Origin of the sequence: Marinibacterium profundimaris, from assembly GCF_002210095.1 — a bacterium.
Classification (GTDB): Bacteria; Pseudomonadota; Alphaproteobacteria; order Rhodobacterales; family Rhodobacteraceae; genus Marinibacterium; species Marinibacterium profundimaris.
Genome location: NZ_AQQR01000002.1, coordinates 453,011 through 679,583, shown reverse-complemented (window position 1 = coordinate 679,583; position 226,573 = coordinate 453,011). Strand labels below are relative to the sequence as shown.

Below are 226,573 nucleotides of genomic sequence, written 5' to 3'. Positions count from 1 at the left end.
AATGCGACCCCAGCAGCAGCGACGGCCCCTCGGCCAGCCCGAAGAGGTTGCCCATCTCGTCGACCTTCGGCGTAAGCCCGGCGGCCGCGATCTGCCCGGCCAGCCAGTCGCGCGCCTCCAGGTCGGGGGGCGTATAGGCCCGGCGCACGACACCCTTGCCGGTGCCCGACGCGCCGAAACTGCGCAGCTTGTGGAGGTCGGCAAGGAAACGGTCGGGTTGGACGGCAATGGTCATCGGGGGCCTCTCTTCGGGTCTTGCGGGCTCGGGCGGCGGCCGGGCTCTGGCCGGGGATCCGGTCCCGACCGGCAGCCTCAGGCCGCGTCATGTCACGTAACGTCACGGGACCGGCTTAGCCCGGCCCGGCGCACAGGGCCATAGCCTGACCCAGATCCGCCCCGATCTCAACCGCGCGGCACAGGGCAGCGCCGCCAGGGCAGGCATTCGGCCCGCCCCCGGCGTGCGTCGCTCCGGCCCGTGTCAGCCGGTGCCAGCCCGTCACATCTTCCGCAGGTAGGCAAGCGACACATAGCCCTTCAGCCGCCGCGCCCGGTCCAGCGAGACGCGGCACCAGTTTGTCGCCCCGCTCTGCTGGCAATCGTGAACCTGCAGCACCGTGCCGTTGGGCAGGCCGACAATCACGACATAGCCCGTCCCCGGGCCTTCGCGCATCTTCAGCATGTCGTCGTCATCGACCCCGAAGACCTCGTATTGCCCCATGGAGGCGGCGCCGGCCGGGCCGGTGCCCAGCGTGGCGGCCGCCAGCGCGACCAGGATGGCTCTGCGCATCGGTTTCTCCTGTTTTGGTATCGTCTGCCTCGGGCCGCAGTTTACCCCGAAACCGGCGGCGTAGGAACAGCGTCGAACGCGCCTGCCGGCGCCGGTGCGCCCCGTGGCCGCATCACATCACCCCCACCCTCCCGCGCGCCGAGACATCCCCGCAAGGGGTGGCGAGGTCCCCCGCCACATGCTCCGCCAGACGCCCCCAGGCCCCGCGCCCTCTGCGCCCCTCCAAACCTTTCGCAATCGTTAATCCGCCCCTGCAAACCCTTGTTTTTGCTCACCCCGGCACATGTCCCACGCGTGGGACACCCCTGCCGCTCTTGCCCGCGGTTCCCCCGCGATCCGCCCGAAAATGTCCGTTCAGCGCCGGGTTGCTCTGGCATCGCGGTCCTGGCTCCCCTAAGACCGTCGGACACGGACCGGGAAGGACGGCAGGCATGTCCCACATCACCCTCATCCGTCACGGCCAGGCCAATTCCGCCGCCCGCGACGAGGAAAGCTATGACAAGCTCAGCCCGCTGGGCCACCAGCAGGCGCGCTGGCTGGGCGACTACCTCCGCGACGCCGCCGCCCATCATCCCCGGGTCTATTGCGGCACCCTCGTCCGCCATGTCGAAACCGCCGCCAGCGCCGGGTTCGACGACGTCACCCGCGACCCCCGCCTGAACGAGATCCCCTATTTCACCCTCGCCACCCTCCTGCAGGACCAGCGCGGCCTGCAGATCCCCACCGACCGCGAGGGCTTTGTCCTGCACCTGCCGCAGGTCTTCATGGCCTGGGCCATGGGCGAGATCGAGGAGGTCCCGATCTCCTTCGACGATTACATCGACGGCGTGACCACCGCCCTGGCCGAGATCGGCGGCGGCTCCGGTCCCGCGCTGGTGGTCACCTCGGGCGGGCTGATCTCGATGGTGATGCGCGGCACGCTCGGGCTCGACATGCCGGCCACCGCGCGGATGGCGCTTGCGATCATGAACACTTCCATGCATCGCATATTCCCGATCGGTGAAACGATGACGCCGGTGCTGTTCAATGCCGTCCCGCACCTGGAGGCGCCAGACCGCCACCATGCCCAGACCCATCTGTAAGGAGGACGGATGATCAAGCTTTACTTTTCCCCCGGCACCATCGCCAGCGCCTCGGCCATTGCCCTAGAAGAGGCCGGCCTGCCCTATGAGCCCGTCCGCGTCGATTTCGCCGCCGGCGAGCAGCGCGAGGAACCTTACCTGTCGCTGAACCCCAAGGGCCGGGTGCCCGTCCTGATCACGACCGACGGCACCTTTACCGAGACCGGCGCGATCCTCGAATACATCGCCGCCCGCGCGCCCGAGGCCGGGCTGGCCCCCGCCGATCCGGTCGCCCAGGCGCAGATGCGCGCGGCGATGTACTACTTCGCCTCGACCATGCATCCCAACCACGCCCACGGGCGGCGCGGCGCCCGCTGGGCCGACGACCCCGCGGCCCAGGCGGCCATGGCCGCCAAGGTGCCCGAAACGATGACCGCCTGCTGCGACTACGTCGAAAACCACATGCTGACGGGCCCCTTCATCCTGGGCGACCGTCCGAGCGTGGCGGATTGCTATCTCTACACGATCTCCACCTGGCTGGAAGGCGACAGCGTCGACATCACGGCATTCCCGAAACTGCAGGCCTTCCGCGAGACGATGGCCGCGCGGCCCTCGGTGCAGGCGGTCGTCGCCAAGGGGATGATCCCGCAATGAGCATGCCGCATCTCTGGATCCGGGCCGAGCAGCGTGCCAACGAGGACCGCGTCGGCATCACCCCCGACGGCGCGAAGGCGCTGATCGGGCAGGGGTTCGATCTGACCATCGAGGAGAGCGAAAGCCGCATCCTCCCGCTTGACGGCTATGTCGAGGCCGGCTGTGCCGTGGCGCCCGAAGGGTCCTGGCCCGAGGCGCCGGAGGACGCGATCATCTTCGGCCTCAAGGAACTGCCCGAGGACGGCACGCCCCTGGTGCACCGCCACATCATGTTCGGCCACGCCTACAAGGGCCAGCCGGCCGGCCAGGTGCTGCTGGAACGCTTCGCCGCGGGCGGCGGAACGCTCTACGATCTCGAATACCTGCTGGACGAGGACGGGCGCCGCGTGGCGGCCTTCGGCTACTGGGCGGGCTATGCGGGCGCGGCGGTGGCGCTGATGTGCTGGGCGGCGCAGAAGCGCCACGACATCTGCGGCCCGGTCCATCCCTATGCCGATGCCGAGGCCCTGCGCGCCGACCTGAACATACAGCTTCTGGCCACCGGATCCGAGCGGCCCGATGCCCTGGTCATCGGCGCGCTGGGGCGCGTCGGACGCGGGGCGGCGGACCTTTGCAAGGCGATGCGCGTGCCGGTGACCGCCTGGGACATGGAAGAGACCGCCAGCGGCGGCCCCTTCCCCGAGGTTCTGATGCACGAGATCTTCCTCAACTGCATCCTCGCCGGGCCCGACACCCCCGTCTTCGTGCCCTCCTCGGCCGGGTCCGACCCGCGCGCGCTCCGGGTGATCGGCGACATCGCCTGCGACCCGGACAGCGATTTCTCCCCGATCAAGGTCTACGACCGCACCACCACCTGGTCCGCGCCGGCGCTGCGCGTCCACTACACCCCGGCGCTGGATGTGACCGCGATCGACAACCTGCCCTCGATGCTGCCGCGCGAAAGCTCCGAGGATTTCGCCGGCCAGCTGCTGCCCTCGCTCAAGACGCTGGACGACCTCGACAGCGGCGTCTGGGGCCGCGCGAAGGAGATCTTCGACGCCCACGTGGCCAGGTACCAAGACTTCACCGCGCCGAGGACGGGCGCAGCGCGCGACACCGTCCCCGGCAAAGACGCCAGGACAGAAACGACGAAGAGGTCCACTCCATGACAATTCACTGGTGCGGCACCGGCCTGTCGGCCATCCCCGGCCTGCGCCGCCTTCTGGCGGCCGGCAAACCCGTCACCGTCTGGAACCGGACGGTGGACAAGGCGCAGGAGGCGGTCGGCGACCTGACCGACGACATCCGCGCCTTCGATCTGGACACCGTGGCCGCAGCGCTGCAGCCCGGCGACGTGGTAGTCTCGATGCTGCCGGGCGACTGGCACGTGCCGCTGGCGAAGGCCGCCATCGCGGCGAAGGCCCATTTCGTCTCGTCCTCCTACATCGCGCCCGAGATGCGCGCGCTGGACGACGAAGCCCGCGCCGCCGGCGTGATCCTGATGAACGAGGTCGGGCTGGACCCGGGCATCGACCACCTGATGGCCCATGCGCTGGTCGCCAAGTACCGCGCCTCGGATGCCTTCGACCCGGAAAACCACCTGAGCTTCCTTAGCTATTGCGGCGGCATCCCGAAGAACCCGAACCCGTTCCGCTACAAGTTCAGCTGGTCGCCGCTCGGCGTGCTGAAGGCCCTGCGCTCGCCCTCGCGGTCGATGAAGGCCTATTCCGAGCTGCGCGTGGACCGACCCTGGGACGCGATCGGCACCTATGTCGCCCCGCTGCCCACGCCCGAAGAGTTCGAGGTCTACCCGAACCGCGATTCCATCCCCTTCATGGCGCAATACGACTTCGACCCGGCCTGGCCGGTGAAGGATTTCGTCCGCGGCACGCTGCGGCTGAACGGCTGGACCGAGGCCTGGAAGGACGTCTTCGCCGAGGTCGAGACGCTGCAGGGCCCCGAGGGCGACGCCCGCCTGAAGGAGATGTCGGACCAGTTCTGGGAAGAAAACGCCTATGACGAGGGCGAGCCCGACCGCGTGGTCCTCTGTGTCGACCTGACGGCGGAGAAGGACGGCAAGGCGGTGTTCCACCAGACCTACGTTATGGACGCCTGGGGCGACGAACGCGGCACGGCGATGGCGCGGCTGGTGTCGATCCCGGTGGCCCTGGCGGTCGAGGCGGTGCTTGACCGCGCGGTGCCCGCCGGCGTGCATGCGGCGCCTTCGGATCCCAAACTGCTGGACACCTGGCTGGGCGAAATCGACACGCTGGCCCAGCACCTGGCGCTGATCGACCGGCTCGCCTGATCCCGGCCATTGCAAGGCGTCGCGCCTGACGGCGCAATCCATGCTCCGGGCACCAGAGGTGCCCGGTTGCCGCCCCTGCCCGCGCGCAGCGCCCTAGAGGACCCCGTCTTCCTCGTCGGAGACGGAATAGCCCATCGCCTCGAGCCCGGTTTCCAGGTTCTCGGCCAGGTGCGGCGTGCCGATCAGGTAGTCGGCGCAGGGGGTCGTGGCCTCGGCCCGCGCGGTGTTGACCGCCTCTGCGAAATCCTCGACCTCGAAACTGCCACGGCCGATCCACATGACGGCGACCAGCTCGGCCTGCTCGTCCTCGGTCATGGCCTCGACGAAATCGCGAAATTCACCTTCGGCCCGGCCAAGCTCGCGGCTCATGACGATGACCTGTGCGACCTTGCGGGGGGATAGCTCCTGCATCTTGGTTCTCCGGTAAAGACCGGGTCACATGGCATCAAGGCGCGGGGGCCGACATTGACATGGCGCAAGTGCGGTCGTGAAGAAACGCACCCTCCGGCAGGCTCAGCCCCGCGCGAAGATCTTCAGGTACACAGGCTCGGGCAGGAACCGCGACAGGCGGAACACCCAGGAAAACGCGCGCGGGAAGCTGCGCGAGAACCCCCGCCCCTTCATATGCGCCAGCATCTTGGCGGCGGCCTCGTCGGGTTCCATCAGCAATGGCATGGTGAAATCGTTCTTGTCCGTCAGCCGGGTGCGGATGAAGCCCGGGTTGGCCAGCTGCACATCGACCCCGGTCTTGTGCAGATCCGCATGCAGGCATTCGGCCAGCGCCATCACCCCGGCCTTCGAGGCGACATAGCCGATCGTCCCCGGCAAGCCCCGATAGCCCGAAAGCGAGCCGGTGATCACGATGTGGCCCGCGTCCCGCGACACCATCCCCGGCACGACCTGGCCCAGCACCCGCATCAGCCCGGTGAAGTTCACATCGGCCATCGCCGTCGCTTCCTCGGCGGTCCAGTCCTGCGCGGCCATGGGCCAGTAGACCCCGGCGAGGTAGACCAGCCCGTCGATCTCGCCCACCGACTGGGCCGCGTCGCGGACGCTGGCATCGTCGGTGACGTCGATCTGCACCACCTCGGCCTGGGTCGGCAGGCTGTCGGCCAGCGCCTGCAGCTTCTGGCCCGAGCGCGACGACAGCACCAGCCGTGCGCCCTCGGCGCTCATCTGCTGCGCCAGCGCCGCGCCAAGCCCTTCGCTTGCGCCGACCAGCCAGTATCTCTTGCCTCTGAGCTGTCTCATTTAAGCTGTCTCATTCCGCCGCCGTTTCCAATATCGGATCCGCTCCCCGGGCCTCGGCCCGGCCCACCGGACGCATCGTGGCCACCAGTTCGGCCACGGTGATCCCGAACTTGCGGAACTGGCTGCGGTTCATGATCGTTCCATCCGGCGTCAGGTACATCCAGTCGACCGCGTCCAGCACATGCCCGCCCGAGCTTTCGGGCAGGCGCAGCCGATAGCGCAGGCCCAGCGTCGGACCGCTGACCATGCCCCGGCCAAGACCGGGCACGTCATCCGCGCGGGCCTCGATCCGGCCGTCGGGCATCAGGGTCAGGTGCCACTCGCGGTCCCGGCTGGAGCCGTCGTCATAGCGGAAATGCTCGCGCATGATCCCGGTGTCGCCGGTCCAGGCGATATCGAAATCGGCGGTGAACCGCGACACCACGCGGCCCGTGGGCCCGTAGGTGACGCCATCGCAGGTCATCGCGCCGTTCAGGTGGCGGCGCGGGTCGAACTCCGGCCCGCCGGCGCAATAATCCCCCGGCGCCTGGGCGGCAAAGGACGCATAGCGGTGACGGAACCAGAACAGCAGCGCCATCAGGGCCGCGCCCAGGGCGACAAGCAGGATCTCTTGCATGGTCAATCCTCCGGTGAGGCCTCCAGTCGGGCGGCGGCGAGCAGGATGATCGCCGCCGCTTTCAGAAGGCAGGGCAGGCCGGCGTAGAGCAGCGCGAGGGTTCGCAGCGCGCTCTCTTCGTTGGGGCCGCCCGGGGTGAAGCCCGCCACCTCAAGCGCCGGCAGAAGTACCAGCGCCGCAAGGGACAGGGCGAATTTCGAAACAAAGGACCACAGGCCGAAGCCCGCCGCCGCCGAGGGCGAGACCCGGGCCATGCGCTTGGCGAAGAGAGCGGGCAGCAGGGTCAGGTCGGCCGCCAGCGCGGCGCCCGAGACAAGGCAGATCGCGGCAAAGGCGGCCACGTCCCCCGGGCCCAGAAGCGGCACCAGCGCGAAGGCGGCAATCGACAGCGCCATCGCGCCCAACAGCACCCGTTTCGCCCCGAATGCCTCGGCCAGCCGCCCCCAAAGCGGCGCGGCGGCGGCGGCGGACAGGAAGAACAGCAGCAGCAGCGGCCCCTCGGCCCCAGGTGCCTGCAGCCGGCTCTCGACGAAATAGAGAAACAGCGTCGCGGTCACCGCCACCGGGCTTGCGTTCAGCAGCCCCACCAGCAGCAGGCGCCGCGCCACGGGATCGCGCAGCACCGGCTTCAGCTGCGAGCCTTCGGCCGGGGCGGCGCCGGTCCATTCCGACTGCATCGCCATCACCGCCAGCAGGACCATCACCGCAAAGCCCAGGGCAAAGGCCGCATATGGCGCATCGGTCAGCACGGCCAGAGCCACCGGCGCGACCGAGGCGATGCACACGCCCAGCAGCGCGCCGGTCTCGCGCCAGCGGGCAAGACGCAGGTGCCCGTCCTCGCCCATATCCTCGGCGCGGGCCACGCCGCGGGCATAGAAACAGATGGTCAGGAAGGAATAGCTGCTGAAGACCAGCGTCAGCATGGCCGCGAACCAGATCAGCGGCGCCACCGGCGGCGTCACGGCAAAAAGCCCGGCCATCCCGCAGGCCATCACCCCCCCGGCGATCCCCACCGCAACCGCGCGCCAGCGGCCCGACACCTCGGCCAGCCGCCCCAGCAGCGGATCCTGCACCACGTCCAGCAGCCGCAGCGCGAACAGCACCCCGCCCATCGCGGCCAGGCTGACCCCGTTGGCCTCGGCAAAGACCTTGGGCGCATGGATGTACAGCGGCAGCCCGGCCATGGCCAGAACGCCCGCAAAGAGCGCGTAGGGCGCCAGACCCTCTCCCGTCATCCTGCGCGCCATGGCAATCATCCGCGCGTCACCTCGGCCTCGGGCGGGGCCGGGCGCACCCGGTAGCGCACCGATTTCAGCCGCAGCTTCAGCGCCTGCCAGAAGATCAGCCCCAGCACCCGCCGCGACCCGAAGGGCCGCCGCAGCGCCATGCGCAGGATCGCGCCATGGGTCAGCGCCCGGCGATGCCCGGTCAGCGTGGCGATCAGCCCGCCTTCGCCCTGGCTGTAGTCGATCCAGATGCCGATCCGCTCGGGCCGGATGTCGAACCGGAATTCATACCCGCCCTCGATCGGCTGGAACGGGCTGACATAGAAGATCTTCGTCGCCCGCAGCCGGTCCGACGGGCCGATCGGCAACAGATCCGGCTTGTGACAAAGATAGGAATGCCTCTCGCCGAAGGTGTTCGTGACCTCGGCGATCACCGCCACCAGCGCGTCGTCCCCATCCCGGCACAGCCAGAAGCTGACCGGGTTGAACACGTGGCCCAGCACGCGCGGCTGGGTCAGCAGCTCGATCCGGGCCGGCTGCGGCAGCTGGTGGCTTTCCATCACCTCGCGCACCCAGGCGGCCCCGCGCCCCTCGCCCGGCGCCCCGCCATGGTCGCTGTCGTGCACGGCCAGGACCCAGCCCCGGTTGCGCGAAAAGCCGCGCGGCGCGGCCACCTCGGCCTCGGCATCCAGCAGCAGGTAATCCACCCCGTAGCGGAAGGCGTTCTTCACCGATCCCTTGCGGCCATGAAAGGTCTGTCCGGCGATATGATCGACCGTCCTCATTCCGCGGCAATCCCAAGACCGGGCCGCGCGGCGATGGCCTCGACCACGTCGGCCGCGCTGGCGATCCCGTCCTCGTGGAACCCGTTGCGCATCCAGGCCCCGCAGAACCAGGTGGCGTTGGCGCCGTTGAAACCCCGGATCTCCTCCTGCGCGGCCAGGGCGGCGGCGTCGTAGACCGGGTGATGCATGGTCACCTGGTCGTGGATCAGCTCTTCGCGGATCGGACGGCGCGAATTCAGCGTGACGAACAGCGGATCGTCCATCGGGATCGGCTGCAGCGAATTCATCCAATAGGTCAGATCGATCACGTCCGAGGGCGCGTTGCGGTCCTCGGTATAGACCCAGCTGGACCAGACCTTGCGCCGCTTCGGCATCATGGCGGCATCCGAATGCAGCACGACCTGGTTCGGCTGATACCGGATACGCTCCAGCGCGCCGCGTTCGCGCGCATCGGCATCGGCCAGCAGGCGCAGCGTGACATCGGAATGGGTGGCAAAGACGACCTCGTCGAAATGCTCGTCCACCCCGCCCTGGGGCGCGATGCGCACGCCCGGGCCGTCGCGATGCACCGCCCGGATCGGGCAGCCCTCGCGGATCTCCACCCCGCGCCGCCGCAGTGCCGCCTCAAGGCGCTGGACATATTGCACCGATCCGCCCTGCACGGTGTACCACTGGTGCTGCCCGCTGTAGCTGAGCAGGTTGTGGTTCCTGAAGAACCGGATCATCGCATAGGCCGGAAATTCGAGGATCCTGCGCTTTGGCGTGGACCAGATCGCGCCCGAGAAGGGCAGCAGGTAATAATCCCGGAACCACGCCCCCATGCCCAGAGCATCCAGCAGCTCGCCCACCGTCATCTCGGGGCCCGTCACCGCCGCCTCGGCCTGCGCGTTGAACCGGAAGATATCGCGCACCATCCGCAGGAAGGCCGGGCGCACCGCGTGACGGCGCTGCGCGAACAGGCTGTCCGCGCTGGTCAGCGCATATTCCAGCGCACCGCCGTCGATCGAGACGCCAAAGCTCATCTGGCTCTTGGCCACCGGCACGCCAAGGTGATCGAAAAGCCGGGTCAGCCGGGGGTAATTGACCTTGTTGAACACGATGAACCCCATGTCCACCGGCTGATCGCCACGACGCCCGGCCATCACGGTGCGCGCATGTCCGCCCAACCGCGGCTCTGCCTCGAAAAGCGTCACGAGGTGGTTCTCGGCCAGCATGTGGGCTGCCGAGAGCCCCGATATTCCCGCCCCGATGACCGCGATCCTGCGCGGCAAGGCATTGCGTTGTTCGAATGGCATCCAGGTCTCCGGTATTGTCGTCCAAGGGTTTACGCTTGGGCGGCCCGTTCGGATGACATGTCTTGAAAAAAAGCGAAAAACATCGGGGGAAAGGCGGCCTGCGGCGCCCATCGCCGCCCTCCTGCCCTTGCGCGGGGGCTCCGCGCGCCCCTTCCTGCCACGCCCGGCCGCCGGACCAAAACGATTTCGCGCGAAAACTTTTTTGGCGCCCCGGTGATCCGGCCCCGTCCAGGCCGCGTAAACAGGGACATGGAGATGCAGGTTGAACCTTCCGGCCGTGACCGCGTAAGCCTTGGGGTGATCGCGCACAACGGATTTCGCCAAACGGAACCTGACCCGGACATGACCGAACCGTCTCCCGCCCGAGCCCTCTGGATCGGCCATATCGACCGGATCCGCGAGGACAAGGACCAGCAGGCCTTCGCGGAACTCTTCGCGTATTTCGCACCGCGGGTTAAAGGCTTCTTGATGAAATCGGGCGCCGACAGCGCCCAGGCCGAGGAATGCATGCAGGAGGTGATGGCCACGATCTGGCAGAAGGCGCACCTGTTCGATCCGTCCCGCGCTTCGGTGGCGACCTGGATCTTCACGGTGGCGCGAAATCGCCGGATCGACACGCTGCGCCGGCAACGCCGGCCCGAGCCCGAGGATCTGCCCTGGGGCCCCGAGGCCGAGCCGGACCAGGAGGACGTCATCGTCCTGCAACAGGAAAGCGACCTGCTGCGCCAGGCCCTGGCCGACCTGCCGGAGGCCCAGCGCGACCTGGTCGAACGCGCCTATTTCGGCGAGATGAGCCACCGCGAGATCGCGGATGCAACCGGTCTGCCCCTGGGCACGATCAAATCGAGGATAAGACTGGCGCTGGAGAGACTGCGCCACGCAATGAACGGTAGCCAATGACCAACGAGATCAGACATCATCTGACGGACGCGATCCTGATGGCCTATGCCGCTGGCAGCCTCAACGAGGCGTTCAGCCTGATGGTCGCGACCCATGTGTCGCTCTGCGACGAATGCCGCGCCCGGCTGGAAAGCTACGATGCGCTCGGCGGCGCCCTGCTGGACGGGATCGATGCCGACGCCCAGGCGCCCGTGGCCGAGGACAGCCTTGCCGCGACCCTGGCGCGCATCGCCGCCAGCGACGCCGGCGAGACGGCCGCGATGCGCCCCGCACCGGCGCCCCGCGGTTCGGTCCTGCCCGCGCCCCTGCGCGATTACGTCGGCGGCGATCTCGAGGCGATCCGCTGGCGCCCGGTCGGCATGGGCGTGAAACAGGCGATCCTGAAGACCGGCCCCGGCGCCACCGCCCGGCTTCTCTTCATCCCCGCAGGCACCGCGATGCCGGACCACGGCCACCACGGCACGGAAATGACCATGGTGCTGCAGGGCGCCTTCTCGGACGAGGACGATCACTTCGCACGCGGCGACGTGGAAATCGCCGACGAAGAGATGCAGCACACCCCCGTCGCCGACATCTCCGAGGATTGCATCTGCCTCGCCGTGACCGACGCCTCGCTGCGCTTCACCTCGCTGCTGCCGCGCCTGGCGCAGCCCTTCCTGCGGATCTGACCCGGGTCCGGGCGCGGCCCCAACCCTGAACAAACGGTTAATCCGCCCCCGCACCCCCTTGAGTCCAAACGACCGCCCCGATGTCCCACGCGTGGGACATCGCTCCACGCCCCTGCTTCACCTTGGCCCAAATACCTCCGGGGGAGTCCTCCAAAGGAGGACGGGGGCAGCGCCCCCAACCCCGTCCTCAGCCCGCGCGTCCCTCCCCCTCCGGCGCACAGGCCAGCACATCCAGCCCCTCGTCGCGCCCCCGGATCCCGGTCCGCCCCAGCAGCCGCCACTCCCCCGGTGCCCCCTGCCCTGCCCGCTCCAGCAGGTCGCGCGACACCACGATCGGCGCGCCCAGCTCCTTGGTCATCCCCTCCAGCCGCGCCGCCACATTCACCGGATCGCCGAAGACCGAATATTCCAGCCGCGTGTCATCGCCCACCACGCCGCTGAACACCTCGCCCCAATGCCCGCCGATCCCCACCCGGATCCGCTCGGGCCGCTCCTCGGACCACGCCTCCATCGCGGCCCGGATCCGGTCGGCGCAGCGCAGCGCGCAGCAGGCCGCCGCCGCCGGATCCCCGCCGGCCGGAAAGACGATCATCGCCGCGTCGCCCATGAACTTGTCGATCATTCCGCCGCAGCCCTGCACCGCCCGGGTCAGCCGCGCGCGGAACTCCGACACGAAGCCCGACACCTCCTCGGGCGTCATCCCCTCCGAGATCGTCGTGAAATCCCGCATGTCCACGAACAGGATCGCCATCTCCTCGCGCCGCCCCCGCCGCAGCTCGTCCAGCCGGCCCTCGGCCAGCTGGTCGGAAATCTGCGCCGGCAGGTAGCGCGTCAGGTTTGCCCGCGCCTGCGTCTCGACGATGGATTGCAGCAGCAGGCGCCGCGTCCGCGCCGCCGCCACCGCCAGCACCGCGCCCGTCAGCGCGATCATGCTCAGCCGCATCAGGTTGGGCGGCGTGGCCAGGAAGAACCCGACCTGGTCGGCCCTGCCGCCCAGCGCCGGCCCGAACCCGCTTTCGGTCCCGGCCCCGATGTCGAGCATCGCGCCGATCCCCAGCACCAGCACCACGGTGATATAGATCTGCACCGCCGGGTTCACCCGCAGCATCCCGAAGGCCAGCGCCATCGGGATCAGCCAGACCGGCGGCAAAGCAAAGACCACCTGCCCCGACAGCCCGGTATTCGACAGGCTCAGCCAGATGTTGACCAGCAGGAAGACGCAATCCGTCGTCACCGTGACCCAGATCATCCAGCGCCGCATCAGCCCCGCCCGGCCCAGCGTCCAGGCGCCGAGGCCGACAAGGCAATAAGCCCCCATTGTCACCGCGGCAAAGAGCCATTGCCGCTTCTGCATCGAGTCGGCAAAGCCCGACAGCGGCCCGACCGTCACGGCGAAAAACAGCAGCAGGCCCGAGGCCACCAGCATCCGCAGGACCGACACCAGCTGTTCCGAGGCGATCTCCGCCTCGGTCAGAAGTCGCCGCGTCTTGGCGTGGGGGTCGCTGGTCGTCATCTGATCCCGTCCCGGTTGTCCCATCCATAGGGCAGGCGCCGACTTCGGGGAAGCAAAGGCTCAGCCTTCGGTCTGCGGCACGGTCTCTTCCAGCGGCGGGGTCTCCTCGCCGCCGCCGTCGAAATCGAACCGATCCAGCCGCTCGGCCCGCCGCCCGGCCTTCTCGGCACTGACGCGGATCTCGGCCACGTCCTTCGCGGCCTGGCTGAAATGCCGGTCGAGGTTGCCGACCCGCTCGCCCAGCCGCGCGACATCGCGATGCAGCAGCCCCAGCTCGGCCCGGATCGCGCCGGCCTGCTCGCGCATGCGGGCGTCCTTCAGGATCGCGCGCATCGTGTTCAGCGTGGCCATGCAGGTGGTGGGCGAGACGATCCAGACCCGCGCCTCGAAGCCTTCGCGCACGACCTCGGGAAAATTCCCGTGCAACTCGGCATAGACGGCCTCCGACGGCAAGAACATCAGCGCGCCGTCGGCGGTTTCGCCGTCGAGGATGTAGCGCTCGGCGATGGCCCGGATATGGGTCCGCACCGCCTGCCGGAAGCCCGAAGCCGCGCGGGCCTGGCGGGCATCGGATTGCTCGGCGCGCAGGGCCTCGTAGGCTTCCAGGGGGAACTTGCTGTCGATCACGATCGGCCCCGGCGGGTTGGGCAGCCGCACGAGGCAATCGGCCCGCCGGTTGTTCGACAGCGTCGCCTGAAGCTCGTAGCTGTCGCGCGGCAGGGCCTTGGCGAGGATATCGTTCAGCTGGATCTCTCCGAAGGCGCCGCGCGTCTGCTTGTTCGACAGGATATCCTGCAGCGACAGCACGTCGCCCGACAGCCGGGTGATGTTGTCCTGCGCCTTGTCGATCACCTTCAGCCGCTCCTGCAGCTGGGTCAGCGAGGTTGCCGTGGCCTTGGACTGGCCGTGCAGCGTGTCGGTCATGCGCTCCTGCATCTCGGCCAGCGCGACCTGGGATTTCAGCGTGTTCTCGGCCAGCCGGTCGGCCATCTGCTGCTGAACCGTGGCCAGCCGCGCCTCCATCACCTGGATCACCTGAAGCTGCGCGTTGGCCTGGGTGTCGGACACCTGCTGCAGCCCGCCGCGCAGCTGCTCCTGCCCCTGCGCCATCTGCTGCACCGACTGGCTGAGCCAGGCCATCTGGCCGGCCACGGGCTCTGCCGCCCGCGCGGCACGGCCCGAGGCGCGGATCGACAGGACAAGAAGCAGGACCAGCAGCAGCACCAGCCCCGCGACCGCCAGGGCGATCCAGAGGCGCGGATCGTCCGGCTGCACCGGCAGGTCGATCATGTGCGTCCGAAGAGCCGTTCGATATCGGCCAGTTTCAGCTCCACATAGGTGGGGCGTCCGTGGTTGCACTGGCCGGAATGGGGCGTGGCCTCCATCTCGCGCAGCAGCGCGTTCATCTCTTCGGCCTGCATGCGGCGGCCCGACCGGACCGAGCCATGGCAGGCCATGCGGCTGAGGATGGCGTCGATCCGGTCCTTCAGGCTGTGGCTTTCGCCCAGGTCGGTGAGTTCGTCCAGCACGTCGCGGATCAGGCGTTCGGCATTGACCGTGCCCAGGATCGCCGGGGTTTCGCGGATCGCCACGGCAGCGCCGCCGAAGGGCTCGACGGCAAGGCCCAGGTCATGCAGCGCCTCGGCATGGTCGAGCAGGACGGCGCAGTCGCCTTCCGACAGTTCGACGATCTCGGGGATCAGCAGGGCCTGCGCGGCGACACCCTTTTCGGCGGTCTGGCGTTTGAGCTTTTCATAGACCAGCCGTTCATGCGCGGCATGCTGGTCGACGATGACCATGCCGTCGGCGGTCTGGGCGATGATGTAGTTTTCATGCACCTGTCCGCGTGCGGCGCCCAGCGGGCGGGGCTCGGCCGCCCCCTGCGGGTCCGGCTCGCGATGCACGGGCTCGGGGGTGTCGACAACCCGCGCGCTCCAGCTGGCGGCGGTTTCCCGGAACATCGGCTCGTCCATCGCTTCGGGCGCGGCGGGATGGGCCGGCGCGGGCACGTCGGGCGCCTGGGCGGCATAGGCGCTGCGCAGGGCGCCGTGCGAGGGGCGGTCCATCTGGTAGACGCGCGGCGCGCCGGATGCGGTCGGCGGCTCGGGCCGCATGGCACCCAGCGTGGCGCCGGCGACGGTGGTCGAGGCCCGGTGCCCGGCCTCGGCCAGCGCGTGGCGCAGGGCCGAGACGATCAGCCCGCGCGCGATACCGGCATCGCGGAACCGCACCTCGGATTTCGCCGGATGCACGTTGACGTCCACCAGATGCGGATCGCAGTCGATAAACAGCGCCGCCGCCGGATGGCGGTCGCGGCTGAGGAAATCCTGGTAGGCCCCGCGCAGCGCGCCCGACAGCAGCTTGTCGCGCACCGGGCGGCCGTTGACGAAGAGGTACTGGGCCACAGCGGCCCCGCGCGAATAGGTCGGCAGCGCCGCATAACCGAACAACCGCAGCCCCTCGCGCTCGGCTTCCACGCGCAGGGCGTTCTCGGCAAACTCGCGCCCCAGCACCTGGCTGAGCCGTCCGTGCAGCGCGTCGAACAGGTCGCCGGTTTCCGGATCGGCGCGGAAGGCCGTCCGCCCCTGCCCGTCGCCCGACACGTCGCGCAGGGTGAAGCCCACCGCCGGTTCGGCCATCGCCAGCCGCTTCACTACGTCGGACACCGCCTGGGTCTCCGACCGGTCCGTGCGCAGGAACTTCAGCCGCGCGGGCGTGGCGTAGAACAGGTCGCGCAGTTCCACCACCGTGCCGGCCCGAAGCGCTGCGGGTTTCACCGGGCCGAGCTTGCCGCCGGAGACCTTGATCTCTGCCGCCTCGCCGCCCCCGCGCGAGGTGATCGTCAGCCGCCCCACCGCGCCGAGCGAAGGCAGCGCCTCGCCCCGGAAGCCGAAGGTGTGGATGTTCAGCAGATCGGAGCCGTCGATCTTCGAGGTCGCATGCCGCGACAGCGCCAGCGGCAGATCCTCGGGCGCGATGCCGCAGCCGTCGTCGGTGACCCGCACCAGGGTCTTGCCCCCGTCGGCGATCTCGACCATCACGCGGGTGGCGCCGGCGTCGATCGCGTTCTCGACCAGCTCCTTGACCGCCGAGGCGGGCCGCTCCACGACCTCACCGGCGGCGATCCGGTTGATCGCGGCATCGTCGAGCTGCCGAATAATGGGGCGCATATCGCCCATGTTGCGGTCATGTTGTGTCATCCCACTATCCCTAGCATGGCTATCGCCGATTCTGAAAGCCGGATCCGGCGGTTCGATTGACATCCCCGCGCCCCCTTGGTCTGTCCTTGAAGCGGGCGAAACGAGGGGCCGGACCATGAGCGGACGTTGGGAATTCTGGATCGACCGGGGCGGGACCTTCACCGATATCGTGGCGCGCCGGCCCGATGGCGGGCTGCAGACGCACAAGCTGCTGTCGGAGAACCCCGAACGCTACCGCGACGCCGCCGTGCAGGGCATCCGTGAGGTCATGGGGATCGAGGGCGCGTTTCCGGAAGGCGCCATCGCCGCGGTCAAGATGGGCACCACGGTCGCCACCAACGCGCTGCTGGAGCGCAAGGGCGCGCGGGTTCTGCTGCTGATCACGAAGGGCTTCGCGGATCTGCTGCGCATCGGCTACCAGACGCGGCCCGACCTTTTCGCGCTGCATATCCGGCGGCCCGATCTGCTCTACGACCGCATGGCCGAGATGGACGAACGGCTGGACGCCGAGGGCAACGTGCTGATCCCGCTGGACGAGGATGCCGCCCGCGCCGCGCTGCAATCGGCCTTTGACGACGGGATCCGCGCCGTGGCCATCGCCGGGCTGCATGCCTACCTGACCCCCGATCACGAGGCCCGTGTCGCCGCGATCGCGCGCGAGATCGGCTTCACCCAGGTGTCTGCCAGCCACGAGGTCTCGAAACTGGCCAAGCTGGTCGGGCGCGGCGACACCACGGTGGTCGATGCCTATCTGTCACCGATCCTGCGCCGCTACGTCGATCAGGTCGCCGATGCGCTGGATCTGGGCACCGCCTGCGACCGGCTGCTGTTCATGCAATCCTCGGGCGGGCTGACCGATGCGCGGCTGTTCCAGGGACGCGATGCGATCCTGTCGGGGCCGGCGGGCGGCATCGTCGGCATGGTGCGCACGGCCGAGGCCACGGGCCACGACCGGCTGATCGGCTTCGACATGGGTGGCACATCCACGGATGTCAGCCACTACGCCGGGCAATACGAACGGTCGTTCGAGACCGAGGTCGCGGGCGTGCGGATGCGCGCCCCGATGATGGATATCCACACCGTGGCGGCGGGCGGCGGATCCATCTGCCGCTTTGCCGAAGGGCGTTTTCAGGTCGGCCCCGAAAGCGCGGGCGCCGATCCCGGCCCGGCCTGCTACCGCCGCGGCGGGCCGCTGACGGTCACCGATTGCAACGTGATGCTGGGCAAGCTGAACCCCGATCACTTCCCGGCGGTCTTCGGCCCGAACGGCGATGAGCCGCTCGACATCGACGCCGTGCGCGCAGGGTTTGCCAGCCTTGCCGAGACCGTCTCGGCCGAGACGGGCGAGGCGCCGCGCACGCCCGAGGACATGGCCGAGGGCTTCCTGCGCATCGCCGTCGACAACATGGCCAACGCGATCAAGAAGATCTCTGTCCAGCGGGGCCATGACGTGACCGGCTACACGCTGCAATGTTTCGGCGGCGCCGGCGGGCAGCATGCCTGCCTCGTGGCCGATGCGCTTGGCATGACGCGTGTCTTCATCCATCCCCATGCCGGCGTGCTCTCGGCCTATGGCATGGGCCTCGCCGACATCCGCGCCCTGCGCGAGGTGCAGATGGACGCACCGCTGTCCGACATCGCCGCAGCCGAGACCGCCATGGAAAAAATCCGCGCCGACGCCATGGCCGAGGTCGAGGCCCAGGGCGCCACCCGGCTCCGCGCGCTGACCCGCGCGCATCTGCGCTATGACGGATCTCATCAGCCGCTCGATGTGCCCTTCGACGCGCCGGAGCAGATGCAGGCCGATTTCGAATCCGCCCACCGCCAGCGCTTCGGTTTCATTTCGGAAAACCGCGCGATCCTCTTCGAGATGCTGAGCGCCGAGGCCATCGGCGACACGGGCGAGGCCCCCTCCGCCACGCCCTTCGGCACCTCTGATGCCGCGATCGCGCAGGTGCCCATGCACACGCCCGACGGCTGGACCGAGGCGCCGCTTTACGACCGTACCACGCTGACCGCTGACGCCCGCATCCCCGGCCCGGCGATCATCACCGAACCGACCGGGACCAACATCGTCGAGCCGGGCTGGACCGCGCATCTGGACGAGATGGGCAACCTGATCCTCGACCGGACCGAAGAGAAATCCCGCGACCTCGCCGCCGGCACGCAGGCCGATCCGGTGCTGCTTGAAGTGATGGGCAACCTCTTCATGTCGGTGGCCGACCAGATGGGCGCGACGCTGGCCAACACGTCCTGGTCGGTCAACATCAAGGAACGGCTGGATTTCTCCTGCGCGATCTTCGACGAACACGGCGATCTGGTGGCCAATGCGCCGCATGTTCCGGTGCACCTGGGCTCCATGTCCGACAGCATCAAGACGGTGATGCGCGAGAATGCCGGCGACATCCACGAAGGCGATGCCTTCATGCTGAACTCGCCCTTCAACGGCGGCACGCATCTGCCCGATGTCACCGTGGTCACGCCGGTCTTTGCCGGGGGCAAGCCGGTGTTCTGGCTGGGCTCGCGCGGACACCATGCCGATATCGGCGGCCGCACCCCGGGCTCCGGCCCGCCGGACAGCACGCATATCGACGACGAAGGCGTGCTGATCGACAATGTGCGCCTTGTCTCGAAGGGTGATTTCCTGACCGGTCAGGCGCTGGAAACGCTCCGCTCCGGCCGTTACCCGGCGCGCAACCCGAACCACAACCTTGCCGATCTGCAGGCGCAGGTGGCGGCCAACGAGACCGGGCGCCAGGCGCTTCTGGGCGTGGTCGATCAATACGGTCTGGACACGGTGCGCGCCTACATGGGCCACGTGCAGGACAATGCCGAGGAAAGCGTGCGCCGGGTGCTGAAGGACCTGCCCTCGGGCCGCTTCACCTACGAGATGGACATCGGCCAGAAGATCGAGGTCTCGGTCTCCGTCGATGCGAAGGCGCGCGAGGCGGTGATCGACTTCACCGGCACCTCGCCGCAGCATTCGGGGAATTACAACGCGCCCTTCGCGGTCTGCCGGGCGGTGGTGCTCTATGTCTTCCAGACGCTGGTGGGCCAGCCCATCCCGCTGAACGAAGGCTGCCTGAAGCCGCTGAAGATCATCGCGCCCGAAGGCTGCTTCCTGAACCCCGCCTACCCGGCGGCGGTGATCGCCGGCAATACCGAGGTCTCGCAGGCCGCCTGCAACGCGCTTTACGGCGCGCTTGGCGTGATCGCCTGTTCCCAGGCGACGATGAACAATTTCATCTGGGGCAACGACCGCTTCCAGAACTACGAAACGATCGCCGGAGGCACCGGCGCCGGTCCCGGCTTCCCGGGCTGCGACGCGGTGCAAAGCCACATGACCAACACGCGCATGACCGATCCCGAAATCCTCGAACGCCGCTTCCCGGTGCGGCTGGAGGAGTTCCGCATCGCGACCGGCACCGGTGGCGCAGGGCGGTACCCCGGCGGCAACGGCGCGCTCCGCCGCCTGCGTTTCCTGGAACCGGTCACGGTCACCACGCTCTGCTCTCACCGCATCGTGCCCCCGTTCGGCGGCGACGGCGGCGAGCCGGGGCACGTGGGCGAAAACTGGGCCGAGTTCCCCGACGGCTCCCGCCGCGACCTGAACGGCAATGACGAGATCGACCTGCCCGAAGGCGGTGTCTTCGGCATGCTCACGCCCGGGGGCGGTGGATGGGGCGCGCCCTGACCTGACCGGTTCGCCGGCGGCAGATGCTGCGCCGGAGTATTTGACACCAAGGTGAAGACAGGGGCGTGAGTGCACCGACCCGGGCAAGGCGACTTGTTTGCCACCCTGAGGATCCGACATCGGCAAACAAGCCGAACGTCCCGCCCCCTGCACTGCCCCCATGTTTCACCTTTGAGAAATACTCCGGCACACCGCCCGCCACACGGACCGCCCTCCGGAAAGGGCGCCGCGGCCCTGTCTTCTTCTTGGGCCAAATACTCCAAAGCAGCGATCGCCAGAGGCGCCCGCCACGCCCCCTTCGCGCCCTTGCCACGGCCCCTCCCCCGTGCCACCGTTCCCCTGCAATCGCCCGACGGAGACGCCATGACCGCCCAGCCCTCTCATGCAAAGGCACAGCTGCCGCAGGTGACACACCCCGCGCAGGAGCCCGGCAACCCGGGGATGGAGCTGGACCTCGACTGGGTGCGGGCCGCGCAGGCCAATACCTCGGCCATCGAGCGCCGGGCCGCGACATTGCCGGGCCGGAGGTCGGTGAAAAAGGACTTTCAGGCGGCCTGGCTGCTGCGCGCGATCACCTGCATCGACCTGACCACGCTGTCGGGCGACGACACGCCGGGCCGGGTCCGGCGGCTTTGCGCCAAGGCGCGCCAGCCGGTGCGGGCGGATCTGCTGGACGCGATGGGCATGGATCCGATCACCGTCGGCGCCGTCTGCGTCTACCACGACATGATCGCCCCCGCGGTCGAGGCGCTGGACGGCTCCGGCATCCCCGTCGCCGCCGTCAGCACCGGCTTTCCGGCCGGGCTCTCGCCCTTCCGCCTGCGGGTCGAGGAGATCACCGAGAGCGTCGCGGCGGGCGCCGCCGAGATCGACATCGTGATCTCGCGCCGCCACGTGCTGACCGGCGACTGGCAGGCGCTCTACGACGAGATGCGGATCTTCCGCGAGGCCTGCGGCGCGGCCCATGTGAAGGCGATCCTCGCCACAGGAGAGCTCGGCACGCTGCGCAATGTCGCCCGCGCCTCGCTGGTCTGCATGATGGCCGGCGCCGATTTCATCAAGACCTCGACCGGCAAGGAAAGCGTGAACGCCACGCTGCCCGTGTCGCTGGTGATGCTGCGGGCGATCCGGGCCTACCATGCGCGCACCGGCTACCGGGTGGGGTACAAACCCGCGGGCGGGATATCCAAGGCCAAGGATGCGCTGGTCTACCTCTCGCTGATGAAGGAGGAACTGGGCGACCGCTGGCTGCGCAGCGATCTCTTCCGCTTCGGCGCCTCGTCGCTTCTGGGCGACATCGAGCGCCAGCTTGAGCATCACGTGACCGGCGCCTATTCGGTCGGCTGGCGCCACGCGGCAGGCTGAGCCCCGCCGGCAGGACGAACACAGCGGAAGCCCGGCATCACAGCGGTCCGGCAGCCCCGGGGAGGACACGAGACATGAGCGTCAGAGAGATTTTCGAGAGCATGGAATACGGACCCGCCCCCGAAAGCGCCGCGGATGCGCTGGCCTGGATCGTGGACCAGGGCAGCCGGTTGGGGTGCTTCATCGACGGCGCCTTCACCGATCCGGGCACGACCTTTGAAACCCGCAACCCCGCCACCGGCGAGGTGCTGGCCGAAATCACCCAGGCTACGCAATCGGACATCGACGCCGCCGTCGCCGCCGCCCGCGCCGCCCAGCCGGGATGGGAGGCGCTGGGAGGCCATGGCCGGGCCCGCACCCTCTATGCCATCGCGCGGCTTCTGCAGAAACACGCGCGCCTCTTCGCCGTGCTCGAGACGCTCGACAACGGCAAGCCGATCCGCGAAAGCCGCGACATCGACATCCCGCTGGCCCAGCGGCATTTCTACTACCACGCCGGCCAGGCCGAGCTGATGGAGGAAACGCTGCCGGGCTACGTAGCCTTGGGCGTCTGCGGACAGATTGTGCCGTGGAACTTCCCGCTGCTGATGCTGTCATGGAAAATTGCGCCGGCGCTGGCGATGGGCAACACCGTGGTGCTCAAGCCGGCGGAATGGACCTCGCTGACCGCGCTGCTCTTTGCCGATATCTGCCGGCAGGCGGGGGTGCCGAAAGGCGTCGTCAACATCGTCACCGGGGACGGCGACGTGGGCGAGATGATCGTGGGCTCGGACGTCGACAAGATCGCCTTCACCGGCTCTACCGCCGTGGGCCGCCGCATCCGCGAGGCCACCGCCGGGACCGGCAAGGCGCTGACGCTGGAGCTGGGCGGCAAATCCCCCTACATCGTCTTCGACGACGCCGATATCGACAGCGCGATCGAGGGCCTCGTCGATGCGATCTGGTTCAACCAGGGCCAGGTCTGCTGCGCCGGGTCGCGCCTTCTGCTGCAGGAGGGCATCGCCGAGGACGTCACCGCGCGGCTCAAGGCGCGGATGGAAAAGCTGCGCATCGGCAATCCGCTGGACAAATGCATCGACGTGGGCGCCATGGTCGATCCAGCGCAGGTGGCCCGCGTCACCGGGATGCTGGAGGGCGCGGAGGGCGATGTCTTCACCGCCGGCGATCTGCCCGGGCACGGCGCCTATATGCGGCCCACGCTGATCTCCGGCCTCGCCCCCTCCGACCGGCTGATGCAGGAGGAGATCTTTGGTCCGGTTCTCGTCTCCACCACCTTCCGCACGCCGGACGAGGCGGTGGCGCTGGCCAACAACACCCGCTACGGGCTCGCGGCCTCGGTGTGGACCGAGAACGTGAACCTCGCGCTCGACGTGGCGCCGAAACTGGCCGCCGGCGTGGTCTGGGTGAACGCGACGAATCTGTTCGACGCGGCGGCGCCCTTCGGCGGTCTGCGCGAAAGCGGTTTCGGCCGCGAAGGCGGACCCGAGGGGCTGATGGCCTATGCCCGCCCCGGCGGCGAGGCCCCTGCGCTGCCGCCCCGGCACCCTGAGGCCGAGCCCGGCGGTCCGGAGATGCCCATCGATCGCACCGCGAAGCTATACATCGGCGGCAAGCAGGCGCGGCCCGACGGCGGTTATTCCCGGCCTGTCCACGGCGCCGATGGCGGGCTGATCGGGCACATGTCGCTGGCCAGCCGCAAGGATGTGCGCAACGCGGTCGAGGCGGCGCAGGCGGCCTCCGCCTGGGCCGGGGTTACGGCGCATCTGCGCGCGCAGGTGATCTATTTCATTGCCGAGAACCTCTCGGCCCGGGCCGATGAATTCGCCGCGCGGCTGGATGCCATGTCCGGCACCAAGGATGGCGCATCCGAGGTCGAGGCCGCCATCGCCCGGCTGTTCACCTATGCCGCCTGGGCCGACAAGTACGACGGCGCCGTCCGCTCCGTTCCGATCCGCGGCACGGCGCTGGCCACCCGCCGCCCCGTCGGGTTGATCGGCGCGCTGTGCCCGGACGAGGCACCGCTGCTGGGCCTCGTCTCGGTCATGGCGCCGGCCATCGCCATGGGCAACCGGATCGTGCTGGTGGCATCGGAAACCGCGCCGCTGATCGCCACGGATCTCTTCCAGGTGCTCGACACCTCCGACGTGCCCGGCGGGGTGGTGAACATCCTCACCGGCTCCCATGCCGAGCTTGCCCCGACGCTTGCCAGCCACATGGCGCTCGACGCGGTCTGGAGCTTCTCCGCCGCCCCGGTCTCCGAGGTCATCGAACGCGCCGCCGCCGGCAATCTCAAGCGCACCTGGGTCAATCACGGCAAGGGCCACGACTGGAGCAAACCCCAGTCCCGCACCTTCCTGGCGGAAGCAACGGAAACCCGGACCACCTGGATCCCCTGGGGCGAATAACCCGCCCGACACCCCTGAAACGCAAAAGACAGAGGCACCACGCCCCTGTCTTCTTCTTGGCCCAAATACCGCCCGCCGGAGGCACGCGCCCACCGGGCGCGTCCAGACATCAGCGGCAAGAGGCGTCAGTTGGTATCAGGGTCCAGCCCCTCGGGGGTGCCGACCACGACGAACCGAAGGTCCTCCGGACGGTACAGCTCTGCCGCGACCCGGTTCACATCCTCAAGCGTCACGGCATTCACCTTGTCGTTCCGAGTGGCGATATAGTCGATGGGCAGGTCCTCCATCTGCATCCCCACGAGGATACCGGCAATCCGCCCGTTGCCCTTGAACCGCAGCGGGTAGGCGCCCGTCAGGTAGGTCTTCGCGGCCTCCAGCTCCTCCTCGGTCACGCCGTCCTCGGCCAGTTTCGCCCATTCGTCGCGGATCACCTCGATGGCCTCGGCGATCCGGTCGTTGGCCGATCCGACCCGGCCGACAAGGATCGCCGCCTGGTCCTTGGGCCCGAGATAGGCATAGACGCCGTAGGTCAGGCCGCGCTTCACGCGGACCTCTTCCATCAGGCGGCTTTCGCCGGTTCCGCCCAGGATATGCGTCGCGATCATCGCGGCGAAGAAATCCGGATCATCGCGCTCCAGCCCCGGCTGCCCGAACAGCGCCACCGATTGCGGCGTCTCGAAGGGGATCACGGTGGTGCCGCCTTCGACATGCAGCTCCGCCGGGCCGGGCAGGGGCGCGCCGGTCTCGGGCAGGTCGGCAAGCAGCTCGTCGACGATCTCGCCCAGTTCCTCGGGCGTGATGTCGCCCACCGCGCCGACATAGACCCGGTCGCGCGCAAAGACCGCCTTGTGCGCCGCGACCACGTCGTCGCGGGTCAGGGCGGCGACGCTGTCCAGCGTGCCCTTGCCCGAGCTGCCGTAGGGATGATCGCCGAAGACGAATTCGGAAAAGGCGTTCGAGGCGATGTCGTCAGGGTCCTTGGCATCCGATTGGAGGCCCGAGAGCACCTGCCCCCGAACCCGGTCCACGGCATCCTGGTCAAAGCGCGGCTCGACGATGCTGGTGCGCAGCAGGTCGATCGCCTCGTCGCGGTTCTCGGTCAGGAACCGGGCCGAGACCGACACGTCGTCATCGGAAGAATCGTACTGGAACGAGGCCGCCAGCTCTTCGCGGGCGCGGGCGAAGTCGCGCGCGTCGCGGTCGGCGGCGCCTTCTTCCAGCAGGCCGGTCATCAGGTAGACCGCCCCGCGGCTGTCCGGCGCATCCAGCGAGGTGCCGCCGCGGAACCGGATTTCCAGCGCGGTGAAAGGGATCGAGTGATCCTCGACCAGCCAGGCGGTGATGCCCGAGGGGCTGGTGACCTCCTGGATGTCCACGTCGGCGCGGGCCGAGACGGCGGCGACGGAGCCCGCGGCAAGGCCCGCGGCGAGGGTCAGCGCGAAACGGATCATTGGGTCACCTCCTGTTCGGTCTGTTCGGTCTCACCCGGGGTTTGCGGACGGGTCAGGTAGCCCGTCACCGAGGTTTCGGGACGAAACACCATGCGCGCGGCCTCCATCACCTCGTCGGCGGTGATCTCCTGCACCAGGCCCGGCCAGGCCTGGATGTCCTCGACCGTCAGTCCCGAGGCCAGCGCGCGGCCGTAGCGGTTGCCGACGCTGTCCACGGAATCGCGTTCATAGATCTGTGCCGCGCGTTTCTGCGCCTTGATCCGCTCCAAGTGCTCGGGATCGACGCCGTCTTCCATGAACTGCGCGATTGCCGCATCCAGAGAGGCCTCTGCCTCCTCCAGCGTCACATCCGGGACCGGCACGACAACCAGGTTGAATGTCGTGTCATCCAGCGAGGTGCCGGAATAGAAGCTGCCGGCATAGACCACGCTCTTTTCCTCGAACTGGAGGCGTTCGTTCAGGTACGAGGTCTGCCCCCCGCCCAGCACCTCGGACAGCAGGTCCAGCGCGGCGGCGGTGCGCTGGTCGCCCGGGTCGCGTTCGGGCGCCAGGTAAGACCGGCGCAACGTCGGCTGGGCCACGCGCGGATCCTCGAACACCAGCCGCCGGGGGGCGGTCTGCGGCGGCTCCTGCGGGCGGGACCGTTCGGTCAGCTCGGGGTTCGCCGGGATCTTGCCATAGGTTTCTTCGGCCAGGGTGCGGACCTCGTCGGCGGTCACGTCGCCGGTGACCACGAGAATCGCGTTGTTGGGCGAGTAGTAGAGCTCGTAGAAATCCATCACCGCGTCCATGTCCAGCTCGGCCATCTCGTGGCGCCAGCCGATCACGGGGATGCCGTAGGGATGGTTGAGGTACTGCGCCGCGCTCAGCTGCTCGGAGAAGAGCGCGCCGGTGCTGTTCTCGATCCGCATGTTGCGCTCTTCCAGGATCACGTCGCGCTCGGTGGCGATGTCGGTCTCGGTCAGCCGGATGTTCTTCATCCGGTCGGCTTCCATCTCCATCATCAGGCCCAGGCGGTCGGCGGCGACCTGCTGGTAATAGGCGGTGTAATCGTAGCTGGTGAAGGCGTTGTCGCTGCCGCCATTGGCCGCCACGGTCGCCGAAAGCTCCCCGGCTTCAAGCGTGTCGGTCGCCTTGAACAGCAGGTGTTCGAGGAAATGCGCGACGCCCGAGACACCGGGCGCCTCGTCGGCGGCACCGGCGCGGTACCAGACCATCTGCTGCACGACCGGGGCGCGGTGGTCCTCGACCACGACGACCTCCATCCCGTTGTCGAGCGTGAAGGTGGTGACCTGGTCTGACACGTCCTGCGCGGCCAGGGCCGCCGGAAGGGCGGCCAGCCACACGGCCAGCGCGGAGAAGAAGGCGGGAATGGGTTTCATGCGGGCTCCTGTTCTGCGGAACATCCGCAAAGGTACGGTTTTGCCGGGCCGCCACAAGAACCCTGTCGAGAATGTGACCCCGGTATCATGTCGCGGTGATCCCGGCAGGGGTCATGCACCGCGCCGCGCCTCACCCATTCCGGTCCTTTCGCGCCTGGGTGGCGCAGGCGCGAAGGGGTGCGGCCCGGGGTCGGTCCTTGGGTCTTCTGGCAGTCAGGTCCGGTGTCGCACAGGGCGGGCGCCTTTGCGGGTGCAGCCGGCCCCGGGGACGGGGGACGGATCTGCCGCCCGGCGCGGCCGGTGCGTTACTGGTTCGTCGGCGGCGGGGCCGATGGCGTGCGGATCCCGGCGCGGCGGAAGCGGTCTGCCTCGGCAAAGGGGTTCAGGGCGAATTGCTGATACGCCTGGTTGTAGCGGTCGACCGGCACGATGCGGATATTGGTGAAGCGCGCCTTGCGATTGCGGAACTCGGCATCGGACTCGGCCAGCACCTGGCGGATGTTGGGCGTCACGCCATAGCGGCTGGAATAATTGACGATCGCGCCGTCCCGGGCCGGGATGCTGGCGGCCGGCTGCAGCGCGGCCGCGCTTCCGCCCAGTTCGACAACCGCGTCGGCGGTCGGGGTCGGATCGGTGCGGTTCGTGGCGCCGGGCGTGGGCACCGGCAGGAACGTATAGCTTTCGGGCTCCGACAAGGGTTTCGCCGGCACGACCTTGAATTCGTCGGGCCCCGTGGGCGGTCTGTTCAGCTGCCGCAGGCCATCGCTGCCCGAGCAGGCCGCAAGCGTCAGGGAGAGGCCCAAGGCCAGCCCCAAGAAGGGACCTCGTCCGATCCCGTGATGTCTGCGCTGCGGATGCATTGCGTTCTCCCGTGCTTGGGCCTGTCTAGCCCATCGAATTGAGGACGTCACGCGCCCTTTTTCGTCCCGTGGCGGGCGGCCCGCTCCAGGCCCGTCACGACCTTGGATCCGGCTCAGCGCCCGGTCTTGCGCGGCTTGCCGCCGCCCGATCCGTGGTCGAACACCGCCAGACCGATGGCCCCCGCGAAGATGAACACATCCGCCACGTTGAAGACGTAAGGGTTGTTGATCCCGCAGCAAGACATGTTGAGAAAATCCAGAACGTAGCCGTAAAGCACCCGGTCCAGCGCATTGGCCATCGCCCCGCCGACCAGCAGCCCGGCCGAAACATGCATGCCCCAGGCCCCGGGGTGCCGCCGCGCGATCCAGATCCAGACCGCCGCCGAGATCACGACCGAGACCCCGATCAGCACGTAGGGCATCCATTCGGAATGACCGTTGAAGAGGCCGAAGTTGATGCCCCGGTTCTCGCCGTAGCGGAACACCAGGAAGGGTGGCGCGACCTCGATCTGCCCCTGGATGTCCAGGCGCATACGCCAGATGACGATCCACTTGGTCAGCTGGTCGATCACAAAGGCAAGCGCCGCCGCAAACAGCAGCGCCCGGTGCGGTGTCAGCCATCCGATCCGTCGAGCCACGCCGCAGCCCCCTTCAGTGGCGGAAGTGGCGGATGCCGGTGAAGACCATCGCCAGCCCGGCCTCGTCCGCCGCCGCGATGACATCCTGGTCGCGCATCGACCCGCCCGGCTGGATCACCGCGGTCGCCCCGGCTTCGGCCGCGGTCAGCAGGCCATCGGGGAAGGGGAAAAAGGCGTCCGACGCCACGACCGAGCCTTGCGTCAGCGGCGCGTCAAGACCCAGCGCCTCGGCCATGTCCTGGCTCTTGCGGGCGGCGATGCGGGCGCTGTCGACGCGGCTCATCTGGCCGGCGCCGATGCCGACGGTGGCGCCGTCCTTGACGTAGACGATAGCGTTGGATTTCACGTGCTTGCCGACCTTCCAGGCGAAAAGCATGTCGGCGATCTCCTGCTCGGACGGCTGGCGTTTCGTCATCACCTGCAGGTTGTCCGCCGTGATCAGGCCACTGTCGCGGTCCTGCAGCAGGAAGCCGCCCGCCACCTGCTTTACCATCCGCCCCGGCGCCTTGGGATCGGCAAGGCCACCGGTCGTCAGCAGCCGCAGGTTGGGCTTCTTGGCAAAGACAGCGCGGGCGTCGTCATCGGCGTCCGGCGCGATCACCACTTCGGTGAAGATGCCGGCGATCTCCTCGGCCGTGGCGCCGTCCAGCACGCCGTTCAGCGCGATGATCCCGCCGAAGGCCGACGTCCGGTCGCAATCGAAGGCCCGCACATAGGCGTCCTTCAGCGTCGCGCCCGTTGCCACGCCGCAGGGATTGGCGTGCTTGATGATCGCGCAGGCCGGGCCGCCGGTGCCGAATTCCGACACCAGTTCAAACGCGGCATCGGTGTCGTTGATGTTGTTGTAGGACAGCTCCTTGCCCTGGTGCTGCACCGCCGTCGCGACGCCGGGCCGGGAGGAGCCGTCCTTGTAGAACGCCGCCGACTGGTGCGGGTTCTCGCCATAGCGCAGGGTCTGGGCCAGCGTGCCGGCGACGACCTTGCGGCGGGGCGCGGGCTGATCCAGCGCCTCGGCCATCCACGAGGACACGGCGGCGTCATAGGCGCCGGTGCGGGCATAGGCGGTCTGGGCCAGCCGCTGGCGGAAGGCATAGGTGGTCTGGCCGTCCATCGCGTCCATCTCGGCCAGCAGCGCGGCGTAATCCTCGGGATCCACGACAACGTTGACGAAGGCGTGGTTCTTGGCCGCCGCGCGGATCATCGCCGGGCCGCCGATGTCGATATTCTCGACGCAGGTCTCGTAATCAGCCGACGCGGCGACGGTGGCCTCGAACGGGTAGAGGTTCACCACCAGCAGGTCGATCGGCGCGATGTCATGGTCTTCCATCGCCTTCACATGCGCATCATTGTCGCGCAGCGCCAGCAGCCCGCCATGCACCGCCGGGTGCAGCGTCTTGACCCGGCCGTCCATCATCTCGGGGAACCCGGTGACCTCGGCCACGTCCTTCACGCTCAGCCCCGCCTCGCGCAGGGTTTTCGCGGTGCCGCCGGTCGACAGCAGCTCCACGCCCTTGTCGGCCAGGGCCTTGCCGAGGTCCACAAGCCCGGTCTTGTCGGATACGGAAAGCAGCGCGCGGCGCACGGGGGCGAGATCGTTCATTGAGGATAACTCCCTTCGGGGATCAGTCGGCAGCGAACAGGTCGTCCATGGCCAGATCCCGCACCGCGACGGCGGTGTCCTGGGCCTTGGCCAGCGACCAGCGGATTCGCGTGGCATATCCCATGGCTTTGCCCGAGAGTACAATCTGTTTCGTCGCACGCGGCTTCAGCCGCCCGGTTTCCAGGTAGACCGACGGTTCCAGCTTCAGCTCGTTCTTGCCGTCGTGCCGGAAAATCCAGATCTCGCCGCTTTTCAGCGCCAGCGAGACGGCGGCGCCGCCCAGGTCGATTTCGGCATCGACATCCGGGTGCAGGTGAAACCGCACGTCATAGGCGATCCCGGCCAGCCGCGTCGCGTCCAGCGCCTTGTCGAACTGCCGTTTCTCGACCTCGCTCATCGACAGAAGCATGTCCTCGCCGGCAAGGCCGCGCCCGTCGATCGTCAGGTCCAGGATGCGCGCATGTGTCAACCCGTGCGAGGCGACATAGCCGTCATGCCCGCCCTCGAAGCGCAGTCCGTCGGCCATGTCGCTGATTTCGACCGGAACTGCGGTCGGCCCCTCGATCAGCGCCTCGCGCCCGGTGCCGCGCGCCGGCGGGCTGAGCCGGGCACTGGAATAGCCGTCAAGGCACAGCACCGAATGCGACGGCGTCGCCCTCCCGGCCCGGCGCCAGTCCGCGCCGAAGGCGGTGCCGGCCCCGCAGTTCACGATCACCGGGCGGCGGCCCGAGGTCAGCTCGAACGCCATGGTCGAGGCATGGGCATTGTAGGAGGCCGCGCCAGAGGGCGGCGGCGCGGCATCGATGAGGATCGAGGTGCGCCGCGAGGACAGCCGCGCATAGCCCATCGCCAGCCCGTCGGCATGGCGCTTGCGCACGGCACTGGTGCACAGCGCATGATCCAGCCGCCCCTCCAGCCCCCGGCCGCCGCCGTGGAACCGCGCCAGCGCGCCGTCGGAATGGCGCAGGGTGCGCAAGGTGGGCGCGATGCGGTCGATGGCGTCCAGATGGGCGCGGGGCGTGTTGCGCCCGGCCTCGGCCAGGGCGCCGGCCGCCCATGTCAGGAGGGTGAAGACCTCGAGCAGCTCTTCGGGGTTGCGGGTCGGCAGCCCGCCCTCGTCGTCGATCTGCAGGTTGCATTCGCGGGCCAGCGCCACGATGGCCGGATCGGCCATGGCCTCCTTCCCCTCCAGCGAGAAACCCGCGTAGACCAGCCCGGTCAGCGCCTCGAACCGGGGCAGGCCCGGCGCGGCGGCCATCCAGCGGCGCGACAGGAACCAGGTCTGGGCCGAGAGGCCGCGGTAGAAGGCGGCGCTTTGGGCGGCATCGCGGCCGCGCAGCAGGAAGAGCGCGTGGCAGATCCAGCGGATCAGGCGCCGCCCCGTCAGGTCCGGCGTCCAGCCGGGCCCCTGCCCCTGGCCGTAACGCTCGATCCAGCCCCAAAGCCAGTCCTGCGCACGGGCCCGCGCCGTGACATCGCCAACCGCGGCCAGGTCATCCAGCCAGCCAAAGCCATGCCGCGCGGCGTCAAAGGCCGGGTCGGGCGCCTCGATCGCCCACAGGTCCTCGCCCGGGGCTTCGACGAAATGCCCGGCGAGGATGATGTTGCCGGCCAGCAGTTGCCGGCCCCGCGCAAAGGAACCGATGGTCTTGGGTTCGGGCTGCGAGACGAACCCCGTGGCCGCGCGCTGACGCGCCGAACGACGCGCCGCGTGGCGATTGAGCACCCGCGTGCGCCATCGATCAAGGGGATCCCGTTTGGCCATCTGCTCTGCCTTCTGACGCTTTTGTCAGCGTTCTTCCAAGACGATACCCTCAGAAGATCGGCAAGTCACCGCTTATTGCGCCTTCGCGCGCCCGCAAAGCCTGTTTGGCGGGTGCTTTCGCACCGCCTGCCTGCCTCCGCGTCATCCGGCCTTGCGCAGGCAGGCCATGTAGAAGCCGTCCACCCCGCCGCTCCCGGCCAGGACATCCGGGCGCAGCCGCAGCCCGCCCTCGGGCGTGTGCCACGCGGGCTCGATCCCCGGCCGCGCCAGCGCGTCCCGGTCGACCGCCGCGCCCTCCAGCCGCTCCAGCGCGCGGAGGATCTGCGTCTCGCCCTCTTCGGGCAGCAGCGAACAGGTGCAGAAGACCAGCCGCCCGCCAGCGCCCAGCAGGGTCCAGGCGTGGTCCAGCATCTCGGCCTGAAGCGGCACGAGGGCATCAAGCTCGCGCACCGGCTTGATATGCGGCAGATCGGGATGGCGGCGGATCGTACCGGTCGCCGAACAGGGCGCATCCAGCAGGATCGCATCGTAGAGACCCTTGTGCGCACGGGCATCGCCGATCACCAGCGTCGCGCTCAGCCCCGTGCGCGCGAGGTTCTCGGTCACGGTCTTCATCCGCGTTTCGGAGAGATCCAGCGCGGTGACATCGGCGCCGGCGGCCGCCAATTGCAGCGTCTTGCCGCCGGGCGCGGCGCACATGTCCAGAACCTTTTCGCCGGGCTTCGCATCGAGGAGCCGCGCCGGGATGGCGGCGGCGGCATCCTGCACCCACCATTCGCCCTCTGCGAACCCCGGCAGGGCCGAGACCTGACCGGCATCCGCCAGCCGCACCGATCCGGTGGGCAGCAGCGTGCCGCCGACCGCCTCGGCCAGCGCGGCGCCGCCGTCGGCGCGCGGGGTCAGGTCCAGCGGCGGGCGCTCGGCCTGAACCTGTTCCATCGCCGCGACGGCATCGGCGCCCCAGGCCGCGACGAACCGCGACCGCAGCGCCTTCGGCAGGCGCGGCGCGCGCAGGGTGGGCCAGGCCTCCGGCCCTTCGGACGCGACCTTGCGGAGCACGGCGTTGACCAGCCCCTTGAAACTGCCGTTCTTGCGATGGGACCGCGTGAGAGAGACAAGGTCGCTCACCACGCCATGGGCCGCGCCGCCGGTGCACAGCTCCACCGTGCCAAGCCGCAGCACGTTCTGCACGAAGGGCGGCGGGCGACGGTCGAGGTAGCGGTTCAGAAGCCGGTCGGCCCGGTCGAGCGCGCGCAGCGTCTCTGTCGCAAGCCGCTGGGCGCGGGCCCGGTCGGACGGCTCGTAGCGATCCAGGATACCGAGGCTCTCGGACAGCATCCGCCGGTCGGTGAGAACGGCGCCCAGCAGCGCCACGGCGCCGCGCCGCGCGTCGCTCATGTGGCCGTCACCGGCCGGTCATCGCGGGTGCCCCGCCTGTGCGTTTGCCGGTTCATGGGCCGTTCCCGCCTTGTCCAGATCAGGAACGCGCGTATATCAGGAGGTAGGACCGAGAGGAACCCGTGATGAGCGACCCGACCGACAGACCCGACCTGCCGCCCGCCGCCCAACGCGCCCTGGCCGAGGCCGAGGCGCGCCGCAAGGCCGCCGCGCAGGAGAAACCCCTGCCCAGGGAACTGGGCGGCCGCGACGGACCCGAGCCCGTGCGCTATGGCGACTGGGAGAAGAAGGGACTCGCGATCGACTTCTGATCGCGGCCGGCCCAGGACATGTTCTGCCGATCTCAGTTCAGCGTGAAATCCGCGAACTGCCCGGCGCCCCGATCCGAGGTGAAGCGGATCTTGCTGCCGTTCACGGTCACTTCCTGGCAATTGTAGCCCAGGTCATCGCCGCCCCAGGCGAGATCGCGGCAGAAATAGCCGTTCTGCCAGGACCATTGTCCCTGCACGTCCCAGGTCATGCCGCGCCCCGAAATCGCGCCCTGCGGCGACACCTGAAGGCGCACCAGCGGACGCGTCAGCGTCTTGCCGGTGACGATCTGCTTGAAGCGGTCTTCCGAATCGATCTTCTGGAATTCGGCGGCGGCGGGGGCTGCCGCAAGACATCCCAGAACGATGGCCAGTCGAGTCAGCATGGCTCTCTCCCCATGATGCTTGGTGATGCGTCAGGGGTGGTTACGACGGACGGAGGGATCCGGATCACTATGCGGACGAAAAAAGGCGCCGGGAATGCCCCGCCGCCCTTCTGAGCTTTTCCTTCACAGCACCGGCAGTCGCCCGGCCCAGAAAATTCGACGAATTTTCTCGGCCCCGCCTCCGGAACCCGCGCCGTTCAGCTCAGGCCCAGCACGTCGATCATGTCGTAAAGCCCCGGCCTCTTGTCCTGGCCCCAAAGCGCCGCCTTCAGCGCGCCACGGGCAAAGATCGCCCGGTCGGTCGCCACGTGGCGCAGGATCAGCCGTTCGCCCTCGCCGGCGAAGACCACGTCATGTTCGCCCACGATGTCGCCGCCACGGACCACGGCAAAGCCGATGTCGCCGCGCTGCCGCGCCCCGGTCATGCCGTCGCGGCCCCGGTCCGACACCTCGTCCAGCTTGACGCCGCGCCCTTCGGCCGCCGCCTCGCCCAGCATCAGCGCCGTGCCCGAGGGCGCGTCGACCTTGCGGTTGTGATGCGCCTCGATCACCTCGATGTCGAAATCCGCGTCCAGCGCCGCCGCCACCTTGCGGGTCAGCAGCGTCAGCAGGTTCACGCCGAGGCTCATGTTCCCGGCCCGCACGATCACCGCGTGCCGCGCGGCGGGCTCCAGCAGGGCGATCTGTTCGTCCGTCATGCCGGTGGTCCCGATCACGTGCACCGCCCGCGCCTGCGCCGCCAGAGCCGCGAAGTCCACCGTCGCCGCCGGCGCGGTAAAGTCGATCACCGCCTGGGCCTTGGAAAACGCCTCCAGCGGGTCATCCGTCACCGCCACGCCCAGGGCCGCGCCGCCCATCGCCGTGCCGATATCCTGGCCGATCCAGTCGTGCCCGGCGCGCTCCACCGCGCCCACCAGGCGCGCCTTGTCGCTTTCGGCCACGGTCTTCACCAGCATCCGGCCCATCCGGCCCGAGGCCCCGGTGATCACGATCCCAGGCAGTTCCGTCATGTCATTCACCCTCCTGACGCGGCATCCCCTTTCCCTAGCGGCTCCTCTCCCGCTTGGCAAAGCCTCCCCGACCACCTAAATCTGCCGCATGGCCAAAAACAAATTCCATGACGGGCCCGGGCCCTCCCAGCGCCAGCTTCGCGTCGGCGAGCTGATCCGCCGCACCTTGTCCGAGGTGCTGGCCCGCGGCGATATCCACGACCCAGATCTCAACCGCCTCTCGATCACCGTCGGCGAGGTCCGCACCTCGCCCGATCTGAAGATCGCCACCGCCTATGTCCTGCCGCTGGGCGGACAGGGGCAGGAGGACGTCGTCGGCCTGCTCGCCCGCAACAAGAGCGAGCTGCGCCGCATGGTCGGCAAGAAATGCGGGCTGAAATACGCCCCCGACCTGCGCTTCCAGCTCGACGAGACCTACGACCGGCTGGACGAGACCCGGCGCATGTTCGACCAGGACGCGGTGCGCCGCGATCTCGACAGTTGAAGCGCCTCGCAGCCGCGCTGATGGCGCTGGGGCTCTGGGCGGTTCCGGCGGCGGCCACCTCCTGCCGCGATCTCGTTCATGACGGCAACCGCTACACCGTGTGCGAGGTCGATCTCGCGCGGGAAGAGCTGCGGCTGTTCCTGAACCGGCCCGACGGGTCGCTTTATGGCCAGTTCAGCTCGGTCGAGGCGGATCTGCGTCCGGAGGAAACCCTGACCTTCGCGATGAACGCCGGCATGTACCATGACGACCGCTCGCCGGTGGGCCATTACGTCGAGAACGGCGAGGAGCTGATGCGGGTCATCCCCAACGCGGGGCCTGGGAATTTCGGCCTGCTGCCCAACGGTGTATTCTGCATCCGCGAGGGCCGCGCCGACGTGATCGAGACCCTGCGCTTCGTCGACGAGGCGCCCGCCTGCCGCTATGCCACCCAATCCGGCCCGATGCTGGTGATCGACGGCGCGCTTCATCCGCGCTTCCTCGAAGACAGCACCTCGCGCTATGTGCGCAACGGGGTCGGCACCACGGCGGACGGCCGCCGCGCGGTCTTTGCCATCTCGCGCAATGCGGTGACCTTCCACGAATTCGGCCGCCTGTTCCGCGACGAGCTCGGCCTGCCGCAGGCGCTTTATTTCGACGGCAATATCTCGCGCCTTTACGCGCCCGGGATCGGCCGCAACGACCCCGGCTTCAACATGGGTCCGATCGTCGGCGTGGTGGCCCCCTCGGGCTCCTGAGGCAGGCCTGGGCGCATGGCTTGACCGCCCCCGGGGCTTGGCGCTATAGCGCGGCCTTTCTTCTGACATCGGGCATTTCGGGGCAAGACATGGCACGCAAGGGACGCGACATTTCCGGCTGGCTCGTGGTGGACAAGCCCGCCGGGCCGACCTCCACGGCCGTGGTGAACAAGGTCCGCTGGGCGCTCGGCGCCAAGAAGGCCGGCCATGCCGGGACGCTGGACCCCGAGGCGACCGGCGTTCTGGCCGTGGCGCTGGGCGAGGCGACCAAGACGGTGCCCTACATCACCGATGCGCTGAAGGCCTATACCTTCACCGTCCGCCTGGGCCAGGCCACCAACACCGACGATGCCGAGGGCGAGGTCATCGCCACCAGCGACACGCGCCCCACGGATGACGAGATCAAGGGCGGGCTGGGCGATTTCATCGGGGAAATCATGCAGGTCCCGCCGAAGTTCTCGGCCGTGAAGATCGACGGTGAACGCGCCTATAAACTCGCCCGCGACGGTGAGGATGTCGAAATCGCCGCCCGCCCGCTCTGGGTCGAGGAGCTGTTGCTGGTTGACCGCCCCGATGAGGATCACGTGGTGCTGGAAATGACTTGCGGCAAAGGGGGTTACGTCCGCGCCATCGCCCGCGACCTGGGCCATGCGCTGGGCTGCCACGGCCATGTCACCCGCCTGCGGCGGATCTGGTCCGGGCCGTTCGAGGCCGGCGACGGGATCTCCATGGAGACCATCGAGGAGCTGGCGCGGACGCCCGAGCTTGACGCCTACCTGCGCCCGCTCGAGGAAGGGCTCGCCGATCTGCCGGAGCTGAAATGCACGCCCGAGGGTGCGGTGCGGCTGCGCAACGGGAACCCGGGGATGGTCTTTGCCTCCGACGTCGAATACGGCGACGAGGCCTGGGCGAGCCTGGATGGCAGGGCCGTGGCGGTGGGCACCTACAAGGCCGGGCAGCTGCATCCGAGCCGCGTGTTCAACCAGAGCGAGCCGGCGTGATCCCGGAGCCTGCGGCAGGGCCGGCCCGGGCGGGCGCGTGACGGCGGGGCTGGTCACCCGCGCCCACGTGAAAGGCGACGCGCCGTCCGAGGCGGTGTATTCCCCTTGTGAATCATATCGTTACAGCCTTACCCGCACCTGGGATCCGGGGGCGAGGCGGCTGCTTTACATCCTGCTTAACCCGTCCAGGGCGACCGAACTGCAGAACGATCCGACCGTCGAGCGCTGTGAACGCCGGGCGCGGGCGCTGGGGTTCGGGGCATTTCGGGTGACCAACATCTTCGCCTGGCGCGAGACCGATCCTAAAAGCCTGCGCGCCGCCGCGGCGCCGGTGGGGCCCGCCAATGACGCGGCGCTGCAGGACGGGCTGGGCTGGGCCGATACGGTGATCGCGGGCTGGGGCGCGCATGGCGAGCATCTGGGCCGGGGGGTCGAGGTGCGGGAGCTGCTGCGGGCAAGCGGGCGAGAGATCCATCACCTGGGCCTGACCAACGCCGGACATCCGCGGCATCCGCTTTACATCGCCTATGCGCAAGTGCCGGAAGTCTGGCATCTGGAAACCGGGTAACTAATTATTTTTCAAGCGATTTTCACGGGGTCAGCCCGGCGGGCAGCCGCTTCCGCTGCAGCCTGACGACCGGTAGCGAGCCGGCCTGTCAGGGCCGGAGAGCGGGGCGCGGGGGCGGTGGTTTTCCTTTGCAAGCCCGCCCCTTTCCCTGTATCAGCCCGCATCCGGCCCGGAATCAGCGATGGTTCTGGACTGGATACCTCCATGGGCCTGTGCTGGACGACATCCCGGCCTGCGCCATAACCCCTTGTTTTCGAAAGGAGACCCCGATGTCGATCACGCCGGACGTCAAAGCTCAGCTGATGAAGGACTACGCGACCAAGGAAGGCGACACTGGTTCGCCGGAAGTCCAGGTTGCCATCCTCAGCTCGCGCATCTCTACCCTGACCGAGCACTTCAAGACCCACAAGAAAGACAACCACGGCCGCCGTGGCCTGCTGAAGATGGTCGCCCAGCGCCGCAAGCTGCTGGACTATCTCAAGGCCAAGGACGAAGAGCGCTACGCCACGCTGATCAAGCGTCTGGGCCTGCGCCGCTAAGCAGTTCTGTCCGTTTTGTACAAAGCCTGAACGGCCTTTTGTCCGTTTTGTACGCCCGCCTTTCGGCGGGCGTTCTGCTGTTCGGGGGGCCGATCCGTGTCCTCTCCCCTGCCCCGGCCCGCCCACCGGCGACGGGTGGCACAGACCCGCCAAAGCGGGCGAGTTGGCCGTGTCCAACGGCAACAAGCCGTGTCTTTCGGGCCATGTCGCGAAGCAACATCACGTTTTTTTGCGCATAACACGCGGCGCTTGATCCCCCGCAAGGTTATGGTGAGTCCGATTCGCCAAAGTCTGACCGGTGAGCGGACGATGTCCGCTTGGCAAGGAGGCCGCAGATGAAGACATTCTGGAAGACCCCGGACACCGGCCGCCCAGCGGCCCCTCTGTGGTCCGTCACGGCTGTCTGCATCGCGCTGACCGGAGGGCTTGGCACGGCCGCGCGGGCCGATGACTGGTCGCTGTCCCTTGGCCGCGATGTCTGGGCCTCGGGCCAGACGGAGTTCAAGGGCGCGCATCCCGGCGCGGCCGAGCCGCAAATCGACCTGTCGCTGGGCTTCGACCTTTCGGAAAACACAGCGCTGACATTCGGTTGGCGCGAGCTGGGCGTGGACGACCTGCGCGACGAGGAATTCATCGAGGACTTTGGCAGCCGCGTGCCCTACGTGGGTTTCGCGCTGCGGTTCTGACGCCGCCCCTTTGCGCCGCACCGGTCCCGGCCGGCGCCGCCCACAGCGGGGTCAATTCCGCCGCACGCCCCGCACCGGGACGCGCGGGCGGTGCAGGGCGCGTGCCCGATCCATGCGCGCAAAGGCTTTCAAAGTGACTGAAATTGAGATAAGGCCCGGCCATCTGAGACGTGACGCCACGACCCCGGCGTCGTGAGAGAAGGATGGAAGGGGTCGGCGGCAATGGGGCCGCCATATCAAACGGGAGACCCGGGAACGCCCGGGAGTGCTCCCTTGAGGATACGACACATGTTCAATGTAACGACGAAATCCATGCAGTGGGGCGAAGAGACGCTTACACTGGAAACGGGCAAGGTCGCCCGTCAGGCCGACGGTTCGGTCATCGCCACGCTGGGCGAGACATCCGTCATGGCCAACGTGACCTATGCGCGTGAACAGAAGCCCGGGCAGGATTTCTTCCCGCTCACCGTTCACTACCAGGAAAAATACTATGCGGCCGGCAAGGTGCCCGGCGGCTTCTTCAAGCGCGAAGCGCGGCCGACCGAAAAGGAAACGCTGACCGCGCGCCTGATCGACCGCCCGATCCGCCCGCTGTTCGTCCCCGGCTTCAAGAACGAAGTGCTGGTGATGTGCACCGTGCTGTCGCACGACCTGGTCAACGACCCCGACATCGTCGCGATGATCGCCGCCTCGGCCGCGCTGACCATCTCGGGCGCGCCGTTCATGGGCCCGATCGCCGGCTGCCGCGTGGGCTATGAGGATGGCGACTACATCCTGAACCCGACGGTCGACGACATGCAGGATCTGCGGCTGAACCCCGAGCAGCGCCTGGACCTGGTTGTCGCCGGCACCAAGGACGCCGTGATGATGGTCGAATCGGAAGCCTACGAGCTGACCGAGGCCGAGATGCTGGGCGCCGTGACCTTCGCGCACGAGCAGATCCAGCCGGTCATCGACCTGATCGTTTCGCTGGCCGAAGAAGCCGCGAAAGAGCCGTTCGACTTCACCCCGCCGGATTATTCCGACCTCTATGCTGCCGTGAAGGCCGCCGGTGAAGAGCAGATGCGCGCCGCATTCGCGATCACCGACAAGCAGGAGCGCGTGGCCGCCGTGTCCGCCGCCCGCGAGACGATCAAGGCCGCTCTCACCGAAGAGCAGCTTGCCGACGGCAACCTCGGCTCGGCGATGAAGAAGCTGGAAGCCGGCATCCTGCGCGGCGACGTGGTCAAGGGCGGCACCCGGATCGACGGCCGGTCGACCACCGACGTGCGTCCGATCGTCTGCGAAACCGGCCTGCTGCCGCGGACCCACGGGTCGGCGCTGTTCACCCGGGGTGAAACCCAGGGCCTCGTCGTGACCACGCTGGGCACCGGCGACGACGAGCAGTTCATCGACGCGCTGCACGGCAACTTCAAATCCAACTTCCTGCTGCACTACAACTTCCCGCCGTATTCGGTTGGTGAAGTGGGCCGCGTGGGCTCCCCCGGTCGCCGCGAAATCGGCCACGGCAAGCTTGCATGGCGCGCCCTGCAGGCGGTTCTGCCGGCACCGACCGATTTCCCCTACACGATCCGCCTGGTCTCGGAGATCACCGAATCCAACGGCTCTTCGTCGATGGCATCGGTCTGCGGCGGTTCGCTGTCGATGATGGACGCGGGCGTTCCGCTGAAATCGGCGGTTGCGGGCGTGGCCATGGGCCTGATCTTGGAAGACGACGGCACCTACGCGATCCTGACCGACATCCTGGGCGACGAAGACCACCTCGGCGACATGGACTTCAAGGTCGCGGGCACGGAAAACGGCATCACCTCGCTCCAGATGGACATCAAGGTGGCCGGCATCACGCCCGAGATCATGGAAAAGGCGCTGGCACAGGCCAAGGACGGCCGGATGCATATCCTGGGCGAGATGAGCAAGGCGCTGTCGGAAGCCAAGGGCTTCTCGGCGCATGCGCCGCGCATCGAGACCATGACCATCCCCACCGACAAGATCCGTGAAGTGATCGGCTCGGGCGGCAAGGTGATCCGCGAGATCGTGGAAACCTCCGGCGCCAAGGTCGACATCAACGACGACGGCGTGATCAAGATCGCCTCGGCCGATGGTGACGCGATCCAGCGGGCCTACGACATGATCTATTCGATCGTGGCCGAGCCGGAAGAAGGCAAGGTCTACACCGGCAAGGTCGTGAAGATCGTCGATTTCGGCGCCTTCGTGAACTTCTTCGGCAAGCGCGACGGCCTGGTGCATGTCAGCCAGATCGAGAACCGCCGCCTGAACCATCCGTCGGATGTGCTGAAGGAAGGCCAGGAAGTGAAGGTCAAGCTGCTGGGCTTCGACGATCGCGGCAAGGTGCGCCTGTCGATGAAGGTCGTGGACCAGGAGACGGGCGAGGAAATCGCGCCCGAGAAGAAACAGAAGGAAGACGCGGCGGAGTGATCCGCATCGTCTGACCGATAAGGGGCCCCGGTGGAAACGCCGGGGCCTTTTGCGTTCGGGGACGGGGCAGAGCGGAGATTGGCGCTTGCCCAAGGGGAAAGAATCGTAAAAAAATTCTTTATCCTCAACTTCTTGAACCAAAGGTTCTGTAACATGAGCATGACAAAGACGGTCCGCGATATGCTGGGTGCGGCGGCGGTGGCGCTGATGACCACCCTGCCCGGCGCGGCGCTTGCACAGGTCCAGACGCAGGACGACATCGCGGCGCATGTCAGCGCGGCGGAGCCGGCGAAGCAGAGCTTCATCAAGGATCAGCCGATCCTGGGCTGGACCCTGACCGGCGACGACATGGCCGCCCTGCCCGACGTCATCCGCGAGAACCTGGGCGGGGTGGACGGGACCGGCTATGACGCCGCCTATCTGGCCGAGAACAAGGGCAGCATCGTGGCCCTGCAGATGACCGGCAGCGGGCCGGATTTCTACATCATCGGCCTGCCGACCTTCCGCGACAGCTATGTCGCCGTGCCGCTGGACGAGGTCGCCGAAAAGAACGGCCGCCTGGTGGAGCGGCTTGAGATGGTGCCGGAGCTCGCCGCCATGTTCGACGCCCGCGACCCTAGCCTGGTGGGCGCGCTGAAATCCGTTCCGGTGGAGATGATCGCCATGTCGGATGCCGGCTATGACATCGCGCAGGAGGTCACGATCCAGGCGCCCTGGGGCACGCAGACCAAGCCCGCCGGACAGGAGGCGTTCCTTGTCTACGACACCGGAGAATCCCAGTACTACATGGTGAATTCCGGCCCGGACGGCCTGCCGCTCAGCTACGTCCCGGCCGAGTGATCCGACGGGCGGGCTGCGGCGCCTTGAGCGGCGCGGCAGCCTGGTCCGGGGCGGCGTGAGCTGGGGCGAGCAAAGCGCGCGGGCCTCCAACCGGGGGATACGGCGCGGGCGGACGCGGTCCCTGTGCAACCGACATTTCCCATGTCCGGTGTTTTTCCAGATTGCGCACAGACGCACATTCCATCCCCGGGCCATGCGGCATAGAACCGGGGCATGGCCGCGCGCCGATCGGGACGGGACCGGGGGTCAGGTGCCTTTCGGCGACCGGGGACAGACGGCTGCCACCAGAGGGCGCGGTGCACGGACCGGCCGGGGAGAGCGCTCCCCGGTCGGGCTCCACCGGGTCGGCCCTGACCGGGCCGCAGCCGAGTCGCACGGCGGATCCGGCGGCACCGACTGACGCGGTAAAGCCCGGCGCGCGGCCGGTGCACTGCAATGACCCGGCGGAATACGACGATCAGCGGAGCAATACAGCCATTCCGGGGCGGTCCGGGCCGGTTCAACCCGAGGGTGACGGCACGGCTGCTACACTCCACCGTCAATCCGCCTGTGGATAAACCGGTACCGATTGAAGAAGCTTGACCCATCCCCCAATGTGCGCTCATGCGCTCGGACGAAATCTCGGTCATTGCCCCCAACTTGAAGAAACGCTGGTCCGGCGTGACCTCGACCGTATTCCGGCTCGTGCCGGTCCAGAAATCCCAGATCGGCATCGCCTGCACCGGGCCGAACCTGCCGCCCGAGCTGCCGAAGATCACGCTGATCGGGCTGATCTTCATGCGCGCGCGCAAGCCGCGGATCTGGCACGCCCGGCGCAACACCGAAATGCTGGCCGGGCTTGCCCTGAAATGGATCCTGCGCAAGAACCTGAAGCTGGTCTTCACCTCGGCCGCGCAGCGCGCGCACAGCCGCTATACCCGCTGGCTGATCCGGCGGATGGATGCGGTGGTGGCAACCTCGGCCAAGGCCGGCGCCTTCCTGCAGGTGCCGCACCGGGTGATCATGCATGGGGTCGATTGCGATCGCTTCCGCCCCGCCGCCCACAAGCGCGACGTGAAGGAGGCCCTGGGCCTGCCCGCCGATCACTGCCTGATCGGCTGTTTCGGGCGGATCCGGCACCAGAAGGGCACCGACCGCTTCGTCGAGATCATGATGCGCCAGGTCAAGCGCCATTCCGACGTGACCGCCGTGATCACCGGCGGCACCACCGTGGACAACCGCGGCTTCGAGGACGATCTCAGCGGCCGGGTGACCCGGGCCGGGATGGCCGGCCGGATCCAGTTCCTTGGCGAACAGCCCGACGGGCGCGTGCCCGAATTCTTCCGCGCCATGGACATCTTCGTGGCGCCGCAGCGGGCCGAGGGCTTTGGCCTGACCCCGCTGGAGGCGATGGCCTCGGGCGTGCCGGTGGTGGCGACGCGGGCCGGCGCCTTCGAGGAGATGATCGAAGACGGCCAGACCGGGCTGATCGTGGACACCGAGGATGACGAAGGGCTCGAGGCGGCCATCGAAGAGCTGATCGCGGCGCCGGAGCGGCGGGCCGCCATGGCCCGGGCCGCGCGCGCGCATGTGCTGGACAATTTCGCGCTCGAGACCGAGGCGACGGCGCTGACCGCGCTATATCGCAGTCTGCTGGATGACGGCGGGGAGAACGGCGATGACGAGGGACAGCACGACGGCTGAGGCCGGATGTCCGGGCATGTCGGGGCGCGGGAGCATGCGGCCCCCCTGCCCTCGTTGGAGGACACGGAGCTGGCGCATCGCGGCGGCGGCGCTGCTGGCCGCCCTGTTGGCCGCTCCGGGCGCCATGGCGCAGGACAAGGCGGCTGTCGAGGCGCGGTTCCGGGTCTGGCTGGACGATACGATCTGGCCCCGGGCCCAGGCACGCGGCGTATCGCGCGAAACCTTCGAGGCGGCCTTCGACGGGGTGCGCCTGAACTGGAACCTGCCCGATCTGGTCATGCCCGGCACCGCCGCCGAGACACCGAAGCGCCAGCGGCAGGCCGAGTTCGGCGCGCCGGCGAAGTACTTCAGCCGCGGATCGCTGGACGGGGCGACATCCGTGGGCCGGCAGATGGCGCGCCGCCATGCCGCCGCGCTGGAGCGCGCCGAGGCCGAGACCGGCGTGCCGGGGCGGATCATTCTGGGCATCTGGGGGCGCGAAAGCGGCTATGGCCGGGTGGCGATCACCCATGATGCCTTCGAGGTGCTGGGCACCAAGGGCTTCATGAGCACCCGCGCGCCCTATTTCACCGACGAGCTCATCGCCGCGCTGGAGGTGGCCGAGGCCGGATTCGTCCCCGCGCGCAGCATGAAAAGCAGCTGGGCCGGGGCGCTGGGGCAGCCGCAGTTCATGCCCTCGAACGTGCTGGAGCATGCTGCCGACGGCGATGGCGACGGGCGCGCCGATATCTGGGGATCCGAGGCGGACACGATCGCCTCGATCGCCGCCTACCTGGATCACCACGGCTGGGTCGCGGGGCGCGACTGGGGGTTCGAGGTGGCGGTGCCCGAGGATGTGTCCTGCACGCTGGAAGGACCGGACCAGGGGCGGCCGATTGCCGAATGGGAGGCGATGGGGATCCGGCGGATCACGGGCCGGGCCTTTCCCGAGCATGAGCGGCAGGGCGAGGGATACCTGCTGATGCCCGCCGGGCGGCACGGGCCGGCCTTTATCGTGACGCCGAATTTCTACGTGCTGAAGGATTACAACATGAGCGATCTCTACGCGCTCTTCGTGGGGCATGTGGGCGACCGGATCCGCTACGGGATGGGCGATTTCCAGGCGGCCTGGGGCGATGTGGGCGCGATGTACCGCTCGGACATCGCCGAGATGCAGCGCGGGCTGGAGGCGCTTGGCCATGACGTGGGCGGGGCCGACGGGCTGCCGGGGTTCAAGACGCGCCGGTCCATCGGGCGCTGGCAGGAGGCCACGGGCCGGACCGCCACCTGTTTCCCCGAGATCGGGATGAAGGCGGAGCTGGCGCCCTGAGCGCGGGTCAGGCCGGCAGGGCGGGCCGCGCGTCCGGCGTGGCGAACCAGCCGCCCAGCGCGGTTTCATAGGCCAGCCCGGCCTGCATCACGTCACCGTCGCAATAGGTCCGCCCGACCAACTGGATGCCCGTGGGCACCCCGTTCGACGCATGGCCCGAAGGGACCGACAGAACCGGGCAGCGGCTGAGCATGTTGAAGGGCGTGGTCATGACCCAGCCCAGCATCGGGTCGACCTCGACCCCGTTCACGCTGACGCTGTCGGAGGCCGGATCGAAATCGGCCGGGACGGCAGGCAGCGCCGTGGTCGGACAGACCAGCAGGTCGTAGCGTTCCAGCAGCGGGCCGAGGGTGGCGTACATCGCGCCCGCGACATCCAGCGAACCCACGAAATCCTGCGCGGTGGAGGCCTGCGAGGCCTCGCAGATTTTCCGCACGTAACTGGTCATCTTCGCGCCATGCTCGGCAAAAAGCTGGGCGATATGGCCGCCGAAGAGGTGGTTGAGATAGGCCGACCCGGCCTGCAGCGCGTCGGGCGGCCAGCCCAGATCGACCTCTTCCACGGTCGCGCCAAGATCGCGGAACACGTCCAGCGCGGCCTCGGTGTTGCGGCGCACCTCCGGGTCGACCTGAAACAGACCGAGGTCGGGAGAATAGGCGATCTTCCACCCCTTGATGGGCGCGTAATCGGTCGGCAGGACAAGCTTGGGCTTCAGGCTGGCGATGTCGGTGGGGGACGGGCCGGCCATGACGTTCTGCAGGCGGATCACGTCGCGGACCGAACGGGCCATGGGCCCGGTGTGGCAGTAGAAATCCAGGTTGAAGGGCACGGCTTCGGGATTGCGGCCGTAGGGTGGTTTGAACCCGACGAGGCCGCAGGTCGACGACGGCACGCGGATCGAGCCGCCGATGTCCGACCCGGTGCAGAGCGGCGCGCAGCCCGCGGCCAGCGCGGCGGCAGAGCCTCCGCTGGAGCCGCCGGGCGTCATCTGGGGGTTCCACGGGTTGCGGGTGACGCCCCACAGCTCGGACCACGTGACCACGGCGGCGGAGAACTCCGGCGTGGCGGTGGACACATGGGCGATGGCGCCCTCGGCCAGGATCCGGGCATTGCCGGTCGAGGTCGCGTCGGCCACGAAATCCTTCAGGATCAGCGAGCCGTTGGAGACCGGCCGCCCCTTTATCCAGGCCTCGTCCTTGATGCCCACCGGCAGGCCGTCGAGGCTGCCGATCGGGGCGCCGGCGGCATAGCGCGCCTCGGCGGCGCCGGCCTCCTGCATCGCCTCGTCGTAGAAGGAGTAGGTGAAGGGCCGCAGCGCGGGCTGCACCGCCTCGCACCGGGCGATCACGGCCTCCATCAGCTCCACCGGGGACAGGGTCCTGGCGGTGAAGGCGGCGATGGCGTCATCCGCCGTGAGATAGCAGAGTTCGTCCTGCGTCATGGGCTGGCTCCGGTGAGGTGGGGGATGTGGGGGGAGAGGCCGGCGCGGGCCCGGGTGGTCCCGGCGCGACTCGGCGGCGCGCCGGGACAAGCGATGCGCGGCCCCCGGCAGGCGGGGGCGCGGCGCTTACTTCTGCAGGTCGGTCCAGATCCGGGTGTAGATCTGCTGCGTCTCGGGCGAGCAGGTCTTCATGAACTTGCCGGCCGCCTTCAGATCCTCGGGGATGACGATCTCGCGCGCGGACATCATGTCCTCGGGCATGAATTCCTCGGACCCCTTGATGCCGTTGGCATAGCGCGCGAATTCGGAAATCAGCGCGGCGTTCTCCGGCTCCATGATGAAGTTCTGGAAGGCCTTCGCCGCCTCGGGGTTCTGCGCGTCCTTCAGAACGGCGACCGAATCCATCCAGAGCGGGTAGCCTTCCTTGGGATAGCCATAGGCGATGTCCTCGTTCGCCAGCCGCATCCGGAAGGTCGAGCCGTTCCAGTTCACGCCGGCCCAGAGGTCTTCCTTGGCGAATTTCTCGATGTTGCCGTAATCCATGCCGAGCCATTTCTTCTTGGCCTCGACCAGCCCGTCGCGGACCTTCTTCAGCAGCTCCATGTCGTCGGTGCAGCGTTCGCCGCCGTAATACATGATGGCAAGGCCCATCACGTCGCCCATTTCCGGCACGACGTTGATCTTGCCGACCAGCTCGTCGGGCGGATCCATGAAGATGGCGGAGGTGTCGATATCGCCGTCGTAATACTTGGTGTTCACCACGACGCCGGTGCTGCCCCATTGCCACGGCACGGTGTAGTGCCGGCCCGGATCCCATTCGACATCGACCCATTGCGGATCGACATTCTCGAAATTCTCCATCTGGTCGGGGCGGCTTTCCAGCAGCAGGCCTTCGCTGATCCAGATCGGGACGTAGGAGTTCGACGGCACCACGATGTCGAAGCCGTGGCCGCCGGCCTTCACCTTGGCCAGCGCGGTGTCGTTGCTGTCGTAATCGGTGATCGTCACGTCGATGCCGGTCTCGGCCTCGAACTTCTCGATCAGCTTGGGGTTGGTGTAATTCCCCCAGTTGTAGATGTTCAGCTCTTCCGCGACGGCGCCGCCGGCCACCAGGGCCAGGGCGGAGGTCGCTGCGAGGATGGTCTTCATCTTGGTCTCCTTGTTGAACTTGGTCGCCCCGCCGGTTTCTGTGCCCGGCTGGAACGGGATCACTCGCGCCCCCGGCTGAACCAGAAGAAGAGCGACACAAGGATCGCCCCGGCCAGCAGGATGACGGTCGAGATGGCGTTGACCTCGGGCGTGACGACGCGGCGCAGCTGACCCAGCATGTAGGTCGGCAGCGTGTCCTGCCCGGCGGATTTGACGAATTCGGTGATCACCACGTCATCGAGAGAGATGACGAAGGCCAGCATGTAGCCCGCGATGATGCCGGGCATCAGCAGGGGCAGCGTGATCTTGGTGAACACCTGTTTCTTCGAGGCATAGAGGTCCGAGGCGGCGACCTCGAGCGTCATGTCCATGGTTTCCAGCCGCGCGCGGATCGGCAGGTAGGCGAAGGGGATGCAAAAGGCGGTATGGGCGGCGATGAGATAGATCATCGAATTGTGCCCGGTGGCCACCTTCACCCAGGCGAAGACGATCAGCAGCGCGACGGCGGTGACGATTTCCGGCACCATCAGCGGCTGGTTGATCAGCGCGTAGATCATCGTGCGGCCCGGGAAGCGCCGGGTGCGGGTGGTGGCGAGCGCCGCCATGGTCGCGGCCACGGTGGCGATCGTCGCGGCCGAGCCGGCCAGGTAAAGCGAGCGGATCGCGGCGCCCTGCACCTGTTCGTTCGCCGCCGCCTGGGCGTACCAGCGCAGCGAGAAGCCTTCCCAGATCGCCAGCGTGGTGCCGGCATTGAAGGAGAAGACCACGAGGATGATGATCGGCGCGTAGATGATGACGAAGGCACAGATCGCCACGGTGGCAAATCCCGGCAGGGTGCGGGCGTTGTAGGCGCGTCCGCGCGGCGCGGCCGCGGCGGCGCTTTCGGGCGTGGCGGGAAGCGAGGTCTCAGCCATTGTGCGTCTCCCGCGAGGTGGCCCGGACATAGAAGATCAGCGCGATCATCACCGCCACCATCAGCGTCAGCGACAGCGCCGCGCCAAGGGGCCAGTTGCGGCCCTGTCCGAACTGAAGTTCGATCAGGTTGCCGAACATCAGGTTCTTGCCACCGCCCAGCACGCGCGGCGTGACATAGGCGCCCAGCGAGGGGATGAAGACCAGGATGGATCCGGCGATCACCCCGGGCTTGATCAGCGGCAGGATGATCAGGCGAAACGCCTTCCAGCGGCTGGCGTAAAGGTCGTGCGCGGCCTCGACCAGGCGAAAATCCAGTTTCTCGACAGCGGCATAGACCGGCAGGACCATCAGCGGCAGATAGACGTAGCTCATCCCGAAACCGATGGCGAAATTGGTGAACATCATCTGGATCGGCTCCTGGATCAGGCCGATCTTCAGCAGGATCAGGTTGATGACCCCCTCGGCGCGGATCAGCTCCTGGATGGCGATGGTGCGCACCAGCAGGTTGGTCCAGAACGGCACGGTGATCAGGAACAGCCAGAATTCGCGTTTGCCGTCGGGCCGCGTGGCGATGAACCAGGCGGTCGGCACGCCGATCAGCAGGGTGACCACCGTGGTGATCAGCGACAGCGACAGCGAGCGCCAGAAGATCGACAGATGCGCGTCGGCCCAGGCCAGCGTCCCGTCGAAGATGTCGCGCTGCAGCAGGACCGAGACCCAGCCTTCGGTCGAGAATTCCCATTTGACGTTGCCGTAATCGCCCGGCGCCAGGAAGGAATAGACCACCATCACCATGAGCGGGCCGGCGGCGGCACAGAGGATGATCGCGATGGCCGGAAGCGACATCAGCCAGCGGGTGCGGTGGTCCTGCCGGAGCGCCTCGGCCTCCAGCTCTCCGGGGGCGGTGGGGGATGCTGTGGCGTCACTCATCGGCTCAGTCCTTCAGCACCGTGACAGCGCCGGGGGCGATGGTGACCACGGCAGGCTCGCCCTGGGACGGCAGGGTGGCGCCGCCGCCGGTGCTGTTGGACATCTTCGCCTTGAACAGCTCGCCCGAGCCAAGCTCCAGGTGGATCGTGGTGGCGTCGCCGGAATAGACCACGTTGCGGATCGTGGCGGGCAGCTCGTCCCCGGCGGGGGAACCGGCGCGCACGGCCGCATGTTCGGGGCGGACCAGAACGCTGACCGGCCCGTCGGCCACGCCCGGGGGTGCGGTGACGGCGAAGGCGCCGCCGCCGGCCTTCAGCGTGACATGGCCCGCCGACAGCGTCGCGTCGAGGAAGTTGGATTCGCCGATGAAGTTCGCCACGAAGCGTTCGGCCGGGCGCTGGTAGATGTCGCGCGGGCTGCCGATCTGCAGGATCCTGCCGTCGCGCATCACGGCGATGCGGTCCGACATGGTCAGCGCCTCTTCCTGGTCATGGGTGACGAAGATGAAGGTGATGCCGGTCTCGCTCTGCAGGCGCTTCAGCTCTATCTGCATCTCCTTGCGCAGCTTGAGGTCCAGCGCCGAGAGCGGTTCGTCCAGCAACAGCACGCGGGGATGCGGCGCCAGCGCGCGGGCCAGGGCGACCCGCTGCTGCTGGCCGCCCGACAGCGCCGAGGTCTTGCGCGATTTCAGCGCCTCCATCTGCACCAGCTTGAGCATCCGGTCGACCGTCTCGTTCACTTCGCGCTTCGGTTTGCCCAGCATTTCAAGGCCGAAGCCGATGTTGCGCGCCACCGACATATGCGGAAACAGGGCGTAATTCTGGAACACCGTGTTGATCGGCCGCTGATCCGGCGCCAGCCGCGAAATGTCGGTGCCATCCAGCCGCAGCGCGCCCATGGTGGGCGGCTCGAACCCGGCGATGATGCGCAGAAGCGTGGTCTTGCCGCAGCCCGAGGGACCCAGAAGCGTGAAGAATTCATTGCGCCGGATGCCGACCGACACGTCGTCGAGCGCGCGCACCGCGTCCTCGCCCGGGAAGATCTTGGAAACCCTGTCGACGTCGATCGCGACCTGGGCTTCGGCGGCCTCCGAGACCGGAGTGCTCATGTCCATGGCTGATGTCCCCGCAACGATACCATCCCCTTTTTGTAGGACCCGGCTCGCTTTCACGGCAAGCGGCGCGGCGTCCCCGATGCTTTTTTCTCCGGCACCCGCCCGAACCTCGTGCAGCCACCCTTTGCTGGCTCCAAGGACAATTGACTAAAAATTTTTAGTCAATAAAAATTTTTCCTGACCTAGGGACCGGGAAGCACGGTGGACGACACAGGCGGAAAAATCGGCACGGGCGCTGCTCCGGGATTGCGCGACCGCAAGAAGCTGCGCCGGCGCGAGGATATTCTGGGCGCCGCGCGGGAGCTGTTCGCCGGGAAGGGCTTTGACGGGACGACGATGGCCGACATCGCCGCGCGGGTCGACGTATCGCCGCCGACCGTCTTTAACTATTTCGGCAGCAAGGACGGCCTGCTGGTCGCGCTGATCACCGAGGGCACGCGCGAGGCGCAGATGCTGCACGGCCAGGCGCCGGCACGGGTGGATGCGGATTTCGCGACGATCCTGGTGGATCTCTACACCGATATCTCCGACCGCACGCTGCAGATCGCGGGCAAGCGGGTCTGGCGCTATGCCGAGGCGGCGACGATCCGCCATCCGACAACCGAGCTGGCCCGGCAGTACCGCGCGGTCGAGGAGAACCTGCGCCTGGCGCTGACCGACCGTTTCGCGCGCTACGCGCTGCGGCTGGTGTCCGGGGCACCGGGGGATCCCGAAGTCATCACCCGGATCTTCAATGACGTCTGGAACCCGTGTTTCTACACGCTGATCTGCGAGGACGACCGCACGCTGGAGCAGCACCGCACCGACACCGCGCTGCGGTTCCGCCCGCTGGCCGAGATGCTCTTCGACCCCGCGTTTCTGCGCGCCCCGACCCTCAGACACCCAACGGAACAGACATGAAAACAGCTGACATCCTGATCGAGAACGCCCGCGTCCTGACCATGGATCCAAAGACCCCGCATGCCGAGGCGCTGGCCATCGCCGGGTCCCGGATCCTGGCGGTGGGCACGCGCGAGGCGGTGTCGATCCTGGCCGGACCGGACACCCGGCGCATCGACGCGCAGGGCGGCACCGTGATGCCCGGCATGGTCGAAGCGCATCTGCATCTTTTCGCCGGGGCCTTCGGGTTGCGGCTGCTTCAGCTGGACGGGGTGCAGGGGCTGCCGGCGGTGCGCGACAAGCTGCAGGCCTATGCGCAGGCCAACCCGGACGAGGCGCTGCTGATCTGCAAGGCGACCGATTACAACCTGTTCGGCGAGGGCGTGCAGACCACGCGCCAGATGCTGGACGAGGCGCTGGCCGACCGCCCGGTGATCTGCATCGCCCACGATCACCACACCGCCTGGGCCAATTCCATCGCCATCGAGCGCGCCGGGCTGATGCAGGGCCGCGAGATGCCGCCGGGCAACGAGGTGGTCATGGCCGGTGACGGCACCGCCCTGGGCGAGTTGCGCGAACATGCGGCCTTCGATCCGGTGATGGCCCTGCGCTCGTCGGGCGGGCGAGAGAGCCTCGGGCTGGCGGGGCTGGAGCCCGGCAGCGTCACGCCCGAGCAGCGCGCGGCGGATATCGCGGTGCTGGAGGAGGGGTTGAAGCTGTGTGCCTCCTACGGGTTCACCGCGCTGCACAACATGGACGGCAACCGCTACCAGCTGGAGCTGCTGGCCGAGATTGAGGCGAAGGGCGGGTTGATCTGCCGGGTCGAGGTGCCGTTCCACCTGACGCCCGAGAAGGACCTGTCGACCATCGAGGAGGCGAGCCGCTTCGCCGAGGAATTCGACACCGACAAGCTGAAGTCGAAGCGCGTGAAGATGTTCATGGACGGGGTGATCGACGGCGCCACGGCGGTGATGGTCGAGGATTACGCCGATCAGCCCGGCTGGCGCGGGGAGCCGCTGCATTCCGCCGAACGGTTCAACGCGGCGGCGGTGGAGATCGACCGGAGGGGGCTGCAGATCTCGGTTCACGCCATCGGCGACGGGGCGGTCCGGCGGGTGCTGGACGGCTATGAGGCGGCGCAAAAGGCCAACGGGCCGCGCGACAGCCGGCACCGGATCGAACATGTCGAACTGCTGCATCCCGACGATCTGAAACGGTTCGCCGAGCTGGGCGTCGTGGCCTCGATGCAGCCGCCGCACCCGCCGGGCGCGATGGATTTCCCGAAGGAGCCCTGGGTCAGCCGGGTGGGCGAGGCGCGCTGGCCCTGGGGCTTTCCGCTGGCCGCGCTGAGGGCCGAGGGCGTGCCGATCTGCTTTGCCTCGGACTGGCCGGTGGCGGACCTGAACCCGATGCGCGGGGTGAAGGCGGCGATGACGCGCGAGCCTTGGGGGCCGATGGACCCGGACAACCGCTGCTCGCTGATGGAGGCGCTGCACGGCTACACCGCCGGCGGCGCCCATGCCGGCCATGACGAACACCGCTTCGGCCGGCTGGCGCCGGGGATGCTGGCCGACATCGTGGTGATGGACCGCGACCTGGAGGCCGAGCCGGTCGAGAGCATCGACCAGGCGCGGGCCATGCTGACGCTCTGCGATGGCGAGGTGACCTGGGAGGCGTGACGCCCTTTGGAGGACGGAGCGAACGGGCGGCGCCGGCAGTGGCGTCGCCCTTTTTTCATCGGGGGATTCGGACAGGCGAATCGCGTGAGTCGCAGGGGCGACGCGGGTGCCGGGGCCCTGTGGACGGGCTGTTGGCGCTCACATCGCAGCGTCGGTCCGGACAGAGGGCATCCGGCGAAGGGACGTCGCGTCAAGGCACGGATCGGGCAGGCCCGGGGGCGGCTGGCAAAAGTGGTTAATAATTATCGGCCTATGCCGCCGGTGAAAACGCCTTTACAGATCCCGCGCCCGGATCTGAAACGAGATTAACAAAACTTCCACGCCTTTTCATTTAGTTGCGCGTTTCTGTCCCGTGTCAGTGTATTCTGACCATGGTGCAACGGGTCGCCTGGAAACGACCCGCCCGCACGGAGGAGCACATGTTTACCCGTCCCGCACAGGGCGCGCAGGAGTGGCGCGCCATGCACAGGAGAGGTCTGTCCGGCGCACAGCCGATCAGCCCCGCACGCCCCGGCCGATGCCGGGCCGTGGCCTCGCCCGTGCCGGGACACGGCACTGGCCCCTCCGCTGCTGGTCCCGTCATGCCCCGCCCCGCGCGCGGCTGACACGACACGACACAAGATGTCGGCCCGGGCGCCATGCCCGGCCGTATCTGGAACGGACGGAGGGAGCGATACATGTCCGACGAAAGCAATGCCTACTGGCAGGCGAACATCCGCCTCATCAAATGGAGCCTGGTCATCTGGGCCGTGGTCCCCTTCGGGTTCGGGATTCTCCTGCGCCCGTTTCTCAAGGGGATCTCGGTCGGGGGGGCGGACCTGGGCTTCTGGGTCGCCCAGCAGGGCGCGATCCTGGTCTTCCTTGCGCTGATCTTCTTCTACGCCTTCCGCATGAACAAGCTCGACCGCGACTTCGGCGTCGACGAGCAGTGAGGAGCTAAGGACCAATGAGCCAATTCGTCATCAACCTGCTGTTCGTGGGCGCGTCCTTCGCGCTTTACATCGGCATCGCGATCTGGGCCCGCGCCGGGTCCACATCGGAATTCTATGCCGCGGGCCGGGGCGTTCACCCCGTCACCAACGGCATGGCCACCGCCGCCGACTGGATGTCGGCCGCCTCCTTCATCTCGATGGCCGGGCTGATCGCCTTTGTCGGCTATGACAATTCCACCTACCTGATGGGCTGGACGGGCGGCTATGTGCTGCTGGCCCTGCTGCTGGCGCCCTACCTGCGCAAATTCGGCAAGTTCACGGTGTCCGAGTTCATCGGCGATCGGTTCTACAGCCCGACCGCGCGGCTGGTTGCGGTGATCTGCCTGATCGTGGCCTCGACCACCTACGTGATCGGCCAGATGACCGGCGTGGGCGTGGCCTTTGGCCGCTTCCTCGAGGTGTCCAACACCGCCGGCCTGCTGATCGGCGCCTGTGTCGTTTTCGCCTACGCGGTGTTCGGCGGCATGAAGGGCGTGACCTATACGCAGGTGGCGCAATATGTCGTGCTGATCCTCGCCTACACGATCCCGGCGATCTTCATTTCGCTGCAGCTGACCGGCAACCCGATCCCGGCACTTGGCCTCTTCGGCGACAGTGTCTCCTCGGGCGAGCCGCTGCTGGCCAAGCTGGACCAGATCGTGACCGAGCTGGGCTTCAACGAGTACACGGCGCATCACGGCGACACGTTCAACATGGTGCTTTTCACCCTGTCACTGATGATCGGCACCGCCGGCCTGCCGCACGTGATCATGCGGTTCTTCACCGTGCCCAAGGTGTCGGACGCACGCTGGTCCGCCGGCTGGGCGCTGGTCTTCATCGCGCTGCTGTACCTGACGGCCCCGGCCGTGGGCGCCATGGCCCGCCTTAACATCACCGAAATGTTCTGGCCCAATGGCACCGATGGTGATGCCGTGGCGGTCCAGACGATCGAGACCGATCCCGAGTACAACTGGATGCTGACCTGGCAGAAGACCGGTCTTCTTGGCTGGGAAGACAAGAACGGCGACGGCATGATCCAGTACTACAACGATGCCTCGCCCGAGATGCAGGCCAAGGCGGCCGAGAACGGCTGGGTCGGGAACGAGCTGACCAACTTCAACCGCGACATCCTGGTTCTCGCCAACCCGGAAATCGCCAACCTGCCCGGCTGGGTGATCGGCCTGGTCGCGGCCGGCGGTCTTGCCGCCGCGCTGTCCACCGCGGCCGGTCTGCTGCTGGCGATCTCGTCCGCTGTCAGCCACGACCTGATCAAGGGCGCCATCAATCCGAACATCTCGGAGAAGGGCGAACTGCTTTCGGCACGGATCGCCATGGCCGTGGCCATCGCGGTGGCAACCTACCTCGGGCTCAACCCGCCGGGCTTTGCCGCGCAGACCGTGGCGCTTGCCTTCGGCCTGGCCGCCGCCTCGATCTTCCCGGCGCTGATGATGGGGATCTTCTCGACCCGCATCAACAACGTGGGCGCCGTGGCGGGGATGCTGGCCGGCCTGATCACCACGCTGGTCTACATCTTCCTGCACAAGGGCTGGTTCTTCATCCCGGACACCAACAGCTTCACGGATGCCGATCCGCTGTTCCTCACGGTCCAGTCGACATCCTTCGGAGCGATCGGTGCGGCGATCAACTTCGCGGTGGCCTACGGTGTCGCCGGCATGACGAAGGAGACCCCGCCGGAGATCGTCGAGCTGGTCGAAAGCGTCCGCGTGCCGCGCGGTGCCGGATCGGCCCAGGCCCACTGATTTCACCAGGGGAGGGGGCCTTCGGGCCCTCTCCCGTCCTCCCATACTACCCCCTGCCGGACATTGACGCCGGCGCAGAGCAAGGGGGCCTTTTTGGACCTTTTCCCATTCTTCCATCGGAGCCCGTGACCCGTGCAGGCCCAACCGGACATCCAGTCGCTGCTGCGCCATCCGCCCTTCGACATGCTCCCGCCGGAACTGGCGCCCGAGCTGGACGCGCGCGTGACCCGCAGCACGATCGCCCCGGGCAACTTGCTCTTCGAGAAGGGGCAGCCGATCGCCGGGGTCTACGTCATCGAAAGCGGCGCGACCCAGTCCGAAGGGGCCGATGGCGCGGTGGTGTCGCGCCGGGGGCCGGGCGACATGCTGGGGCAGAAGAGCACCCTGTCGGATGGCCGGGCCCGGGTGACGACGCGGGCGGTCGAAGAGACGGTCGTCTTCATCATCCCGCCCGAGGTCTTTCGCAACCTCGTCCGGCATCACCCGACCTTCGGCGCCTGGTTCGAGCGCGGCACCACCTCGGGCGATGGCGCCTATGCGGTGGGGCTGACGGCGCTGCAGGTGGCGGACCTGATGTCCTCGACCCCCGTGACCTGCCCGCCCGGCGCCACCGTGACCGAGGCCGCACGGATGATGCGCGACCTGCGGATCAACTCGGTGCTGGTGAACGACGGCGCCGGGCTGGCCGGGATCGTCACCGCGCGGGACCTGACCGGCAAGGTGCTGGCCGAGGGGCTCACCGGGGATATCCCCGTCTCCGACATCATGACACCGAACCCGGTGACCATCCCGCCATCCGCCCTGGGGCTGGATGCGCTGGTGATGCTGGCCGATCATGGCATCAGCCACCTGCCCGTGGCCGAGGGCGGCACGATCATCGGCATGATCGGCAAGACCGACCTGTTCCGGCACCAGGCCGCCACCGCCTCGCACATGATCTCGGAAATCGTGGAGGCCTGCGACGCCGAGGCCATGGCCCGGATCGTGGCCCGCACGCCCGAACTGCTGGGGCAGCTGGTGTCGGCCGGGGTGACCCCGCAGGCGATCTGCCGGCGGATATCCGACGTGACGGACGCGGTGACGCGCCGCCTGCTGATCCTGGCCGAGCAGAAGCTTGGGCCGGCGCCTGTCCCGTATCTCTGGGCCGCCTGCGGCAGCCAGGGGCGGCGCGAGCAGACCGGCGTTTCGGACCAGGACAATTGCCTGATCCTGGATGATGCCTTCACCCCCGAGCACGACGCCTATTTCAAGGAGCTGGCCCGCTTCGTCTCGGACGGGCTGGCGATCTGCGGCTACATCTACTGCCCCGGCGACATGATGGCGACGAACCCGCGCTGGCGGCAGCCGCGCCGGGTCTGGCGGAGCTATTTCAAGGGCTGGATCGACAAGCCCGACCCCGAGGCGCAGATGCTGGCCTCGGTCATGTTCGACCTGCGCCCCATCGGCGGCACGCGCAGCCTGTTCGACGATCTCCAGCGCGAGACGCTGGCCGCCGCGCGGAAGAACTCGATCTTCGTCGCGCACATGATCTCCAATTCGCTGAAGCACACGCCGCCGATCTCGCTGTTCCGGGGCTTTGCCCTGATCCGGTCGGGCGAGCACAAGAACCAGGTCGACCTGAAGCATTCCGGCGTCGTCCCCGTCGTCGACCTGGGCCGGATCTATGCGCTGAAAGGCGCGCTGGAAGAGGTCAACACCCGCGACCGGATCGTCGCGGCCGGGGCGGCCGGGGTGCTGTCGCCCTCGGGGCTGGCGGAACTTCTTGACGCCTATGACCTGATCGCCGACACCCGCCTGAGGCACCAGGCCGCGCAGATCCGCAAGGGCGAGAAGCCCGACAACTTCATGGCGCCCGGCCAGCTGTCCGACCTGGAACGCAATCACCTGCGGGACGCCTTCATGGTGGTCAAGACGATGCAATCCGCCGCGGGTCACAATACGGGGATGCTCGGCTGATGGTTTTGGAATTGATGGCGACCTTCTGCGCCGGGCTCGGCGCCGCCGGGCTGATGATGGTGCTGGGGCTGATCTGGAAGCCGATGCCGCGCTGGCTGATCCCGGCGATGGGCGGGCTGGCGATGATCGGGTTCACCATCTGGTCGGAATATTCCTGGGGCGACCGCACCGCCGAGGGCCTGCCCGAGGGCGTCGAAGTGGTCGAGACCCGCGCCGACACCTACCCGTGGAAGCCCTGGACCTATGCCTTTCCGCAGGTGACCCGCGTGCTGGCCGTCGACACCACCAACGTCCAGTCCAAGCCCGAAAGCCCGGATGTCCTGCTGGTCGATCTCTACCTCTTCGCCCGCTGGCGGGCCACGGCGACGATCCCGCAGCTGATCGATTGCGATACGGCGGCGCGCGCCGATGTCACCGATGTCGCGCTGGAGGATCCCTCCGGCGCCACCTGGCACGAGCTGGGCCAGGCCGACCCGCTGATCGACGTGTTGTGCACGTCATGACGCGGTAATCCGAGAGCGCCTTTGGAGGAGGAGGCCCCCATGGAGCAGAAACACATCCTTCTGGTGGAGGACGAGGACAACATCGCCTTCGCGCTGGAATTCCTCATCGGGCGCATGGGCCACCGCACCACGCGCGTCGCCGACGGAGACGCCGCGCTCGACGCGCTGGAGACCGAGCCGGTGGATGCCGTGGTGCTTGACGTGATGCTGCCCGAGAAGTCGGGCTACGAGGTCTGCCAGATCATCCGGTCGCGCGACGAGCTCGCGCATGTGAAGATCCTGATGATGACGGCCCGGGGCGGGGAGGTCGAACGCCGCAAGGGGCTGGCGCTGGGGGCGGACGATTTCCTGATCAAGCCCTTCGCGAATACCGAGCTGACGGCGCGGATCAACAGCCTTCTGGGACAGGGCGCCCATGCATGACCGGCTTGGCCTGCGCCTGCGCATCGCGCTTTTCTTCGCCGGGCTGGCGCTGGGGGGGATCGCGGCGCTGATCCTCGGGCTGTGGTTCGGGGCCAGCCGCTATGGCGCGTCGCTGGACGGCTACGTGATCGCCGGCATCGTCGGCGGCCTGGGAATTGCAGGGCTGGCCGCCTGGATCGGACTGCTGTTCGACGAGAACGTCGCCCGCCCGATCCTTGCGCTGGCCGGCGACCTGCACACCCGCGCCGCCGCCGACATCGGCAGCAAGCAGATCGACGAGGCCCCGGCGCGCTACCTCGGCGCGCTGGCCCCCGCCGCCAACGCGATCAACGAGGCCCTGGCCGAGGCACGCACCGCCCAGGCCCGCGCCGTCGCCGCCGAGACCGAGCAGCTGCAACGCGAGAAGCGCCTGTTCGAGGCGCTGGTCCGCGACCTGGCCGAGGGGGTCGTCGTCACCACCCGGGACGGGCGCGTCATGCTCTTCAACCGCGCCGCGCAGGGGCTGCTGGACGGGCTGGGGCTGGACCGCCGCCTGTCCTCGCTGATCCGGCCGGAACCGCTGATGCAGGCGCTGGACCGGCTGGCCCTGCGCCGCGCCCGCGGCGAGGCGGGACCCGAAACCTTCCTGGCCGCCACCGCATCCGGAGAGGGGTTCCTGCTGGGCCAGATCTCTCCGATCCACGGGGCCGAGATGCCCGAGGGCCATGTCATCATCCTGCGCGACGCGACAACGGACCTGAAGGCCCATGCCGACCGCGACGACCTGATCAACGCGCTGATGGAAGGCGTACGCCGCCCCGCCTCGGCGATCGGCGCCACGCTGGAGGTCTTGCGCAGCGCACCCGACCTGGACGCCGAGACGCGCGCCAGCTTTACCGCCGCCGAAATCGAGGAGCTGGACCGGCTGACCGCCTGCCTGCGCGACATCGAGGCGCGTTACGAGGCCGTCACCACCCGCGCCTGGCCAATGGTGGAGCTGGCCGCGAGCGACCTGATGGATGCCGTCGCCGCGCGCAGCGGCGGGCTGGTCACCGCGCGGCCCGGCGACGACTGGCTGCGCTGCGATCCCTTCGCCATGGCAGCACTTCTCGGCAACCTCGCCCGCCGCCTCGTCGAGGAACGGCATCGGCAGCACCTGGAGCTGCATGCCGAGCTGCACGGGCAGGAACTGTGGCTGTCGCTGAGCTGGACCGGCACGCCGGTGCTGGACGGGGCGCTACAGAACTGGCTGTCAGAGCCGCTGTCGCAGGGGTATGGCCGCTATACCGGCCGTGATGCGCTGGCCGCGCACCGGACGGATATCTGGGCGTCGGGGATCCTCGACCGGCCAAAGCTGGTACTGCCCCTGCCCGCCACAGTCGCCGCCTCGCGCCAGCCGCCCGCGCCGTGGTCGGATTTCTACGATTTTGACCTGCCCTCGGGGATCGATGCCGGCGACCTGGCCGATATGCCGCTGGACCGGCTGAGCTATGTCGTCTTCGACACCGAAACCACCGGCCTCTCGCCCCGCGACGGCGACCGCATCGTGCAGATCGCCGGTGTCCGCATCGTCAACGGCAAGGTCCGGCGGGCCGAGGTCTTCGACACGCTGGTCGATCCCGAACGCGCGATCCCCGCGGCCTCGACCCTGGTGCACCGGATCACCGACGAGATGGTCGATCAGGCCGAGACGATCGCCCCGGTGGGCCGCCGGTTCCACGATTTCTGCGAGGGCGCGGTGCTGGTCGCACATAACGCGCCCTTCGACATGGCCTTCCTGAAGGCACAGGAGACCCGGATCGGCCGGCGCTTCGATCATCCGGTGCTGTGCACCGTTCTGCTGTCAGCCGCGCTGTTCGATTCCAGTGCCGATCACAGCCTTGACGGGCTGTGTGCCCGGCTGGGCGTGACCATCCCCGAGGATGCGCGCCATACCGCCCTGGGCGACGCGCTGGCCACCGCCGAGGTCTTCGCCAGCCTGATCCAGATGCTCGACCAGGCCGGCATTCACACGCTGCAGCAGGCGATCGAGGCGGGCAACCGGCAGACCCGGCTGCGCCGTGCGCAAAGCTACTGACAGCCCGTTCGATTCGCGCCGCCGAAGCGGCCGGCCCGGCCTCGACCGTCCGGATTGCACAAATGTAACGCACCGCACGGTGCCACGATTCCGACTCAAATTCCACGAAGCGTTAAAGGAAAATTAACCTTAACAGGTTCATTCTTCTGAATAGGTTGAAAATGATTGATAATACAATTCACCACATTCGGTGGTGATAAAGTTCCCGACCAAATCACTCCGGCGAATAGCCCGCTCCAGGGGCAGCAAACCATTTGACAAGCCTGACGCTCATTCGCTTCAATCACGATCAATCCACGCTCGTTACGCGACGTCACAAGTACTTGGCTACGAGGTCTGAATGCCGATCAATCAAATATCCGATTTCAAAGCACAAGGTTCAAAGATTTTTGTCGGACGTCAGCCCGAACTTTCGGGCCCCCAGTTCATTGCGTTGATCGGACACGACCTGAACCGATACCTGTTGCCCAGGCTGCAGGAGGCCGAGGCCCGGGCGCTCGGGATCGACCTCAAGGTCGACCTGCTTGATCCGCTGTCGATGGCACGCGCGCGACCGCACCTGACAGAGATGCTGAGCATGTTGCCGATGCTGGGCTTCGCCGGAGCCTGCATCGCCTCGCCCTACAAGCGCGCGGCGGTGGAGCATGTCGACGGCCTGTCGCTGGCCGCGCAGGCGACCGGCGCGGTGACGACGGTGGTGTTCCGCGACGGCATGCGGCTGGGCCACAACGCCAGCGCCTGGGCAGTCCGCGAAAGCCTGCGCCGCTCGCTTGGAGAGGTCGGGCCGGGGCCGGTTCTGCTTCTGGGTGCCGGATCGACCGGGGCGGCTGTTGGCTTTGCATTGCAGCAACTTGGCACCAATGAAGTGCTGATCCACGATCCCCGCGCCGAACGGGCCGAGCAGTTGGCCGCGACCCTGAAGGCCACCGTCGTGACCGACCTGGCCGCCGCGGCGGACCGCGCCCAGGGCATCATCAACGCAAGCCCGGTTGGCAGCGCCCGGCACCCGGGCTGCGCCATCGACACCGACCTGCTGCGGCCGGCGCAGTGGGTGGCCGACGTTGTCGAGGATCCGATCGAAACCAGCCTGATCCGCGCCGCCCGCGCGCGCCACTGCCGCACCGTGGACGGCTCTGCCATGGCGGTGTTCCGCGCGGTGCGCGATCTGCACCTGCTGACCGGCCGCCCGGCCGACACCGAGCGCATCCGCCAGTCCGCCGACTGCCTCCGCCACGCGACCCCGATCTGAGGCCCCCCCGGCCAGCGCCGCGGGTCCTGCGCGCCGACGCCCACCACAGGCCCCCACGCGCGCCGATCGTCGGACTGACCGGATGTCGCGCCACCTGACGCGCGGTCGTGTCAGAGGGGCCAGGTCGCCCTCCGCGCCCAGCCAGCCAAACGGGCCGGGCACGCCGCACGGCGGCGGCCTGACCCCAGGGCTTGTAAACTCCCCCGCCACACCGCCGGCCGATGCATTTCCCCTGCCCCGGAAACCGGCTAGACAGTCCCTCACACAGGGGAGACCGATCCATGAGCATGAATGTCTATCTGTCCGGAGAGATCCACACCGACTGGCGCGAGCAGATCATCGCGGGGGCCGAGGAGCTTGACCTGGAATTCTCCGGTCCGGTGACGGACCACGGCGCCAGCGACGATTGCGGCGTGACGATCCTGGGCGAAGAGCCTGACAAGTACTGGCACGACCACAAAGGCGCGATGGTCAACGCGATCCGCACCCGCAAGGGCATCGCCGATGCCGACGTGGTCGTCGTGCGCTTCGGCGACCAGTACAAGCAGTGGAACGCCGCCTTCGACGCGGGCTATGCCGCCGCACTTGGCAAATCGCTGATCATCCTGCACGGGCCGGATCACGCCCATGCGCTGAAAGAGGTCGACGCCGCCGCGCTTGCCGTCGCGCAGGAGCCGGGACAGGTCGTCGACATCCTGCGCTACGTGCTGACCGGCAAGCTGCCGGGCTGACCCTGCCCGGCACGACAATCCCGCCGGGCGGCGCGCGGCCCCCGGCGGAATTCTTCAGCTTTCGGCGGGGATCGTCATCCCCGTCTTCACCGCGGGCCGCTCCATGAAGCGGTCGACATAGGCCACCGTGCGCGGGTGATCCGCCCAGCCGACGGCCTCCTTCGCGCCGTAGAAGTCCAGCGCGTTCAGCCAGGGCGCCAGCGCGATATCGGCGATCGAAAAGTCGCCCGCGATCCACGCGCGCCCCTCCAGCTGCGTCTCGACCACGCCCAGCAGGCGCTTCGCCTCGTTGATATAGCGGTCGCGCGGGCGGGGATCCTCGATATCCTTGCCGGCGAATTTCCAGAAGAAGCCGAGCTGGCCGAACATCGGCCCCACGCCTCCCATCTGGAACATCAGCCACTGGATCACCTGTGCCTTTTCGGTCGCATCCGCGCCCATCAGCCGGCCGGTCTTTTCGGCAAGGTAGATCAGGATCGCGCCGCTTTCAAACAGGCCCACGGGCCGACCGTCGGGCCCGAGGGGGTCGATGATCGCCGGGATCTTGTTGTTGGGGTTGAGCGAAAGGAACTCCGGGCTTTTCACGTCGGTGTCCGACAAAGAGACGCGATGCGGCTCGTAGGGCAGGCCGAGCTCTTCGAGCGCGATGGCAACCTTCACGCCGTTGGGCGTCGGATAGGAATAAAGCTGGATCACCCCGGGATCGGCGGCGGGCCAGCGGGCGGTAATCGGAAAGGCGGACAGGTCGGTCATGCGGGGGCTCCCATTTGGTCGGTCGGACCTCTCTGACCTAAGGGCGCGCCGGGCGAAGTCCACCGGCGCAGCTGTGCGTCACATGACATGCGTTGCGCGCACATGCATTGCGCGACCGCAGGGTTCGTGCTGTTCTCGCCGCGTGTGTTTCCGGAACGGAGAGTGCCAAGTGGAAAGCCTGGAAAGCCTGGACCCTGTCGTCCTCTACGAAACCTGGGGACCGCTTGTCCTCAACGCCCTGAAGGCGATCGTCGTCCTGTTCGTGGGCTGGATCATCGCCAATCTCGCCGGCCGAAGCGTCCGCAAGCGCCTTGCCAGGACACCGCAGATCGATCCGACCCTGGGCAGTTTCTTCGCCAGCCTGCTGCGCTGGGCCATCCTTCTGGTGGTGTTAATCGCCGTGCTGGGCATCTTCGGGATCCAGGCGACAAGCCTTGTCGCGGTCCTCGGGGCCGCCTCGCTGGCCATCGGTCTGGCGCTGCAGGGCACGCTCAGCGACCTGGCCGCCGGCGTGATGCTGATCCTGTTCCGTCCCTACAAGCTGGGACAATACGTGGACATCGCCGGCACCTCCGGCACGGTGCAGGATCTCAACCTCTTCGTGACCGAGCTGGTGACACCGGACAATGTCCAGATCCTCGTGCCGAACGGCAAGGTCTGGGGGCAGATCATCACCAATTTCTCCCATCACGAGACGCGGCGCTGCGACCTGGTCTTCGGGATCGACTATGACGACGATGCCGACAGGGCGATGCAGATCATCCTAGACCTTGCGAAGGCGGACGAACGGGTGATGGACACGCCGGCGCCCTGGGTGCGGGTGACGAACCTGGGCGACAGCTCGGTCGACCTGACGGCGCGGCTGTGGTGCAAGGCGGCGGATTACTGGGACCTGAAGTTCGCGATGACCAAGGGCGTGAAGGAGGCCTACGACAAGGCCGGGATCTCGATCCCCTATCCGCATGCGGTCGAGATCGTGAAACCGGCCTGACATCGCCGTGGCGGCGCCCGGGGGCTCCGCCGGTTCGCTCATGGCGGGCCGGCAGGCTCCTTGCTGCCCGCCGGCCCCTGCCTTTATCAACCTGCCCGCAGCCGCCCCTCTGCCCGGCCTTGCCCGGAGAGCGGGGAGGGCGGGCGGGAGCTCTCCGGGCAAGGCCGGCCGTGCCTACCCGCGCAGCGCGATGGCCGGAGAGATCACGTCGATCCCCAGCGCCTTGCCCACCGCGTAATGCGTCAGCTGCCCGGCATGGACATTCAGCCCCGCCAGCAGGTGCGGATCGTCCTCGCAGGCCTTGCGCCAGCCCTTGTCGGCCAGATCCAGCACGAAGGGCATCGTCGCGTTGCCAAGGCCAATGGTCGAAGTCCGGGCCACCGCGCCGGGCATGTTCGCCACGCAGTAATGCACGATCCCGTCCACCTCGTAGATCGGATCCTGGTGCGTCGTCGCCCGCGAGGTCTCGAAACAGCCGCCCTGGTCGATGGCCACGTCCACCACCGCCGCGCCCGGCTTCATGTCCTTCAGCTGCGCCCGCGTCACCAGCTTGGGCGCCGCCGCGCCGGGGATCAGCACAGCGCCGATCACCAGGTCGGCCTCGGCCACCAGCTCGGCGGTGTTGCCCGAACTCGCAAAGCGCGTCGAGAACACCCCCGCAAAGACGTCATCCAGGTAGCGCATCCGCGCCAGCGACCGGTCCAGCACCGTCACTTCGGCGCCCATTCCCGCCGCGACCCGCGCGGCATGGGTGCCCACGACGCCGCCGCCGATCACCGCCACCTTCGCCGGCCCCACGCCGGGAATGCCGCCCATCAGCACGCCGCGCCCGCCGTTGACCTTCTGCAGGCACCAGGCGCCCACCTGCGGCGCCAGCCGCCCGGCCACCTCGGACATCGGGGCCAGCAGGGGCAGCCCCCCGGCGGCATCGGTCACCGTCTCGTAGGCGATCGCCGTGCAGCCCGAGGCCAGCAGGTCCTTCGTCTGCTCCGGGTCCGGCGCCAGGTGGAGATAGGTGAACAGCACCTGCCCCTCGCGCAGCATGGCCCGCTCGACCGCCTGCGGCTCCTTGACCTTCACGATCAGCTCGGCCTCGGCAAAGACCGCCTCGGCCGTGTCGACCAGCCGCGCGCCCTGCGCCTCGTAATCCGCGTCCGGAAATCCGGCGCCCACGCCGGCGCCACGTTCGATCAGCACGTCATGGCCGCGCCCGATCGCCTCGCGCGCGGCATGCGGCGTCAGGCCCACCCGGAATTCCTGCGGCTTGATCTCCCTTGGGCATCCGATCTTCATGTCATCACCTCCCGATGCATTTGTCGGCATCCTTGCACGATCTCCGCGCAAGGCGGGTGAAATTCCCCTCGCATACCGGCGCAATCTTCGAATATTCTTCGACAAAATCCTCCACTAACAGGACATATCAGCGGCGATGAGCCTCGACACGATCGACAGACGCATCCTTTCAGTCCTTCAGCGAAAGGGGCGGATCTCCAACTCGGACCTCTCGGCGCAGGTCAATCTTTCGGCCTCCGCCTGCCATCGGCGGGTGCAGCGGCTGGAGACCGAGGGCTACATCCGCGACTACGTCGCCCTGCTGGACGCGCGCAAGCTGGGCGTGCCGACGACCGTCTTCGTCGAGATCAAGCTGCAGGGCCAGTCGGACGAGGTGCTGGACGCCTTCGAGAAGGCGGTGGGGCGGATCCCGGACGTTCTGGAATGCCACCTGATGGCCGGGACGGCGGATTACATCCTGAAGATCGTCGCCGAGGATACCGAGGATTTCGCGCGCATCCATCGCCAGCATCTCTCGCGCCTGCCCGGCGTGGTGCAGATGCAAAGCTCCTTCGCCCTGCGCACGGTGTTCAAGACCACGGCCCTGCCCGTCTGACCCCGGTCGCCCGGCGATCCGGCCCCGGCCCTCCGGGGCGCCCGGACCCCGCCCGAAGGGCGGCCTCCCCCGGCCCGCCCCGTCAGGGGCGCCTCCACCGCGCAAGGCCCGGCAGGGCCGCCCACTTCCCCTCGGCGCCCCGCGCCGCCATAGTGTGCCCACGGAGGACACGACATGACCGAAACCATCCTGATCACCGGCGGCAACGGCAATCTCGGCCGGCTGGTGGCCACGCGGCTCGAGGCGCAGGGATCGCGCGTCGTCAGCTTCGACCTGCCGGGCAGCGAAGGCGCTCACAGCGCGCCGCGCCACAAGGTCGTCACCGGCGACATCCGCGACGCCGACCTGCTGCGCGAGACGCTGGAGACCCACCGCCCCGACGCGATCATCCATCTCGCCTCGCTGCTCTCGGGCAGTTCCGAGGCGGATCCCCAATCCGCCTGGGAGATCAACGCCACCGCCTCGGTCACGCTGATGCAGCTCGCGCGCGAGCTGGCGCCGGGCCCCTTCGTCTTCTCTTCCTCCGTGGCCACCTACGGCCCCGGCCTGCCCTCGCCCCTGGCGGTGGACGCGCCGCAATGGCCGGAAACCATCTATGGCGCCACCAAGGTCGCGGTGGAGCGCATGGGCCATTACCTGCGCCGGGTGCACGGGTTCGACTTCCGCTGCCTGCGCTTTCCCATGGTGCTGTCGCCCTTCGCGCCGCCCGCCGCGCTGACCGCCTATCCCAGCCACGCCTTCCGCGCCGCGATCGAAGGCCGGCCCTTCACCTTCCCGGTGCATCCCGAAACCGGCATGTCGAACCTGTTCCTCGACGACGTGGTCGAGGGCATCGTGAAGCTGACCCGCGCCGACGGCACGCGGCTGGTGACGCCGGGCTACAACCTGCATGGCTACAGCCTGACCGCCGCCGAGATCGCCGCCTTCCTCACGGCCCGGATGCAGGGGTTCACCTGCGATTTCCGGCCCGACCCGACGGTGGTGGGTTTCGTCGGCGGCGGCCCGGACGAGATGGACAGCACGCCAGCCCGCAGCGAATGGGACTGGCGCCCGGCCTATGACTTCGAAACCAGCGCCGAGGCCCTGCTGGAGCGGCTGGCGGCGGAACACGCCTAGGTCCAGATTGTGCACGGCATAAGTCCAGCGTAGACTCGGTCCCGAACGGCGGGGCTCGGCGGGTTGAAAACCCACCCTACCCCAGCGCCGTAGGGTGGGTTTTCAACCCACCGTTTGCGCCACGGCCCCGCGGGGAAAGAGATGTCCATCTCCGTCGATACCTTCTTCCTGGCCCCCGACGCCCAGGGCACGCTGCAGGCGCAGATCCAGCAGATGGTGGCCGAGGGCATCCTTTCGGGCCGCTTCCGCAAGGGCGAAAAGCTGCCCTCGTCCCGCAGTCTCGCCCGGCACTTGGGCATCTCGCGCATCACCGTGACGCTGGCCTATACCGAGCTGCTGGCCAACGATTACCTCACCTCGAAGGGGCGCTCGGGCTATTACGTCTCGGACACCGCGCCGATCCCGCCCAGCTTCACGCCCGCGCCACGCGGGGCCGACGGGGTCGACTGGGGCGCGGCCCTTGTGCGCCACTTCTCGGGCGGGGACACGCCGCGCAAGCCGACGGAATGGCAAAGCTACCGCTACCCCTTCATCTACGGCCAGACGGATCCCGCGCTTTTCGACCATTCCAACTGGCGGCTCTGCGCCACCCGGGCGCTGGGGCAGAAGGATTTCACCGCGCTGACCACCGATTACTACGACGGCGACGACCCGCTGCTGGTCGAGTTCATTGCCCGCCACTCCCTGCCCCGGCGCGGCATCGTCGCCCGGCCCGAAGAGATCCTGATCACGCTGGGTGCCCAGAATGCCCTCTGGCTGGCCGCCCAGCTTCTGCTGACCCGCAACCGCCGCGCCGCGATCGAGGATCCCTGCTATTACGCGCAGCGCGACATCCTGGTGCAGACCGGCTGCGCGATCTCGCCGGTGCGGGTGGATGGCGACGGGCTGCCCTCCGACCGGCTGCCCGACGACACCGACGTCATCTTCACCACCCCCAGCCACCAGGCCCCCACAACCGCGACCATGCCTCTGGACCGCCGCCGCGCCCTGCTGGCCCGGGCCAGGGCGCTGAACGCGCTGATCGTCGAGGACGATTACGAATTCGAGATGGCCTTCCTACGCGCCCCCTCGCCCGCGCTGAAATCGCTCGATGAGGACGGGCGGGTGATCTATGTGGGCAGCTTCTCCAAGTCGCTCTTCCCGGGGCTGCGGCTGGGCTACATGGTGGGGTCGGAACCCTTCATCCGCGAGGCCCGCGCCCTGCGCGCCTCGGTCCTGCGGCATCCGCCCGGCCACGTGCAGCGCACGGCGGCCTATTTCCTCAGCCTTGGCCATTACGATGCCCAGATCCGGCGCATGGCCCAGGTGCTGCAGCAACGGCGCAAGGTCATGGAGACGGCAATCGCCGAACACGGGCTGACCGTGGCCGGGCGCGGGGCCTTCGGCGGCTCGGCCTTCTGGATGCAGGCGGCGCAGGATCGCGACACCGACGCCCTGGCCCGCGACCTGCGCGCAGAGGGCGTGCTGATCGAACCCGGCGCGCCCTTCTTCCACGCCGCGCACCGGCCGCAGAACTTCTACCGCCTGGCCTATTCATCGATTCCGGCCACGCGGATCCCCGAGGGTATCGCCCGGATCGCGCGCCATCTCTGACCGCGGCGCCGAGGTGCGTACGCCCTGCGCTCTCGGAACATGGCCGCCGGGCGGGGCGTTGACCTGACATGAGCAATCGAAAGGTGATCTCATGGCATTCGAACATCACTGGAAGACAGAACGCAGTTTCTGGCTCGATGGGCCCGAGGTCTGCGAAAGCCACCTGGCCGAGGCCGCCTGCATGGTGTTCCCGGCCCCTGTCGGCATCCTGACCGGGACCGCGATCAACGAATCCCTGGCCGAGGCGCCGCGCTGGTCCGAGGTCGAATTCGACGAGGAATCCGAGACCGTCTCGCAGGACACCGTGGTGCTGGCCTACCGCGCCACCGGGCAGAGCGGGGACGACGATCCGTATACCGCCTATTGCTCGACAACCTATGTCCGCGAGGGCGACGCCTGGAAGCTGTTGTCGCACCAGCAGACCCCGGTCTGACCTACGTCAGGCACGCTCCATGCACGGCCTAGCGGTCGTGCATGCCCTTGCCGGCAAGGATCTTCGGGGCCGCCTTGTCGATGCGCGCTTGTCGCGTCGCGCTCTGCTTCGCCTGCCCCACATGCAGCACCCATCCCCGCCTGCGCCCCGGCGTCAGCCTGTCCCAGGCAGCCACCAGGTCCGGATCGGCTTCCAGCCGCTCTGACAGCTCTTCCGGCAGATCGAAATCATCCGGCGGCAGGTCCACCTTCCGGCCCGCCTTCTCATTCGCGATCGACTGGGCGACGAAGTCCTCGATCTGCCTCCGCCCGGCCCCGATCTCGTCCAGGCTTGTGAACTTCATGACCCGCGCCGACCGCGAATTCTGCCCCGGCGGCACCAGAACGCCTTCCGGATCGCGCAATAGCACGCCCTTGAAAAAGCTCAGCGTGCAGGCCTCGCGAAACCCCCAGAGCGTCGCCACGTTGCCGCCCCGAAACGTGTAGCAGGGCGCCCGCCACTTCCAGCATTCCTCGAGTCCCATCTCCCTCAGGATCGCCCGCAGCGCCGACAGTTCCTCTGGCCACAGGGCCGCTTCCTCGAAAAAAGTCTCCACCCTTGGATCCATGTGCCCCATGCGTGCCCCCGCCCAAACTGGCCCTAACCCGGCGCCTCATCTGGCCCTATCCGCCACGCCGGTCAGCCCCTACCGTCGCGCCCAACCCCGCTCCGGCGGGCCGACAGACCTGTCCGACTCACACCTGCCCGAGGTTCCCGCCCATGAAGATGACCACCGAAGAGGCCTTCGTCAAAACCCTGCAGCGACATGGCATCGAACATGCCTTCGGCATCATCGGATCGGCCTTCATGCCCATTTCTGACCTGTTTCCGAAGGCCGGCATCACCTTCTGGGATTGCGCGCACGAAGGCTCGGGCGGGATGATGGCCGACGGCTACACCCGGGCGACCGGCAAGATGTCGATGATGATCGCGCAGAACGGGCCGGGCATCACCAATTTCGTCACCGCCGTCAAAACCGCCTACTGGAACCACTCGCCGCTGCTTCTGGTCACACCGCAGGCCGCGAACAAGACGCTGGGCCAGGGCGGGTTCCAGGAAGTGGAACAGATGGCGCTGTTCAAGGACATGGTCGCCTACCAGGAAGAGGTCCGCGACCCGTCGCGCGTGGCCGAGGTGCTGAACCGCGTGATCATCCAGGCCAAGCGCGCCTCGGCCCCGGCGCAGATCAACATGCCGCGCGACTTCTGGACCCAGGTGATCGACATCGAGATCCCCGAGGTGCTGGAATTCGAGCGCCCCGGCGGCGGAGAGACCGCGCTGGACGCGGCAGCCGCGCTGTTGTCGGAGGCGAAGTTCCCGGTGATCCTGAACGGCGCCGGCGTGGTGCTTGCGAATGCGATCCCCGAGTCCATGGCGCTGGCCGAGCAGCTCGATGCGCCGGTCTGCGTCGGCTACCAGCACAACGACGCCTTCCCCGGCTCGCACCCGCTGTTTGCGGGGCCGCTGGGCTACAACGGATCGAAGGCGGGGATGGAGCTGATCGCGCAGGCCGACGTGGTGCTGTGCCTTGGCACAAGGCTGAACCCGTTCTCGACCCTGCCGGGCTACGGCATGGAATACTGGCCCAAGGGCGCAAAGATCATCCAGGTCGATATCAACCCCGACCGGATCGGCCTGACCAAGCCCGTCTCGGTCGGCATCGTGGGCGACGCCAGGAAGGTGGCCGGCGCGCTGCTCAGCCGCCTGTCGGACAGCGCCGGCGACACCGGCCGCGAGGCCCGCAAGGCCGTGATCGCCGAGACGAAATCCCGCTGGGCGCAGCAGCTCTCGTCCATGGACCACGAAGAGGACGACCCCGGCACCACCTGGAACGAACGCGCCCGCGCGGACAAGCCCGAATGGATGTCCCCCCGCATGGCGTGGCGCGCGATCCAGTCGGCTCTCCCGCGTGAGGCGATCATCTCGTCGGACATCGGCAACAATTGCGCCATCGGCAACGCCTATCCGTCGTTCGAGGCGGGGCGAAAGTACCTCGCCCCGGGCCTCTTCGGGCCCTGCGGCTATGGCCTTCCGTCGATCGTCGGGGCCAAGATCGGCTGCCCGGACGTGCCGGTGGTGGGCTTTGCCGGCGATGGCGCCTTCGGCATCGCGGTGACCGAGCTGACGGCAATCGGGCGCAAGGAATGGCCCGCCATCACCATGGTGGTCTTCCGCAACTACCAGTGGGGCGCCGAGAAGCGGAACTCGACCCTCTGGTACGACGACAATTTCGTGGGAACAGAGCTGGACGACGATGTCACCTATGCCGGCATCGCCAAGGCCTGCGGCCTGCAGGGCATCGTTGCGCGCACGATGGAGGGGCTGACCGAGGCGCTGACCACCGCGATCCGCGACCAGATGGAACATGGCCGCACCACGCTGATCGAGGCGCTGATCAACCAGGAACTGGGCGAGCCCTTCCGCCGCGACGCGATGAAGAAGCCGGTGGCCGTGGCCGGGATCGACCCGGCGGACATGCGGCGCCAGGTGGTCTGACCGGCGCGCCGCCAGGGGTGGAGGGGTGAAGAATTTTCGGCGAAAATTCTTGCCCCGCGCCGCTCGAGCCGCAGATCTGAGAGAACTCCGTCCTTGCATGCGACCCGAGGGCGGAACATCATCCCCCTTGTGCCTTGCAATCCGGAACGACGGCAAATCTCCCCGATGCCCAGATGATCAAGCCCGACCTCGACACCGCGCCGCGCATATCGGACGAAATCCGCAAGACGACCTGCTACATGTGCGCCTGCCGCTGCGGCATCAACGTGCACCTGAAGGACGGCCGCGTGACCTATATCGAGGGCAATCGCGATCACCCGGTCAACCGCGGCGTGCTTTGTGCCAAGGGCAGCGCGGGTATTATGCAGCACACCGCGCCCTCGCGCCTGCGCGCGCCCATGCGCCGGGTGGGGCCGCGCGGATCGAACCGCTTCGTGGAAATCTCCTGGGACGAGGCGCTGGACCTCGCCGTCAGCTGGCTGGAGCCGATCCGCCGCGAGGCCCCCGAAAAGCTTGCCTTCTTCACCGGACGCGATCAGTCGCAATCCTTCACCTCGTTCTGGGCGCAGAATTTCGGCACGCCGAACTACGCGGCCCATGGCGGGTTCTGTTCGGTCAACATGGCGGCGGCGGGCATCTACACGATGGGCGGCGCCTTTTGGGAATTCGGCCAGCCCGACTGGGACCATACGAAGCTCTTCCTGCTTTTCGGCGTGGCCGAGGATCATGACAGCAATCCGATCAAGATCGGTCTGGGCAAGCTGAAGGCGCGCGGCGCGAAGGTCGTCGGTATCAATCCGATCCGGTCGGGCTACAACGCGGTGGCCGACGAATGGCTGGGCATCACGCCCGGCACCGACATGGCGCTGATCCTGTCGCTGGTGCACGTGCTGCTGAAGGCCGGGCGGATCGATCTCGATTATCTCGCGCGCTACACCAATGCGCCCGTGCTGCTGGATGCGGACGGCCTGCTGCTGCGCGACGGTGACGGCAAGCCGCAGGTCATCGACCGCGCGACCGGCGCGCCAGCGGCCTTCGACCAGCCCGGCGTCCGCCCCGACCTGAACGGCACGCTCGACCGCGACGGCGCCACGCTGCACACCGTGTTCCACGCGCTCGCCACCCGTTACCTCGACCCCGCCTATGCGCCCGAGGCGGTGGCCGAGACCTGCGGCATCCCCGCCCCCCGCATCCGCGCGCTGGCCGCGGAAATCGCCCGCGCCGCCTTCGACAGCCCCGTCGTCCTGCACCGCCCCTGGACCGATTTCCGCGGCGAGCGGCACGAGACGATGACCGGCCGCCCGGTCAGCTTTCACGCGATGCGCGGGATTTCGGCCCATGCCAACGGGTTCCAGACGGCGCGCGCCCTGCACATCCTGCAGATCCTTCTGGGCGCCGTCGAAACGCCCGGCGGCTTCCGCTTCAAACCGCCCTATCCCAAGCCGCCCGAGGCGCATCCCCGCCCGCACAGCATCTGCACCCCCGGCGGCGCCCTCGACGGCCCGCACCTGGGCTTTCCGCTGGGGCCGAAGGATCTTGCCCTGCGCCCCGACGGCACGCCGGCCCGGATCGACAAGGCCTTCACCTGGGACAACCCGCTCTCGGCCCATGGGCTGATGCACATGGTGATCTCCAACGCCCATGCCGGCGACCCCTACCGGATCGACACGCTGTTCCTTTACATGGCGAACATGGCGTGGAACTCGTCGATGAACACGCGCGGCGTCCTCGAAATGCTGACCGACACGGACGAGACCGGCGCCTACCGCATCCCGCGCATCATCTATTCCGACGCCTATGCGTCCGAGATGACGGCCTATGCCGACCTGATCCTGCCCGACACGACCTACCTGGAACGCCACGACTGCATCTCGCTGCTCGACCGTCCGATCTGCGAGGCCGATGCCGCCGCCGATGCCATCCGCTGGCCGGTGGTGGAACCCGACCGAAACGTGCGCGGCTTCCAGACGGTGCTGGTGCAGCTGGCCAACCGGCTGAAGCTGCCGGGCTTCACCGAGGACGGGAAACCGAAGTACCGCGATTACGCCGATTACATGGTCAACCACGAACGCCGGCCCGGCGTCGGCCCGCTGGCCGGCTGGCGCGAAGAATGTTCGGGGGTGGGTGGGAACACCGATGAAGAGCGCGTCTCTGGCGCGACGTCCGCCACGGGCGGACGCGGGTCACCGAACCCCGACCAGCTGCAGCGCTACATCGGCAACGGCGGCTTCTGGGTCTCGCATGTCCCTGAAGAGGCCAGCTATTTCAAACCCTGGAACCGCGCCTACCAGGACTGGGCCGTCTCGATGGGCTTTTACGACGCCCCGCAGCCCTACCTGTTCCAGCTGTATGTCGAGCCCATGCGCCAGTTCCAGCGCGCCGCCGAGGGCCATGGCACCCGCCAGCCGCCCGAGCATATGCGTGCGCGGCTGCGCGAGGGGATGGACCCCCTGCCCCACTGGACCCCGCCAAGGGAAGACGACTACCCGATCCACGCCCTGACCCAGCGCCCCATGGCCATGTACCATTCCTGGGGCAGCCAGAACGCCTGGCTTCGGCAGATCCACGGGCGCAACCCGCTTTACGTGCCCACCCGGCTGATGCGCGCGCATGGTCTGGCGGACGGCGACTGGGCGCATGTCACCTCGCCCCACGGGCGGATCACCGTGCCGGTGATGGAAATGGCCGCGCTGAACGACAACACCGTCTGGACCTGGAACGCCATCGGCAAGCGCAAGGGCGCCTGGGCGCTGGACCCCGACGCGCCCGAGGCGACGAAGGGCTTCCTGCTGAACCACCTGATCCACGAGCTTCTGCCGCCGAAGGGCGACGGGTTGCGCTGGTCCAATTCCGATCCGGTCACCGGCCAGGCCGCCTGGTTCGACCTGAAGGTCCGGATCGAGAAGGCCGATCCGCCCGCCGAGGCCCAGCCCGTCTTCCCGCCGATCCCGCAGCGTGGAGGTCCGTTATGATCCGCCGCGACATCACAGGACATGGCGGTACGCCCCTCGCCGTCTTCGAGGACGGACCCGAAGGCGCGCCCGAGATCCTGTTCATCCACGGCTGGTCACAGCATCACCTGAGCTGGGAGCGTCAGGCGCCGCTGGCCCGCGATTTCCGGCTGATCCTGCCCGACCTGCGCGGCCACGGCGCCTCCGGCCGGCCGGAAGGCGACGCACATTACAACCGGTCCGAGGTCTGGGCCGACGACATCGCCGCCATCGTCAAGGCCTGCTGCCGGGGCAAGCCGGTGCTCGTGGGCTGGTCCATGGGCAGCTTCGTGGCCGGCGATTACCTGGCCCGGCACGGCGACGGGCAGATCGCCGGGGTCTGCCTGATCGGGGCGCATCTGCGCATCGGCCAGGGCATGAACCCGCAGGTCGCCGCCGCACGCGCCGCCGACACGGCCGCCAGCGCGCAGGGCATGTACAGCCATGACGATGCCGAAAACCTCGCCGCCACGCTGGCCTTCGTGAAGGCCTGTTTCCACCAGCCCCCCGAACCGGACGCGCTGGCCCGCATGGTCGGCTTCAACATGCTTGTCGCGCCGGACGTCCGGCGCGCCGCGCGGCTGCGCGACGCGGATTACCACGACGCCTTCGCCGCCACCCGGGTGCCCGCGCTGGTGCTTTGGGGCGCCAGGGAACGGCTGGCGCCCGACCCCGCCGGCCGCGAGGTGGCCGAGACCCTCCAGAATGCCCGCACGCTGGTCTATCCCGATTGCGGCCACAGCCCGTTCTACGAGGCGCCCGACCGCTTCAACCGCGACCTTGCCGCCTTCGTCCGCGCGTGCCAGCAGCCGGAGGACCTCTCATGACCCGCCTGCCCGCCGAGACCCAAAAGACCCTGGGCCTGGTCATCGACCTGGATACATGTGTCGGCTGCCATGCCTGCGTGATCGCCTGCAAGGGCTGGAACGATCAGGGCTACGGCGCGCCGCTGTCGGATCAGGATGCCTATGGCACCGCACCCACCGGCACCTTCCTCAACCGCGTCCATTCCTACGAGGTGCAGCCCGACGAGGGCGCCGCGCAGCTGGTGCATTTCCCCAAATCCTGCCTGCATTGCGAAGACGCGCCCTGTGTCACCGTCTGCCCCACCGGGGCCTCTTACAAGCGGGTCGAGGACGGGATCGTTCTGGTGAACGAAGACGCCTGCATCGGCTGCGGCCTCTGCGCCTGGGCCTGTCCCTATGGCGCGCGCGAGATGGATGGCGACGCCGGTGTCATGAAGAAATGCACGCTCTGCGTCGACCGGATCTACAACGACACCCTGCCCGAGGTCGATCGCGTGCCCGCCTGCGTCCGCACCTGCCCCGCCGGTGCACGCCATTTCGGCGATCTCTCGGACCCCGAGAGCGACGTGTCGAAGCTGGTCGAGGCGCGCGGCGGCATGGATCTTGCCCCCGAACAGGGCACGAAACCGGTGAACAAGTACCTGCCCCCCCGGCCGAGGGACCGGATGGAGCAGGAAATCGACGTGCTCGCCCCCTGGCTCGCCCCCGTGGCCGAGGAGCCCACGGGCTTCCTCGCCTGGCTCGACCGCACGCTGGAGAAGCTCTGAATGCATCCCGCGCGATCGGTCATCCTGTTCACCACGCTCTCGGGGCTGGGCTTCGGCCTGCTGTTCTGGCTGGGCCTCGGCCGGCCGCCGGTGACGGGCTGGACGGCCTTTGCCTTCTTCGTGCTGGCCTACCTGCTGGCGGTGGGCGGGCTGATCGCCTCGACCTTCCACCTGGGCCATCCCGAACGCGCCCTGCGGGCCTTCACCCAGTGGCAGACAAGCTGGCTGAGCCGCGAGGCCTGGACCTCGGTCGCCGCACTTGCGGTGATGGGGATCTACGGCGCGGGACTGGTGTTCCTGGACGCGCGCTGGCCGGTGATCGGCGCGATCGGCGGGCTGCTAAGCCTGGGCACGGTGTTCGCCACCTCGATGATCTACGCCCAGCTGAAGACGGTGCCGCGCTGGCGCACCCCGCTGACGCCCGCGCTGTTCCTGGCGCTGGCGCTGGCCGGCGGGGCGTTGCTGGCCGGCCAGATCATCGCGGCGCGCTGGCTGATCGTGCTGGCCGGGACGCTGCAGATCGCGTGGTGGCTGCGCGGGGACGGGGCCTTCGCCGCGTCGGGAACCACGCTGGCGACGGCGACGGGGTTGGGCGGGATCGGCAAGGTCCGCGCCTTCGAGCCGCCGCATACCGGCACGAATTACCTGCTGAAGGAAATGGTCCACGTGATCGGGCGCAAGCACGCGCGGAAGCTGCGGGTGATCGCGATGGGGCTGGGCTTCGTCCTGCCTCTGGTTCTGCTGGTGCTGCCGTTCAGCCATGTGCTGGCGGGTGTGGCGGTGCTGTCGATGGGGGCGGGGATGATGGTCTCGCGCTGGCTGTTCTTCGCCGAGGCAGAGCATGTCGTGGGGCTGTATTACGGCAAGCGGTAGCGGGTGTCCCACGCGTGGGACACTGAGCCACCCAAGCAAAATCAAGATGTTACAGAGGCGAATTTACCATTCGTTCATCTGTCTCGGCAGCGCCCGACCTCGAAGGGCACGCCGCGCTCAGCCGCCCACCGGCAACCGTTTCTCCACCACCCGCGCCATGATCGAGGCGCCCACCGGCAAGATCGCCGGATCCAGTACATAAGCCGGGTTGTGCAGCGACACCGTCCCGCCATGCCCGACGCGGACATAGGCGCCCGGCACCGCCTGCAGCATGTCGGCGAAATCCTCGGACCCCGTCACCGGCTTCTCGGTATTGCTCACGTTCTCCGCCCCGACGATATCCGCGGCCGCGTCGATATAGGCGTCTGACAACTCCTCGTCGTTCTGCAGCACGTCGAAGACGTTGCGCAGGTCCAGCGCGATTTCGACGTCATGGGCCTTGGCGAAACCGTCGCAGATCGCCTGCATCCGGTCCCCGGCCAGCTTGTAGATGTCATCGCTGAAATAGCGGATCGTCCCGGCCAGCGTGGCCGTCTCGGGCACCACGTTATAGGCCGAGCCCGCATGCAGCTGGGTGATCGACAGCACGCAGGTTTCCTGCGGCGGGATGTTGCGCGACAGGATGGTCTGGATCTGCCCCGCCAGCGTCGCCGCGATCATCAGCGCATCCTTGGACATGTGCGGCGCGGCCGCGTGGCTGCCCCGGCCCGAGATGCGGATGTCGAAGAACGCCGCCCCGGCCATGGCCGCGCCCTTGCAGATCCCGACCTTGCCGGGCGGCGTGCCCGGCGCGTTGTGCATCCCGTAGATCTCGTCGCAGGGAAACTGCTCGAACAGCCCGTCGGCCAGCATCTGGCGCGCGCCGCCAAGACCCTCTTCCGCCGGTTGAAAGATCAGCACGGCGGTGCCGGCGAAATCCCGCGTCTGGGCCAGGTATTTCGCGGCGCCCAGCAGCATGGTGGTGTGGCCGTCATGGCCGCAGGCATGCATCACGCCGGGGGTCTTCGAGGCATAGTCCAGCCCCGTGATCTCGTCGATCGGCAGGGCGTCCATGTCGGCGCGCAGACCAACCCGGCGGTTGCCCTTCTCGCGCCCGTGAATCAGGGCCACGACCCCCGTCTTGCCCAGCCCGCGATGGATCTCGTCCACGCCGTAGGCCTTCAGCGTCTCGGCCACCACGGCGCTGGTGCGCTCCTCCTGAAAGCCCAGCTCGGGGTGGGCATGCAGATCCTTGAAGATCGCTTCCAGTTCGGGCGCGGCATCGGCGATGGGGGCGAGGACGGTCATGGCTCTCCTTTCCATGGAAAACGGGCGCCCGCATGGAACGCCCGTTCAGACCATGAGAAGGCCCGTCATCCCTGTCAACGTGTGCCCTTACAGCAGCCCGGCATGGGCCATGGCCGCGTCGATGATCGCCTTCGTTTCGTCCAGCAGACCGGTCAGCGGCAGGCGCACCTCTTCGGAACACATGCCCAGCCGCGCCATGGCGTATTTCGCGCCGACGAGCCCGGGTTCGATGAAGATCGCCTCGTGCAGGGGCATCAGCTTGTCCTGGTAGGTCAGGGCCTTGGCGTAATCGCCGGCCAGCATGGCCTCCTGGAATTCGGCGCAGAGCTTCGGCGCGACGTTCGCGGTGACGGAAATGCAGCCCGTCCCGCCATGGGCGTTGAAGCCAAGCGCCGTGGCATCCTCGCCCGAAAGCTGGATGAAATCGGGGCCGCAGGCCATGCGCTGTTCCGACACGCGGGCCAGATCGCCGGTGGCGTCCTTGACGCCGACGATGCGCGGCAGCTTCGACAGCTGCGCCATGGTGGCGGGCAGCATGTCCACGACCGAGCGGCCGGGGATGTTGTAGATGATGATCGGCAGGTCGCAGCATTCGTGCAGGGCGGTGAAATGCGCCACCAGCCCGCGCTGCGTCGGCTTGTTGTAATAGGGCGTCACCACCAGGGCGCCATCCGCCCCGACCGAGGCGGCGTGCTGCAGGAATCGTTCGGCCTCGACCGTGTTGTTCGATCCGGCGCCGGCGACAACCGGGATGCGACCCGCGGCGGCCTTGACAACCTGGGCCACGACCTCTTCATGTTCGTCATGGGTCAGTGTCGGGCTCTCGCCCGTGGTGCCGACCGGAACAAGCCCGTGGGAGCCCTGGTCGACGTGCCAGTCCACGAGTTTCTTGAGCGCGTCGAAGTCCACTGCACCGTTGGTGAACGGGGTGACAAGGGCCGGCATGGAACCTTTGAACATGGGCGCGCTCCTGGGTTTGCGGCAGGCTCTCCCGGATCTGCCGCGTTTGTGAGTTGTACGTGCCGATACACGCAATACCCTTGGATGCTCAAGCCCTGCATGGTCCGAAAATGATTGCCCAGATCCGTACCGTTTCGTTGCTGCTGGTCCTGGCCCTGGCGCCGGCCCTGATCCCGGCGCTGGCGCGCCCCGCCGACGCCGGCCTGGCCGAGGCGATGGACGCCGTCCGCCGGCAGGATTTCGAAGCCGCCTTCGAGGCGGCCGGCGCCCCGGCCTCGGTCGCGCATGACGTGGTCGAATGGCACTGGCTGCGCGCCGGGCGCGGCGATGCGGCGACGGTGCTGGCCTTCCTGGAGCGCAACGGCGACTGGCCCGGCATCCCCTGGCTGCGCGAGAAATCCGAGGGCGCCTTTGTCACCGCCAGCTTTTCCGACGTGCTGTCGATGTTCGACGAGGTCGAACCGCAAACCCCCGACGGCGTGCTGGCCTATGTCAACGCGCTGCGCGCCGCCGGCCGGGGCGGCGAGGCCGATGCCACGCTGGTGCTGGGTTGGCGCACCATGGCGATGGGGGCCACGCAGCAATCCGCCTTCCTTGCCGCCGGCGGCGATCTGCTGCCGCCGCACAATGTCGCCCGGCTGGACCGGCTGCTGTGGGACGGGCACCGGCTGAGCGCGCGGCGGATGCTGACCTCGGTCGATGACGGCACCCGCGCGCTGGCGCTGGCCCGGCTGGCGCTGCAGGAACAGGCCGCGGGCGTCGACACGCTGATCGAACGGGTGCCCGAGGATCTGGCCGACGACCCGGGCCTGGCCTACGACCGGTTCGAATGGCGCGCCCGCAAGGGCCGGACCGACGACGCGCTCGAGCTGATGATCGAACGCTCCACCTCGGCCCAGTCGCTGGGCCAGCCCGAAAGCTGGGCCGGCCGGCGCCGCGGCTATGCCCGCCAGCTGATGCGCGCGGGCGAGCATCAGCGCGCCTACGAGGTGGCGATGCGCCACGGGCTGGTGGACGGGTCGGATTTCGCCGATCTCGAATGGCTGTCGGGCTACCTCGCGCTGACCTTCCTGGACCAGCCGGAAACCGCCCTGCTGCATTTCCTGCGGCTGGACGAGGCGGTGCAGTCGCCGATCTCCAAGGGCCGCGCCAAGTACTGGACGGGCCGCGCGCTGGACGCGCTCGGCGATACCGAGGTGGCGCAGATCGCCTATCGCGAGGGCGGGGAATACCAAAGCTCGTTCTACGGGCTGCTGGCCGCCGAACGCGCCGGGCTGCCCTTCGATCCCTCGATGGCCAACCCGCCCGAGCTGGCTCCCTGGCAGGAGGCCGAGTTCACGAAATCCACCGTGTTCCGCGCCGCCGTGGAACTGTGGGAGGCCGAGGAATACGTGCTGGCCGAAAGGTTCTTCACCCACCTGACCGAAAGCCTCACGCCGGAGGATGCCGCGCGGCTGGGGCAGATGGCGCTGGATCTCGACGATCCGCATCTGTCGGTGATGATCTCGAAACGCGCGGCGCAGGACGGGGTGATCCTGGCGGGCTATTACTACCCGCTGCACCCGGTCGCCGACGAAGACCTGCCGATGGCGCAGGAGATGGTCCTGTCGATCGCGCGGCGCGAGAGCGAATTCGACCCCGGCGTGATCAGCGGCGCCGGCGCGCTGGGGTTCATGCAGGTGATGCCCGCCACCGGGCAGCTGGTGGCCGACGATCTGGGCATCCGCGCCTCGCACAGCTCGTCCCGCATGCTGGAAGACTGGCGCTACAACGCCAAGCTGGGCGCCAATTACCTGGCCACGCTGGCGGCGCAGCTGGGCGGCAACGTGTCGATGATGGCCGCGGGCTACAACGCCGGGCCGGGTCGCCCGCTGCGCTGGATGGAGGACTACGGCGACCCGCGCGGCCGCAACGCCGAGATCGACATCGTCGACTGGATCGAGATGATCCCCTTCAACGAGACCCGCAACTACATCATGCGCGTCACCGAAAGCCTGCCGGTCTACCGCGCGCGGCTGGGCAAGGAGCCTCTGCCGATCCCCTTCAGCGAGGAATTGCGCGGCGCCACCCTGCGCGCCTACGCGCCCTGAGGCCGCACCGCGGCAGGGCGCTCGGGTCCGGCATGACGGCCCCGCGCCCGCGCATCGCGCGCCGGCCGTTGCGGCCCGCGCCTAAGCCGCCCGCTTCGCCCGTTCGCGCCACAGGGTGAACAGCCCCGCCGCGACGATCAGCGCCGCGCCGGTGGCCACGCTGGGCCGCAGCACCTCGGCAAAGAGCGTCATCCCGAGGATCGACGCCCAGACAAAGTGGAAATAGGCAAAGGGCTGCACCGCGCTGGCCTCGGCCACCTCGTAGCACTTGATCAGCAGCCAGTGGCCCAGCGCCCCGGTCACGCAGAGGCAGGCCATCCAGCCGTAATCGGGCAGGGTCATCGGCTCCCAGTGCCAGATGCCCACGGCGGTCATGAACACCGCGCCCACCGCGCCCGTCCAGAAGAAGCTGGTCGCCGTGGTGTCGCGCCGCGCCGCATAGCGCGTCAGCAGCGAATACAGCGCGAACATCAGCGCCGCCGCCAGCGGGATCGCCGCCGCGATGTCAAAGACACCGCCCGAGGGCTTTAGGATGAACATCACGCCGATGAACCCCACGCCGATCGCGCTCCACCGCCGCCAGCCCACGCTTTCGCCCAGCACCGGGCCCGACAAGGCCGCGACCAGCAGCGGGTAACAGATGAACACCGCCTGGCTTTCGATCAGGCCCAGCAGGGTGAAGCCGTAGACCGCGACACAGACCTCGGCCGCCAGCAGCAGACCGCGCAGCGCCTGCACGACCGGCTGCGAGGTCTTCACCGCGCGGCGCAGCCCGCCCTTCGCCCGCGCGGCGATGGCGATCACGAAGGCGGCGAAGAACCAGTAGCGGATCATCACCACCATCAGGGTATTGTATTCCGCCGCCAGGTGCCGCGACATGCCGTCCTGCAGCGCGAAGACGATGGTCGAGCCGATCATCAGCCCGATGCCAAGGCCCACGGTGTTCCGCTGCGGCACGGGCGCGGCGGGAACGGCGGGGCTGGCCTGGTGCGGCACCGGCGCCACCGGGGCGTCGCCTGCGGTCAGGGGCCCGGGGCCGTGGCCCGCATCCTTGTCGGTGGTCGTCATCGCAGCACGCCCGTGGTCATGTGGCGCTTGCGGCCATAGCCGGGTTGCCGGGTGATGTCGAACCCCGCCGCGTCGAGCGTCCGACGCACGTGGCCGGCGGCCGTGTAGGTGGCCAGCGTGCCGCCCGGCGCGGTATGGCGCGCGACCTCGGCCATCAGCGCGGGTTCCCACAGCTCGGGATTGCGGGCCGGGGCGAAGCCGTCGAGAAACCAGGCATCCGCCTGCCCCTCCCACTCCGGCAGCGCTGTGCGCGCGTCGCCCAGGCGCAGATCCAGCGTGGCGCCGCCGATCGCGGCCGGAAAGCGCCCATCCGCCCAGGCCTCGGCCAGCAGGTCCCGCCCCGGCAGGTCGGCAAAGGCCTCAAGCGCGCGCGCCATGTCGGCGGCGGCCATCGGGAAAGCCTCGAAACTGGTGTAATGCAGCGTGCCGGGGGATCCGGCCGCGACCCAGGCCTGCAACGTCACGAGAAAGTTCAGCCCGGTGCCGAACCCCAGCTCGGCCACCCGGAAGGCGCCGCCGAACCGCGCGGGCAGGCCATTGCCGCCAAGGAAGGTGTGGCGCGTTTCCTCCACCCCGTCCTGGATCGAATAATACGGGTCGTCGAACCGGTCCGAGACCGGAACCCGATCGTCCCGCCACGAGACCTGTGCCTGCTGGTGCTGCATGCCACCCTCTCTTATGGTCGCGGCGAGAGGCCCGCGCCGGGCGACACTGAAGAAGCGAGGCGGAAATGGCAATGGCGGACGTCACCGTTCGGGGGGCCGGGATCTTTGGCCTGTCGATCGCCTGGACCTGTGCCCGGCGGGGGGCACGGGTGGTCGTGGTCGATCCCTTCGGTCCGGGTGCCGGGGCCTCGGGCGGCGTGGTCGGCGCTCTGGCGCCGCATGTGCCCGAGAACTGGAACCCCAAAAAGGCCTTCCAGTTCGACAGCCTGCGCATGGCCGACGCGTTCTGGACCGGGGTGGAGACCGTCGGCGGTGTCTCGCCCGGCTACGGGCGCACCGGGCGGCTGCAGCCGCTGGCCGATGCCGGGGCGGTCGCGCTGGCCCGCAGCCGCGCGACGCAGGCCGAAACGCTCTGGGACGGGTTCGCCGCATGGGAGGTCATCCCGGCCAGCGACGCCTTCGGCTGGGCGCCGGTCTCGCCCTCGGGCTGGCTGATCCGCGACACGCTGAGCGCGCGGCTGCATCCGGCGCGGGCCGTGGCGGCGCTGGTCGCGGCGCTGAAGCGGCAGGGCGTGCCAATCGTGACCGAGGCACCCGACAGCGGCGCGGTGGTCTGGGCCACCGGATCGGCCGGGCTGGCCGAGCTTTCGCAGGCCTTCGACCGTCCGGTCGGCACGGCGGTCAAGGGACAGGCGGCGGTGCTTGGCCTGGCGATGCCGCAGGACGCGCCGCAGCTTTTCTCGGGCGGGGTGCATATCGTGCCGCACACCGACGGGACGGTGGCGATCGGCTCGACCTCGGAACGCGATTTCGACAGCCCGCGCGACACCGACAGCCAGCTGGACGAGGTCATCGCCGCCGCCCGCCTGGCCGTGCCGCTGCTGGCCGAGGCGCCGGTCGTGGACCGCTGGGCCGGGCTGCGCCCCCGCGCCCGCAGCCGGGCCCCGGTGATGGGCCCCTGGCCCGGACGTCCGGGGCATTTCGTGGCCAACGGCGGGTTCAAGATCGGCTTCGGCATGGCGCCGAAGGTGGCCCAGGTGATGGCCGACCTGGTGCTGGATGACCGCGATGCCGTACCCGACGGGTTCCGCCTGGAAACCTGCCTCTGAGGTCTGCGCGGCGGGGGGCTCAGTCCGCCTCGGCCGCCGCCGTCATGCACAGCCGGCCGTCGCCCGCGCGGACCCAGAACCGCCGCCCGTCGCGGCACAGCTCGGCCGTCTCGTGGTGCATCAGCGGAGAGGCGCCCCGGAACGAGAACCCCGCCAGCGGCCCCAGCAGATCCTCGGCCATGAGCATCATCAGCTGCGCCAGCAGCGGGCCATGGACCACCAGCCCCTCGTAGCCCTCGACCAGCCGGGCATAGGTCTCGTCATAGTGGATGCGGTGGCCGTTGAAGGTCAGCGCCGAATACCGGAACAGCAGGGTCGGGGAGAACTGCACCGCGCGCCGGTCCTGCGCCGTCTCGGGCGCCCGTGGCGGGTCGGGGCGCGGGTCGGACGGGTCGGGTTCGGGGCGATAGACCAGGTCCTGCCATTCGGTCAGGCACAGCTGCCCCTCCTGCCGGATCTCGTGGCGCAGGGTGACGAAGGCCAGCGCGCCGCTGCGCCCGGACTTGCGGGTGACATCCTCGAAGCGGCTGTGCTTCTCGGCCGGCACCCCGGCGCGCAGCGGCGCGGCAAAGGCCAGCCGCCCGCCGGCCCACATCCGCCGGGGCAGGCCGGTGTCGGGGATCAGCCCGCCGACCTTCGGATGCCCGTCGCGGCCCAGCGCCCCGGGCGGCTGCGGGTCCCAGAAATGGACCTGGTGGAAAAACGGCGGCAGGGCGTCGCCAGGCGCCACCGGCCCCGGCAGGCCCAGCACCGCGCAAAGCGCCGAGGCACGCGCCGGATCCATGACGTCGGAGATCACCTGGCTGTCTGTCATCCGCCCCTCCCGCATCCACGGACCATGCCTTCGCCCGGTGCCATGGCGCAAGGCCCCGAAGGTCCTGTCTGCCGTTCGCCCCCCGGTCCGCACGGCGCAGCACGAGGACAGCGGGGGCGTGCGGGGTGGGCTCTTGACGCCTCCGGCCGCCCGCCCCACCGTCGACAGGGCGGGAGCACGCCCCCGCTGTCCGACCCAAAGGCAAAGACCTCCATGCTCACAACCCTCGACCATCTCGTCCTGACCGTCGCCGATATCGACGCCACCACACGCTTCTACTCGGGCGCCCTGGGGATGGAGGCGATCTCCTTCACCGCCTCCGGCGGCGGCACCCGCCACGCGCTGCGTTACGGGTCGCAAAAGATCAACCTGCACCCCGCCGGCACCGCCTATGAGCCGCGCGCCAGGGTGCCGACCCCCGGGTCCGCCGATCTGTGCTTTCTCACCGACATGCCGCTGGAAGCCTGGCAATCCCGCCTCGCCGGGCATGGCATAGAGATCATCGAAGGCCCCGTCCCCCGCAGCGGCGCCACCGGCCCGCTGATGTCGATCTACATCCGCGATCCCGACGGCAACCTGGTGGAAATCAGCCTGCCCGACTGACCCGCAGCGCACAGGGGCCCCAGTCGCCGAACGCGCCGAATGCCCCGAACGCCCGTCACGTCACCGTCACCGTCACCGGATGCGGGATCACCGCGTTATAGAGAAGCGTGCCCTCGTTCATCAAAGCCACCTCCGGCTGGCTCCGCCCTGCCGCGTCCACCGCGCGGCAGCGCAGCACGTGGGAACCGGGCGCGGCGTCCCAGTCGAAGGCGAAGCGGGTCCAGCCCCATTTGCCGCTGCGCTGCACGATCTCGGCCCCGGTCCAGTCGCCGCCGTCGGCGGACCATTCCACCCTTGCGATCTCCTGGCCGGGCGATCGCGCCAGCCCTTCGATCCGCTGCCGCCCCGGCGCCAGCTCGGCCGGGAAGGGCAGGCAGAGCGAGGCCTTGATGTTCTGCTCGGTCACCGTGACACCGTCGATCACGTAATATTCGTCGGTCCGGTAATTCCGGATCTCCCGCGCCGAGACGGTCAGCCAGCCGACCCATTTCACCCAGTAGGTGCCGACCCAGCCCGGCACCACCATCCGCGCCGGCGCCCCGTGATCCACCGGCAGGGCCGCGCCGTTCATCCGCAGCCCGACCAGCGTGTCGGGGTCCAGCGCCTTTTCGATCGGCATCGGGATCTCGATGTCGCATTCCGGGTTCAGCACATCCAGCCCCATCGGCGCCACCCAGGCCGCCTGCGGCGACACCCCGGCCAGTGCCAGCACATCCGCCAGCCGCGGCCCCGACCACAGCGCCTGCCCGATCCCGCCCAGCGTCCAGGCCACGTCGTCCCCGTCGCTCTCGCGGTCGATCACGTGGCCGTCGATCTTGCTGAACAGGGTCCGCTGGTTGCCCGCGCATTCCACATAGGCCAGCACCTCGTGCTGCGGCAACGCCTCCAGGTCCGACAGCCGCAGGGTCACCACGCGCTCGACCGCGTCGCCCTTGATCTTCAGCCGGTAGATCTCCGGATCCACCGCGACACTGTCGCCGCTGTTGCAGACGAAGAACCGCTCTTCCGGCACCGTCTCGCCCGTCAGCCTCTCGAACGGCGCCTCCAGCGACGTGCCCAGCGGGGTGAAGCCCGCCTCCGATTTCCGCCAATGCCCCATGCTGTCCTCCCACCGGTCTCCCTCAGCCCTGCCATTGCCCTGTCCCGGCCGCGCCTCAGCCGCGCGTCACTTCCGCCTGCAGGTTGTCCATCAGCTTTTGCAGGGTGTCCACGTAGCGGTCCGACAGCAGCCGGCCGTCCGCGTCATACTGGTTCCCGGCATCGGCCAGGTGCAGTTCGGGCCCCGCGATCACCCGGGCCTGGAACGGCACCATGAAGCTGCGCAGGATCATCTGCGCCCGCTCGCCCCCGGCCCGGCCCGCCGCCGCCGACATCACCGCCACCGGCTTGCCGGTCCAGCGCACCGGCCTGACCCGGCTGACCCAGTCCAGCGCGTTCTTCAGGACGCCCGAGGGGCCCTTGTTGTATTCGGGGGTCGAGATCACGACGGCCTCCGCCGCCTCGATCTGATCGACAAGCGTCAGCACGGCGTCCGGCACGCCGGGGCCGTCTTCGACATCGCCATTGTAGAGAGGAAAGTCGATATCCGCCTCGATGAAACGGTCGGGCGCATAAAGCCGCGCGGCCTCGCGCACCAGCCTGCGGTTCACCGACGCCGCGCGCAGCGACCCCGATATGCCCAGAAGCATCCTCTCGCCCATGTATGTCCTTCCCGGTTCGATGGCCTGATACCCGGCCCGCGCCCCGGGGCCCCGCATCAGCCTAGCACAGGGAAACGCCCGGGCCAGAGGGCAGGACCACGGCCAAGGTCGTAGACGCGCGCGCGGCGGGACCTGGGCCCCGCCTTGCCCGGATTGCACGCAGACCGCGGCGCCGGGCGCGTGTCAGCCGGACGCACCGGCTGCGATCGGCCTGCCGGGCCGGGACCGGGCCCCGGCCCGAAACGCCGTCAGGATCGGGATCAAAGCCCCTGCTTCGGCACCACGATGATCTCGACCCGGCGGTTCTGCGCCCGGCCTTCGGGCGTCAGGTTGGAGGCCACCGGCTGGTTCTCGCCCGCGCCCACGGTGCGGATCCGGTTCGGCTCCACCCCGTTGTTGATCAGCACGGCCGAGACGGCGCCCGCGCGCTGTTCCGACAGGGTCTGGTTGTAGGCGGCCTCGCCGGTGTTGTCGGTATGGCCGACCACCTGCAGGTTGGAATTGCGGTACTTGACGAAGTTCTGGGCCAGCTTGACCAGTTCCGATTGCAGAACGGGCCGGATGTCGGCGCTGTCGGTGGCAAAGGTGATGTCCTGCGGCAGGGTCACGACCAGGCGGTTGCCTTCGTTGACCACGGTGATGCCGTCACTGGCCAGCGACTGGCGGATCTCTGTCGCCTGGCGGTCCAGCAGGCTGCCGGCGCCGGCGCCCAGGATGGCGCCCGCGGTCGCGCCCACGGCGGCGTTCTTCAGCCCCTGATCCCCGCCAGTGACCAGCCCGACGCCGGCGCCGAGGATCGCGCCACCGATGGCGCCCGCCTTGGTGTTGCGGTTCGGGTCGGTGTTGGGGTCCAGCGCCGCCGGATCGGTGCAGGCGCTCAGGCCGACAAGGGCAAGCGCGGCCACCGAAAGCGCGCGTCCGGGAAGACGGGCCCGGACGGGCTCATGGATCGACTCTTGGGTCAAAACTTGGGACAACTCTTGGGTCGGGGAGATCATGACTGGTACCTTCTGCTCGGGCCGGCCCGCCATTTGCTGCGGGTTCCGTGCCTTTGGGACGCGTTCGCCGCAAGGGCGGCATTTGGCGCGGACTATCGTCCGACAGGTCCGGTATCTCAAGCCGCAAAAGCCCCCGGAAGGGCGACAAGCCGCCGATAAAACGCGGCTTTCATGCCCGCCGGACGGCAGGCGACGGGGTCTTCGCCCATTGGTAGAACCCGGGCGCGCCGAAACATGTGGCCCGGTGTTCGGGCAAGCGCGGGGACCGCGCCGGAACCGGGATCAGATCGCCGTGGCGAAGGGCACCAGCGGCGTGTCGCTGTCCTCCCACAGCCGGCGCAGCGCGGGGCCTTCGCCGGCAAAGCCGTCCTCGCGCAGGGTGCAGGCCCAGATCCGGTCGGTGCGGAAACAGCGAAAACCCCGGCGCAGCTCGCACCAGGCGGCGAGCACCGCGCAATCGTGGTAATACAGCATGGCCACCGGGCGCAGGATGCGCTGCGTCTCGACCCCGGCCTCGTCGCGATAGGTGATCTCGATCTTGCGTTCCTCGCGGATCGCCGCGCGCAGCATGCCTTTCGACACACAGCCCTTTTCGGGATCGTCCAGAGGCACCCCCGGCAGCGCGATCTTCAGCCAGTCGACCGGCTCCTGCAGGGCGTCGATCTTCTTGCCGATCCGCCCGGCGGCATCGACCAGCGCGCTGTCCCCGGTGCGCACCAGCAGGGCAAGGCCCACGCGCAGCGCTTCCAGCTCTTCCTGGTCGAAGTTCAGCGGCGGCAGGTCGTAGCCGCGGCGCATGACGTATCCCAGCCCCGCCTCGCCCTCGATCGGGGTGCGCATGGCCTGCAGCGCGGCGATGTCGCGGTACACGGTGCGGGCCGACACGCCCAGCCGCTCGGCCAGCTCGTCGGCCGTGACCGGCCGCCTCGCAGCCCGCAGGATCTGGATCAGTTCGAACATCCGGGTGGATTTGGTCATCGGGCGGCTCCGTCATCTGCTGACAGCCTAGCATGGACCACTGACAACAGGGTGTCAGGAGCCTCGTGGTGAATTCGGGTCAGACCCGAAGGAGACCCGAGATGTCGTATTACGACCACCACGTGATGATGACCCTGCGCCTTGGCCGCTGGGCAGACCCGGTCGGAGACTACACCGACCCCGACGCGCCGCCACACAGGCGACGGCCTGCTGCGAGGCTGCCTGAAAGGGCAGACGAGCGCGCCCTCAGGCCCCGGTGGCGGCGCCCGGGCTGGCTTCGGCTCTGGCGGTCTCGTAGGCAAGCATGACCCGCTTGACCGGCAGCCCCCAGTGATAGCCGCCCAGCCCCCCGGACTTGCGCAGCGCCCGGTGGCAGGGGATCAGCCAGCTGATCGGGTTGCGCCCCACGGCGGTGCCCACCGCGCGCACCGCCTTCGGGTGGCCGATCGACCGCGCGATCTCGGAATAGGTCGTCACCTGCCCCGAGGGGATCGACAGCAGCGCCTCCCAGACCTTGATCTGGAACGGCGCCCCGATCAGGTAAAGCGGCGCCTCGCCGCTTACGCCACTTGCGCCAAAGGCCGCCTCCGCCCAGGGCCGCAGCCGTTCGGGGTCCTCGACATAGCGCGCTTTCGGCCAGCGCCCCGCCAGGTCCGCCATGGCCTCTCCGGCACTCGCCTCGCCCTCGAAGCCGATGCCGCAGATGCCCTTGTCCGTCCCCATCACCAGCGCCCGGCCGAACGGGCTGTCGAACCAGCCCCAGGCGATCACCAGCCCCTCGCCGCCCCTGGCGAAATCGCCCGGGCTCATCGCCTCCCACCGCAGGAACAGGTCATGCAGCCGCCCGCCCCCCGACAGCCCCACAGCATGGCTCGTCTCCAGCGTCGTGAACCGCTCGGCCAGCAGCGCCTTGGCATGGCCCAGCGCCAGGTATTGCTGGAACCGCTTCGGCGACACCCCGGCCCAGCGCGAGAAGACCCTCTGGAAATGCGCGGGGCTCATGTTCATCCCGGCCGCAAGCTCTTCCAGCTTCAGGCCGGGGCCGGCGGCGTCGATCAGCTCGATCGCCCGCCGCATGACGTCGAAATGATAGCCCGACCCGCTGTCGAAATCCTGGTCCATCCTGCTCATCCCGATCACTCCCTTCATCATCACGGCGCGCCGCAACGGACACAAGCGCCTTTGCCCCCAGATAGCCCCGCCGCCGCCCCGCGCGCGACCCGGACCTTGCGCATTGCGACGCCCCCGGCCCGTCATGGCGATTGACAGGCCGTGGGACACCCCGGACAGTCTGCGATCAACAGGCGCAGGGGAGGCAGGCCGCGATGGACGAATATTTCGGATCCGAGGATCAGCAGGCGATCCAGCGCCGCTGCGAGGCGCTCTGGACCCTGCTGCGCGACGATCCCGCCTATTGCACCTACGGGCGCACCGTGACGCTCGCCACCCATGCGCCCGGCAATTTCGACCGTCACGTGGCCCTCGCCCGGGTCCAGGGCGCCGCGCCCAACTACGGCGTGCCCGAGGCCGCCGTGCCGGCCCTGCGCGACCGGCTCGAAGCGGCGGGCCTCTCGGTCGACGTGTTCCGCGAATGGCATGCCTCCGATTTCTCCGCCGCCGAAGAGATCGCGGCGACCCGCGCCCTGCCCGCCGATCTCACCCTGCGCGAGATCGGCGCCGACGCCCCCGCCGGAGAGCTGCGCCAGCTCGATGCGCTGGCCCGCGGCTGCGGCGTGCTGGTGCCCTCGGGCGCCTTTCTGCGCGGCCGCAACGGCCCGGCCTTCGCCCTCGTCGCCGTCGACCCGCTGGGCCGCTTCGTCGGCGCCACCGCCGCCTTCGGCCTCTTCCACCCCGACAGCCCCCGCGCCGCGCAGGCCTGGTGGGGCATGCTGGCCACCGCCGAGGACCGCCGCGGCACCGGCATCTCGCTGGTGCTCGGCGCCCATTCGATGCTGGCCGCCCGCGACCGCTTTGGCATGGGCAGCGTCTTCACCGGCATCCGCGCGGGCAACATCGCCTCCGAAACCATCTGCACCCGGCTGGGGCTGGCCTGGAACGGTGACCATTTCGTCGTCGCCGCGGACCCGGTCGCGCTCTCCGGCGGCCGGCTGACCGCCTGAACGCCCCTTAGCAGTTGCAGCATGATCGCCTCTGAGGCATCAAGGCGCCGATGGCCAGACAGCTCGACTACCACAAGATCCACGAGATCTTCACCCGCTTCCACGCGGCGGACCCCGAACCCGAGGGCGAGCTGAACCATGTCAACGCCTACACCCTTCTGGTCGCCGTGGCGCTCTCGGCGCAGGCCACCGATGCCGGCGTCAACAAGGCCACGAAAGCCCTCTTCGAGATCGTCGACACGCCGCAGAAGATGCTCGACCTCGGCGAAGAGCAGCTGACCCAACATATCAAGACCATCGGCCTCTACCGCAACAAGGCCAAGAACGTCATGAAGCTCTCCCGCATCCTCGTGGAAGAGTACGACGGCATCGTCCCGTCTTCGCGCGCGGCGCTGCAATCGCTGCCGGGCGTGGGGCGAAAGACCGCGAACGTGGTGCTGAACATGTGGTGGCGTTACCCGGCGCAGGCGGTCGACACGCATATCTTCCGCGTCGGCAACCGCACCGGCATCTGCCCGGGCAAGAATGTCGACATCGTCGAACGCGCGATCGAGGACAACGTGCCGGCGGAATTCCAGCTGCATGCGCATCACTGGCTCATCCTGCACGGCCGCTACCATTGCAAGGCCCGCAAGCCGATGTGCCCCACCTGCATCATCGCCGATCTCTGCCCGTTCGAGGAGAAGACCGTTTGACGACGCCGTTCTCGAACCGGCCCGCAACATCCGCGCCCGGCCCCGCCGGGACGCCCGCCAATCCCCTGCAACCAACGAAAAGGACAGCCCTTGAGTACCTATGACCTGGTCGGAATCGGCAATGCCGTCGTCGACGTGATCACCCAGACCGACGACAGCTTTCTCGCAGACATGGACATCGAAAAGGGCATCATGCAGCTCATCGAGCGCGACCGCGCCGAGCAGCTCTTCGGCGCGATGAAAGATCGCGTGCAGGCGCCCGGCGGCTCGGTCGGCAATTCCATCGCCGGCGCGGGCGCCCTGGGCCTGAACGCCGCCTTCATCGGCCGCGTCCGCGACGACGAGCTGGGCCAGGCCTATGCCAGCGGCATGGAAGACGGCGGCGTGCGCTTCGTCAACCCGCCGGTAGCGGGCGGCGAACTGCCCACCTCGCGCTGCATGATCTTCGTCACGCCGGACGGCGAACGCTCGATGAACACCTATCTGGGCATCTCGTCCGAGGTCAGCTCCGACGACGTGCCCGCCGAGGTCGCCGGCAAGGCCAAGCTGATGTTCCTCGAAGGCTATCTCTTCGACAAGGACAAGGGCAAGGCCGCCTTCCTGGAAGCCGCCCGCGCCTGCCGCGCCGGTGGCGGCAAGACCGGCATCGCCATCTCCGACCCGTTCTGCGTCGAACGCCACCGCGCCGATTTCCTGTCGCTGATCGAGAACGAGATGGATTACGTCATCGGCAACGAGGCCGAGATCCGCTCGCTGTTCCAGAACGACGACCTCGACGCCGACCTGGCGGCGGTGGCCGCGATCTGCCCGCTGGTGGTCTGCACCCGCTCGGGCGACGGCGTGACGGTGATGGCCGACGGCCAGCGCCTCGACGTGGCCGTGGAAAAGATCACGCCCGTGGACGCCACCGGCGCCGGCGACCAGTTCGCCGCCGGGTTCCTCTTCGGCCTGTCGAAGGGCTACGACCTGGAACGCTGCGTGAAGATCGGCAATGCCTGCGCGCGCGAGGTGATCTCGCATATCGGCCCTCGGCCGCTGGTCGACATGGGCGCCGAACTGCGCGCCAAGGGCCTGATCGACTGATGCTGACCGACGGCTACCACGACCTGCCCCCGGGCTATCTGGCGGCCGTCGTAACCTATCTGGAGATGCGCGCGCCGGCCCCCCTGCGCGGGCATCCCGCCCCCGAGGGCGTCACGCTCACCCGCGTGCCCGCCCCCGATCCGGCCTGGTACCGCGCGCTCTTCACCCATGTCGGCGCCGACTGGCTCTGGTTCTCGCGCCTGCGCCTCACCGACGCGGCCCTTTCCACGATCCTCTCCGACCCCAAGGTCGAGGTCTGCGCGGTCGAGAAAGACGGCACGCCCCAGGGCCTGCTCGAGCTCGACTTCCGCGAAGCGGAGTCCTGCGAGCTTGCCTATTTCGGCCTCGGCCCCGGGCTGATCGGCTCGGGCACCGGCGCCTGGCTGATGGACCAGGCAATATCGCGGGCCTGGTCGCACCCGATCCGCCGCTTCCACGTGCATACCTGCACGCTCGATTCCCCGCAGGCGCTCGGCTTCTACATCCGCTCCGGCTTCATGCCCGTCCGCCGCCGCATCGAGATCACCGAAGACCCCCGCCTGACCGGAGACCTGCCGCGCGACGCCGCATCCCACATCCCGATCGTCGCCCCCGACAGCTGATCCGAACGCGCCCCAAAACCGCGCCCATTCCTGAACAATCGGTAAATCCGCCCCCGCAACCCATTGATTTCACGGACCTCGCCCCCTGTCCCACGCGTGGGACACCGCACCACGCCCCTGCTTCTTCTTGGACAGAAATACTCCGGCACACCGCCAGCCAGAGGCGCCCCCTCAGGCAAGGGCACCCCACCACCACGCGCCCGTCCCCGCCGCCCCGATGACCGGCTGCCGCCGCCAGGGCGCGCCGCCCCATGCTTCACCTTTGTCCAAATACTCCGGCGCACCGCCCGCAAACCGCGTGCCCTCAGGCAAGGGCCCCCATCACGTCAGGTGCCCCCGGAACGCCTCCACCACCCGCGCATAGACCTCGCGCTTGAACGGCACGATCCGCGCCACCAGCTCCTCCGGCGGCAGCCAGCGCCATTCCGAGAACTCGGGATGCTCGGTCTCGATGTTCACCTGCCCGTCCTCGCCCAGGAAGCGGAACAGGAACCACATCTGCTCCTGCCCCCGGTACCGCCCCTTCCAGATCCGCGGCACCAGGTCATGCGGCAGGTCATAGGTCACCGGCTCCTCGGTGCGCGCCACCAGCTCCACCAGGTCGGCGGTCACCCCGGTTTCTTCCCAAAGCTCGCGCAGCGCCGCCTCGTCCGCCGCCTCGCCCGGATCCACCCCGCCCTGGGGCATCTGCCAGGCGGGTTCCGAATTGTCGATGCGCTGGCCGACGAACACATCGCCCTCCGCGTTCATCAGCATCACGCCCACGCAGGGACGGTAGGGCAGCTTGGCGATCTCTTCGGGGGTCATAGAATGCTCTCCTTGGCCTCTCCCCCCTTCCTTACCCGGCCTGTGGCCCACGGCAACCCGCTGACGCGGCGTTGCGGATGACACCGGCTCCGGCAGCGGCGATTGTCGCGCCGATCTGTACCGGGAGGGGACGATGACCAAAGCCTATCCACATCTTCTTGAACCGCTCGACCTGGGCTTCACCACGCTGAAGAACCGCGTGCTCATGGGCTCCATGCACACCGGCCTGGAAGAGACGAAGGACTGGAACCGCGTCGCCGAGTTCTACGCCTCACGCGCGCGCGGCGGCGTCGGCCTCATGGTCACCGGCGGCATCGGCCCCAACCTCGAAGGCTCCGTCCTGCCCGGCGCCGCGATGATGGCCAGCGAGGGGGATGTCGCCAACCACCGCGTCGTCACCGACCGCGTCCACGAGGCGGGCGGCAGGATCGCCATGCAGATCCTGCACGCCGGCCGCTATGCCTACGGCCCGAAATGCGTGGCCCCCTCGGCGATCAAGTCGCCGATCTCTCCCTTCCCGCCGGCCGAGCTGGACGAGGACGGGATCGAGAAGCAGATCGCCGATATCGTCAACGCCGCCGTGCTGGCGCAGCGGGCCGGCTATGACGGGGTCGAGATCATGGGCTCCGAGGGCTATTTCATCAACCAGTTCCTCGTCACCCATACCAACAAGCGCACCGACCGCTGGGGTGGGTCCTGCGAGAACCGGATGCGCCTCGCGCTCGAGGTCGTCCGCCGCACGCGCGAGGCCACCGGCCCGAACTTCATCCTCATCTTCCGCCTCTCGATGATCGACCTGGTGCCCGACGGCTCCACCCATGACGAGGTCGTGCAGCTGGCAAGAGAGGTCGAAGCCGCCGGCGCCACGATCCTCAACACCGGCATCGGCTGGCACGAGGCGCGGATCCCCACCATCGCCACCTCGGTTCCCCGCGCGGCCTTTGCCTGGGTCACGAAGAAGCTGATGGGCAAGGTCTCCATCCCGGTGATCACCTCGAACCGGATCAACACGCCCGACGTGGCCGAGGAGATCCTGGCCCAGGGCTGCGCCGACATGGTCTCGCTCGCCCGGCCGATGCTGGCCGATCCGGATTTCGTCGCCAAGGCCGGGGCCGGCAGGGCCGCCACCATCGCGCCCTGTATCGCCTGCAACCAGGCCTGCCTCGATCACACCTTCGGCGGCAAGCTGACCTCCTGCCTGGTCAACCCGCAGGCCTGCCACGAGACCGAACTGACCCTGACCCCCGCCGCCACGCCCGGACGCATCGCGGTGGTCGGCGCCGGACCGGCGGGGCTGTCGGCGGCGCTGACGGCGGCAGAGCGGGGGCACGCCGTGACGCTGTTCGAAGCCTCGGACCAGATCGGCGGCCAGCTGACCATGGCGCGCGAGATCCCCGGCAAGGAGGAATTCCGCGGCCTGACCGACTGGTATGCGACGATGGTCGCCGGCGCGGGCATCGATCTGCGCCTGACCACCCGCGCCACGCCCGGGATGCTCGATGACTTCGACGAGATCATCATCGCCACCGGCGTGACCCCGCGCGATCCCGGCATCCCCGGGCAGGACGGGCCGAATGTCTGTTCCTACATCGATATCCTCACCGGCCGCGTGACCGCCGGCAAGACCGTGGCCGTGATCGGCGCCGGCGGCATCGGCTTCGACGTCTCCGAATTCCTCGTGCACGAGGGGCAAAGCCCGACCGAGGACCTGCCGCTCTGGATGGCGGAATGGGGCGTCGCCGACCCCGCCGCCCATCGCGGCGGCCTGGCCCCCGAAGGCCCCCGGCCCGAGCCACCGGCGCGGCAGGTCACGCTTCTGCAGCGCAAGGCCGAGAAACACGGCCGGCGGCTGGGCAAGACCACCGGCTGGATCCACCGGGCGGCGCTCAAGATGAAAGACGTCCATTTCGTGGGCGGCGTGAATTACGAGAAGATCGACGCAGACGGCCTGCACATCAGCTTCGGCGAGGCGCGCGAGCGGCCGACGCTGATCGCGGCGGACACGATCGTGCTCTGCGCCGGGCAGGACAGCGACCGGTCCCTGGCCGATGCGCTCATCGCGGCCGGGCGGTCGCCGCATGTGATCGGCGGCGCCGACGTCGCGGCCGAGCTGGACGCGAAACGGGCCATAGACCAGGGCGTGCGGCTGGCAGCCGGGCTGTGATTCGGCCTGGCGGGGCGCGGCGTCAGCCTGTCCCCGCCGGATCCTGTACCGCCAACGCCGACCCCCGGCCGCCCTGCGCCACCCCCTCGCTTCCGGAGCGCCACGGCCCATCTTCTTCTTGGCCCAAATACCTCCCGCCGGAGGCTCCCGTCCCCGCACCCCGCGCCACGCCCGGATCGGCCCCCGCCCTGCGCCACCGCCCCGGGACACGCCAACAGACTTGACGTCCCCCCGCCGGCCCGCCATCACCGGGACATATCAAGGGGGACGCCGATGCCGCGCCTGGCCGCCAATCTCAGCCTTCTTTGGACCGAACTGCCCTACCTGGAACGCTTCGCCGCCGCCGCCGAAGCCGGGTTCGAAGGGGTCGAGGTGCTGTTCCCCTACGATCTCGCCGCGCAGGAGACGCGGCGCGCGCTGATCTCGGCCGGGCTGGACTTCGTGCTGATGAACGCGCCCCCGCCCAATTACGCCGGCGGCACGCCCGGCTATGCCGCCCTGCCCGGTGGCGAGGACCGCTTTGCCCGCGATATCCGCCGCGTCCTGCGCTATGCCGAGCTTTTGCGCCCGGCCGTCATCCATGTCATGGCCGGCGAGGCCGAGGGCCCGCAGGCGCGCGAGACCTTCGTGCGCAACCTGCAGGCCGCCGCCGATACCGCCCCGGGCCAGATCTTTACCGTCGAGCCGCTCAATCCCGGCAGTTTCCCGGGCTATTTCCTCTGCGATTACGACCAGGCGATCGAGATCCTCGATGCCGTCGACCGGCCCAACGTCGGCCTGCAATACGACAGTTTCCACGCCTCCGAAATTCATGGCGACGCCCTTGCGGTCTGGTCCCGCGTCGCGCCCCGTGTCGTTCACGTCCAGATCGGCGATGCGCCCGGCCGGGGCGCGCCGGGCTCGGGCAGCCTGGATTTCAAGGCGCTCTTCGCCGCAATCGAGGCCAGCGGCTACGACGGCTGGATCTCGGCCGAATACCAGCCGGGCACGCGGACCGAAAAGACGCTGCGCTGGATGAAAACCGGATCCCTCTGACCGGCCCGCCGGATCGGCCGGCCCGCCCCGTCGATCCGTGCCGCGACGGGCGACATCGCCCGCGCGTGGCGAAGTTTCCGCCCGTCATTCGCGCCCCATTACGCCAGAGGCCCGGCGGTTCATTTGAAGGCCAAAATTGGATGGGGCCATATAATAAGTGTACTTTCCCACCTAATTTCATGGCGTTTCCGGGTTAATTTTGGGAATATTGCCAAAACAATCACCCCGTGTCAGGATTATTGAAGTTTCATTACGAGGGAATCAGGTGGCAATCAGGCGCGTCTCCGCTTGCGTGGAAATCTACGGACCGCTTCGGTTCGGGTTGGACCTTTTCCGCGCCTCGGCAGTGGGTCCCGGCATTGGATGCACCGGTACCGCCGCCGGCAAGCGGAAGCGCAGCCCGTTCAACGGCCCGGACATTCCGCGCCCGGCCAATGTCGCTTGCGGCCCGGCCGACCGGCGAAACAGACTTTCCAATTCCGTTGACGACGCCCGGCCCAAACCGGGGTCCGCCAACGGTCTGCGGGGCGACAGGACATTCGGATTGCAATTCCGGATGGGCGGCCTGGAACTATGACCTGAGATTACTCACGCTCGTGGTCCAGGGGCGTCGGCGGCATGTTTGGTCCCCGCCGTCGATGCCCGCCCCGATTTATTCCGCAATTTATTTGCCGATTCATTCCCGGCCCCGCGCGCGCCGCCTTCCCGACCTTCCGACCCCGGCTCCCGACGCCAGACTCCATATGGCGAAGCCCTTACCGCCAGGTCGACGCCCGGTCGGACAGGACGACCGTGCCAATCAATATCCCTGCGGCCGATACCTCCGGGCGGCCCGGCCCGGACGCCCCCGGGCAGCGCTCAATGCGCCTCGGCCCAGTTGGCGCCCTTGCCGGCATCCACGACCAGCTTCACGTCCAGATGGACGGCGGGGTCGGCGGCGCCTTCCATCACCTCGCGGGCGCGCGGGATAAGGTCGTCCACCGCGTCCTCGGCCACTTCGAACAGCAGTTCGTCGTGCACCTGTAGCAGCATCTTCGCCGGCATCCCCTCGATCGCGGCGGGCATCCGGATCATGGCGCGCCGGATGATGTCGGCCGCCGTCCCCTGGATCGGCGCGTTGATCGCCGCCCGCTGGGCAAAGCCCGACCGGGGGCCCTTGGCGTTGATCTCGGGCGTGTGGATCTTGCGGCCGAACAGCGTCTGGACAAAGCCGTGCTCCTTCGCGAAGCCCTTGGTGTCGGCCATGTAATCCTTGATGCCGGGGAAGCGTTCGAAATACCGGTCGATGAAGCCCTGCGCCTCGGCCCGGGGGATCCGCAGGTTGCGCGCCAGGCCAAAGCCGGAAATGCCGTAGATCACGCCGAAGTTGATCGCCTTGGCCTGCCGCCGGATATCAGGCGTCATCTCCTCCAGCGGGACGTCGAACATCTCGGACGCGGTCATCGCGTGAATGTCGAGCCCGTCGTCAAAGGCCTGCTTCAACTCGGGGATCTTCGCGATATGCGCAAGGATCCGCAGCTCGATCTGGGAATAGTCGAGGCTGACCAGCACGTTGCCCGGCTCGGCGACAAAGGCCTCGCGGATCCGCCGCCCTTCCTCGGACCGCACGGGGATGTTCTGCAGGTTCGGTTCGGTCGAGGCCAGCCGCCCGGTGTTCGCCCCGGCAATGGCGTAGGAGGTATGAACCCGCCCGGTGTCGGAGTTGATATGCTCCTGCAGCGCATCCGTGTAGGTCGATTTCAGCTTCGACAGCTGCCGCCAGTCCAGCACCCGGCCCGGCAGGTCATGTTCGGTCGCCAGATCCTCCAGCACATCCGCCGGGGTCGAATACTTGCCGGTCTTGCCCTTCTTTCCGCCGGGCAGCGACATCTTGTCGAACAGGATCCCGCCCACCTGTGACGGCGAGCCGACGTTGAACTTTTCCCCCGCCAGCTCGTGGATCTCGTCCTCCAGCGCGGCCATCTTCTGGCTGAACGCGTTCGACATCCGGCTCAGCGTGTCCCGGTCGACCTTGATGCCATGCATCTCCATCTGCGCCAGCACCGGCACCAGCGGCCTCTCCAGCGTCTCGTAGACGGTGGTCACGCGCGCCTTGTGCAGCTCGGGCCTGAAGATCTGCCACAGCCGCAACGTGATATCCGCATCCTCGGCGGCATATTGCGTCGCCTTGTCGATCGGCACCCGGTCAAAGGTGATCGCCGACTTGCCTGAGCCCAGCAGCGGCTTGATCGGGATCGGCGTATGGCCCAGGTACCGCTCCGACAGCGTATCCATCCCGTGGTTATGTTCGCCCCCGTGCATTGCGTAGGACATCAGCATCGTGTCGTCGATCGGCGCGACCTGCACGCCGTAGCGGGCAAAGATCTTGGTGTCGTACTTCATGTTCTGCCCGATCTTCACGATCGCATCGCTTTCCAGCACGTCCCTCAGCGCGTCCAGGGCCTCGTCCAGCCCCATCTGCCCCTCGGCCAGCTCGGTGCTTTCGAACAGCCCCTCACCCTCGGCCCGGTGCTGCAGCGGGATGTAACAGGCCCGCCCCGGCTCCACCGCCAGAGAGATCCCGACCAGTTCCGCCACCATCTCGTTCAGGCCGGTCGTCTCGGTATCCACGGCCACCCAGCCCCGCTCGCGGATCTGCGCGATCCAGGGCGCCAGCTCCTCGGCGCTGGTCACCGCGACATATTCGGCGTCGTCGAACGACGGCATCTCCACCGGCTCGGCCTCGGCCGCCTTCGGCGCCTCGATCACCGGCGCCTCGACCCCCAGCTTCTCCGAGATCCGTCGCGTCAGGGTGCGGAATTCCATCTCGGTCAGGAAGCCCATCAGCACCTCGGGGTCGGGGTCCTTCACCTCCAGGTCGTCCAGCCCGAAGTCCAGCGGTGTCTTGCAATCCAGCTGCACCAGCTGGCGCGACAGGCGGATCTGGTCGGCATGGTCGATCAGCGTCTGCCGGCGCTTGGGCTGCTTGATCTCCCCGGCGCGTTCCAGCAGCGCATCCAGATCGCCATATTCGTTGATCAAAAGCGCGGCGGTCTTGATCCCGATCCCCGGCGCCCCCGGCACGTTGTCCACGCTGTCGCCTGCCAGCGCCTGCACGTCGACGACCCGCTCGGGCCCCACGCCAAACTTCTCGCGCACGCCGTCGACACCGATGCGCAGGTTCTTCATCGCATCCAGCATCTCGACCCCGTCGCCGACCAGCTGCATCAGGTCCTTGTCCGAGCTGATGATCGTCACCCGCCCCCCGGCCTCGCGCGCCTGGCAGGCCAGCGTGGCGATGATGTCGTCGGCCTCGAAGCCCTCCATCTCCTTGCAGGCGATGTTGAACGCCTCGGTCGCCTGACGCGTCAGGGGGATCTGCGGGCGCAGGTCCTCGGGCATCGCCTCGCGGTTGGCCTTGTAGAGGTCATACAGGTCGTTGCGGAAGGTATGGCTGCCCTTGTCGAAGATCACCGCCACATGGGTCGGCGCGTCCGGCCCGGTGTTGTCCTCGACGTACCGCTGCAGCATGTTGCAGAACCCCGACACCGCCCCGATCGGCAGCCCGTCCGACTTCCGCGTCAGCGGCGGCAGCGCGTGGTAGGCGCGAAAGATGAAGGCCGACCCGTCGATCAGGTGCAGGTGACAGCCTTTGCCGAAGCCGGTTGGCGCGCTGGACATGGGGAGGACTCCTCGTGGTTTGGCGCGAGTCTTGGCATGATGGCGCGGGGGAGGGAAGTGGGGAGGTTGCCGTGCCTCTCTGCCCGTCCGGCATTTTTATTCCCCTGTGTGGATCGTTTTTTCTTCTCAGGGATGTGTCTCGTGTTAGCGTCACCCGCAACGGCAGGGGGCGGCCCCCCGCAGCGGCGCCGACTGGACGTCTGTTGCGCACCCGGGGCCCGGTTTCCCTGCCGCAAACACGGCAAGGGAGGACAAGAATGCCGATCATCAAGGATTTTCTCAGCAACGCACTGACCTACGACTTCCAGATAAGCTCGGGTCCCGTGGCCGCGGCCTTCGGGGTCAATTGGTCGGTCGGGACCGCCTCCGAACTGGAATTCTACGATCCGGGTGAGCCGGGTTACGCCGACGGCGGTGCGGCCTACGCCCGGACCACCTATGCAAGCTTCTCGTCGCCGGTGTCCGGCTTTGCGGCCGCCACGTCCAGCGCGAAGTCCTTCGAAAGGCCGGGCGCGACCGATGGCTTGAATTTCATGTCCACGGACACCTCCGGGATCAATTATGCCGATGCCTTGGGCACCGGGGTCCTTTTCCAGGCAGCATCGTCCCGGGAACTGGATCTCGATGATTTCCTCTTCGAGCAGACGGTCGAAGCAGGGGGCACCAGCGCGGTTCTCGGGCTGGACCTCCTGCCGGGGTTTACCTACGAGGACACGCTGTTCGACGGAATGCTGCCCGATCTCGCCTTCATCTGAGCGCCGCCAGAGCGGCAGACCCGGATCCGGCGCATCCTTTGCGCCGGGCCCTCTTCAGGCGCCGCGGCGCCAGCCTTGCCCCAGGACCAGCCCGGCATGGCCGCTCAACCGGGCCACGTCCGGCGCTCCCAAAACCGCTTTCCCCGCCTCCAGATCCGCCAGCGGTTCAATGCGCGTGACCTCCTGCCCGGCCTCCTCGCCATGGGTCCGCACCACCGGCGTCACCTTCGCGCCCGCGATCAGCACCTTGTCGACCCCGCCGATCCGCCCCTTCGCCAGCTTCAGGTTCAGAACCAGGCTCAGCGCGATATGCGGCGCCATGAAGCCCCAAGTCAGCGAGCCCAGCGAATAGGCGATCACCGCCTGCCGGTCCGCGTCGCGCTCGGGGCGGTAGATCTCCAGCGGCTGGATCACGTGCGGATGATGCGCGATCACCGCGTCGGCCCCGGCCTCGACCAGCGCGCGCAGGGCATGGACCTGCCGGGCGCGCGGGAAGAATTCGAACTCGAACCCCCAGTGGACCGAGGCGATGATGAAGTCGCAGCCCTGCGCCTTCGCATCCGCGATCTGCCGTTCCAGCAGCGACAGGTCCGGTGCGCCCCTGCGCGGCAGCAGGTCGGAGACATGGATGCGGTACGCCTCGGCGTCGGGCACCTTGTGCCCGTTCAGCCCGAAGCAATCGGAGACAAACCCCAGCCGGATGCCGTTCCGCTCCATCACCCGGGCGCGGCCGTAGTCGTCAGGCCTGCGCTGCGTTCCGGTGCCGAGAATACCGTGGGTCTCCAGCATCTCCTGCGTGGTTTCCACCCCTTCGACACCCATGTCGAACGTGTGGTTGCTGGTGGTGTTGAGCACGTCGAAATAGCGGCCCTTGTGGCTCGCCAGGATATCGAACTGCGTGGGCGAGCAGCATTCGATCGGCGGGCCGGCATCGCCGATCACCTCCTCGACCAGCGGCTGGCGGGTCACGGGGGATTCGAAATTGGCATAGGCCACGTCCTGCCCGAAGAGCAGCGGCGCGATGTTTTCGTAGATCCGGTCCTGCGAGCCGTCGATCCCGGGCGAGCGCAGGATGTCGCCACAGGCGCCGAAGCTCAGGCTGGCCCCGGTCTCGAACCCCTCGGGCAGGGTGATCTGCGCCGGATCGAACCCGGCCAGCGCCTGCGCGTCCACGCCCGGTTCGGCCCGGGTGATCGGATGGCGCGTCTTGTGGATCCAGTAAAGATTGTCGAGCGCGCCCATCTCGCCCGCCTCGGCGGCGGCACCCTTCATCGGATCGGACCAGAAGCCGAAGCGCTCGGCCAGTCCGGTGACCAGTCTGATCACGGCCCGCAGGGGGGCGCTTGAAACCTGCAGCCTGTCGGCGGGCGTCTGCGGAAGCGGGCGGAATGTCATGTCTGGCCGGGCTCCCGGATCGGCTGTCGGGGACGCGCGGCGGCACGCCCGGGCCGGCCCGAAACGTTAAGCGAAGGTAAATCCGCCGCTGCAAGCCCTTGATTTTCCAAGGGGCGGATGATGTCCCACGCGGGGGACATTGTCATCTCAGGCGGCGTCTTCGTGGCCCTTTTCGTGGCCCTTCAGGATGAACTTGCAGTCGCAATAGCCGCATTCCACGAACCCGGTGTCCTCGGGGATGTAAAGCCAGACCCGGGGATGGCCAAGGGCGCCTTCGCCCCCGTCGCAGGCCACGCGCGAGCTTTCGACGATCTTCGTTTCCGGCGCCTCGATGGTCATGGCTGTTCCTCGTCTTGTGGCGGGGCCGGGCGCTTGCCGGCCCGCGGTTGAGAAGCTAAGTCGCCTTATGCGCCATGCCAGGAACGGGAGCAAGTGACGCGATGTCCCAGGACGCCATCCGGATAGAAGGTCTGCGCAAGACCTACGCAGGCCACAGGGGCCAGTCTCCGAAAGAGGCGCTGAAGGGCGTCGACCTCACCGTTCCGCAGGGATCGGTCTTTGGCCTGCTGGGTCCCAATGGCGCGGGCAAGTCCACGCTGATCAACATCCTCGCCGGGCTGGTCATCAAGACCGCCGGCAAGGTCGAGATCTGGGGCTTCGACCAGGACGAGAACCCGCGCCAGTCCCGCGCCGCCATCGGGGTGATGCCGCAGGAACTCAACCTCGACCCGTTCTTCACGCCCCGCGGCGCATTGGACGTGCAGGCCGGCCTTTACGGCGTGCCCCGCAGCCAGCGGCGGACGGACGAGATCCTCGAGCTGATCGGCCTGTCGGACAAGGGCGACGCCTATGCCCGCTCGCTCTCGGGCGGGATGCGGCGGCGGCTTCTGCTGGGCAAGGCGCTGGTCCACAATCCCAACGTACTGGTGCTGGACGAACCCACCGCCGGCGTGGACATCGAGCTGCGGCAGATGCTCTGGGCCAATGTCCGCAAGCTCAACGAGCAGGGGATGACCATCATCCTCACCACCCATTACCTCGAAGAGGCCGAAGAGATGTGCGACGAGATCGCCATCATCGACCAGGGCGAAGTGGTGGCCCGCGACAGCACCGCCAACCTGCTCGGCCGGCTCGACGGCAAGTGCATGGTGATCCAGCCCGACAGTCCGACCGAGGTGCTGCCCCAGGCCGAAGGCATCGAAGCCTCGCGCCGCCCCGACGGCGCCATCGCGCTCAGCTATCGCAGCCACGCCACCACCGCCGAACAGGTGCTGAACGCGGTCCGCGCCGCCGGGATCTCGATTCGCGACGTGCGGACGGAACAGGCGGACCTGGAGGACGTGTTCCTGTCGCTGACCGGCAGCAACTGAGCCGGGACCCCACCGCAGCCGGGGCAGATTTCCGTTTCGACACCGCGGGTTCGAGAAAATTCGGCGAATTTTCTCGGGCCAACGGCATGCCGCACGCCCAGGCCAACGCGGACTCCACGCAAGAACAAAACGTGAATATACTGCCCGCGATGTTCGCCGAGCTCTCCATAACCTCCAACTTCACCTTCCTCACCGGGGCCGCCCACCCCGAGGATTACATGGACCGTGCCGCCACCCTGGGCCTGCCCGCCATCGCCATCGCCGATGACAATTCGGTGGCCGGCATCGTCCGCGCCCATACCGACGGGCGCCGCATCCGCCGCCTGGTGCGCGAGCGCGCGGACTGGGACGCCGCCAACAGCCCCATCGGCCCGCCCCGGCCGGCGCATGTGCCCGCTCCGCCCTCGGCCCCGATCCGCAACGTGCCGCGCCTGGTTCCAGCCGCGCGGCTGGTCTTCACCGATGCGCCGCCCGTCACCGTCCTGCCGGTGGACCGTCAGGGCTGGGCCACGCTCTGCCGGTTGCTGTCGCTGGGGCGGCTCAGGGCCAAGAAGGGCGATTGCGACCTGCAGCTGGCCGACCTTCTGGACCGCCACGCGGGGCTGGAGATGCTGATCTGGCCCGAAGGCGACTGGCAGCCGGTGGCCGAGCGGCTGTCCCGCGCCTGTCCGGGCCGGCTGCACCTGCTGCTGCATCCGCGCTATGACGGGCGCGACCGGGCGCGGTTCGACCGGCTGACGGCCCAGGCCGGGGCCCTGGGCCTGCCGACGCTGGCCAGCGCCGCGCCGCTCATGCATCACGGTGCCCGCCGCCGCATGGCCGACGTGCTGACCGCCATCCGCCTCGGCCGCCGGGTCGACCAGCTGGGCCGCCACGCCCAGGCCAATGCCGAACGGCGCCTGCGGAGCGAGGGTGAGATGCGCCGCCTTTTCACCGGCCACGAGGAGGCCGTCGACCGCGCCCATGCGCTGGCCGAACGGCTGACCTTCTCGCTGGACGAGCTGCGCTATGAATACCCCTCTGAAGGCACGGAGAAAGAGACGCCCTCGCAGCGCCTGTCGCGGCTGGCGCATGAAGGGCTTGCCTGGCGCTATCCGGGCGGCGCGCCGGAGCGGGTGCGCAGGATGCTGGAGCACGAGCTGACCCTGATCGCCAAGCTGAAATACGAGCCCTATTTCCTGACCGTCCGCGACATCGTCGCCTTTGCCCGGTCGCGCGACATCCTCTGCCAGGGGCGCGGGTCGGCGGCGAATTCGGTGGTCTGTTACTGCCTTGGCGTCACCTCGGTCAGCCCCGAGATCGGCACCATGGTCTTTGAACGCTTCGTCTCCGAGGCGCGGGACGAGCCGCCCGACATCGACGTGGATTTCGAACACGAGCGCCGCGAGGAGGTGATCCAGCATATCTACGAGCGTTACGGCCGCCACCGCGCCGGGCTTTGCGCCACCGTCATCCACTATCGCGGCAAGCGCGCCATCCGCGAGGTCGGCCGCGCCATGGGGCTGACGGAGGACACGATTTCCGCCATGTCCTCGCAGCTTTGGGGCTTCTTTTCGGCCCGGGGGCTGGAGGCGGAACGGCTGGCCGAGATCGGGCTGGATGCGAATGACCGGCGCCTGCAACAGACGCTGGAGCTGGTCTATGAGATCGTGGGGTTTCCCCGGCACCTGTCGCAACATGTGGGCGGGTTCATCATCACCGAAGGGCGACTGGACGAGCTGGTCCCGATCGAGAACGCGACGATGGAGGACCGCACCGTCATCTGCTGGGACAAGGACGATATCGACGCGCTTGGCATCCTGAAGGTCGACGTGCTGAGCCTTGGCATGCTGACCTGCATCCGAAAGGCCTTCGACCTGATCCGGCAGCATCACCGCACGACCCATACGCTGGCGACCCTGCCGCCCGAGGATCCGCGCGTCTACGACATGCTGTGTCGGGCCGATTCCATCGGGGTGTTCCAGGTGGAAAGCCGGGCGCAGATGAACTTCCTGCCGCGGATGAAGCCGCGCAATTTCTACGACCTGGTGATCGAGGTGGCGATCATCCGCCCCGGCCCGATCCAGGGCGACATGGTGCATCCCTATATCCGGCGGCGCAACGGCGAGGAGGAGGTGAGCTTCCCCTCGGACGAACTTGGCCAGGTGCTGGGCAAGACGCTGGGCGTGCCGCTGTTCCAGGAACAGGCGATGCAGATCGCCATCGTCGGCGCCGGCTTCACCCCGGACCAGGCCGACCGGCTGCGACGGTCATTGGCGACGTTCAAGAAGCACGGCAGCGTCAGCGAATTCCGCGCGCTTTTCCTGAAGGGGATGGAGCGCAACGGGTATGACGCCGATTTCGCCCAGCGGTGTTTTTCACAGATCGAGGGCTTCGGCTCTTACGGGTTTCCCGAAAGCCACGCGGCCAGCTTCGCGCTGCTGGTCTATGCCTCGGCCTGGATCAAGCACCACCATCCGGGGATCTTTGCCTGTGCGCTGCTGAATTCGCAGCCGATGGGTTTCTACGCCCCGGCGCAGATCGTGCGCGATGCCCGCGAACACGGGGTGGAGGTGCGGCCGATCGATATCAACGCCAGCTTCTGGGACAACGTGATGGAGCCCGACGGCCATGGCGGGCTGGCCCTGCGGCTGGGGTTTCGCCAGATCAAGGGGTTTTCGGAGGAAGACGCCAGCTGGCTCACGGCGGCGCGCGGCAACGGCTATCAGGCCCTGCGCGACGTCTGGCGTCGCGCCGGGCTGGGGCCGTCGGTTCTGGAGAAGCTGGCCGAGGCCGATGCCTTCGCCGGGCTCGGCCTGGACCGCCGCTCGGCGCTCTGGGAGGCCAAGGCCATCGCCGGGAACCGTCCGCTGCCGCTGTTCGCCGGGGATATGGATGGCGAGGTGCATGACGAGCCGGCGGCGCTGCTGCCCGAGATGACGCTGGGCGAGCGGGTGGTCGAGGATTACGTGGCGACGCAGCTGAGCCTGACGGCGCATCCGATGGCGCTGCTAAGGGGCTACCTGACGCCGGTGGAGAGCGGGAAACCGCGCTGACGCGCGGTGCCTCCGGCGGGAGGTATTTGGGCAAAGATGAAGGCCCGGGTGTCGGAGACAGGGACCGGGCGGGCGCGCGCCGGGCCGTGGGGGCGGGTTGCAGAGGGAGGTCTGGCCGCGCGGCGGTTGGAGGGCGAGGGAGCCTCCGGCGGGAGGTACTTGGGCCAAGAAGAACGAGGGGCGTGTGCGCTGCTTCGGATGTGTCGCGGCACGTCCCCGTGTTTTCACCCTTGATGCAGATACCTCTGTCCGACCTCTGCCATCCGGCACGGGCGTCAGGCGTAGGCGCCGTGGCAGAACCAGCCGGCCGACATCGTGGCGCCATGGGCGTAGTACAGCCAGAGCCGGTCGCCGGCCCCGGTCGTCACGGTCCAGTAATCGCGCACGCCGCTGCGCCAGTCGGGATCGTCCAGCCACCATTCCGGGGCGATGCGCTCGGGCCCGGTGGCCGAGGCCAGGGCCCAGTCGCGGCCGCGCCAGCGGAACCGGGCGGGGACATCGGGCGCGTCCGGGGCCGTGACCGGTTCGGGGCGGAAGAGGGTCAGCGGACGCGCCGCGCCCGGGGTGGGCCAGGCCGGGGCCGGGTCGGACCAGGCGGCGGCCATCACCTGCGCCGTCTTTTCGGGGATATGGCTTGAGACCGGGTGGAGCCGGGTGATCGCCTCCAGCCCCACGCGGGCGCCCAGCCGCGCGATCAGGTCGTCGAGCGCGGTGTTGTCGGCCAGCCGGTCGCGCACGGCCTGGCCCGCCTTCAGGTGGCCGACCTTGTCGCGGTCGTGCAGCGGTTCCGTCTCCACCGCCTCGAGCCGGAGCATGTCGATGCCGAAGCCCGCGTCGATCTGGTCGAGCTTCATCTCCACCAGCGGCCGGATCCGGTGGGGATCGCGGCTGGGCCGGGCCAGGCCGATCTCCACCACCTCGGCGGCCTGGTCGGTGCGGTGCGCCTCCAGCCGCAGGCGGCGCAGGCCGCGGCCGCGGTCCTCCAGCGCCCGGGCCAGCCGGGGCAGCATGCGGTCAACCGCGGCCAGCATGTCGTCGGTCAGGCCGATCGGGTCGGGGAAGGTCATGCGCACGGCGTAATGATGCGGCGGCGCGGCCGGCGAGACCGGTTCGGGCGCCGAGCCCATCGCCTGGTCCAGCCGCAGCACCAGCCCGGTTCCGAAGCGCCGGGCCAGCCCCGCGCGGGGCTGGCCGAGGAGTTCGCCGATCCGCCGCAACCCGAGCCGGCCGAGCTGCGCCGTCGTCGCCTCGTCCAGCCGCAGAGCCGCCACCGGCAGCAGGCTGAGCGCGCCGTGGGTCTGCCCCGGGGGCGCGATACGGCCCGCCGCGCTGCCGGCCACCGCCGCCTGGGGCGCGGCGCCACCCTTCGTCCAGTGCCTGCGCCGCGCGGCGCGCGACCGCGTCGCCCGCGCCTCCTGCTCGATCGCGTCGCCCGAGCGCACCGCCGCCGGCGCCGCCCCCGCGTAGCGCGCCAGGGCCCAGGCCGCGCCCAGCGTGTCGGCCAGGCCCAGCCGCACCGACAGCCCCATCTCGGCGCAATCGGCCTCGACCACCGACATCAGCGCCTCTTCCCCGCCGAAGAGATGCGCGCAGCCCGACAGGTCGATCACCAGCCCGTCCGGCGCCTCCTCGGCGACCCAGGGGCTGAACTTGCCCGCCCAGCGGCGCAGCGCGGCGAGGAAGGCCGCCTCGGCCGGGGCGTTGCGGCTGCGGGTCAGCAGGGTGCCGCACATGGCATGGGCATCGCGCACCGGCTGGCCCCGGCGGATCCCGGCGGCCGAGGCGGCGGCATTGACCGAGGACACGACCTGCATGTTGCCGCGGTCCTCCACCACGGCAAGGGGGGCGTCCCAGGTGCCGCGCGCGGCCCGCATGAGCCGGTCCGCGCCAAGGCGGGGAAACCAGAGCGAGAGGATACGTCGTTTGGGCATTGGCAGCAGATGTTCACACTATGTTCTCATTTCTACCGCGACTCGCCCCCGGGAGTCGATATGCCCCGCACCGCCGCGATCCGGCCGATCACAGTTCCGACAGCACAGGCGCAAATCGTTGAAACGATCAGGACGGCCTTCCAAGGTTGACGCAGCCAGAACCCAAGAGGACAGCCCCGATGATCCGTATCGCTTCACCCATCGCCCTGACAGCCGCGTTCACAGGACTTGTCGCCATCGCCTCCGTCGGCCATGCGCAAGGCGAAGCCTCCGACCCGGAGGTGAAGGCCCGGATGGCCCTGATGAAGAAGATCGGCAGTCAGACCAAGATCCTGGGCGACATGGCCAAGGGGGACACGGCCTTCGACGCGACCGCCGCGCAGGAAGCCGCCACCACCATGGCCGCGGCTGCGGGCGAGATCCCCGCGCTCTTCGAGCCTCAGGCGACGGATCCGGAATCCGAGGCCAAGCCGATCATCTGGGAGCAATGGTCCGATTTCACACAGAAGGCCATCGACCTAGAGACCGCGGCGACCAGTGCCTCGACCACGATCACCGACCAGGCCTCTCTGGGACCGGCCATGCGCGAGATCGGCGGCGCCTGCCGCGCCTGCCACGAGACCTATCGCGAATCCGACTGAGGCCTCGCACCAGTCAGGTGCGGCCCGGCACACGCGCACCGGTCAGGGGCGGCCCCGGGCACAGGGGGCGCCCGAAAGCAAAGGGGCCCGAAGGATCATCCCACGGGCCCCTGTCCTGTTCTGCCGGCCTCCGCCGGGGATCACCGGATCAATGCGTGACCGTCAGAACCGCGCATTTCGCGTGATGCATGATCCGCTGCGATGTCGACCCCAGAACCAGGCCCGCCAGGTTGCCAAGCCCGCGCCGGCCGGTGACGATCAGGTCGGATCCGACCCGCGCCGCGCAATCCACCAGCTCGTCCGCCGGATCGCCGCGCAGCATATGCGTCTGGGGCGAGGTCTGGCCGCATTCCGCCGCGATGCCAAGCGCGAGCTTCATGATTTCTTCGCCCGCCTTGTCGAGCTCGTCCTGCGTCGGCATTTCCGCCACCGCCGGGAAGCCCGCGACGGCCGCCGTCGCATAGACCGCGGTTTCGGGCTGCGGGCTGTGCACCATGTGCAGCTCCGCCCCGTATTTCTGCGCCAGGTCACAGGCGATGCGGATCGCCTTGTCCGACGCTTCGGATCCGTCCACCCCGACTACAATCGTTTCGAACATGAGAGCCTCCTGGCCTTGTGTTTTATTAACCTTATGAGAACTGGTCGTCCTAACCTTGACCTGCGTCAAGCGCCGGCGTCGATTTCCTTCGACGAATTTCAGCGGCCCGCGCAAACTGGGAACTGGCTGCGCCCGACCGGACAGCGTAAGGAGGGACCATGACCGAACGCTCCGACACCCCGCTCATCGCCGTCCTGATCGACGCCGATAATACATCACCGAAATACGCAAAGTCGATCTTTGACGAGATCGCGCGCCTGGGCGAAGCCTCGGTCCGGCGCTGCTACGGGGATTTCTCCAGCCAGCAGATGGCCGGATGGTCCAAGGTGCAGGCCGAATTCGGCCTTGTTCCCCACCACCAGCCCGCCAACACGGTGGGCAAGAACGCCTCCGACATCGCGCTGGTGATCGACGCCATGGACCTGATGCACTCGGGCCGGTTCGACGGCTTTGCCCTTGTCTCCTCCGACAGCGATTTCACGCGCCTTGCGTCGCGGTTGCGCGAACAGGGGCTGGACGTCTATGGCATGGGCAAGATGAACACGCCCGAAGCCTTCCGGAAGGCCTGCAAGCGGTTCATCTTCCTAGAAAACATCTCGTCCGACGCGGAAAAGCCCGCCGACGAGCCGCCGAAGGCGCAGCGCTCGGTAAACGAGGTGCGGGACCTGGTCTATCGCGCCATGGACACGATCGAACAGGAAGACGACTGGTACGCGCTGGGGCCGATCGGCCAGTTCATCACCGCGTCCAACCCGGATTTCGACACGCGCTCCTATGGCAAGCGCAAGCTGTCGGACCTGATCCGCGCGATCCGCACGCTGGAAACAAAGCGCGACGACAGCAACCAGCTGCTGGTGCGCCGCCTGGACTGAGCGTCTGGACCGGGCGCCACGCCCCTCTCGGCCAGAGACACGAAAATGTTGAAAGAACAGGCCCTTGCCAAGGGCGGCACCGCGACCGCTCTGCGGGCGCGGGCATGTCGTGGCGCCCTTGGCGCCTCCGCCTGGCAACAGCGGATCAGACGCCGCTGCGGGTGCCGTAACGGGCCAGGAAGGTCGTGGCCGCTTCGCGCGCCACGCAATCGATCTCCTCGCGCGAGAATTCCGATTGCAGGCCGAACACCGCCCGGGGCCAGAGCCGCGTCTTGCAGAGCTCGGAAAACTGCTCGGCCGCCAGCACGACATCGTCGAGCTCCAGCGCGCCCTCCTCGCGGGCATGGCGGAAATACTCGGCCAGCCGGTCGCGCCCGCGCATCGGGCCGCTTTCATAGAAATCCCGGCCCAGCTCGGGGAAGCGCTCCGACTCGGCCGCGCAGATGCGGAAGATCCGCACGCCGAACCGCGAGGTCAGGAACGAGATGATCTCGGTCGCGGCCATGGTCAGCACGTCGGCCACCGGCGCCGAGGGATCGATCCGCGCCACGGTCTCGTCGGCCATGCGCTGGCATTCCTGCCGCGCGACCTCCATGAACAGCAGCTTCTTGTCCGGGAAATAGCTGTACAGCGTCGCCTTCGACACGCCCGCCGCCCGGGCGATGTCATCCACGCTGGCCCCTTCGAACCCGTCGGTCATGAAGACCTCGCGCGCCCCTGCCAGCACCTGATCGAACTTGCGCCCCGTGCGCACCACGGTCGTGGCGTCACCCATTTCATTGTCCTTCGTCATCCCCGCGACGATCTTAAACCGAACGGTTCAGTTCCGACAAGCAGGACCGGACGGAATGCCCGCGCCGCAGCCGATTTCGAAGGCCTTGCCCGCAAATGTGCCATCGCCCGAGACTTACCTGTCTTGCGATGATCATTCAGCTTCGGTACGCCAATCGCATGGTCGAGATCTTTCTGAGAACCCTGCCCTTTTTTGCAATCATCGGCCTCGGGTATCTCGCCGGCCGCATGCGCTTCTTTACCGAGGAAGCGACGGCCTATCTCACCAAGTTCGTCTTCTTCTTCGCACTTTCGGCGATGCTGTTCCGCTTTTCGGCCTCGCTGTCGCTGGGCGAGATCCTGGATTGGAACCTGGTCGCCGGGTACCTCTGGGGCACCACCTTCGTCTACCTGGTGGCCACCGGGGTGGCCTTTGTGCGGCGGCTGGACATTCCGACGGCGGCGATCGAAAGCCAGTGCGCGGCGATCGGCAACGTGGGTTTCCTGGGCCTGCCGATGTTCGTGACGCTCTTCGGCGAAGAGGCGATCGGGCCCAACATGGTGGTGCTTACGGTCGATCTGATCGTGTTTTCCAGCCTGATCGTCATCCTGATCAACGCCGGCCGCACCGGGCGGCTGTCGGCGGCCACCTTCGGGCAGATCGGTCTGGGGCTCCTGAAGAACCCGATGATCGTCTCGATCGCCGCCGGGCTGACCTGGTCGGCCTTCGAAGTTCCGATCCCCCGGGTGCTGGACGATTTCCTGGTGATCCTCGGCGGCGCCGCCACGCCCGGCGCTCTGTTTGCCATCGGCGCCTCGCTGGCCAGCAAGTCGGCCGAACGCATCGTCATCGCCGGCTGGCTGAGCAGCTGCAAGCTGGTGCTGCATCCGCTCTTCGTGGCGATCGGCGTGCTCTGGCTCTTCCCGGTGGAGCCCTTCGCGGCCATGGTCACGATCTCGGCCGCGGCCCTGCCGGTGGCGGGCAATGTCTTCATGCTGGCGCAGCATTACGGCACCGCGCCGCAGCGCGTGTCGGCCGCGATCCTGATCTCGACCGCGGCCAGCATCCTGACCGTGCCGCTGGTGATCGCCTGGGTCGGCGGCTGAACCGGGCCAAGGCAGGCTCAACCGCGCCTTTCGTCCGCCTTTACCGGGGCGTAGGGGGCTTGTAGGTACGCAGCCGAACCCAACGATCCCGAGGGAGAGACAAAATGGACACCGTTTCCGAGAACAGGTGCTTCGGCGGCACGCAGGGCGTCTATACCCACGCCTCCAGCGCCTGCAACTGCGACATGACCTTCGGCCTCTTCCTGCCCGAAGAGGCGGATGACGGCCCGGTGCCGTTGCTGTGGTACCTGTCGGGTCTGACCTGCACCCATGAAAACGCCATGACCAAGGCCGGCGCCCAGGCCTGGGCGGCCGATCAGGGCATCGCGCTGATCTTTCCCGACACCTCGCCGCGTGGCGACGACGTGGCCGACGACGACGCCTATGATCTCGGCAAGGGCGCGGGGTTCTACGTGAACGCGACGCAGGATCCCTGGGCCCCGCATTTCAGGATGTGGGACTACGTGGTCGAGGAATTGCCGGCGCTGGTGGGCCGCGAATTCGCCCTCGACATGGAGCGCCAGGCGATCACCGGCCATTCCATGGGCGGCCATGGCGCGCTGACCATCGCGATGAACAATCCAGGGCGGTTCAAGTCGGTGTCGGCCTTCTCGCCGATCTGCAACCCGATGGGCTCGGACTGGGGCCGCAAGCAGCTGACCGCGTACCTGGGCGGGACCGAAACCGCCTGGGCCAGGCACGACGCCTCGCACCTGATGCGCGAAGTGGGCTTTGACGGGCCGGTCCTGATGGACACCGGGTCGACCGACCAGTTCATCGACCTGCTCCGCCCCGAGGTCATGGCCGATGCCATCGCCACGCGCCGCCAGCCGGCGACCTTCCGTCTGCAGAAGGGCTATGATCACAGCTATTTCTTCGTCTCGACCTTCATGGAAGAGCATGTCGCCTTCCACGCCGAGGCGCTCTTCGCCTGATCAGGCCCAAACCGGCCTCTGCCCCTTGCGCCCCAAATTTCTTTCGAAGAAATTTGCCAAAAGTCTTTGAAGACTTTTGAACACGCAAGGGGCAGACGCATGCGACCAGAAGCCGTCATCTTCGACATCGGCAACGTGCTGATCGAATGGCAACCGGAACGGTTCTACGACGCCGAGATCGGAGAGGACCGCCGCCGCGCGATGTTCGACACCGTCGATCTGCATGGCATGAACGACAAGGTGGACATGGGCCACCATTTCACCAGGACGATCTATGCCACCGCCGAGGACTACCCCGAATTCCGGGACGAGATCCGCATGTGGCACGATCGCTGGATCGAACTCGCCCGGCCCGAGATCCCGCGCTCCGTCCGGCTGCTGCGGGCGCTGCGGGCCAAGGGCGTCCCGGTCTTCTCGCTGACCAATTTCGGCGTCGAAAGCTTCGATTTCGCGCTCACCCACTACCCGTTTCTCGACGAATTCGACCGCAAGTACATCTCGGGCCACATGAAGGTGACGAAACCGGACCCCGAGATTTACCGCATGGTCGAGGAGGATTGCGGCATCGCCCCGCGCAACCTGCTCTTTGCCGACGACCGTGCCGACAACATCGCCGCCGCCCAGGTGCGGGGATGGCAGACCCACCTGTTCACCGGCCCCGACGGCTGGGCCGACTGCCTCGTCTCGCATGGTCTGCTGACCGAAGAGGAGGCGGCATGACCCCCACGATCATTCCCTTCACCGAGGGCGAGGCGCTGCTTGACTGGCTCGACCTGGCCGAGGCGCTGGCCCGTGGCCACGCCCTGCCCAGGGCCGAGATCGGCGATACCTTCCTCTACCGCGACCCCGACACGCTTCTGTCGCGCGCGGCCTGGATCGACGGGTTGGGCCAGCTGGTGAAGACCGCGACGATCTTTCCCGGCAATGCCGAGGCCGGCAAACCGTCGATCAATGGTGCGGTGACTCTCTACGACGACACCGACGGCACGCTGAAGGCGCTGGTCGATTTTCACCTTGTGACCAAGTGGAAGACCGCCGGCGACAGCCTGCTCGGCGCGCAGCTCCTGGCGCCGGAGAAGGTCGACACGATCCTGGTCATGGGCGCCGGCACCGTCGCCGGCACGCTGATCGAGGCCTTCTCGGCCGGCTTCCCCGGCGCCCGGTTCCGCGTCTGGAACCGCACCCCCGCCCGGGCCGAGGCGCTGGCCGAGGGCTTCCACCATGTCACCGCCGTCACCGACCTGGAAACGGCAGTGCCCGAGGCCGACATCATCCTGGGCGCCACCATGTCCACCGAACCCGTGCTGAAGGGCGCGTGGCTGCGCCCCGGCCAGCACGTCAACCTGATCGGCGCCTACCGCCCCGACATGCGCGAGGCCGACGACACCGCGCTGCAACGCGCGACGGTTTATGTCGACAGCTGCGACACCACGCTGGACCATATCGGCGAGCTCAAGATCCCGCTTGCCTCCGGCGTCCTCGCCCGCGACGCCATCCGCGCCGATTTCTACGACATCGGGTCCTTCACCCGGGGCGGACCGGACGACATCACGCTGTTCAAGAACGGCGGCGGCGCGCATCTGGACCTGATGACGGCGGATTACATCCTGGGCCGCTGGATGGCCGGATGATCGGACTGGTGCTGCTTGGCCTGCTGCTGGTGCTTTTCGCCTGGCCGCTGATCGCCGAGCGCACCCGCAAGCCCATGACGCCCGAGCTTCGGCGCGCGGCCGGCGGCAGCTTTGCCGAGCTGTCGCAGGGCGTGACCCATTACCACTGGATCGGCCCCCTTCGGGGTCCCGTCGCCGTCTGCATCCACGGGCTGACCACGCCGGCCGTCGTCTGGTCCGGCCTGGCACGGGGGCTGGCGGCCTGGGGTTTTCGCGTTCTGGTCTACGATCTTTACGGGCGCGGCTGCTCTGACCGGCCGCCGGGCCTGCAGGACCGCGCCTTCTTCCTGCGCCAGCTGGAAGAGCTGCTGGAATTCGAAGGCGTGCGCCGGGACATCACGCTGTTCGGCTATTCCATGGGCGGCGCCATCGCCACGGCCTTTGCCGCGCGCCACCCCGACCGGATCCGCCGGCTTGTGCTGCTGGCCCCCGCCGGCATGGGGATGCGGATGTCGCGCCTGACCCGCCTCATGCGCGACACGAAGGGCTTTGGCGACTGGCTGATGCTTGCCGTCTTCCCGCTGCGCCAGATGCACGAGACCGAGGCCGGGCGCGACCTGCCCGGCTCGGTCCCCGACATCACCGACCGCCAGCAGGCCGAACTGGATTATCGCGGCTACACACCCGCTGTCCTGTCATCCCTGCGCGGCATCCTGTCGGAGAGGTTCGAGCCCGACCACCGCGCCCTTCGTGCGCAGGAGGTGCCGGTGATCGCGATCTGGGGCGAACAGGACAGGGTCATCCCGCTGAGCGCCATGGGCAAGCTGACGGAATGGAGCCGCAACGCCCGGCAGGAGGTCATCCCCGGCGCGGGCCACGGCCTGCCCTATACCCATACGGCCCAGGTCCTGGACGCGCTGCGCGCCACGCTCACCGACGATTAGGCCGCCAGCGGCCGCGCCAGTGGCTGTTCCCGCACCGGCAGGTGCACGATGGCCGAAAACGCGCCGATCCCCACGCCGACCCACCAGACCAGGGTGTAATCGCCAAAGGCGTCATACATCCGCCCGCCCAGCCAGATCCCCAGGAAGGACCCCAGCTGGTGGCTGAAGAACACCAGCCCGTAGAGCGTGCCGAGGTAGCGCAGCCCGTAGATATGCCCCACGAGGCCGGAGGTCAGCGGCACCGTCGCCAGCCACAGCGCCCCCATCCCGGCCGAGAACAGCAGCACCGTGCCGGGCGTGATCGGGAACAGGATGAACAGCCCGGCAAACAGCGTCCGCCCGGCATAGACCCCGGCCAGCAGGTATTTGCGCGGGTAATGCTTGCCCGCCCAGCCCGCCAGCAGCGTCCCAGCGATATTGGCCAGTCCGATCAGCGAGATCGCCACCGCCCCCAGCGCCGAGGTCGTCGTCACGCCCAGCCCGTGCAGCACACTGCCCGGCGCGATCGGCCCACACATCTCGGTCACCAGCGCCGGGAAATGCGAAGTGATGAAGCCCAGCTGGTAGCCGCAGCTGAAGAAGCCCAGGAAGATCAGCGTGAAGGACGGATCGCGCAGCGCGCGGCCCAGGATCTCGCCCAGGGTCTCGTCCGGGCCCGAAGATCCGCTGCCCTCCGGCGCCTTCAGCCCGGGCACCAGCATCAGCAGAACCAGCATGGCGCCTGCAAAGACCAGGAAGACCTGCGACCAGTTCATCAGGCTCAGCAGCCATTCCGCCACCGGCGCCCCCACCACCTGCCCCGCGCTGCCCGCGGCGGTGGTGATCGCCATGGCCATCGACCGGTGCTCCTCGCTCGCCGCGCGGGCGACGATGGCCAGGATCAGGCCAAAGCCGCTGCCGGCGATGCCGAAGCCGATCATCCAGTTCCAGGCCTGGTGCCCCAGCGGCGTCACCGACCCGGCCGACAGCACCAGCCCCAGCGCATAAAGCAGGATGCCGATGACCACAGCCTTGCGCTCTCCCATCCGCTCGGCGATCGCGCCAAAGATCGGCTGACCGATCCCCCAGGCCAGGTTCTGGAACGCCAGCGCCAGCGAGAATTCGGCCCGCGCCCATCCGAATTCCTCGGCAATCGGGATCTGGAAGACCCCGAAGGAGGCGCGTATGGCAAAACTGACAAGCGTGATCAGGCAGCCGGTCACCAGGACGGGCGTGATCAGCGAGGATGTACGAGGCATGGACCGACCCTCTCAAGCGGTTGCGGCGAGCTTAGCCGCGCCGCGCCGATGCGCAAGGCAGGCCACCGCATGGCGGCCCTGCACGGCGCGACCTGACGCAAGGTCGCTTGCCATTCCGCGCAGGCCCGCGCTAGGTCACGCGCCATGACCGACATGATGTCCATCTACAAGGCCGGTGTCGCCAATGGCACCATCCGTCCGGATCCGGCTCAGGAAGAGGTGATGCCGGAATTCGACCGGATCCGCGAGGGGCTGATGCAGCCCGTGCGCCGGGGCCTGTTCCGCAAGCCGCCGGAACCGCCGAAGGGGCTGTACCTCTGGGGCGGGGTCGGGCGCGGCAAATCCATGCTGATGGACCTCTTCGTCGACTCGCTGGACGGCATCCCCACCCGCCGCGTGCATTTCCACGCCTTCATGCAGGAAATCCACGCGGCCATGCACGAGGCCCGACAGCGCAAGGTCGAGGACGCGCTGGAACCGGCGGCCGAGGCGGTGATCTCCTCGGTCCGCTGCCTGGCCTTCGACGAGATGCAGATCACCGACATCACCGACGCGATGATCGTCGGGCGGCTGTTCCAGAAACTCTTCGATGCCGGCGTGGTGATGGTGACCACCTCGAACCGTCTGCCGGACGACCTTTACAAGGACGGGCTGAACCGCGCGCTTTTCCTGCCCTTCATCGAGCTGATCAAGGAGCGCATGGTCGTCCACGAGCTGGCCTCGGACACGGATTACCGCCAGAACCGCCTGCAGGGCGCGCCGACCTATTTCACCCCGATCAATTCCGACACCCGCGCCCGCATCCGCGAGGTCTGGGAAGATCTGTCGGGCGGGCCCGCGGAACCGCTGGTCCTGCACGTGAAGGGCCGCGAGGTCGAGCTTCCGGCCTATCGCAACGGCATCGCCCGGGCGCGGTTCTACGATCTCTGCGGCAAGATGCTGGGCCCGGCCGACTACCTCGCCCTGGCCGATGCGGTGAAGGTGCTGGTGCTCGAGGACGTGCCCAGCCTGTCGCGCAACAACTTCAACGAGGCCAAGCGCTTCGTCACCCTGATCGACGCGCTCTACGAGGCGAAGGTGCGGCTGATCTGCTCGGCCCAGGCCCAGCCGGAAATGCTCTACATGGAGGGCGACGGGGCCTTTGAATTCGAGCGCACCGCGTCGCGCCTGCGCGAGATGATGGGGGAGGATTGGGGGCGGTGAGCCCCCGTCTTCGCTGTCGGCGATTTCGGCGCCGTCTGGCCGGGGTATTTTTCCAAAGGTGAACCAGGGCGTGCCGCAATGTCCCACGCGTGGGACACTTTGGCTGGCCAATAGAATCAACACGTTACAGGGGCGTATTAACGATCTCTTCAGGAAATCGCGCGCCACGCCCCTGCTTCATCTTTGCCCAAATACCCGCGGGGGAGTCGCCGCAGGCGACGGGGGCAGCGCCCCCTTACCCGTTCCGTTTCAGCACCGACCCCGCCAGGTAGAGCGAGCCGCAGATCACGATCCGCTCGGCGTCCCCGGCGGACGCCACGGCGGCCTCGGTGCTGGCCGCGACCTCGGCGGCCAGGCCCACGGATCGCGCGCTTTCGGCAAGGCTCTCCGGATCCAGCCCGTTTTCCTCGCCCGGGACCGGCACCGCGATCAGGCGGTCGGCGCGGGAGGCAAGAGGGCGCAGGAAGCCGGTGCAATCCTTGGTGTTCATCATGCCCGAGATCAGCACGGTCGGGCGCGGCGGCAGGCCGCCCAGCAGGTCGCCTAGGGCCTCGCCGGCCGCGGGATTGTGGCCGCCGTCGAGCCAGAGCTCGCGATCGCCGGCCGCTTCGACCAGCGGGCCTTCGGTCAGGCGCTGCATCCGGGCGGGCCAGATGACGTTTTCCATCGCCGCCCGGCAGCCCGCCTCGCCGATGCCGAGCTGGCGCAGCACCGTCAGGGTGGCGCCGGCATTGTCCAGCTGGTGGCGGCCGCGCAGCGCGGGCAGGGGCAGATCCAGCAGACCGGTCTCGTCCTGATAGACCAGCCGGCCGTGTTCCTCGCCAACGTGCCAGTGTTCGCCCTGCACAAGCAGCGACGCCCCGGCACGCGCGGCGGCGCGTTCGATGACCTCGAGCGCGCGGGGATCCTGGCGGGTCACCGCGCAGGGCACGCCGCGCTTGAGGATGCCGGCCTTTTCGGCCGCGATCGCCTCCAGCGTGTCGCCGAGGAACGCCTCGTGATCCATCGACACCGGGGTGATGACCGTCGCGACCGGCGTGTCGATCACGTTGGTCGCGTCCAGGCGCCCGCCCAGCCCGACCTCGAGCAGGGTGTAATCCGCCGGGGTCTCGGCAAAGGCGAGAAGGGCGGCGCAGGTGGTGATCTCGAAATAGGTGATCTCGACCCCGCCGTTGGCCTCGTAGCAGCGGTCCAGCGCGTTGATCAGCGCGGCTTCGGAGATCAGCTCTCCGGCCAGGCGCACGCGTTCGTGGAACCGCGCCAGGTGCGGCGAAGTATAGGCGTGCACGGATTTGCCCGCGCCCTCGAGACCGGCGCGGATCATCGCCTGGGTCGAGCCCTTGCCGTTGGTGCCCGCCAGGTGGATCACCGGGGGCAGGCGGCGTTCGGGATGGCCAAGGGCCTCAAGCAGGCGCCACATCCGGTCCAGGGTGAGGTCGATCACCTTGGGGTGCAGCGTCATCATCCGTTCGAGGATGAGATCGGAACCTTGCGCGGTCATGCGGCGGGGCTGGCCTTGCTGTCGGGCGCCGGTTCGGCCGGGGCCCCGGACGTGGTGTCATGCGTGGTGTCGGGATCGGGCGCGGGCAGGTCACCCTTGATGGCGGGCGGCATGTTCAGCAGCATCCGCGTGATGGTGATCAGCTCGTCCTTCATCTTGGTCCGGTGGGTGACCCGGTCCAGCATGCCGTGGTCCAGCAGGTATTCGGCCCGCTGGAAGCCATCGGGCAGCTTTTCGCGAATGGTCTGTTCGATCACGCGCGGCCCGGCGAAGCAGATCAGCGCGTTGGGCTCGGCGATATGGACGTCGCCCAGCATCGCATATGAGGCCGTGACCCCGCCCGTGGTCGGGTGGGTCAGCACGACGATATAGGGCAGGCCCGCGTCCTTCACCATTTCCACGGCGACAGTGGTGCGCGGCATCTGCATCAGCGACAGGATGCCTTCCTGCATCCGCGCGCCGCCGGCGGCGGAGAACAGGATCAGCGGCCGGCGCAGCTTCACCGCCTCTTGTGCGGCGGCGATGATGGCGTTGCCGACATACATCCCCATGGACCCGGCCATGAACGAGAAATCCTGAGCGGCGGCGACGATCGGCGTGCGCCCCATCTCGCCGGTGGCGACCAGCATCGCCTCTTTCTCGCCGGTGCCCTTCTGGGCCGCGCGCAGGCGGTCGGGATAGCGTTTCTGGTCGCGGAAGTGCAGCGGGTCGGCCTTGGGCTCGGGCACGGCCACCTCGGAGAAGACGCCGCCGTCGAACAGGTCCGTGAACCGGTCACGCGGGGTGATCCCCATGTGGTGATTGCAGTTCGTGCAGACGTTGAGGTTGTCCGACAGCTCCCTGTGGAACAGCATCGTGCCGCATTCCGGGCACTTCTGCCACAGGTTCTCCGGCGTTTCACGGCGCGAGAAGATCGAATTGATCCGCGGCCGGACGAAATTGTTGATCCAGTTCATTCAGGCGCCCCTCGGTTGGCGTTCGGGGGCTGAGATATGCTGTCGCCGCGGCAATTGCAATCAGCGACGCAGGGCCAGGCGGGCCGCCAGCCAGGACACCACCATCGTGGCGAAATCCACCGGAAGCCAGGCGCGGACCAGCTCGGGATCGGCGGCGCCGGCACTGACATAGAGCGCAAGGCCGCTCATCCCGTCGGTGACCGAAATCAGCAGGATGGCGACGACGTTGTTGGCCATGTGCACGGCGATGGCGGGGCCCAGCGTGCCGGCGCGGGCGGTCAGGTCGGCCATCAGCACGCCGAAGACCGCCGCCCAGACCGCGATCAGCAGCGCGTTCTCGCCCGCCTCGGACGGCACGTAATGGCCGGCGGCGAACAGAAGCGACGGCACCCCGATCCAGATCCAGGGGCTGTCGAACCGCGCGGCCAGCTGCTGCTGGAGATAGCCGCGGAACAGCACCTCTTCGGCGCCGACCTGGATCAGCAGCGCGGTCAGCGACAGCGGCAAGAGCGCGGCCCAGGTGCCGAAGGGCAGGTTCGGCTCGGGCTCCAGGCCCGAACGCCAGGGCGGCAGCACGGCGATTGCCAGTGCGACCAGCAGCAGCATGGCCAGCACCGCTCCGAATTGCGAGACCGCGGCGCGCAGGGGGCCCAGAAGGGTCGGCGCCGGGCGGCGGTGGACCATCACCACGGCCAGCCCGGTGCCCAGGGCGAAGAAGGCGAAGGTTGTCAGCAGCACCAGAAGCGACGCCGGCGTCTGCCCCGGCGCCCGGGCCGTGGCGATCTCGCCGCGCCAGAAATCGGGCGACACCGCCGACAACGCGCCGGCCAGCACCGCGTTCAGCGCCAGCCCCGTCGCCGCCACCACCAGAAGGCCCAGCGGCAGACGCCAGAGCTCGGCCCGGTCGCGGGCCGGCGCGACAAAGCCCGCATGGGCGGCCCAGCCGAGGCCGGGCCCGGAAGACCGCGCGGGATCAGGCATCCTCGTCCTGGGTGATCTCGTCCAGCGCATCGCCATCGGCCTCGGCGGTGATCTTCTTGATGTCCACGCCCGAGCGGTCGAGGAAGCCCGCCAGCGCCGACAGGTGGCCGGCCACGGTTTCCAGCAGCGCCATGGCCACGGTCGAGTCGGCCTCGATCACGTCGCGGAACTCCTCGGCGCCGATGCGCAGGAAGCGGGATTTTTCCAGTGCGACAAGGTCGGTGACCCGGTCGGAGCGTTCGATGATCGCCAGGTCGCCGATCACGCGGCCCGGTTCGACCACGGTCAGCGGCTTGTCCTTCGGGTCGGCATCGGGCCATTGCACCTGCGCCTTGCCCGAAACGCAGAGATAGACGGCATCGGCCGGCTGCCCGGCGCGAAAGATCACCTGCCCGGGCTTGGCGCGATACCAGCTGGCCGAGAAGGCCAGCAGCCGCTGGTTGCGGGCATCCAGCCGCGAGAACAGGTCGGTCCCGGCGATGGCGCGCAGCTTGTGGCGAAATTCCTCGTTGCCCTCGGCATCGTCGCCACCGCCCAACGTGCGCTCGCCGTCGATGCGGCCGTCCTTCAGCACGATCAGCTTGTCGTATTGCGACGGGTGTTTGAACTTCGCCTCCATGAAGATCATGGTCGCGTCGGGCAGCAGTTCCTTGAGGTTGGTGCGCACGGCGGCGCGGGCCTCGGAATCGTGGCTTTCCAGCACCCGGTCAAAGACCAGGACGTCGGGCCGCTTCAGCGCCGCCCGGCTGAAGGCCGCGCGTTCCTGCAGGGTCTTGGGCAGGTTGGCGCCGCCGATCCCGGTCTGCAGGTCGAAGATCAGCCGCGCGATCCGCCAGCGCAGCCCCTCGTCGCTGAGCATCTCGGCCACGACATCCTCGACCTCGTCCGCGCGCGCGCCGGCATGCATCGAGATCCGGCCGTAAAGCGCGTTTTCCAGCACCGTCAGCCGCGGCAGGTAGGTTTCGGGCGTGACGGGCACGAAGAGATCCCCGCCCATGCGGCGCAGCGTTTCGCGGTGGCTGTTGCGGACCTTGACGATCTTCTGCTTCAGGCGTTCCGGGAAATCCGATCCGATCTGTTCGGCGGTCAGGGTGAAGGGCACCGTCATCAGCATCAGGTGCTCGTCATCCTCCAGCTTGTCATCGCCCTTCACGCGGCGCTTGGACACGATCGAGACAAGCTGCCGGTAGATATCCGGGTCCAGCCCGACACGGCGGAACAGCGGGTGGTCGATCCCGTCGTGACCGAAGGTGCGGTTCAGCGTGTCGATCACAGACTGGCCGATGTTGAGCGCCTCGGTGCCCAGGCCTTCGCGCTGGATCAGGTCGCGGAACAGCCGGGCCTGGGCCATGCCTTCGGTCGACAGCGGCTTGCGCGGCGCGGCGAACAGCAGGTTGCCGCCCAGCGGGATCGCCGGGTTGAACTTGTCGGGATCGAAACGGAACACGATGTCGTCCAGACCGGCCTCGACGATGCGGTCATGCACCGCGTCGCGCATGCCGACGATGGCGCGGGTCAGTTCGGGGTGAACCTCGGGCGAGATCCGCAGCTGCAGGGCCTTGCGGAATATCTCTTCGTCCTGGCCGATGGCCTGGATCAGCTTGAACCACCAGGACCCGACCTCGTTGCGGTCGGCATAGCCGCCGACGCCCGGGTCCAGCCATTCGGAATTCAGCGGATCGGGGCAATTGCCCGAGCGCACCGCCTCGGTCCCGGCGCGGCTTTTGGGCCAGTCGGGGTCCTGCGACTCGCCCGGGTGCATGCCGAAGGGCATCAGCAGGTTCTGCCCCAGCGTGCCGTCGAAAAGGTAGGGCTGCGAATGGGCATAGCCGATTCGCGCCGCGATCACCGCCTGGTGCAATGTGGCCAGGTCCTGCCCGCCGATCTCGACCTTGCCGCGGGTCGGAAGGATCTCACGCGTGAGCAGGCCGGCGAAGGCCGCGCGTTCCGCGGCGGTCCCTCCCTGCACCGCCAGCCGGCTTTTGCCGGGGATCGTCAGGTCGAGATCCTCAAGCACCATGTTGCCGTCCTGATCGGTGACGGTGACGTCCTTCAGCACGATATCGCCCGTCAGGTGCGGGATCTCTTCGGGGATGTCGTTGAGCAGCCGGTCCTCGATCATCGAGCGCGGCGCGAAGCGGTCGGTCACAACCGTCCAGCGCAGCGACATGTCCTGCACCTGGTTGTAGTAGGTCAGCAGTTCCTTCCACGGCGCGGCGATGTCCTTGTAGGCGGCCAGCGCGGCGACCAGGGCGCCGACGCTGATCTGGCCCTGGATCGCCAGGTAGCCGCCGACGAGGTAGAAGAAGAACGGCGTTAGCTGGGTGATGAAGTTGTTGAGGAACTTCATGAAGAACTTCTTCTGGTAGATCTTGAACCGGATCTCGAAGATCCGGCCCAGCCGATCCGTCAGAAGCGCCGAGCGATAGCGCCAGCCGCCGTTGGCGCGCAGGTCCGAGATGCCCGCCGCCGTCTCGCCGATCTCGGACGACAGGTGCCGGATCTCGACGATGCGGTCCTTGTTCAGCAGATTGATCTGGCGCTGCAGCATCGGGATCAGCCAGGCCTGCAGCGGGATCAGCGCGATCGAGGCCAGCCCGAACCAGACGCTCTGCATGAACAGGAAGGTCACGATGGTCAGCATCTGCCCCGCCTGGAACACCGGCTGCGCGATCAGGTCGCCCATCAGCCCGCCCATCGGCTCGGCCTCGGCTGTGACCATCGACACCAGTTCGCCCTGGGACGTGGTGCGGAAATAGGGCGCCGGGAAGCGCATCATCCGGCTCATCAGCTGGTAGCGCAGGCGCCGCAGCATCCGTTCGGACACGGTGCCCTTGTAGGTGTTGATCCGCATCTTGAAGAGGCCCGAGGCCACGACGGCCGCCAGGAACAGGACGCAGAGCACCACGAGGTATTCGATCTGCGAAAGCTGCGTGCCCAGGACCGTGATGTTCGAGGTCGACGAGCCGATCGCGTCGTTGATGATCCGCTTCGGCAGTTCGAGCGAGACGTAGAGAAACGGGAACGACAGGATCGTCAGCCCGAGCAATACGAGCTGATCGCGTTTCGAGTAGCGCCAGATGAAGGCGAAGAGCGAGCGGTCCATCGCGGGGCCTGAAATTTGGAGAGGCGGCGGGCGCCCGGTGGAAGGCATGCGGGAAGCAGGCGGGATGCAAGAACGTAGGCCCCAGTTCGGTTAAAAACAAGTTTCCGCACAAGGGACTGTCGGAGGTGCACAGAAGCTCCGGCACATCGGCGCGCGCGGGACGCCTGCCGCCACTTCCCCTTGTCTGCCGGTCTGGGCAGAGCTATTGGCATGGGACCACCAGCCAGGGGAGGCCGCCATGCTCAAGCGCAAGTTCGACAAGTCCAAACTGCCCAGCCGTCATGTTACGGAAGGCCCGGAGCGCGCGCCGCACCGGTCGTACATGTACGCCATGGGGCTGTCGGATGAAGAAATTCATCAGCCGCTGGTGGGTGTTGCCACCTGCTGGAACGAAGCCGCGCCCTGCAATATCTCGCTCAGTCGCCAGGCCCAGGCCGTGAAGCTGGGCGTCAAGGCGGCGTCCGGAACCCCGCGCGAATTCACCACCATCACCGTGACCGACGGCATCGCCATGGGCCACGAGGGCATGCGCTCTTCGCTCGCCTCGCGCGAGGCGATCGCCGACACGGTGGAGCTGACGATGCGCGGCCATTGCTACGACGCGATCGTGGGCCTGGCCGGGTGCGACAAGTCGCTCCCGGGGATGATGATGGCCATGGTGCGACTGAACGTCCCGTCGGTCTTCATCTACGGCGGCTCGATCCTGCCGGGCAAGGCGCCGCAGGTCGACGAGATCCCGGAAGATTTCCGCACCCGCGACCTGACCGTGCAGGACATGTTCGAAGCCGTCGGCCGCCACCAGAACCACGAGATGTCGGATGCCGCGCTGGACATGCTGGAACGCGTGGCCTGCCCGAGCGCGGGCGCCTGCGGCGGCCAGTTCACCGCCAACACCATGGCCTGCGTCTCCGAGGCGATCGGCCTGGCGCTGATGAACTCCTCGGGCATGCCAGCGCCTTACGAGAGCCGCGACCAGTATGCCGAGGCGTCTGGCCAGGCGGTCATGGACCTGATCGAGAAGAACATCCGCGCGCGCGACGTGGTGACCCGCAAATCGCTGGAAAACGCCGCGCGGGTCGTGGCCTGCACAGGCGGGTCGACCAACGCGGGCCTGCACCTGCCGGCCATCGCGCATGAGGCGGGGATCGACTTCTTCCTCGATGACGTCTGCGAGATTTTCCGCGACACCCCCTATTTCGTCGATCTCAAGCCGGGCGGCCAGTTCGTCGCCAAGGACCTTTACGACGCCGGAGGCATCCCCGTGGTGATGAAGGAACTGCGCAAGGCGGGCCTGATCCACGAAGACTGCATGACCGCCACCGGCGAGACCATCGGCGAGGAGCTGGACAAGATCACCCGCAATGCCGACGGCCGCGTGATCTATCCGATCGAGACGCCGCTGACCAAGACCGGCGGCGTTGTCGGCCTGAAGGGCAACCTGGCCCCCGAAGGCGCGATCGTGAAGGTCGCGGGGATCGAGCCGCAGCACCAGCGGTTCGTGGGCCCGGCCCGCGTCTTCGAAAGCGAGGAAGAGGCCTTTGCCGCGGTAAAGGCGCGCACCTACAAGGAAGGCGACGTCATCGTCATCCGCAACGAGGGCCCCGCGGGCGGCCCCGGCATGCGCGAGATGCTGGCCACCACCGCGGCCCTGTCGGGCCAGGGCATGGGCAAGAAGGTCGCCCTGATCACCGACGGGCGGTTCTCGGGCGCGACGCGGGGCTTCTGCGTCGGTCACGTGGGGCCGGAATCGGCCCATGGCGGCCCGATCGCACTGCTGAAGACCGGCGACGTGATCACCATCGACGCCGTCAGCGGCGAACTGTCGGTCGATCTGTCGGACGAGGAACTGGCCAAGCGGAAAGAGGCCTGGCCAGGCGCCCGCCCGACCAACTACGCCTCCGGCGCCCTGTGGAAATACGCGCAGCTTGTGGGTGCGACCTACAAGGGCGCGGTGACCCACCCCGGCGCGCAGGCGGAAACGCATGACTACATGGACCTGTAAGGGCCTCGTGGCCGGCCTGGGTCTGATGATGATCCTGGCCGGCTGCACCGAAGACGGAGGACTGGCGCTGGATGTGCCGGCCTCCGGTGGCCAGGCGGCGGTGACCTCCACCGTGCTGGGCGACGGCCGGGTGGCGCTGACGGCGCCCACGGGCTTCTGCATCGACCCCACCACGATCGACGCCTCGGGACGGGATGGCTTTGCCATGCTGGCGTTGTGCAGCCGGCTGTCGCCGCAGACCGCCTTTGCCACGCTGTCGGGGCAAAGCCCGGCGGTGATGACCGTGACCACCACGCCCTGGACCCGGGGCGACACGCCGATCACCGCCCGCACCATCGCCGACGCCTATCCGGACAATGCCGTGGCCGAGGCGCGGAGCGGCGCCGTGCCCATGGTCCGCGCCGCAGGTGTGCCGCCTCTGCCGGGCCTGGACGAGATCCACTGGCGCGGCGCCTTCGTCGTCAACGACCAGCTTGTCGTGCTGGGCCTCTTCGCGCCCGAGGACAGCCGGGCCCTGGGCTCCACCGGGGCCAACCTGCTGGGACAGCTGGCCCGCCGCACCAATGCCGCAAGCCGGCGGCTTTCCGTTGCGGGTGCGGCATCGGCGGACAATTAGGGCCAAAAATTTAACGATCTCGGCTATGCCGGATTACAGAACCCTCCCCGCTTCGATAGAAAGGCGGGGAAATCAGGTGCATGGACGCCCGGGCGAGGCGATGCGCCTGACGGCACGCGTGACGTGGGCGCCGGGGACAATGTCGTGAACAGGCCCGGGGCGCGCCTGGATGTGTCGGGTGCCGAAGGGCACCCGACGGACAGGCACAGGGACGGATGGGCAGAGGCAGCGGATGGGCAGGATACTCGATCGCGTCAACTTCCGGCGGGCGATGCGCCGCTGGCGCCGCCTGGCGCGCGCGGCGCAGACCGCCAGCCTGTCCGAGCTGCGCGACCAGCGGACCGAGGCGCGGCAGCTGCGCCACCACCTGGACCGGCTGATCCACGTGGCCGACGGGCGGCTGGCGCTGCCTGCGATCGGCACCAATGCCTTTCACCGCCCGCCCGGCACCGACTGGGCCTGGCGCCCCGAGGCCTGGCGCGGCCCGCTGGGCCGGCCTGGCCTCGCTGCCGCCGAAAGCCGCGCCAGCCTGGGCGAGGGGCTGACCCTGTTCCACGATTGCGCCACCTCCGAGCTGACGCTGCGCCAGATCCGCAACCTGCGCGAAGAGGATCTCGCTCCCTTCGGCCTGCGCATGGACGTGTTCCGCTTCGACGGGTCGTTCCTGTCGCTGGTGGTCGACCTGCCCGAGGCGGCGGTGCAGGGGCTGACGCGCGACCACCTGATCCGGATGACCACCATCGTCGAGGTCGAGAAACCGCTTGAGATCTTTGCCCGGCTCAACGTGCAGCACGGCCCGAACACCGAACAGATCGTGCGGGAGATATCGCCCGACCGGTCCGAGGCGATGGTGGAATTCGACCTCGCCTATTCCAAACTGAACGAGAAACGGGTGGAACACGCCTGGGTCGACCTGATCTTCGAAGGCCCCGAGATGAACCAGGTGGTGCTGCGCGACCTGACCTTCGCGCGGCTGCCGCGGGCCGCGCTGTGACCCGGCCGGCCCCCATCCACAGCCCGGAGGGCATGACATGGAACTGACCGAAACGCGCCTGCGGGGCGGCATCTGGCAAGGCATCCTGACCGACACCCCGACACTGCCCGCCGGGACCGAACCCGCCGTTGCGGTGACCTGGCTCGACCGTCCGGTCGAGGGGGTGGAGCTGACCGAGCTGGACCCCGAACAGGGCAGCTGGACCCTGCGCGTGCCGATCCCGTCCGAGGCGGTGGCCGACGGCGTGCAGACCTTCGTCATCAGCGACGGCGAGAGCGGAGAGAAACTGGCCAGCTTCTCGCTGATCGCGGGCGCTCCGGCGGCCGATGACATCCGGGTCGAGATCGAGCTGCTGCGCGCCGAGCTCGACATGCTCAAACGCGCCTTCCGGCGGCATTGCCTGGAAACCGGCTGAGCCTGCGGCGCACCGGGTGCGATGACATTCGCGCGCCCGCCCGGAGGCGGACTGCCGTGTCGTGATGCCGGGCCCACGCCCGCAAGGGGCGGCCCGGACCCTGTTCCCGGCGTCAGTGCCCTGAGGCTATCCCGAGACCTTTTTCACGAATTGGGATTTCAGGCCCATCTGGCCAATTCCCGGCACCTTGCAATCTATGTCGTGATCGCCGTCGACCAGCCGAATTCCGCGAACCTTGGTCCCGACCTTGACCACCGTCGAAGAGCCCTTGACCTTCAGGTCCTTGATGACGGTGACAGTGTCGCCATCCACAAGGACATTGCCGACGCTGTCGCGCACCTCCGGCGCTGTGCCGGCCCGTTCATCGGCTTTCCATTCATGCCCGCATTCGGGGCAGTTCAACAGGGCGTCGACCTCATAGACATAGATCGACGCGCATTCGGGGCAGGGGGGCAAGGTATCGGTCATGAGGCATGCCATAGCCCGCGGATTCTGCCGGGAACAGCGGTAATTCCGCTGCTCTTCCGACAGCAGGCGCCAAAGCCGCCCTCAGGCGGGCCGGAGGGCCGCGGCGGGCGGTTTGCGGATGCGGCGACGGGCCCGGGACCGCGCAGCGACCCACAGGAAAAGGCCGCCCGGATCTCTCCGCGCGGCCCTCTTTCATTTCGCTCCGGGGTCGTGCCCCGGTCTGTCAGTCCTGCGGCCCCAGCGCCGACAGGCCCTTGAGGATGTCGATGGCATAGGCCAGCTGGTAATCCTCCTGCCGGCGTTCCGCGGCGGCCTCGGCCTTGGCGCGGTCTTCCTCGATCTGGCGGATCTCGTCCTCGGTCAGGCTGTCATTGGACAGGCGCCCGCGCAGGTCGGCCTCGGACCGGGTCAGCGGGGTCGCGCCTTCCTCTTCCTCCTCGGCATTCGGGTTGCGGCGCGGCTGTTCCACCACGATATCCGGCGAAACGCCAAGCGCCTGGATCGACCGGCCCGACGGCGTGTAATAGCGCGCCGTGGTCAGGCGCATCGCCCCGTCCGAGCGCAGCGGCATCACCGTCTGGACCGAGCCCTTGCCGAAGCTCTTGGTCCCCACCACGATCGCGCGGTGATGATCCTGCAGCGCGCCGGCGACGATTTCCGACGCCGAGGCGGAGCCGCCGTTGATCAGCACCACGATCGGCTTGCCGTCGATCAGGTCGCCGGGTTCTGCGTTGAAGCGCTCGCCGTCCTCGGGGTTGCGGCCCCGGGTCGACACGATCTCGCCCTTGTCGAGGAAGGCGTCCGACACCCGGATCGCCTGCGTCAGCAGACCGCCGGGGTTGTTGCGCAGGTCCAGCACCACGCCGTTGATGTTGTCCATCCCGCCGGCGGCCTCGATCTGCTCGGCCAGGCCGGCTTCGAGGTTCGGGTAGGTCTGATCGTTGAAGGTCGTGACCCGCAGAACGATGCTTTCGCCTTCGGTCCTTGTGCGCACGGCGGTCAGAGTGATCGTGTCGCGGATGATCGACACGTCGAACGGCTCGTCCACGCCCTCGCGCACCACGGTGATGATGATTTCCGACCCCACCGGGCCGCGCATCAGGTCGACAGCTGAGTCAAGCGTCAGGCCCAGCACGCTTTCGCCGTCGACATGGGTGATGAAATCGCCCGCCTCGATCCCGGCCTCGTCCGCAGGGGTCCCGTCGATGGGCGACACGACCTTGACGAAGCCCTCTTCCTGCGTGACTTCGATGCCAAGCCCGCCGAATTCGCCGCGCGTCTGCACGCGCATCGCGTCGGCGTCATCGGGCGAAAGATAGCTTGAATGCGGGTCGAGCGAGGTCAGCATGCCGTCGATGGCGGCTTCGATCAGCTCGCCCGGCTCGACCTCTTCGACATATTGCGCGCGGATCCGTTCGAAGATGTCTCCGAACAGGTCGAGCTGCTCGTAGACGCTGGCATTGCGTTCGCCTTCCTGCGCCAGAAGCGGCCCGGCCACCTGTGTCGTGGCGACGATCCCGGCGAGCGTCCCGCCGATCGCGACCATGAGTACCTTTTTCATGTCCTATCCATCCTGTTCGGTCCGGAACCACGACTCGGGGTCTACCGGCTGCCCGTTTTCCCTGACCTCTATATAGAGCGTTTCTGTCCGCTCGTTTCCAGACCCCTCACCACCTCTTGACACGATCTCTCCCGTCTCGGGGTCCGACCCGCCCATGAGTCCCACGGGCGTGCCCGGCGGAAGCACCTGCCCGGCCTCGCCAAAGACCTGGTCCAGCCCCGACAGCACGAACAGCGTGTCCGCCTGCGGTTCGAGAATCGCGACGTTGCCAAGGTCGAGCAGCGGCCCGAGGTAGCGAATCGTCGCCGCCGTGGGGCTGACGACCAAGGCGCGGGGCCGGGTGGCGACAAGGATTCCCTCCCGCGTGACCCCGGCGGCATCGGCCGCCCCGGCGCGGTGCAGCAGCAGGCCCTGCACCGGCAGGGGCAGTTCCCCCTTCAGCCCGGTGATATCGGCATTGCTGCGCGGGATATCTCCCTCGGTCATTTCCGAGAGGCCGCTGGCAAAGCCGTCCAGCGTCTCGGTCGAACCGATCAGGATCGCGGTGCGGACCGGATCGGCGGTGAAACGGCGCGGCAGGTCGGTGCGGTCGGCGATCGCCTGGCTCAGCGCCGCGCGGGCCTGCTGGATCCCGGCCAGCCCTTCGGACAGCTGCCGCGCCGCGTTTTCCTGCAGGATGCGCAGAGTGCGCACCTCTTCCAGGTCCTCGCGCAGGGCCTGCGCCTGCGCCTCGAGTCCCGGTGCCACGTCGGCCATGATCATGCCCGACCGCGCCGCGCCCAGAGCGCCCGAGGGATGCAGCATCAGGACCGGCGGCGGCGCCGTGCCGATGCTCTGCAACACGCCCAGCAATTGCGCCACGTCATCCTCGCGGGCGGCGAGCCGCGCGGTCAGGTTCGCCTCCTGCAGGGCGGCGCGGCGCAACCCGTCACGCATGGCGGCCAGCCCGGCCTCATAGGCCTGCACGGCCTCGGTCAGCGCCGCGACCCGGTCCTGCGCCGTGGTGGCGCCCTGCATCGACAGCGTCGCCTGCTCGATCATCCGCGCAGCCGCCCGCGCGGCCTCGGCCGGATCGGCCTGCTGCGCCTGTGACGCCAGGGGCAGAACGGCAAGCGCCAGACCCAGCAGGACAGCGCCCGGCCGGATCATGCGATCAGGCTCTTCCCGGTCATCTCGGCGGGCTGCGGCAGGTCCATCAGCGCCAGCAGCGTCGGCGCCACGTCGGCCAGCCGCCCGTCGCGCAGGCTGGCCCCCTCGGGCCCGCCGACCAGGATCACCGGCACCGGGTTCGTCGTATGCGCGGTATGCGGCCCGCCGGTCTCGGGATCGACCATGCATTCACAATTGCCGTGATCGGCGATGACGACCATCGCGCCCCCGGCCGTCTCCAGCGCCTCCAGCACCCGGCCCAGCCCTTCGTCCACCGCCTCGCAGGCCTTTATCGCCGCGTCCAGGTCGCCGGTATGGCCGACCATGTCGGGATTGGCAAAATTGGTGACGATCAGGTCATAGCCTTCCTGGATCGCCTCGACGAACTGATCCGTGACCTCGCCGGCCGACATCTCGGGCTGCAGGTCGTATGTCGCCACGTCGGGCGATTTCGGCATAAAGCGGTCCTCGCCCTCGGCCGGGGTCTCGACCCCGCCGTTGAGGAAGAAGGTGACATGGGGGTACTTCTCGGTCTCGGCAAGGCGGAACTGGCTCTTGCCGTGTTTCGCCACCCATTCGCCCAGCGTGTTGACGATCTTCGCCTTGGGATAGGCGGTGGTCATGAATTCGTTGTGGGCGTCGGAATATTCCACCATCCCCAGCATCGCGGCCAGCTTCGGCCGCGGCCCGGTGTCGAACCCGTCGAACTCGGGCTGGCCGATGGCGGCCAGGATCTCGCGCGCGCGATCAGCGCGGAAGTTCAGGCAGAACAGCCCGTCGCGGTCGCCGAACCCGTCGTAATCGCCGATGACGGTGGGCGCGATGAACTCGTCCGTCTCGCCGCGCGCATAGGCCTCCGCAACGGCCTCGGCTGCACTGGCCGCGCCCTGCTCGGCCTCGCCGCCGACGATGGCGTGATAGGCCTTGGCCACCCGGTCCCAGCGGGTGTCGCGATCCATGGCGAAATAGCGCCCGATGACGGTCGCCACCTGCGCGCCCTCGGGCAGGCGCTCCTGCAGCTGGGCGATGAAGCCATCGGCCGATTTCGGCGCCACGTCGCGGCCGTCGGTGATCGCGTGGATCAGCGTCGGGACCCCGGCATCGGTGGTGGCCTTCGCCGCCGCCAGCAGATGATCGAGATGCCCGTGCACCCCCCCGTCCGAGACCACGCCCATCAGATGCGCCGTGCCCCCGCTTTCCATCAGCCCCTCGATGAAATCGGTGATGCCCTTGTTTTCGAAGAAGCTGCCGTCCTCGATCGCCAGCTCGATCTGGCCCAGGTCCATCGCCACGACCCGGCCGGCGCCGATGTTCATGTGCCCGACCTCGGAATTGCCCATCTGCCCGCTGGGCAAGCCCACGTCGGGCCCATGGGTGACCAGGGTCGCATGGGGACAGGTCTCCATCAGCCGGTCGATATTCGGGGTCCGGGCCAGCAGCGGCGCGTTGGCCTCGGTCTCTTCAGAAAGACCCCAGCCATCGAGGATGCACAGAACGACGGGTTTCGGCGTGGACATGGGTGTTCGGCTCCGGATAGCGCGTCACCGCCTTCTAACGCGCCCCCAACCCGGGGAAAACCGCTTTCCTCTTCCCCGGCAGCCGCGCGCCGGATCCATCTCGTGCGTCCCCGGCAACACAGCCCGACACAGCAGGCCGCCGCCCCTCGTTCTTCTTGGCCCAAATACCTCCCGCCGGAGGCTCCCACCCCCTCCGCCGCCGCGCCAGCAGATCAAACGCGTCCCGGTGCAAACGAAAAAAGGACAAGGCCCCTATAGCCCCGCCCCATCTTCATCTTTGCAAAAATACCTCCCGCCGGAGGCATCCCGACCTCTCCGCCGTCACATCCGGCGGATCAGCGCGCAACATCGTCACCCGTAGGTGGGATGAAACTTCCCGGCCGGCGACAGGGTAAAGATCTCCACCCCGTCCGCCGTCACGCCCACCGAATGTTCGAACTGCGCCGAAAGCGACTTGTCCCGCGTCACGGCGGTCCAGTCGTCGGCCAGCGTCTTGGTCTCGGGCCGGCCAAGGTTCACCATCGGCTCGATGGTGAAGAACATGCCTTCTTCCAGAACGGCTCCGGTGCCCGGGCGCCCGTAATGCAGCACGTTTGGCGGCGCGTGGAACACGCGGCCCAGCCCGTGGCCGCAGAAATCGCGCACCACGCTCATGCGGTGGCCTTCCACGAAGGTCTGGATCGCATAGCCGATGTCGCCGAAGGTCGCGCCGGGACGAACCACCTCGATCCCCTTCATCAGCGCGTCATGAGTCACCTCGATCAGCCGCTCCGCCTTGCGGGGCAGCTTGCCGGCCACGTACATCCGGCTCGTGTCGCCGTACCAGCCGTCGACGATGACGGTGACATCCACGTTCAGGATGTCCCCGTCCTTCAGCAACTTCGGCCCGGGGATCCCGTGACAGACCACGTGATTGACCGAGATGCAGCTGGCATGCTGGTAGCCCTTGTAGCCGATCGTGGCCGAGGTCGAGCCCGACTCTTCCACCAGTTCGGTAATCCGGGCATCGATCGCCTCGGTCGTCTGGCCCGGAAAGACCAGCGGCGCGATCTCGTCAAGGATCCGCGCCGCGACCGCTCCGGCCGCATGCATGCCAGCGAAATCGGCCGGCTCGTAAATCCGGATCCCGTCCTTCGTCAGTCTGCCGCGCGTCGTGTCCAAAACAACCTCTCCATCTTGGATGCAATAATATGGGTTCAGGGCAGGCGATGCCAGAGGGTGCGGCATTTCTGCGTCACCGCGCATCGTATCATCATGTCACACGCACCGTCGCCAGACGCAAGAGCCCGGCAAATCCGGTAAATTTTGGTTGATACCCATGTCATAGCACATATGACATTCAAACGCACCCGCTCGTGCCGCAGCGCGGCAATTCCGGCCCCAGGGTCACCCCCTCGGGCGTGATCCGCGTGCCGTGCATCAGCACCTCGACCCCGGCCGACTCGGCTTGGGCCAATGCGGCGGCATAGACCGGGTCGATATCCGCGGCGGGGGCGAAACAGGCGGCATCGGTGCGCTGCACCAGGAACAGCATCACCGCCCGGTGCCCGGCCTCCACCATGGCCGTCAGCTCGTGCAGATGCTTTGTGCCGCGCGCGGTCACGCTGTCGGGAAACTCGGCCCGGCCGGGCGCGCGGGACAGGGTGACGGATTTCACCTCGACCCAGGCGTCCCGCAGCCCCTCTCCCTGCAAGAGAAAGTCGATCCGGCTGGCCTGCCCGTATTTCACCTCCGCCCGCACCACGTCGTACGCGGCCAGCCCCGGCACCTCGCGCGCCTCCAGCGCGGCGCGCAGCGCACGGTTCGGGACCGAGGTGTCGACACCGGTGAAATGCCCGTTCTCGTGATCGACCAGCCGCCAGCCCCATTTCAGCTTCTTCTTCGGGTCGTCGTTCGGCTCCAGCCAGATCTTCATCCCCGGCTCGGCCAGCCCCATCATCGATCCCGGGTTGGCACAATGCGCGGTCACCTCGCGCCCGTCCTCCAGCCTGCAATCGGCAAGGAAGCGTTTGTAGCGGCGGATCAGCCGGGCCGGCACAAGGGGGGATGGAAAGCGCATGAGGCTCGCCCTATACCTCCTCCCAACCCCCTGCAAGGAGACCCAGATGGCCAACCCAACCGCCGCAATGCTCGTCATCGGGGACGAGATCCTGTCGGGCCGGACCCGGGACGCGAACATGTATCACCTGGCGGGCGAACTCTCGCGCCTTGGCATCGACCTGCAGGAGGTCCGGGTGGTCAGCGACAATGCCGATGCGATCATCGCGGCGGTCAAGGCACTGTCCGGCGGCTATACCCATGTTTTCACCTCGGGCGGCATCGGGCCGACCCATGACGACATCACCGCCGATTGCATCGCCGCGGCCTTCGACACCACGATCGACGTGCGCGAGGATGCGCGCGCGCTGCTTGCGGCGCATTACGAAAGCCGCGGGGTCGAGATGAACGCCGCCCGCCTGCGCATGGCCCGCATCCCCGAGGGCGCGGAGCTGATCGACAACCCCGTCTCTGTCGCGCCGGGTTTCACCCTGGGCAACGTGCACGTGATGGCCGGCGTCCCGGCGGTGTTCGAGGCAATGGTCGCCTCGGTCCTGCCCAAGCTGACCGGCGGCGCGCCGCTGCTCAGCCAGACCCTGACCGTGCACCGCCCCGAGGGCGAGATCGCCGGCCCCCTGGCCGAGCTGGCGACCGATTACCCGGATCTCTCGATCGGCTGCTACCCGTTCCAGAAGGACGGGGCCTTCGGTGCCAATATCGTGGTGCGCGGGGCCGAGGGGCGCCAGATCAACGCGGCGATGACCCGGCTGGCGCGGGATCTCGGCACATGACACCCGAAAGGGTGCTGGCGGCGATCGACGGAACCTGGCCACCGGCGCGGATCTTCGACGACGGCCCCTGGACCCTGCGCGACGGACAGGGCGGGGGGCAGCGTGTCTCGGCCGCCACCCTGCGCGACGGAACGAGGCGGCCTGTCAGGGAAGTACCTTCGAGGCGGCCGTTTACGGCCGACGAGTTGGCCACCGCCGAAACCGCCATGCAGGCCATGGGCCAGCCGCCGCTTTTCATGATCCGCCCGGGCGAGGAAGACCTCGACGCGCAGCTCGACGCGCGCGGCTACGTCGTGCACGACCCGGTCCGTGCCTGGGTCTGCCCGCCCGCACAGCTTTGCGACAAGCCGCTGCCGCGCATCACCGTCTTCGACATCTGGGAGCCGCTGGCGATCATGCGCGAGATCTGGGCCGAGGGCGGCATCGGCCCCGGCCGCATCGCGGTGATGGAACGCGCGAAGGGGCCCAAGACCGCGCTCTTTGGCCGGCTGAACCAGCGCCCCGCGGGTGTCGCCTATGTCGCCATCCACGACGGCGTCGCCATGCTGCATGCCCTTGAAATCGTGCCCGAACAGCGCCGTCAGGGGCTGGCCGACTGGATGATGCGCGGCGCCGCCTTCTGGGCCCGCGATCATGGCGCCGACACGCTGGCGGTGCTGTGCACCCGGGCCAATACCGCGGCGAACAGTCTTTACGCCTCGCTGTCCATGACCCCGGTGACCGATTACCATTACCGCCGCAAACCGGAGGGAGCCCCATCATGACCGACCAGATCACCGCCCTGAACCTGCCCGCCGTCGATCCGCTGCCCGAGGCCACGCAGCGCTATTTCGACATCTGCCAGGACAAGCTGGGCATGGTGCCCAACGTGCTGAAGGCCCATGCCTTCGACATCGACAAGCTCAACGTCTTCACCGCGCTCTACAACGACCTGATGCTGGGCGACAGCGCCCTGACCAAGCTTGAACGCGAGATGATCGCGGTGGTCGTCTCTTCCATCAACCGCTGCTGGTATTGCCAGGTCGCCCATGGCGCGGCGGTGCGCGCGCTGTCGGGCGATCCGAAGCTGGGCGAATACATGGTGATGAACTACCGCGCCGCGCCGCTGGATCCGCGCCAGCGCGCGATGCTGGATTTCGCCGCGCTGGTGACCACCGCCAGCGCCACGATCGGCGAGGACGACCGGCAGAAGCTGCGCGACGAAGGATTCTCGGACCGTGACATCTGGGACATCGCCAACGTGGCGGCCTTCTTCAACATGACGAACCGCGTTGCCTCGGCCACCGCCATGCAGCCCAACGACGACTACCACGCGCAGGCCCGATGAACCCTCCCCGCACGCCCCGTTCTGCCCTGCGCCGGTGCCTTCCGGCCGCGCTCGCAGTCTGGCTGGCTGCCGGTCCGGCGCTGGCCTTCGAGCCCGACATCGCCTTTACCACCCGCCCCCTGTCCGAGCGGGTGTCCGAGGCGGCCCATGCCCTGCCCACCGGCCCCTGGACGCCCGACGGGATGGAGACGCTGACCATCACCGGCACGATCACCCGCCGCACCTGGCGCGTGGACGAAGGCCCGAGCAGCCAGCAGATCATCGACCCGCTGATCGCCCAGGCCGAGGCCGAGGGCTATGTGCCGGTCTACAGCTGCCAGGATCGCGTCTGCGGCGGGTTCGACTTCCGCTTCGCCATCGACGTGGTGCCCGCGCCCGACATGTTCGTGGATCTTGCCGATTACCGCTATGTCTCGGCCATGAACGCGGACGGTGACGCGCTTGCCCTGCTGGTCAGCGCCGGGCGCGGCGGCGCCTGGCTGCAGGTGACCGAGGTCACCCGCACCGCGCCCGTTTCGGCCGAAGACCAGGCCCGCACCCTGATCGAAACCGGCCGTCTCGTGCTCGACACGATCACCCCGGCGGCCTCCGAAACCCCGATCCCCGCGCTGGACGTGCTCTCTTCGGTGCTGAAACAGCGCCCCGACGTGCGCCTGGCCATCGTCGCCCATTCCGCCACCCCGGATGCCGGGGACACCGCCACGGACATGGCCGAGGCCGAGGCCCTGCGCATGCGCCTGATCGACGACCACGGCGTGGATCCGGCCCGGGTCGAGGCGCATTCCCTCGGCGCCCTCGCCCCGCGCGCCGCGCCGCTGGACCCGGCCGCGCGCAGCCTGAACCGCCGGATCGAGGCTGTCCTGCTCGCGCCGCCCGGCCCGCTGCGGCCACCGGAGCGGCCCGAGAATCCCTGAAATGTCCTAGTCCTCGCGGACGATCGCCTTGTCCTGCTGCTCGCGCCACCATTTCTTGTGGTCGCGATCGGGGTATTGCAGGGCTTCGTTGGTGAACTGCCCGTGATGGGCGACGATGCGAAAGCTTTCGGACCGATACCCGCCCTGTTCCAGCGCCGGCAGCATCGCCTTGGGCCCGGTCATCACGTAGATATTGTCGTGCTTGTTCTCGTGGATGTTCTGGCGGATCGTCTTTTCGAACCCTTCGAAGAACCGGTTGCCCGGCGCGCCTGCGAGGAAATAGTTCGTGATCTCGCCGTCGCGCATCTCCAGGAACATCTCCTCGTCCTGTGGCCCAATCGCCCAGGACGGCGGCCAGACGAAATTGGCATCCGTATCCAGGTAGATCCCGCCTTCCTTCAGCAGCACCAGCACACGCCAGTAATCCGCCTGCGCGGCGCCGATCTGCAGCCGGTTGAAGGTCTCGGCGATCTCGCCGGGGTAATTCTCGTTGATCCAGTCGCGGGCGGTGGTCTTGTCGATATGCAGGTGAAATTCATGATCCGCCGCCATCAGGCGGTTGAACACCCAGGTCAGGTAGATCCCGCAGGACACCCGGTGCCCATAGCTGATCTGGTAGACCTTGCGCGGGATCTTCCGGTCGCCGCCGCGCGGCCGGATCAGCGGCGGCGCATAGGCGGGAATGGTGAACCGCGCCTCCGGGAAAAGCCGCAGATGGATCGTGCAGAGGATCTTTGTGACCACTGCAAGCAGCTTGACCAGCCGGCTGAAGAGATACCGCACCTGGCGCCCCCTGCATGATTGCGCCCTCTGCCTAGCCGCGCGGCCTGCGAATCGCAAGACGATGGGCCGGCGCGGCGCGCGCACCACCCCGGGCGGCGCCGTCTTCCGGGGCCAACGGCGCCCCCTGAACGGTCAGGTTGCCCTTCAGGATCAGGGCCTTACCAGTTGGTCGGCCCCTTCTCGGCGAATTCCTGCACCAGGAAATCGATGAAGGCACGCACCTTGGGCTGGGTGAAGCGCCCCGGCGGATAGACCGCATAGATCCCCTGCGTCTCGACCGGCAGCGAGGGCAGCGCATCCTCGACCAGCCCCTTCTTCATCGCATCCGCGTAGAGGTAGCTGGGCAGGTAGGCGATCCCCAGCCCCGAAATCGCCGCATTCAGCAGCGACTGCCCGTCATTGACCGACAGCCAGCCTGCCGTCCGCACCTGGCGCTTCTCGCCAGACGGCGCTGTCAGCTTCCAGACATTGCCCGAGGACTGGTTGGAATAATGCAGCAGCTTGTGCTCGTTCAGCTCGTCGATCTTCTGCGGCCGCCCGTGCTTCTGGAAGTAAGAGGGCGAGCCGATCATCCGCTTCGTCGTCTCCGTCAGCTTGCGCGCGCGCAGCGAACTGTCCTCCAGCTCGCCGATCCGCACCGCCATGTCGAAGCCTTCGGAAATCAGTTCGACATACCGGTTGTTCAGCACCATGTTCACGGTGATGTCCGGGAAATCGTTGAGGAATTCGCTTAGCACCGGCGACAGGTGGTTGACCCCGAAATCGGTCGCAACCGAAATCCGCAAGAGCCCCGAGGGCGCCGATTGCATCGAGGTGACAAGCGCATCCGCCTCTCCGGCGTCGTTCAGCACCCGGCGCGCGCGGTCGTAATAGGCCAGGCCGATCTCGGTCGGGCTGACCCGGCGCGTGGTCCGGTTCAGCAGTCGCGCACCCAGCCGCGCCTCGAGAGACGAGACATGCTTGGAGACCGCCGACTTCGATATACCCATCTTCTTGGCCGCGTCGGTAAAGCCGCCCTGGTCCACGACGGTGGCAAAGGCCTCCATTTCGGTCAGTCGGTCCATACTCTTTCCTTGATCGCAAAACCTGCCAGGGCTCTTATCGGGACGAAAAGAGGCAAGAACCGGGCAGCCTTTGGATAATATCGCGGTATTGAGCGGATCGTTCCGAGCCAGGAAACTCAAATGCCCCTCAAATGCCCTGGCGCTTTCGTCCCAACAGATCTTTGGCCCGCGCCCGACAGGCGGCTGTCCGGCACCCGGCACCCGGCGCACGGCGCATCCGGCCCGGGGTCTCGAACCGACCCGCCGGGGCGTGAAACCCATGTCGCCGCGCGACAGAACGGGTATCCTGTCCGGCGTCCGGACACGGCTGCCTCTGGCCTCGTCCGCACAGAAGGAGAGCCCATGATCGCCATCATCTTCGAAGTCATCCCCGCCGAGGGCCGCAAGGACGCCTATCTCGACATCGCCGCCGAAATGCGGCCCATGGTCGAAGAGATCGACGGGTTTCTCTCGGTCGAACGGTTCCAGAGCCTGACCAACCCCGACAAGCTCCTGTCGCTGTCCTTCTTCCGCGACGAGGAGGCGGTGGCAGAATGGCGCAAGCTCTCCGCCCACCGCCGCGCCCAATCGAAGGGCCGCGCGGGTCTTTTCGCCGACTACCGCCTGCGCGTCGCCCATGTCCTGCGCGACTACGGCCTGACCGACCGCGCCGAGGCGCCGGGCGACAGCCTGGACACCCACGGGGGCTGAGGCCGGTGACGCGGACGGCTATTCCGCCGCGCGCAGGCCTTCGTCGAGCAGGTCCTCCACGAACCAGGCACCGAACTGGGCGCGGCCCGAAACGCCGGCCTTGGCGTAGATCCGAGTAAGCTGCGCGCGGACGGTGCCCTGGGCCGCACCGCGCAGGGCGGCGATCTCGGACACGTCGAGACCCTTGAGCGCCAGGAAGCCCACGTCCCGCTCCGCCGGGGTCAGGCCCCAGCTGTCGAACTGGCGCTCTATGGTGCGGGCCAGTTCGCCCCGGGCGGTGGCCAGCGCGCGGTCCTGGGCGCGCATCCGCTCCAGCGTCTGGCGCAGGTGCCAGGCCGACAGCGCGATGCCGCAGATCAGCGCCAGGGTCACCACCACTTCCACGAGCGAATGCGCGCCAAAGGGTTCGGCCTGCATGTCGGCCAGAACGTCGCCGACGAAGAAGATCGCGGCGACGCTCTGCAGCATCAGGAAGGCGGCCGGCACCAGCGTGACCAGCCGCTCCTGCGTGGGCAGGGTCATGAAGACCGACTCCCGCGGATCATCGGGCGGAGAAGGCTGCGCCTCAGAAGGCGGCTTTCCACCGCCACCCCGGCCACGTGCAGCAGGGCAAGCAGGACGATCAGGTTGGCGGCCACCTCGTGGATCTCCTCCGGGATGTCGGATCTGTCGTCCTCATCATGGTCCCCGGCGTCCTCCTTCACAAGAACCGACCAGTCGCCTGCGGCAACGGCGGCCTTTTCCTCGGCGATGGTCACCGGGCTCTGCCCGCCGGTCATCACCAGCCCGGTGAGGGCCACGACCACCAGCAGCACCCAAAGCGCGTAGACCATCATCGCGCCGGCCGGGTTGTGCGACGGGTAATCCCGCGCCCGGCCGCGCGCCATGTCCGCCAGGTGCGACAGCGTCGCGCGGGGATCGGGCGGGAAGGCCGAGAACCGGGCCTCGCGCGGGCCGGCAAGCCCCCAGAGGAAGCGCAGCGCCAGCACCGCCATCAGGGCCCAGCCGACCCAGACATGAACCGCCCCGCCCGGCTTGACGACAAGGTAGTTCGTCACCACCGCCGCGACCACGGCCCAGTGGGTCAGGCGCACCACCGGGTCCCAGGGATCGGGCGGCGCCACCGCGCCGCCGCCCCCGAACGCAAGCCGGTCAGTCATCCGCCTTGATCTTCGTGACCGCGCCGGAGGCCGGGTCGATATAGACTTCCCAATGCGCCTTCGCCTCGTCCAGGCACTTGGCCTCGATCATGCCGTCCTCGGCCTCGAACTCCTGCACGGTGCAGCCGGCGGCCAGCAGCGCGGCAGAGGCGTCGTCGGGGTTGGTGCCGACGACATCGCCCACCTGGGGCATGGCATGGGCGGCCAGCGGGGCGGCCAGGAGGGCGAGCGTCAGGGCGAGATGTTTCATGGGATGGCTCCTGTAGCAGTTGCGAAACGCGGCGCGGGATCGCGGCGCGGTGAGCCTGACCTGCCCTGCCCGCCGGGCCTTTTCGATCCGACAGGCGCTGCTTTGGGCCCGCATAAGCGGCTGCTGACGGCCCTTTTCCGCCTGTCTTCGCCGCCGCCTTTCACATTGTCTGCCGGCCCGCCCACCGCTATAGGCGGCAGGACACACGACCACACCGGAGAGCCGATCCATGTCCAACGCACAGCTCGAAGCCGCCATCGAAGACGCCTGGTCGGCCCGCGACACCATCTCGTCCGCCACCCGTGGCGAACAGCGCGACGCCATCGAAAGCACGCTCGACGCGCTCGACAGCGGCAAGCTGCGCGTCGCCGAAAAGCAGGACGACGGGTCGTGGCACGTGAACCAGTGGGCCAAGAAGGCCGTGCTGCTGGGCTTCCGCATCAAGGACATGGAACTCCAGTCCGGCGGCCCGCAGGGCAGCGGCTGGTGGGACAAGGTGGACAGCAAGTTCGCCGGCTGGACCGAGACGGAGTGGAAATCCGCCGGCTTCCGCGCGGTGCCGAACTGCGTGGTCCGCAAATCCGCCTATATCGCGCCAGGCGTGGTGCTGATGCCCTCCTTCGTGAACCTCGGCGCCTATGTCGACGAAGGCACCATGGTCGACACCTGGGCCACAGTCGGCTCCTGCGCGCAGATCGGCAAGGGTGTGCACCTGTCCGGCGGCGTCGGCATCGGCGGCGTGCTGGAGCCCATGCAGGCCGGCCCGACCATCATCGAGGACAATTGCTTCATCGGCGCGCGTTCCGAGGTGGTCGAGGGCGTGATCGTCCGCGAAGGTTCGGTCCTGGGCATGGGCGTCTTCCTGGGCCAGTCGACCAAGATCGTCGACCGGGCGACCGGCGAAGTCACCTATGGCGAGGTCCCCCCGTACTCGGTCGTTGTTGCCGGTACCCTTCCCTCCACCGGTGGTGTTAACCTTTATTGTGCAGTCATCGTGAAACGAGTCGACGAGAAGACGCGTTCCAAGACTGGTATCAATGAGCTCTTGAGGGACTGAACATGCAAGGATTGGGGTGGCTCGCAGCCATTATCGTCGGCGGACTGGCCGGCTGGATCGGAAGTTCGATCATGAATGCCAACACCGGCATCTTCATGAACATCATCCTCGGCATCGTCGGCGCGCTGGTCGCCAACTTCCTGCTGGGGCTGCTGGGCATCTTCGCCGCGCCGACCTGGATCGCCCAGGGGATCGTCGGCGTGATCGGCGCCATCATCCTGATCGCGGTGGTCCGCGCCATCCGGGGCTGATCCCATGGCGCGCGGCGACCGCCACAAGGTCTATACGCTTCTCGTGCAGCTCGGCCGCAAGGACGGCGACGGGCTGCCCGAGGGCGCGACCGGGGCGGCGCTGATGTGCTTTGCCTCCGGCGTGGACGAGGCCGAGGCCGTGCGGGAAACCGTGGCGATCCTCAAGCAGGCCGACACCGCGCCGCTGGACGTGACCGGCTACGGCACGCTGGAAGAGCGCGAGGAACAGGGCCACGAGATCGACGACGAGGAACGCGCGCTGATGATCCGCGCGCTGGAGGAAAACGCCGTGATCGTGGCGCAGATGACGCCCTTCTTCGGCAACGAACAGATGGATGCGCCGGGCAGCGGCACGGCGCATTAGGCGCCCCCGCCAAACCGGCCCCATCCCGAAAACCCCGTCACGCCCGGCCCTTGCGCCGGGCGTTTCGCGTTCCGCCCCCCGGCCGCCGGGTCAGGCCGCGCGGGTTTCGGCCAGCACCGTCGCCTCGTAGGCCGGCAGCACCCGGTGCACGGGCCGGGCGTGTTCCGGCAGGCGCGACCGATCGTAACCGGCCAGCAGGCTTGCCGAGAGCCGCTCGGCGTTGCGCCGGACCCGTCCGATGAACAGGCTTTCCACGCAGGTCCCCGCCGCCACCAGCGCCTCGTGCCCCGGCAGCAGCAGCTGCACATAGCGCACCAGCGGCGCCCGCCCCGGCGCCATTACAGCCGCCGCGCTCACACCGGCAAGATGCGCGGCCGGGACCAGCACCGCCTCGGTGCCGAACATGTATTCCACCACCGATCCGCGCAGCACGACGCGCTGGAACGAGGCGATCTCGATATCCGCGGCCAGGTCGAAATAGGGCGCCCGCAGCACCAGCGGACGGAACGAGCCCGCCGCCGGCACCACCCGTTCGATCCGCTGCAGCACCGGCACGTCCTGCCCGTTGGCGCAGCGCACCACGTCGCCGCGCCGCAGCTCTCCCGCCGGGCGGTAGCCGGTCGGTGTCGCCACCGGGGTCGCGGGCGTCAGCGACGGCATCGGCCCCACCGGCTCGATCTCGGTCGAGACGGCGACGAACAGAACCTCGGGCGCGGCCCGGGTCGGTCCCTGCCCGGCGGTCAGCGCCCGGATGTCCGACACCGGCAGCGGCTTCGGCTGCGCCACGTCGACCATCTGCACCACGTTTCCCTCGGGCCGCTCCAGCGACAGCCGCCCCCAGCGCGCCGGCGCGTCCCAGGAATAGGTCACCCGCAGGATATCCGCCCGCCCCGTCTCGGCCGCGCTGATCGCGCCGTGCAGCATCTCTCCGTCCTGGTCGAGCACGAAGACCAGCCCGCCGCCCGGCAGCGCCTGCAGCGACAGGTGCATCGGCACGTAACCGCCCCGGTCGTAGGTCAGCAGCGGCTGCGGCCGGCTGATCGACGGCAGCCGCGTCTCGATCACCAGCGACCCGCGCGGCAAGAGCGCATCCGGCCCGGTTTCGATGGCCTGTGGGGCATCGGGCCGCGCGCCAAGGCCGGAGGGATGGAAATGGGATCCGTTGGCGGGGTCCGAGAGGGCAATCCACATGGGCTTACACGGCCTCCGATAGGGGCGCGCCACGGGTCGGGCGCGCCTCGGGTGATGTCGAAACAGGCAACAGGCGGAGGTGCGCGCCCTTGCCGGGCAGGGCAAGGCAGGGGGCGCCGCAGGCGCGCCGGATCCGCAGGCCGCGGCTGAGGCTGCGGGGCGTCCTCCGCCGAGCGGATGCCGTCATGCCTGTGCCAAGCGGAGTCTCCGCGTCCATGTCTGCCTCTTGCCTGTCATGTCACGGCAGGACGCCCGCCCCCGGCGCGGCAGCGCACGGGCACGACGCTTGCACACCCCGAAGGGCGCGCTGTCTGGATTGTCGGAGGGCACTGCTCGCACCCCGGAATGACCCCTGCCATGGGGGCTTTTTGATTACCCTATGGTCTACCACAGTTTTTCGCGGGCACACGCAGGAATTTTCCGCCGCTCCCTTGGCACTGCAGCTTTTCCGTCACAAAACAGGGGCCAGACCTGTGCCCGTTTCACCCCGAAGGATGCCGCAATGACCGACCCCGCCGCGCTGACAGCCACCCTGATCCGCTGCCCCTCGGTGACACCGGAGGAGGGCGGCGCGCTGACCCACCTCGCCTCGGTGCTGGAGGCGGCGGGCTTCGCCTGCACCCGGGTGGACCGGAACGGCGTGTCGAACCTATTTGCGCGCTGGGGCGACAAGGGCCATGCCCGCAGCTTCGGCTTCAACGGCCATACCGACGTGGTCCCCGTGGGCGACGAGGCCGCCTGGACCGTGCCGCCCTTCGCCGCCGAGGAACGCGACGGCTGGCTTTACGGCCGGGGCGCGACCGACATGAAATCCGGCGTCGCGACCTTCGTCGCGGCGGCGGTGGATTTCGTGACCGAAACGCCCCCCGATGGCGCCGTGATCCTGACGATCACCGGCGACGAGGAAGGCGACGCGGTCGATGGGACGGCCGCCCTTCTGGATCATATGGAGGCGGAAGGCGAACGCATGTCCGTCTGCCTTGTCGGCGAACCCACCTGCCCCGAGCGCATGGGCGAGATGATGAAGATCGGCCGGCGCGGGTCGATGTCGGCCTGGTTCACGGTGACCGGGGTGCAGGGCCATTCCGCCTATCCCCACCGCGCGAAGAACCCGCTGCCGGCGATGGCGCGGCTGATGGACCGGCTGGCCAGCCACGAGCTGGACCGGGGGACCGACCATTTCGACCCCTCGACGCTGGCGGTGGTGACCATCGACACCGGCAACCCGGCGACCAACGTGATTCCGGCGCAATGCCGGGGCACGGTGAACATCCGCTTCAACGACACCCATTCCGGCGACACGCTGTCGGACTGGCTGAGGTCCGAGGCGGCCTCGGTGGCCGAGGCCTTCGGCGTGAAGATCGACGTGAAGATCAAGGTCTCGGGCGAGGCGTTCCTGACACCGCCCGGCCCCCTGTCGGACCTGATCGGCGCGGCAGTGCAGGCCGAAACCGGCGTGACGCCCGAACTGTCGACGACGGGCGGCACATCGGACGCGCGGTTCATCAAGGATCACTGCCCGGTGGTGGAATTCGGGCTGGTCGGCCAGACGATGCATCAGGTGGACGAGCGCGTGGAGCTGGAGCAGATCCACCAGCTGAAGGCGATCTATGCCCGGATCCTGACCGACTACTTCGCCTGATGGGCACCCGCCGGACGCTGGTCGTCATGGTCAAACTTCCCCGTCCGGGGCGGGTGAAGACCCGGCTGGCGCGCGACATCGGCCGCGTTCCGGCCACCTGGTGGTTCCGGCACCAGGTCGCGCGCCTGCTGCGCCGCCTGCGCGATCCCCGGTGGGATATCGTGCTTGCCGTGGCGCCGGATGCCGAGGGGCTGCGCGCCCGCGCCTGGCCCGCCGATCTGCCCCGCCGCGCCCAGGGCCGGGGCGATCTTGGCGCCCGTATGGCGCGCCAGCTGCGCGCCGCACCCGGCCCCGTCTGCCTGGTCGGCGCCGACATCCCCGGGATCACCCGCGCCCATGTGGCCCGCGCCTTTCGCGCGCTGCGCAGCAACGACATGGTCTTCGGCCCCGCCCCGGACGGCGGATACTGGCTTATCGGCCGCTCGGCCCGGCCCCTGCCGCCGGGGCTCTTCGCCGGCGTCCGCTGGTCCACCGAACATGCACTGGCCGATACGCTGCGCACCCTTCCGGACCGCCGCGTGGCGCTTGTCGATACGCTGGCCGATGTCGACGAAGGGTCGGACCTTCCGTAGGGTGGGTTTTCAACCCACCGCCCTGCCGTTTGTCCGAAAAATCCCCCACCGTCCGGCACCGGTGGGTTGGAAACCCACCCTACACCCCTGTCCGCTGCATTTGCCAATGACGCCGACCCCAACGCGTGCTACGTCGCGATCATGAGCAAGATGCCCACCAAGGCCGAGATTCTCGACTGGATCGCGGCCCACCCCACCCAGAATACGAAACGCGACATCGCCAAGGCCTTCGGGATCAAGGGGGCCGCGCGCATCGACCTGAAGCAGCTCCTGAAGGAGCTCGCCGCCGAGGGCCATCTCGAGAAGCGCAAGCGCACCTATACCGATCCCGACCGCCTGCCGCCGGTCTCGGTGCTGGAAGTGTTGCCGCCCAACGACCAGGGCGACCTCTTTGCCAAGCCGCTGGAATGGCACGGCGAGGGGGTGGAGCCCGCCGTCATCGTCCTGCCCCGCGCCTCGGACCCCGCGCTTGGCGCCGGCGACCGCATCCTCGCGCGGCTGACCGTGGTGCATGAAGAGGACCACAATTACGAGGCCCGCCTGATCCGCAAGATCGGCCGCTCCTCGGCCCGCCGCGTCCTCGGCATCTTCCGCAAGACGCCCGAAGGCGGCCGCATCACGCCGATCGACAAGGCCGCCACGCTGGAATGGTCCGTCCCCGAGGACGCCCGCCATGGTGCCAAGGACGGCGAGCTGGTCGAGGCCGAGCAATCCGGCCCAAAGGGCCGCATGGGCCTGCCCCGCGCGCGCATCCTGTCGCGGCTCGGCGACCCCTCCGGGCCGAAGGCGGTCTCGCTCATCGCGATCCACCAGCACGGCATCCCCGACGCCTTCCCCGACAAGGTGCTGGACGAGGCCGACGCCGCCAAGCCCATGGGGCTGAAGGGCCGCGAGGATCTGCGGGACATGCCGCTGATCACCATCGACCCCTCCGACGCCCGCGACCATGACGACGCCGTCTATGCCGAACCGGACCCGAACCCCGAAAACGAGGGCGGCCACATCATCTGGGTCGCCATCGCCGATGTCGCCGCCTATGTCCTGCCCGGCTCCGAGCTGGACAAGGAAGCGAAGAAGCGCGGCAATTCCACCTATTTCCCCGACCGCGTCGTGCCCATGCTGCCCGACCGCCTGTCCGGGGACCTGTGTTCCCTGCACGAAGGCGTGCCGCGCCCCTGCATCGCGGTGGCGATGACGCTTGACCGCGACGGCAACAAGATCTCGCACCGCTTCGTCCGGGGCCTGATGCGCTCCGCCGCGTCGCTGTCCTACGAGGACGCGCAATCCGCCATCGACGGCCACCCCTCGGACAAGGCCGCCCCGCTGCTGGAGCCGGTGCTCAAACCGCTCTTCGCCGCCTATGACGCGCTCAACGCCGCGCGTGACCGCCGCCAGCCGCTGGACCTCGACCTGCCGGAACGCAAGATCGAGCTGACCGAGGACGGCCGCGTGAAATCGGTGAAGTTCCGCGACCGTCTGACCGCGCACAAGGTGATCGAGGAATGCATGATCCTCGCCAATGTCGCCGCCGCCGAAACCCTGCTGGCCAAGCGCACGCCGCTGCTGTTCCGCGTCCACGAGGAACCCGACCAGGACAAGCTTGAGGCCCTGCGCAACACCGCCCAGGCCTCGGGCTTCGCGCTGGCCAAGGGGCAGGTACTGAAGACCTCGCAGCTCAACCGCCTGCTGGCCCAGGCGGCCGGCACCGACGAGGCCGAGCTGATCAACATCGCCACCCTGCGGTCCATGAGCCAGGCCTATTACGGCCCCGAGAACTTTGGCCATTTCGGCCTGGCGCTGAAGAACTACGCGCATTTCACCTCACCGATCCGGCGCTATTCCGACCTGGTGGTGCACCGCGCCCTGATCACCGCGCACCGCTGGGGCAAGGACGGCCTGTCCGAATCCGACATCGAGCACATGGCCAAGACCGCCGAACATATCTCGGACACCGAGCGCCGCTCGATGATGGCCGAGCGTGACACGACGGACCGCTACCTCGCCGCCTATCTGTCGGAACGCGTGGGCGACGAGATGGAGGGCCGGATCAACGGCATCGCCCGCTTCGGCGTCTTCGTGAAGCTTGACGACAGCGGCGCCGACGGGCTGGTGCCAATCCGGTCGCTGGGCAACGAGTACTTCCATTTCGACCGCGAGGCGGGCACCCTGATGGGGTCGGACACCGGCATGACCATCGCGCTTGGCCAGCGCGCCACGGTCCGGCTGGTCGAGGCCGAGCCGGTGACCGGCGGGCTGGAACTGGAACTGCTGTCGCTGGACGACAAGGCCATGGCCAGCGCCCCGCGCCAGGCCCGCGGCGGGCGCGGCATGTCGCGCCGCCGGACCTCTCCGGCCGGCCGGACAAAAAGCGACAAGGGCAAGCGCAAGGTCACCCGCCGGCGGAAGTGACCGGGGATCGCATCGCCACAAGCGACAGGCGTGTGTCTCATATCCGGGACACACGCCGTCTCTTTGGGCCATGCGCAGCGGTGCCCGCACGCCACGCCCCGAACAGAGCATTGACATGACAGGGTCTTGCCGCGCCAAGGCCCGGCGCCCCTTGTGTCCCGGATATGGGACATCAGGGCGCAAGCCACGCCTGCCCGCCCACGAGCGGATGCGCCAGTGGCGTGGCCTTGCGCACCCCCAGCCAATCCTTTCTTGAAAACGGCTTTCGCGCTACACTCGGGGTGAGCAGAAAACAGGTCAAAGAACCATGCGAATTTCCCTACAGGCCGGAACCGTCCTTCTTCTATTGTCCACCTCCGCAATGGCGAGCCCACCAGACCGAACGCCCAGGCCCGAGGAACGGCCCAACGCCGCCAGCGTCTCGGCGCGGGCCGCGTCGGTGGCCGTCCACGAATCGCTGAAGCCCGAAACCCGGGCCAAGACGCGACTGCCCGAGGCGCGGGATCAGGGCACCGACAACACCCGCTTCACCCTCTGGATCGCGGCCTTCCGCGACCGGGCGCAGGCGCAGGGGATCTCGCGGGCGACCTTCGACAGGGCCTTCGCCTCGGTCCACTACGATGACGACGCGATCAAGCGCGACCGCAACCAGGCCGAGTTCTCGCGCCCGATCTGGGACTACCTCGACAGCGCCGCCTCCGACGCCCGCATCCGCAACGGCCGCGCGGCCATGGCCCAGCACGGCGCCGCGCTCGACGCGATCGAACGGCGCTACGGGGTCGAGAAGGAGGTCGTCGCCGCCGTCTGGGGGCTGGAAAGCGCCTATGGCACACATCGCGGCTCCAGCCACGTGATCTCGTCCATGGCGACGCTGGCCTTCGACGGCCGGCGCGGCCCCTTCTTCGAAGACCAGCTGATCGCGGCGCTGAAGATCCTGCAATCGGGCGACACTACGGCGCAGGCGATGACAGGCTCCTGGGCCGGGGCGATGGGCCACACCCAGTTCATGCCGACATCCTACCTGGACTACGCGGTGGATTTCACCGGCGACGGGCGGCGCGACATCTGGTCGGACGATCCGACCGACGCGCTGGCCTCGACTGCCGCCTACCTGTCGCGCTTCGGCTGGGAAACCGGCAAGCCCTGGGGGGTCGAGGTTCGCCTGCCGCGCAACTTCGACTTTACGCTCGCCGACCGCGACATCACCCGCACCCCCGCCACCTGGGCGCGGATCGGGGTCACCGGGCTGGACGGGCGCGCGGTGCCCGACAGCCATGGCCGCGCCTCGATCCTGCTGCCGGCGGGGGGCAACGGGCCGGCCTTCATGGTGTTCAAGAACTTCTCGGTCATCTCGCGCTACAACGCGGCGGATGCCTATGTGCTGGGCGTCGGCCACCTCAGCGACCGTCTCGCCGGTGGCCCCGCGATCCAGGGCGCCTGGCCCCGGGGCGACCGCACGCTGACCTTCTCGGAACGCAAGGAGATGCAGGAGCGCCTGACCGCGGCCGGGTTCTCGACCCGGGGGATCGACGGGCGCGTCGGGCCGGATACGATCCGCGCGGTGCGCGCCTACCAGCAGGCCGCGGGCCTTGTGCCGGACGGCTATCCCTCGATCAGCCTGCTGACCCGCCTGCGCTGACGCCGGCGCGGGCCCATTCCGACAGAACGATGCAAAAAGGGGTCGCGCAGGCGACCCCTTTCCTGTTCCTGCAAGGCTGCGGTTCCGCGTCAGGTCTCGCGGAAGGCCTTGGTGAAGTAATCCGCCAGCGGCTTGACCAGATACGCCATGGGCGAGCGGTCCTCGGTCCGGATGAAGGCCTCCACCGGCATGCCGGGGATCAGCACCGTGCCGCCGGGCAGCTTCGCCTGCTCGCCCTCGCTCAGCTGGATCTCGGCGCGGTAGAAGCTCATCTGGCTGTTCTCGTCGTCGAAGGCATCGGCCGAGACCAGCGTGACCACGCCGTTCAGCTCGGGCGTCTGGCGCTGGTTGAAGGCGGGAAAGCGCAGGATCACCTCCTGTCCGGTGTGGACCTGGTCGATATGCACCGGCTGCACCCGCGCCGCGATCACCAGCGGACGGTCCTGCGGCACAAGGTACAGCACCGGGTCGCCGCCCCGGATGACCGAGCGCGGCGTGTGCACCTGCATCCCGTAGACGATGCCCGACACCGGCGCCGTGATCTCGAGCCGCGCGAGCTTGTCGCGCAGCGACCGCGCCTCCTCGGCCAGGCCGACCTCCTGGTATTGCAGCTCGCGCAGCTGGGTCGTCGCCTCTTCGCGGCGCTGGCTGCCAAGCTTCAGGATCTCGATGTCGATTTCGGTGATGCGGCCCTCGGACTGGGCGCGCTGCGCGGTCAGGTCGCCGACCTGCCCGTCCAGCCGCGCCGCCTCGCGCTGCAGGTCGAGGAAGACGCCGGCCTGCACCAGGCCCTGGTCCACCGCGGGGCGCAGGTCCTCAAGCCGCTTCTGGATCAGCTCCAGCTGCACGCTCAGCGCCGCGCGCTGCGCGTCGATGCCCTCGATCTGGCTTGCGGTCTGCGAGCGCCGCTTCTCCAGCTGCTCGATCTCGCGCTCGATCGTCTCGTTCTGGGCCTGGAACTGGCGGATCTGGCCGTCCATCTGGGCTTTGACCTGCGGCCGGGTCTTCGACACCTCGATCAGCTCCGGGTCGAAGGTGATCTCGTCAAGCCCGTCCTGCTCGGCCTCAAGCCGGCCACGGCGGGCCATGAGTTCGTAAAGCTGGTTCTCGGTGATCGCCAGGTTCGGGCGCACGTTCTCGTCATCGAGCCGGATCAGCACTTCGCCGGCGACGACTTCGTCCCCCTCGTCGACAAAGATCTTCTCGACCACGCCGCCTTCCAGGTGCTGCACGACCTGGCGGTTGCGATCGACCTCGATCCGGCCGGAGACGACGACCGCCCCGGCGATGTTGGACAGCACCGCCCAGGTGCCGAACCCGCCCACCAGCACCAGCAGCGCGATCAGCCCGAGTGTCAGCGGCAGGCCCGCCGAATATCGCTTGTCGCTCATTGTACGCCTCCCATTGCGGCCGTCTTGCCGATTTCCGCGTGGTTGGAGACCATCGAGCGCAGCACCTCGTCCTTGGGACCAAAGGCCGCCCGCATGCCCTGATCCAGAACCAGCAGCTTGTCGCATTCCTGGATCGCCGCCGGCCGGTGCGCCATGATCAGCGCCGCGCGGCCCTGTTCCTTCATCACCCGGATCGCGTGGTTCAGCGCCTGCGATCCCTCGTTGTCGAGGTTCGAGTTCGGCTCGTCCAGGATCAGGATCACCGGGTTGTCATAGAGCGCCCGCGCCAGGCCGATCCGCTGCATCTGCCCGCCCGAGAGCCGGCCGCCGCCGGCCCGGACCCGCGTGTCATAGCCTTCGGGCAACTGCACGATCATGTCGTGGGCGGCGGATTTCTTGGCCGCCTCGACCACCTTGGCGGGATCGGGGGTCTCGCTCAGCCGCGCGATGTTCTGGGCGATCGTGCCCTCGAACAGCTGCACGCGCTGCGGCAGGTAGCCGATGTGCCGGCCCAGGTCGTCGGGGCCGTACTGGTCGATGCCCGCGCCGTCCAGCCGCACGGTGCCGCCCGCCGGCGCCCAGACCCCGGTAAGTGTCCGCGCCAGCGTCGATTTCCCCGCGCCCGACGGGCCGATGATGCCGATCGCCTCGCCCGGATTCACATCGAAGCTGAGGTTCTTGAGCGTCGCGCGCTTCTCGCCCGGGGGCAGAACGGTCACGGCGCGCACCGACATCTGCGCCTTGGGCGTCGGCAGCTTGGTCCGCGTGCTTTCGGGCGGGGTGTCGCGCAGCAGTTCGGCCAGGTTGGCCCAGCCGCGCATGCCGCGCTGCACGATCTGCCACTGGCCGATGGCCAGCTCGATCGGGGCCAGCGCGCGGCCCAGCAGGATCGACCCCGCGATCATCGCACCCGGCGTCAGTTCGTTCTGCAGCACGAGATAGGCGCCAAGGCCCAGCATCGCCGATTGCAGGAACAGCCGCAGCGTCTTGGTCATCGAGGTGAAGGTGCCGCTGATGTCGGCGGCGCCGACGCTGCCCGACAGGGCCTCGTCCCGGGACTGCTGCCAGCGCTTGAAGGCGGCGTCGCGCATGCCCATGGCGGTGACCATCTCGGCCTCGTTGCGGATCTCCTCGGACATGATCTGCGATCTTTGCCCGGCCATCGACGCAGCAGCCTGCGGCCCGCGCGAGAACCACTGGTTCAGGAAGGTGATCAGGATCAGGATGCCGCCGCCGCCAAGCGCGAGATAGCCGAGCCAGGGGTGGAACAGCATGATCCCGGCCAGGAAGATCGGCGTCCACGGAATGTCGAATGTCGCCATCAGCACCGGCGCGCCGATCATCCGCTGCACCGATTCCAGATCGGCCAGCCCGGTCTGCGATTTCGAATCCGGCATCACGGCAGAGCGCCGCACCATCGCGTCGAATACGCGGCGGTCCAGGCGATTCTGGAACCGCGCACCGGCGCGGGCCATGATCCGGCCCCGGCTGTAATCCAGCACCCCCATTGTGCCGTAGAGAAATACAACCAGAAGGGATAGCGCGATCAGCGTCTCCTCGGACCGGGAGCCCAGCACCCGGTCATAGACCTGGAGCATGTAAAGCGGCCCCGTCAGCATCAAAAGGTTCGCAAAAAAGCTGAATATTCCCACCATCCAGTAGAGACCGCGGCTTTCCCGCCGGGCGGCGCGCAGTTCTTCGAGACCGGGGCGGATCGGTTTTTGGGTCATCTCAGCAAAGGCCGTTCGGTAAAAGGATCTAACATAAAGGGCGTGCCGTCGTGCATAAGGCCGATTTCACCACAGTAAAGCGGAAATGTCTGACGAAGAGTTTCAAAACGGCTCATTATCACGTATGTCGCCATCATTGATGGTGGCATATCTGCACCGCACAGCCACGTCAGGTTTGGCGTCGCGGCATTTCGTCTTATGTGGCTTTGAAACACGTTCGTCAGAGGTCCCCCTTGCAAGAACATCCTCCCGTCCAGCCCCATGCGCCCCGCCTCGCGCGCTGGTGTGCCGTCCTGCTTCTGCCGCTTCTGGCGGCCTGCAGCACCCCGCCCGCCGGCCAGATCGCCGAGACGGGCGTGTACGACCCCTACGAGAAACAGAACCGCGCGGTGCACCAGTTCAACAAGGGCTTTGACCGCTATGCCTTCCGGCCCGCCGGGGTCGGGTTCAGCGCCGTCGTTCCGGACCCGATCGAGGACAGCATCGGCTATTTCTCGGACAACCTCGGCATGCCCAAGGTGATGATCAACGCGCTGCTGCAGGGGGATTTCGAGAATTTCGGCTGGGCGCTGGCGCGGTTCCTGATGAACTCCACCATCGGCGGCTTCGGCCTGTCGGATCCGGCGTCGGAATTCGGCGTGCCGGTGGTCGACAAGGATTTCGGGCAGACGTTGCATGTCTGGGGCGCCAAGGAAGGCGCCTATCTCGAACTCCCGTTCTACGGCCCGTCGACCGAACGCGACACCGTGGGCATCATGGTCGACATCTGGCTGAACCCGTTCTCGTTCATCGGCGACAACCCGCTGGGCGATGCGACGCTGTATTCCAAGGGCGGCGAGCTGCTGTCGGACCGGGGCCGCTATGCCGGTACGATCGACTCTGTTCTCTATGAAAGTACAGACAGTTACGCCACCGCGCGGGTGATCTATCTGCAGAACCGCCGGTTCGAACTGGGAACAAGTGGCAGCGAGGAAGCGTTCGATCCCTACGCCGATCCGTATGACGACCCCTATGCTGATCCGTCTGCGGCTGGCGCGGCCCCTTCCACTGTTGCCGCGGCAGACCCATATTCGGATCCGTATTTCGATCCCTACGAGGACCCCTATGCTCAATAGTCCAGTTACCCGCCGCTTCTGCCTGCAGGGCTCGCTTGCCACCGCGTTCGCCGCGCTCACCACGAGCCCCGCGCTGGCTCTGACCCAGAACGGTGCCACGGCGCTGGTCCGGCAGGTGGTGGACGAGATCAACCGCGTCATCGCCTCGGGCCAGTCCGAGGCGGCGATGATCCGCGATTTCGAAAGGCTGTTCACGCGCTACGCCGACGTGCCGATTATGGCGCGCTACGCGCTTGGCCCGGATGCGCGCACCGTCAGCGCGGCCGAAATGCAGCGCTTCACCAACGCCTTCTCGGGCTACATCGCCAACAAGTACGGGCGGCGCTTCCGGGAATTCATCGGCGGCTCGGTCGAGGTCACCTCGGCTCGCGCGATCAAGAACGGCTACGAGGTGCGTTCGACGGTCAAGCTGCGCGGCGAGGCGCCCTTCGAGATGTCTCTGCTGGTCTCCGACCGGTCGGGCAGCGACAAGTTCTACAACCTCTTCATCGAGGGTGTGAACCTGCTGCTGACCGAGCGCACCGAGATCGGCGCGCTGCTCGACCGCAACGGCGGCAACGTGAACAAGATGATCACCGCGCTGGAAGGCATGTCCTGATCCGGCGCCCGCCGGACCGCGCGGCGGTCCGGCCTTCCGGGTGTCGACCCGGCGCTTCGGCCCCTGGCAGGGCCTCCCCCGACGATCGTTCCGACCAGAGGTTTTCCGGCACCTGCGTGCCGGCCGGGGGCGCGCCCGGCTACGCCGGGCGCGCGGCCTGCCCCCACCCCGCCAAGGGGGAGGAGAGCAGAGCGCAAATCCTTACAAATGGTAAATCCGGCGCTGTAACCCCTTGATATTTCAAAGGGCGCAATGTGTCCCACGCGTGGGACACGGGATCGCCTCAGCCGCCGAACAGGTCCTTCAGAACCCGGTCCACCGCCGCGCCGAGCCCGCCGCCGCGCTCCTGGCGCTGGGGCTGCTGCCTGGCCTGGCCGCCGCCCGTGCCGGCGTCCGGATTGGCCTGGGCCGTGACGCCCGGCGAGTCGACCGCCGCGGGCCCGTTCATCGGCGGCCGCATCGGCAGCTCGTGCACCGGCAGGCCCTCGTGGACGCGGATCATCACCTCCTGCCAGATCTCGGCCGGCAGCCCGCCGCCGGTCACGCCCGACAGCGGCGTGTTGTCGTCGTAGCCCATCCAGACGCCGGCCACGTAATCCGCCGTGAAGCCCAGGAACCAGGCGTCGCGCGCGGCCTGGGTGGTGCCCGTCTTGCCCGCCGCCTGCCGGTCCGGCAGCCGCGCCCGGCTGCCCGTCCCTTCCGAGACGACCTTCTCCATCATCCAGATCAGCTGCTCGGCCGCCTCGGTGCGGATCACCCGTTCACCGATGCCGCCCCCGGCGCCCATCAACGGCTCGTCCTCGCCCAGCAGCTGCAGCTGCGTGAGCCCGTAGGGCGTCACCGAGGAGCCGCCGTTCAGGATGCCCGCATAGGCGCCCGTCATCTCGATCAGCGTGGATTCCGACGCCCCCAGCGCCAGCGCCGGCCCGTCGGCCAGGTCGCTCTCGATCCCGAAGTCCGAGGCCACCTTGCGCACCAGCTCGCGGCCCACGGCCTCGGACACCTTCACCGCCGGAACGTTCAGCGAATCCTCCAGCGCCCGGGTCAGGGTCACCCGGCCGTAATGCTTGTTGGTGTAGTTCTTCGGGCACCACTGGCCGGAGCCGGGAATGTCCATGCACCAGGGTTCGTCGATCACGGTGTCGTTCGGCGAATGCCCAAGCTCGAGCGCGGTGGCGTAGACGAAGGGCTTGAAGCTGGAACCGGTCTGCCGCAGCGCCTGGGTGGCGCGGTTGAAGGCGCCGGCGAACTGCTTCTTCCGCCCGCCGACCATGGCCCGGACCGCGCCGTCGGCCGACATCACCACGATCGCCGCCTGGGCCTTGGACCCTTCGCGGACCTTCTCCTCGAACACGTAATCCAGCGCCTCCTCGGCCGCGCGCTGGATGCGGCGGTCGAGCGTGGTGCGGATGATCACGTCCTCGGTCGTGTTGCGGGTGAAATACTCGGGGCCCGACGACATCACCCAGTCGGCGAAATACCCGCCGGCGGTCTCGGCCGCGGCCTCGGACAGCTCGGCCGGGTTCGCCAGCGCCGCCTGCGCCTCCTCGGCAGAGAGATAGCTTTGCTCTTCCATCAGGCCGACGATCACCGCCGCGCGGTCGCGGGCGCGCTGCAGGTTGTTGGTGGGGGCATAGCGCGTGGGCGCCACCAGCAGGCCGGCCAGCATGGCCGCCTCGGCCGGGTTCACCCGCGCCGCGCCCTTGCCGAAGTAGCGCTGGCTCGCCGCTTCGAAGCCGCGCGTGCCCTCGCCCAGGTAGACGCGGTTCATGTAGATCGCCAGCACGGCGTCCTTGCCGTACTTGGCCTCCATCGCCATGGCATAGACGGCCTCTTTGACCTTGCGCCAGAGCGTGGTGCGGCGGCAGTCGTTTTCATAGGCGGCCTCGCTCTCCCATTCCTCGGGATCGTAGGGCACGCCCAGGCAGATCAGCTTCGCGGTCTGCTGGGTGATGGTCGAGCCACCGTGTCCATCCAGCGGCCCGCGCCCCTCGCGCAGGTTGATCCGCACGGCGCTGGCCACGCCCCGGGGCGAGACCCCGAAATGCCGGTAGAAGCGGCGGTCCTCGGTGGCGATGATGGCGTTCTTGAGATGCGGCGAGACGGTATCGGCCGTGACCACGCCGCCGAACTGGTCGCCACGCCAGGCAAAGACCTCTCCGCGGTCGTCGAGCATCGTGACAGAGCCGCGGGCGCGACCGTCCAGCAGCTCGGTATAGCTGGGCAGGGTGGAATAGACATAGAAGACGGCGGCCCCGACCAGCAGCACCATGATCAGGCCGAGCCGACAGGTCAGGCCCCAGACCAGCCCGAGAATGAAACCGAAGAGGGCGCGCAGCATGCCCAGAGGCCCACGCCGCGGTCCCGACCCGCCGGAGCCGCCGCGCCCCGAGGTCTTGCGCCCCGAGCTCCGCTTGGTCGACTTGGACCCGGTCGCGCGGCCGGGTTTGGCGGCGCTGGCCTTCGTCGTCTTGCGCTTCGGGCGGGCGGGCGTCGTGGCGCCGTATCGCTTCTCGGCCACCACGGGGGGGCGGCGCCGGGATGAATCACTCATTGTTTGCTCTGCTCGGCCTGCGGTTTTCTGTGCAGTCTACCTTTGTTTGGCCCCCTTGTAACGCGGATGCCACGGGGACACACGTTTACATTTTGATTACTTTTTAATCGATTCTCTGTTCGCGATTAATTTTTGAGCATCTGCCCATTGCAAAGCCGTTCGAAATCAGGGGATCTGGCCCTGCTCAGGTTCCCTTCGCGCGGTGATCCCGGTTCTTTGCGAGAGCACAAATGCAGGACGACCTGCCAAGCAAGGGGACAAAGGTGAAACTCATCATTGCGACAATCAAGCCGTTCAAGCTGGAGGAGGTCCGCGAGGCGCTGACCGAGGCTGGTGTGCGCGGCATGATGGTGACGGAAATCAAGGGCTTCGGATCCCAGTCCGGGCACACGGAGATCTATCGCGGTGCCGAATACGCCGTGAACTTCGTGCCAAAGATCAAGCTGGAAATCGTGGTGTCCGACGCCGCCGTCGACCAGGTGGTCGAGACGGTCGCGAAGACGGCACAGACCGGCAAGATCGGCGACGGCAAGATCTTTGTGCTGGATGTCGAACAGGCGATCCGCGTGCGGACCGGTGAAACCAACGACGACGCGCTCTGAGACCGCGATCAAGCAAGGAAAGAGGAACATGAAACTTCACAAGACCCTTCCGGTCGCCCTGGCAGCTGCAACCGTGCCTGCGCTGGCCTTCGCGCAGGACGCGGAGCTGCCCGCCGGCGTGGCGGCCTCGACGGACTCCGTCTTCATCTTCAACTCGCTGCTGTTCCTGATCGGCGGCTTCCTGGTGTTCTGGATGGCCGCGGGCTTTGCCATGCTCGAAGCCGGCCTGGTGCGTTCGAAGAACGTGACCATGCAGCTGACCAAGAACGTCGCGCTGTTCGGCCTGGCGGCGATCTTCTATTACCTGATCGGCTACAACCTGATGTACCCGCTCGGCAACTGGTCCATCGGGACCGATGAGACCGGCGGCTACCTTGGCGCCTTCGGCGTTGCCGTCCTGGAAGGCGTGGGCGTCACCCGCGACGCCGCCGACGATTACGGCTATGCCTCGACCGGCTCGGACTTCTTCTTCCAGCTGATGTTCTGCGCCACCACCGCGTCGATCGTGTCCGGTACGCTTGCCGAACGCATCAAGCTGTGGCCCTTCCTGATCTTCGTCATCATCCTGACCGCGCTGATCTACCCGATCCAGGCGTCCTGGAAATGGGGCGGCGGCTTCCTCGACAGCCAGTACGGTTTCCTCGACTTCGCCGGTTCGACCGTCGTGCACTCGGTCGGTGGCTGGGCGGCTCTCGCCGGTGCGCTGATCCTCGGCCCCCGTCTGGGCAAGTACTCGGCCGGCCGTGTGACCCCGATGCTGGGCTCCAACCTGCCGCTCGCGACGCTGGGGACGTTCATCCTGTGGCTCGGCTGGTTCGGCTTCAACGGCGGTTCGCAGCTGGCGATGGGCACCGTGGGTGACGTGTCGGACGTGTCGCGCATCTTCGCCAACACCAACACCGCAGCCGCGGGTGGCGCGATCGCCGCGCTGATCCTGACGCAGGTGATGTACGGCAAGGTCGATCTGACCATGGTTCTCAACGGTGCGCTGGCCGGCCTGGTGTCGATCACCGCGGAACCGCTGACGCCGACGCTGGGTGCCGCGACGATCATCGGCGCCATCGGCGGTGTGATCGTGGTCTTCGCCGTGCCGATGCTGGACAAGCTGAAGATCGACGACGTGGTCGGCGCCATTCCGGTGCACCTGTTCGCAGGCATCTGGGGCACGCTGGCCGTGCTGCTGACGAACTCGGACGCGACCCTGATGGGTCAGCTGATCCCGATCATCATCGTCGGCGTCTTCGTCTTCGTCGTCTCGGGCATCGTCTGGTTCATCCTCAACGCCATCGTGGGCATCCGCGTCAGCGAAGAGGAAGAGATCAACGGGCTCGATATGGCCGAGCTGGGCATGGAAGCCTATCCGGAGTTCTCCAAGGGCTGAACCTCCTTCCAATCAGCCTGAAACCTGGCCCGGGCGTCTCGTGCGCCCGGGCTTTTTCTGTCCTGGTGCCCTGTTCTGAAGCGTGGTGCGGGGCGGGCGGCGGAGCGGCGGAGTATTTGGCCAAAGGTGAAGATAGGGGGGGCCGTGCCATGGGCCCGGGCGCGGCGCCTGCGGCAGACGGGCAAAGGGTGCCCTTTTCCGGGCCGATGTCAGGGGGTGGACAGGGCGGTCTGGAGTATTTGTCTCCAAGAAGAAGACAGGGGGCCGCGCCCGTGGTCCCGCGCCGGCGCCAAGCGGGGGTGGGCCGCGGTGTGATTGCGGCCGGGTGCGACGATCGGGCGGGTGGGAGCGCGGCGGCGGCGCGGGGCCGGAGCCTCCCTCAGCCGATGTCGTCTTCCTGGCAGGCGTGATCGGTGCCGTCCTGCGTCCAGGTGGCGTCGGAGCCCTTGATCCAGAAGACCATGTCGTCAGAGGCGTAGCGCGAGCCGGAGCCGGACATGGCGATCGGCAGGACACGGACGTTCTCCAGCCACCGAAGCACCACCACGGGATCGCCGGCATTCACGAAGGTTGCGCTCAGGGGCGCGTCCATGCCGTCGCAGACATAGGCGTAGGGGCCCATGGACGGGCCGTCTTCGGCCCGTGCGTCGGCATATTCGCGGCGCAGCTCGTCAATGCGGATCGCGTACTCGTCGCGGACGCAGGTGCCGAGGTCGTCGGCCTTCCAGCACTCGTCGCGGCCCTTGACCCAGCCGCGCTGGTAGGCGCGCAGTTCGTCCTGGCCGTCCGGCGTGATGTTGGGCCCGTTCAGCGCCAGCGCGAAGAGCCGCGACACCTCCACGTCCATCTCCGACAGCGCAGGCGAGGCACAGACGGCCTCTTCGGCCGAGCTTTCCGCCTTCGCGCAATCGAAGGAGGGCTGTGCCCATGCGGCCAGCGGCCAGAGCAGCAGGGTCAGTCCGGTCGCCGCGTATCGCATGGAAGATGTCCTTCTGTCAGCCGGCCGTTTCGGCAATCGCATTGGCCAGGATCGGCACGGTGTTGGCGTTCAGCCCGGCGATGTTCAGCCGGCTGTCCCCCACCATGTAGATCGCATGGTCGGCACGCAAGCGCTCGACGATCTCGGGCGGCAGGCCAAGGCGCGAGAACATGCCCCGGTGCTGCGCGATAAAGGCATAGCGGTCGGATCCGGTCAGGCGGCGCAGCTCGGTCGCCAGCTGCTCGCGCAGCTTCAGCATGCCGCTGCGCATCTCTTCCAGCTCGGCCTTCCAATCGGCGCGCAGGGCGTCGTCGGTCAGGATCATCGTCACCAGCCGCGCGCCGTGATCGGGCGGGAAGGAGAAGTTTTGCCGGTTCAGGTGCGCCAGGGTGCCCTGAGTCACGGCGACCTGCCCCGCCTCCTGCGAGACGGCCATCAGCAGGCCGGCCCGTTCGCGGTAGACGCCGAAGTTCTTCGAGCAGCTCGCCGCGATCAGGCATTCGGGCACCGACGAGGCGATCAGCCGGGTGGCCGCCGCATCGTCCTCGAGCCCGTCGCCGAAGCCCTGGTAGGCGAGGTCGATCATCGGCGTCGCGCCGGTCTCCTGCAGGATCGCGACGATGGCCTTCCAGTCGGCGGAATTCGGGTTGGCGCCGGTCGGGTTGTGACAGCACCCGTGCAGCAGCACCACGTCGCCCTTCCGCGCGCCCTTCAGGTCGGCCAGCATCCCCTCGACATCGACGCCGCAGGTTTCCTCGTCGAAATAGCGGTAGGGCACCATTTCCAGCCCGACATGCTTCAGCATCGAGATATGGTTCGGCCAGGTCGGATCGGACACGAAGACCCGGACCGAGGGGTTGGCCAGCTTGATCAGCTCGAACGCCTGGCGCACGGCGCCCGTGCCGCCGGGGGTGGCGACGGCGGCGATGTGATCACGCTCGACGCTGCCGGCGAAGATCAGCGAGATCAGCGCATCGGCATAGGCCGGATCGCCGGCGAGGCCGGTGTAGGCCTTGGTCGTCTGTTCCTGCCAGAGTTGCTGTTCCGCGGCCTTCACGGCGCGCATCACCGGGGTCACGCCCTCGGGGTTCTTGTAGACGCCGACGCCAAGGTCGATCTTGTCGGCCCGCGGATCCTCGCGGTAGGCGGCCATGAGCGACAGGATCTTGTCGGCTGGCTGCGGCTTGAGCGTTTCGAACATCAGGCGTCTCCCGTGGCGATGGGCAGCGTCGGCGACAGGCCCCATTCGGACCATGAGCCGTCGTAGATTGCGTAGTCGGTTTTCCCGAGTCGTTCCAGCGCGAGCCCGAGGATACAGGCGCTGACCCCCGACCCGCAGGAGGTGATCACGGGTTTGGACAGGTCGGCCCCGGCGGCGGTGAAGGTCTCGCGCAGGGCATCGGGCTCCTTCATGGTGCCATCAGCGTTCAGCACCTGCGACCAGGGCACGTTGACCGACCCGGGGATATGGCCGGCGCGCAGCCCCTCGCGCGGTTCGGGCGCGTCGCCGCGGAACCGTTCGGGCGAGCGGGCGTCGATGATCGTGTGATCGCCCAGCTTGGACGCGGCCGAGACCTGGGTCACGTCGCGGATCAGGTTGTTCTGCACGCGCACCGTCATGTGGCGGTCGCGGATGACGGGGGGCAGATCCTCGATCTCGCGGCCCTCGGCCTTCCACTTGGCAAATCCGCCGTCCAGCACGGCGACGTCCATCTGCCCCATGAACCGGAACAGCCACCAGACGCGCGGTGCCGAGAAGATGCCGTGCCCGTCATAGACCACCACCTGGTGGCCGTCGCCCACGCCCATGGCGCGCAGGCGGGACATGAACTTCTCGACCGGCGGCACCATGTGCGGCAGGTCCGAACGGTGGTCCGAGATCTCGTCTATATCGAAGAAGCGGGCGCCTGGGATGTGCCCGGCCTCGTATTCGGCCTTCGCATCGCGCTCCATCGCCGGCAGGTACCACGACGCATCGATGATCCGCAGATCCGGATCCTTCAGGTGCGCGGCCAGCCATTCCGTCGACACGAGCGTCCTGGGATCGTCCTGCATGTCTTCCCTCCTGAAACGGGTCCTCGATTTCCGTACCGATTGCCGGACGGAGAGGCAAGTCATCACGGCAGGGCCGGGGCGGCCGCGGACCCGGCCCCGGGGGGGCAGAGGCGCGGCTTGCCGGTGGATCAGGCGTTGTCCTTCAGAAGCCGCTGCTTCTGGCGGTTCCAGTCGCGCTTGGCCGCGGTTTCGCGCTTGTCGTGGTTCTGCTTGCCCTTGGCGACGCCCAGCTTGATCTTGGCGATCCCGCGATGGTTGAAATACATCACCAGCGGCACCAGCGTCATGCCCTTGCGCTGGGTCGCGCTCCAGAGGTCGGACAGTTCCTTGCGCGAGACCAGCAGCTTGCGGCGGCGCCGTTCCTCGTGCGGGAACATCTTGGCCTGTTCGTAGGGCGCGATGTAGCTGTTCACCAGCCAAAGCTCGCCATTCTCGACCGCCGCATAGCTTTCGGCGATGTTGCCGCCGTGCTGGCGCAGCGATTTCACCTCGGACCCCTGCAGCTGGATCCCGCATTCGACATCCCTGTCGATCGCGTAATCGAAGCGCGCCCGCCGGTTCTCGGCGATCACCTTGTAGTTGGGATCTGATTTCTGCTTGGCCATGGAGAGCCGATCTAGGGCTTTGTGGGACCAACATCAAGGCTCCGCCCCGGTCGCGCGGGGTGGGCCACGATACGCTGTCGGCCGCCGCGCCCTCTCAGGGGTGGGGCGCGACCGGGGCGGGGCCGTCGTCTCGGCGTCAGTCCGACAGTTTCGCGTGCACCTCGTCGAGGTCGATCTCGCCCACCGGCATCTTGTTGCCCGGGTTGTCGCGGTCATAGCGGAACAGGGCGAAATCGCGGTGATAGATCTCGTAGACCAGGTGCATCGCCAGGTCGTCGAAATAGTCTTCGACCGGATGCGCCCGTTTCGGGCCGTGGCCCTCGCTTTCGTTGAAGCGCGGGATGGTGGTCAGGTCCACCTGATGCGGCGTCTCGGTCCGGTCCAGAACCCTCTGCATCCCGTCGTTGAAGGCCTCGGTCCAGAAGATATCGTCGTAGCGCCCGCCATTGGTGATGAAGGTCGAGACATGGCCCGAGGTCGAGGACCAGTGGATGTCCGGGTCCATCGGCCGGCGCCAGCGGATCGAATCGCGCGCAAACAGCAGGAAGCGGCGGAACGACCGGATCTGGTCGAACTCCTGCTTGCCGTCGTCGCCGCCGACCTCGATCCCGTATTTCTGGATCAGCATCGGCACCAGGTTGCCGCGATAGCGTTTGCCGTTGCGCTGGATGCCGCAGATCTTGTCGAAGAACGACGACAGGATCCGCGCATAGGGATTGCGCACGAAGGTGAAGGCATAGGCCGAATGCTGCGTCACCGCCCGGGTGATCGGCCCCTGGCTGGCATCATGTGCCCACTTGTGCAGCCCGTCCTGGGCATCGTGGATATCGCCGTCGAAGAACCGCCCGTGATCCGAATAATACATGATCTGGCCGATGGTCGAGCAGGCGCATTTGGGCACCACGCGGTACACCATGCTCTCGCTCTCCGTCATCCAGGTTCCCGGAAACCCCATCTGCCCTGCCCTCTTCTTCACCCGGCGGGTTCTGCCGCGCCGCTATCAAACCACCAAAAAACCAACAAAGTTTGTTTATTCAATGGGCCGTTATCATTATCAGGGTAGCCCAAGAGCAGTCCAGAGCCCCAAGCAAGGCCCGTGAATGGCCAAGATCGCCTACATCCTTCTGTGCCACAAGGACCCCGAAGCCATCATCCGTCAGGCCAACCGGCTGACGGCAACGGGCGATTACATCTCGATCCATTTCGACGCCAGCGCAGGCCCCGGCCCTTACAGGGCCATCCAGGAGGCGCTCGGCGACAACCCTTCGGTCTGTTTCGCCGCAAAGCGGCTGCGCTGCGGCTGGGGGGAATGGTCGCTCGTGCAGGCCACGCTCAACGCGGTCGAGGCGGCGCTGGAAAGCTTCCCGCGCGCCACGCATTTCTACATGGTGTCGGGCGATTGCATGGCGATCAAGACCTCGGAATACGTGCATGATTTCCTCGACACCGAAGACTGCGACTATATCGAAAGCTTCGATTTCTTCACCAGCGACTGGATCAAGACCGGGTTCAAGGAAGAGCGGCTGATCTACCGCCACTACTTCAACGAGCGCACACGCAAATGGTGGTTCTACACCTCCTACACGTGGCAGAAGCGGCTGGGTCTTACGCGCAAGGTGCCGGCGGACCTTCAGATGCAGATCGGCAGCCAGTGGTGGTGCCTGCGCCGTCGTACCCTTGAGCTGATCCTGGAGTTCGCCAGCCAGCGGCCCGACGTGATGCGCTTCTTCCGCACCACCTGGATCCCGGACGAGACGTTCTTTCAGACCATGGTCCGCCACCTCGTGCCCGAGACCGAGATCCGCAACCGCACCCTGACCTTCCTGATGTTCACCGACTACGGGATGCCCGTGGTCTTCTACAACGACCATTACGACCTGCTTCTGTCGCAGGACAGCCTGTTCGCCCGCAAGATCAGCCCCGAGGCGACCGAGCTGCGCGCGCGGCTCGGCCTGCTCTATGCCACCCAGGGGATCGACTTCCGGATTTCGGACGAGGGCCGCAACCTGTTCAGGTTCCTCACCGGGCGCGGCCGCATCGGCCGCCGCTTTGCGCCCCGGTTCTGGGAGGCCGAGGCCAGCGTGGGCCGCGAGCGCGAGCTGATGGTCGTCGTCTGCAAGAAATGGCATGTCGCCAAGCGGATCGTCGAGAGCATGCGCCAGGTGACGAACCTGCCGGCGGTGGATTACCTGTTCAACGAAGAGGACACGCCCCTGCCCTATCTCGGCGGAATCCAGTCCTCGCTGGAGAAACGCGCGCGGCACCGGCGGGCGATGATGCGGATGCTTTTCGACTATTTCGAAAGCGACCGGCTGATCATCTGCCTCGATCCCTCGAACATAGAGCTGCTGCACGATTTCTACGCCGACCGGTCCACCACCAAGGTGCTGGAGATCGAGTGCGAATTCTCGGACGAATACCTGGTGGGCCATGCCAAGCGCGTCGGCCTGGCCGGAGAGCTGACCAGCGGCGCCACGCTGGAGCGCCTGCTGCCGACGATCCGCAACGATGTCGCGCAGGAGACCGACAACCTGCGCGATGCCGGGTTCTCGGATTACCACCAGCTGAACGAGCGCGCGAGCGAAGAGGCCAATGCCGACCAGATCGCGCCCTTTCTGTCCATCGGCCATGACCAGGCGCTTGAGATCGCGCGGACGCCCCACCTGTTCTCGGACTGACCTTGCGCCCCGCGCCAGGGACGTGCCGGCAACGAAAAAGGCCCCGCCATGTGGCGAGGCCCGTCCATCCTGCTGTCCCGGCGCGGCGTCGGCTGCGGGGTCAGGTCTGTTTCCAGTCCGCCAGCCAGCGGCGGAATCGTCCCGTCCGGCCAGCGCGCTCGTCGCTTGCGGCCTCGAACCGGTCCGTCACGTCCTCGATCAACGGGTCAAAGCGTTTTTCGCGAAATCTCTTGAACCGGCGGTGGATGACGTAGGCCAGGATGGCCAGGCCCGCGAGAAAGATGATGTTGAAGTAGTTGACCACCTTGTAGTCCGGGCTGTCGACCGCCTTCATCGACACGGCGTTCGGGTAGATCGAAAAGATCTCGACCCGCCAGCCGTAGTACCGGACCGACACCCATCTGGGATCGGCCGAGTTCGATTGCAGGTCGCTGGCCTCGGCCTGCACGTTGGAGGAATTCAGCTTGAAATAGGGCGGCCAGATCCAGCCGGTGTCCTCGTTGCGATAGACCCGGGTCTTCCCGTTCGGCCGCACGGCCGAGATGAAAAAGACGTCCCGCGACGCGGTCCCCTCGGCTTCGCCCACTCCGGCGTTGGACCAGAAGATCGAATTGTCGCCGAAATCCACGCGCCGCACATCGGTGCTGACGATGCGCACCACGTCATGCCGCGGCAGCGTGTAGAACAGGACCGAGGCGATCAGACCCCAGAACACGATGATAATCGCCCACTTGATATACGTCATCTCTGCCTCTCAACTGTAGTTTGTCAGATAGACCATGAGCGCGATGAGGCAAAGGGGAACGACGTAAATCGCCAGAAGCATCTTGCGCCGGAACGAGCCCGCGTAATCCTCCAGCCCGTCCTCGATAAAGGCGTCGCGGTCGCCGGTCATGCCCTCTTCCTCCCATTCCTCCTCCAGCCGGTCGCGGGCGCGCGCGCGGGCCCGGAAGGCGGCCACGGCATACACCAGGCTGAGGATGATCAGAAGCGGGATCAGCATGCGCAACAGGCTGATCATGGGCCTTCCCCCCAGGCGCCCGGCCCGAAGGTCCTGCCGGGGGTGGCGGGACGGGGCGTCGGGAAGAGGGTTCGGATCATGGGCAGCACAGCCTGTCTTTCTGCGCGCCGGCCCGGACGGCCCGGCGCTCTTGGCCCAGACTAGGACGGGGGCCCACCGGGCCGCAACAGCGGACGCGCGGCACGATCTTCTGCCTGACTGCGGCAAAATTCGGTGCCGGGATCGTGGGCGCCCTGATAGCTGCCGGACAAGTGGCGATAAAACCTTGTGTGCAATATGAAATTTGTCTGGCCGGTGGCGATGGCGGTCGACCCCGCCGGGTGCAAAAGATGAGGCACGTGGGCAAAATTACGCATTCCCCCATTGGTCCAGGGCGGTACGAAGAACAGGCGCCCCAGGGCGCAGAGTTGAAGTCACCATTTCCAGAATTTCCGGAGGCCAACCCATATGCGCCGTTCATTCCTTGCCGTTTCCGTCCTGTCCCTGTCCGCCGCCCTGCCCGCTCATGCCGACGACGTCACCGATGCGCTGCAAAACGCCATCACCTCCTACGAGGAGGGCGATATCGGCTATGCGATGGAGGAGCTGGATTACGCCAAACAGCTCATGGCCTCGATGAAGGCCGACGCGCTGACCGGCTTCCTGCCCGAGGCGCCCGACGGCTGGACCCGCGAGGTCAACACCGAAATGGGTGCCGGGCTGGCCATGATGGGCGGCGGCACCGGGGCCGAAGCGGATTACAGCAGCGACAGCGGGTCGTTCACGATCACGCTGATGGCCGACAATCCGATGGTTGCCGGGATGGCCGCGGCCCTTGGCAATGCCGGCGCGATGGGCGCCAAGATCGAGCGCGTGGGCCGCGAGAAGTTCATGGTGCAGGACAGCGAGATCACCGGGCTGATCGACAAGCGTATCCTGGTCCAGGCCAAGGGCGATGACATCGACATGATGCTCGACCTTCTGAAATCCATGGATTTCAAGAGCCTGGCCGATTTCGGCCGCTAAGCCGGGCAGCGCAGCCCGGTCCACCAAGCCGCAAAAGCGGCCCGCGCATGGGGATGCGCGGACCGCCTTTTCATCCGGGGCACGGGACTGTCCGGCCCCGGCAGGACGGCGCCTCAGTAGGCGACGGTGAAGATCGCGCGCCCGTGTTTCGGCGCCTCGGCCTCGTCCACCAGCGCGATCGCGAAATCCTCGGCGCTGATGCGGCTGTTGCCCTCGGCGTCGGTCAGGTATTCGCGGCCACCCAGCCGGAACTTGCCGGTCTTTTCGCCCGGGGCGATCTCGCCCGGGGGCGCGATGAAACTGTATGCCGCGTCCGAGGCGTCCAGCAGCGCATAGGCGGCCCGCATGGCCTTGGCCTCCGCGGCATAGGCCTCGGGCACCACGTCGGCGACGGGGGTGCCGTCGGGCAGGTTCAGCGTGCCGGCCCCGCCGACGACCACGATCGGTTTGCCCGCCCCTGTGGCGCCGGCGACGTAGCCCTTCATGATGTCTTCCATCTCCTGCGCCGGGTTGCCCGTGCTGCGCGGGCTGACCGTGCCGACGATCACGTCGGCGTCCTTCGCCGCTGCGGCCACGGCGGCTCCGTCGGTAACCTCCAGCTTCAGCGGGGTCAGGCCGTCTTTCGCGGGCAGGGCCTCGGGCGAGCGCACGGCGGCGATGACCTCGTGGCCACGGCCCAGGGCCTCTTCGGTGACACGGCTGCCGATCATGCCGGAGGCTCCGATGACGAGAAGCTTCATGACTTGGCTCCTTTTCCCAATCAGGTTACTATGCGTAACCATCTAGAGGGTCCGCCCGGCCCCCGGAATACGCATTGCGCCGTCTCATAGTTACCTTGGAGGAACCATGCCTGCCCGCCGCACCCGGAACTTCGCCTGCCCCGTCCGCGACGTTCTCGACCGTGTCGGCGATGCCTGGTCGGTTCTGGTGATCCTGGAGCTGTCGAAGGGGCCCTGCCGGTTCAACGCGCTGAAGCGGGTGATCGACGGGGTGTCGCAGAGGATGCTGTCGGTGACGCTCCGGCATCTGGAACGCGACGGGCTTGTCACGCGGGAGGTGCTGCCGACCGCGCCGCCGCAGGTGGAATACGCGCTGACCGAACGGGGGCTGTCGCTGCATGCCGCGATCGGCGCGCTGAACGACTGGGCCGTGACGCATCAGGGCGGGATCCGCGAGAGCCGGGCGGAGTACGACGCCCGGGCCGATCCCACGTCTGGCGCGGCGGCCTAGGGTCTTCGCCATCCGGCAACGCGCCCCGAAGCCGTGGACAGCAAACGCCGCGGACATGATCCGCGGCGTTTGTGTGGGTCGGCCGAACGGAGACCAGCCTCCGCGCCTTGCGCCTCTATCCGACGACGTTGAACTCGGGCCCATAGGGGAAGCCGGTGATGTTCTCGGCGCCGGTTTCGTTGATCACCAGAATGTCGTGCTCTCGGTATCCGCCGGCGCCGGGCTGGCCATGGGGAATGGTCAGCATCGGCTCCATCGAGATCACCATGCCGGGTTCCAGCACCGTGTCGATATCCTCGCGCAGCTCCAGCCCGGCCTCGCGCCCGTAGTAGTGGCTGAGCACGCCGAAGGAATGGCCGTAACCGAAGGTACGGTATTGCAGCAGGTCGCGCTCGGAGAGGAAGGCGTTGATCTGCTGCGTGATCTCGCCACAGGACGCGCCGGGCTTCAGCAGAGACATGCCGTATTCATGGGTGGCGACATTGGCCTCCCAGATCTTTCGGCTTGCGGGATCGACATCGCCCAGGAACAGCGTGCGTTCCAGCGCCGTGTAGTAGCCCGAGATCATCGGGAAGGCGTTGAGCGACAGGATATCCCCGCGCTGCAGGGCGCGCGACGTGACCGGGTTGTGCGCGCCATCGGTGTTCAGATCCGACTGGAACCAGACCCAGGTGTCGCGGTACTCGGCCTCGGGGAACCGTTTCGCGATCTCAAGCTCCATCGCGTCGCGCCCGGCCATGGCCACGTCGATCTCGCGCGTGCCCTCGCGGATTACATCGCGGATCGCAAAGCCACCCACGTCGGCCACCTGGGCGCCTTCGCGGATCAGGGCGATCTCGGCATCGGTCTTGTGCATGCGCTGTTCCATCGCCTCCAGCGACAAGTCGAGCATGGTGAGCGGCTGCAGGAAATCCTCCAGCCGGTCGCGCTGGATAAGGGTGAGGTGATCGCTTTCGCAGCCCAGCACCGCGCCCTCGCCGACGACGGATTTGACCGCGCGCCAGAAATTGTCCCGGCTCCAGTCGGTATAGGTGAGGGTGTCGCCATGGCTGCGCCGCCAGGGCTGGCCGGCGTCGATGCCCGCGCTGATGGTGACGGACTGATCGGCGGTGACGACAAGCCCATAGGGCCGGCCGAAGCTGCAATACAGAAAGCCCGAGTAATAGGCCACGTTCTGCATCGAGGTGAAGAGCGCGGTGTCGACGCCCAGCGTTTCCATCCGCTCGCGCAGCTTGGCGAGCCGCTGGTCGTATTCTTGAGGCTCAAAGGGCAGGGCTGCCTTCTGACCGTTGTGAAAGCGGTAGGTTTCGGGGCGGATCGGAGTGGGCGTCATGGTCGGTGTTCCTTGCCAGACAAGGTCCCGGCGTTCAGGACGGATCGGGGTCTGATCCGGGCGACGCCATCGCCCGGCCCCTGCGCGGACGGTGCCGTGTTCCGGCAGAAGGATCAAGGACCCCGGCGTCGCATCCGGCCGAGAAAATTCGTCGAATTTTCTGGCGCAGCCCCGGGCTTGCCGCCTTATTCCACGCAGAGCCGCGCGACCAGCGCCGACCCCGGATCCGCAAGCGCGTCGATCACGTCGAAATGGTGCCGCCCCTTGGCCACGATCCGCTCCACGCCCCAGGCCTCGGCCAGCCACAGCGTCTGGTCCAGGAAGGCCGGCCGCTCCGCCCCGCCCACCAGGACCGAAACCGGCACGTCGCGCCGGTCTGTCATGTGGATCGGGCTTTCGGCCACCGCCTCGGCCGGGTCCAGATGCAGGTCGTCGTTCAGGTTGGTCTGCATCAGCGGCGCCAGGTCCGCCAGCGGCGAGATCGGCTGCACCGAGACCAGCCGCCCTGCCACCGCCTCGGGCAAGAGCTCGGGGTCCAGCATCCGCGCAACAAGATGACCGCCCGCAGAATGGCCGGTCAGGGCGATCGGCCCGGAGGTTCGGTCGGCCACGGCCTGAACGGCGGCGGCGACCTGGCGGGTGATGTCGGTGATCCGCACGGCCGGGCACAGGTCATACCCCGGCATCGCCACCGTCCAGCCGCGCCCCAGCGGCCCCGCCGCCAGCCAGGACCAGTCGGACCGCGCCAGCGACCGCCAGTACCCGCCATGCACGAAGATCACCGTGCCGCGCGACGCCGCGCCGTCGGGATGGAACAGGTCGAACGCCTGCCGCGTTCCGGTTCCGTAGGCCAGGCCGATCTCGGCCCGCGGGCCCATTTCCGACCGGAAGGCCTCTGCCGCGCGCGCCCATCGCGCCGGATAGTCGGACCCGCCCGGAATATGGGGCCCGTTGGCGTAAGCTTCGCTGAGATCCATGTCAGCCTCCCTCGCGGCACTGGACAAACCCGGCCCGAGGGCGTTTCCTGCGCGCAAAATCAACCCCCCGGGGAGACCACCATGCTCGATACAATGACCAATCTGCAATCGCTTCTGAAGGATCCCAGCCTTCTTGCCCCCAAGGCCTATGTCGGGGGCGAATGGATCGACGGCGATGACGGCACCTTCGACGTCAGCAATCCGGCGCGCGGCGATGTCATCGCCCAGGTCGCCGATCTCAGCCGCGCCCAGGTGGGGCAGGCCATCGACAAGGCCGTCGCCGCCCAGAAGGAATGGGCCGCGATGACCGGCAAGGAGCGCGCGCAGATCATGCGCAAGTGGTTCGACCTGATGATGGAAAACCAGGACGACCTGGGCACCATCCTGACCGCCGAACAGGGCAAGCCGCTGGCCGAGGCCAAGGGCGAGATCGCCTATGGCGCCAGCTTTATCGAGTTCTTCGGCGAAGAGGCCAAGCGCGTCTACGGCGACACCATCCCCGGCCACCAGCGCGACAAGCGCATCACGGTGATGAAGCAGCCCATCGGCGTCGCCGCGTCGATCACACCGTGGAACTTTCCCAACGCCATGATCACCCGCAAGGCCGGCCCCGCGCTGGCCGCCGGCTGCGCCTTTGTCGCGCGTCCCGCCGCGGAAACGCCGCTGTCGGCCACGGCTCTGGCCGTGCTGGCCGAGCGCGCCGGCATCCCGGCGGGTGTGTTCAACGTGGTCACCTCTTCCTCGTCCAGCGCGGTCGGCAAGGAATTCTGCGAGAACCCCGGCATCCGCAAGCTGACCTTCACCGGCTCGACCGAGGTGGGGCGCATCCTGCTGAAACAGGCCGCCGACCAGGTGCTGAAATGCTCGATGGAGCTGGGCGGCAACGCGCCCTTCATCGTTTTCGACGACGCCGACCTGGATGCCGCCGTCGAAGGCGCGATCCTCTGCAAGTTCCGCAACAACGGCCAGACCTGCGTCTGCGCCAACCGGATCTACGTGCAGGCCGGCGTCTATGATGCCTTTGCCGCCAAGCTGAAGGCCCGCGTGGAACAGATGAAGGTCGGCGACGGGCTCGAAGAGGGCACCGACCTCGGCCCGCTGATCAACCCCGAGGCCGGCGACAAGGTGCGCGAGCATATCGCCGACGCGACCTCCAAGGGCGGCAAGGTGATCCTGGGCGGCGCCGAGATGGAGGGCAATTTCTTCCAGCCGACCATCGTCACCGGCGCCACGCAGGACATGGCCTTTGCCACCGACGAGACCTTCGGCCCTCTCGCCCCGCTCTTCAAGTTCGAGACCGAGGACGACGTGATCGCCATGGCCAACGACACGATCTTCGGCCTGGCGTCCTACTTCTACGCCAAGGACCTGAGCCGCGTGTACAAGGTCGCCGAAGCGCTGGAATACGGGATCGTCGGCATCAACACCGGCATCATCTCGACCGAGGTCGCGCCCTTCGGCGGCGTCAAGCAATCCGGTCTCGGCCGCGAGGGCAGCCATTACGGCCTGGATGATTTCCTCGAGCTGAAATACGTCTGCATGTCCGTCTGAGCCACCCCACCCCGAACGGCGCCGTCCCGCGCGGCGCCGTTAACCGCCCGTAGGCGAATCGGCCCTATTTTCCGCCCATGCGGAGAAGACGGATCATCGCCGCGCTGGCCTTCGCGCTTCTGCTGTGCGGGCCCGTGCCATGGCCTCGGACGGCGCAGGCCCAGGACTGCGGCCTGCCCTCGGACTGGCAGGCGCTGTCCGATCTTGCCCGCGTCGCCGCCCGCGCCAGGATGCAGCCGCCGGATGACCTGCGCGCGCAGGTCGCCAGGCAGCTGGACCAGCTCGACCGCACCCGGCTCTTCGAGGAAATCTCGCGCATCCAGTCGAGGACGACGCGCCTGAGGGTCGAGGCGGTGCTGGACCAGTTGCAGCGGTTCGGCCGGTCCGGCGACCTGGCGAGACCCTGGATCCTCGCGATGGATCTCGACGAGATCGACAAGACGATGAAGGAATATTGCGGCAGCATCGATTTCAACCTGCCTGAGATGACCTCCCCCTTCGAGATCATCGCAACGTTCCTCGGTCTCGCTGACAGTGACCAGCCGCTGCCCGCGCAGTTCCAGGTGTCCGATTACGCCCGGCTGGCGCTGCTGCCCGCCGTGGCGGCGATGGCGGCGGCGACGCTGGTGCTCATCACCCGGCTGATCGGCTGGACCCAGACATTCCGCCACCGCCGCAAGACCTGCCGGATCGTGGCGACGCTGATCATCGGCACCTACCGGCTGGGCGGCCACGTGGTCATCCTGGGCCGCTACAACTGCCGCTTCGTGCCGAACAGCCCGGAGGACCGGGCGCTGCTGGGCGACATCGCGGAGAGCGACGAGACGGTGCTGCTCGCCGGGCGGATCCTCGTGCCCTGCCATGTCTCGGGCCTGCGGCGCGAGAACGCGGCGATCGAATTCCAGCTGCCCCTGCCCGACGATATGCAGGACGCGTTTCTGGCGATGTCCTCGGTCCCGACGCATTACAGCCTGCAAAGCCGGTTGAAGAGCAATGTCCAGCGCCGCCCCGGCGACGCCCCCGCCCCCGCGCGGTTCATCGAACCGGAGGCCGCGGACGCGCCCGGCCTCGATGCCGCGCAGCACCTGTCGGCGTCCCGGCCGGACAACAGCTGATAGGGCGCGGACGGCCGGTGCCGGCCGGCAGGCCCCCGCCGGACGCGCCGATCGCGGTGGCGCAGCCGGGCCGTTAGGATTTGAAAGATCGGGTTAAGACTTTGGTCGCAAGTGGCTGCTAGGCTCCGTCGCATGAAAGCGCCTCTCGCCTTCCTCTGCCTCGTGCTGTCCCTGCTGCTGCTTGTGCCTTCTGGCCCGGGCGTGCGCGCCCAGGGCGTGGATCTGCATTGCGGCGCCCCGTTCGACTGGCAGAAGCTGGCGAACCTGACCCGCCGCGTCGCCCGCCGCCTGCCGCGGGTCAGCGAAGATGCGCCCCGCGACATCGCCGCCGCGCTGAGGGACCTCAACTGGGGCCGCCTGCGCAGCTGGCAGGGCCGGATCGACCGGCCCGACATCGACCGGCTGATGAAAGCCTCGGTCGAAGAGCTGCGCAATTTCTCTTCGACCGCCCGGATGACCCGGCCCGACTTGCTGGTCGAGACACTGGACCTGATCGACACCCGCAGCGCCTCCATCTGCGTCGAGGTGACGGCGAACGGCGCCGAGGGCGATGGTGGCTTTGGCGGAAAGCCCTCTCCGGCCGGGTTCGGCATGTCCGCGAACGGGGAAACATTTGCAGATTATGCGCGACTGTCGATGCTGCCGGTCATCATCGCCGCCTTCGGGGTGATCCTGAAGATCGGGCACATGCTGCTGAAATGGTATCACACGGTGCGCTACAGCCGCCGGTCCTGCCAGGTCATGGCCGAAATACACATCGGCCCCTACGTGATCCCCGGTACAATCACGGTGCTGGGCCTGCGGGGCTGCCGTTTCGTCTGCGGCGACGACGAAAGCCGTGCGCTGCTCTCGGTGGTGGCCGGCTCGTCCGAGATGAAGCTGCTGGTCGGCAGCATCCGCCTTCCGTCCTCTCTTTCGGCCCTGAACGACACCTGGGCGGCACTGCAGTTCGAATCCATGCTGACGGAGCAGTTGCACGTCACGATCCTGGAGCGTTCGAAGGTCCGCCCGCGCTACGTGACCCTGCCGGCCCTGACCGGCGGCACGCCGTCGGTCGGATCCGGCTCTGGCAGACCGGCACGCCAGACCAATGCCGTGGCCGCCTCGACCGCCGCACGGCGGGAGCGCAAGAGCGAGCCGGCCTGATCCTTCGCCCCCGCGTTTCGCGGTGCGGCCGGTCACGGGGCTCCGGTCACGGATTACATGGCGCAGGGTGCGGCGCAGCAAGGCCAAGCCCATTGTCGGGACAAGAACCTAACAGGAACCAGCCCGCAACCATCATCGCCGCGAAGATCCAGAAGCGCGCCGAGGCGTGAAAAAGCCGTGCCAGCGGCCGTCAGGCCAGGCTGGCCCGCGCAGGACGGGGACGGGGAAGTCCGCTCAGTCTTCGACCTGCGGCTGTGCCGCGGCCTGGTCGTCAATCTTCGGACGCGCGGCCAGGCCGGCGCGCAGCTTGTTGACCATGCGCGTCAGCCCCGCCACGTCGGGATGCGCCTCGGGGTCCAGCCCCTGCAGCGTGGCCTGCGCCCGCATCAGGCTGTCCTCGGCTTCGGCGATCCGCTCCCTGTGGATCTGAAGCTGCGCCACATTGATCAGCCGGCGCACCCGCTCCATCTGCATCTGCAGCGTCACTCCGCTGACACGCCGGCCCAGCACTCCGGTCAGGATCTCGATCTGCTGCGGCGTGAAGACGTGGCGCCGGGGCTCGCGCGCGGGCTGGCAAAGCTCGGTGCCATAGCGCTCGCCTTCGTCCAGCATCGCATCGACCTCGGCCATCGCGCGCGACAGCCGCCGCAGCATCTCGCGCTGCACCGGGCGCGCGGGGAACACCGTTTCAGAATCCACATCCGGCACCTCGTTGCAGAGCGCATCGGCCAGCGCGCTCGCCGCGCGCGGATCATGGGCGTTCAGCCCGCGCAGCACCGTCAGTTCCGACGCCGTCATCGACCGGTTAACCGGCCGGTCGCCGCCGCGCACCAGACTGCCGGCGGGCAGATCCAGGAAACGCTCGGTGATCTCGATCAGCTCGGTCTTGTGGCGATCGTAGTTGAACAGGTGCCAGGTCACCGGCACCGCGCCGTAATCGCGTTTCAGCGCATCGCGCACCAGCTCGGGATAGGCGTAATTGGCGAATGTCGCTTCCACGCTCTCGGTCGCGCCGCCGCGCTTGACCATCTGTTGATAGCTGCTTTCCGCATGGGGGATCGGGTCGCGCAGGAACATCAGCACCTCGACCTCGCCGATGTCGTGATGCGCGCAGAAGGCAGCCAGCCGCCCGGACCAGTCCGGCTCCACCGCGAAGGCGCGGAACAGACGCTCGGCGCTGAAAAAGACACGGTCCCGCGTGACCGAGAATGCCTCGGGCGGATCGGTCAGCAGGGCCTGGCCATTGCCCGACGAGATCTTCCACCCCGTCGCCGCCTCGGACGGGTCGCCGGGATAATCGATGCCATGGGCGGCCAGCACGTCCACCGAATTGGCAAAGCTGGCCTGCAGAAAGCTCGACCCCGTCTTGGAATGGCCGATATGAAGATAGAGTTTGCGCATGCGATGCCCTGGCTGAATTGTCGCGTGGGTGCCATGACAGCCCCCCCGAGAGCAAGAGGCCGGACGCTATCAGCCTCAGCGACGGCCCGTGAAATTTACGTTCACGCAACAAATGCGTCACACCCTTGTTACCTTCGGTCGTCTACCCCCGACATCGAATGAACCAATGGGGAAATCTCATGACGATGAAGCTTGCAACGCTGACCTCTGTCCTGGCCATCACGGCCGGTGCCGGTCTGGCGCAGGACATGAACTTCAACCGCATCGCATCGTTCCCGGTCGCGTCGAACATGGCCGAGGGCGAGGACACCGCGCGCGAGACTTCGGCCGAGATCATCGCCGCCACCGCGGACGGCATGACGCTGGTCTACACCGACAGCCCGCTGGGCGCCCTTGGCATGATCGACATCACCGATCCGGCCAACCCGCAGCCCGGCGGCAACATCGATCTGGGCGGCGAACCGACGAGCGTGACGGTCATCGGCTCGACCGCCTTCGTGGGCATCAACACCTCGGAAAGCTATGTCGAACCCTCGGGCCGCATCGCCGCGTTCGACACCGCGACCGGGCAAGAGACCGGCTCCTGCGACCTTGGCGGCCAGCCGGATTCGCTGGCCTCGGCCAAGGACGGTTCCTTCGTGGCCGTGGCGATCGAGAACGAGCGTGACGAGGACCTGGGCGACGGCGGCCTGCCGCAGATGCCCGCCGGATTCCTGGTTCTGGTCGGCGTGGCCGATGGCGCTCTGGACTGCGACAGCCTGCAGAAGGTCGATCTGACCGGGCTGGGCGGTGACACGCCCGAGGATCCGGAACCCGAATATGTCTCCATCAACGGGCTCGGCGAGACGGTCGTGACCCTGCAGGAGAACAACTACCTTGTCGTCGTGTCGAAGGACGGCGAGGTGATCAGCCACTTTTCCGCCGGCACCGTGGATCTCGACGGGATCGACGTGGTCGAGGATGACGCGCTGGACTTCACCGGCTCGCTTCGCGACGTGCCGCGTGAACCGGATTCGGTCATCTGGATCGACGACGACCATTTCGCCACCGCCAACGAAGGCGATTGGAAGGGCGGCAGCCGCGGCTGGACGATCTTCTCGAAGACCGGCGACGTGGTCTATGAATCCGGCGCGTCGTTCGAACATGCGCTGATCGAGATCGGCCACTACCCGGAAGGCCGTTCGGAAAACAAGGGCGTGGAGCCCGAGTCGGTGACCTTCGACACCTTCGGCGGCACGCCCTTCGTCTTTGTCGGGTCCGAGCGCGGCTCTGCCGTGGGCGTCTACGACGTGACCGACCCGGCGAACCCGGTCCTGACCCAGCTGCTGCCCTCGGGCATCGGGCCGGAAGGCTATGTCACCATCCCCGACCGCAACCTGCTGGTCTCGGCCAACGAGAACGACCTGTTCGAGGACGGCGCCGCGCGGTCGCACGTGATGCTCTTCGAATACCAGGACGCACCGGCCGCCTATCCGCACATCACCTCGGCCGGCAGCGAAGAGCTGATCGGCTGGGGCGCGCTGTCGGGCATGGTCATGGGCGAAGACGGCATGATCTACGGCGTGACCGACAGCTTCTACCTCGGCCAGCCTGCGATCCTGACCATCGACGCCAGCGAGACGCCCGCCCGGATCACCGACAAGATGGTGGTCACGATGGATGGCGCTCCGGCCCCGGCGCTCGACCTCGAAGGCATCGCGCTGGACGGTGAGGGCGGCTTCTGGCTGGCCAACGAAGGCCGCGCCGACGGCAGCCGCGTGAACAAGATCGTGCACGTGGACGCAAGCGGCGCCATCCTCGAAGAGGTGGTCGTGCCCGAAAGCCTGACCGCCAACGCGACGAACTCGGGCCTCGAAGGCGTGACCGTCGATGCCGACGGCACCATCTGGGTCGCCGTGCAGCGCGAATGGAAGGACGACCAGCCGCAGCACGTGAAGCTGCTGGCCTACACGCCGGGCACCGGCGGCTGGACGGGCGTCTACTACCCGACCGAAAAGCCGGATTACGGCTGGGTCGGCCTGTCGGAGATCGTGTTCCACGACGGCGCCTTCTACCTGATCGAGCGCGACAACCAGCTGGGCGACCTGGCAAAGACCAAGTGGATCACCCGGGTCTCGCTGGACGGCGTCGAGCCGGGCGAGCTGGGCGGTGACCTGCCGGTGGTCGAAAAGGAACTGGTCCGCGACCTGCTGCCCGACCTGACCTCGACAGGCGGCTACGTGCTGGACAAGGTCGAAGGCCTGGCGATCGGCCCCGACGGCACGCTGTATATCTCGACCGACAACGACGGTGTCGACGACCATTCGGGCGAGACGATGTTCTGGACGGTTCAGGCCAACTGACCCTCCGAACGGTAACCAGTACCGGGGCGCTCCGTCGGGGCGCCCCTTTTTCGTGCGGACCGCGACACCGGTGCGGTCCGGGCGCCCGGCCCTGTCTTCTTCTTGGATCCAAATACTCCGGCGCTGGTCTTTCCGTCTGCGCTCCGCCCGCAGCGGGGCGGATACCGGCGGCCGGCCTGTCCCATCCGCATGCGTGGACGAACAAAGGCCCGGGATCTCTCCCGGGCCCGTCGTCATCTTGGGTCTTTACGAGGTAAGGCTCAGTTGACGGCCTTGGCGTCGACCACGTCGGTCTCGACGGCGCCCGATGCATCGGTCGCGATCTCGATCCGGCGGGGTTTCAGGGCCTCGGGCACTTCGCGCTGCAGGTCGATATGCAGCATGCCGTCGGCATGAGAGGCACCGGTCACGCGCACATGATCGGCCAGCTGGAAGCGGCGTTCGAAGGCGCGGGTGGCGATGCCACGGTGCAGGAAGGTGCGTTCGCCCTGCTCATCCGATTTGCGGCCAGACACCACGACGGCGCCGTCCTTGACCTCGACCGACAGGTCACCGGGGGCAAAGCCCGCCACGGCGACCGAGATGCGATAGGCATCGTCGGCGGTCTTCTCGATATTGTAGGGCGGATAGGTCTGCGAACTTACGTCGTTCGCCATAACGCGGTCCATCATGTCGGCGATCCTGTCGAAGCCGACAGTGGCACGATAGAGCGGGGCAAGGTCAAAGCTGTTGCGCATGGGTCGTCATCCTCAGTTTCAGAGCAATTCACGATAGGTGCCCTCCGATCTCGGACGGGCGGTCATGCGGGGCCCGGCTTGCGGCGTCCCGATAAGCCTCAGATGGGATGAGGCAAGGGGCGTTTCAAGAGGGGGCGCCGCAGGAGGATGACACCGCGCGCCCCTGTTCACGCCGATGCGGTGGCCGCGGCGGGTCAAGGCCGGATGAACTTGGCCCCGGTGGTGTTGCGGCCTTCGCCGACGCGGATCCGGTTCGTCAGCGGCGCCGGGTCCAGCCCATAGCCCTTGCCGGCCGCCAGTTCCGCCTTCAGGATACCCAGCGGTTCGTCCAGCGAGGTGCCCAGGGCCACCTTCTGCCCGTCCAGCTCGGCCTTGGCCGAGACCACCGACACGATCCGCGGCGCGCCACCGGCAAACGAGAAGATGGGCGCGCCCGAGGATCCGAAATCGACATCGCAGGACATGATCAGCACGCCCTCCTGCCGGGCCATGACGCCGCAGACCTCTTCCAGCGACGGCGCCTCGGACCGGTCGCGCGCGTAGGACACGACGCCGACCTCGTCGCCCTTGTGCGGCCGCGCGGCGGTGAGAAAGGGCGTGACGGTGGTGTTGCGAATCGGCTGGTCGAGTTCCAGCAGCGCCAGGTCGTTGCGCACCCGCTCGGCGCTCAGCTCGTCCCGGAAATTGTAATCCGGCGGCACCACGGCGCGGCGCACCTGCCGGTAGGCCGAGGCGCGGCCATTGCGCCAGCCGGCCAGGAATTGCACCCGAGTATGATCGATCCGCTCGCCCGTGGTCTTGTCGAACACGCAATGCGCCGCGGTCAGGACCAGGTCGGGCGCGATCAGCGCCCCGGTGCAGAACCCCCTGCCATCCAGGTCCAGCCGACCGACCGCTTCCCAGCCGCGCGCGGCCTCCATCGTGTCAAGCCGGCGCAGGTCGCCCTCTCCGGCGGCGGCGGTGCCGGCGGTCAGCCCAAGGGCCACGGGCAGACCCAGGCACAGGCCAAACCCGGCCGCGATGATCGTTCGGAAATTGCGCATGTCCGTCTCCTGGCGTCGACCCTAGCGGGTCTAGGCGGGACGTGCGGCATAAATGCGACCACACCGGGCCCGCTTCGGGACAGGTTGAGACAAGGCGCGCGGTTTTGGCAACACCCCGCAGTGGCAGTCAAAATCCGGCCGGCGGGCGCGGGCCCTGCGTCAGACCGCCGCCAGCGCCGCCGGCTTCGGCCCGCCGGTGGCCCAGTCCAGCAGCTCGACCGTATGGACGACCGGCACGTCGGTGCCCGAACCGATCTGCATCATGCAGCCGATATTGCCGGCGGCAATCACGTCCGGCGCCTTGTCCTCCAGCGTCTTCACCTTGCGCGCCTTCAGCTTGCCCGAGATTTCGGGCTGCATCAGGTTGTAGGTTCCGGCCGATCCGCAGCACAGGTGACTGTCGGCGGGCTCCACCACCTCGAAGCCCGCGCGCTTCAGCAGATCCTTCGGCGCGGCCTTCACCTTCTGCCCATGCTGCAGCGAACAGGCGGCGTGGTAAGCCACGCGCAGGTCCTTCGCCGCGCCCTTCGGCAGTTCCAGCTTCGAGAGCAGCTCGCTGATGTCCATGGCGATTCCCGAAACCCGCGCGGCATCCTCGGCCAACGCCTCGGTCCGGAACATGTGGCCGTAATCCTTCACCGTGGTGCCGCAGCCCGAGGTGTTGATGACGATGGCATCCAGGCCCGCGCCGTCCATCTCTGCCACCCAGGCCCGGATGTTGGCGGCGGCCGATCCATGCGACAGGTCCACCTGTCCCATGTGATGGGTCAGCGCCCCGCAACAGCCCGCGCCTTCGGCGACGACAACCTCGACCCCGACCCGCGTCAGCAGGCGGATGGTGGCATCGTTGATATCGGTGTTCAGCGCCTTCTGCGCGCAGCCGGTCATCAGTGCGACGCGCTTGATCTTCTGCCCCATGGCCGGAAACACCTGCGGATCGTCATTGCGGCTGACCGGCGGGATCGTCTTTGGCGCCATGTCCAGCATCGCCTTCAGCCGCGCATCGGGCATCAGCCCCCGGAATGGTCGCCCGAGTTTCGCCGCCAGCAGCGCCATGCGGAAGCGCCCCGGATAGGGCAGGATCCGCGCCAGCACCCAGCGCAGGGCGCGGTCGGTGAAGGGCCGGTCGTAATTCTTCTCGATGTATTCCCGCGCGTGATCGACCAGGTGCATGTAATGCACCCCCGAGGGGCAGGTCGTCATGCAGGCCAGGCAGGACAGGCAGCGGTCGATATGCTTTACGGTGGTCGCGTCCGGCACACGCTCGTTCTCCAGCATGTCCTTGATCAGGTAGATGCGCCCGCGCGGGCTGTCCAGCTCGTCGCCCAGCACCTGATAGGTCGGGCAGGTCGCCGTGCAGAACCCGCAATGGACGCAGGCGCGCAGGATCTGGTTGGCCCGCTGGGTACCCGCATCCTTCAGCTGTTCTTTGATGAAATTCGTCTGCATCTCGCCCCCTCAGCCCATCAGCCCGGGGTTCAGGATGCCCCTCGGATCGTATCTCTGCCGCAGCCCCCGGGCCAGCGCGGCCAGCGCCGGCGTTTCCGGCTGGAACACCGGCACGCCTTCGGGCCGGCCCCGCACCAGCGTCGCATGGCCGCCCAGCCGCGCCACCTGCGCCCTGATCTGAAACGCCCCGGCATCGCCGCCGGACTCCACCAGCAGCCACACAAGCCCGCCGCCCCAGTCCAGCATCGCCTTGTGGGCAACGCCCTCGGCCTCCAGCGCGCGGCACAGCCTTGGCCCGTCCGAGGGTTTCACCGACACGCGCCAGACCGCGCCCTCGGCCCCGGCAAAGGGCAGGACATCGCGCACCTCGTCCCACAGGGCGGCACTCTCCGCGCCCTCGACGGCCTCGAACCCCGGCAACAACTCTGCCAGCCGCCCCTTGCGGTAGGTGACAGAGCTCTCAAGCCCCTCGATCCGCACCTGCGTCCGCGCCGCGCCGGCGGTGCCATCGCCAAGATGCGCCGCCCCGCTCACGTCGAAGGGCGAGCCAAGCGCATCGGACAGCGCCTTCACCCCTGCCTCCGCGTCCAGCCCATGCGCAACCAGCGTGACCTCGGCCTCCGGGATCGCCAGCACCTTGAACGACAGCTCGGTCAGGATCCCCAGCGTCCCGTGCGAGCCGGCCATAAGCTTCACCAGATCATAGCCGGTGACGTTCTTCATCACCCGCCCGCCATTCTTCACCACCTGCCCCGTGCCATCGACAAAGCGCACGCCCAGCAGGAAATCCCGGCAGGCCCCCGCCTGCACCCGGCGCGGGCCGGACACATTGGCCGCCACGACGCCACCGATCGTCGGCTCGCCCTCGGTGCCCAGCAGGCGGCGATGATCCATCGGCTCGAAGGCCAGCCTCTGCCCCTCGCCCTTCAGCACCTCCGCCACCTCGCGCACCGGCGTTCCCGCCTTCACCACCAGCGTCAGCGCCCCGGGCTCGTGCAGCGTCACGCCGGTCATACCCGTGCTCGACACAACCTCTCCCTCGGCCTCGCCGATCATCCGGGTCCCCCCGCCAACGATCCGCAGCGGTGCATTCGCGCCAGCCACCAGCTCGGCCAGCTCTCCCTCAGTCGCAGGTCTCATGGTCTTCATCTTTGCAAAAATACCTCCGGGGGAGTCCGGCCGCAGGGCCGGACGGGGGCAGCGCCCCCTATTCCGCCGCCATCCGGCGCGCTTCGGACGAGGCCAGCGGAAACACCTTGGCCGGGTTCAGCAGCCAGCCCGGATCGAACACGTCCTTCACCGCCATCTGCGCCTCCAGGTCCGCCGGCGCATATTGATGCAGCATCAGCTCGCGCTTCTCGACGCCCACGCCATGCTCCCCGGTCAGGCAGCCGCCGACCTCGACACACAGCTTCAGGATCTCGGCACCCAGCTCTTCACACAGTTCCAGCTGCCCGGGCTCGTTGGCATTGTACAGGATCAGCGGATGCATGTTCCCGTCGCCGGCATGGAAGACATTGGCCACGCCCAGCCCGTATTGCCTTGACAGCTCGCCCATCCGCCGCAGCACCTCGGGCAAGCTCGACACCGGGATCGTGCCGTCGAGGCACATGTAATCGTTGATCTGCCCCATGGCGCCGAAGGCCGATTTCCGGCCCAGCCAGATCCGCGCCGCCTCGTCCGCATCCCCGGCCTCGCGCAGCGCCACCGGCTTGTGGGTCTCGGCGATCGCCACGATCCGCTGCAGCTGGTCGGCGATCTCGCCCTCCGATCCCTCGACCTCCACGATCAGCAGCGCCTCGCACATCGGATAGCCGGCATGGGCAAAGGCCTCGCAGGCCTCTATGCAGGGCCGGTCCATGAACTCGATCGCCACCGGCAGGATGCCCGAGCGGATGATGTCCGACACGCAGGCGCCCGCCGTCTCGTTGGCGTCAAAGCCGATCAGCACGGGCCGCGCGCCCTCGGGCTTGCGCAGGATGCGCAACGTCGCTTCCGTCACCACGCCAAGCTGCCCCTCGGAGCCGCAGACCAGCCCGAGCAGGTCCAGCCCGCCGGCATCCAGATGCGCGCCGCCCAAGTCCAGCACCGTGCCGTCCATCAGCACCATGGTCACGCCAAGCAGGTTGTTGGTGGTCACGCCGTATTTCAGGCAATGCGCCCCGCCGGAATTCATCGCCACGTTGCCGGCAATGGCGCAGGCCAGTTGCGACGACGGGTCGGGCGCGTAGAAGAAATCGTTCTCCTCCACCGCGCCGGTCACGGACAGGTTCGTCCTGCCGGTCTGCACCCGGATGTAGCGGTCGGCGTAATTCGTCTCCAGCACCTCGGTCATGCGCGACACGCCCAGCACCACGCAATCCGCCGTCGGCAGCGACCCGCCCGCCAGCGACGTCCCCGCCCCGCGCGGCACCACCGGCACACCGGCCTCGTGGCAGATCCGCAAGACGGCCGATACCTCCTCGGTCGTGCCCGGCAGCACGGCGGCCAGCGGCGGGCAGCGATAGGCGGTCAGCGCGTCGCATTCATAGGCGCGCGTCTCGGCCGGGTCCGAGATCACCGCCTCCTCCGGCAGCACCTCGCGCAGCCGCGCAAGCAGCCTGTCGCGGGCGGACAGGACGGTAGCATTCGGCTCTGGCATTTGCATGGCTGGCCTCCCTGACGGTTGGGACGCAGGGACCATCCTCCGCCCCGGCATCTGGTAAACTAATATTACCAATTCTTCCGCCTGACAAGCGCGCGGCACCGGCATAATGTCCCGACATGACCTGGAATGAGCGTTTCGCCCTCTTCACACCCCTCGATGCGGCGGCGCTTGCGCTGATGATCCTGTCGTGGATCGCGATCAGCTACATCATCGAGAATCCCCCCGCCCGGCACCCTTCGGTCTCGATCCTGACGAACCGTTTCCGCCGCGACTGGATGCGCGAGATGGTGACCCGCCAGCCGCGCCTCTTCGACAGCCAGGTGCTGAGCCTGATGCGCCAGGGCACGGCCTTCTTCGCCTCGGGCACGATGATCGCCATCGGCGGCGGGCTGGCCCTGATCGGCAACCCCGAGCCGCTGGTGGATGTCGCCGGCGACCTGTCCCTGATCAACGCGCCCCAGGTGGTGTGGGAAATCAAGCTGGTCGTGGTGCTTGTGGTCCTGTCGCACGCCTTCCTGAAATTCGTCTGGGCGCACCGGCTGTTCGGCTATTGCGCGATCCTGATGGCGGCGGTGCCCAATGACCCGGACGATCCGGCCGCCTATCCCCGCGCCGCCCAGGCGGCCGAAATCTCGATCACCGCCGCGCGCGCCTTCAACAAGGCGATGCGCGCGACCTATTTCAGCCTTGCCTCGGCGGCCTGGCTGCTGGGGGCGGTGCCGCTGATCGTGGCGACGGTGCTGACGGTGGGGATGCTGTGGCGCCGCGAATTCGCCTCCTCCTCGCGCAAGGCGCTGCTGGAGGTCCCGCACGGGGATGTGAGCGCGCGGCCGCCGAAACCGGTCTAGGCTGGGGCCATGCGACGCCTTATGCCCCTGCTGATGCTGCTGGCCACCCCGGCCCTCGCCGACGATCCGGTGATCGAGAGCGCCACGGCTCAGCGCGATGGCGACAGCTGGCGCGTCGACGTGACCCTGTCGCATCCCGACACCGGCTGGGACCACTACGCCGATGGATGGCGCGTCCTGACACCAGACGGCGCAGAGCTGGGCCTGCGCACGCTGTTTCACCCGCATGTCGAGGAACAGCCCTTTACCCGCAGCCTCTCCGGCATCGCGATTCCCGAAGGCGTGACCCATGTGACCATCCAGGCCCGCTGCCTCATCGACGGCTGGGCGGATGACACCTACAGGATCGAGCTGGACTAGACGCGGTGATAGGGCGATCCGGCCAGGATCGTTGCCGCGCGGTACAGCTGCTCGGACAGCATCACCCGGGCCAGCATGTGCGGCCACACCATCTTGCCGAAGGACAGAACCATGTCCGCTTCGGCCACCAGGTCCGGCGCGATCCCGTCGGCGCCGCCGATGACAAAGGCGATCTCGCTGCGTCCCTGGTCCCGGTACTCCGCGAGACGGTCTGCAAAGACCGGCGAGCCCAGCACCTTGCCGCGCTCGTCCAGGCAGCACACGGCCGCCCCCGGCGGCAGCGCCTTGCGCAGCAACAGCGCCTCGGCAGGCGATCCGCCGCCCTTCTTGTCCTCCACCTCCGACAGCTCCGCCGGGCCAAGCCCAAGGGCCCGGCCGGTTCGCGAGAACCGTGTCAGGTAGTCATCGACAAGTGTCTTTTCCGGTCCGGCCCGCATCCGGCCGACCGCGCAGATCCGTACGCGCATGAGCGTCAGGCACCCCGGCCCGTGTCACCGGGGCAGGCCATGATCAGTTGCTCAGCGCTGCACTGCCCGCCGGCAGCCACATCTTCTCGAGCTGGTAGAACTCGCGCACTTCCGGGCGGAACAGGTGGACGACCACGTCGCCCGTGTCGATCAGCACCCAGTCTCCGGTCTCCTTGCCCTCGACGCGGGCAGTCAATCCGAATTCGGCCTTCAGCTTCTCGACGAGTTTTTCCGACATGGCCGACACCTGACGCGTCGACCGGCCAGAGGCGATCACCATGTAATCGCCAATAGAGGTTTTGCCGCGCAGATCGATCTGCACGATATCCTCGGCCTTGTCATCGGAGAGAGAGGTAAGGATACGTTCCAGCAGATCCTCGCTGGAAAAATCCAGTTGGGCGGCCATCAGACCCGCCCGGTCATCAGCGGCCGGAACCGCGTCAGCATGGGGTGACAGGACATCGTCCTCCTATGAAGCACGCCGTCGGTCCGCGGCGCTCGGATACGTCTAAAGTAGCAACCTCATCGTGTTGTTTCAATGTTGGCCCGGATCACAAGGCACCTGCAGTCGGTTTTTGCCGATAACGTGACCATCCTGCCGCGCGTCCCTCCGCCCCGGCCGGGGCCGGATCACGGGGTTTTCGCCTTGTCCGGCTCGCCGCCGCCCTGATCCTTGTCCGCGGGCCTGTCCTTCAGAACCCGCACCTCGCGCTGCGGGAAGGGGATCGAGATCCCGTTGGCCTGGAACGCATCCCACAGCGCCAGATAGACGTTCCCCCGCACGTTGGTCAGCCCCGCCGTGGTATCCGCGATCCAGAACCGCAGGATGTAATCCACGCTGCTGTCGCCGAACCCCACGATATGACAGACCGGCGCGGTCGGCGTGGACAGCACCCGCGGCACGCCCTTGGCCGCCTCGATCGCCACGCGCCGCACAAGGTGCGGATCGTCGCCGTAGGAGGTGCCGAAGTGGATATCCAGCCGCACCCTCTCGTTCGAATGGGTCCAGTTGACGACCTGCCCGGTGATCAGGTCCTCGTTCGGGATCAGGTATTCCCGCCCGTCCCGCGTCACCACGCTGACGTACCGCGCGCCCAGCGAATCGATCCAGCCAAAGGTCTCGCCCAGCGAGATCACGTCGCCCGGCTTGATCGACCGGTCGAGCAGGATGATCAGCCCCGAGATCAGGTTCGACACCACCTTCTGCAGGCCAAAGCCGATCCCCACCCCGATCGCCCCCGACAGGATCGCCAGCCCGGTCAGATCGAAGCCCAGGGCCTGGATCCCGACAAGCACGACGATGCCGTAAAGAGCCATCTGGATGATCTTGATTCCCAGCACCTGCATCGAGGGCGAGATATCCTCGTTCCGGCTGAGCCCGCTGGCCGCCGCCGCCGTCAGCAGCCGCGCCCCGGTCAGCAGCGCGGCCACCAGCAGCAGCGCCTTGATCAGCACCAGGGCCGACAGCCGGAAGTTGCCGATGCTGATCGCCACGCTTTCGAGGAACACCACCGCTTCGTCCAGCAGCCCCAGCGCCACGAGGCTCGCATAGGCCCAGAGCGACCATTCCACGAGCCGCCGCAGCGTCCGGTTCGACACCAGCCGCGCGCCCAGCCCGATCACCAACCAGGCCAGCGCCATGGTGGCGAAGATTTCGATGATCCGGCTGCGCGAGGGCCAGGTCACCTCCTGCATGATCGCGTAGACCGTCCAGGCCATCGCCGTGAAGTAGATCAGCGCCAGCCGGTCGCGCAGCTGCACCATCAGCCGCAACTGCCACTTGGCCCAGCCCGCCTGCGCGCGCAGCCAGGTGTCGAACCGCCCGTAGGTCAGCAGACGCAGCAGATAGGACAGCACGACCAGGCCCAGCAGGATCGCGATCTGATACTGCCGCCAGCCCGGGGTGACGACGATCAGATAGAGCCCCTCCAGCCAGTCCAGCACCGAGTCCGCCGCTGCCCGGGGATCCAGGTCCAGCGGCAGGTCCGTCGCCACCAGGGGCGGCGGCTCCGGCGTGGTGCCCGATCCCGCGCCAGCTTGCCCGCCAGGCCCCGGACCCGCGGGCGGCTCCGGCGAGGGGCCTGTGGGCGGGGCGCCCGTCTGGGGCGGGATATCGGCCTGGGCCATGCGGAAGCCCGAAGGGATGTCTGTGTCGGTCGTCTGCTGGCTCATCGCGGCGTGGCTGTCACTCAGGGGTTCCTCGGCCCGGGTCCTGCGGTCGGGCACATGTAGCCCAGCATCGCGGTTCGACCATCTCGCCACGTTTCGCGGCTTGAATGCAACACCGCAGGGGCGTATCTCACGCTGCATGGATTTCACGATCGGCACCAGGATCGACCTTCAGGACCGGGCGCGCCTGCGCGAACGGTTCTTCGGCGCGGCCCGGTCGGTCCTGGCCCGCCTATGAGGCGCTCCGCCCCCTACGCCAGATAAATTCCAAGCATGACGGGAGAGGACCGATGTCCCCCAAGACACTCTATGACAAGATCTGGGACGCCCATGTGGCCCACGAGGCCGAGGACGGCACCAGCCTTCTTTATATCGACCGCCACCTCGTTCACGAGGTGACCAGCCCGCAGGCCTTCGAGGGTCTGCGCATGGCCGGCCGCAAGGTGCGCGCGCCCGACCGGACCATCGCGGTGCCGGATCACAACGTGCCCACCACCGAGGGGCGCGAGGATCCGAAGAACATGACCGAGGATTCCGCGATCCAGGTCGCGGCGCTGGACACCAACGCCAAGGAATTCGGGATCCACTATTACCCGGTCGAGGACATCCGCCAGGGCATCGTGCACATCGTCGGCCCCGAACAGGGCTGGACCCTGCCGGGCATGACCGTGGTCTGCGGTGACAGCCACACCGCGACCCATGGCGCCTTTGGCGCGCTGGCCCACGGCATCGGCACGTCCGAAGTCGAACACGTGCTGGCCACCCAGACGCTGATCCAGAAGAAATCGAAGAACATGAAGGTGGAGATCACCGGCAAGCTTGCGCCGGGCGTCACCGCCAAGGACATCACGCTGTCGGTGATCGGCCGGACCGGCACCGCCGGCGGCACGGGCTATGTCATCGAATATTGCGGCGAGGCGATCCGCTCGCTGTCGATGGAAGGCCGCATGACCGTCTGCAACATGGCGATCGAGGGCGGCGCCCGCGCCGGCCTGATCGCGCCGGACGAGACGACCTTCGAGTATGTCAAGGGCCGCCCCCACGCACCGAAGGGCGCCCAGTGGGAAGCCGCGCTCGCGTGGTGGAAGACGCTCTATTCCGACGATGACGCCCATTGGGACAAGGTCATCACCATCAAGGGCGAAGAGATCGCGCCGGTCGTGACCTGGGGCACCTCGCCCGAGGACGTGCTGCCGATCACCGCCAAGGTGCCCGCGCCGGAAGATTTCCAGGGCGGCAAGTCCGACGCGGCACGGCGCGCGCTGGATTACATGGGTCTCACCCCGGGCATGGCGCTGTCGGATATCGACATCGACACCGTCTTCATCGGCTCCTGCACCAATGGCCGGATCGAGGACCTGCGCGCCGCGGCCGAGATCCTGAAGGGCAAGAAGATCAAGGACGGCATGCGCGCCATGGTCGTGCCGGGCTCGGGCCTTGTCCGCGCCCAGGCCGAGGAAGAGGGGCTGGCCGATATCTTCCGCGACGCGGGCTTCGAATGGCGGCTTGCGGGCTGTTCCATGTGCCTTGCCATGAACCCGGACCAGCTGGCCCCGGGCGAGCGCTGTGCCTCGACCTCGAACCGGAATTTCGAGGGCCGCCAGGGCTTCAAGGGGCGCACGCACCTGATGTCGCCGGCCATGGCCGCCGCCGCCGCCGTCACCGGCAAGCTGACGGACGTGCGCGACCTGATGTGACGACACGCACCCCTGTCCCACGCGTGGGACAGGGGGCCACCCCAATGGCATCAAGGGGTTACAGAGGCGCGTTTACCTTTCGTCAGGATTTGCCCGTAGTCCGGGCGACGATGAAACAGCGCCTTGCGCCGCCTCACCGCCCTGCCGGAGGCGCCTTTCCTGACGGAGAAGACGCCGCCATGCGCCACGCCGCCGTCCCGGCACGAACGGCCTAGCGGAACCGGTTCATTGCCTCCTGAAACGACTCCTGAAGCGCATCCCAGGACTTGTCGAACCCGGCCTTCATGTCTTTCCAGGCCTGGTCTCCGGATTGCTGCATCTTCTTCAGCTGCGCCTCGGCCTCGTCGCGGTTCTTGCGCATCTCCTCAAGGCTTTTCTGGTACTGCGCCGCCGCATCGGCCTGCGCGTCGCGCATCCTGGCGGACATCTTGTCGATCTCCGCGTTCCACTTGTCGATCTGCGCCTTGGACTTTTCGATGTATTCGTCGCGATTTGTCATGCCACTCCTCCCAAAGTTGCGGGCCCAGTCTAACCGGATCCGCCCGGGCTTTCACGAAAAAGCCGACCGTCCCCGCTGCATTACTGCCGGACCATCACGAAGCGGATGCCCTCTTCGCGGGTGACGCCGGACACGCGGTCGCTGTAGCTGTCGCGCGGCAGCTCGATCGTGCCGATGTTCGGCTGGGCGATGCCCGACAGGACGATCGTGCGGCCCTTGCGCTCCCAGCCGTTGATATCGGCGACACCGTGCAGCCCGCCCAGACCTTCGACCTGGTGGCAGGCAAACGGGCTGACGCGGCCCTTCGTCGAGCTGAGCGAGCTGGAGAAGAATTCGATCGAGCAGCCCCTGGTGCCGGTGCCGACGGCCGGGAGCATCTGCCACTTGCCGACGATGGAATCGGGCTCTGCGGTGGCGGCCTGTGTCACGGGCACCTGCGCGGTGGTGGAGGTGGGCCCGATGTCGATCGTGTCGATGTCATCGCAGGCGGCGACCAGGGCCAGCGCGATCGCCGCGCAGCCCAGGCGCAGGGCGGGTACGATGCGTTTGGTCTCTGTCGTCATGGTCTGGTTCCTTCCCTCGGTCCTGAAACGGGCCGAAACGGCCCGGAGACGAAAGCTCGGCCGTATTGGGATGTATTTCAATGACTATCTCCCGGGGCGGAACCGTCGAAGGGCAGGCTGTCCGGAGCGCAACACGGCACCTGCGGGATGCGGCCGAAGGCGCGGGACGGTTGCGCGCGTGATTTATGCGTGGCCCTGACCTCGTGCTTTGGCTAGGCGATATCCATGGACAATCGCCGCGCCCTTCTCCTTGTCGTGCTGCTCTGGATCGCCGGGCTTGGCGCGGCAGGGCAATTCGCCAAGATCGCCGTGCCCTTCGGGGTCTTCGCGCAGGTCTATCCCGGCAATGCCGCCCATATCGGATGGCTTCTGTCGATCATCAGCCTGATCGGCGCGGTCTTCGGCGCCTTCGCCGGCGCGCTGGTCGGTGCGCTGGGTCTGCGGCGCGTGCTGATCGCGGGCGTGGTCGGGGGCGGGCTCGTCTCGCTCTGGCAGGCGCTGCTGCCGGGGTTCGGCGTGATGCTGGTCAGCCGGGTGCTTGAGGGGGTGACCCACCTGGCCATCGTGGTGGCGGCGCCGACGCTGATCGCCCAGGCCAGCCCCACGCCCTGGCGCGGGGCCGCGATGGCGCTGTGGAGCACGTTTTTCGGGGCGGGCTTTGCGCTGTTCGCCTGGGCGGGCCTTCCGCTGGTGGAGACGCGCGGGGTCGGCGCGCTGTTGGCCGCGCACGGGGTGGCGATGCTGTCGATCGGCGCGGTTCTGGCATGGGTGCTGCCGCGGGACGCCCGTGGCGGGGCCATGCCGCGTTTCGGCGACGTGATGGGCAACCTCGGCCGGGCCCTGCGCTCTCCCTTTGTGGCGGCCCCGGGCGTGGCCTGGCTGTTCTACACGCTGACCTTCCTTGCGCTGCTGGCCGTGCTGCCGGACCGCCTGCCCCCGGAAAGCCGCGCGCCCATCGTCGCGGCGATGCCGCTCTTGGGGACGGGGGTGGCGTTGCTGCTGGTGCCGGTGCTGCTGCGCCACGTGGCGGCCAGCTGGCTGACCATCGCGGGCTTTGCGGCGGCGGCGGCGCTGGTGCCGGTGATGGGCGGGGTGTCTGTCGCGGTGCTGTGCCTGACGCTTTACCCGGTGCTGGGGCTGGTGCAGGGCGCGGGCTTTGCCGCCGTGCCCGAGCTGAACCTGTCGGACGAGGGGCGGGCGATGGGCTATGGGCTGATGGCGCAGACCGGCAACATCGGCAACCTGGCGGGCACGCCGCTGCTGCTGGCGGTGATGGGCCGCGGGGGCGAGCCGGCGCTGATCTGGGTGGTCACGGGGATCTACATCTGCGCCTGCGTGGTGCTGCTGGCGCTGCACCGGAGGCGTGGCGGGCAGGTCGCAGCCTGAGCGACGGCTGCGCCGCGGACAGGGATACAACGGTCACCGGCCGGCCGGTATTTCGGCTCGCCCTGCGGTATAGCCGTGGTATAGGTGGGTCGGGTGAAATTCGGTGGAAGGAAGTTCCTGATGAAAGAATGGGTTAAATGGTTGATCCTGGGCATCCTGTCGGTGGTGTTCGGGGTGATCGTGCTGGGCAACGCGGTGGCCGCGTCGCTGGCGCTGACGACGATCACCGGGGTCTTGTTCCTGATCTCGGGCGGGTTCCAGGTGGTGGCCGGCTTCACCGCCGAGGGCACCGGGCAGAAGATCTTTGCCATCGCGCTTGGCGCGCTGATGGCGATCCTGGGGATCTCCTTCATCGCCAATCCGCTGGAGGGCACGATCTCTCTTGCGCTGCTGGTGCTGATCCTGCTGGCCGCAAGCGGCGTGGTGCGGATCATGTTCGCCTGGCGCATGAAGGAAACGCCGTTCTTCTGGCCGATGCTGATCTCGGGCGTGCTGTCGGTGCTGCTGGCGGCCTATATCCTGGCGAATTTCGCCGTGGCCGCGCCCGAACTGCTGGGCCTGCTGCTGGGGATCGAGCTGATCTTCAACGGGGCCGGGCTGGTCGTGCTGGCGTTCTTCGTCCGCACCATCGGCAAGCACCTGAAGTAAGATGACCCAAGGCCGGTGCGGGAACGCCCGCGCCGGCCCGTATCCCCCGCGCGCCCGGGATCGGTATGCCGGTCAGAGCGGCGCGATCATGCACATGAAGGGCTGGTGATCGCCCGAGGCGAACTTCAGCTCGCCCAGCACGGTCACAACCTCGGCCGAGGCGCTCTTCATCGCGGCGTTCACCTCGTAATCGACATGGCCGATGTTCGCGTGCGCATCGATATACGCCATGAAGGCCCGCATCACGCTGATCGGCGAGCGGGACATCAGGTCCTCCGCCCCGTCGAATTCGATCGTGCGTTCCGCGTCGCGCTTGCCGTGCATGATCGTGGCGCCGTATCTGGCCATCTGCGTCATCCCCTGTCCGTACCGCCCCTGCGGCGGCTTCGGCGGAGCATAGACGCGCTGTCTGACGGCTTTGCGACAGGCGCGGCCTTGCCTGACCCCCGCCGACGTGGTTTAGAGGCGCATCTTCTACGGAGGCCCGACATGGACAAGTTCACCACGCTCACCGGAATCGCTGCACCGCTGCCGCTGATCAACATCGACACCGACATGATCATTCCCAAGCAGTTCCTGAAGACGATCAAGCGTTCGGGCCTGGGCAAGAACCTGTTCGACGAGATGCGGTTCAACCAGGACGGCTCGGAGAACCCCGATTTCGTCCTGAACCAGCCCGCCTACCGCGAGACCGAGATCCTCGTCGCCGGTGACAATTTCGGCTGCGGATCGTCGCGCGAACACGCGCCCTGGGCGATCAAGGATTTCGGCATCAAGTGCGTGATCGCGCCCAGTTTCGCCGACATCTTCTACAACAACTGCTTCAAGAACGGCATCCTGCCGATCGCGATGCCGCAAGAGGTCGTCGACGTGCTGATGAAGGACGCCGAAAAGGGCGCCAACGCGCGGATGACCGTGGACCTCGACGCGCAGACCGTGACCACCTCGGACGGCGAGGTCTTCACCTTCGAGATCGACTCGTTCCGCAAGCATTGCCTGATGGAAGGGCTCGACGATATCGGGCTCTCGCTGGAAAAGGTGGCCTCGATCGACGCCTTCGAGGCCCAGGCCGACATCGCGCGCCCCTGGGTCTGAGACCGGGGACAGGGGCAAGGGACGGCGGATGCGACCGGCGAATCCCCTGCCCGCCCTTCAGATAGTGCTGCACCCACTGGCGGCAATTCGCCTGTTCTTCGGAAATCCCGTGTCCGGCCCCGCCTTGGGGGTCGGGGCCGGCAACATACCATATCTAGCGAACGCGGCGAATTTTGCCTTGTTTCGCAGCGACTTTGATGCAAAGTCGCACCAGTTTCACCACGTATTTGCCCCAAACCCTGCCTCTTATAGGGTGGCGCCTTGAGCGGTCGGCGGAAGACCGCCACAAATATGGCAACAATGGGGCAGACCGCCAGAATGGCGGAAACGACGGGTAAAACACTCGGGGCGGCATCGTATCGTTCCGGCCCGTTGCAAGGGGTTCGAAACGTGGTCGCACGTGTCATGGGCGCTTTGATGCGCGCAATACTGGTCGCCCTGCTTGTGGCGACGCCGGCACTTCTGCTGCCGTCGCAGGCGACCGCGACGACCGAAATCGTGCTGATGCTGGCGATCCTGGCCGCGACGCTGACCTTCATCGAATATACCACCCGCTATCCCAGCCTTGTCGAGTTCCGCGATGCGCCGCCGATCAACCGGCTGCGCTTTGCCTCGCTGTTCCTGATGCTGTTCTTCCTGACGGTGATCGTGAACCACGTGATCGCGCCGACGCCGCTGTCGGCCATGGTCGACCGGCTGGGCGAGATCGCGGGACAGGCGCTGGATTTCCCCTACTCGCCGGTGCACCTGGCGATCCTGATGCTGCCGGCGGAGGAATCGCCGGCCGTGGTGGACATGGTGCGGCGCTGCGCGGGGCTGGCCTATGTGATCCAGCTGATCACCATCGCGGTCTTCATCGTGCTGGTGCGGATCACGGGCTGGCCGGCCAATGCCGGCGTGTTCAACGTGTGGATCAACCTGCCGCTTTTCGATCCGACCGCCGGCGGCGACGTGATCCGCCGCCTGCAGCGCGACGGTCAGCTGAACATCGCGCTTGGCGCGCTGCTGCCCTTCCTGTTCCCGGCGCTTGTGACCATCGTGTCGGCGATCACCGGGCCGGTGATGTCCAGCAGCCCGAACGTGCTGATCTGGATGCTGAGCGCCTGGGGCTTCCTGCCCGCCTCGATGATCATCCGGGGCATCGCCACGCTGCGCGTCGCCGAACTGATCGAGGACAAGCGCCGCAGGGCCTATGCCTCGGCCAAGGCGATGCAGACCGCGTGATGCTCCGGGCCGTCGCAGCGACGGTCCTTCTGCTTGTGCTAGCCTCTCTGGCTGCGCGGCCCGCCACGGCGCAGGAGCGCCTTCGGGTGGCCGTCTACAACACCGAGCTGAGCCGCGACGGCCCCGGGCTGCTGCTGCGCGACATCCGGAAGGGCGACGCGCAGGTCGGTGCCGTGGTCGAGGTGATCGCCGGGGTGCGGCCCGACGTGCTGCTGCTGCTTGGATTTGACTGGGATTACAAGGGCGAGGCGCTGGCGGCGCTGGCAGACCGGCTGCAGGCGGCCGGCGCGCCCTATCCCCACCGGTTCGCGGCCCGGCCCAACAGCGGGATGGCCACCGGGCTTGACATGGACGGCAACGGCCGGCGCGGCGAGGCGCGGGATGCCCAGGGCTACGGCGCCTTCACCGGCCAGGGCGGAATGGCGGTGCTGTCGGTCCTGCCGATGGCCAAGGACCGCGTCCGCGATTTCTCGGACCTGTTGTGGCGCGACCTGCCCGGCGCGCTGCTGCCGGAGCATCCCGACGGCCGGCCCTTTCCGTCGGAGGAGGCGCAGGCGGTACAGCGGCTGTCGAGCACCGGGCATTGGGCCGTGCCGGTGATCCTGCCCGGCGGGGCGGAGATGGTTCTGCTGGCCTTTCATGCCACGCCGCCGGTCTTCGACGGGCCGGAGGACCGAAACGGCCGGCGCAACCACGACGAGGTGATCTTCTGGCGGCATTTCCTGGACGGCGCCTTTGGCCCCGCGCCCGGGCGGCGGTTCGTGCTGGCGGGGGACGCCAACCTGGATCCCGGGCGCGGCGACGGCCGGAGCGACGCGATCCGGGCCCTGCTGCAGGATCCGCGGCTGGTGGATCCGCTGCCCGGGCAGGAGACGGTGGAATGGGACTTTGCCCGGATGCGCGTGGATTACCTGCTGCCCTCCTCGGACTGGGAGGTGCTGGACAGCGGCGTGGTCTGGCCCGAGGGCGGCGCGGCGCTGGACCGGGTCGAGGCGGCGAGCCGGCACAGGCTGGTCTGGGTGGATCTGGCCTTGCGGTGAGGCGCCTTTCGCCAGATGGCGCGCGGGGTGGCCGGCGGAGTGTTGAGGTATTTGGGCAAAGATGAAGACAGGGGCGGTGCGCGAGAGCGGCTGGCGGATCGCGGGGCGGCTGGCCCTGTGTCGGAGTATTTGGATCCAAGAAGAAGACAGGGGCGGGCCGCGCGGGATCAGAGCGGACGGATGGACTGGCCGAGGGCCTCGTCGATCGGGGTGTCGTGATGATCGGGGCAAAGCGCCTGAAACGGCGCGGGGTCCAGCCAGTGCGGCGTGGACCAGAGGTAGCGCATCTCGATCAGGTGTTTGGCCAGCGGCCAGACCGGGCGGGCAAGCTGGATCTGCCACCAGGGGAAGGGGCGCAGGCGGACGGTGTGGCCGGTGATGGCGGAGAGCCGGGTGGCGAGATCGGTGCCGGAGAGCGTGTAGCCGGGGAAGGGAATGTCGGCGAAGGCGGGCAGCGTCGGGGCGAGATCGGCGAGGCGCACCATGGCGCGGGCGAGATCCGGCAGGAAGGCCCAGACGTGGGGGACCTGCGGGTCGCCGGGGTAGATCAGGCGGCCCTGGTGGACTTTCGGCGCGATAATGCGGTCGAACCAGTTGCCCGAGGCTTCGGTGTCGAGGAAATCGCCGGCGCGCAGGAGGATGGTGCGGGTGCCAGAGCGGCGATAGCTGTCCTCCATCGCGATGCGGGCCCGGCCCAGCGGGTTGGTGGCGCGGTGAGGCGTGTCAGTGGACCAGGGCGGGGGTGTGTCGGGGCCGAAGACATAGACATTGCCGGGCAGGATCACGGTGGCATCGGCGGCCAGCGCGGCCTGCTGCACGCGGGCGTGCAGGTCGGGCAGCTGGGCCGCCCAGTCGGTGTAGGGCGGGTTCCAGGCGTTGACGATGACCTCGGCGCCCTTCGCCTGGGCCTTGAGGTCGCCAGTGGCGCGGTCGAAGGGCCTGACCTGCCAGCCGGCGGCGGAAAACGCCTGTGCGGCATGGCGGCCCATGCGGCCGGTAGGGCCGAGGATGAGGGCGGTGCGGGACATGGTCGAAGCTCCGTTTTGCGGAATGATATCGTGCTGATCGTGTGATAGCCATTCTGATGTATTGGGGTAATTGCCTGAATCCGCAGATCTGTTATTCATCGGTGAATGGCAAAGACGGACATCCTGCGCGACTGGACCCTGGTGCAAAGCTTCCTGGCGGTGGCGGAGACCGGATCGCTGTCGGCCGCGGCCCAGGCGCTGGGACGGAGCCAGCCGACCCTGGGGCGGCAGGTGCAGGCGCTTGAGGCGGCCCTGGGCGCGCAGCTGTTCGACCGCCATGCGCGCGGGCTGGCGCCGAGCGCTGCGGGGCTGGCTCTTGTGCCCCATGCGCAGGCGATGCGGGCGGCGCTGAACGGGCTGACACTGGCGGCGGCAGAGCAGGCCGGCGCGCTGGCCGGGACCGTGCGGATCACGGCCAGCGTGGTCCTGTCGCATTACGTGCTGCCCCCGGTGCTGGCCGAGATCCGGCGCCGGCAGCCGGAGATCCGGATCGAGCTGGTCGCCTCGGACGAGAGCGAGAGCCTGCATTTCCGCGAGGCCGACATCGCTTTGCGCATGTACCGACCGGTGCAGCAGGAGCTTGTGACACGGCATCTCGCGGATATCGAGGTGGGGGCGTTCGCGGCGACGGCCTACCTGGACCGGGCCGGGCGGCCGGAGCGGGTCGAGGACCTGCTGGCGCATGACCTGGTGGGGTTCGACCGCAACCCGCTGATTGTGGAGACGATGCGCGCGCTTGGCATCGACATCGGGCGCGAGGATTTCGTCATGCGCTGCGACAACCAGGCGACCTACCTGGCGCTGGTCCGCGCCGGCTGCGGCATCGGGTTCGCCCAGGTGCCGGTCGGCCGGGCGGAGCCGGAGCTGGAACAGCTGGCACCCCAGCTGGGCGTGCCACCGCTGCGGGTCTGGCTGGCGGCGCATGAGAAGATGCGGCAGACGCCGCGGATCCGGATGGTCTGGGATCTGCTGGTGCGGGAGCTGCCGCCGCGGTGTCGGTAGGCGGGGTGCGCTGACCCGGGGGACGCGCGGGATGATTGGCGTTGTGTCGGAGTATTTGGGACCAAGAAGAAGCATGAGGAGTGGCGCCAGGGGCGCGCTGACCTGAGGGCAGTTCAGGATGGCCGAAGCTGTGTCGAGGTATTTGGGCAAAGGTGAAGACATGGGCGTTGGCGCGGAGGGGCGGGCCGGGGTTTGGGCTGGCAGCGCGGGGTTTGAGAGGGCTGGAACAGGGCCATCGGCGCACGGTGAGGGCGGCAGCGAGTTGACGCTCGGGGCGCGGGGCGGTAGCTGAGGCGGGATATTTCTCTGGGAGGCCCCCTTTCATGTCCAACCCGTCCATCCTTATCCTGCCCGGCGACGGCATCGGCCCCGAAGTCATGACGCAGGTGCGCCGCATCATCGACTGGTTCGGCGAAAAGCGCGGCCTTGTCTTCGACGTGAGCGAGGACCTGGTGGGCGGCGCGGCCTATGACGCCCATGGCACGCCCCTGACCGACGAGACCATGGCCAAGGCGCAGGCGGTCGATGCCGTCCTGCTGGGCGCCGTGGGCGGCCCCAAGTACGACGTGCTGGATTTCAGCGTGAAGCCCGAACGCGGCCTGCTGCGCCTGCGCAAGGAAATGGACCTTTATGCCAACCTGCGCCCGGCGCAGTGTTTCGACGCGCTGGCCGATTTCTCCTCGCTCAAGACCGAGGTGGTTTCGGGGCTGGACATCGTCATCGTGCGCGAGCTGACCTCGGGCATCTATTTCGGTGAGCCGCGCGGCATCATCGAGGAAGGCAACGAGCGCGTCGGCATCAACACCCAGCGCTACACAGAAAGCGAAATCGACCGCGTGGCGCGGTCGGCCTTTGAACTGGCGATGCGGCGCGACAAGAAGCTGTGTTCGATGGAAAAGGCCAACGTGATGGAATCGGGCGTGCTGTGGCGCCAGGTGGTCACCGAGGTCGGCAAGGATTACCCCGAGGTCGAGCTGACGCACATGTATGCCGATGCCGGCGCCATGCAGCTGACCCGCTGGCCCAAGCAGTTCGACGTGATCGTCACCGACAACCTGTTCGGCGACATGCTGTCGGACCTGGCCGCGATGCTGACCGGCTCGCTGGGCATGCTGCCCTCGGCCTCGCTTGGCGCGCCGATGGCCAACGGCCGGCCCAAGGCGCTGTATGAACCCGTGCACGGATCGGCCCCCGACATCGCGGGCCAGGGGAAGGCGAACCCGATCGCCTGCATCCTGAGCTTTGCCATGGCGCTGCGCTATTCCTTCGACGCCGGCGAAGAGGCCGACCGCCTCGAAGCCTCGATCGAGACGGTGCTGGCCGAGGGCTTGCGCACGCCCGACCTGCTGGGCGAGGAAGGCGTGGCGCCGGTCACCACCGAAGGCATGGGCGACGCGATCCTCGCGGCGCTGGAGGCCTCTCTCTGAGCGGCTGACACCCTAGCACCCTGACATAAGGCCCGGCGCCCCATGGCGGCCGGGCCTTTTTCGTGACCGCGCCGGTGCAGGGGGCGTTGCCGGGTTTTTCGCGCCGCAGGTCCCGGCGCTGCGGCACCGCTGAAGCGGTCCGGTGGCGCCATTGCGCTTATCCCTCAAGCATCGGGGAGTTGACCCCGCGGACATTCGCGGCCGACCGCTTGACCTTCGGAAATCTTGACGATTTGGTCACGCTTAACAGCCAGGAATCCGAATATGCCCGATACCGCCAAGTCCAATCTTCGCGGCGTAGCCTTTGCGCTTGCCGCATTCGCCATCTTCTCCACCCACGATGTCATCGTGAAGGTCCTGGGGATCAGTTATTCCACCTTCCAGATCATCTTCTTCGGCGTTCTCTTCAGCTTCCCTCTGGTGATGCTGATGCTGATGAAGGACACGACCCAGGGCAACCTGCTTCCGCGCCATCCGTGGTGGACGGCGCTGCGAACCGTGTCCGCGGTGATTTCGGGGTTCTGCGTGTTCTACGCCTTCTCGACCCTGCCGCTGGCGCAGGTCTATTCCATCATCTTCACCATGCCGCTGCTGATCACCGTCCTGTCGATCCCGATCCTCGGCGAAACCGTCGGCCGCCACCGCTGGGGCGCCGTCGCCGTGGGTCTTGTCGGCGTTGTCGTGGTGCTGCGGCCCGGTGGGGCCGAGCTGGGGCTGGGGCACCTGTCGGCGCTCTTCGGCGCCTTCTTCGGTGCGCTGGCCGCGATCATCGTGCGCAAGATCGGCAACGAGGAGCGCAACGCCGTGCTGCTGCTGTACCCGATGATGGCCAACTTCCTCGTGATGGCGGCCGTTATGCCCTTCGTCTACGAACCGATCCATGTCGAGGGGCTGGGCCTGCAGGCCGTCATGGCCTTCTTCGCCTTTGCCGGCGGGCTGTGCCTGATCCAGGCCTACAAGTCCGGCGATGCCACGATCGTGGCGCCGATGCAGTATTCCCAGATGGTCTGGGCCGCGATCTACGGCGGGCTGTTCTTCGACGAGGTGCCGGACACGGTGACCTGGATCGGGGCGGGAATCATCATCGCCTCGGGGCTTTACATCGTGCTCCGCGAGAACTTCGGCGGCACCTCGACGAACCGTCCGGTGGTCAACACGAAGTCGCGGATCGGCATGCCGACAAGCCCCCGGGTGCAGATGCTGCAATCCATCGTGCGCCGTCCGCAGAAAAGAGCTGCGTGAGGCTCTTGCAAATCCCCTGCGGACCCTTTACGGGGTCCGACACGGTCGGAGTATAGCTCAGCCTGGTAGAGCACTGTCTTCGGGAGGCAGGGGTCGTAGGTTCGAATCCTGCTACTCCGACCAAATTGTGAAGGGCGCCCCTTGCGGGCGCCTTTTGCGTGTCCGGGGGGTGGTGGCCCGGTCGTTTCACGGATGTCATGAAAGTGTCGGCGGTCGCAGGGCGGATCTTCCCGGTGGGGATGCCGCGCGCGGTGCTCCGTCCTGGGGGACATGTGGAAAAATGACCTGTTGCGGACCAGCCGACATGGACAGCGGGGCGTCGGGGGCGTTCCGCCTGACCGTGCCGGTGCGGACCGGCAAGCGACCCGCGTGGGATGACGGCCCGCAACAGGCCTTGGGTACTCAAATCAACATGACCCGCGACGTTGAAAAAGGTCGCGGGAGAAAATGTGCCGGGGCGGATCCGCCCCCCCTGCCAACAGGGAAGGGACCAGTCTGTCAGCCGCGTAATTGCAGGGGCACGAGCCCGCCGACCGGCATGGTAGAAAGTGCTTTGGGTTCACTTATTCCTTTGTTGAAATGCACCGCGCTGGCGTGACTGTCCCGCACGGCTCGGTGATAGGTCGGACGACAGGTTCGAACGGTTCAGAAAAAACCGAAGAAAATTGCGGGGCCCGGCAAACAGGCCCTCCGGCCCCCCCTGCCCGGCCAAAGCGCGACGGGTCACAGGAAGCGGACCGGGCGCGTGTAGGTCAGCAGCACGACACAGCCATCGGCGCTGGAGACGCTGTGCCGGCTACCCTTGGGGTTGATGACGAAATCGCCCCGGCAATAGGTCCCGTGCTCATCCGACTGGGCGCCGTCCAGCACCAGGATCGTCTCGACATCCACGTGCAGGTGCAGCGGCGCGCAGGCGCCCGGTTCGTAGCACAGGATCGCGATCCCCGGTTCGCCCTTCAGCAGCCAATGCGCCGTGATGCCGGGCTTGAACGGTTCGTACTCCAGGTCTTTCCAGCCGCCGTTCAGCAGGTCGCGGGTGATCGCGGGCTCACGCATGAAGCCCCTCCAGCACGGCATCCGTGGGCGCGGCCCAGCCGACGATACCGCCCTGCGCCGTGATCATCGCGATGGCGGCCTGTTTGAAGACCGGGAAATAGCTTTCGGTGGCATCGGTCGCCAGAAGGCATTCGTAGCCCCGGTCATTGGCCTCGCGCATGGTGGTCTGCACGCAGACCTCGGTGGTCACGCCCGCGAAGATCAGCTGTTTCAGCCCATTTTCCTTCAGCACATCGCCGAAGCCGGTGCCGTAAAAGGCGCCCTTGCCGGGTTTGTCGATCACCGTCTCGCCGTCGATCGGATAAAGCTCGGGGATGATGTCGGCGCCGTCCTCGCCCGCGATCAGGATGCGGCCCATCGGTCCCGGATCGCCGATCCGCAGGCTGGGGCTGCCCCGGTCGCGCTTGGCGGGCGGCAGATCCGACAGATCGGGACGGTGGCATTCGCGGGTGTGGATGACAGGCAGGCCGACGGCGCGGAAGCCGGCGATCAGGCGGGCGGTGGTGGGGATGATCTGTCTCAGAAGTGAGACATCGTTGCCCAGGGTTTCGCCAAAGCCGCCGGGCTCGCAAAAGTCGCGCTGCATGTCGATCACGACCAGGCCCAGCGTTGCCGGATCGAAGGGAAAGTCGAAGGGATCCGCCTTGATCACGGCCATCACGCATGCCCCGCCATGTAAGAGCCGATTTCAGCTGTGTCCGCGTTCTGGGACGTTGTCTCAAATGCGATCTGCCCTTCGGACATCACCAGGATGCGGTCGGACAGTTCCAGGATCTCGTCCAGGTCTTCCGAGATCAGCAGCACGGCGACGCCCCGGTTGCGGGACTCGACAATGCGCTCGCGGATCGCGGCGACGGCCGCGAAATCGAGGCCGAAGCAGGGGTTGGCGACGATCAGCAGATCGACATCCCCGGTCAGCTCGCGCGACAGCACCGCGCGCTGCACGTTGCCGCCCGAGAGGGCTGCGATGGGGGAATGGGGCGAGGCGGTCTTCACGTTGAACTCGGCGATGCGGGCCTCGGCATTGGCAAGGATCTGGCGCGTGTTCTTCCACAGGCGCGGGCCGCCGGTGTCATCCTCGTCAAAGATGCGGAAGGCGATGTTTTCTGCTACCGACATGCGCGGGGCGCAGGCATTGTGCAGCGGCTCTTCGGGCAGGTAGCGGACCTTGAGCGCCTTCTGCTCGCGGCGGGTGGCATGGTACGGTTCGCCATGGATCCGGATCTCGCCCCCGGTCAGGCGGCGCTGGCCGGTCAGCATCTCCATCAGCTCGGTCTGCCCGTTGCCGGAAACCCCGGCGATGCCAAGGATCTCGCCGGCCCGCACCTCCAGCGCGGCGATGTCGATGGACTTCAGCCCCGACCGGTCGGCGGCCTTCGCATCGCTCAGCGTCAGAACCGGCGCCCCGACGGTGGCAGAGCGCGTGACCTCGGCGCGCTCGGGCTGGGCGCCCATCATCATGCGGGCCATGTCGTCGTGGCTCAGGTCCTTCACCGCGCCATGGCCGGCCAGCTGGCCGCGTCTGAGAACCGAGACATCGTCGGCAAAGGCGGTCACTTCGCGGAACTTGTGGGTGATCATGAGGACCGAGATCTGCCCCGCCTCGCACAACGCGCGGACATGGCCCAGCACCTCGTCGGCCTCCGCAGGGGTCAGGACCGAGGTCGGCTCGTCCAGGATCAGGAAACGCGAGCCGAGGTAGAGCTGCTTGAGGATCTCCAGCTTCTGCTTTTCGCCGGCAGAGAGGCGCGAGACCGGGCGGTCCAGCGGCACCTTGAAGGGCATCGACGACAGGAAATCATCCAGCCGGGCGCGTTCGGCCCGCCACTGGATGACCGACGGCGCATCGGCGCGCGAGATCACCAGGTTTTCCGCCCCGGTCAGCGAGGGGACCAGCGTGAAATGCTGGTAGACCATGCCCAGGCCCAGCATCTGCGCATCGACCGGGTCGCCGATCACGGCGTCGCGGCCGTCGACCAGCACGTTGCCCTCGGTCGCGTGGTAGAAGCCCATCATGCATTTCACCAGCGTCGACTTGCCCGCGCCGTTTTCGCCCAGCAGCGCGTGGAACGTGCCCTTGCGGACCTTCAGCGTCACGTTGTCGAGCGCCGTAAAGGCGCCGAAGCGCATGGTCATGGCGACGGCCTCGACCTCGATGCCCCCCCTGGCTGCGGTCATGGATCGGTCCTTTCGGCGATGAGGGCCACCGGGCCGCCGCCGTCGGGGCCCTGATGTTCGGCGCCGCCCGAGACATAGATGTCGGTGCGCCCGGCGATCCCGGCCAGTGCGCCGCCGACAAAGGCGCGGGCGTGGCGGGTGGCGGCGATGTCGCTGTCGTCCAGCATGATATGGCGGTTGCCCCGAATCGTGCCGGTGGTGCCCGGTTCGGCCTTGGCCAGCAGCGCCTTCAGCGTGGCGGAGACGCCGATGTTCAGGCGGGTCATGGCGTCGATCACCGGGGCGATGTCGATCTGGTCGGACATCACGGCGTGGTCGATGACCAGCGGGCCGGACCACGTTTCGCTCATGCCCATGACGATGATCTCGTGGCCCATCAGCTCGATCCCCGCAGAGGTGGAGGCGCGGGAGGACCAGACCGAAGGGTCGGTGCAGATGGCGGGGATGGCGTCGTCCGGGCTGGCCTCGCCCAATGCCACGGCCACGCCGAGCGCCGAGGCGCCGCGGGAAAAGCCCATGGATTTCAGCGTGTCGGTGGTCACGGTCGCCGCGTCCCGGGCGGCGGCCTCAGCCACGCGGGCGGCGGTCAGAAGGGGGCATTTGATCTGGACGAAATGCACGTCGGCCGGATCGGGGATGCCGGCCTTCGCCATTGCCTGCGCGACACCCTCGGCCACGATCTCGATCTGGCTGACGGTGCCGATCTCTTCCGGTTTCAGGTCGCGGGTGATGACGGAGCCGATGGCTAGCGCGGGGGCATCGAGGGGCGTGTCGTCCTCCAGCACCTCGAAGGTGAGGATATGGGGGCAAAGGCCGCCCTCTGTGCCCCCGGACATGACCATGGCCACGCCTTGCGTTTCGGCCCCCAGCGCGGCGGTCAGCGCCTGGACCGAGAAGGCGCGGGTGAAATCGTTGACGCAGCCGTTGCCCTCGGTCTTGCCGAGGATCGCGACGAGCTTCGACGGGTCGATCTCTCCGGCGTCGATATGGGCCATCAGGCCGCTGACATCATCGGGGGCGGAGGTGCGGATCAGGTGCAGGCGGGCGCGGGGCATGGGTCAGAGCGCCTCGATCAGTTTCTCGCTGTCGGACACCGCGCCAAAGACGCCGCCCTGCATCGTCACCATCTTCAGCGCCGCCTCGTGGTTGCCCGGATCGGTGGCCCCGCAACAGTCTGACAACACGAGGCATTCGAAACCCCGGTCGTTGCCCTCGCGCATGGTGGTCGAGACGCAGACATCTGTGGTGATGCCGCAAAGGATCAGGTTCTCGATGCCGCGCGTGCGCAGGATCAGTTCCAGGTCCGTGGCGCAGAACGACCCCTTGCCGGGCTTGTCGATGATGATCTCGCCGGAGGCGGGGTAAAGCTCGTCGATGATGTCCCATCCCGGCTCGCCCCGCACGAGGATCTTGCCGCAGGGGCCGGGATCGCCGATGCCCGCGCCGATCTGCTGCGAGCGCCAGCGCTTGTTCGCGGGCAGGTCGCTGAGGTCGGGCCGGTGGCCTTCGCGCGTGTGAAAGATATGGTAACCCTTCTCGCGCATCTTCGTCAGCACCGCCTTGATCGGCTTGATCGGGGCCTGTGTCAGCGAAAGGTCATAGCCCATGGCATCCACGTAGCCACCCTTGCCGCAAAAATCGGTCTGCATGTCGATGATGATCAGCGCCGTGTTCTCGGGGCGCAGATCGCCGTTGTAGGGCCATTGGTACGGATTGGCGTCGACATAGGTCATTCGGCGGCGTCCTTCTTGGTTTCACCGTAAAGGCGGGTCGGCGCGGGGAAGCCGAAATCGGTCCCGTCCGTCACCTTGACCTCGTCCTCCCAGGGCAGGCGGTACTGCCCGGCGGCGAGGTCGGTCATGTAGGTATAGGGGCAATCCTGCGCACCGCCCTTCACGGCGACATAGCCGCGATGGCCGAACTGGTAGGGGTTGTTCTCCACCCCCCAACCGGTGCGGGCCTCGCGGATCAGGTCGGGGCGGATCTCGGCGGTGATGATCTCATCCGCGCGGCCGGAGGTGCCATGCGCGATGACCGCGCCGTCGAAGTTGCAGATCATGCCCTCACCCATCGAATCGAAGGTCCCGTCGCTGCCGCACATGCAGACGTTGGCGGTGGCCATGAGGTTGCAGAAGGCGTTGGACTGGTTGGTGAATTTCCACGAATCCCGGATCGGCGCGGTGTAGCCGGCGGTGCGGATCATGATCTCCGCCCCCTTGTAGGCGCATTCGCGGGCCATTTCCGGGAACATGCCGTCGTGGCAGATGATCAGCGCGATCTTCGACCCGTTCGGCCCGTCGCAGACCGGGATGCCCTGATCGCCCGGCTCCCACGGCTCCACCGGGACCCAGGGGTGCATCTTGCGGTAATAGAGCCGGACCTCGCCCTCGTCGTCGATGATCAGGCCGGAATTGTAGGGCATGCCACCCGGGTTCAGCTCCATGATCGAGAAGCAGCCCCAGATCGCGTTGTCGATACAGGCCTGCTTGAAGGCCGCGACCTCGGGGCCGTCCATGGTGCACATGATCTCGGGGTTGATGTCCATCGACAGGCCGTGCAGCGCGTATTCGGGGAAGACGACAAGGTCCATCGTGCCCATGTTGCGCCGCGCCTTGCCGACCAGCTCCACGATGCGCGCGGTCTGGGCGGCAAGGTCGTCCTTCGTCACCACATTGGGCAGTTTCAGCTGCACGAGGCCCAGGACCACGCCGTTTTCGGATTTGTTCAGGCCGCCAAGTCCGTTCATGCCGGTCTCCCTACTTGTTGAGGCTCAGCTCTCCGGGCGCGCCGTCCATGGCCTTGTCCGGGGAGGAGGTGAAGATGAGCAGCGCCAGCGTGAGCACGTAAGGCGCTGCGAAGAAGAGGTAATAGCCCGAGGTGACGCCCACGGATTGCAACGCGGGGCCCAGCGCGCCTGCGCCGCCGAAGAGAAGGGCAGCCCAGAAGCAATAGATCGGGTTCCAGCGGGCAAAGATCACCAGCGCGACGGCCATCAGGCCCTGCCCGGACGAGACGCCTTCGTTCCAGCTGCCGGGATAATAGAGCGAGAGGTATGCGCCCCCCACGCCCGCCAGCGCGCCGCCAGCGGCGGTGGACAGCAGGCGCACGGTGTTGGGGTTCAGCCCGATGGCGCGGGCGGCATCGGTGCTGTCGCCCACGACGCGGATGGTCAGGCCGATCTTCGTGGATCGGAACATCCAGGCCATGGCCACCGCCAGAGCCGCGCCGATGATGAACAGCGCGTTGACCTGCAGTGCCGCCTGCACCTGCGGGATGTCGGACCACCAGCCCAGCGGGATCGCCGGCAGGTCGGGCGCGACCGGCTGGATGTAGGGCTTGCCGAAGAAGAAGGCGAGGCCCATGCCCAAGAGCATCAGCGCGATGCCGATGGCCACGTCGTTCACGCCCTTGAACTTGCAGATCCAGCCGTGGAACAGGCCGAAAACCGCCCCCGCCAGCGCCGCCGCCAGAACCCCCGCCCAGGGCGAGCCGGTCTCGAAGGCAATCGCGTAGCCGGACATGGCACCGAAGACGAGCGTGCCTTCGAGCCCGAGGTTGATGCGGCCCGAGCGTTCGGTCAGGCATTCGCCGATGGAGACGAACAGGAACGGCGTCGAGACCCGGATCGCGCCGCCGAGGATGGCGAGCGGAACGCCCCACATGCCGATGTCGGTGCTCATGCGTCAGCCCTCCAGAAGCCCGGTTTGAAGATCGCGATCCGGCCGTACAGCGTTTCCGACAGCAGGATGGTGACGAAGACGATCCCCTCCATCACCAGGATGGTGGCGTCGGGCAGGTCCATGCGGCGCTGGACCAGGCCGGATGACGCCTCGAACCCGGCGAGAAGGATGGCGACGGGGATGATTGCCAGCGGATTGTGGCGTGCGAGGAAGGCAACCAGGATGCCGGTGTAGCCATAGCCCACGATAAGCGAGCCATTGGCCGAGCCGTGGATCGCCGCGACCTCGAAGAACCCGGCAAGCCCGGCCGCCGCCCCGCCCAGAGCGGTGAAGCCGATCACCAGCCGCCCCACCGGAAGGCCCTGCACCTCGGCCGCGCGGATGTTGTCGCCGGCGATGCGGGCGGCGAAGCCCGTCGTCGTGCGGTCCGTCAGGATCCAGGCGAGGAGACAAGCCAGCAGGCCAAAGAAGAACCCCCAGTGCACGTCGATCCCCACCGGCATGTCGCCGATGCGCAGATGTTCGGGCAGGGGCGCGGTCGAGGGCTTGTTGAGCGAGGCGGGATCGCGGAACAGCCCCTCGACCCAGTGGTTCATCAGGGCGATGGCGATATAGGCCATCAGCAGCGAGGCGATGGTCTCGTTCACGCCGCGCCGGATGCGGAGCCAGCCGACGGCGCCGATCCACGCACCGCCGATGATCATCGCGGCCACCCCCATGGCGATAAAGCCGAGGAAGGAGGGCGCCCAGGCGAAGGCCAGCCCCGCAACGGCAGCGGCAAGACCACCAAGCGCGATGGCCCCTTCGCCGCCGATCACCACGAGGCCCAGCCGCGCGGGCAGGGCAACGCAGAGACCCGCAAAGAGCAGTGGCGAAACCCGCGACAGCGTGTTCTGCCAGGAAAAGGCCGAGCTGAACCCGGCCTTGTAGATCAGCGCATAGAAATCCACGGGCGACTTGCCGAGAACGGCAAGAAAGACCGAGAACACCGCCAGGCCCGCGATCAGGGCGCCCAGCGGAATGACGACGGCCTCCAGCCGTGGCAGCCACTTGGCCAGCGCCACGCCGTGCCGCGTCGGTTGGGCCGTCGTCACATCCGCCATTGGATCAGTTCGTCGAACCGATGACGCCCTCGACGAGGTAGTCCATGCTTTCAAGCGCGATGTCGGTTTCCAGGAATTCCTCGCCCTCAGCGGCGATCACGTTGCCCTTGTTGTCCTTCAGCGGGCCCTTGATGACCGAGAAACCGCCCTTCTCGATCTCGGCCTTGGTCTCTTCGAACTGGGCGCGGGCGGCGTCGGTGACGGCGGGGCCCAGCGGCGACATCTTGATGAAGCCGTCGGCCAGGCCGCCGCGGATGAAGTTGTCGATCGTGCCGCCATCCAGCATGGTCTGCACCATCTGCGGATAGACCCCGGCCCAGTTCCATTCGGCCCCGGTCAGGTACATCTCGGGCGCCAGGGGCGACTGGTTGGCATGATAGCCGCAGATGTAGGACCCGCGCCCGGCGGCGGTTTCCATCACCACCTTGGGCCCGTCCACGTGGCAGGTGATCACGTCACAGCCCTGGTCGCACAGCGCGTTGGTGGCCTCGGCCTCCTTCACGGCAAGCGACCATTCCCCGGTGAAGATGACCTGGCAGGTGATCTCGGGATCCACCGCGCGGGCGCCCAGCAGGAAGGAGTTGATGTTCAGCAGCACCTGCGGGATCGGCTTGGCCGCGACGAAGCCGATCTTCTTCGACTGGGTCATGTGGCCGGCAACGATGCCGTTCAGGTACTGGCCCATGCCGATATAGCCGAAGTAGGACCCGACATTGGTGGGCATGCCTTCGGTCCAGAGCCCGGCGGCATGTTCAAAGCGCACCTCGGGGTATTTCGGCGCCACTTCCAGAACGTGCGGATCGAAATAGCCGAAGGAGGTCGGGAAGAGCAGCCCGGCGCCATCGAAATTGATCATCGATTCCATGGTGTTCTGGACATCGTTGGTCTCGGGGACGTTCTCTTCCTCGACGACGGTGACGCCTTCCATCTCCTTCACGGCGGCGGCGCCCTCGGCATGGGCCTGGTTGTAGCCGAAATCGTCCTTCGGCCCGACATAGATGAATCCGACGGTCAGGTTGGCGGCGCGGGCGCGCGTGGGGATCAGCGATCCGGTGGCGGCGACACCGCCCATGGCGGCCGTGGTGGCCAGGAAATGGCGGCGGGAAAAGGTGGATCTGGTCAAGGCGGGTATGCTCCTGTGGCGGGCCCGCCCCGGGTGCTGACCAGAGCGGAGTGAGTGACAGGAGGCAGCGTAGGACCGATTTGTGGTGTTGTCTTATGCTTGTTTTTTGCAAGAGTGGTGCATGAAACGCACCGCTTGATGGATCAAAGCGCGTGGGCCTGCAGCGCGGTGGCCAGCTGCTGCAGGAAGCGGCCGGAGGCGACAGGCAGGATCCGCCCGCGCAGCTGGCCGAGAAACAGGTTGCCCGGCGCCACATCGCGGGTCGACAGGGGCCGGGCGACGTAGCCGCGCGCCCCGACCATCTTCAGGCCGATGGGAAACTGGAAGGCGATGGCGTTCTCGTGCAGCACGTAATGGCGCATGAAGTCGAAGCTTTCGGATTCCACGACCGGCTCGATCGTGCGGTAGGTGGTCTTGCGCGCAGCGGCATCCAGCAGCACCCGCGCGCCATAACGGGGGCTGGGCGCGACATAGGCCTGCTCCAGGCAGTCGCGCAGGCGGATCTCGGTCTGCGAGGCCAGGGGATTGTCGGCGCGCATCACCACGTGAACCGGCTGCTGGATCTGCACGACGACCTCGAAATCCACCATGTGCTGCGGTTCGAACACCAGCGCGATGTCCGAGGCGAAGGTGGACAGGTCGTGCTCGGCCTCGACCCGGTCGCGGGTCTTGACCGAAAAGGTCACGCCGCGATGCTCGGCCCGGTATCTGGCGATCTGGTCGGGCATGAAATAGGGCAGCAGGGCCTGCGAACAGGCGATGGAGACATGGCCCCGCCGCACGCCCGACAGATCGGCGACCTGGCTTTGCAGCCGCGCGAAATCGGAGCGTTGGGCGCGGATATGGTGCAGCACCAGTTCTCCGGCCGGGTTCAGGCGGACACCGCGCGGCAGGCGCTCGAAGATCTCGTAGCCCAGCTCCTCCTCGAACCGGTTGATGCGGCGGTTCAGCGCCGAGGCGGTGATGTTCATGTCTTCCGCCGCCTTGCGGATGGAGCCGGCGCGGATGATCGCCTCCACCATGTCGAAATCCTGCAGATGCCGCATGACGCCCCTTGCCTGCCTGGTGAATGTGCCACGTGAAACAATGAGCGGTGCGTTTCCTGCACCGCTTTTGTGAAAACTTAGCATTTGTGGAAACGCTCGGTAAGGCCGAAGCTCGTCCCAGGCCCGCGTCCGGGATCCGGGCGCCGTTTGCCGTGACACGACCCCGAAGCGCTCCAAGGATTCATCCCATGGCCGATCTGCCCCTGACCCTGCCCTCGCTCCGTGCCGCTTATGCCGCCGGCACCTCGCCCGCCGAGGTGATCGAACAGGTCTATGCCCGGATCGCGGCGGTGGGCGATCCGCATATCTTCCTCTGCCTCTACGACAAGGCCGAGGTGCTGGCCGCGGCCGAGGCGCTGGGGCCTTTCGATCCGTCAAAACCATTGTGGGGCGCGCCTTACGCGATCAAGGACAACATCGACGCCGCAGGCAAGCCGACCACGGCCGCCTGCCCGGCCTATGAATACATTGCCGAAGAAGACGCCCTTGTCGTCAAGCAGTTGCAGGCCGCCGGCGCGCTGCTGGTGGGCAAGACCAACCTGGACCAGTTCGCCACCGGGCTGGTCGGCGTGCGCACGCCCTATGGCGCGCCGCTGAATTCCATCGACCCCGAGATCGTGCCGGGCGGGTCCTCGGGCGGGTCGGGCGTGGCGGTGGGACATGGGATCGTGACCTTTGCGCTGGGGACCGACACCGCCGGGTCGGGGCGGGTGCCGGCGGCGCTGAACAACATCGTGGGGCTGAAGCCGACGCTGGGCACGCTGTCGGCCAGCGGGCTGGTGCCGGCCTGCCGGACGCTCGACACGATCTCGGTCTTCGCGCTGAGCGTGGAGGATGCCTTTGCCGCCTATACCGCCGCTGCCGGATACGACGCGGCGGACAGCTATTCGCGCGACATTCCGGTCGGCCCCCTCGCCGCTCCGGTGCCGGCGCGTCTCGGTATCCCCGATCCGGCGTCGATCCGGTTCTTCGGCGACTCGGTGCAGGAAGAGGCGTTTTACACCGCGCTGGAGGTCATGCAGGGCTGGGGCTGCGAGATCGTGGAGCTGGATTTCACGCCGTTCTACGCGGTGGCCGAGATGCTTTACCAGGGCGCCTGGGTCGCGGAACGCTATGCCGCGATCGAGGAGATGATGACGAAGACGCCCGACGCGGTCTTTCCCGTCACCCGCCAGATCATCGGCGCGGCCGAAAAGCTGTCGGCGGCGGATGCGTTCAAGGGGATCTACCGGTTGAAGGACCTGATCCGACAGGCGGAACCGCTGCTGGCGGGGATCGACGCGCTGTGCGTGCCGACGATCCCGACCTTCTACACCGTCGCCGACCTGGAGGCCGACCCGGTGACGCCGAATTCCAACTTCGGCACCTACACCAATTTCGTGAACCTGATGGACATGTGCGGCATCGCCGTGCCGGCGCCCGCGCGCGACGACGGACGGCCCGGCAGCCTGACCTTCCTGGCACCCGCCGGGCAGGATGCGATGGTCGCGGGGCTGGCCACGGTGATCGAGGCGGCGGGCAACCGCACACTTGGCGCCACCGGCTGGGCGCGCACGAAGCCCGCGCTGGCCCCCGCCGGCGAGAGCGGCACGATCGACATTGCCGTCTGCGGCGCCCACATGGAGGGGCTGCCGCTGAACCACACGCTGACCTCGCGCGGCGCGAAGCTGCTGCGCCGCGCGAAGACCGCGCCGGATTATGCCTTTTATGCGCTGGCGGGCGGCGACGTGGCGCGGCCCGGTCTGGTGCGCGTGGCCGACGGGACCGGCGCCTCGGTCGCCCTGGAAATCTGGCGGATGCCGGAGGCGGAATTCGGGTCGTTCATGAAGACGATCCCCGCGCCGCTGGGCATCGGGACGATCCGGCTGGACGATGGATCGACCGTGCAGGGGTTCCTGTGCGAGGCGGCGGCGGCCAGGGGCGCCACCGATATCTCGGACCTGGGCGACTGGCGGCATTACGTGGCCTGACCCGGCACGGGGTCGGACGGCCGCGGGAACGGCCGTCCGCAGGGATCTAACGGTTGTCGAGCTGGGCGCGCACGTTGCGGCGGCCCTTCTCCGAGATCCGGTAGGGGCTGGAATTCAGCGATTCGATGAACCGCTTGCGGCGCAGCTTCGCGAAGACGTCGAGGGTGCAGTTTTCCAGCATGTAGCCCTCACGCGTGTAGCATTGCACCTCCGTAACGCGGCCGTTGGGCCCGCGTTCGTACAGGATGCGACCGCCCTGCGCCAACGCGTGCAGCACGCGCTGTTCGTTTTTCGAGATGTTCATTGTCGGATGTCCGGAATTGGATAGGCACGTCAAGCCACGGCCCGGCGCAGGCTGCGCGGGCGGGCGTTAGCGCGGATCCCGGTCTGTCGAGATCCGGATCAGCTCCGGACAATCTCCAACATCTACAATTCCCTTGAGGGTATGATTGCTTCGTCCTCTATATGGGATCCCCGCCGCGCCGCGCAACCGCGCCGCGCGAGGGTCCCGGCCAGCGCGCTGCCCCTGTGGCACGGGCGTCACCCGCCCCCCAGACGCAAAAAGGCCGCCGCGCGGAGGAGGAGACGCGCGGCGGCCTTTGCGTGACCGGACCCCCGAAGCCGGGAGGCCGGGAATAGGTCGGTGACTTACTTGCTGGCGTATTGGACGCCGACCGGGCTGGCCGTCACGGTGACGTCGCCGCCGGTGCGGGCAAAGGCGTAATGAGCCGAAGGCGCGCCCGGCAGCGCGAAGCTGACCGCGTCGCCATCGGCGAGCACCATGGCCACGCGGGCCGGCGCATAGGTTTCGGACGGCGTGTAGGTGGCGACGACTTCGAGCCCGGCGTCGACCTCGGTCATGTAGACATTCATGTCGACACCGCCGTCATGCAGGCTGGCGCCCGAGAGCGGCTCGGTCAGGGTGATCTGGTCGGCGGAAGCGGCGCCCGCGAGGGCGATGGCGAAAGCGGTGATGGCGGCGGTTTTCATCTGTGGCGTCCTGTTTCGGCTGTGCCGCGCCACCCTTGGCGCGGCGATGTGTTCAATATCTTGCTGCAGTGCAGAATATGGGGCGCCGCGCCCCGGCCACAATCGCGCTTTGCGCATAGCTGTCATGAGTTGGCGTTCCAGCCAAAATGCCATAAAATCATGACGCTGGTATACGGTGCCATACCGCTACCCACGATCTGACAGATTTTCCCATCCCTGCCAGAGACTTGACGCTGCATTGCAGCAAGGTCAGCCGTGCCCGGCAGGGTCCGAGGCCAGGTCGCGGAGAATCGGGCAATCCGGCCGGTTGTCTCCCGCGCAGCTGTCGACCAGCGAAGACAGGGTGCGCCGCATCTCGTGCAGCTCGGCCAGCTTGGCGTCGATTCTCTCCAGATGCCCCTCGGCGATGCGCTTCACGTCGCCCGAAGCGCGCGTGCTGTCTTCGTACAGGGCCAGAAGCGAACGGCAATCCTCGATCGAGAAATCGAAGGACCGGGCGCGTCCAAGGAAGGCCAGCTTGTGCACATCGGTTTCCGAGAAATCGCGGTAGCCGTTCGGATCGCGCGCCGGGCGGATCAGCCCGATTTCCTCGTAATAGCGGATCGTCTTGGCCGGCAGGCCGGTGCGTTTCGCCGCCGCGCCGATGTTCATGGCGTCACCGTCTTCGGCGCGGCGCTGTTGGCCGGGCGCGCGGGCGTCTCGGCCAGGGCCGGGGCGATCCGGCGCAGGCGCAGCGCGTTGGACACCACAAAGACCGAGGACAGCGCCATCGCCCCGGCCGCCAGCATCGGCGACAGCAGCGTGCCGGTCAGCGGATAAAGCACGCCGGCCGCAACGGGGATCAGCGCGGAATTGTAGGCGAAGGCCCAGAACAGGTTCTGCCGGATGTTGGACAGGGTCGCCTTCGACACGTGATGTGCGTTGACCGCCCCCGCCACGGCGCCCGAGACCATGACGACATCCGCCGCTTCGACGGCGATGTCGGTGCCGGTGCCCATGGCAAGGCCCACGTCGGCCTCGGCCAGGGCCGGGGCGTCGTTGATCCCGTCGCCGGCAAAGGCCACCGGGCCAAGCCGGTCGCGCAGGCGTTTGACGGCCTCCTGCTTGTCGCCCGGCAGCACCTCGGCCTCGACATGGGTGATGCCAAGCTTGCGGGCGATCGCCTCGGCCGGGGCGCGGGCGTCACCTGTGATCATGGCGACCTCCAGCCCCTCGGCCTGCAGCGCGGCGACGGCGCGGCTCGCATCGGGTTTGATCGCGTCGGCAACCGCGAGATAGGCCGCCGCCTGCCCGTCCACCGCCAGCCAGACCGGGGTGTCGGCGCCGGTGTCGCCCGGGATCTCGGGCAGGGCAATGCCTTCGCGCGTCATCAGGCGGGGGGCGCCCAGCAGGATGCGGCGGCCCTCGACCATGGCCTGCAGGCCGTAGCCCGGCAGCGCCTGCTCGTCCGAGGTCTGTGGCAGGTCGAGCCCGCGTTGCGCGGCGCCTTCGACGATGGCCTTCGCGATCGGGTGGTCCGATCCGCGTTCGACCGCCGCCGCGATGCGCAGGGCCGCGTCCTCGGTCCAGTCCCCGGCGGGTCGGATCGTGGTCAAGCTGGGCCGGCCTTCGGTCAGGGTGCCGGTCTTGTCGAAGGCTATGACCCGGATGCCGGCCAGCCCCTCAAGCGCCGTGCCCCGGCGGAACAGCACGCCCAGCTCGGCCGCGCGGCCGGTGCCGACCATGATCGAGGTCGGCGTGGCAAGCCCCATGGCGCAGGGGCAGGCGATGATCAATACGGAAATCGCGGCCACCAGCGCGTGGGACAGCGCCGGCACCGGGCCGAAGACCATCCAGGTGACGAAGGTCAGCGTAGCGATGACCAGCACCACGGGCACGAAGATCCGCACCACGCGGTCGGCCAGCGCCTGGATCGGCAGCCGCGCGCCCTGCGCCTCTTCGACCATGGCGACGATGCGCGACAGCAGGGTGTCGGCCCCGGTCGAGGTCACCCGGACCCGCAGCGTGCCCGACCCGTTGACCGTCCCGCCCACGACCCGGTCGCCCGCGCCGCGTGCCACCGGGACGGGTTCGCCGGTGATCATGGATTCGTCGATGTAACTGTCACCCGACACGACCTCGCCGTCCGCGGCGAGGCTGCGGCCCGGCGGCACCACCAGCACATCGCCGGGGCTCAGGCTGTCGGTGGGGCGTTCCTCGGGACCGTTTTCGGTCTCGACCAGGGCGGTTTCGGGACGTAGGGCGATCAGCTTGCGGATCGCGACACCGGTGCGGCCGCGGGCGCGGGCCTCCAGCCAGCGGCCGGCAAGGATCAGCGTGACGATGACGGCGGCGGCCTCGTAATAGACCGCGCGCGTGCCTTCGGGCAGCAGGGCGGGCGCCAGCAACGCGACGGTGGAAAAGATCCAGGCCGCGCCGGAGCCGAGCGCGACCAGAGCGTTCATGTCCGGGTCGCCCTTCAGCAGGCGCGGGATCCCGTGGCGGAAGAAATCGCGGCCCGGCCCGATCAGCACCAGCGTGGCCAGCACCGCCTGGATCGTCCAGGAGGTCGTCATGCCGATGGTCGCGGCGATCCAGTGGTGGAAGGCGGGGATCACGTGGCCCGTCATCTCGAGCACGAAGATCGGCAGGGTCAGCGCAAGCGCGGTCAGCGTGGCGCGGCGGGTCCTGGTGATCTCCTCCTCCGCCCGCTGGCCGGCGTCGGCGCCCTGCCCGGTCTCGTGCGGGGTGCCCGGGTAACCGGCCTCGGCCGAGGCCGCGCCCAGGGCCTCGGGCGTGGTGGCGCCCTCGAAATAGCGGATCCGGGCGGTGCGGTCGGCCAGGTTCACCTGGGCCGAGATCACCCCGGGCACCGCGGCCAGCGCCCGTTCGGCGCGGCCGGCACAGCCTGCGCAGGTCATGCCCTCGATATCCAGCCGCGCCTCGGCCTCGCGCGCGGGGTAGCCTGCGGCGGACAGCGCTTCGGCCAGCGCCGCGCCCGTGGCGGTGCCGGGCTCGACGGTGGCCGTGCGGTTGGCCAGGTTGACGCTCGCGCCGCCGATGCCGGGCACGTCGGCCAGGGCGGCTTCGGCGCGGCGGACGCAGCTGGCGCAGCTGAGGTTCTCGACTTCAAGGCGCAGCGGGGTGTCGGATGTCATGCTCATGCACCCCAGATAGGGCTTCCAGTTACTGGAAGGTCAAGGGGCAGCAGCAGGGTGCGGCGCGATGGCCCGTCCGGCGGCGGATGGGCGCCGGTGCAGACCCGGGTCGATGCGGCGCGGGATCGGCCGCAGAAGTCGCCGGGCCCGCCGCTTTGTGCCGGGGCCGCGCGACGTTGCCGCCCCTTGCTTTGCGATGGCACGGGGCCCTCCGCCCCCGCTGGGCGCCCGCCCGGCCGCGCCGGGCAGCGCCCTGCCCCCCTCGATGGGGGGCCGGGCGCTTTTACCCCCGATGCCGGGCGATCACTCCGGAAAGGTGAAATCCGGCAGCTGGGCAAAGGCCGATTTCAGCGCCTCGCTCCAGCCGTTGGAGACTTCCTGGTAATAAGGGTCGCTGTCCAGGATCCGCCCCTGCACGCCGAAACGCAGGGTATCGGCGGTGTAGGTGACATAGTCGATCGGCAGCCCGACCGAGAGGTTCGACTTGATCGTCGAATCGAAGCTGACCAGCAGCAGCTTGATCGAATTCTCGAAGCTCGCCGTCTTGTCATAGGCCCGCACCAGGATCGGCTTGCCGTACTTGGTCTCGCCGATCTGGAAGAACGGGTTGTCGTCGGAGGCCTCGATGAAATTGCCCTCGGGATAGATCAGGAACAGGCGCGGCGGGCTGCCCTTGATCTGACCGCCCAGGATCATCGTCGCGCCGAAGGCCGCCGCCTCGGCACCGCTGTCGTCGTTGGAGTGGATGACCTCTTTCAGGGTCGTGCCGACCTCGCGCGCGATCTGGAACATCGACGGGCTCTGCAGGATCGACGGCGCGCGATCGACCGGCGCCTTGGTGCGTTCGTCGAGGATGCCGACCACCGATTGCGTCGTTGCCAGGTTGCCGGCGGTCATCAGCGTGATCACGCGATCGCCCGGCACCTCCCAGGTGTGCATCTTCCGGGCCGTGGCAATGTTGTCCAGGCCCGCATTGGTCCGCGTGTCGGACATGAAGACCAACCCGCGATCCAGTCGCATTCCAACACAATAGGTCATAGCCCCGCCAACCCGATTCGCCTGTCTCCGCGTATAGCGGAACCCCATTCAGAATCGGTTACTAGCGGCTTGCGAACCCGGCGTCACTGCTGCTGTTCGACCACCAGCGTCACGCGCATCGATTCCGGCCCCTCGCCAAAGCGCATCCCCGACGTCGGCGCGGCCTGCGAATAGTCCAGCCCCGTGGCCACGCGGACATAACGCGCATCCGGGCTTTGCCCGTTCGACACGTCGAACCCGACCCAGCCCAGCCCGTCGACATAGGCCTCGGCCCAGGCGTGGCTGGCGCTTTGCTCGACCTGCTCGTCCATCATCAGGTAGCCGCTGACGTAGCGCGCCGGATGGCCCAGCTGCCGCGCGGCGGCGATGAAGATATGCGCGTGATCCTGGCATACGCCGTGCCCTTCGGCCAAAGCCTGTTCGGCGGTCAGCATCGCCGAGGTCTGCTCCTTCGAATAGGGCACCTTGGACAGGATATGGTCCGACAGACCGTGCAACGTGGCCAGGTCGCTTTCGGGCCGGGTGAAATCCGACATCAGCGCCCGCAGCCCCGGGCCGGGCTTCGTCAGCTTCGTGGTCCGGTCGAACAGCCACAGCGGCGTGAAGCCGGTGTGCTTGCCGACGACGCCGTTGTTGTCGGTGACCTCCACCTCACCTTCGCAGGTGATCACGATGTCCTGCGCCCCCGGTTCGAAGCTGATCAGGTCGACGCGATTGGCGTGCTCGTCCTCGAACGACGCTTCCAGCCGCCCGCCATCGACGGTGACGTCCCACGAGATGACGTTCTGCTCGGCCCGCGACTTCGGTCGCAGCCGCAACTGCTGCAGCGCGTAGGGAACCGGGTTATCGTAGTGATACGATGTGGTGTGCGAGATTTTCAGATGCATGGCCTATTCGTAGAACCGATAATCGCGTTCGATCTGACGACCGAGCGCATGGCTTTCGGCCAGGAATTCGGTGACGAATTCGTGCAGGCCGTATTCGAAGATCTGGTCGATGGTCGAATGGTCGAACTTGTGGCAGATCTGGTCCACCATCTTGTGGCTCTCCTTTCGCTCCCCGTAATCGTCGGCAAGGTAGCTGAGATTGGCCTGCATCTTGTGATAGCAGAATGCCAGCGATCGTGGCAGCCGCCTGTCGAGGATCAGGAACCGCGCGATCTTGCGCGGGTCGAATTCCCCGTCATGCAGCGACTGGTAGGCCCGCACCGACGAGGTCGCGCGCAGGATGGTTTCCCACTGCACGTTGTCGCTGACGGTGCCGACATGCATGATCGAGGGCAGCAGGATGTAGTATTTCACGTCCAGCACCCGCGCGGCATTGTCGGCCCGTTCAAAGAACGTCCCCATGCGCGCGAAGTCGTAGATGTCGTTGCGCACCATCGTCCCGTGCAGCGAGCCGCGCACGAAGGCGGTGCGCTGCCGGATCGAGGTCAGGATCTCTGGCAGGTCCTGCTGCTTGATGGGTCGCGAAAGCTGGCTTTTCAGCGTCATCCAGCATTCGTTGACCGCCTCCCAGACCTCCTTGGTCAGGGCGGTGCGCACCATCCGCGCATTGGTCCGGGCCAGTTCGACATTGGCCATGACAGATCCGTCGTTGCCCTTCTCGCGCAGGAGAAAGTTGATGACCTTCTGCCCGTCGATCGCATCGTGCTGCGAGAAATACTGCGCCGCGACCCCGGTCGCCTGCAGGATCGAGGACCATTCGCTGTCGGCCGCGCTGGACCGGGTCAGCGAGATGCGCAACCCCGCCTCGATCATGCGTGCCGTGTTCTCGCTGCGCTCCATGTAGCGCAGCATCCAGAATATACCGCCTGCGGTCTTGCCGAGCATTGCCTTAGTCCTCCAGCACCCAGGTGTCCTTGGTGCCGCCTCCCTGGCTGGAATTCACGACCAGCGATCCTTTCTTCAGCGCCACCCGGGTCAGCCCGCCGGGGATGATCTCCACCCCGCCGGGGGACGCCAGTGCGAAGGGCCGCAGGTCCACGTGGCGCGGGGCCAGGCCCGCCTTGGTCAGGATCGGCACCGTCGACAGCGACAGGGTCGGCTGGGCGATATAATTGCCCGGCTTGGCCTCCAGCTTGGTGCGGAACTCGGCGATTTCCTTCTTCGAGGCCGCCGGGCCCACCAGCATGCCGTAGCCGCCCGAGCCGTGGACCTCCTTGACCACCAGCTCTTCGAGATTTTCCTTCACGTATTTGAACGCATCCGGTTCGGAACAGCGCCAGGTCGGCACGTTCTTCAGGATGGGCTGTTCGCCGGTGTAGAATTCGACGATGTCGGGCATGTAGCTGTAGATCGCCTTGTCGTCGGCGATGCCGGTGCCCGGCGCGTTGGCGATGGTGATCCCGCCCGCGCGGTAGACATCCATGATCCCCGGCACGCCCAGGACAGAGTCGGGATTGAAGGTCATCGGGTCGAGGAATTCGTCATCGACCCGGCGATAGATCACGTCGATCGGCTTGTAGCCCCGGGTCGTGCGCATCGCCACGCGGCCGTCGACCACGCGCAGATCGTGGCCCTCGACCAGTTCGACACCCATCTGGTCGGCCAGGAACGCATGTTCGAAATAGGCCGAGTTGTGAATCCCCGGCGTCAGCACCGCCAGGGTCGGCGGCCCGTCGCAGATCGTCGGCCGACAAGACGACAACGAGCGGCGCAGGCTGCGCGGGTAGTGGCTGACCGCGCGGACGTTGATCCGGCTGAAAAGCTCGGGGAACATGTGCAGCATCGTCTCGCGGTTCTCCAGCATGTAGGAGACGCCGGAGGGCGTGCGGGCATTGTCTTCGAGGACGTAGAATTCATCCTCGCCCGTGCGGACAAGGTCGGTGCCGGTGATGTGGGTATAGATGTTGCCCGGAGGCGCCACGCCGATCATCTGCGGCAAGAACGCGTCGTTCTGGGCCACCATCTCGACCGGGATGCGGCCGGCGCGCAGGATCTCCTGCCGGTGATAGATGTCGTGCAGGAACGAATTGATCGCCCGCACCCTCTGTTCGATGCCCTTTTCCAGCGTCGCCCATTCGCGGCTGGTCAGGATCCTGGGCACCAGGTCGAAGGGGATCAGACGCTCGGTCGCCTCTTCGACACCATACACGTTAAAGGTGATCCCGGTCAGGCGAAAGAAAGCTTCCGCCTGTTCGCTTTTCTTCCTGAGCCGGCCCACGTCTTCCTGGGAGAACCAGGAATTATAGTCGCTGTACGGCTGTCGAGCCTGCTCTCCGAAGCCGTACATTTCGTCGAAAAAGGGCGATCTTTCTGTCATGAGGCGAACGTAGCAGTAAGCAGATCAATTTCAAAAGCAGGAAACGCATAGCGTAGCGGAACCTGCAACTGCGCAGCAATTGGGCGACGGTTGGGGGGTCGTGATGACGCCTGCAGCACTTCGCGACTGCCACAGGGGGGCGCGACGGGCGAAAACCGCGCGCCCCGGGTCAGGATTTATCGTTGAGATCCAGTGCGCTGAGTTCGCTCAGCAGGTCCAGCAGCTGATTGTACTTCTCGGTGCCAAGCCGATCCTCGACACTGCGCGTCAACCTGACGGAGGACGCGAGGTTGTCGGCGATCAGCCGGGACCCGGCCGGCGTGATCTGAACGATCTGGCGGCGGCGGTCGACCGGATCGGTACTGCGCTCGATCAGCCGCTTGGCGTCCAGCTTCTGCAGGATCCGCGTGAGGCTGGGCAGCAGCAGCGAGGCGGCGTCGGCGATCCGCGTCGGATCCGACGGGCCGAATTCGTCCAGAACCCGCAGGACACGCCATTGCTGCTCGGTTATCCCCACGTCGGCCAGCATCGTCCGGATCGGACCCATGACCTGTTCCCGCGCGCGCAAAAGCACGATCGGCAGGGAACGGGACGTTGGGGTGATCTTGGCTGGCATGGGCCTTTCTTGCCGCCGTGCAACGAAAGGTGCAATGGCGGATCGTCTTTCCACCCTAGCGGGTACTGAGGAATGACGGCAGGAATTTGCCGAGGCGCCTGCCGCCTTGCCCGGCCAGCGCGGCACGGCTAGGCCTCGGACCAGAGAAGAGGAGCATGGGAATGGACTGGACGGATTTCGGCAGCTGGGCACATCGGATCGCCGACTGGACGCAGGATTATCGAGAAAACGTCGGGGATTTGCCCGTGCGCGCGCAGTCCCGCCCGGGCGAGGTACTGGAGGCCCTGCCCCCCGCGCCCCCCGAGGCCGGCGAACCGATGGAGGACATCTTTGCCGATTTCGAGCGGGTCGTGATGCCCGGGATCACCCATTGGCAACACCCGCGGTTTTTCGCCTATTTCAACGCGAACGCAGCCGCGCCCTCGGTCCTTGCTGAATTCCTGGTCTCTGCGA

General features: G+C 67.8%; 208 protein-coding genes and 1 tRNA gene (2 of these 209 cut by a window edge). 102 read left to right on the top strand and 107 right to left on the bottom strand.

The annotated features are described in order from the left end of the window. Together ATO3_RS08095 and ATO3_RS08090 are read right to left on the bottom strand one after the other, a co-directional pair. Nucleotides 1–235 carry the beginning of a Zn-dependent hydrolase gene (locus ATO3_RS08095; RefSeq protein ID WP_088649306.1) on the bottom strand. 968 nt of this gene lie to the left of the window's left edge, so only the first 235 of its 1,203 coding nucleotides appear in the window; the start codon lies at nt 233–235; the stop codon falls past the left edge of the window. A gap of 261 nt (nt 236–496) precedes the next feature. After that, the gene (locus ATO3_RS08090) at nt 497–787 is read right to left on the bottom strand and encodes an SH3 domain-containing protein (RefSeq protein WP_088649305.1); all 291 of its coding nucleotides are present in this window, start codon (nt 785–787) and stop codon (nt 497–499) included. A gap of 431 nt (nt 788–1,218) precedes the next feature. Here ATO3_RS08090 and ATO3_RS08085 point away from each other — a divergent pair, with 431 nt between their 5' ends. From ATO3_RS08085 to ATO3_RS08070, 4 genes are read left to right on the top strand one after another with little or no spacing between them, the layout of a single operon-like run. Continuing rightward, nucleotides 1,219–1,869, top strand: a complete 651-nt coding sequence (locus tag ATO3_RS08085) for a histidine phosphatase family protein (protein ID WP_088649304.1) — start codon at nt 1,219–1,221, stop codon at nt 1,867–1,869. Between the two features lie 12 nt (nt 1,870–1,881). Further along, nucleotides 1,882–2,502 (top strand): glutathione S-transferase family protein, encoded by a 621-nt coding sequence (locus ATO3_RS08080; RefSeq protein ID WP_088649378.1) that lies wholly within the window; start codon nt 1,882–1,884, stop codon nt 2,500–2,502. A gap of 2 nt (nt 2,503–2,504) precedes the next feature. After that, entirely contained in the window at nt 2,505–3,650 is a 1,146-nt protein-coding gene (locus ATO3_RS08075) for a saccharopine dehydrogenase (RefSeq protein WP_088649377.1), read from the top strand. After that, nucleotides 3,647–4,789 (top strand): saccharopine dehydrogenase C-terminal domain-containing protein, encoded by a 1,143-nt coding sequence (locus ATO3_RS08070; protein WP_088649303.1) that lies wholly within the window; start codon nt 3,647–3,649, stop codon nt 4,787–4,789. Before ATO3_RS08075 ends, ATO3_RS08070 begins: the two co-directional genes overlap by 4 nt. A gap of 93 nt (nt 4,790–4,882) precedes the next feature. On the opposite strand, the gene ATO3_RS08065 is transcribed toward ATO3_RS08070, so the two are convergent. From ATO3_RS08065 to ATO3_RS08040, 6 genes are all read right to left on the bottom strand, one after another. Then, nucleotides 4,883–5,200: a DUF3775 domain-containing protein gene (locus tag ATO3_RS08065; RefSeq protein WP_088649302.1), complete on the bottom strand. Its 318-nt coding sequence runs from the start codon at nt 5,198–5,200 to the stop codon at nt 4,883–4,885. Between the two features lie 102 nt (nt 5,201–5,302). Then, on the bottom strand, nt 5,303–6,040 hold the full coding sequence (locus ATO3_RS08060; protein ID WP_088649301.1) for an SDR family NAD(P)-dependent oxidoreductase: 738 nt from the start codon (nt 6,038–6,040) through the stop codon (nt 5,303–5,305). A gap of 10 nt (nt 6,041–6,050) precedes the next feature. Further along, nucleotides 6,051–6,656, bottom strand: a complete 606-nt coding sequence (locus tag ATO3_RS08055) for a DUF3833 family protein (RefSeq protein ID WP_088649300.1) — start codon at nt 6,654–6,656, stop codon at nt 6,051–6,053. 2 nt (nt 6,657–6,658) lie between these two features. Beyond that, nucleotides 6,659–7,912 (bottom strand): MFS transporter, encoded by a 1,254-nt coding sequence (locus tag ATO3_RS08050; protein WP_233152068.1) that lies wholly within the window; start codon nt 7,910–7,912, stop codon nt 6,659–6,661. Then, nucleotides 7,909–8,667: a DUF1365 domain-containing protein gene (locus ATO3_RS08045; RefSeq protein ID WP_088649299.1), complete on the bottom strand. Its 759-nt coding sequence runs from the start codon at nt 8,665–8,667 to the stop codon at nt 7,909–7,911. The genes ATO3_RS08050 and ATO3_RS08045 overlap by 4 nt, the downstream gene beginning before the upstream one ends. Next, the gene (locus ATO3_RS08040) at nt 8,664–9,962 is read right to left on the bottom strand and encodes an NAD(P)/FAD-dependent oxidoreductase (protein ID WP_088649298.1); all 1,299 of its coding nucleotides are present in this window, start codon (nt 9,960–9,962) and stop codon (nt 8,664–8,666) included. The genes ATO3_RS08045 and ATO3_RS08040 overlap by 4 nt, the downstream gene beginning before the upstream one ends. Nucleotides 9,963–10,304: 342 nt before the next feature. Here ATO3_RS08040 and ATO3_RS08035 point away from each other — a divergent pair, with 342 nt between their 5' ends. Then, nucleotides 10,305–10,862 (top strand): sigma-70 family RNA polymerase sigma factor, encoded by a 558-nt coding sequence (locus ATO3_RS08035; protein WP_198963219.1) that lies wholly within the window; start codon nt 10,305–10,307, stop codon nt 10,860–10,862. Continuing rightward, entirely contained in the window at nt 10,859–11,530 is a 672-nt protein-coding gene (locus ATO3_RS08030; protein WP_088649296.1) for a ChrR family anti-sigma-E factor, read from the top strand. The genes ATO3_RS08035 and ATO3_RS08030 overlap by 4 nt, the downstream gene beginning before the upstream one ends. Nucleotides 11,531–11,717: 187 nt before the next feature. On the opposite strand, the gene ATO3_RS08025 is transcribed toward ATO3_RS08030, so the two are convergent. From ATO3_RS08025 to mutL, 3 genes are read right to left on the bottom strand one after another with little or no spacing between them, the layout of a single operon-like run. After that, nucleotides 11,718–13,043: an adenylate/guanylate cyclase domain-containing protein gene (locus tag ATO3_RS08025; protein ID WP_158217919.1), complete on the bottom strand. Its 1,326-nt coding sequence runs from the start codon at nt 13,041–13,043 to the stop codon at nt 11,718–11,720. Between the two features lie 60 nt (nt 13,044–13,103). Beyond that, nucleotides 13,104–14,333 carry a DNA recombination protein RmuC gene (locus ATO3_RS08020; RefSeq protein WP_088649294.1) on the bottom strand — a complete coding sequence of 410 codons (1,230 nt, stop codon included), beginning with the start codon at nt 14,331–14,333 and terminating at the stop codon, nt 13,104–13,106. Then, entirely contained in the window at nt 14,330–16,243 is a 1,914-nt protein-coding gene (gene mutL, locus ATO3_RS08015; protein WP_088649293.1) for a DNA mismatch repair endonuclease MutL, read from the bottom strand. The genes ATO3_RS08020 and mutL overlap by 4 nt, the downstream gene beginning before the upstream one ends. A gap of 115 nt (nt 16,244–16,358) precedes the next feature. On the opposite strand from mutL, the gene ATO3_RS08010 reads away from it, so the two are divergent. The 3 genes from ATO3_RS08010 (at nt 16,359) to ATO3_RS08000 (ending at nt 23,707) form a co-directional block, all read left to right on the top strand. Continuing rightward, nucleotides 16,359–19,937, top strand: coding sequence for a hydantoinase B/oxoprolinase family protein (locus ATO3_RS08010; protein WP_088649292.1), 3,579 nt, complete (start codon nt 16,359–16,361; stop codon nt 19,935–19,937). 363 nt (nt 19,938–20,300) lie between these two features. Beyond that, nucleotides 20,301–21,302, top strand: a complete 1,002-nt coding sequence (gene deoC / locus ATO3_RS08005) for a deoxyribose-phosphate aldolase (RefSeq protein WP_088649291.1) — start codon at nt 20,301–20,303, stop codon at nt 21,300–21,302. A gap of 74 nt (nt 21,303–21,376) precedes the next feature. Continuing rightward, complete coding sequence (locus ATO3_RS08000) at nt 21,377–23,707, top strand: aldehyde dehydrogenase family protein (protein ID WP_088649290.1); 2,331 nt, start codon at nt 21,377–21,379, stop codon at nt 23,705–23,707. Nucleotides 23,708–23,832: 125 nt separating this feature from the next. Here the strand turns inward: ATO3_RS08000 and ATO3_RS07995 are convergent, their stop codons facing one another. The 7 genes from ATO3_RS07995 to ATO3_RS07965 all read right to left on the bottom strand — a co-directional run bounded on the left by ATO3_RS07995 (nt 23,833) and on the right by ATO3_RS07965 (nt 32,801). Next, nucleotides 23,833–25,158: a M16 family metallopeptidase gene (locus ATO3_RS07995; protein WP_088649289.1), complete on the bottom strand. Its 1,326-nt coding sequence runs from the start codon at nt 25,156–25,158 to the stop codon at nt 23,833–23,835. Further along, nucleotides 25,155–26,540: a M16 family metallopeptidase gene (locus ATO3_RS07990; protein WP_088649288.1), complete on the bottom strand. Its 1,386-nt coding sequence runs from the start codon at nt 26,538–26,540 to the stop codon at nt 25,155–25,157. The genes ATO3_RS07995 and ATO3_RS07990 overlap by 4 nt, the downstream gene beginning before the upstream one ends. Before the next feature lie 305 nt (nt 26,541–26,845). Then, nucleotides 26,846–27,355, bottom strand: a complete 510-nt coding sequence (locus tag ATO3_RS07985) for a DUF3035 domain-containing protein (protein ID WP_233152067.1) — start codon at nt 27,353–27,355, stop codon at nt 26,846–26,848. Between the two features lie 158 nt (nt 27,356–27,513). Further along, on the bottom strand, nt 27,514–28,038 hold the full coding sequence (gene lspA / locus ATO3_RS07980) for a signal peptidase II (protein ID WP_233152066.1): 525 nt from the start codon (nt 28,036–28,038) through the stop codon (nt 27,514–27,516). 13 nt (nt 28,039–28,051) lie between these two features. Then, nucleotides 28,052–29,638: a bifunctional phosphoribosylaminoimidazolecarboxamide formyltransferase/IMP cyclohydrolase gene (gene purH, locus ATO3_RS07975; protein ID WP_088649285.1), complete on the bottom strand. Its 1,587-nt coding sequence runs from the start codon at nt 29,636–29,638 to the stop codon at nt 28,052–28,054. A gap of 22 nt (nt 29,639–29,660) precedes the next feature. Continuing rightward, nucleotides 29,661–31,403, bottom strand: a complete 1,743-nt coding sequence (locus ATO3_RS07970) for a heparinase II/III family protein (RefSeq protein ID WP_088649284.1) — start codon at nt 31,401–31,403, stop codon at nt 29,661–29,663. 141 nt (nt 31,404–31,544) lie between these two features. Then, nucleotides 31,545–32,801, bottom strand: a complete 1,257-nt coding sequence (locus ATO3_RS07965) for an RsmB/NOP family class I SAM-dependent RNA methyltransferase (RefSeq protein WP_088649283.1) — start codon at nt 32,799–32,801, stop codon at nt 31,545–31,547. Nucleotides 32,802–32,926: 125 nt separating this feature from the next. Here ATO3_RS07965 and ATO3_RS07960 point away from each other — a divergent pair, with 125 nt between their 5' ends. Beyond that, a complete protein-coding gene (locus tag ATO3_RS07960; RefSeq protein WP_088649282.1) occupies nt 32,927–33,112 on the top strand; it encodes a DUF1674 domain-containing protein in 186 nt (61 codons plus the stop codon). A gap of 32 nt (nt 33,113–33,144) precedes the next feature. Here the strand turns inward: ATO3_RS07960 and ATO3_RS07955 are convergent, their stop codons facing one another. After that, a complete protein-coding gene (locus ATO3_RS07955; RefSeq protein ID WP_088649281.1) occupies nt 33,145–33,495 on the bottom strand; it encodes a dihydrodipicolinate reductase in 351 nt (116 codons plus the stop codon). 197 nt (nt 33,496–33,692) lie between these two features. Next, on the bottom strand, nt 33,693–34,505 hold the full coding sequence (gene dapB / locus ATO3_RS07950) for a 4-hydroxy-tetrahydrodipicolinate reductase (RefSeq protein ID WP_088649280.1): 813 nt from the start codon (nt 34,503–34,505) through the stop codon (nt 33,693–33,695). A gap of 88 nt (nt 34,506–34,593) precedes the next feature. On the opposite strand from dapB, the gene rbfA reads away from it, so the two are divergent. From rbfA to ATO3_RS07900, 10 genes are all read left to right on the top strand, one after another. Next, nucleotides 34,594–34,989 carry a 30S ribosome-binding factor RbfA gene (gene rbfA, locus ATO3_RS07945; protein ID WP_088649279.1) on the top strand — a complete coding sequence of 132 codons (396 nt, stop codon included), beginning with the start codon at nt 34,594–34,596 and terminating at the stop codon, nt 34,987–34,989. 20 nt (nt 34,990–35,009) lie between these two features. Continuing rightward, nucleotides 35,010–35,726 carry a phosphodiester glycosidase family protein gene (locus ATO3_RS07940; protein ID WP_088649375.1) on the top strand — a complete coding sequence of 239 codons (717 nt, stop codon included), beginning with the start codon at nt 35,010–35,012 and terminating at the stop codon, nt 35,724–35,726. A gap of 89 nt (nt 35,727–35,815) precedes the next feature. Then, nucleotides 35,816–36,727, top strand: coding sequence for a tRNA pseudouridine(55) synthase TruB (gene truB, locus ATO3_RS07935; protein WP_088649278.1), 912 nt, complete (start codon nt 35,816–35,818; stop codon nt 36,725–36,727). A 49-nt stretch (nt 36,728–36,776) separates the two neighbouring features. Then, nucleotides 36,777–37,295 carry a DUF1643 domain-containing protein gene (locus tag ATO3_RS07930; RefSeq protein WP_088649374.1) on the top strand — a complete coding sequence of 173 codons (519 nt, stop codon included), beginning with the start codon at nt 36,777–36,779 and terminating at the stop codon, nt 37,293–37,295. A gap of 269 nt (nt 37,296–37,564) precedes the next feature. After that, nucleotides 37,565–37,834, top strand: a complete 270-nt coding sequence (gene rpsO / locus ATO3_RS07925; RefSeq protein ID WP_088649277.1) for a 30S ribosomal protein S15 — start codon at nt 37,565–37,567, stop codon at nt 37,832–37,834. A 335-nt stretch (nt 37,835–38,169) separates the two neighbouring features. Next, on the top strand, nt 38,170–38,520 hold the full coding sequence (locus ATO3_RS07920) for a hypothetical protein (RefSeq protein ID WP_088649276.1): 351 nt from the start codon (nt 38,170–38,172) through the stop codon (nt 38,518–38,520). Between the two features lie 288 nt (nt 38,521–38,808). After that, on the top strand, nt 38,809–40,956 hold the full coding sequence (gene pnp / locus ATO3_RS07915) for a polyribonucleotide nucleotidyltransferase (RefSeq protein ID WP_088649275.1): 2,148 nt from the start codon (nt 38,809–38,811) through the stop codon (nt 40,954–40,956). Between the two features lie 153 nt (nt 40,957–41,109). Next, a complete protein-coding gene (locus ATO3_RS07910) occupies nt 41,110–41,796 on the top strand; it encodes a hypothetical protein (protein ID WP_088649274.1) in 687 nt (228 codons plus the stop codon). A 603-nt stretch (nt 41,797–42,399) separates the two neighbouring features. Next, entirely contained in the window at nt 42,400–43,479 is a 1,080-nt protein-coding gene (locus ATO3_RS07905; protein WP_088649273.1) for a glycosyltransferase family 4 protein, read from the top strand. Nucleotides 43,480–43,513: 34 nt separating this feature from the next. Then, entirely contained in the window at nt 43,514–44,788 is a 1,275-nt protein-coding gene (locus tag ATO3_RS07900) for a lytic murein transglycosylase (RefSeq protein ID WP_088649373.1), read from the top strand. 7 nt (nt 44,789–44,795) lie between these two features. Here ATO3_RS07900 and ATO3_RS07895 read toward each other — a convergent pair whose 3' ends face one another. The 5 genes from ATO3_RS07895 to ATO3_RS07875 form a co-directional block, all read right to left on the bottom strand. Further along, nucleotides 44,796–46,229, bottom strand: a complete 1,434-nt coding sequence (locus tag ATO3_RS07895) for an amidase (protein ID WP_088649272.1) — start codon at nt 46,227–46,229, stop codon at nt 44,796–44,798. Nucleotides 46,230–46,355: 126 nt separating this feature from the next. Further along, nucleotides 46,356–47,378, bottom strand: a complete 1,023-nt coding sequence (locus ATO3_RS07890; RefSeq protein ID WP_088649372.1) for an extracellular solute-binding protein — start codon at nt 47,376–47,378, stop codon at nt 46,356–46,358. 59 nt (nt 47,379–47,437) lie between these two features. Then, entirely contained in the window at nt 47,438–48,292 is an 855-nt protein-coding gene (locus ATO3_RS07885) for an ABC transporter permease (protein WP_088649271.1), read from the bottom strand. Continuing rightward, the gene (locus tag ATO3_RS07880; protein ID WP_088649270.1) at nt 48,285–49,223 is read right to left on the bottom strand and encodes an ABC transporter permease; all 939 of its coding nucleotides are present in this window, start codon (nt 49,221–49,223) and stop codon (nt 48,285–48,287) included. Before ATO3_RS07880 ends, ATO3_RS07885 begins: the two co-directional genes overlap by 8 nt. Before the next feature lie 4 nt (nt 49,224–49,227). After that, nucleotides 49,228–50,331, bottom strand: coding sequence for an ABC transporter ATP-binding protein (locus tag ATO3_RS07875; protein ID WP_088649371.1), 1,104 nt, complete (start codon nt 50,329–50,331; stop codon nt 49,228–49,230). Nucleotides 50,332–50,538: 207 nt separating this feature from the next. Between ATO3_RS07875 and ATO3_RS07870 the strand changes: the two genes are divergently transcribed. From ATO3_RS07870 to ATO3_RS07825, 10 genes are all read left to right on the top strand, one after another. Beyond that, on the top strand, nt 50,539–51,237 hold the full coding sequence (locus tag ATO3_RS07870) for a TetR/AcrR family transcriptional regulator (RefSeq protein ID WP_088649269.1): 699 nt from the start codon (nt 50,539–50,541) through the stop codon (nt 51,235–51,237). Next, nucleotides 51,234–52,895 carry an amidohydrolase gene (locus tag ATO3_RS07865; RefSeq protein WP_088649268.1) on the top strand — a complete coding sequence of 554 codons (1,662 nt, stop codon included), beginning with the start codon at nt 51,234–51,236 and terminating at the stop codon, nt 52,893–52,895. Before ATO3_RS07870 ends, ATO3_RS07865 begins: the two co-directional genes overlap by 4 nt. Before the next feature lie 677 nt (nt 52,896–53,572). Beyond that, on the top strand, nt 53,573–53,827 hold the full coding sequence (locus ATO3_RS07860) for a DUF4212 domain-containing protein (protein ID WP_088649267.1): 255 nt from the start codon (nt 53,573–53,575) through the stop codon (nt 53,825–53,827). 14 nt (nt 53,828–53,841) lie between these two features. Continuing rightward, nucleotides 53,842–55,626 carry a sodium:solute symporter family protein gene (locus ATO3_RS07855; RefSeq protein ID WP_088649266.1) on the top strand — a complete coding sequence of 595 codons (1,785 nt, stop codon included), beginning with the start codon at nt 53,842–53,844 and terminating at the stop codon, nt 55,624–55,626. Nucleotides 55,627–55,809: 183 nt separating this feature from the next. Continuing rightward, the gene (locus tag ATO3_RS07850) at nt 55,810–57,582 is read left to right on the top strand and encodes a DUF294 nucleotidyltransferase-like domain-containing protein (protein ID WP_088649370.1); all 1,773 of its coding nucleotides are present in this window, start codon (nt 55,810–55,812) and stop codon (nt 57,580–57,582) included. Beyond that, on the top strand, nt 57,582–58,085 hold the full coding sequence (locus ATO3_RS07845) for a hypothetical protein (RefSeq protein WP_088649265.1): 504 nt from the start codon (nt 57,582–57,584) through the stop codon (nt 58,083–58,085). The genes ATO3_RS07850 and ATO3_RS07845 overlap by 1 nt, the downstream gene beginning before the upstream one ends. 39 nt (nt 58,086–58,124) lie before the next feature. Beyond that, nucleotides 58,125–58,508, top strand: coding sequence for a response regulator transcription factor (locus ATO3_RS07840; protein WP_088649264.1), 384 nt, complete (start codon nt 58,125–58,127; stop codon nt 58,506–58,508). Next, nucleotides 58,501–60,564 carry an exonuclease domain-containing protein gene (locus ATO3_RS07835; RefSeq protein ID WP_088649263.1) on the top strand — a complete coding sequence of 688 codons (2,064 nt, stop codon included), beginning with the start codon at nt 58,501–58,503 and terminating at the stop codon, nt 60,562–60,564. Before ATO3_RS07840 ends, ATO3_RS07835 begins: the two co-directional genes overlap by 8 nt. A 433-nt stretch (nt 60,565–60,997) precedes the next feature. Next, the gene (locus ATO3_RS07830; protein ID WP_158217918.1) at nt 60,998–61,813 is read left to right on the top strand and encodes a shikimate dehydrogenase; all 816 of its coding nucleotides are present in this window, start codon (nt 60,998–61,000) and stop codon (nt 61,811–61,813) included. Nucleotides 61,814–62,094: 281 nt separating this feature from the next. Continuing rightward, complete coding sequence (locus ATO3_RS07825; RefSeq protein ID WP_088649261.1) at nt 62,095–62,544, top strand: YtoQ family protein; 450 nt, start codon at nt 62,095–62,097, stop codon at nt 62,542–62,544. 54 nt (nt 62,545–62,598) lie between these two features. Here ATO3_RS07825 and ATO3_RS07820 read toward each other — a convergent pair whose 3' ends face one another. Beyond that, nucleotides 62,599–63,297 carry a glutathione S-transferase family protein gene (locus ATO3_RS07820; protein WP_088649260.1) on the bottom strand — a complete coding sequence of 233 codons (699 nt, stop codon included), beginning with the start codon at nt 63,295–63,297 and terminating at the stop codon, nt 62,599–62,601. A 169-nt stretch (nt 63,298–63,466) separates the two neighbouring features. Here ATO3_RS07820 and ATO3_RS07815 point away from each other — a divergent pair, with 169 nt between their 5' ends. Further along, a complete protein-coding gene (locus tag ATO3_RS07815; RefSeq protein ID WP_233152064.1) occupies nt 63,467–64,288 on the top strand; it encodes a mechanosensitive ion channel family protein in 822 nt (273 codons plus the stop codon). A 174-nt stretch (nt 64,289–64,462) separates the two neighbouring features. On the opposite strand, the gene ald is transcribed toward ATO3_RS07815, so the two are convergent. After that, nucleotides 64,463–65,581 carry an alanine dehydrogenase gene (ald, locus tag ATO3_RS07810; protein WP_088649258.1) on the bottom strand — a complete coding sequence of 373 codons (1,119 nt, stop codon included), beginning with the start codon at nt 65,579–65,581 and terminating at the stop codon, nt 64,463–64,465. Nucleotides 65,582–65,717: 136 nt separating this feature from the next. On the opposite strand from ald, the gene ATO3_RS07805 reads away from it, so the two are divergent. The 4 genes from ATO3_RS07805 (at nt 65,718) to ATO3_RS07790 (ending at nt 69,318) form a co-directional block, all read left to right on the top strand. Further along, the gene (locus ATO3_RS07805) at nt 65,718–66,176 is read left to right on the top strand and encodes an Lrp/AsnC family transcriptional regulator (protein ID WP_088649257.1); all 459 of its coding nucleotides are present in this window, start codon (nt 65,718–65,720) and stop codon (nt 66,174–66,176) included. Between the two features lie 174 nt (nt 66,177–66,350). Continuing rightward, on the top strand, nt 66,351–67,292 hold the full coding sequence (locus ATO3_RS07800) for an NAD-dependent epimerase/dehydratase family protein (RefSeq protein ID WP_088649256.1): 942 nt from the start codon (nt 66,351–66,353) through the stop codon (nt 67,290–67,292). Nucleotides 67,293–67,433: 141 nt separating this feature from the next. Next, nucleotides 67,434–68,885 (top strand): MocR-like pyridoxine biosynthesis transcription factor PdxR, encoded by a 1,452-nt coding sequence (gene pdxR, locus ATO3_RS07795; RefSeq protein WP_088649255.1) that lies wholly within the window; start codon nt 67,434–67,436, stop codon nt 68,883–68,885. Between the two features lie 91 nt (nt 68,886–68,976). Next, nucleotides 68,977–69,318: a DUF4440 domain-containing protein gene (locus ATO3_RS07790; protein WP_088649254.1), complete on the top strand. Its 342-nt coding sequence runs from the start codon at nt 68,977–68,979 to the stop codon at nt 69,316–69,318. Nucleotides 69,319–69,346: 28 nt separating this feature from the next. Here ATO3_RS07790 and ATO3_RS07785 read toward each other — a convergent pair whose 3' ends face one another. Beyond that, nucleotides 69,347–69,913 carry a YdeI/OmpD-associated family protein gene (locus tag ATO3_RS07785; RefSeq protein ID WP_233152063.1) on the bottom strand — a complete coding sequence of 189 codons (567 nt, stop codon included), beginning with the start codon at nt 69,911–69,913 and terminating at the stop codon, nt 69,347–69,349. A 164-nt stretch (nt 69,914–70,077) separates the two neighbouring features. Here ATO3_RS07785 and xsc point away from each other — a divergent pair, with 164 nt between their 5' ends. From xsc to ATO3_RS07760, 5 genes are all read left to right on the top strand, one after another. Next, nucleotides 70,078–71,853, top strand: coding sequence for a sulfoacetaldehyde acetyltransferase (xsc, locus tag ATO3_RS07780; protein ID WP_088649252.1), 1,776 nt, complete (start codon nt 70,078–70,080; stop codon nt 71,851–71,853). Nucleotides 71,854–72,026: 173 nt separating this feature from the next. Beyond that, nucleotides 72,027–74,825, top strand: coding sequence for a molybdopterin oxidoreductase family protein (locus ATO3_RS07775; protein ID WP_088649251.1), 2,799 nt, complete (start codon nt 72,027–72,029; stop codon nt 74,823–74,825). Next, nucleotides 74,822–75,670 carry an alpha/beta fold hydrolase gene (locus ATO3_RS07770; protein ID WP_088649250.1) on the top strand — a complete coding sequence of 283 codons (849 nt, stop codon included), beginning with the start codon at nt 74,822–74,824 and terminating at the stop codon, nt 75,668–75,670. Before ATO3_RS07775 ends, ATO3_RS07770 begins: the two co-directional genes overlap by 4 nt. Then, nucleotides 75,667–76,416, top strand: coding sequence for a 4Fe-4S dicluster domain-containing protein (locus ATO3_RS07765; protein ID WP_088649249.1), 750 nt, complete (start codon nt 75,667–75,669; stop codon nt 76,414–76,416). The genes ATO3_RS07770 and ATO3_RS07765 overlap by 4 nt, the downstream gene beginning before the upstream one ends. After that, nucleotides 76,417–77,289 carry a dimethyl sulfoxide reductase anchor subunit family protein gene (locus tag ATO3_RS07760; RefSeq protein WP_088649248.1) on the top strand — a complete coding sequence of 291 codons (873 nt, stop codon included), beginning with the start codon at nt 76,417–76,419 and terminating at the stop codon, nt 77,287–77,289. A 117-nt stretch (nt 77,290–77,406) separates the two neighbouring features. Here the strand turns inward: ATO3_RS07760 and ATO3_RS07755 are convergent, their stop codons facing one another. Next, nucleotides 77,407–78,576: a M20 aminoacylase family protein gene (locus tag ATO3_RS07755; protein ID WP_088649247.1), complete on the bottom strand. Its 1,170-nt coding sequence runs from the start codon at nt 78,574–78,576 to the stop codon at nt 77,407–77,409. Nucleotides 78,577–78,663: 87 nt separating this feature from the next. Beyond that, the gene (gene dapA, locus ATO3_RS07750; protein WP_088649246.1) at nt 78,664–79,536 is read right to left on the bottom strand and encodes a 4-hydroxy-tetrahydrodipicolinate synthase; all 873 of its coding nucleotides are present in this window, start codon (nt 79,534–79,536) and stop codon (nt 78,664–78,666) included. Nucleotides 79,537–79,646: 110 nt separating this feature from the next. On the opposite strand from dapA, the gene ATO3_RS07745 reads away from it, so the two are divergent. Beyond that, entirely contained in the window at nt 79,647–81,626 is a 1,980-nt protein-coding gene (locus ATO3_RS07745) for a lytic transglycosylase domain-containing protein (RefSeq protein WP_088649245.1), read from the top strand. 81 nt (nt 81,627–81,707) lie between these two features. On the opposite strand, the gene ATO3_RS07740 is transcribed toward ATO3_RS07745, so the two are convergent. Next, on the bottom strand, nt 81,708–82,583 hold the full coding sequence (locus ATO3_RS07740) for a DMT family transporter (RefSeq protein ID WP_269845404.1): 876 nt from the start codon (nt 82,581–82,583) through the stop codon (nt 81,708–81,710). 107 nt (nt 82,584–82,690) lie between these two features. Further along, nucleotides 82,691–83,359, bottom strand: a complete 669-nt coding sequence (gene mnmD, locus ATO3_RS07735; RefSeq protein WP_088649243.1) for a tRNA (5-methylaminomethyl-2-thiouridine)(34)-methyltransferase MnmD — start codon at nt 83,357–83,359, stop codon at nt 82,691–82,693. 65 nt (nt 83,360–83,424) lie between these two features. Here mnmD and ATO3_RS07730 point away from each other — a divergent pair, with 65 nt between their 5' ends. Next, complete coding sequence (locus tag ATO3_RS07730) at nt 83,425–84,468, top strand: NAD(P)/FAD-dependent oxidoreductase (protein WP_088649242.1); 1,044 nt, start codon at nt 83,425–83,427, stop codon at nt 84,466–84,468. A gap of 19 nt (nt 84,469–84,487) precedes the next feature. Here ATO3_RS07730 and ATO3_RS07725 read toward each other — a convergent pair whose 3' ends face one another. Then, nucleotides 84,488–85,282 (bottom strand): FAS1-like dehydratase domain-containing protein, encoded by a 795-nt coding sequence (locus ATO3_RS07725; RefSeq protein ID WP_088649241.1) that lies wholly within the window; start codon nt 85,280–85,282, stop codon nt 84,488–84,490. 213 nt (nt 85,283–85,495) lie between these two features. Between ATO3_RS07725 and ATO3_RS07720 the strand changes: the two genes are divergently transcribed. Continuing rightward, nucleotides 85,496–85,885 carry a VOC family protein gene (locus ATO3_RS07720; RefSeq protein ID WP_088649240.1) on the top strand — a complete coding sequence of 130 codons (390 nt, stop codon included), beginning with the start codon at nt 85,496–85,498 and terminating at the stop codon, nt 85,883–85,885. Nucleotides 85,886–85,940: 55 nt separating this feature from the next. Here ATO3_RS07720 and ATO3_RS07715 read toward each other — a convergent pair whose 3' ends face one another. From ATO3_RS07715 to ATO3_RS07695, 5 genes are all read right to left on the bottom strand, one after another. Then, the gene (locus ATO3_RS07715) at nt 85,941–86,984 is read right to left on the bottom strand and encodes a molybdopterin-dependent oxidoreductase (RefSeq protein ID WP_088649239.1); all 1,044 of its coding nucleotides are present in this window, start codon (nt 86,982–86,984) and stop codon (nt 85,941–85,943) included. Between the two features lie 55 nt (nt 86,985–87,039). Further along, entirely contained in the window at nt 87,040–87,585 is a 546-nt protein-coding gene (locus tag ATO3_RS07710; RefSeq protein WP_088649238.1) for an NADPH-dependent FMN reductase, read from the bottom strand. Nucleotides 87,586–87,845: 260 nt separating this feature from the next. Beyond that, nucleotides 87,846–88,550: an OmpA family protein gene (locus ATO3_RS07705; protein WP_233152062.1), complete on the bottom strand. Its 705-nt coding sequence runs from the start codon at nt 88,548–88,550 to the stop codon at nt 87,846–87,848. Nucleotides 88,551–88,865: 315 nt separating this feature from the next. Then, nucleotides 88,866–89,561, bottom strand: coding sequence for a helix-turn-helix transcriptional regulator (locus ATO3_RS07700; protein WP_088649236.1), 696 nt, complete (start codon nt 89,559–89,561; stop codon nt 88,866–88,868). Between the two features lie 246 nt (nt 89,562–89,807). Continuing rightward, a complete protein-coding gene (locus ATO3_RS07695) occupies nt 89,808–90,692 on the bottom strand; it encodes a methylated-DNA--[protein]-cysteine S-methyltransferase (RefSeq protein WP_233152061.1) in 885 nt (294 codons plus the stop codon). Between the two features lie 194 nt (nt 90,693–90,886). Here ATO3_RS07695 and ATO3_RS07690 point away from each other — a divergent pair, with 194 nt between their 5' ends. The 4 genes from ATO3_RS07690 (at nt 90,887) to ATO3_RS07675 (ending at nt 94,061) form a co-directional block, all read left to right on the top strand. Continuing rightward, nucleotides 90,887–91,681 carry a hypothetical protein gene (locus ATO3_RS07690; RefSeq protein WP_088649235.1) on the top strand — a complete coding sequence of 265 codons (795 nt, stop codon included), beginning with the start codon at nt 90,887–90,889 and terminating at the stop codon, nt 91,679–91,681. A 50-nt stretch (nt 91,682–91,731) separates the two neighbouring features. Beyond that, complete coding sequence (gene nth, locus ATO3_RS07685) at nt 91,732–92,376, top strand: endonuclease III (protein ID WP_088649234.1); 645 nt, start codon at nt 91,732–91,734, stop codon at nt 92,374–92,376. A 90-nt stretch (nt 92,377–92,466) separates the two neighbouring features. Further along, on the top strand, nt 92,467–93,459 hold the full coding sequence (locus tag ATO3_RS07680) for an adenosine kinase (RefSeq protein ID WP_088649233.1): 993 nt from the start codon (nt 92,467–92,469) through the stop codon (nt 93,457–93,459). Then, nucleotides 93,459–94,061: a GNAT family N-acetyltransferase gene (locus ATO3_RS07675; protein ID WP_088649232.1), complete on the top strand. Its 603-nt coding sequence runs from the start codon at nt 93,459–93,461 to the stop codon at nt 94,059–94,061. The genes ATO3_RS07680 and ATO3_RS07675 overlap by 1 nt, the downstream gene beginning before the upstream one ends. 321 nt (nt 94,062–94,382) lie before the next feature. Here the strand turns inward: ATO3_RS07675 and ATO3_RS07670 are convergent, their stop codons facing one another. Then, the gene (locus tag ATO3_RS07670; protein WP_088649231.1) at nt 94,383–94,868 is read right to left on the bottom strand and encodes an RNA pyrophosphohydrolase; all 486 of its coding nucleotides are present in this window, start codon (nt 94,866–94,868) and stop codon (nt 94,383–94,385) included. A 133-nt stretch (nt 94,869–95,001) separates the two neighbouring features. Here ATO3_RS07670 and ATO3_RS07665 point away from each other — a divergent pair, with 133 nt between their 5' ends. After that, the gene (locus tag ATO3_RS07665) at nt 95,002–97,032 is read left to right on the top strand and encodes an NADPH-dependent 2,4-dienoyl-CoA reductase (protein WP_088649230.1); all 2,031 of its coding nucleotides are present in this window, start codon (nt 95,002–95,004) and stop codon (nt 97,030–97,032) included. Nucleotides 97,033–97,305: 273 nt separating this feature from the next. Then, a complete protein-coding gene (locus tag ATO3_RS07660; RefSeq protein WP_088649229.1) occupies nt 97,306–98,067 on the top strand; it encodes a hydroxypyruvate isomerase family protein in 762 nt (253 codons plus the stop codon). Nucleotides 98,068–98,925: 858 nt separating this feature from the next. On the opposite strand, the gene polA is transcribed toward ATO3_RS07660, so the two are convergent. Beyond that, nucleotides 98,926–101,727, bottom strand: coding sequence for a DNA polymerase I (gene polA / locus ATO3_RS07655; RefSeq protein ID WP_088649228.1), 2,802 nt, complete (start codon nt 101,725–101,727; stop codon nt 98,926–98,928). A gap of 257 nt (nt 101,728–101,984) precedes the next feature. On the opposite strand from polA, the gene ATO3_RS07650 reads away from it, so the two are divergent. Next, nucleotides 101,985–102,482, top strand: a complete 498-nt coding sequence (locus ATO3_RS07650) for a hypothetical protein (RefSeq protein ID WP_088649227.1) — start codon at nt 101,985–101,987, stop codon at nt 102,480–102,482. 54 nt (nt 102,483–102,536) lie between these two features. On the opposite strand, the gene ATO3_RS07645 is transcribed toward ATO3_RS07650, so the two are convergent. Together ATO3_RS07645 and ATO3_RS07640 are read right to left on the bottom strand one after the other, a co-directional pair. Further along, complete coding sequence (locus ATO3_RS07645) at nt 102,537–103,877, bottom strand: CapA family protein (protein WP_088649226.1); 1,341 nt, start codon at nt 103,875–103,877, stop codon at nt 102,537–102,539. A gap of 147 nt (nt 103,878–104,024) precedes the next feature. Continuing rightward, entirely contained in the window at nt 104,025–104,216 is a 192-nt protein-coding gene (locus ATO3_RS07640) for a zinc-finger domain-containing protein (RefSeq protein WP_088649225.1), read from the bottom strand. Between the two features lie 101 nt (nt 104,217–104,317). Here ATO3_RS07640 and ATO3_RS07635 point away from each other — a divergent pair, with 101 nt between their 5' ends. Both ATO3_RS07635 and ATO3_RS07630 read left to right on the top strand, forming a co-directional pair. After that, nucleotides 104,318–105,247: an ABC transporter ATP-binding protein gene (locus tag ATO3_RS07635; protein WP_088649224.1), complete on the top strand. Its 930-nt coding sequence runs from the start codon at nt 104,318–104,320 to the stop codon at nt 105,245–105,247. Between the two features lie 149 nt (nt 105,248–105,396). Then, a complete protein-coding gene (locus tag ATO3_RS07630; protein WP_088649223.1) occupies nt 105,397–108,282 on the top strand; it encodes an error-prone DNA polymerase in 2,886 nt (961 codons plus the stop codon). A 275-nt stretch (nt 108,283–108,557) separates the two neighbouring features. Here ATO3_RS07630 and ATO3_RS07625 read toward each other — a convergent pair whose 3' ends face one another. Further along, nucleotides 108,558–110,213 carry a DUF6504 family protein gene (locus ATO3_RS07625; protein ID WP_088649222.1) on the bottom strand — a complete coding sequence of 552 codons (1,656 nt, stop codon included), beginning with the start codon at nt 110,211–110,213 and terminating at the stop codon, nt 108,558–108,560. A gap of 179 nt (nt 110,214–110,392) precedes the next feature. On the opposite strand from ATO3_RS07625, the gene ATO3_RS07620 reads away from it, so the two are divergent. Beyond that, the gene (locus ATO3_RS07620; protein WP_088649221.1) at nt 110,393–110,854 is read left to right on the top strand and encodes a c-type cytochrome; all 462 of its coding nucleotides are present in this window, start codon (nt 110,393–110,395) and stop codon (nt 110,852–110,854) included. 148 nt (nt 110,855–111,002) lie between these two features. On the opposite strand, the gene ATO3_RS07615 is transcribed toward ATO3_RS07620, so the two are convergent. Beyond that, complete coding sequence (locus tag ATO3_RS07615) at nt 111,003–111,452, bottom strand: universal stress protein (RefSeq protein ID WP_088649220.1); 450 nt, start codon at nt 111,450–111,452, stop codon at nt 111,003–111,005. A 158-nt stretch (nt 111,453–111,610) separates the two neighbouring features. On the opposite strand from ATO3_RS07615, the gene ATO3_RS07610 reads away from it, so the two are divergent. Further along, entirely contained in the window at nt 111,611–112,324 is a 714-nt protein-coding gene (locus ATO3_RS07610) for an NYN domain-containing protein (RefSeq protein ID WP_088649219.1), read from the top strand. Nucleotides 112,325–112,469: 145 nt separating this feature from the next. Here ATO3_RS07610 and ATO3_RS07605 read toward each other — a convergent pair whose 3' ends face one another. Beyond that, nucleotides 112,470–113,099 (bottom strand): TetR/AcrR family transcriptional regulator, encoded by a 630-nt coding sequence (locus tag ATO3_RS07605; RefSeq protein WP_088649218.1) that lies wholly within the window; start codon nt 113,097–113,099, stop codon nt 112,470–112,472. Between the two features lie 176 nt (nt 113,100–113,275). Here ATO3_RS07605 and ATO3_RS07600 point away from each other — a divergent pair, with 176 nt between their 5' ends. The 5 genes from ATO3_RS07600 (at nt 113,276) to ATO3_RS07580 (ending at nt 117,691) form a co-directional block, all read left to right on the top strand. Further along, entirely contained in the window at nt 113,276–114,202 is a 927-nt protein-coding gene (locus ATO3_RS07600; protein ID WP_088649217.1) for an AEC family transporter, read from the top strand. A 104-nt stretch (nt 114,203–114,306) separates the two neighbouring features. After that, a complete protein-coding gene (fghA, locus tag ATO3_RS07595) occupies nt 114,307–115,137 on the top strand; it encodes an S-formylglutathione hydrolase (protein ID WP_088649216.1) in 831 nt (276 codons plus the stop codon). 99 nt (nt 115,138–115,236) lie between these two features. Next, complete coding sequence (locus tag ATO3_RS07590; protein ID WP_088649215.1) at nt 115,237–115,857, top strand: HAD family hydrolase; 621 nt, start codon at nt 115,237–115,239, stop codon at nt 115,855–115,857. Beyond that, nucleotides 115,854–116,768 carry an ornithine cyclodeaminase family protein gene (locus tag ATO3_RS07585; protein WP_088649214.1) on the top strand — a complete coding sequence of 305 codons (915 nt, stop codon included), beginning with the start codon at nt 115,854–115,856 and terminating at the stop codon, nt 116,766–116,768. Before ATO3_RS07590 ends, ATO3_RS07585 begins: the two co-directional genes overlap by 4 nt. Beyond that, the gene (locus tag ATO3_RS07580; protein ID WP_088649213.1) at nt 116,765–117,691 is read left to right on the top strand and encodes an alpha/beta fold hydrolase; all 927 of its coding nucleotides are present in this window, start codon (nt 116,765–116,767) and stop codon (nt 117,689–117,691) included. The genes ATO3_RS07585 and ATO3_RS07580 overlap by 4 nt, the downstream gene beginning before the upstream one ends. Here the strand turns inward: ATO3_RS07580 and ATO3_RS07575 are convergent. Beyond that, the gene (locus tag ATO3_RS07575) at nt 117,688–118,929 is read right to left on the bottom strand and encodes an MFS transporter (protein ID WP_088649212.1); all 1,242 of its coding nucleotides are present in this window, start codon (nt 118,927–118,929) and stop codon (nt 117,688–117,690) included. The genes ATO3_RS07580 and ATO3_RS07575 overlap by 4 nt on opposite strands. A gap of 144 nt (nt 118,930–119,073) precedes the next feature. Between ATO3_RS07575 and zapE the strand changes: the two genes are divergently transcribed. Beyond that, nucleotides 119,074–120,132: a cell division protein ZapE gene (zapE, locus tag ATO3_RS07570; protein ID WP_088649211.1), complete on the top strand. Its 1,059-nt coding sequence runs from the start codon at nt 119,074–119,076 to the stop codon at nt 120,130–120,132. Between the two features lie 235 nt (nt 120,133–120,367). Here the strand turns inward: zapE and ATO3_RS07565 are convergent, their stop codons facing one another. From ATO3_RS07565 to ATO3_RS07550, 4 genes are read right to left on the bottom strand one after another with little or no spacing between them, the layout of a single operon-like run. After that, complete coding sequence (locus ATO3_RS07565) at nt 120,368–121,633, bottom strand: bifunctional folylpolyglutamate synthase/dihydrofolate synthase (RefSeq protein ID WP_088649210.1); 1,266 nt, start codon at nt 121,631–121,633, stop codon at nt 120,368–120,370. Beyond that, nucleotides 121,630–122,589: an acetyl-CoA carboxylase, carboxyltransferase subunit beta gene (gene accD / locus ATO3_RS07560; RefSeq protein WP_088649209.1), complete on the bottom strand. Its 960-nt coding sequence runs from the start codon at nt 122,587–122,589 to the stop codon at nt 121,630–121,632. The genes ATO3_RS07565 and accD overlap by 4 nt, the downstream gene beginning before the upstream one ends. 60 nt (nt 122,590–122,649) lie before the next feature. Beyond that, entirely contained in the window at nt 122,650–123,570 is a 921-nt protein-coding gene (locus ATO3_RS07555; RefSeq protein WP_088649208.1) for a CPBP family intramembrane glutamic endopeptidase, read from the bottom strand. Beyond that, on the bottom strand, nt 123,563–126,676 hold the full coding sequence (locus ATO3_RS07550; protein ID WP_088649207.1) for an ABC transporter transmembrane domain-containing protein: 3,114 nt from the start codon (nt 126,674–126,676) through the stop codon (nt 123,563–123,565). Before ATO3_RS07550 ends, ATO3_RS07555 begins: the two co-directional genes overlap by 8 nt. Before the next feature lie 238 nt (nt 126,677–126,914). Here ATO3_RS07550 and ilvD point away from each other — a divergent pair, with 238 nt between their 5' ends. From ilvD to ATO3_RS07530, 4 genes are all read left to right on the top strand, one after another. Beyond that, nucleotides 126,915–128,678 (top strand): dihydroxy-acid dehydratase, encoded by a 1,764-nt coding sequence (gene ilvD / locus ATO3_RS07545; RefSeq protein WP_088649206.1) that lies wholly within the window; start codon nt 126,915–126,917, stop codon nt 128,676–128,678. Next, a complete protein-coding gene (locus ATO3_RS07540; RefSeq protein WP_143747243.1) occupies nt 128,659–129,294 on the top strand; it encodes a hypothetical protein in 636 nt (211 codons plus the stop codon). Before ilvD ends, ATO3_RS07540 begins: the two co-directional genes overlap by 20 nt. Nucleotides 129,295–129,526: 232 nt before the next feature. Further along, the gene (locus ATO3_RS07535) at nt 129,527–130,288 is read left to right on the top strand and encodes a DUF6478 family protein (protein ID WP_088649204.1); all 762 of its coding nucleotides are present in this window, start codon (nt 129,527–129,529) and stop codon (nt 130,286–130,288) included. 37 nt (nt 130,289–130,325) lie between these two features. Beyond that, nucleotides 130,326–130,703 carry a hypothetical protein gene (locus ATO3_RS07530; protein ID WP_088649203.1) on the top strand — a complete coding sequence of 126 codons (378 nt, stop codon included), beginning with the start codon at nt 130,326–130,328 and terminating at the stop codon, nt 130,701–130,703. A 126-nt stretch (nt 130,704–130,829) separates the two neighbouring features. Here ATO3_RS07530 and ATO3_RS07525 read toward each other — a convergent pair whose 3' ends face one another. The 6 genes from ATO3_RS07525 to sfsA form a co-directional block, all read right to left on the bottom strand. Beyond that, nucleotides 130,830–131,171 carry a zinc ribbon domain-containing protein YjdM gene (locus ATO3_RS07525; RefSeq protein ID WP_088649368.1) on the bottom strand — a complete coding sequence of 114 codons (342 nt, stop codon included), beginning with the start codon at nt 131,169–131,171 and terminating at the stop codon, nt 130,830–130,832. Nucleotides 131,172–131,394: 223 nt separating this feature from the next. Beyond that, nucleotides 131,395–132,732 carry a S41 family peptidase gene (locus tag ATO3_RS07520; protein ID WP_088649202.1) on the bottom strand — a complete coding sequence of 446 codons (1,338 nt, stop codon included), beginning with the start codon at nt 132,730–132,732 and terminating at the stop codon, nt 131,395–131,397. Nucleotides 132,733–132,735: 3 nt separating this feature from the next. After that, nucleotides 132,736–133,881 carry a murein hydrolase activator EnvC family protein gene (locus tag ATO3_RS07515; RefSeq protein WP_088649201.1) on the bottom strand — a complete coding sequence of 382 codons (1,146 nt, stop codon included), beginning with the start codon at nt 133,879–133,881 and terminating at the stop codon, nt 132,736–132,738. After that, a complete protein-coding gene (gpmI, locus tag ATO3_RS07510; protein ID WP_088649200.1) occupies nt 133,878–135,398 on the bottom strand; it encodes a 2,3-bisphosphoglycerate-independent phosphoglycerate mutase in 1,521 nt (506 codons plus the stop codon). The genes ATO3_RS07515 and gpmI overlap by 4 nt, the downstream gene beginning before the upstream one ends. A 351-nt stretch (nt 135,399–135,749) precedes the next feature. Beyond that, nucleotides 135,750–136,559, bottom strand: coding sequence for a type I methionyl aminopeptidase (gene map / locus ATO3_RS07505; RefSeq protein WP_088649199.1), 810 nt, complete (start codon nt 136,557–136,559; stop codon nt 135,750–135,752). A gap of 178 nt (nt 136,560–136,737) precedes the next feature. Continuing rightward, entirely contained in the window at nt 136,738–137,457 is a 720-nt protein-coding gene (sfsA, locus tag ATO3_RS07500; protein WP_088649198.1) for a DNA/RNA nuclease SfsA, read from the bottom strand. Between the two features lie 46 nt (nt 137,458–137,503). Between sfsA and ATO3_RS07495 the strand changes: the two genes are divergently transcribed. From ATO3_RS07495 to ATO3_RS07480, 4 genes are read left to right on the top strand one after another with little or no spacing between them, the layout of a single operon-like run. Next, a complete protein-coding gene (locus ATO3_RS07495) occupies nt 137,504–138,226 on the top strand; it encodes a competence/damage-inducible protein A (RefSeq protein ID WP_088649197.1) in 723 nt (240 codons plus the stop codon). Continuing rightward, nucleotides 138,223–138,990, top strand: coding sequence for a GNAT family N-acetyltransferase (locus ATO3_RS07490; RefSeq protein ID WP_088649196.1), 768 nt, complete (start codon nt 138,223–138,225; stop codon nt 138,988–138,990). The genes ATO3_RS07495 and ATO3_RS07490 overlap by 4 nt, the downstream gene beginning before the upstream one ends. Further along, a complete protein-coding gene (locus ATO3_RS07485) occupies nt 138,987–139,553 on the top strand; it encodes a peroxidase-related enzyme (protein ID WP_088649195.1) in 567 nt (188 codons plus the stop codon). Before ATO3_RS07490 ends, ATO3_RS07485 begins: the two co-directional genes overlap by 4 nt. Beyond that, entirely contained in the window at nt 139,550–140,467 is a 918-nt protein-coding gene (locus ATO3_RS07480; RefSeq protein WP_088649194.1) for an OmpA family protein, read from the top strand. The genes ATO3_RS07485 and ATO3_RS07480 overlap by 4 nt, the downstream gene beginning before the upstream one ends. Nucleotides 140,468–140,473: 6 nt before the next feature. Here ATO3_RS07480 and ATO3_RS07475 read toward each other — a convergent pair whose 3' ends face one another. After that, nucleotides 140,474–141,250: a glycosyltransferase family 32 protein gene (locus tag ATO3_RS07475; protein WP_088649193.1), complete on the bottom strand. Its 777-nt coding sequence runs from the start codon at nt 141,248–141,250 to the stop codon at nt 140,474–140,476. A 158-nt stretch (nt 141,251–141,408) separates the two neighbouring features. Further along, complete coding sequence (locus ATO3_RS07470) at nt 141,409–142,314, bottom strand: LysR family transcriptional regulator (RefSeq protein ID WP_088649192.1); 906 nt, start codon at nt 142,312–142,314, stop codon at nt 141,409–141,411. A gap of 342 nt (nt 142,315–142,656) precedes the next feature. Between ATO3_RS07470 and ATO3_RS07465 the strand changes: the two genes are divergently transcribed. After that, a complete protein-coding gene (locus ATO3_RS07465) occupies nt 142,657–143,004 on the top strand; it encodes an antibiotic biosynthesis monooxygenase family protein (RefSeq protein ID WP_088649191.1) in 348 nt (115 codons plus the stop codon). An 18-nt stretch (nt 143,005–143,022) separates the two neighbouring features. Here ATO3_RS07465 and ATO3_RS07460 read toward each other — a convergent pair whose 3' ends face one another. Genes ATO3_RS07460 through ATO3_RS07450 form a run of 3 tightly spaced genes read right to left on the bottom strand, consistent with a single transcriptional unit; the run spans nt 143,023 to nt 144,414 of the window. Further along, nucleotides 143,023–143,526 carry a helix-turn-helix transcriptional regulator gene (locus tag ATO3_RS07460; RefSeq protein ID WP_088649190.1) on the bottom strand — a complete coding sequence of 168 codons (504 nt, stop codon included), beginning with the start codon at nt 143,524–143,526 and terminating at the stop codon, nt 143,023–143,025. Further along, entirely contained in the window at nt 143,523–144,164 is a 642-nt protein-coding gene (locus ATO3_RS07455; protein ID WP_088649189.1) for a cytochrome b/b6 domain-containing protein, read from the bottom strand. The genes ATO3_RS07460 and ATO3_RS07455 overlap by 4 nt, the downstream gene beginning before the upstream one ends. Further along, nucleotides 144,157–144,414: a PepSY domain-containing protein gene (locus ATO3_RS07450; protein ID WP_088649188.1), complete on the bottom strand. Its 258-nt coding sequence runs from the start codon at nt 144,412–144,414 to the stop codon at nt 144,157–144,159. Before ATO3_RS07450 ends, ATO3_RS07455 begins: the two co-directional genes overlap by 8 nt. A 229-nt stretch (nt 144,415–144,643) precedes the next feature. On the opposite strand from ATO3_RS07450, the gene dapD reads away from it, so the two are divergent. The 3 genes from dapD to ATO3_RS07435 are packed head-to-tail and all read left to right on the top strand — an operon-like array spanning nt 144,644 to nt 146,086. After that, a complete protein-coding gene (dapD, locus tag ATO3_RS07445) occupies nt 144,644–145,471 on the top strand; it encodes a 2,3,4,5-tetrahydropyridine-2,6-dicarboxylate N-succinyltransferase (protein WP_088649187.1) in 828 nt (275 codons plus the stop codon). A 2-nt stretch (nt 145,472–145,473) separates the two neighbouring features. Then, a complete protein-coding gene (locus ATO3_RS07440) occupies nt 145,474–145,722 on the top strand; it encodes a GlsB/YeaQ/YmgE family stress response membrane protein (protein WP_088649186.1) in 249 nt (82 codons plus the stop codon). Between the two features lie 4 nt (nt 145,723–145,726). After that, on the top strand, nt 145,727–146,086 hold the full coding sequence (locus ATO3_RS07435) for a hypothetical protein (protein ID WP_088649185.1): 360 nt from the start codon (nt 145,727–145,729) through the stop codon (nt 146,084–146,086). A gap of 90 nt (nt 146,087–146,176) precedes the next feature. On the opposite strand, the gene ATO3_RS07430 is transcribed toward ATO3_RS07435, so the two are convergent. Further along, the gene (locus ATO3_RS07430; RefSeq protein ID WP_088649184.1) at nt 146,177–147,277 is read right to left on the bottom strand and encodes a Hint domain-containing protein; all 1,101 of its coding nucleotides are present in this window, start codon (nt 147,275–147,277) and stop codon (nt 146,177–146,179) included. Nucleotides 147,278–147,779: 502 nt separating this feature from the next. Between ATO3_RS07430 and dapE the strand changes: the two genes are divergently transcribed. The 4 genes from dapE to ATO3_RS07410 all read left to right on the top strand — a co-directional run bounded on the left by dapE (nt 147,780) and on the right by ATO3_RS07410 (nt 153,539). Further along, nucleotides 147,780–148,919, top strand: coding sequence for a succinyl-diaminopimelate desuccinylase (dapE, locus tag ATO3_RS07425; protein WP_088649183.1), 1,140 nt, complete (start codon nt 147,780–147,782; stop codon nt 148,917–148,919). Between the two features lie 26 nt (nt 148,920–148,945). Next, entirely contained in the window at nt 148,946–149,491 is a 546-nt protein-coding gene (locus ATO3_RS07420) for a TIGR04282 family arsenosugar biosynthesis glycosyltransferase (protein ID WP_233152060.1), read from the top strand. Between the two features lie 141 nt (nt 149,492–149,632). Beyond that, the gene (rnr, locus tag ATO3_RS07415) at nt 149,633–151,900 is read left to right on the top strand and encodes a ribonuclease R (RefSeq protein WP_088649181.1); all 2,268 of its coding nucleotides are present in this window, start codon (nt 149,633–149,635) and stop codon (nt 151,898–151,900) included. A 361-nt stretch (nt 151,901–152,261) separates the two neighbouring features. Then, nucleotides 152,262–153,539, top strand: coding sequence for a lytic murein transglycosylase (locus ATO3_RS07410; RefSeq protein WP_233152059.1), 1,278 nt, complete (start codon nt 152,262–152,264; stop codon nt 153,537–153,539). A gap of 89 nt (nt 153,540–153,628) precedes the next feature. Here the strand turns inward: ATO3_RS07410 and ATO3_RS07405 are convergent, their stop codons facing one another. Further along, nucleotides 153,629–154,930 (bottom strand): HlyD family type I secretion periplasmic adaptor subunit, encoded by a 1,302-nt coding sequence (locus tag ATO3_RS07405; protein ID WP_088649179.1) that lies wholly within the window; start codon nt 154,928–154,930, stop codon nt 153,629–153,631. Beyond that, the gene (locus tag ATO3_RS07400; protein ID WP_088649178.1) at nt 154,927–156,660 is read right to left on the bottom strand and encodes a type I secretion system permease/ATPase; all 1,734 of its coding nucleotides are present in this window, start codon (nt 156,658–156,660) and stop codon (nt 154,927–154,929) included. The genes ATO3_RS07405 and ATO3_RS07400 overlap by 4 nt, the downstream gene beginning before the upstream one ends. Nucleotides 156,661–156,893: 233 nt before the next feature. On the opposite strand from ATO3_RS07400, the gene ATO3_RS07395 reads away from it, so the two are divergent. Both ATO3_RS07395 and ATO3_RS07390 read left to right on the top strand, forming a co-directional pair. Beyond that, nucleotides 156,894–157,775 carry an MlaA family lipoprotein gene (locus ATO3_RS07395; RefSeq protein ID WP_233152058.1) on the top strand — a complete coding sequence of 294 codons (882 nt, stop codon included), beginning with the start codon at nt 156,894–156,896 and terminating at the stop codon, nt 157,773–157,775. Next, nucleotides 157,765–158,373, top strand: a complete 609-nt coding sequence (locus ATO3_RS07390) for an MlaC/ttg2D family ABC transporter substrate-binding protein (protein WP_088649177.1) — start codon at nt 157,765–157,767, stop codon at nt 158,371–158,373. Before ATO3_RS07395 ends, ATO3_RS07390 begins: the two co-directional genes overlap by 11 nt. Nucleotides 158,374–158,656: 283 nt before the next feature. On the opposite strand, the gene ATO3_RS07385 is transcribed toward ATO3_RS07390, so the two are convergent. Continuing rightward, nucleotides 158,657–160,927 carry a transglycosylase domain-containing protein gene (locus ATO3_RS07385; RefSeq protein WP_088649176.1) on the bottom strand — a complete coding sequence of 757 codons (2,271 nt, stop codon included), beginning with the start codon at nt 160,925–160,927 and terminating at the stop codon, nt 158,657–158,659. 263 nt (nt 160,928–161,190) lie between these two features. Between ATO3_RS07385 and ATO3_RS07380 the strand changes: the two genes are divergently transcribed. Next, nucleotides 161,191–161,529 carry a P-II family nitrogen regulator gene (locus ATO3_RS07380; RefSeq protein ID WP_088649366.1) on the top strand — a complete coding sequence of 113 codons (339 nt, stop codon included), beginning with the start codon at nt 161,191–161,193 and terminating at the stop codon, nt 161,527–161,529. A gap of 28 nt (nt 161,530–161,557) precedes the next feature. Beyond that, nucleotides 161,558–162,910, top strand: a complete 1,353-nt coding sequence (locus ATO3_RS07375) for an ammonium transporter (protein WP_088649175.1) — start codon at nt 161,558–161,560, stop codon at nt 162,908–162,910. Nucleotides 162,911–163,289: 379 nt separating this feature from the next. Here the strand turns inward: ATO3_RS07375 and ATO3_RS07370 are convergent, their stop codons facing one another. The 5 genes from ATO3_RS07370 to ATO3_RS07350 form a co-directional block, all read right to left on the bottom strand. Then, a complete protein-coding gene (locus ATO3_RS07370) occupies nt 163,290–163,889 on the bottom strand; it encodes an MliC family protein (RefSeq protein WP_088649174.1) in 600 nt (199 codons plus the stop codon). A 16-nt stretch (nt 163,890–163,905) separates the two neighbouring features. After that, complete coding sequence (locus ATO3_RS07365) at nt 163,906–165,090, bottom strand: amino acid aminotransferase (protein WP_088649173.1); 1,185 nt, start codon at nt 165,088–165,090, stop codon at nt 163,906–163,908. Next, nucleotides 165,090–165,944, bottom strand: a complete 855-nt coding sequence (sseA, locus tag ATO3_RS07360) for a 3-mercaptopyruvate sulfurtransferase (RefSeq protein ID WP_088649172.1) — start codon at nt 165,942–165,944, stop codon at nt 165,090–165,092. Before sseA ends, ATO3_RS07365 begins: the two co-directional genes overlap by 1 nt. Nucleotides 165,945–166,072: 128 nt before the next feature. Continuing rightward, on the bottom strand, nt 166,073–166,549 hold the full coding sequence (gene smpB / locus ATO3_RS07355; protein WP_088649171.1) for an SsrA-binding protein SmpB: 477 nt from the start codon (nt 166,547–166,549) through the stop codon (nt 166,073–166,075). A gap of 136 nt (nt 166,550–166,685) precedes the next feature. After that, nucleotides 166,686–167,504, bottom strand: a complete 819-nt coding sequence (locus tag ATO3_RS07350) for a sulfotransferase family protein (RefSeq protein ID WP_088649170.1) — start codon at nt 167,502–167,504, stop codon at nt 166,686–166,688. 145 nt (nt 167,505–167,649) lie between these two features. Between ATO3_RS07350 and ATO3_RS07345 the strand changes: the two genes are divergently transcribed. Continuing rightward, the gene (locus tag ATO3_RS07345; RefSeq protein WP_088649169.1) at nt 167,650–169,227 is read left to right on the top strand and encodes a DUF5928 domain-containing protein; all 1,578 of its coding nucleotides are present in this window, start codon (nt 167,650–167,652) and stop codon (nt 169,225–169,227) included. Between the two features lie 100 nt (nt 169,228–169,327). Here ATO3_RS07345 and ATO3_RS07340 read toward each other — a convergent pair whose 3' ends face one another. Together ATO3_RS07340 and ATO3_RS07335 are read right to left on the bottom strand one after the other, a co-directional pair. Next, entirely contained in the window at nt 169,328–169,972 is a 645-nt protein-coding gene (locus ATO3_RS07340; RefSeq protein ID WP_088649168.1) for a DUF1523 family protein, read from the bottom strand. A 9-nt stretch (nt 169,973–169,981) separates the two neighbouring features. Then, complete coding sequence (locus tag ATO3_RS07335) at nt 169,982–170,248, bottom strand: hypothetical protein (RefSeq protein WP_088649167.1); 267 nt, start codon at nt 170,246–170,248, stop codon at nt 169,982–169,984. A 447-nt stretch (nt 170,249–170,695) separates the two neighbouring features. Here ATO3_RS07335 and ATO3_RS07330 point away from each other — a divergent pair, with 447 nt between their 5' ends. Then, nucleotides 170,696–171,253, top strand: a complete 558-nt coding sequence (locus ATO3_RS07330) for a hypothetical protein (RefSeq protein ID WP_088649166.1) — start codon at nt 170,696–170,698, stop codon at nt 171,251–171,253. A gap of 113 nt (nt 171,254–171,366) precedes the next feature. On the opposite strand, the gene ATO3_RS07325 is transcribed toward ATO3_RS07330, so the two are convergent. Further along, on the bottom strand, nt 171,367–171,993 hold the full coding sequence (locus tag ATO3_RS07325) for an NAD(P)-dependent oxidoreductase (protein WP_158217917.1): 627 nt from the start codon (nt 171,991–171,993) through the stop codon (nt 171,367–171,369). 106 nt (nt 171,994–172,099) lie between these two features. On the opposite strand from ATO3_RS07325, the gene ATO3_RS07320 reads away from it, so the two are divergent. Then, complete coding sequence (locus tag ATO3_RS07320; RefSeq protein ID WP_088649164.1) at nt 172,100–172,483, top strand: winged helix-turn-helix transcriptional regulator; 384 nt, start codon at nt 172,100–172,102, stop codon at nt 172,481–172,483. 115 nt (nt 172,484–172,598) lie between these two features. Here the strand turns inward: ATO3_RS07320 and ATO3_RS07315 are convergent, their stop codons facing one another. Together ATO3_RS07315 and ATO3_RS07310 are read right to left on the bottom strand one after the other, a co-directional pair. Further along, nucleotides 172,599–173,816 (bottom strand): aminopeptidase P family protein, encoded by a 1,218-nt coding sequence (locus tag ATO3_RS07315; protein ID WP_088649163.1) that lies wholly within the window; start codon nt 173,814–173,816, stop codon nt 172,599–172,601. Nucleotides 173,817–174,001: 185 nt separating this feature from the next. Further along, nucleotides 174,002–174,793, bottom strand: coding sequence for an alpha/beta hydrolase (locus ATO3_RS07310; protein WP_088649162.1), 792 nt, complete (start codon nt 174,791–174,793; stop codon nt 174,002–174,004). Between the two features lie 81 nt (nt 174,794–174,874). On the opposite strand from ATO3_RS07310, the gene ATO3_RS07305 reads away from it, so the two are divergent. The 3 genes from ATO3_RS07305 to ATO3_RS07295 all read left to right on the top strand — a co-directional run bounded on the left by ATO3_RS07305 (nt 174,875) and on the right by ATO3_RS07295 (nt 178,605). Further along, the gene (locus ATO3_RS07305) at nt 174,875–176,344 is read left to right on the top strand and encodes an NAD-dependent succinate-semialdehyde dehydrogenase (protein ID WP_088649161.1); all 1,470 of its coding nucleotides are present in this window, start codon (nt 174,875–174,877) and stop codon (nt 176,342–176,344) included. A gap of 77 nt (nt 176,345–176,421) precedes the next feature. Then, the gene (locus ATO3_RS07300; RefSeq protein ID WP_088649160.1) at nt 176,422–177,459 is read left to right on the top strand and encodes a hypothetical protein; all 1,038 of its coding nucleotides are present in this window, start codon (nt 176,422–176,424) and stop codon (nt 177,457–177,459) included. A 132-nt stretch (nt 177,460–177,591) separates the two neighbouring features. Then, the gene (locus ATO3_RS07295; RefSeq protein ID WP_088649159.1) at nt 177,592–178,605 is read left to right on the top strand and encodes a hypothetical protein; all 1,014 of its coding nucleotides are present in this window, start codon (nt 177,592–177,594) and stop codon (nt 178,603–178,605) included. Between the two features lie 234 nt (nt 178,606–178,839). On the opposite strand, the gene ATO3_RS07290 is transcribed toward ATO3_RS07295, so the two are convergent. Beyond that, nucleotides 178,840–180,006 carry a hypothetical protein gene (locus tag ATO3_RS07290; RefSeq protein ID WP_088649158.1) on the bottom strand — a complete coding sequence of 389 codons (1,167 nt, stop codon included), beginning with the start codon at nt 180,004–180,006 and terminating at the stop codon, nt 178,840–178,842. Between the two features lie 179 nt (nt 180,007–180,185). Here ATO3_RS07290 and ATO3_RS07285 point away from each other — a divergent pair, with 179 nt between their 5' ends. Further along, a complete protein-coding gene (locus ATO3_RS07285) occupies nt 180,186–182,348 on the top strand; it encodes an esterase-like activity of phytase family protein (protein WP_088649157.1) in 2,163 nt (720 codons plus the stop codon). 260 nt (nt 182,349–182,608) lie between these two features. Here the strand turns inward: ATO3_RS07285 and ATO3_RS07280 are convergent, their stop codons facing one another. The 5 genes from ATO3_RS07280 to ATO3_RS07260 all read right to left on the bottom strand — a co-directional run bounded on the left by ATO3_RS07280 (nt 182,609) and on the right by ATO3_RS07260 (nt 188,224). Next, complete coding sequence (locus tag ATO3_RS07280; RefSeq protein ID WP_088649156.1) at nt 182,609–183,085, bottom strand: Hsp20 family protein; 477 nt, start codon at nt 183,083–183,085, stop codon at nt 182,609–182,611. 194 nt (nt 183,086–183,279) lie between these two features. Then, on the bottom strand, nt 183,280–184,128 hold the full coding sequence (locus ATO3_RS07275; RefSeq protein ID WP_088649155.1) for a trypsin-like serine peptidase: 849 nt from the start codon (nt 184,126–184,128) through the stop codon (nt 183,280–183,282). 159 nt (nt 184,129–184,287) lie between these two features. Further along, complete coding sequence (glcF, locus tag ATO3_RS07270) at nt 184,288–185,577, bottom strand: glycolate oxidase subunit GlcF (RefSeq protein ID WP_088649154.1); 1,290 nt, start codon at nt 185,575–185,577, stop codon at nt 184,288–184,290. 9 nt (nt 185,578–185,586) lie between these two features. Then, complete coding sequence (locus ATO3_RS07265) at nt 185,587–186,717, bottom strand: FAD-binding protein (RefSeq protein ID WP_088649153.1); 1,131 nt, start codon at nt 186,715–186,717, stop codon at nt 185,587–185,589. Between the two features lie 67 nt (nt 186,718–186,784). Then, a complete protein-coding gene (locus tag ATO3_RS07260; protein ID WP_088649152.1) occupies nt 186,785–188,224 on the bottom strand; it encodes an FAD-linked oxidase C-terminal domain-containing protein in 1,440 nt (479 codons plus the stop codon). A gap of 116 nt (nt 188,225–188,340) precedes the next feature. Here ATO3_RS07260 and ATO3_RS07255 point away from each other — a divergent pair, with 116 nt between their 5' ends. Then, entirely contained in the window at nt 188,341–189,072 is a 732-nt protein-coding gene (locus ATO3_RS07255; RefSeq protein WP_088649151.1) for a DUF599 domain-containing protein, read from the top strand. Nucleotides 189,073–189,081: 9 nt separating this feature from the next. Continuing rightward, a complete protein-coding gene (locus ATO3_RS07250; protein WP_088649150.1) occupies nt 189,082–189,432 on the top strand; it encodes an apurinic/apyrimidinic endonuclease family protein in 351 nt (116 codons plus the stop codon). Here the strand turns inward: ATO3_RS07250 and rlmH are convergent. The 3 genes from rlmH to ATO3_RS07235 form a co-directional block, all read right to left on the bottom strand. Continuing rightward, nucleotides 189,429–189,899, bottom strand: coding sequence for a 23S rRNA (pseudouridine(1915)-N(3))-methyltransferase RlmH (rlmH, locus tag ATO3_RS07245; RefSeq protein ID WP_088649149.1), 471 nt, complete (start codon nt 189,897–189,899; stop codon nt 189,429–189,431). The genes ATO3_RS07250 and rlmH overlap by 4 nt on opposite strands. 43 nt (nt 189,900–189,942) lie before the next feature. Further along, complete coding sequence (rsfS, locus tag ATO3_RS07240; protein ID WP_088649148.1) at nt 189,943–190,305, bottom strand: ribosome silencing factor; 363 nt, start codon at nt 190,303–190,305, stop codon at nt 189,943–189,945. Nucleotides 190,306–190,529: 224 nt separating this feature from the next. Further along, nucleotides 190,530–192,125, bottom strand: a complete 1,596-nt coding sequence (locus ATO3_RS07235; protein WP_233152057.1) for a mechanosensitive ion channel family protein — start codon at nt 192,123–192,125, stop codon at nt 190,530–190,532. A gap of 82 nt (nt 192,126–192,207) precedes the next feature. Between ATO3_RS07235 and ATO3_RS07230 the strand changes: the two genes are divergently transcribed. Beyond that, nucleotides 192,208–192,306, top strand: a complete 99-nt coding sequence (locus ATO3_RS07230; protein WP_088649147.1) for an isopropylmalate isomerase — start codon at nt 192,208–192,210, stop codon at nt 192,304–192,306. A 52-nt stretch (nt 192,307–192,358) separates the two neighbouring features. After that, nucleotides 192,359–193,765 (top strand): 3-isopropylmalate dehydratase large subunit, encoded by a 1,407-nt coding sequence (leuC, locus tag ATO3_RS07225; RefSeq protein WP_088649146.1) that lies wholly within the window; start codon nt 192,359–192,361, stop codon nt 193,763–193,765. A gap of 211 nt (nt 193,766–193,976) precedes the next feature. On the opposite strand, the gene ATO3_RS07220 is transcribed toward leuC, so the two are convergent. Together ATO3_RS07220 and ATO3_RS07215 are read right to left on the bottom strand one after the other, a co-directional pair. Beyond that, nucleotides 193,977–194,264 (bottom strand): sll1863 family stress response protein, encoded by a 288-nt coding sequence (locus ATO3_RS07220; RefSeq protein ID WP_088649145.1) that lies wholly within the window; start codon nt 194,262–194,264, stop codon nt 193,977–193,979. Between the two features lie 80 nt (nt 194,265–194,344). After that, the gene (locus ATO3_RS07215; protein WP_088649144.1) at nt 194,345–194,827 is read right to left on the bottom strand and encodes a hypothetical protein; all 483 of its coding nucleotides are present in this window, start codon (nt 194,825–194,827) and stop codon (nt 194,345–194,347) included. 225 nt (nt 194,828–195,052) lie between these two features. On the opposite strand from ATO3_RS07215, the gene ATO3_RS07210 reads away from it, so the two are divergent. After that, on the top strand, nt 195,053–196,213 hold the full coding sequence (locus ATO3_RS07210; protein WP_088649143.1) for an MFS transporter: 1,161 nt from the start codon (nt 195,053–195,055) through the stop codon (nt 196,211–196,213). A 120-nt stretch (nt 196,214–196,333) separates the two neighbouring features. Beyond that, complete coding sequence (locus tag ATO3_RS07205; RefSeq protein ID WP_088649142.1) at nt 196,334–196,861, top strand: HdeD family acid-resistance protein; 528 nt, start codon at nt 196,334–196,336, stop codon at nt 196,859–196,861. Nucleotides 196,862–196,933: 72 nt separating this feature from the next. Here the strand turns inward: ATO3_RS07205 and ATO3_RS07200 are convergent, their stop codons facing one another. Next, nucleotides 196,934–197,209, bottom strand: coding sequence for a hypothetical protein (locus ATO3_RS07200; RefSeq protein ID WP_143747242.1), 276 nt, complete (start codon nt 197,207–197,209; stop codon nt 196,934–196,936). Nucleotides 197,210–197,350: 141 nt separating this feature from the next. Here ATO3_RS07200 and leuD point away from each other — a divergent pair, with 141 nt between their 5' ends. From leuD to ATO3_RS07185, 3 genes are all read left to right on the top strand, one after another. Continuing rightward, the gene (leuD, locus tag ATO3_RS07195; protein ID WP_088649140.1) at nt 197,351–197,956 is read left to right on the top strand and encodes a 3-isopropylmalate dehydratase small subunit; all 606 of its coding nucleotides are present in this window, start codon (nt 197,351–197,353) and stop codon (nt 197,954–197,956) included. A 417-nt stretch (nt 197,957–198,373) separates the two neighbouring features. After that, nucleotides 198,374–199,180, top strand: coding sequence for a hypothetical protein (locus tag ATO3_RS07190; RefSeq protein ID WP_233152056.1), 807 nt, complete (start codon nt 198,374–198,376; stop codon nt 199,178–199,180). Continuing rightward, entirely contained in the window at nt 199,180–200,220 is a 1,041-nt protein-coding gene (locus tag ATO3_RS07185; protein ID WP_088649138.1) for an endonuclease/exonuclease/phosphatase family protein, read from the top strand. The genes ATO3_RS07190 and ATO3_RS07185 overlap by 1 nt, the downstream gene beginning before the upstream one ends. Nucleotides 200,221–200,387: 167 nt before the next feature. Here ATO3_RS07185 and ATO3_RS28780 read toward each other — a convergent pair whose 3' ends face one another. Continuing rightward, complete coding sequence (locus tag ATO3_RS28780) at nt 200,388–201,248, bottom strand: Rossmann-fold NAD(P)-binding domain-containing protein (RefSeq protein ID WP_088649137.1); 861 nt, start codon at nt 201,246–201,248, stop codon at nt 200,388–200,390. A 105-nt stretch (nt 201,249–201,353) separates the two neighbouring features. On the opposite strand from ATO3_RS28780, the gene ATO3_RS07175 reads away from it, so the two are divergent. From ATO3_RS07175 to ATO3_RS07160, 4 genes are all read left to right on the top strand, one after another. Continuing rightward, nucleotides 201,354–202,250, top strand: coding sequence for a LysR family transcriptional regulator (locus tag ATO3_RS07175; RefSeq protein ID WP_088649136.1), 897 nt, complete (start codon nt 201,354–201,356; stop codon nt 202,248–202,250). Between the two features lie 323 nt (nt 202,251–202,573). Further along, nucleotides 202,574–203,677, top strand: a complete 1,104-nt coding sequence (leuB, locus tag ATO3_RS07170; protein ID WP_088649135.1) for a 3-isopropylmalate dehydrogenase — start codon at nt 202,574–202,576, stop codon at nt 203,675–203,677. Nucleotides 203,678–203,941: 264 nt separating this feature from the next. After that, complete coding sequence (locus ATO3_RS07165) at nt 203,942–204,919, top strand: DMT family transporter (RefSeq protein WP_088649134.1); 978 nt, start codon at nt 203,942–203,944, stop codon at nt 204,917–204,919. A gap of 46 nt (nt 204,920–204,965) precedes the next feature. Continuing rightward, a tRNA-Pro gene (locus ATO3_RS07160) sits at nt 204,966–205,042 on the top strand. A gap of 600 nt (nt 205,043–205,642) precedes the next feature. On the opposite strand, the gene ATO3_RS07155 is transcribed toward ATO3_RS07160, so the two are convergent. The 10 genes from ATO3_RS07155 to ATO3_RS07110 form a co-directional block, all read right to left on the bottom strand. Next, complete coding sequence (locus ATO3_RS07155; RefSeq protein ID WP_088649133.1) at nt 205,643–205,975, bottom strand: cupin domain-containing protein; 333 nt, start codon at nt 205,973–205,975, stop codon at nt 205,643–205,645. Further along, nucleotides 205,968–206,633, bottom strand: a complete 666-nt coding sequence (locus ATO3_RS07150) for a cysteine hydrolase family protein (protein WP_088649132.1) — start codon at nt 206,631–206,633, stop codon at nt 205,968–205,970. Before ATO3_RS07150 ends, ATO3_RS07155 begins: the two co-directional genes overlap by 8 nt. Continuing rightward, on the bottom strand, nt 206,633–208,153 hold the full coding sequence (locus ATO3_RS07145) for an ABC transporter ATP-binding protein (protein WP_088649131.1): 1,521 nt from the start codon (nt 208,151–208,153) through the stop codon (nt 206,633–206,635). Before ATO3_RS07145 ends, ATO3_RS07150 begins: the two co-directional genes overlap by 1 nt. After that, nucleotides 208,150–209,208 carry a cyanuric acid amidohydrolase gene (gene atzD / locus ATO3_RS07140; protein ID WP_088649130.1) on the bottom strand — a complete coding sequence of 353 codons (1,059 nt, stop codon included), beginning with the start codon at nt 209,206–209,208 and terminating at the stop codon, nt 208,150–208,152. Before atzD ends, ATO3_RS07145 begins: the two co-directional genes overlap by 4 nt. A 3-nt stretch (nt 209,209–209,211) precedes the next feature. Next, nucleotides 209,212–209,886 carry a biuret amidohydrolase gene (gene biuH, locus ATO3_RS07135; protein WP_088649129.1) on the bottom strand — a complete coding sequence of 225 codons (675 nt, stop codon included), beginning with the start codon at nt 209,884–209,886 and terminating at the stop codon, nt 209,212–209,214. Further along, nucleotides 209,883–210,899 (bottom strand): formamidase, encoded by a 1,017-nt coding sequence (locus tag ATO3_RS07130; protein ID WP_088649128.1) that lies wholly within the window; start codon nt 210,897–210,899, stop codon nt 209,883–209,885. The genes biuH and ATO3_RS07130 overlap by 4 nt, the downstream gene beginning before the upstream one ends. 10 nt (nt 210,900–210,909) lie before the next feature. Further along, nucleotides 210,910–211,833: an ABC transporter permease gene (locus ATO3_RS07125; protein ID WP_088649127.1), complete on the bottom strand. Its 924-nt coding sequence runs from the start codon at nt 211,831–211,833 to the stop codon at nt 210,910–210,912. Further along, nucleotides 211,830–212,936 carry an ABC transporter permease gene (locus ATO3_RS07120; RefSeq protein ID WP_088649126.1) on the bottom strand — a complete coding sequence of 369 codons (1,107 nt, stop codon included), beginning with the start codon at nt 212,934–212,936 and terminating at the stop codon, nt 211,830–211,832. Before ATO3_RS07120 ends, ATO3_RS07125 begins: the two co-directional genes overlap by 4 nt. Before the next feature lie 4 nt (nt 212,937–212,940). After that, a complete protein-coding gene (locus ATO3_RS07115; protein WP_143747241.1) occupies nt 212,941–214,059 on the bottom strand; it encodes a BMP family ABC transporter substrate-binding protein in 1,119 nt (372 codons plus the stop codon). 143 nt (nt 214,060–214,202) lie between these two features. Next, nucleotides 214,203–215,105, bottom strand: coding sequence for a LysR family transcriptional regulator (locus tag ATO3_RS07110; RefSeq protein WP_088649125.1), 903 nt, complete (start codon nt 215,103–215,105; stop codon nt 214,203–214,205). Between the two features lie 188 nt (nt 215,106–215,293). On the opposite strand from ATO3_RS07110, the gene atzF reads away from it, so the two are divergent. Next, entirely contained in the window at nt 215,294–217,075 is a 1,782-nt protein-coding gene (gene atzF, locus ATO3_RS07105; protein WP_088649124.1) for an allophanate hydrolase, read from the top strand. Nucleotides 217,076–217,121: 46 nt separating this feature from the next. On the opposite strand, the gene ATO3_RS07100 is transcribed toward atzF, so the two are convergent. From ATO3_RS07100 to hpaR, 9 genes are all read right to left on the bottom strand, one after another. Next, nucleotides 217,122–217,379, bottom strand: coding sequence for a YjhX family toxin (locus tag ATO3_RS07100; protein WP_088649123.1), 258 nt, complete (start codon nt 217,377–217,379; stop codon nt 217,122–217,124). Between the two features lie 344 nt (nt 217,380–217,723). Beyond that, nucleotides 217,724–218,065 (bottom strand): hypothetical protein, encoded by a 342-nt coding sequence (locus tag ATO3_RS07095; protein WP_088649122.1) that lies wholly within the window; start codon nt 218,063–218,065, stop codon nt 217,724–217,726. Between the two features lie 249 nt (nt 218,066–218,314). Then, the gene (gene cueR, locus ATO3_RS07090) at nt 218,315–218,716 is read right to left on the bottom strand and encodes a Cu(I)-responsive transcriptional regulator (RefSeq protein WP_088649121.1); all 402 of its coding nucleotides are present in this window, start codon (nt 218,714–218,716) and stop codon (nt 218,315–218,317) included. Then, entirely contained in the window at nt 218,713–221,202 is a 2,490-nt protein-coding gene (locus ATO3_RS07085) for a heavy metal translocating P-type ATPase (protein ID WP_088649120.1), read from the bottom strand. Before ATO3_RS07085 ends, cueR begins: the two co-directional genes overlap by 4 nt. A gap of 303 nt (nt 221,203–221,505) precedes the next feature. Beyond that, nucleotides 221,506–222,240: a proteasome-type protease gene (locus ATO3_RS07080; RefSeq protein WP_088649119.1), complete on the bottom strand. Its 735-nt coding sequence runs from the start codon at nt 222,238–222,240 to the stop codon at nt 221,506–221,508. 83 nt (nt 222,241–222,323) lie between these two features. After that, complete coding sequence (locus ATO3_RS07075; protein ID WP_088649118.1) at nt 222,324–223,127, bottom strand: transglutaminase family protein; 804 nt, start codon at nt 223,125–223,127, stop codon at nt 222,324–222,326. Nucleotides 223,128–223,130: 3 nt separating this feature from the next. Then, on the bottom strand, nt 223,131–224,072 hold the full coding sequence (locus ATO3_RS07070) for an alpha-E domain-containing protein (RefSeq protein WP_088649117.1): 942 nt from the start codon (nt 224,070–224,072) through the stop codon (nt 223,131–223,133). 4 nt (nt 224,073–224,076) lie between these two features. Continuing rightward, a complete protein-coding gene (locus tag ATO3_RS07065) occupies nt 224,077–225,504 on the bottom strand; it encodes a circularly permuted type 2 ATP-grasp protein (protein ID WP_088649116.1) in 1,428 nt (475 codons plus the stop codon). 169 nt (nt 225,505–225,673) lie between these two features. Continuing rightward, on the bottom strand, nt 225,674–226,120 hold the full coding sequence (gene hpaR, locus ATO3_RS07060) for a homoprotocatechuate degradation operon regulator HpaR (RefSeq protein WP_088649115.1): 447 nt from the start codon (nt 226,118–226,120) through the stop codon (nt 225,674–225,676). 161 nt (nt 226,121–226,281) lie between these two features. Between hpaR and ATO3_RS07055 the strand changes: the two genes are divergently transcribed. Then, on the top strand, nt 226,282–226,573 hold the start of the coding sequence (locus ATO3_RS07055; protein WP_088649114.1) for a pyridoxal phosphate-dependent decarboxylase family protein. The gene runs 1,127 nt beyond the window's last position; the window shows 292 of its 1,419 coding nt (coding positions 1–292); it begins with the start codon at nt 226,282–226,284; the stop codon falls past the right edge of the window.

Coding starts and splice junctions, on each gene's coding strand:
- ATO3_RS08090 (WP_088649305.1), bottom strand. CDS start 787: ATGCGCAGAGCCATCCTGGTCGCGCTGGCGGCCGCCACGCTGGGCACC.
- ATO3_RS08085 (WP_088649304.1), top strand. CDS start 1,219: ATGTCCCACATCACCCTCATCCGTCACGGCCAGGCCAATTCCGCCGCC.
- ATO3_RS08075 (WP_088649377.1), top strand. CDS start 2,505: ATGCCGCATCTCTGGATCCGGGCCGAGCAGCGTGCCAACGAGGACCGC.
- ATO3_RS08070 (WP_088649303.1), top strand. CDS start 3,647: ATGACAATTCACTGGTGCGGCACCGGCCTGTCGGCCATCCCCGGCCTG.
- ATO3_RS08065 (WP_088649302.1), bottom strand. CDS start 5,200: ATGCAGGAGCTATCCCCCCGCAAGGTCGCACAGGTCATCGTCATGAGC.
- ATO3_RS08060 (WP_088649301.1), bottom strand. CDS start 6,040: ATGAGACAGCTCAGAGGCAAGAGATACTGGCTGGTCGGCGCAAGCGAA.
- ATO3_RS08055 (WP_088649300.1), bottom strand. CDS start 6,656: ATGCAAGAGATCCTGCTTGTCGCCCTGGGCGCGGCCCTGATGGCGCTG.
- ATO3_RS08050 (WP_233152068.1), bottom strand. CDS start 7,912: ATGATTGCCATGGCGCGCAGGATGACGGGAGAGGGTCTGGCGCCCTAC.
- ATO3_RS08045 (WP_088649299.1), bottom strand. CDS start 8,667: ATGAGGACGGTCGATCATATCGCCGGACAGACCTTTCATGGCCGCAAG.
- ATO3_RS08040 (WP_088649298.1), bottom strand. CDS start 9,962: ATGCCATTCGAACAACGCAATGCCTTGCCGCGCAGGATCGCGGTCATC.
- ATO3_RS08035 (WP_198963219.1), top strand. CDS start 10,305: ATGACCGAACCGTCTCCCGCCCGAGCCCTCTGGATCGGCCATATCGAC.
- ATO3_RS08030 (WP_088649296.1), top strand. CDS start 10,859: ATGACCAACGAGATCAGACATCATCTGACGGACGCGATCCTGATGGCC.
- ATO3_RS08025 (WP_158217919.1), bottom strand. CDS start 13,043: ATGACGACCAGCGACCCCCACGCCAAGACGCGGCGACTTCTGACCGAG.
- ATO3_RS08020 (WP_088649294.1), bottom strand. CDS start 14,333: ATGATCGACCTGCCGGTGCAGCCGGACGATCCGCGCCTCTGGATCGCC.
- mutL (WP_088649293.1), bottom strand. CDS start 16,243: ATGACACAACATGACCGCAACATGGGCGATATGCGCCCCATTATTCGG.
- ATO3_RS08010 (WP_088649292.1), top strand. CDS start 16,359: ATGAGCGGACGTTGGGAATTCTGGATCGACCGGGGCGGGACCTTCACC.
- deoC (WP_088649291.1), top strand. CDS start 20,301: ATGACCGCCCAGCCCTCTCATGCAAAGGCACAGCTGCCGCAGGTGACA.
- ATO3_RS08000 (WP_088649290.1), top strand. CDS start 21,377: ATGAGCGTCAGAGAGATTTTCGAGAGCATGGAATACGGACCCGCCCCC.
- ATO3_RS07995 (WP_088649289.1), bottom strand. CDS start 25,158: ATGATCCGTTTCGCGCTGACCCTCGCCGCGGGCCTTGCCGCGGGCTCC.
- ATO3_RS07990 (WP_088649288.1), bottom strand. CDS start 26,540: ATGAAACCCATTCCCGCCTTCTTCTCCGCGCTGGCCGTGTGGCTGGCC.
- purH (WP_088649285.1), bottom strand. CDS start 29,638: ATGAACGATCTCGCCCCCGTGCGCCGCGCGCTGCTTTCCGTATCCGAC.
- ATO3_RS07970 (WP_088649284.1), bottom strand. CDS start 31,403: ATGGCCAAACGGGATCCCCTTGATCGATGGCGCACGCGGGTGCTCAAT.
- ATO3_RS07965 (WP_088649283.1), bottom strand. CDS start 32,801: ATGAGCGACGCGCGGCGCGGCGCCGTGGCGCTGCTGGGCGCCGTTCTC.
- ATO3_RS07960 (WP_088649282.1), top strand. CDS start 32,927: ATGAGCGACCCGACCGACAGACCCGACCTGCCGCCCGCCGCCCAACGC.
- ATO3_RS07955 (WP_088649281.1), bottom strand. CDS start 33,495: ATGCTGACTCGACTGGCCATCGTTCTGGGATGTCTTGCGGCAGCCCCC.
- dapB (WP_088649280.1), bottom strand. CDS start 34,505: ATGACGGAACTGCCTGGGATCGTGATCACCGGGGCCTCGGGCCGGATG.
- rbfA (WP_088649279.1), top strand. CDS start 34,594: ATGGCCAAAAACAAATTCCATGACGGGCCCGGGCCCTCCCAGCGCCAG.
- ATO3_RS07940 (WP_088649375.1), top strand. CDS start 35,010: ATGGCGCTGGGGCTCTGGGCGGTTCCGGCGGCGGCCACCTCCTGCCGC.
- truB (WP_088649278.1), top strand. CDS start 35,816: ATGGCACGCAAGGGACGCGACATTTCCGGCTGGCTCGTGGTGGACAAG.
- rpsO (WP_088649277.1), top strand. CDS start 37,565: ATGTCGATCACGCCGGACGTCAAAGCTCAGCTGATGAAGGACTACGCG.
- ATO3_RS07920 (WP_088649276.1), top strand. CDS start 38,170: ATGAAGACATTCTGGAAGACCCCGGACACCGGCCGCCCAGCGGCCCCT.
- pnp (WP_088649275.1), top strand. CDS start 38,809: ATGTTCAATGTAACGACGAAATCCATGCAGTGGGGCGAAGAGACGCTT.
- ATO3_RS07910 (WP_088649274.1), top strand. CDS start 41,110: ATGAGCATGACAAAGACGGTCCGCGATATGCTGGGTGCGGCGGCGGTG.
- ATO3_RS07905 (WP_088649273.1), top strand. CDS start 42,400: ATGCGCTCGGACGAAATCTCGGTCATTGCCCCCAACTTGAAGAAACGC.
- ATO3_RS07900 (WP_088649373.1), top strand. CDS start 43,514: ATGCGGCCCCCCTGCCCTCGTTGGAGGACACGGAGCTGGCGCATCGCG.
- ATO3_RS07895 (WP_088649272.1), bottom strand. CDS start 46,229: ATGACGCAGGACGAACTCTGCTATCTCACGGCGGATGACGCCATCGCC.
- ATO3_RS07890 (WP_088649372.1), bottom strand. CDS start 47,378: ATGAAGACCATCCTCGCAGCGACCTCCGCCCTGGCCCTGGTGGCCGGC.
- ATO3_RS07885 (WP_088649271.1), bottom strand. CDS start 48,292: ATGGCTGAGACCTCGCTTCCCGCCACGCCCGAAAGCGCCGCCGCGGCC.
- ATO3_RS07880 (WP_088649270.1), bottom strand. CDS start 49,223: ATGAGTGACGCCACAGCATCCCCCACCGCCCCCGGAGAGCTGGAGGCC.
- ATO3_RS07875 (WP_088649371.1), bottom strand. CDS start 50,331: ATGAGCACTCCGGTCTCGGAGGCCGCCGAAGCCCAGGTCGCGATCGAC.
- ATO3_RS07865 (WP_088649268.1), top strand. CDS start 51,234: ATGAAAACAGCTGACATCCTGATCGAGAACGCCCGCGTCCTGACCATG.
- ATO3_RS07860 (WP_088649267.1), top strand. CDS start 53,573: ATGTCCGACGAAAGCAATGCCTACTGGCAGGCGAACATCCGCCTCATC.
- ATO3_RS07855 (WP_088649266.1), top strand. CDS start 53,842: ATGAGCCAATTCGTCATCAACCTGCTGTTCGTGGGCGCGTCCTTCGCG.
- ATO3_RS07850 (WP_088649370.1), top strand. CDS start 55,810: ATGCTCCCGCCGGAACTGGCGCCCGAGCTGGACGCGCGCGTGACCCGC.
- ATO3_RS07845 (WP_088649265.1), top strand. CDS start 57,582: ATGGTTTTGGAATTGATGGCGACCTTCTGCGCCGGGCTCGGCGCCGCC.
- ATO3_RS07840 (WP_088649264.1), top strand. CDS start 58,125: ATGGAGCAGAAACACATCCTTCTGGTGGAGGACGAGGACAACATCGCC.
- ATO3_RS07835 (WP_088649263.1), top strand. CDS start 58,501: ATGCATGACCGGCTTGGCCTGCGCCTGCGCATCGCGCTTTTCTTCGCC.
- ATO3_RS07825 (WP_088649261.1), top strand. CDS start 62,095: ATGAGCATGAATGTCTATCTGTCCGGAGAGATCCACACCGACTGGCGC.
- ATO3_RS07820 (WP_088649260.1), bottom strand. CDS start 63,297: ATGACCGACCTGTCCGCCTTTCCGATTACCGCCCGCTGGCCCGCCGCC.
- ald (WP_088649258.1), bottom strand. CDS start 65,581: ATGAAGATCGGATGCCCAAGGGAGATCAAGCCGCAGGAATTCCGGGTG.
- ATO3_RS07805 (WP_088649257.1), top strand. CDS start 65,718: ATGAGCCTCGACACGATCGACAGACGCATCCTTTCAGTCCTTCAGCGA.
- ATO3_RS07800 (WP_088649256.1), top strand. CDS start 66,351: ATGACCGAAACCATCCTGATCACCGGCGGCAACGGCAATCTCGGCCGG.
- pdxR (WP_088649255.1), top strand. CDS start 67,434: ATGTCCATCTCCGTCGATACCTTCTTCCTGGCCCCCGACGCCCAGGGC.
- ATO3_RS07790 (WP_088649254.1), top strand. CDS start 68,977: ATGGCATTCGAACATCACTGGAAGACAGAACGCAGTTTCTGGCTCGAT.
- xsc (WP_088649252.1), top strand. CDS start 70,078: ATGAAGATGACCACCGAAGAGGCCTTCGTCAAAACCCTGCAGCGACAT.
- ATO3_RS07775 (WP_088649251.1), top strand. CDS start 72,027: ATGATCAAGCCCGACCTCGACACCGCGCCGCGCATATCGGACGAAATC.
- ATO3_RS07770 (WP_088649250.1), top strand. CDS start 74,822: ATGATCCGCCGCGACATCACAGGACATGGCGGTACGCCCCTCGCCGTC.
- ATO3_RS07765 (WP_088649249.1), top strand. CDS start 75,667: ATGACCCGCCTGCCCGCCGAGACCCAAAAGACCCTGGGCCTGGTCATC.
- ATO3_RS07760 (WP_088649248.1), top strand. CDS start 76,417: ATGCATCCCGCGCGATCGGTCATCCTGTTCACCACGCTCTCGGGGCTG.
- ATO3_RS07755 (WP_088649247.1), bottom strand. CDS start 78,576: ATGACCGTCCTCGCCCCCATCGCCGATGCCGCGCCCGAACTGGAAGCG.
- dapA (WP_088649246.1), bottom strand. CDS start 79,536: ATGTTCAAAGGTTCCATGCCGGCCCTTGTCACCCCGTTCACCAACGGT.
- ATO3_RS07745 (WP_088649245.1), top strand. CDS start 79,647: ATGATTGCCCAGATCCGTACCGTTTCGTTGCTGCTGGTCCTGGCCCTG.
- mnmD (WP_088649243.1), bottom strand. CDS start 83,359: ATGCAGCACCAGCAGGCACAGGTCTCGTGGCGGGACGATCGGGTTCCG.
- ATO3_RS07730 (WP_088649242.1), top strand. CDS start 83,425: ATGGCAATGGCGGACGTCACCGTTCGGGGGGCCGGGATCTTTGGCCTG.
- ATO3_RS07725 (WP_088649241.1), bottom strand. CDS start 85,282: ATGACAGACAGCCAGGTGATCTCCGACGTCATGGATCCGGCGCGTGCC.
- ATO3_RS07720 (WP_088649240.1), top strand. CDS start 85,496: ATGCTCACAACCCTCGACCATCTCGTCCTGACCGTCGCCGATATCGAC.
- ATO3_RS07715 (WP_088649239.1), bottom strand. CDS start 86,984: ATGGGGCATTGGCGGAAATCGGAGGCGGGCTTCACCCCGCTGGGCACG.
- ATO3_RS07710 (WP_088649238.1), bottom strand. CDS start 87,585: ATGGGCGAGAGGATGCTTCTGGGCATATCGGGGTCGCTGCGCGCGGCG.
- ATO3_RS07700 (WP_088649236.1), bottom strand. CDS start 89,561: ATGACCAAATCCACCCGGATGTTCGAACTGATCCAGATCCTGCGGGCT.
- ATO3_RS07695 (WP_233152061.1), bottom strand. CDS start 90,692: ATGAGCAGGATGGACCAGGATTTCGACAGCGGGTCGGGCTATCATTTC.
- ATO3_RS07690 (WP_088649235.1), top strand. CDS start 90,887: ATGGACGAATATTTCGGATCCGAGGATCAGCAGGCGATCCAGCGCCGC.
- nth (WP_088649234.1), top strand. CDS start 91,732: ATGGCCAGACAGCTCGACTACCACAAGATCCACGAGATCTTCACCCGC.
- ATO3_RS07675 (WP_088649232.1), top strand. CDS start 93,459: ATGCTGACCGACGGCTACCACGACCTGCCCCCGGGCTATCTGGCGGCC.
- ATO3_RS07670 (WP_088649231.1), bottom strand. CDS start 94,868: ATGACCCCCGAAGAGATCGCCAAGCTGCCCTACCGTCCCTGCGTGGGC.
- ATO3_RS07665 (WP_088649230.1), top strand. CDS start 95,002: ATGACCAAAGCCTATCCACATCTTCTTGAACCGCTCGACCTGGGCTTC.
- ATO3_RS07660 (WP_088649229.1), top strand. CDS start 97,306: ATGCCGCGCCTGGCCGCCAATCTCAGCCTTCTTTGGACCGAACTGCCC.
- polA (WP_088649228.1), bottom strand. CDS start 101,727: ATGTCCAGCGCGCCAACCGGCTTCGGCAAAGGCTGTCACCTGCACCTG.
- ATO3_RS07650 (WP_088649227.1), top strand. CDS start 101,985: ATGCCGATCATCAAGGATTTTCTCAGCAACGCACTGACCTACGACTTC.
- ATO3_RS07645 (WP_088649226.1), bottom strand. CDS start 103,877: ATGACATTCCGCCCGCTTCCGCAGACGCCCGCCGACAGGCTGCAGGTT.
- ATO3_RS07640 (WP_088649225.1), bottom strand. CDS start 104,216: ATGACCATCGAGGCGCCGGAAACGAAGATCGTCGAAAGCTCGCGCGTG.
- ATO3_RS07635 (WP_088649224.1), top strand. CDS start 104,318: ATGTCCCAGGACGCCATCCGGATAGAAGGTCTGCGCAAGACCTACGCA.
- ATO3_RS07630 (WP_088649223.1), top strand. CDS start 105,397: ATGTTCGCCGAGCTCTCCATAACCTCCAACTTCACCTTCCTCACCGGG.
- ATO3_RS07625 (WP_088649222.1), bottom strand. CDS start 110,213: ATGCCCAAACGACGTATCCTCTCGCTCTGGTTTCCCCGCCTTGGCGCG.
- ATO3_RS07620 (WP_088649221.1), top strand. CDS start 110,393: ATGATCCGTATCGCTTCACCCATCGCCCTGACAGCCGCGTTCACAGGA.
- ATO3_RS07615 (WP_088649220.1), bottom strand. CDS start 111,452: ATGTTCGAAACGATTGTAGTCGGGGTGGACGGATCCGAAGCGTCGGAC.
- ATO3_RS07610 (WP_088649219.1), top strand. CDS start 111,611: ATGACCGAACGCTCCGACACCCCGCTCATCGCCGTCCTGATCGACGCC.
- ATO3_RS07605 (WP_088649218.1), bottom strand. CDS start 113,099: ATGGGTGACGCCACGACCGTGGTGCGCACGGGGCGCAAGTTCGATCAG.
- ATO3_RS07600 (WP_088649217.1), top strand. CDS start 113,276: ATGGTCGAGATCTTTCTGAGAACCCTGCCCTTTTTTGCAATCATCGGC.
- fghA (WP_088649216.1), top strand. CDS start 114,307: ATGGACACCGTTTCCGAGAACAGGTGCTTCGGCGGCACGCAGGGCGTC.
- ATO3_RS07590 (WP_088649215.1), top strand. CDS start 115,237: ATGCGACCAGAAGCCGTCATCTTCGACATCGGCAACGTGCTGATCGAA.
- ATO3_RS07585 (WP_088649214.1), top strand. CDS start 115,854: ATGACCCCCACGATCATTCCCTTCACCGAGGGCGAGGCGCTGCTTGAC.
- ATO3_RS07580 (WP_088649213.1), top strand. CDS start 116,765: ATGATCGGACTGGTGCTGCTTGGCCTGCTGCTGGTGCTTTTCGCCTGG.
- ATO3_RS07575 (WP_088649212.1), bottom strand. CDS start 118,929: ATGCCTCGTACATCCTCGCTGATCACGCCCGTCCTGGTGACCGGCTGC.
- zapE (WP_088649211.1), top strand. CDS start 119,074: ATGACCGACATGATGTCCATCTACAAGGCCGGTGTCGCCAATGGCACC.
- ATO3_RS07565 (WP_088649210.1), bottom strand. CDS start 121,633: ATGACCGCGCAAGGTTCCGATCTCATCCTCGAACGGATGATGACGCTG.
- accD (WP_088649209.1), bottom strand. CDS start 122,589: ATGAACTGGATCAACAATTTCGTCCGGCCGCGGATCAATTCGATCTTC.
- ATO3_RS07555 (WP_088649208.1), bottom strand. CDS start 123,570: ATGCCTGATCCCGCGCGGTCTTCCGGGCCCGGCCTCGGCTGGGCCGCC.
- ATO3_RS07550 (WP_088649207.1), bottom strand. CDS start 126,676: ATGGACCGCTCGCTCTTCGCCTTCATCTGGCGCTACTCGAAACGCGAT.
- ilvD (WP_088649206.1), top strand. CDS start 126,915: ATGCTCAAGCGCAAGTTCGACAAGTCCAAACTGCCCAGCCGTCATGTT.
- ATO3_RS07540 (WP_143747243.1), top strand. CDS start 128,659: ATGACTACATGGACCTGTAAGGGCCTCGTGGCCGGCCTGGGTCTGATG.
- ATO3_RS07535 (WP_088649204.1), top strand. CDS start 129,527: ATGGGCAGGATACTCGATCGCGTCAACTTCCGGCGGGCGATGCGCCGC.
- ATO3_RS07530 (WP_088649203.1), top strand. CDS start 130,326: ATGGAACTGACCGAAACGCGCCTGCGGGGCGGCATCTGGCAAGGCATC.
- ATO3_RS07525 (WP_088649368.1), bottom strand. CDS start 131,171: ATGACCGATACCTTGCCCCCCTGCCCCGAATGCGCGTCGATCTATGTC.
- ATO3_RS07520 (WP_088649202.1), bottom strand. CDS start 132,732: ATGAAAAAGGTACTCATGGTCGCGATCGGCGGGACGCTCGCCGGGATC.
- ATO3_RS07515 (WP_088649201.1), bottom strand. CDS start 133,881: ATGATCCGGCCGGGCGCTGTCCTGCTGGGTCTGGCGCTTGCCGTTCTG.
- gpmI (WP_088649200.1), bottom strand. CDS start 135,398: ATGTCCACGCCGAAACCCGTCGTTCTGTGCATCCTCGATGGCTGGGGT.
- sfsA (WP_088649198.1), bottom strand. CDS start 137,457: ATGCGCTTTCCATCCCCCCTTGTGCCGGCCCGGCTGATCCGCCGCTAC.
- ATO3_RS07495 (WP_088649197.1), top strand. CDS start 137,504: ATGGCCAACCCAACCGCCGCAATGCTCGTCATCGGGGACGAGATCCTG.
- ATO3_RS07490 (WP_088649196.1), top strand. CDS start 138,223: ATGACACCCGAAAGGGTGCTGGCGGCGATCGACGGAACCTGGCCACCG.
- ATO3_RS07485 (WP_088649195.1), top strand. CDS start 138,987: ATGACCGACCAGATCACCGCCCTGAACCTGCCCGCCGTCGATCCGCTG.
- ATO3_RS07480 (WP_088649194.1), top strand. CDS start 139,550: ATGAACCCTCCCCGCACGCCCCGTTCTGCCCTGCGCCGGTGCCTTCCG.
- ATO3_RS07470 (WP_088649192.1), bottom strand. CDS start 142,314: ATGGACCGACTGACCGAAATGGAGGCCTTTGCCACCGTCGTGGACCAG.
- ATO3_RS07465 (WP_088649191.1), top strand. CDS start 142,657: ATGATCGCCATCATCTTCGAAGTCATCCCCGCCGAGGGCCGCAAGGAC.
- ATO3_RS07460 (WP_088649190.1), bottom strand. CDS start 143,526: ATGACCCTGCCCACGCAGGAGCGGCTGGTCACGCTGGTGCCGGCCGCC.
- ATO3_RS07455 (WP_088649189.1), bottom strand. CDS start 144,164: ATGACTGACCGGCTTGCGTTCGGGGGCGGCGGCGCGGTGGCGCCGCCC.
- ATO3_RS07450 (WP_088649188.1), bottom strand. CDS start 144,414: ATGAAACATCTCGCCCTGACGCTCGCCCTCCTGGCCGCCCCGCTGGCC.
- dapD (WP_088649187.1), top strand. CDS start 144,644: ATGTCCAACGCACAGCTCGAAGCCGCCATCGAAGACGCCTGGTCGGCC.
- ATO3_RS07440 (WP_088649186.1), top strand. CDS start 145,474: ATGCAAGGATTGGGGTGGCTCGCAGCCATTATCGTCGGCGGACTGGCC.
- ATO3_RS07435 (WP_088649185.1), top strand. CDS start 145,727: ATGGCGCGCGGCGACCGCCACAAGGTCTATACGCTTCTCGTGCAGCTC.
- ATO3_RS07430 (WP_088649184.1), bottom strand. CDS start 147,277: ATGTGGATTGCCCTCTCGGACCCCGCCAACGGATCCCATTTCCATCCC.
- dapE (WP_088649183.1), top strand. CDS start 147,780: ATGACCGACCCCGCCGCGCTGACAGCCACCCTGATCCGCTGCCCCTCG.
- ATO3_RS07420 (WP_233152060.1), top strand. CDS start 148,946: ATGGTCAAACTTCCCCGTCCGGGGCGGGTGAAGACCCGGCTGGCGCGC.
- rnr (WP_088649181.1), top strand. CDS start 149,633: ATGAGCAAGATGCCCACCAAGGCCGAGATTCTCGACTGGATCGCGGCC.
- ATO3_RS07410 (WP_233152059.1), top strand. CDS start 152,262: ATGGCGAGCCCACCAGACCGAACGCCCAGGCCCGAGGAACGGCCCAAC.
- ATO3_RS07405 (WP_088649179.1), bottom strand. CDS start 154,930: ATGAGCGACAAGCGATATTCGGCGGGCCTGCCGCTGACACTCGGGCTG.
- ATO3_RS07400 (WP_088649178.1), bottom strand. CDS start 156,660: ATGACCCAAAAACCGATCCGCCCCGGTCTCGAAGAACTGCGCGCCGCC.
- ATO3_RS07390 (WP_088649177.1), top strand. CDS start 157,765: ATGCTCAATAGTCCAGTTACCCGCCGCTTCTGCCTGCAGGGCTCGCTT.
- ATO3_RS07385 (WP_088649176.1), bottom strand. CDS start 160,927: ATGAGTGATTCATCCCGGCGCCGCCCCCCCGTGGTGGCCGAGAAGCGA.
- ATO3_RS07375 (WP_088649175.1), top strand. CDS start 161,558: ATGAAACTTCACAAGACCCTTCCGGTCGCCCTGGCAGCTGCAACCGTG.
- ATO3_RS07370 (WP_088649174.1), bottom strand. CDS start 163,889: ATGCGATACGCGGCGACCGGACTGACCCTGCTGCTCTGGCCGCTGGCC.
- ATO3_RS07365 (WP_088649173.1), bottom strand. CDS start 165,090: ATGTTCGAAACGCTCAAGCCGCAGCCAGCCGACAAGATCCTGTCGCTC.
- sseA (WP_088649172.1), bottom strand. CDS start 165,944: ATGCAGGACGATCCCAGGACGCTCGTGTCGACGGAATGGCTGGCCGCG.
- smpB (WP_088649171.1), bottom strand. CDS start 166,549: ATGGCCAAGCAGAAATCAGATCCCAACTACAAGGTGATCGCCGAGAAC.
- ATO3_RS07350 (WP_088649170.1), bottom strand. CDS start 167,504: ATGGGGTTTCCGGGAACCTGGATGACGGAGAGCGAGAGCATGGTGTAC.
- ATO3_RS07345 (WP_088649169.1), top strand. CDS start 167,650: ATGGCCAAGATCGCCTACATCCTTCTGTGCCACAAGGACCCCGAAGCC.
- ATO3_RS07340 (WP_088649168.1), bottom strand. CDS start 169,972: ATGACGTATATCAAGTGGGCGATTATCATCGTGTTCTGGGGTCTGATC.
- ATO3_RS07335 (WP_088649167.1), bottom strand. CDS start 170,248: ATGATCAGCCTGTTGCGCATGCTGATCCCGCTTCTGATCATCCTCAGC.
- ATO3_RS07330 (WP_088649166.1), top strand. CDS start 170,696: ATGCGCCGTTCATTCCTTGCCGTTTCCGTCCTGTCCCTGTCCGCCGCC.
- ATO3_RS07325 (WP_158217917.1), bottom strand. CDS start 171,993: ATGAAGCTTCTCGTCATCGGAGCCTCCGGCATGATCGGCAGCCGTGTC.
- ATO3_RS07320 (WP_088649164.1), top strand. CDS start 172,100: ATGCCTGCCCGCCGCACCCGGAACTTCGCCTGCCCCGTCCGCGACGTT.
- ATO3_RS07315 (WP_088649163.1), bottom strand. CDS start 173,816: ATGACGCCCACTCCGATCCGCCCCGAAACCTACCGCTTTCACAACGGT.
- ATO3_RS07310 (WP_088649162.1), bottom strand. CDS start 174,793: ATGGATCTCAGCGAAGCTTACGCCAACGGGCCCCATATTCCGGGCGGG.
- ATO3_RS07305 (WP_088649161.1), top strand. CDS start 174,875: ATGCTCGATACAATGACCAATCTGCAATCGCTTCTGAAGGATCCCAGC.
- ATO3_RS07300 (WP_088649160.1), top strand. CDS start 176,422: ATGCGGAGAAGACGGATCATCGCCGCGCTGGCCTTCGCGCTTCTGCTG.
- ATO3_RS07295 (WP_088649159.1), top strand. CDS start 177,592: ATGAAAGCGCCTCTCGCCTTCCTCTGCCTCGTGCTGTCCCTGCTGCTG.
- ATO3_RS07290 (WP_088649158.1), bottom strand. CDS start 180,006: ATGCGCAAACTCTATCTTCATATCGGCCATTCCAAGACGGGGTCGAGC.
- ATO3_RS07285 (WP_088649157.1), top strand. CDS start 180,186: ATGACGATGAAGCTTGCAACGCTGACCTCTGTCCTGGCCATCACGGCC.
- ATO3_RS07280 (WP_088649156.1), bottom strand. CDS start 183,085: ATGCGCAACAGCTTTGACCTTGCCCCGCTCTATCGTGCCACTGTCGGC.
- ATO3_RS07275 (WP_088649155.1), bottom strand. CDS start 184,128: ATGCGCAATTTCCGAACGATCATCGCGGCCGGGTTTGGCCTGTGCCTG.
- glcF (WP_088649154.1), bottom strand. CDS start 185,577: ATGCAGACGAATTTCATCAAAGAACAGCTGAAGGATGCGGGTACCCAG.
- ATO3_RS07265 (WP_088649153.1), bottom strand. CDS start 186,717: ATGAGACCTGCGACTGAGGGAGAGCTGGCCGAGCTGGTGGCTGGCGCG.
- ATO3_RS07260 (WP_088649152.1), bottom strand. CDS start 188,224: ATGCAAATGCCAGAGCCGAATGCTACCGTCCTGTCCGCCCGCGACAGG.
- ATO3_RS07255 (WP_088649151.1), top strand. CDS start 188,341: ATGACCTGGAATGAGCGTTTCGCCCTCTTCACACCCCTCGATGCGGCG.
- ATO3_RS07250 (WP_088649150.1), top strand. CDS start 189,082: ATGCGACGCCTTATGCCCCTGCTGATGCTGCTGGCCACCCCGGCCCTC.
- rlmH (WP_088649149.1), bottom strand. CDS start 189,899: ATGCGCGTACGGATCTGCGCGGTCGGCCGGATGCGGGCCGGACCGGAA.
- rsfS (WP_088649148.1), bottom strand. CDS start 190,305: ATGGCCGCCCAACTGGATTTTTCCAGCGAGGATCTGCTGGAACGTATC.
- ATO3_RS07230 (WP_088649147.1), top strand. CDS start 192,208: ATGGATTTCACGATCGGCACCAGGATCGACCTTCAGGACCGGGCGCGC.
- leuC (WP_088649146.1), top strand. CDS start 192,359: ATGTCCCCCAAGACACTCTATGACAAGATCTGGGACGCCCATGTGGCC.
- ATO3_RS07220 (WP_088649145.1), bottom strand. CDS start 194,264: ATGACAAATCGCGACGAATACATCGAAAAGTCCAAGGCGCAGATCGAC.
- ATO3_RS07215 (WP_088649144.1), bottom strand. CDS start 194,827: ATGACGACAGAGACCAAACGCATCGTACCCGCCCTGCGCCTGGGCTGC.
- ATO3_RS07210 (WP_088649143.1), top strand. CDS start 195,053: ATGGACAATCGCCGCGCCCTTCTCCTTGTCGTGCTGCTCTGGATCGCC.
- ATO3_RS07205 (WP_088649142.1), top strand. CDS start 196,334: ATGAAAGAATGGGTTAAATGGTTGATCCTGGGCATCCTGTCGGTGGTG.
- ATO3_RS07200 (WP_143747242.1), bottom strand. CDS start 197,209: ATGGCCAGATACGGCGCCACGATCATGCACGGCAAGCGCGACGCGGAA.
- leuD (WP_088649140.1), top strand. CDS start 197,351: ATGGACAAGTTCACCACGCTCACCGGAATCGCTGCACCGCTGCCGCTG.
- ATO3_RS07190 (WP_233152056.1), top strand. CDS start 198,374: ATGCGCGCAATACTGGTCGCCCTGCTTGTGGCGACGCCGGCACTTCTG.
- ATO3_RS07185 (WP_088649138.1), top strand. CDS start 199,180: ATGCTCCGGGCCGTCGCAGCGACGGTCCTTCTGCTTGTGCTAGCCTCT.
- ATO3_RS28780 (WP_088649137.1), bottom strand. CDS start 201,248: ATGTCCCGCACCGCCCTCATCCTCGGCCCTACCGGCCGCATGGGCCGC.
- ATO3_RS07175 (WP_088649136.1), top strand. CDS start 201,354: ATGGCAAAGACGGACATCCTGCGCGACTGGACCCTGGTGCAAAGCTTC.
- leuB (WP_088649135.1), top strand. CDS start 202,574: ATGTCCAACCCGTCCATCCTTATCCTGCCCGGCGACGGCATCGGCCCC.
- ATO3_RS07165 (WP_088649134.1), top strand. CDS start 203,942: ATGCCCGATACCGCCAAGTCCAATCTTCGCGGCGTAGCCTTTGCGCTT.
- ATO3_RS07155 (WP_088649133.1), bottom strand. CDS start 205,975: ATGCGTGAGCCCGCGATCACCCGCGACCTGCTGAACGGCGGCTGGAAA.
- ATO3_RS07150 (WP_088649132.1), bottom strand. CDS start 206,633: ATGGCCGTGATCAAGGCGGATCCCTTCGACTTTCCCTTCGATCCGGCA.
- ATO3_RS07145 (WP_088649131.1), bottom strand. CDS start 208,153: ATGACCGCAGCCAGGGGGGGCATCGAGGTCGAGGCCGTCGCCATGACC.
- atzD (WP_088649130.1), bottom strand. CDS start 209,208: ATGCCCCGCGCCCGCCTGCACCTGATCCGCACCTCCGCCCCCGATGAT.
- biuH (WP_088649129.1), bottom strand. CDS start 209,886: ATGACCTATGTCGACGCCAATCCGTACCAATGGCCCTACAACGGCGAT.
- ATO3_RS07130 (WP_088649128.1), bottom strand. CDS start 210,899: ATGAACGGACTTGGCGGCCTGAACAAATCCGAAAACGGCGTGGTCCTG.
- ATO3_RS07125 (WP_088649127.1), bottom strand. CDS start 211,833: ATGAGCACCGACATCGGCATGTGGGGCGTTCCGCTCGCCATCCTCGGC.
- ATO3_RS07120 (WP_088649126.1), bottom strand. CDS start 212,936: ATGGCGGATGTGACGACGGCCCAACCGACGCGGCACGGCGTGGCGCTG.
- ATO3_RS07110 (WP_088649125.1), bottom strand. CDS start 215,105: ATGCGGCATCTGCAGGATTTCGACATGGTGGAGGCGATCATCCGCGCC.
- atzF (WP_088649124.1), top strand. CDS start 215,294: ATGGCCGATCTGCCCCTGACCCTGCCCTCGCTCCGTGCCGCTTATGCC.
- ATO3_RS07100 (WP_088649123.1), bottom strand. CDS start 217,379: ATGAACATCTCGAAAAACGAACAGCGCGTGCTGCACGCGTTGGCGCAG.
- ATO3_RS07095 (WP_088649122.1), bottom strand. CDS start 218,065: ATGAAAACCGCCGCCATCACCGCTTTCGCCATCGCCCTCGCGGGCGCC.
- cueR (WP_088649121.1), bottom strand. CDS start 218,716: ATGAACATCGGCGCGGCGGCGAAACGCACCGGCCTGCCGGCCAAGACG.
- ATO3_RS07085 (WP_088649120.1), bottom strand. CDS start 221,202: ATGACATCCGACACCCCGCTGCGCCTTGAAGTCGAGAACCTCAGCTGC.
- ATO3_RS07080 (WP_088649119.1), bottom strand. CDS start 222,240: ATGACCTATTGTGTTGGAATGCGACTGGATCGCGGGTTGGTCTTCATG.
- ATO3_RS07075 (WP_088649118.1), bottom strand. CDS start 223,127: ATGCATCTGAAAATCTCGCACACCACATCGTATCACTACGATAACCCG.
- ATO3_RS07070 (WP_088649117.1), bottom strand. CDS start 224,072: ATGCTCGGCAAGACCGCAGGCGGTATATTCTGGATGCTGCGCTACATG.
- ATO3_RS07065 (WP_088649116.1), bottom strand. CDS start 225,504: ATGACAGAAAGATCGCCCTTTTTCGACGAAATGTACGGCTTCGGAGAG.
- hpaR (WP_088649115.1), bottom strand. CDS start 226,120: ATGCCAGCCAAGATCACCCCAACGTCCCGTTCCCTGCCGATCGTGCTT.